This window comes from Pseudarthrobacter sp. PvP004 (assembly GCF_017876035.1).
Lineage (GTDB): Bacteria > Actinomycetota > Actinomycetes > Actinomycetales > Micrococcaceae > Arthrobacter > Arthrobacter aurescens_A.
The window spans coordinates 4,739,423-4,950,572 of sequence record NZ_JAGINL010000001.1 but is presented as its reverse complement, the minus strand read 5'-3'; the positions used below and the strand labels follow the sequence as shown (position 1 = coordinate 4,950,572).

Here is a 211,150-nt window from a genome sequence, read left to right as displayed (position 1 = left end):
GACAACAGCCGAACAGTAGCCTTGGGACCTGCGAGCGCCGTCTGACGAGCAGCCTCGGAGTCTTCTTCGGCTTCCAGTTGGGCTGCGAATCGGGTGAGGACATCGGCCAACGGACAACCGCTGGTCTCGGCGATGTCCAAGCACGCGGCCAATTCCATCCAGACGCGACGCTCAGAACTTTGGCGTGGCGAATAGACCTTTGCGGCCGCGCCACGGATGGCTTCTGCAGGAGAGTTTCCCACGGTGGACGCTGCCCGCGCTGCCGCAAGTACTTCCAGCGACCCACGGGACAACCCGGCGTTCCCTTTCTCCGGTGCCGCACCCGCCCCCGTGCCCGCGCCCGCTGCCGCACCCGCACCACTGGCCGTGATGTGCGGTGAACCATGGACAAGCCACAGCTCTTCCCACAACCGGGAAGTTCCCCGTCCTCCGCGCAGGAGTGCCGCGAGCTGTTGCACCAGCACCACAAGCGACAACGGCTCAATCCGGTGTCGCCGATGTGAACGTCCAGGCCACACTCCCACAAGAGCTTGGGTGCCTCTCATCCGGCCCGTCGGCTCCCCTAGATTCGTCCGAAGACGTCGGCTGCTGTCCCGATGGCCGCTTAATTGCAGCCAGGCTGCGAGCGCCACAAGAAGGACAAAGACACCTGTCACGGGGCGACCCCGTTGCTGTGCCTTCCCATTGGAAGTAACCCGGGGCCAACTGTCGGCTCACCTGCCGGCGCTTCCCTTTCCTGGGGCGCCTCGTCCACCTCAAACGGTTCCAGAGCAAGCCGGGAGGCGAGTTCGGGCCATGCTGGTCCATATGTCATTCCTGACACGCTCCAGCTAAGGGCAGGAACCACTTTCTGGCCCTCCCGAATATCGGTCACTACACCGATGGATGCCACTTTCCGTCCCGCCGAGGTTCTGTCCACGTGAATCACGACGTCCAGCGCACTGGAGACCTGCAACCGCACGGCTTCGGCGCTGAGGCCTGCCAAGGCGCCGAGAGCCACCAATCGCGCCGGCACAGCCGCGGCAGTGTTGGCGTGGATCGTGCCACCGCCGCCCGTGTGGCCAGTGTTGAGTGCGGTCAGCAATTCGCGGACTTCAGCGCCACGGCATTCTCCTACGATCAGTCTGTCGGGCCGCATCCGCAGGGCTTGCCGAACCAGCTCTCCCAGGTCCAGTGCCCCTCCTCCCTCCAGGTTTCCGTGTCGCGACTCCAGCGTCACTACATGCGGATGGACGGGGTTGAGTTCGGCGGCGTCCTCTATGAGCACTAAGCGCTCCGCCGGATGGCTCAACCCGAGCATGGTGGAGAGCAGGGTGGTCTTCCCTGAGCCCGTAGCACCGCTGATGAGGAAGCTCAGTTTGCACGCCATGATGGCCCGGAGAATCGACTCGACATGCTCCGGGAACATGCCACTTTCCCTCAACTCGGCGAGAGTGAATACCTCCTCCCGGCGGATACGGATGGACAGCAGGGTCCCTGCTGTCGATATGGGCGCGAGGACTGCGTGCACCCGATAGCCGCCGTTGAGTCGGACATCCACGCAGGGGGAACCGTCGTCCAATCGCCTGCCTCCGGCCGAAACCAAGCGGGTGGCCAGCGACCTGATCTGCTGCTCAGATTCGAAGTGAACAGATGCACGTTCCAAGCCATTCCCGCGGTCCAACCAGACCGAGTCGGGGCCGTTGACAAAGATGTCAGTGACGGAAGGATCCTGGGCGAGCTGCTGGAGGGGTCCCAGTCCGTTCAGTTCCGCGTTGATGGTTTCCGCAGCCTCCAACGCTCCGGCGGTACCCAGTAATCTGCCGCTGGCCTGTACTGCCGCTGCGACGGTAGACGGTGTTACGGGTCCGCTCCCTGCGAGTACTGATTCCCGCACCGTCTCAAGAAGGAGAGCGTCCAGCCTGTGGCCCTGAGTGCGGCGGGTTCTCTCGGCGAAGCGGCTCATTGGGTGGTGCCGTTCAGCTCAAGCACAGAACTTGCGAAACGGCGGACTGGTTTCCGGCGTCCCAGTTCCAGCAATCGTCCAAGTTCGGTCCCGGCCGCCACGCCGCGCATCTCGGGAAGAACGCCCAGCAGCGGCAATCCCAGTGTCTCGGCGATCAGCGGCGCATCCACGGACGTGGTGCCGGTTCCGCGGACCAGGAGTCCGGCATCAACGGGCGGGAGTTCGTTGAGGACGCGCGCTGCTGCTACCGCGGATTTGAGGCGGGCCATGGTCAGCAGCAGAATCCTGTCGCAGTCCCATGCGAGCGTCCCGAGTCCCTCCCCACTGCGTCCGATGTCCACCAGGATGAGTTCGAAGCTCCGGCGTGCGGCGTCAACCACGGCAGCTACGGCGTCAGCCGCTGGAATCTGGACCGATTCGCGGGTTCCGGGCCACGACAGGTAGGCGAAGCCGCCAGCCATGGGCAGCGAATCCCGGAATTGGGACGGATCAATGCTGCCGCGGGTTTCGGCGAAGTCCGGCCACCGGAGTCCAGGAATCTCGTCAGCCGTAACTGCGAGTTCAAGACCTCCACCCCAGCGGTCACCGTCGATGAGGACGGTGCTGACGCCATGCCCGGCCGCAGCTTGGGCAAGCCAGATTGCCGTGGTGGTAGCTCCTGCCCCGCCGCTGCCTCCGATGATCCCCATGACCGCGCCTCCGGGGTCAGGGGAACCGGACATGCTGAGGTGTTCGGCCAGCCAGGCGGCGGCCTCGGGCAGGACAGCCACCCGCTCAGCCCCCAGCGCCGCGGCTAAACGCCATAACCCATCACTTTCAGAGGCTTTGCCGAGCAACACTGTGGGAGCCCTCCGCCTCGGCGGCAGCTCACGAATATCGCTGCCCACCAAAACGACATCGGCGGTATCCCACCCATGGACGGCGTCCGCCACGTCCAGAGCCGTTCTCAGGCTTCCGCCTGCAGCGGCGACTATCCGCTTGGCCTCCTCCTGAAGGTAGGGGTCGCCGGAAACGAGCAAGATCCCAACGGCATCACGTGGCACCCAGGATCCGTCCGCGTCCCCTTGAACTGCTCCCTTGGTGCTCTGCCTGTGTTGCTTGCTGCCTTGCCTATGCCGACGATCTCGCTTGCTCATGGCATCCACACTGTTCGAGTCGGCCGGGCAAGATAAGGCACGGATTCCCCTATGTGCACAACACGCGGTGCCGGCGTAGCTGTGGAGGAACAGTCGCTCCACGCCAAAGCCACGCCGCAGAGGCCACAACAACGCCGGCGCATCACACCACGCCTCCGCACAGGGCAGAATGGACACCATGTATTTGCTGCTCGCCGCTCACCAGGACGGCGCAGCCATACAAAGGATCTCCCCCGCCGGAAAAGCTACCGCTGACGCCCGCGTCGTTACGCGCGGTGAGTTGCCCGGCGTCGTGCGCGACCTCGAAGTCCAGCGGCCCCGCTGGGTGTGGCACCGCGCCCAAGATTGGTGTTCCGAACTGCTGACCCATGGCATAGAGCTGGAGCGTTGCCACGACCTGGCGCTATGCGGGGCTATTCTGGCCCACTCGGAATTCACGGCCCACACGGACTATGCCAAGCATGCCGTCAAGCTCACGCAGGACGACGACTCAACACCGCCCCGTGTCCTCCAGCCACCGCCACCGCCCGCGGATCAAGGCGCGCTCTTCGAGGACCTTGCACCGTCGAATCCCAAAGCGGGGCTGGCTGAACTCAGGGAGGAATTCGCGGCCCAGCAGCACGCGGTTTCACAAGTCACAACAGAACATCAGCAAAGGCAACGCCTTCAGCTGCTCCTCGCTGCCGAATCGGCCTGCGCCATCATCGCCGTCGAGATGCAACACGCGGGCGTCCCTTGGCGCGAAGAGCTGCATCAACAGATCCTTGCCGATGTCCTGGGTCCCAGGCCGCCGCTCGGGCATCGGCCACCGGCGTTGGAGGCTCTCTGCGCCGAGCTCAGAAACATCCTCAACTCCCCCAGCCTGAATCCGGACTCCCCGCAGGACCTCATGCGTGCTTTGCACCGCAACGGGATCGAGGTGAAAAGCACCCGGCAATGGGAGCTTCAGGAGTCGAAGCACCCGGCAATCCAGCCGCTGCTCGCCTACAAGAAGCTCTCCCGCCTGCACACCGCCAACGGTTGGTCCTGGTTGGACGCATGGGTCCGTGATGGTCGGTTCCATCCCGAGTATGTGGTGGGTGGGGTGGTGTCCGGCCGTTGGGCTTCGCGGGGCGGCGGGGCACTGCAGATCCCGCGCAACATCCGGGCAGCGGTCCACGCGGATCCGGGTCACAAGCTCATTGTCGCCGATGCCTCGCAGCTGGAGCCGAGGGTCCTCGTGGCACTGGCCCAGGACACGAAAATGGCAGAGGCAGCACGCGACAAGGACCTGTACGCCGGTATCGCAGCCCAAGGTTTTGGCGGTGACCGCGCCAAGGCAAAGATCGCGTTGCTGGGCGCTATCTACGGCGCTACGACGGGCGAGTCGGGCCGGCTCATGCCTCAGCTGACGCGCACTTACCCACGCGCCGTCGGATTCGTGGAACAGGCAGCTCGTGAGGGCGAAGCGGGCCGCACAGTAACCACTCGGCTGGGCAGAAGCAGCCCGCCGCCGTCGGCGGGCTGGCTGCGGAGCCAGCAATCCACCACCGCCGAAGAACAACGGCGCGCCGATAATCTGGCCCGGTCGCGGGGCCGGTTCACGCGCAACTTCGTGGTCCAAGGCTCGGCTGCTGAGTGGGCGGCATGCTGGCTTGCGGAATTACGACGTCGGCTCCGTGCCTTGCGCGCCGAAGGCTCAGCTGCCGGGGAACTCGTCTTCTTCCTGCACGACGAAGTGATGGTTCACGCTCCCGATGACGCCGTGGACGCCTGCATCAGCGCCATCGAAGAAGCGGCGACAGCGGCGAAGGAACTCATGTTCGGGCGGATACCAGTGGAGTTTCCGGTGAGTGTGGCCGTCGTCGATTCCTATGACAAGGCGAAGTAGCCGGAACATAGCCGGAAGCGGCGGGACTATCCAGTCACATCTCGCCATATGAGCCGGGATGACCCGCCAATGACCGGTACCGCCAAGTAACTTTTGAATGGTCCCTGGTTCTGGATACTTTCGCTATGTGGATAGTTTTGTCGGTCCACATAGTGTGCAGGGACGCATTAAGGGGGAAGCATTTTCGATGGCTGGCAGGTTTGAAATTCTCAAGGACAACGACGAAGGATACCGGTTCCGCCTCACGGCGGCCGACGGAACCCTCGTGGCCGAATCACCCACATTTACACACCTCGAGGGCGTGATTGCCGGGATCAACGCCGTGCGGGAAAACGCCGCAACAGGACTGATCGTGGACCGTTCGACGGCGGCGCGCAAGGCGGCATAGGCGCTCCCCAACGCGGCGTACCAGTGAGGCAAAGAACCAGTGAGGCAAGGACCCGACTAAAGGTCGATGTCTCAAAGGTCGATGTCGCGCAGCTTGTCCTTGTCCCAAGGTACGGTCCAGCCCAATTCGTCGAAGAGGCCGCTAAGGACCATCCCCGTGAAGCCCCACACCAGCACTCCATTTACGGTGAAGCCCGGGCTTGTGTATGTGCGGCCGAACCGCGAAATGGTGGCAGTGACACGGTTGACGGGATCCAGAAGGTCGCGAACCGGCACTCTAAAGACCTGCGCAGATTCGGCGTAGTCCACTACGCGCACCGGTGACGGGGCATCCCACCATGCCAGCACCGGCGTCACACGGAAGTTGCTCCGGATGAGCCCGAGTTCCGGGATGACTCCGAGAACCCGGACACCGCCAGCATCCAGGCCGGTTTCTTCCACGGCTTCACGAAGCGCCGCGGCCACCACAGACTCGTCTTCGGGGTCCACGCTGCCGCCCGGGAACGCTACCTGACCCGGATGGTCATCAAGGGTGTGTGCCCGTTCCAGCAACAAGACATCGAGGTCCGCCGGCGCGATAGGACGCCCGGATTCGGCAGGGACGTTGTCCAGCACGCCGAAAAGCATGAGGACCGCCGCAGCCCGGTTGGTTTCGGGGGTGACGGGAAGCTTCTCCCAGAGGGCCGAGTGCTGCTGCTGACCGTCTTCAAAGCGGGTTACCAGTGCGGACAGTTCCTCCAGCGCGGTCACCCGGGCCTCCTTTGCGATTCCATGCGGATCTCCGCTGCCCTGTGCGTCTCGGCCAGGAGCTGTTCCAGCAAAGCTTCGTTTCCCGGCGCGAGCTCATACTTCAGCAGCTTGGCCGCCTTGACGGGGTCCGTCTCGCCCTCGCCGTAGCTCGGGCAGAGGCTCGCCACCGGACAAGCACCGCAGGCAGGCTTCCTGGAATGGCAGACCCTCCGCCCATGGAACACCACTCGGTGGGAGAGCATGGTCCAGTCCCGGGGTTCAAATAAGTCGGCGACGTCGAACTCGATCTTCACCGGATCGTCCGAAGCCGTCCACCCAAAACGGCGGGCAAGCCGGCCGAAATGCGTATCCACCGTGATCCCGGGAACGCCGAACGCATTGCCCAAAACCACGTTCGCGGTCTTGCGCCCGACGCCCGGGAGCGTCACCAGGTCTTCAAGACGTCCAGGGACCACGCCGTCGAACTCATCCACAAGCCGTGTGCTGAGTGCCAGGACGTTCCGCGCCTTAGCCCTGAAGAAGCCCGCCGGCTGGAGTATTGTCTCCAACTCGAGGGGATCCGCCTCAGCCATGGCGCGGGCATCCGGGTAGCGGGCAAACAGGATCTTGGTGACCTGGTTGACCAGCACATCAGTGGTTTGGGCCGACAGGACCGTGGCCACCACCAGCTCAAAAGGGTTCCTGAAATCAAGCTCCGCATGAGCGTAGGGGTACTTTTCAGCGAGAACCCTGTTGATTTTGCGCGCCCGGCGTTTGAGCGCGAGCAGCGAACCAGCTTCAGCGATGGCCACGGCGTCCCTGCCTAGCCGCGTTCGATGTTGCTGAGCTCCCGAAGAACCCCGACCTTGCCGTCGGTGTCCTGGACCAGGAATTCATGGCCGCGGTCTTCCAGCGCCAAGACCCATCCACCGGGTTCGATGGTGAAGGCGGGAGCTCCGCTGTGCTCGTCATAGGCAGTCCGGGGCTGGGCGACGGCGAACCAGAAGGCCTCATACTGGGGCGAATCGGATTCTTCCGGACGGCTGGCCGGGTCCACGGTAGCGCCGATCGAGTCGCTGACCCTCCGTGTGTCACCGGAAACTATGGGCGTTGCCATGGTGGCAGCCCACGGCTGTTGGGCCGCGGCAGCCGGCTGCGCAGCGTGCTGAGTGGTGGCGGGCTGTGCAGCGTGCTGCGTGGTGGCCGGTTCGGTTGCAGAACTCGGGGCGTCCTTTGCCCCCGATTCTTCAGCGGGCTCGGCCCGCTCAGGGGAAGGCACGGCGGGTGAGGCACCTGCACCCGAAGGCGCAGGAGCGGTTTCACGACCAGCGATCGCAGCACCAGCGGTCGCAGGGCCCGCAGTTTCAGGGGCAGCGGTGTCGGCAGGCTTGGCGTCAGCTGAATGCACGACGGCGGGTGCTTCGGTTGCCGGCGACGGCGTGGTTCCGTAGCTGGCCGGCGGAGCGAAGGGGCTGGCGCCTGCAACGGCACCCGCACCGGTTGCGGCACCGGCACCTGCGGGGCCACCCGCACCGGGAGCACCAGTGGAGGCTGCTACCGCAGCTGTACCAGGAACATGCGCGCCCGGAGCCTGAGCGGCAGGAACGTGAGCGGCCGGAGCCTGGTATCCGTGCGTCGCCCCTTGGAATCCGGGCGTTGAACCGGCTGTGTCGGATGGCTTCGGCGTTTTGGGGGCCTTAGGTTCTTTGGGAGCAGCCGGTTTGCGGCTGGGCACAGCTGCCTCGCGCGCAACATTGTGCGCGGGCGTTTCAGCACGGCCCTTGAAATCGGCGGAAAGCCACGGAAGATGCGGGGCCAGGACCGTCGCGGCCAGCAGGCCTACAGAACCGACCAAACCCAACAGGACGCTGCCATTGAACGAGTTGGCAATGGTGAGGAAGAACAGAGGGAAGGCGAACGAGGCCGTGACGGACGCGAACTGGTCAACGGACAGCGAGCCAATACGGATGACCGTCCCCGGCTGCAGCCTGCGGGCAACGAAGAGTGCCACCACAACCAGCGGCAGCAGGATTCCCAGCAGCAGGAAGAACAGGTTTCCAAGGTTCCAGAGGTTGTAAAGTTCCCCGAACATCGGCAGAAGCGAGGCCACGAACATCAGGAGCGTGGAGCCGAAAACAGTAAGGTCCCGGATGGTGAAAGGCCCGGCGACAGCGTCATACCTACCAGCGTCGTTCATGGATGCGTCGTTCATGACAGGAGCTCCGGACGTACCCGGCGCAGGCTTCCCGGCAGCGGTACCACCCGCAGCTGCAGCCGTTCCAGCCGCGGTGTCCGGTCCCGTCGGCAATGAGTCGTGCGGGCCTGGGCTCAGCTGGTTCATCTATTTCTCCTTCGTACGGCGGCGTCTTGGACAGTCCGGCCCGGTGACCTCCGCGGGATTCCGCCGAGAACCGGACACGCCAGAAGTGCGTCCCAAGACTTATTCAGCCTATGCCACCCCACTGACAGGGTTCTAGCTGAAAACGGCCTTACAGCTTCGCCCACAGCAAACTCCAAGGTTCCTTACAGAGATGGCCCGCGGTCGCCACCCCCGCAGCGGCTGGCGCGGGCCGCCGTCGTCGTCATGTAAACGGTTCCTAGCCGCCCCGGACGCCATTCGTCGCTAAATCCGCGCCGCTCGCTGCCGGCTTTGTGACGACGCACACGTAGGACCTCTCAAAGCGATAGTGTTGATGGCGGACAGCACTCTGCGGACCTTTCGGGGAACGCGCTCGACGCCGACGACGGCCCGGGCGGGGACCTTGTGGCAGGATCCGCGCAGCAAAGATCGATGAATGATGAGGTTCACCATGTCCCAGGACACCACCGGATCCACGGCCACCGCTGCAGCTTCAACGGCTCAGAACGGTCAGGCCCCACACGTCGAGGCGCTTGAAAACCTCCTCCACGAGAACCGCAAATTCGCACCGTCGGCGGAGTTTGCCGCCAATGCGGTGACGAGTGCTGACGCCTATGCAGAGGCGGAGGCGGACCGTCCCGCGTTCTGGGCCAAGCAAGCCCGTGAGCTGCTGACGTGGGATAAGGACTTCACCGAGGCCCTTGACTGGTCCAACCCGCCGTTCGCCAAGTGGTTCGTGGGCGGCGAGATCAACGCTGCGTACAACGCGCTGGACCGGCACGTGGAGAACGGCCTGGGCGACCGTGTTGCCATCTACTTCGAAGGCGAACCCGGCGACACCCGCACCTACACCTATGCCGAGCTGACCGAAGAGGTCAAGAAAGCCGCCAACGCCTTCGAAACCCTCGGTGTCGCCAAGGGCGACCGCGTGGCCGTGTACCTGCCCATGATCCCCGAAGCCGTCATCACGCTCCTTGCCTGCGCCAGGATCGGCGCCGTGCACTCGGTGGTGTTTGGTGGCTTCTCCGCGGACGCGCTGCGTTCCCGGATCGAGGACGCCGAGGCCAAGCTAGTTGTCACGGCTGATGGCACGTACCGCCGCGGCAAGCCCAGCGCCCTGAAGCCCGCGGTGGACGAAGCCCTCTCGAAAGAAGGCCACACCGTCCAGAACGTGGTCGTAGTCAAGCGCAACGGCGAGGACGTCAACTGGGTGGAAGGCCGCGACCTCTGGTGGTCCGACACCGTGGACAAGGCATCAACCGAGCACACCGCCGTCGGGCATGACTCCGAGCACCCGCTGTTCATCCTCTACACCTCCGGCACCACCGGCAAGCCCAAGGGCATCCTGCACACCACCGGCGGCTACCTCACCCAGGGCGCCTACACCCACAAAGCCGTGTTCGACCTCCATCCCGAAACGGACGTGTACTGGTGCACCGCCGACGTCGGATGGGTCACCGGCCACTCCTACGTCACCTACGCACCGCTCATCAACGGCGCCACCCAGGTCATGTACGAAGGCACCCCGGATTCCCCCCACCAGGGCCGCTGGTGGGAAATCGTGGAGAAGTACAAGGTCTCCATCCTCTACACCGCGCCCACTGCGATCCGGACGTTCATGAAGTGGGGCCGGGACATCCCGGACAAGTATGACCTCTCCTCCATCCGCGTCCTCGGCTCGGTGGGCGAATCCATCAACCCCGAAGCGTGGATGTGGTACCGGGACGTCATCGGCGCCAACGCCGGTAAGAACGGCGAAAAGAAAGACAACCCCGCCCCGATCGTGGACACCTGGTGGCAGACCGAAACCGGCGCGCAGATGATCGCCCCGCTGCCCGGCGTCACGGCCACCAAGCCCGGCTCGGCGCAGGTTCCGCTGCCAGGCATCGCCGTGGACGTGGTGGACGAAGCCGGCCAGTCCGTGGCCAACGGCGAAGGCGGTTACCTGGTGGTCCGCGAACCGTGGCCCTCCATGCTGCGCGGTATCTGGGGCGACCCGGAGCGGTTCAAGGACACCTACTGGTCCAGGTTCGAGGCCATGTACTTCGCCGGCGACGGTGCCAAGAAGGACGAAGACGGCGACGTCTGGCTCCTGGGCCGCGTGGACGACGTCATGAACGTCTCAGGCCACCGCCTCTCCACCACCGAAATCGAGTCCGCGCTGGTCAGCCACCCGTCCGTCGCTGAAGCGGCAGTGGTGGGTGCCGCTGACGAGACCACCGGACAGGCCGTCGTGGCGTTCGTCATCCTCCGCGGTGACGCCGTGAACAACGGCGACGAAACCGTGCTGGCACTGAGAAACCACGTGGGCAAGGAAATCGGGCCGATCGCCAAGCCCAAGCAGCTGCTGATCGTTCCGGAACTGCCCAAGACCCGCTCGGGCAAGATCGTCCGCCGCCTCCTCAAGGACATCGCTGAAGGCCGCGACACCGGCGACGCCACCACCCTGGCCGACCCCGGTATCATGACGCAGATCGCGGAATCACTCCGTAAGTAAGCAATTCACGACGGCGCCGCTCACCTCCCGAGGCGAGCGGCGTCGTCGTGCGTTTAAGCAGTTGGGCGACGCCGCCGCGCTTTGCCTGCCGTGCTCTGGAAGCCTCCCGCCCTAGACTGGTGCCAGACTCAGCCCCATGTTTGACGAGGTTCCCCAGAAAGGCCCTGATGCTTCAGGCAGCACGCCACTCCGCCATCATCGACGCCGTCCAGCGCGAACGCGTAGTGCGGGTCTCGGACCTCGCGCAATTGCTGGGGGTCTCCCCCATGACCGTACGCCGCGACATCGAAGCGCTCGAGGAAGCCGGCCGCGTTGAGCGCATTCACGGCGGAGCCAAGCTTCCCGGCGATGCGAGCACCCACGAACCCGGCTTCGAACTGAAGTCCACGCAACTGACTGCGGAGAAGCACGCCATTGCGGTGGAAGCCGCGTCGCTGGTCCAGGAAGGCATGGCAATAGGCCTGGGCGCCGGCACCACTACGTGGGCGTTGGCGAAGGAACTCGTCAATGGTCCACGCATCACTGTGGTCACCAACTCGGTGCGCATCGCAGATCTTTTCCACCATGGCTCCTCATCAGGCCCGGCACGCTTCGGATCCACGGTGATCCTGATCGGTGGCGAACGGACACCGTCGGACGCGCTGGTGGGGCCGATAGCTACGTCCTCGCTGAAGCAACTCCACCTGGACGTGCTGTTCCTGGGAGTCCACGGCATGGATGCGCACGCCGGTTTCACCACCCCCAACCTGCTTGAAGCCGAAACCAACCGCGCTTTCATGTCGTCCGCCCGGAGCACCGTTATCCTGGCCGACCACAGCAAGTGGGGCGTGGTGGGCATTGCGTCGATCACCCGTTTGGAAGAGGTTGACGAGCTGATCACGGACTCGCTCCTGGGCGAGGATGCCCGCCGCGTACTGGCCGAGAATGTTGCCAAGCTGCGGATCGCGGAGGCGTAACCCAAGTAGCTCGCAGCTACGTAGTTGGATCTCATACCGCGGGTGGAGACCGGCCCGCAGAGTTCAGCCGCGAGACTGACGCCGTGGGATAGGGCCCGCAGGGATGCTGGATATATGAACGCCATCCTCCACGCCCAGCAGCTCACCAAGCACTATCCCGGCAGCATCGCCTTGGACCACGTCGACTTCATAGCGAATGCCGGAGAGTCCATTGCGATCATCGGGCCTTCGGGTTCCGGTAAGACCACCCTTCTGCACTGCCTCGCCGGGATTTTGAGGCCCGACGCCGGTTCCATCACCTTGAACTCGCCGTCGGCGCCAATGCGGCTGGACACCTTGGGTGACGCTGCGTTGTCCCGCCTGCGTCGTGAGGAGTTCGGCTTCGTATTCCAGCAAGGCATGCTCTTGCCGGAGCTCACTGCCTTGGAGAACGTGGCCCTTGCCCTGATGCTCAACGGCACAGACCGCGCAACGTCCGAGTCCCGGGCCGCCGAATGGTTGGCGGCCTTGGGCCTTGCCGGCATGGAGCAGCGTCGTTTGGGCGAGCTCTCCGGCGGACAGGTTCAGCGCGTGGCCATTGCCCGCGCCCAGGTCACGGGCGCCCGGGTTGTCTTCGCCGACGAGCCCACTGGCGCTTTGGACTCGGCGACCTCCAAGGAAGTCCTGGACGTGCTCCTCCACTCGGTGGCCGCTAACGGCCGGACTCTTCTGGTGGTCACCCACGATCCCAACGTTGCTGCCCGTTGCCGGCGCGTTGTGGAATTGCGCGATGGCCGGATCGTGTCAGATAGCGGAAGCCCCGTTTCGGCCCCGAGCCAGGCAGAACCATCCAGCCAGGCTGCGCCCGCCTCCAGCCCGGCAGAGGCGGCCACCGCCAACTTCAAGGGTGCCTTCAATGTCTAGTCTCACCATGGCCCTGCGCCTCACACCGTATCTGGCCCGAAGCAACTGGAGCAGCTTCCGGGAATCCGGTCTTCGCGATGCCGGGCTCCCGATCCTCGCCTTTGGGACGGTCACGGCTCTCCTGCTCACGGTGGCCGGAGGTTCACAGGTCTTCTGGTCCTGGTCTGACACCATCGCAGGCACGTACCAAGCCTTGGCCGTCGTCGCGATGGTCTTGCTCATCATTCCCTTGCTGACGCTCGGCGCCTCGGCCGCCCGACTCGCCGCACGCCGTCGTGATGACCGCTTGGCCTCCTTGCGGCTGCTTGGCGCCAACAGCGCGACCGTGGTCTGGATGACGGTCATAGAGTCAACCGTCCTCGCGGCCGTGGGAGCTGTGGCCGGCGCGGGGCTGTACGCCTGTGTGGCACCGTTCCTGGGGTTGATCCAGTTCCGGGGACAAGCAATCGGAAGCCATGCATGGTTGTCGGTGCCGTCCATCCTTGGCTGCGTGCTGGCCGTCTGTGTCCTTGCAGCAGCCAGCGCCGCGTTGGGGCTGCGGAAAGTTGTGGTGACGCCGTTGGGCGTCCGTACCAGGCAAACGGCCGACGGCGCACACTGGGTTCGCGGTCTTATTGCGGCTGTGGTGGTGGTCATCGGAGTGGTGGCGATGGGTATGCTCAGCAGCTTCGGCGCGTTCATTGTGATCATCGCTGTGATGGGTGGCTGCTTTGGCTTGGCGCTGCTGGCGTTGAACCTCATGGGGCCTTGGATCCTGCGATTGCGGGCGTCCTCGCAACTCAAGCGCGCTAAACGGCCTGAGCAACTGCTGGCCGCGAGGACCGTCCTGGAGAGCCCCAAGGAATCGTGGCGGCAAGTTGGGGGCGTCGCGATGACCAGTTTTGTGGGGGTGTTCGTGGGCGTCGGCATGGCGGTGGCGGACACCATGGGAACCGGCGGTGACGCTGAAACTACGCTGCTTGTCCGCGACATCAATACCGGAGTGATGATCACCTTGCTGGGCTCGTTCCTGATGGTTGCCTGCTCTGCGGGCGTGAACCAAGCAGCGGCAGTTCTGGACCGGGCTTCAACCTTGGTGGCACTGGACCGCGTGGGGATGCCGCAGAAACTCATGGTGGCCGCCAGGGTCAAAGCCGTCATGTCGCCGCTGTTCCTGGTAGCGGGTATTTCAGCTGCCGCAGCCGCCCTCCTGGTCCTTCCGCTGACCGGCGCAGTGCTGTTGACCCAGCCCGTGGTGTTCCTGACCATCGGCGGGGTGTTCGCGGCGGGGTTCCTGCTGGTCAGGCTCGCTGTTGCTGCAGGCACGGCCCAGATCAGCCAGGTGCTGGCCCGCCCGGAGCGTTACGCGAGCATGGACTCGTAACCGGACCAGCCGCCGTCGTCATACCCGCCGGGACCAGGCGGGCTATGTGCAGCCGCAGGACTGACGGATGATCAGCTCGGTGGGCAGGATCTGATGTTGCAGTGCATCGCCGCGTCCCTTGCCTACCAGTGCCTGCACCGCGGCTTCGGCCATCGCCCTGACCGGCTGCGCAACGGTGGTCAGGGCGGGCCAGCTGTATTCGGCGTCGAGTGATCCGTCGAAGGAGACCAATGCAAGGTCCTCGGGTACCCGAACACCGGCCTCGTGAAGTGCCCTGAGAATACCGATGGCTTGCATGTCGTTGCTGGCAAAAATCGCCGTGGGCCGGTTGGCCATGGAGAGGAAGCGCTTGCCTACCTCGTACCCGCCCGGACGGCTGAAGGGTCCGTGAAGCATGGGCCCGTCCGGCAACCCGGCGTCATGCAAAGTGGCCAGCCAGCCTACCTCGCGGCCATCCAGCTGATTGCCGGTATTGGTGCCGATAGCCAAGCCAATGTTTGTGTGCCCATGGCCAATGAGGTGTTCAACCGCGGCACGCGCTCCGGCTTGGAGATCAACACCCACGCTGTTAAATTCAGGGGGCGAGCCTGCATTGTTCAAGAGCACGGAAGGGATCTCCGAGGCTTCAAGTTCCGTGACATCGGGATCGAACACACAGCTGGCCAGGAACACACCGTCCACCTGCCGGGCGGCAAGGGTGCGGATGTTATTGCGTTCGCGCGTCAGGCTTCCGTCAGAGTTGGTGAGCACCATCCCGTACCCCAGTTCGGACGCAGCCTCTTCCACGGCGTGGGCCAGCTGCGTGAAAAACGGATTGGTGTTGTCCGGCACCACCACGCCGATGGTCTCGCTGGAACCCAGCTTCAGGGCCCGGGCGGCAGCATTGGGGCGGTAGCCGAGGACACGGATGGCCTCCCTAACCTTGGCTTCCGTTGCCGGGGCCACGTTCTTGGGCCCACCGTTCACCACATAACTCACGACGGCGGTACTCACCCCGGCGTACCGGGCCACGTCTTTGCGTGTGACCGGGCCGCGCGAGGTTTGTACCGCTGAAGTTGTCATGAGGTAAATGCTAGCTACTCCACGGGAGCATCACCGAAGTCGCGGATGGGGAGGCGCTCCCCGCCGCGAAGGGCGGACTCGTGGGCGATGATTCCCGGCAACGTGAACCGGGCTGCCACCCAGGCGTTGACTGGAGGAAGGCTGCGGTTGTTGACCGCCGTGACGAAGTCGTCCACCAGGAATTGGTGGCTTCCTTCATGCCCGTTGGGTGCCCCGATGAACTCTTGGGGAAGCCGGGACTGGTCATGCACGGGAGCCAGCCCCGAGATGAAGGCATCCCGCAGTTCCGGCGCCACGTCTGCCAGGGAGGGGTCATCCAGGGACATAGTGGGCTTGGTTTCCACCTGCTCCGATACGTCTTCCACCGTGGACTTGTCCTGCCACACCGTGGTGGTGGCAAGCTGCTCAAAGCTGGCGTCGGTGCCAAAGAAACGGAAGCGTGATTCCCGGATATGGGAGGGGTACCCGACGCGGCGCATCTCGTTGGTGCGCATCGCGCCGCCGTCGTTCATTTCAAACAGCGCCGTGGCGTTCGAGAAGTCGTTGGCAAACATGCTGACGTCCTTGTCGAAGACGCCATCGCCGCGGTGGTCCTTCACACCGATGCAGCTGACGCTGACCGCGTGCCCGGGCACAGCGCCGAGGACGCCACCGATGGCATGCGTCGGGTAGAGCATGGGCGGGTAGCTGGCGGTTTCCTTCCACCGCTCTCCCCCGCTGTACTGATACGCCTCGTAGAACCCGAGGTCCATGTCATGGACGTAGTCGCCCTCGGTGTAGAAAATGCGGCCGAACTTTCCCGCCGCATGTTGCTGCCGGGCGAAGACAGTGGCGGGGTTGTAATAACTGGTTTCACCCATCGCGTAGACCAGCTTGGTCTCACGTACGGCCTCGATGATTCGTTCAATTTCCTCTTCGGAGATCGCCATTGGCACTGCTGAATAGACGTGCTTCCCTGCCCGCAGGGCGCGCTCAACCAGAGGCCCGTGCGTCCACCGCTGCGTGAAGATGGCGACAGCATCGACGTCGGACTCCAACAGCTCATCGAAGCTGCCCATCACGCCGTCCAGTCCCCAGCGCTCCTGCGCTGCAACGGCTCGCTCGGGCAGTTCGTCGATTGCGTACACCGCGCTGACGCCCGGGTGGAGCTTGAACAAGTGGGCGAATTGGCTACCGAATTGCCCTGCACCCACAACACCGATCGAAAACGTCATTGTTTACCTTCCTTGAAGCTACTGAAAGCAGCCGCGGCTATGCCCTCCATTGATTCCGTGTCGAGTCTCCCACTGCGATCTACACGAGTCAACAGAAAGAACAGTTACGAACATTTCTCACCAAAATATTGCGTCAGCTCTTGCATCATTCAAATCTACTCGTGTAGATTCTCATCCAGTTGTTACCCATATCACAGTCAGGAAAGGGTCGACGATGACCACGCTAACCAAGCAACCGGGCAGGGCCCCGGGGCGCTCCGGGACTAACCCGGGACGCAAGCCCCAGCCCGCCAAACGCAGCATGACCAGCCGCCTCGGCGACCTAAGAATCGCTCTCTTCTTCATCTTCCCGGCCGTCATCGGCTTCGTGGCGTTCTTTCTGATCCCCACCATCCGCGGCATCTACCTCAGCTTCACTGAGTACAGCATCCTGGGCGAGCCCACGTGGATCGGGATCGATAACTACACCGCGATCTTTGCCGACGAACTGTTCTGGAACGCCATGGGCGTCACGCTCCAGTACGTGGCCCTCAACATCGGCTTCCAAACGGTCATCGCCCTTGGCCTTGCCCTGCTGATGCATCGGGTAGCTAAATCCACCTTCATTCGCGGCGCCCTCCTGCTGCCGTTCCTGGTGGCCAACGTCATCGTCGCCCTCCTCTGGTTCTGGATGCTCGACTACCAACTGGGCATCGTCAACGAAATCATGAGCTGGGTGGGCCTCCCCCGTGTGGCCTTTTTCGGCAGCGAACAATGGGCCATCCCCACCATCGCGTTCGTGAACGTCTGGCGGCACATGGGATACACGGCCCTGCTGATCTTCGCCGGCCTCCAATCCATCCCCAACCACCTGTACGAGGTAGCAAACCTCGACGGTGCGTCCCCCACCCGGACGTTCTGGAGCGTCACCATGCCGCTGCTCCGCCCGGTGTTGGTGCTGGTACTGGTGGTGACCGTGATCGGTTCCTTCCAGGTTTTCGACACCGTAGCCGTCACCACCAACGGTGGACCCGTCAACGCCTCCCGCGTGATCCAGATGTACATCTACCAAAAAGCCTTCGGCGAGTCCGACTTCGGGTACGCCTCCGCACTGTCCGTGATTCTGTTCGTCATTCTCGCCCTGGTGGCCTTCGTGCAAATGAAGTTCCTCAAGGGCAATGAATCGGACCTGGACTAAGCCGGATTTGGACTAAGGAACCGCCATGACAACCTCAACCCTGCCCCGCAATGACCGCAAGAAGCCCCTCAATTGGCGACGCATCGGCGCCTTGGTGCTGGTCGCCGTCGCCCTCGCCGTGACCATCGCCCCGTTCCTCTGGATGCTGCGGACGGCGTTGTCCAGCAACAGTGCGCTGGCCTCCAACGCCGGGAACCTGCTCCCGGCCGACTTCAGCTGGGGCGCTTTCAAGCGCGTCCTCGGGCTGCAAACCACCGAAGAGGCTATTGCCGACGGCGGCTCCGGTGCAGCCATAAACTTCTGGCTCTACCTCCGCAACTCCGTCATCTTCGCCACCATCACCACAGCCGGCCAAGTGTTCTTCAGCGCCATGGCTGCCTACGCTTTCGCACGGTTGCGCTGGCCGGGCCGTAACAAGGTATTCGCCGTGTTCCTGACCACCATGATGGTTCCGCCGATCTTCACGGCCCTGCCCAACTTCCTCATGATCAAGAACCTCGGCCTGCTCAACACCATGGCCGGCATGTCCCTGCCGTTCCTGTTCATGACCCCGTTCGCCATCTTCTTCCTCCGCCAGTTCTTCCTCAGCATGTCCCGCGAGGTTGAGGAAGCGGCAATGCTCGACGGCGCCAAGCACCTGCGCATCTTCTTCCAGATTGTTCTTCCCAACGCCGCCGCCCCCATCGCCACCCTGGCGCTGCTGACCTTTATCGGCCAGTGGAACGAATACTTCTGGCCGCTGCTGGTGGGCCAGGACGAGAACGTCCGGGTGCTCACCATAGGCCTCAGCGTCTTCAAATCGCAGTCCCCGCAAGGCGCCCTCGACTGGTCCGGGCTCATGGCCGGAACCCTCGTTGCAGCCCTGCCGATCTTCCTGCTGTTCATCGCCTTCGGCAAGAAGGTGGTCAACTCCATCGGATTCTCCGGAATCAAGTAACCCGCACCCCCTGTGAAAGTCACACCCTCGAAAGGTTCGCTATGAAGAAAACCCTCGGCGTCGCCGCTGCTGCCGCCGCCATCGCCCTGACACTGTCCGCCTGTGGCGGCTCCTCCCCTGCCTCGTCCGAGGCCAAGGGTGAAATCAACTATTGGCTCTGGGACGCCAACCAGCTCCCGGCGTACCAGCAATGCGCTGATGATTTCACAAAGGCCAACCCGGACATCAAGGTCAAGATCACACAGCGCGGTTGGGACGACTACTGGACCACGCTGACCAACGGTTTCGTGGCCGGCACCGCACCTGACGTGTTCACCAATCACCTCTCCAAATACCCGGAGTACGCAGCCAAGAAGCAGTTGCTCTCCCTGGATGAGGCCGTGGAGAAGGACGGCATCAAGCTGGACGCCTACACCAAGGGCCTCCCTGAGCTCTGGGTGGGTCAGGACGGCAAGCGCTACGGCCTCCCGAAGGACTGGGACACCGTGGGCCTGTTCTACAACAAGGCCATGACGGATGCAGCCGGGATTTCCGCGGAGCAGATGGCTTCGCTTGATTGGAACCCGAAAGACGGAGGCAGCTACGAGAAAACCATCGCGCACCTGACCGTGGACAAGAACGGTAAGCGCGGCGACGAGGCAGGGTTCGACAAGAACAACGTGGCGACGTACGGCCTCGGCCTAACCGGCAGCGGCTCCGGCCAAGGGCAGACGGAGTGGAGCTTCCTGACGGCGACCACCGGTTGGACCGCCACGGACAAGAACCCGTGGGGCAGCAAGTTCAACTACGACGACCCCCGTTTCCAGGAGACCATCGCTTGGTGGGCCGGATTGGTGGACAAGGGTTACATGCCCAAGCTCGAGACCACCGTAGGCGCCAGCATGCCGGACAGCTTCGGCGCCGGGAAGTCCGCCATCAACACCAATGGGGATTGGTTGATTGGCCAGTACAAGACCTACAAGGGCATCGAAACGGCCTTTGCCCCCACCCCGAAGGGCCCCAACGGCGAGCGCGCTTCCATGTTCAACGGCTTGGCCGACTCCATCTGGGCCGGCACCAAGAACCCCGGAGCCAGCGTCAAATGGGTGGAATACCTCGGCTCCACTGCTTGCCAGGATGTTGTGGCCAGCAAGGCTGTTGTCTTCCCTGCAATCGCCAGTTCCTCCGAGCTAGCCGCCAAGGCCTTCGCCGACAAGGGCACCGACGTTTCCGCCTTCACCACGCATGTGAAGGACGGCACCACGTTCCTCTTCCCCATCGCGGACAAGGCCGCCAAGGTTGACGGCATCATGAAGCCGGCCATGGACGCCGTGCTCTCCGGCAAGAAGCCTGCTTCCTCCTTGACTGAGGCCAACAACCAAGTCAACGATCTCTTCAAGTAAACCCACCCGTTGCGAGGCCCGCTCTACGCGCCAATTCCTTCGCGAAGTGCGCAGAGCGGGCCCCGCAACACCCCAATTGGCCCGGCGCCCCATCCAATTCTGAAAGCGACTTCATACATGCATCCGCTCCATCTCCGTTCCGCAGGTACCAGCCTGGTGATCAGCACCCACCGTGGAGAGGCTGAGATAACGCACTGGGGAGCCGATCTGGGCGACACCCTCCCGGACTTGGCCATCCTCAACGAGCCAATCCCGCCTTCGTCCATTGACGCGAACGTCCCCGCGGGCCTCCTTCCCCAGGCGTCGTCGTCGTGGCAGGGCCGGCCGGGACTTCGAGGCCACCGCTTCACGGACGGCGTGCCCGGTTTTGATTTCTCGGTGCGCCTGCGCGTCGTGAGTGCGACGTCGGACGGCACCACAGCGGTGATTGTCCAGGCCGATCCCGACGCCGGCATCACCGTCACCAGCAACCTCAGCTTGCACCCGGGCGGTCTCCTCGAAGTGAAGCACTCCGCAACCAACCATGGCACGTCGCCTTTCCAGGTGGACGAGTTGGCGACCATGCTCCCGGTGGCGCCGGACGCCGTCGAACTTCTGGACCTGACGGGTCGTTGGTGCCGTGAGCGCCACCCCCAGCGCAGGGCCATTCAACAGGGAACCTGGGTCCGCACGGGCCGCCATGGACGGACCGGACATGACTCCTCGCTCCTGCTTGCGGCCGGAACAGCCGGCTTCGGCAACAGGCACGGCAAGGTCTGGGCGACGCACTTGGCGTGGAGCGGCAACCACGAGCAGTTCGCGGACAACGTTACCGATGGCCGCACCATGGTGGGTGGCTCCGAGCTGTTGGGACCCGCCGAAGTGGTCCTGCAGCCCGGCGAAAGTTACACAACTCCCGCACTGTTTGCGGCCTACTCAGACCGGGGACTGGACGGAATTTCCGAGGCTTTCTACTCCTGGTTCCGTTCACGGCCGCACCACGTGGGTGCATCTTCCGGTAAAGCCCGCCCAGTAGTCCTCAACACGTGGGAAGCGGTGTATTTCGACCACAAACTGGACACCCTGATCGAGTTGGCGGAGTCGGCTGCCGATCTTGGAGTTGAACGTTTCGTGCTCGACGACGGCTGGTTCCGCGGGCGCCGCGGCGACCACGCGGGGCTGGGCGACTGGTACGTTGACGAGACCCTCTGGCCGAGCGGCCTGACTCCGTTGATTGATGCCGTGACGTCACGCGGCATGGAGTTCGGGCTGTGGGTGGAGCCGGAAATGGTCAATCTGGACTCCGACATCGCCAGGGCTCATCCCGAATGGATCGTGGGCCCCTCAGCGGTTTCCTACAAAGACGGCGGCCGCCTGCCCCTCGGGTGGCGGCAGCAGCATGTGATTGACCTCGTGAACCCGGATGCGTGGCAGTACATTTACGATCGGATCGACGCCCTGCTGCGTGAGAACAACATCAGCTACCTCAAGTGGGACCAGAACCGCGACCTGCTGGAGCACGGGCATGCGGGCCAGGCTTCGGTGCACGAGCAAACCCTTGCCGCGTACCGGCTGTTCGATGCGCTCCATGCAGCCCACCCAGGGGTTGAGATCGAAAGCTGCTCCTCCGGTGGCGCCCGTGTGGACCTTGGGATCCTGGAGCGGACGGACCGGATCTGGGCTTCCGACTGCAACGACGCCTTGGAACGGCAAACCATCCAACGATGGACCGGAATGGTGGTCCCGCCGGAACTGGTGGGCGGACACATTGGACCCACCACGTCGCACACCACCGGGCGGACGCACGACCTCTCGTTCCGCGCCATCACGGCGTTGTTTGGACACTTCGGCATGGAGTGGGATGTCCGTTCCGTCACCGGGGAGGAGCGTGAGGAGCTCAAGCGCTTCATCGGACTGTACAAGGAACACCGTGGCCTTATTCACAGTGGCCGAATGGTGCGGGCCGATGTGCCGGACGAGTCCCTGATGGTGCACGGCGTGGTGGCTGACGCTCCAACGTCCGGTGCCACGGCTGCTCTTTTCGCCGTGGTGAAAACCCGGACAGGCTTTAGCGAACTACCCGGACGGGTGACCATTCCGGGGTTGGATCCGTGCCGGACCTACCGGGTGGAGTCGATCTTCCCTGCCCCCGGGGACGCCGACTACGGGCACACGTTCACTGAGGCAAAGCCGGCGCCGTGGGTGGATTCCGGGGCTGCGGCTTCGGGACAGTTCTTGGGTGAGGTAGGTCTTCCCATGCCGGTCCTGAACCCGGAGCATGCCATCCTGCTGCGGTTTACGGCTCTCTGACCCTCTCTCACATCCCTCGGGCTTGAACCGGACCCTCTCTCACACCCCTCGGGCTTCCCGGGATCCCTCTCGCAGATAACGGAGGGTTCCCGGGATCCCTCTCTCACCAGAGGAAAGCGTCAGACCGCATCGGCCAGGTACTCGATGGCCAGCTTGTACCCGAGGACACCCGCGCCGACGATAATCGCGTTGCACACGCCGGACAGGTACGAGTGGTGGCGGAACTCCTCGCGCTGGTGCACGTTGGTGATGTGCACCTCGACGGCGGGCAGTTGCACAGCCGCTAGGGCGTCACGAAGCGCCACGGAAGTATGCGTGTAGGCGCCGGCGTTGATCACAATTCCGACGGCGGTGCCTCGCGCTGCGTGGATGGCGTCCAAGAGGTCTCCCTCATGGTTGGACTGAACGCAGTCAACGGTGAAGCCGTGGGCAGCTGCCGCAGTCATGGCGAGTTGCTCGACGTCGGCCAGAGTGGACGTACCGTACTTCTCCGGCTCGCGGGTGCCCAGCAGGTTCAGGTTGGGGCCGTTGATCACAAGGATGGTGCCGCGACCCGTTTCGGTGGCGGGAGTAGCTTCAGTCATGGCTCCCAATCTATAGCGGTGCAGGAGCGCGCGGGAATTATGCCCGCTACGTGAGCGGCAGCGGCGCGAAAACACCCACGATGCGGGAGAGGACCTATTTACGGGTGCACTGACTTACTTACGGGTGCACTGACCAGCCGAGACAGGGTTGCTGAGACCGGGAGCCTGCGCAGCCACGGGTTCAAGGTCCGCCATGGTGAGCGCGAAGCCGAGAGCGGCATCGGTGGTGGTCTTGGCGAAGATCAGGCCGGCCACCTGTCCCTGCATGGTCAGCAGCGGCCCACCCGAGTTACCCGGCTGGACGTCGCCCGCCAGCTTGTAGACCTGCTCGGGAGAAGGATTGTTGCCATAAATGTCCGGAACCAGAATGGTGGAAATGCCTTGGACAGTGGCTGGCTTGGATTGGAAGGGGCCGCCGTGCGGGTATCCCGCAAAAGCGGCGGAGCTGCCGGCAGGCAGGTCGGCACTCAAGGGCAGCGGGCTGGACTGCAGTCCGTCCACGGCCAGCACCGCGATGTCCCGCTGGGAGTCGAAGTAAACCACCCGACCCGGCAACGCGCCGCCGTCGGGCACTTCCACAACAGGCTGCGACACGCCCGCCACAACGTGCGCGTTGGTGACGACGCGCCCGGGCGAGACAACAAATCCGGATCCGGTCTGGTTCTGCCCGCACTCGAACGCGGTGCCGGCGATCTTGAGGACAGACTCGGCGGCTTGGTTCAGGGCAGGTGTGTCGGTTGACTCGTTGGGAACAGGCACCGGTGTGGCAGGCCCGATGCCCTCGATGAGCTTCGGTATTCCGTCGCCGATCACCGTGGACCGCAGCTGAGCCATGGTGCTCTTGACGGGCGTGGGAGTCAGATCGTCGATGTAGCGAATGACGCGGGACTCAGCCAACTGCTGCGAAACGAACGGCACACCCAGCGAGCTGATGCTGAACGCCAACATGGACATCACCAGCGCAGCCACCACCACGCTCACCACGCCACCGATCAACCGGTCCACCGCATGCAGTGGCTTGATTCGCACGGTGTGGCGGACTTTACGCCCGATCATGGTGCCCAAGCCGTGCCCCAAAGCAATAAGCACGACGGCGGCACCCACCGTGGCGGTCAGCCTCCAACCGCTGTCGGTCACCCAGCCGCTGACGAGCGGAACGGCCATGAAGGCCGCGATGGCGCCCGCGACGAATCCTGCGATTCCACCCAGCGTGACCATAAAGCCGTTGCGCAGGCCATAGATCAAGTAGGAGAGCAGCATCAGAATCAATGCCAAATCCAATATCGTCAAGCCAAACACCAATGCTCCTCATAGCCGGGTAGCGCCAATTCTAGATGTCCACCCTGACAACCAACCGTTAGTCCGGTCACGATAAGGAGGCGCATATAACCCTGTGAACGGCGTCAGCAGGGGCCGGATGGACCGAAAAGCCGCGCCATTTCAGCGTTTCACGTGCCAAGTACGTCACAGAAGCTTAAAAATTCTGAAACAATGGCCTGAGCGCCACGACCGAAACTTATATTCAGGAGATTTCATGGACATCGAGGTATTGCGCCGCGCACCCCTCTTCGCCACCCTTGACGACGACGCATTCCGCTTGCTGACGGACGAACTCACCGAGGTGGACCTTTCACGTGGAGCGTCGGTGTTCCGCGAAGGCGACCAGGGTGACCAGCTCTACTTCATCGTTTCCGGCAAGGTAAAGCTCGGCCGCACGTCCCCCGACGGCCGCGAGTCGCTCCTGGCCATCCTCGGCCCGGGTGAGCTCTTCGGCGAAATGGCGTTGTTTGACCCCAGCCCGCGTACCGCAACGGCCACAGCCGTTTCGGAAACCCGACTGGCCGGCCTCAAGAACGAGAGCCTCAACGCTCTGCTCCGCACGCGCCCCGAGGTTTCCGCGCAGCTGCTGCAGGCTCTGGCCCGCCGCCTTCGCCGCACCAACGACTCCCTTTCCGACCTCGTCTTCTCGGACGTCCCGGGCCGTGTAGCCAAGGCCCTCCTGGATCTGGCGGACCGCTTCGGCCGTCCTGCCACCGACGGCGTCCTGGTAGCCCACGAGCTCACGCAGGAAGAACTGGCCCAGCTGGTGGGCGCTTCCCGCGAAACCGTCAACAAGGCACTGGCCGAGTTCGTCCAGCGCGGCTGGCTCCGTCTGGAAGCCCGCGCCGTGGTGATTTTGGACATGCAGCGCCTCCGCCAGCGCTCCCGCTAAACAGCGACAAAAAAGCCGCCCCGGTGTTTGCCGGGGCGGCTTTTTTCATGTCAAACCCGAGGGATGTGAGAGAGCGTCCGTCCCAAGCCCGAGGGATGTGAGAGAGCGTCCGCCCCAAACCCGAGGGAAGTGAGAGAGCGTCGGAGGAAGGGTCAGCGCTCGCGCTGGGGCTCGCCTGCTACGGTTCGGGCGGCTTCGACCTCGAGCATCAGGAATCCGCCCTCGTCCACCAGTTTTGCCTGGTACACGTGCGCTTTGCGTTTGTAGCTCAGGTACGCGATACAGCCGTTGGCATTGGCCATTTTTTCGAGCATGATTTCGGAGCCCGGCACCAAGAGCTGCCCGAGGGTGAGGCCCACGGTGTTTTCCTGGCCTATTTCGTCGCCGAGTGCCGGGGTGTCCCTGAGGGCGATGGCTTCGGCGGCGGTAACCCAGCGACCCCAAACCCCTTTGCTACCCAGGATGGTGGGTTGCTGGTTCACGGGGACGGTGGCGGCGAAGTATCGGGTGTTGAAACGCGTGTGCGCGAAGTCCGGGCTGAGCCAGTTCACCAGGGGCTTGAGGAGGTCGGTGCGGACTGAAAGCCCGCGTTTAGAGAGCATCTCCGTGAAGGACTTCTCCTGCGCGGCCACGGCTTCGCGGGCGCGCATCCAGTCGGCAGTGGAATTCGCCTCAACAGTGGAGGAAGCGTCCGGGCCTGCGAGCAGGACACCCGTTTCTTCGAAGAGTTCGCGGATGGCGCCCACCACGTGACGGCGGGCGAGTCCGACGTCGTCCGTTCCCATCTGCTCAGCCCAATGCTGGGGTGACGGGCCAAACCAACCTACGGGGTCGTCGTCGGACGGGTCCAAGGATCCGCCCGGGAACGCGACAACGCCCAACGGCGAGGAACCCGGCCTGTATCCAAGCCAGGTTTCCAAGCCGGTGGGCGAGTCGCGCAACAGCACAACAGAGGAGGCGTAGCGGGCGGCCCTGGGGGTCCGTTCGCCAAGCTCAAGCCAGTTTCGTGCTGCCCCTTCAAGTTCCGGGGGCAGTACGAACAGACGGCGGGCAAGCTGCGGCAATTGGTTGAACCGGTTCCTTAGCTGAATTCAGCGATGAGCTCGACTTCTACGGGAGAGTCGAGCGGCAGGACAGAAACACCGACGGCGGAGCGTGCGTGCTTGCCGGCGTCGCCAAATACCTGGCCCAGGAGTTCGGACGCACCGTTGATCACGCCGGGCTGGCCGGTGAAGGTGGGCTCGGAGGATACGAAACCGACAACCTTGACGATGCGGGTGACGCGGTCCAGATCGCCGATAACGCTCTTGACGGCGGCCAGTGCGTTGATGGCGCAGAGAGCTGCATAACGCTTGGCGTCTGCGGGATCGACGGTGGGTTCATCGGACGTGCCCAACTCGCCGAGCGACACCTTGCCCGTAGCTTCGAGTTTGCCGTTAATAAATGGCAGCTGCCCGGAGGTGTAAACGTAGTTGCCGGAGACGATTGCCGGCACGTAGTCGGCGACGGGTGCGGCGACCTCGGGAAGGGTCAATCCGAGCTCTGCCAGACGCTGCTCAACAGCAGACGTCGGGGCGCCGGATTCCGCGGCAGACGTGGTTTCTGCGGGGGTTGTCATGATTACTGCTTCTCCCTCTTCAGGTATGCAACAAGGCCTTTGCCATCGGGGCCACCGACAACCTGGACAAGCTCCCAGCCGTCCTCGCCCCACTGGTCCAGGATCTGCTTCGTAGCGTGAATAATGAGCGGAATCGTGGCGTACTCCCATTTGGTCATGACAGAAAGCCTAGCCCTTGCCGGTAAAGTGGAAAACATGGTGACTCGCAAGAACCCACTATTCGACACTGCCACCACCCTCGGAAAGATTCTAGGCTTCCTTGGTGTGAGCGCGATTTGTGGCGTCCTGGTGGCGGGCCTTTTGGTCCCCGCAGCCGCCGTTTCGGGCAGTGCCGCAAGTGGTTCAATTCAGTTCTTTGACACTCTGCCGGCGGAACTTCAGGTGGATCCGCCCAGCCAGAACACCACCATCCTGGCGAAGGACGGTTCACCGATCGCCTCGATCTACGCAGAGAACCGGACCAGGGTCCCGCTGGATCAAATGAGCCCGTTCATCAAGGACGCTGTCATCGCTATCGAGGACAGCCGTTTTTATGAGCACGGCGGCATTGACACCACCGGCATCATGCGAGCCCTGGTAAGCACCGCCCGCGGCAACAAGCAGGGCGCGTCCACCATCACGCAGCAGTACGTGAACAACGTCATCAACGAATCCCTCGTCGCGGCTGACAGGGAAGAGGACGTCAAGCTCAACGGTGGCGGCAAGGGCGTCGGCGACAAGCTTCGCGAAATGAAGCTTGCCATCGCCTTGGAGAAGAAGTTCTCCAAGGAACAGATCCTTGAGGGTTACCTCAACATCGTCTTCTTCAACCGTGACGCCTACGGCATCGAGGCTGCTTCCAAGTTCTTCTTCAGCACCACCGCCAAGGACCTGACTCTTCCGCAGGCCGCCCTGCTGGCTGGCCTCGTGAACAGCCCGTCGGCCTTCGATCCCATCGCCAACCCTGACAGCTCAAAGGTCCGCCGCGACCTTGTGCTGGCCTCCATGGTCAATCAGGGCAAGATCACCCAGGCACAGTACGACGAAGCTGTTGCCACCCCCGTCACCACGCAGGTCACCCCGGCCCGCCAGGGTTGCGCTTACGCCACCATGGCGCCGTACTTCTGTGACTACGTGCTGCACCTGCTCTTCAACGACCCTGCGTACGGTGACACCACGGAGGAGCGGATTAAGCGCGTCCAGCGTGGCGGCCTCACCATCCAGACCACCCTCGATCCGACAGCCCAGAACGTCGCCCAGCAGCAGGTTGACGCGACGGCGGGCGCAAACCCGGACAAGTGGGGCGCGTCCATCGTCTCCGTCCAGCCGGGCACCGGCCAGATCGTGAGCATGGCCCAGAACACTGTTTGGCTGCCTCAAGAGGGCAAGTTCGATCAGACCCAGAACTTTAACGTGGACGTCCTGGACAAGAACGGGAACGACCTCAACGGCATCGGCGGGTTCCAGCCTGGTTCCACGATGAAGCCCTTTACGTTCGCCCAGTGGCTGAACGAGGGCAAATCGATGGAGACCAATGTCAACGCGGCGGTTCGCAAGTATCCCCAGAACTTCCCATGGAGGAACACCTGTCCCACTCCGACCGACGGTTTCTACGACGGTAACGTTCAGGGCAGCTTCGACCTCCAAAACGCCGAGCCGCAGTACTACCGGAATATGACGGTTCTCTGGGGCCTCAAGAACTCCATCAACACAGCCACCTTTGCGTCGGCAGCCCAAGTGGATCTCTGTGGAATCCAGGGCATCGTTGATGCCACCGGCATCCACGGCGGCCTTCCTGCCCGCGATGACACGGGCAAGATCACGGATCCGAACCCGCAGGTTCAGATGACCCGATTGTCCAACCTTATTGGTGCAACGCAGACCGCACCTCTGACCATGGCAGCGTCTTTCGCAACCTTCGCCGCTGACGGCAAGTACTGCGAGCCGATCGCCATCACCTCGGTGAAAGACCAGTCCGGTGCTTCATTGCCGGCCCAGTCCTCCAGCTGTAAGGATGCCGTGAAGCCTGAAGTTGCCCGCGGCGTTGCTTACGCCATGGGCAAGGTTCTGGATGAAGGCTCGGGGTCCTTGATCCGTCCGGCTTTGAACTCCAAGAACTTCCCCGTGGCAGCCAAGACTGGTACCAACGACTCAAACGGCTCCACGTGGGTTGTCGGTTACACCAGCGGCCTGGCTACGGCTTCCTGGTTCGGTGACCCGCTGGGCGATCAGCTTCGTCCGGGACGCAACCTCACGGTCAACGGCAAGTTCTACCCGGCCATCGACGGCTACATGATCGCTGGTCCGCAGTTCACCAACTACATGCTTGCTGTGGCGCCTGCGTACGGAACCAACCCGTTCCAGGCTCCGCCGTCCAACCTGACGGGTGCTCCTACCCCGCAACGGAACAACACCCCGTCCAATACCACCCCGTCGACGGCGCCCAAGCCGCCTGCCACCGGAAACGGCAACAGCGGGAACGGTAACAACGGCAATAAGGACTAGGCATGTCCTTCAGTGATTCATTGGCAAACCGCGTCCGCACCGTCGGGCGCGGTTTCGCCGTCACAGCTGCGGTCGGTACAGCAGCGGGAGCAGCAGCGGCCGCATACGGTTGGTGGGAGAAGGACCAGTTCGAGGTCCGTCACGAAACCCTGCCCATTCTTCCGGAGGGATCCAAGCCGCTCCGCGTCCTGCACCTGAGCGACATCCACTTCGTCCCGGGCCAGGACAAGAAGACGCAGTGGCTGCAATCGCTGGCGGATCTGAAGCCTGACCTCGTGGTTAACACCGGCGACAATCTCAGCCACGCCAAAGCCGTTGATCCCCTGATCCAGGCACTTCGACCACTGCTGGAGTTCCCCGGCGTTTTCGTTCCGGGCTCCAACGACTACTACGCCCCGCGGATCAAGAACCCGGTTGGCTACTTCCGTGGTCCGTCGCGGATGCGAACCGACCCCATCGCCTTGGACTGGCCCAAGCTCCGCTCGGCGTTCGGTATGGGCGGCTGGATCGACCTCACAAACCGCGCCCAGTCAGTGGTGCTGAACGGACTGCGATTCGACTTTTCGGGTGTCGACGATCCTCACCTGAACCGCGAACGCTATGCCGGTTGGCCCCGTGGAACGGTCAACCAGGATGCCCGCCCGCACCTGAAGGTGGCAGTCATCCACGCTCCGTACCAGCGCGTGCTGGACCACTTCACCGAAGCCGGAGCGGACCTGATCCTCGCCGGCCACACGCACGGCGGCCAAATCTGCATCCCTGGTTACGGCGCACTCGTCGCCAACTGCGACCTCCCCACCTGGCGGGCCAAGGGCCTCCACGATTGGGAAAGCGACAGCTTCACGACGCCGGTGAACGTCTCCGGCGGCATCGGCACGTCGCGCTTCGCCCCCGTCCGCATCGCCTGCCGCCCGGAAGCAGTGCTGCTCACACTCACGTGAACGTTAACAAGTCCCTCAGGCCCGGGACCTACTTGAGGCACCTGCTGTGCCTAACGTCGGAAATTTTCGCATTGAGTCACGGTGCAGCGTGTGTTCACGCACGATGTGCTTGCCGCTACCGGCGTTGATGGTGCAGAGCGCGGCGGCGGCCGCCCAGAACGCCGACAGCTAAACTACGCGACTTTTGAGGCCTTCAGGACTTCAACAACGCGGCTGAGTGTTTCCCTGGTTCTCCCCAGTTCCAACGGCGATAAGGCGTTGGTTATTAGCTGTTCCACTTCATGCGCTGCTTCGTCCGCGGCAAGCGCCACTCGATGGCCTTCAGGAGTGAGTTTTAGTAGGACTACTCGTGTGTGGGACGGAGACTTCTCTCTCGTTACCAGCTCCTTATCCTCCAAGTTGTTGAGGATGGTGGACATTGTCTGGGGAGTGACGGACGCCGTACGGGCTAGCTGCGCGATTGATTGCTCTGGGAGAATATGTAACGCCATCAGTGTTACATATTGCGGGACAGTGACACCGTGAGGTCGCAGGGCCCTGGTTTTTGCCCCAGCAACGGCTTGATCTGCGAGCTTCAGGTAGCTCCCAAGCCGGTTGGCGATGTGATCCGGCACCTCCACAGTCATTCTGATCCCCTCTTTGAGTCTATTGACCCCAATGCTCGGAGCCTTCTGGTGTGAGCTCCTACGCTTGGTGCCCCGCTTTACGCGAGGCTCCAAGCGCGGAGCATCACACTCTACTGTCCCACATGAGACCTCTCAGTCATATGTGCGGTATTGGTTTCCAACCCCAGCTCGTCACCATCTGTTCGTCGATTCCCCGGCCACCACGCGGCCTTGCCCAACAAAGACAAACATGCCGGAACGAGCAACATACGAACGATGGTCGCGTCGATTGCGACTCCGACTGCCAGGCCGAATCCAAATTGCTGGATGGGGACCACTCCGGTAAACGCGAAGGCCCCGAACACGACCACCATGAGCATAGCGGCGCCGGTGATGAGAGGACCCGTGTCACGCAAACCCAACGATACTGCGTCACGAATGCTTGTCCCCGGGGTCCTTACGTACTCACGGATTCGCGTCAAAATAAACACTTGGTAGTCCGTTGCAAGGCTAACGAGAAGGGCAATCAGCAGCACAGGCACCCAGTTAATGAGGTGGCCTAGGTGAGTGAAGCCAAGCATGCTTGTGCCAATACCGTTCTGGAAGATAATCACCAGAATTCCGAAGGTGGCACCGACGCTTAGGATGTTCAGCCCGACGGTCAGGAGGGGAATCAGGATCGACCGGAATGCTATGGCCATGATGAGGAGAATGATCGCGAGCATGATCGCGACCACAACGGGCAGCGATTCGGCAATGACTTCCGTTGCCTCCTCATTCATTTGCGTCTCACCTCCGACATTCACGCTAGCGCCATCGATCTTGTTCTCCGATACTGCACTCCGGACGTCGAAGAGAGCCTGCCGGGCTTGTTCGCTGGTTGCTGCCCCATCGGGCAAAACTGTAATGAGCATGCGCTCACCGTCCGAGGACAGCATTGTGCCCAGGGCCTGACGTTCGCGCTCAGGCAACGCTGCCAACGACGATTCGGTCGTGGCCGCCAGCGGGTTATCTGGATTGAGTGCGGAGAACACTGAAAGTGGCTCCCGCACCGATTCGACATGGTTGCTTGAGTCAATCTTGGTCACCAAATTGCTTATCTGTGCCATCTGGAGATGTGAGACTCCGACCCCTTCAGCGTCGACTAGGACCTGTATCGGAGCGGTAGCTCCAACAGAGAACTTGTCCGCAATGCGTTCGAACCCAACACGAACGGGAGCGTCCGACCGAGCGACCGATGCGTCTGCGCTGCCCACCGCGATGTGCGCTGCTGGGATAATGAGTGCACCCAGGATAGCCACCGATCCAACAACAACCAGCCATGGTCGGCGCATGGCTAGGCGAGTCGCGAAGTTTGCTCGTGTGGAAATTGCACGGATCTTCCGTCGAGGAAAGCGGATCTTGCCCCAGTTGATCTTCGTACCAAGCAGCCGTAGCAGAGCAGGTGTCAGTATGGTAGCCGCGAGCATGGACATTATGACCACTACAACCACCCCGGTCGCAATGGAACGGATCACGGCGGAGTCAATCAGGAACAGCGCCGACATCGCCAGAGCTACAGTGACGCCGGACGCGAGCACGGCTTCCCCGGAAGTTCGCATCGTCGTCTTAAGGGCAGCGTCAACAGACTGGCCGGACTGAAGTTCGGTTTGGAATCGTCGAACGATGAAGAGTGTGTAGTCGACACAGATCCCCAATCCGAGCATCGTGACAGAGTTCAGCGTGAACTCCGACATGTCGAACCAATGAGTTCCGACCCAGTTGACGATGCCGAGGGTGAGCATAATCGTTGTGCCGGTGGCAACCAGCGATGTCAGAGTTGCGGCGACACTTCGGTAAAGCAATAGCAGGACGATAACAATAAGTGGGAATGCAAGCATCTCGGCTTGACCAAGACCGGCCATGCTTGCTGTACTCATCTCGGTTAGAAACGCTTGCGTTCCGACGAGTTGCACGGTGAGGCCCTGATTCTCGAACCGTTCGTCGAGCTTGCTCTGAGCTCCGAGCACTCTGTCAGCCATAGTGTCGGCGTCCAGAGACGAGCCCAGTTGCACTAGCGAAGTGTGTCCGTCCTTGCTCACGAACTCGTCGCGACTATTCCCCGCGCTTGCATAGCCGATATGAGAAGTGACTTCGAGGTTAAGATTGGCGCCGATGAACGAGGCAACCTCAGCAGCTCGCCGTTCGAACTCCGGTTCCTGCGAACTGTGCTTCTGATCTGTCACCACAGCAGTTAGTGACGTTAGACCGGTGCCCACAAATCCATCTTTGAGTCCGTTTGCGACGAGTTCAGACTGAGCGCCTTTGGGCGCCCATCCGACGTCTCCGAGCGTTTTCTCGATGTCGGAAGCGCCAAGGGCGCCAACGATAGTCAGCGCTACCCAGAACGAAGCGATAAGCGTTGCCCCCAGCCGGCCAAGCCCTCTGCGGACGACGACTGTGTTCAGTGTTTTGTTGGACATATCAATGTTCATTTGGCTCCTGGTCCTTATGCTGGGATGAAGTCGTTCACAGTCGCGAATGACCGCGCCACTAAGGACGGATCTGGAAGCCTCACGCAGAGGCATGAGACGGTGAACCCTGCGCCCGCACATACGAACAAGGCGATGTCGCCGGCGTCATAATCGCCACCCTGAACAAACTCAACGATGTTCACCGGTGTGTCACCAGCGCCGAGGTGCCCGTACTTGTTCCGCGGGAGCGACCTGTATGCAGCAGATGTCACCCCGTGGAGAGGCGGCAAGTAGACCCTGTCGATCGTCGACTGGTCGATACGCGGCAGCAAGAGGTGTTTCACCCTTGGGTCGTGCGGGCTGATTCCGGCATCGCTAAGTGAACCCAATACGACCGATCGAACGCCACCGCCCATTGACGTCAAGAAGCTCGCACCGCCGCCTTCCGCGAGGAATTGAGCCTTAGTGGCTCGCACATCGATGGAACGATCACTCCCTGCAGCGTAATCAAAGAAACCTTCACGGGTGCGGTGCATCGCTTCAGCGATTGGCATTGACGTGCTTCGGGCTGATAACAGCTGAACGGCCTGATCCTCCATGTCTCTCTCCAAGCCAAGCACCAAGGCACTGCCGGAATCGCCGTACCAGACGCCCAAGTCGGAGGAAAACCGGTTGAACGCCGGTTCCCGGAACAAGTCGGCAGTCGTAGTGAGAGCGATATCATGGGGCCTCACGTCAGAAGACCCTAGTAAGCGCATGGCCACGAGTTCGATGGCGGATTCTCCGCCATTGCACACATCGAAAACCCCCGAAGAACGGGAATGCACCGCACCTATTTCCTGCGCGATGAAGTGCTGGGGCGACCAGAGATCGTGTCCCTGATAGTTCACCCACGCATGCGCATTGCAAACGATATCTTCTGATCCGATGCCGCCACGTTCAAGTGCCTCTCGGGCCGCGGCGACCGCCAGAAGTGGGGCTCCAGCGAAATGAGCAGTTGGAATCGTAGCCGTCGTTGGTCCGCCGGCGTATTCCGTTAGTTGTGTTGTTTCCACGGGCGGATACACAACAGCCCCTGCGCAGATGTTTATTGAAGGTGTTTTCATAAATTTATCCCCTGAGAAGTCGTGGGTTGGCCCAGGATCGGATGATCTGGTCGAGGCCGCGTTCGAGGTTGACAAGGTCCCCGACGCGGAATGCGGCATATCCATCAGGGCGGACACAGACAATTCCCCGTCGCGTTCGGGGAACTGGGTCCGATATCTGCATGACGTTGTCACCAAGCAGTTCGTGGCGTGCCTGAAGTCGCCCAATTTCGGCAATTTCCTCAGGGGACCAGGAACCTTCCGCAACGAGCTGGAGATTTGTCTTGAACGCTGGACTCCGGTGCCGTTGGTGTAGGAACTGCTTGGATCGGGATGATTGAGCTGGTGAGGGCGGATAGGCGTCCGCGTATCCAAGCAGCGCAGGAATTAATCGCGCGCGGACTACCCCTAGCTGGTTTGCGGCCCGAAAGGCGAACGAATTGCGCCTTCGTTTCCATGGCGTGGACGTGTCCCAGAGTTTGGCTTGAACTGATGAGCGATCGATGACGGCTTGGGCCACTGGGCGGCGCTCGGTCTCGTAGCTGTCCAGGAGTGACGGAAGAGCAATGCCGCGCAGGACGGCGCTCAACTTCCATGAGAGGTTGTGGGCGTCCCCGATTCCGGTCTGGATACCCTGTCCGCCAGCGGGGCTGTGGGTATGCGCGGCGTCCCCGGCGAGGAACACATTGCCCTGGCGAAACGTCTCACTGACTCGTTCGTGAATCCTGAAGTCGCTCGTCCATTCCGTGGATCTGACTCCCACCGAGGAGAGCCCTGCACGTTTCAGCATCTCGGCGGGTGACATCTCCGTCCGACTGTCGGTGTGCTCGCTGCGCGCAAAGATTCGATGCCCTCCGTCCGGAAGCGGGCAGATTGCGACATATCCTGCCTGGGACACGAAATTGCGAAAAACGTTGTCGTTCGGAAACCCCTGTAGGGTGCAGTCGGCGAGATGGAAGGACGCCGGGATCGTGTGTCCTACATAGGAGATGCCCAGCAGGGAGCGAACGCTGCTGGACGCGCCGTCGGCGCCGATGATGAACTTGACGCACGCCTCGTGTTCGTTCTGCCCTGGGCTGGACATGGTCACACTGACGCCGTCCGGGTGTTGCACAACGTCAACAAGCCGGGTACCCCAATGTACGGAAACCGCTAGATCCCCAAGTCGTTCGATGAGAGCTTGCTCAAGGACCGGCTGGGGCAGAATCTGCGCCATGGTATCGGTCGGGAGCTTGATGGAAACACTTCGCGCATCACCCAACTCATAGGCTACTTGATCCAGGAACAGGTCGGAGTCCTGCTGTACGTCGTCTAGCACCTGCAGGCTAGTGAGGACATCGCGGGTCCGTGGCCAGACTGCGAGTGCGCGACTCTCTGTTCTAGGCGCGGCGAGACTGTCGATGACGCAGACGGATATCCCACGGCCCGCGAGTTCGATCGCTGCCGTGAGGCCCGTGGGCCCGGCCCCGACGACCATTACCTCGACTTCGTCCGGGACTGTCTCCGCTGTCACGGCAGAAGGCGTTCGAGGTCGCGCCGGGACCTGGTTGAGTCGGGACCCCAGAGTAATGTCCCAAAGCCTGCTCGATCGGCGGTCTGGATATTTACTGGTTCATCGTCGAGGACGAGCACCCCCTGTGTGCCGTTTACGCGACGGGCAAGCTCGAGGTAAAACTCCATCGTCGGCTTTCTGAGGCGAACCTCCGAAGAATCAACAATAAAGTCGAACAGGTGAGGGTCGATCAATCCGAGCCAGATCGACCGCCATTCATTCACGTTATTGGTCGCGAGTCCGGTTCTGTATCCCGCCCTCTTTAGCGCTTGAGCCTGCGTAAGTGTCGCCTGATCGATCCCTAAAGTACGAAGCCAAACTTCGCCGAACGTTTCGTCTCCGTGGAGGTCTCGCGGAGTTAGCTCAAGACGCTTACAGAAGATCGAGACGGCCTCCGTTTCGGTCAAGTCTCCCGCCTCAAGTGCTGCGAGTGGCCCCAGACTGCCGCGTTCGATGGGGGCTGACATCGAGGCGACAATGGATTCGACTTCTCGGTCAATGCGCTGGGAGAGGCTGAGAATTCCCGTAATCAAAGGCGCTGTTACTACACCGCCGAAGTCATAGACGATCGTGTGGATGGACTCGGGTATTTGACTAGGCATCGACCGACACCTGCTCCAGGGCGTATTCGAGGGTGGCCATAGTGACCACACTCTTTCCCTGTCGGATTTCAGCAATAAGGGTGGTTGCGTCCCCTCCCGAGGTACCCGACGGGTCCTCGATACGAACGCTCGCGAAAGCTGGGCTTGAGAGTTCGGCGAATCCCCTGAAGTCCATACGGAGACTCCTCAGAGTGAACATTTCGCATGAGGTGGCTCTCCTGGAGAGGACGTGGATGCACAGTTCGTCGAGGGCATCGACCTGGAGCGCGGCGGGAATGTGATCCAGCGGGTGATCGAAGTAGAAGGGATGCTGATCGTCCACAAGGACTCGCGCCTCAAAGCGATGGCCACCGGCATCCTCAGGGCTCCGAATCACATCGGCGATGGAGGATTCGCTGATTGGTAACGCCGAAGGAGGCTCATCCGCATCTGTCAGTTCAGCGCCGGCACGAGCCCGCAGCAATGGCCAAGCCTCCTTAGTGACGAGCGACACATCACCATCCGCTTCGACGAGGATCTGATCATCCACGATCAAGCGCGCGGCAAAAACCATTCGCCTCGGTCGACCGTTCGGAAGCGACTCCAGCTCCGCAGATAGATCAATCATCGAGCTCAGCTGATTTCCCTGGAAGTCGAGACTGGCCGCATCCGCGAAGCGCAAGTCCATCCGGCTGAACACGAACACCATATCCGCCGGTACAGACAGCTCCGTGTGCGCGACATAGATGCTGGCCTGTCTTAGTGCCTCGAGCACCAAAACAGCCGCTGCCCGTCCACTCCCCCGATTCATGCGATGCCCCCTAGGAATCTGCACCCCCACAAAAGTTCTACCGGGAGGACCGGGGGCCGAATCGGTGACGAACACCTCGGCTATCGCTCTCCGGTGCACAAGATCACGGCTAACCGTCCGATCGAACTGAAGCGTCGCCTCCTCCTTAGAGACGGCGACGTGCCGACGCAAACGATCCGGCGGGGACTGAACTGGCTTAGCCATAAACAAAGCAGCTCCTCATGATTGATGAACAGGAGAGAATGACGCTAACACAGCAATCTGGTTTAAAACAGAACTCTGCTATGCGCCCTGTGGATAACCTCCTCACCTGGCAGCGTTCGCTGCAATCTCGGCGACGCGCCGAACAAGCGCAACATCGAGACTCAGGTCCAGGGCTGCGACATTCTCTTTCACATGGGCAGGCTTCGTGGTTCCGGGGATGGGAACCACGTCGAGCCCTTGATGCAAAAGCCATGCAAGAGCAAGTTGCCCCGTGGTCGCCCCGCTGCTTTTAGCCAACCCGCTAAGCTCATCCATGGCGGCGAGGTGACGCGAAAGGCTCTCTCCTTGCCACCGGCCAAGGGTTCGCCGAATATCGAAAGCCGCCAGCTGTTGAGGGCGGGACGACGAGGCGGCAAGCATTCCTCGACCAAGGGGGGCGTATGCGACAATCGATATCCGCAGCTCCCGCGCTACCGGTAGCAGATCCGCCTCAAGATTTCGCTCAAATAGGGACCACTCCATTTGCGCCGCCGCAATTGGGTGCACTGCGTGAGCGCGTCGTAACTGTGAACCGTTGACTTCGCTTACGCCAACCTCGCGCACCAGACCCCTGTGCACCAGCTCCGCTAGCGCACCAACGCTATCCTCGATGGGGACTCTTGGGTCCACGCGATGCAGGTAATAGAGGTCGATGCGGTCAGTCCGGAGTCTACGGAGACTTCGCTCGACAGCCTTTCGAATGTAGGACGGACGGCCATCTACACCATAGGGAATCCCCGCAGCTGACTTGATCCCCACCTTCGTCGCCAAAGTGACTTCGTTGCGGCGACGCCCCAGAGCCGCGCCCACAATGCGCTCATTTGCTCCGGAGCCGTACATATCTGCGGTGTCAAAGTGAGTGATCCCCGAATCAAGGGCTGCCTGAATGACGGGGCCAGCGGCGCCCCGATGGCTTGCTCCATAGCTCATGGTGAGCGGCATACACCCGGCGCCCGCAGCGCTGACCTCCAGGGAACCCAGATGGCGGACTGGCAAACTACGATTTAACAACATAGTACGAAGCTAACACAGAGCACTGTCATACGACAGTGCCAAGGTACGCCTATCTCGAATTGTCGCCTCGCAACTGAACCGCAGGCATCATTACGATCCCTAATAACTGGGTCAAACATTTCACCTTCATTGCGCGGTCCTGTGAAACGAATCACGCCATGGCATAGGGTAGTTGCTACGGGAAACTACCTCCGCACCATCTGAAGATCCAGCTGTTGAGAAGCGGGCATGTCCAAGCAAACGTCATTTTTCACCTCCGTCGGCCGCCTGTACCCTCATGTGCGGCCCATCCTCCCCCGACTATTCATGGGACTCATCTGCGCCCTGCTGGCGAGCATCGTCGCGCTGACCATCCCGCAGGTCCTGCGGGTCCTTGTCAACAGCTCCTTGCAGCCCGGCGGTTCCACGGACGCAGTCTGGATTGCCGCCGTCGTGATTCTTGCCTTGGGTATCGCTGAAGCCGGGCTGGTGGCCTTGCGCCGGCAGTTCGTCATCAACCCCGCCACCACGGTGGAAACCCGGTTGCGCGTGACCCTGTACGGCCACCTGCAACAACTGACGGTCGCGTTCCACGACCGCTGGGGTTCCGGCCAGCTGCTGTCCCGCGCCATGACGGACCTGAGCTTCCTGCGCCGCTGGATGGCATTCGGCGCCATCATGTTGGTGGTCACCACCCTGACGGTGATCATCGGCGTCGGCGTGATGTTCTCCATGAGCTGGCAGCTGGCGCTGATCTTCCTTGCAGCGGCCGTGCCGATCATGATCAACTCGTTCCGTTTCCGCCGCCGCTTCAGTTTGGTCACCCGCCTCAGCCAGGACCAGGCCGGCGACCTCGCCACCACCGTGGAGGAATCCGTCCACGGCATCCGCGTCCTGAAAGCTTTTGGGCGGAGCCGCGAAGCCCTTGAGAACTTCAACGGCCAGGCTGAGGAACTTCGTCAGACCGAGATCGCCAAGGCCAAGCAGCAAGCCGGGTTCACGCTGGTGGTCACCTTGCTGCCGGAGCTGGCGCTGGGCGTCGGGCTGGTGGTGGGCATCATGCTTGTGGCTAACGGACAACTGAGCATCGGCGCGCTGGTGGCGTTCTTTGCCACAGCCGCGGTGGTGGCCACTCCCGTGGAGTTCTCGGGCATGCTGCTGGCCATGGCGCTGACCGCCAAGACCGCACTGGACCGCCACTTCGAAGTGATGGACACGGAAAACACCATCACCTCCCCGGACCAGGCCACGGTTCCCGAAACCGTTAAGGGCGCCTTGCGCTTTGAGCACGCAGGTTTCGGGTTCGACGACGGCGGTACCCTCCTGCACGACGTCACCTTGGATATCCGCCCCGGCGAGACCATGGCACTGGTGGGCATTACGGGTAGCGGAAAGAGCGCCCTGCTCCAGCTGGTCCCCCGGCTGTATGACGTGACTGAGGGTGCAGTGACGATCGACGGCGTGGATGTCCGCGACTACGACATTGACGAGCTACGAAAGATCGTCGCCGTGGCGTTCGAAGACACCACGCTGTTCTCCAGTTCGGTGCGGGACAACGTCCTCCTGGGCGCCCCGAATCCCAATGACGCAGCCGTGGATGAGGCCTTGGACGTGGCACAGGCACAGTTCGCCTACTCGTTGCCGGACGGCGTGGACACCTTGATCGGCGAGGAAGGACTGAGTCTTTCGGGTGGCCAAAGGCAGCGGATTGCCCTGGCCCGAGCCATCGCCGCCAAGCCCAAGGTGTTGGTCCTTGACGATCCTTTGTCCGCCCTCGATGTGAACACGGAAGAACGCGTGGAAGCCCGTTTGCGCGACGTCCTCCGCGAGACCACCACTCTCATCGTTGCGCACCGCCCCTCCACCGTGGCCTTGGCGGACCGGGTGGCCTTGCTCGAAAACAGAACCATTACCGCCGTCGGAACCCATACGGAACTGTTGGCCGAGAACGACCACTACCGCTATGTCATCGCCAGCCTGGACGCAGGCCCGAAGGACCTGGACACCGAACTGGACGAGCTCGAAGAAGCTGAGGAGGCCCGCCGATGAGCGCCACAACTTTTGGCACGGCCAACGAGGACAACACGCACCTCACCAAAGCGGACAGCAAAGCCGTACGACGCCGGTCGCTCACCTTGCTTGCCTCACTCATCCGCCCGGTGCGCTTGCGTTTCTGGCTGACGATCGTGATGGTGGTGATCTCCCAACTCACCCGGGTAGCCGGGCCGGCGCTCATCGCCTTTGGCATCGACAACGCCCTCCCCGCACTGCAGGCAGGGGACAACGGGCCTCTGGTGCTTGCGGGCGCCCTGTACTTGGCTGCGGCAATCGCAACCGCGGGAATGACGGCGCTCTACGTGACCTCTACCGCGCGGCTCAGCCAGGCCATGCTTCTGGATTTGCGCCTGCGGGTTTTCCGGCACACCCAGCGGTTGAGCCTCGAGTTCCACGAGAAGTACACCTCGGGCCGCATCATCGCCCGGCAAACCTCGGACCTTGAGGCGTTGCGTGAACTCCTGGATTCCGGGGTCAGCTCCTTGGCCTCCGGCATGCTGTTCATGGTGTTCACCGCTGTGACTGTTTTTGCCCTGGATTGGCAAAGCGGACTGATAGTCCTCGCGGCCGGCGTGCCCATGTTCTTCCTTGCCCGCTGGTACCAGAAGCATTCGCAGATCGCGTTCCGTGAGTCGCGTGTTGTGTCGGCACGGCTGATCGTGCACTTCGTGGAGACCATGACCGGCATCCGCGCTGTGAAGGCTTTCCGCAAGGAACGCGAGAATGCATCCCGGTACGGCGAGTTGGCTGAGGACTACCGCAAGAACACCGTCCGCTCCATCAACCTGAACGGCATTTTCCAGCCGGGCTTGGTGCTGATCGGCAATGTCTGTGTGGCCGTGGTCCTGCTGTTTGGCGGCTTCCGCGTGTTGAGTGGGGACCTGGCTGTCGGTGTCCTGCTGGCACTGATCCTCTCCACTAAGCGCTTCTTCCAGCCGGTGGACCAGATGGCCATGTTCTACAACTCCTTCCAGAGCGCCCAGGCAGCGCTGGAGAAGGTATCCGGTCTCCTCGAAGAGGTGCCCACAGTCCGTCCGCCCAAGAACCCGGTACCGCTGAAAAGTTCGCGCGGCCAAATCGATTTCAAGGGCGTGACGTTCGGCTATAGCGATGGCAAAGTTGTTGTTCCCACACTGGACCTGCACATCCCTGCCGGTCAGACCGTTGCACTGGTCGGCCAGACGGGAGCGGGCAAGTCCACGCTGGCCAAGCTCGTAGCCCGCTTCTACGATGTCACCTCCGGGGCCATCACCCTTGACGGTGTGGATCTCAGGGACCTGTCCACCACAGACCTCCGCCGTGCAGTGGTGATGGTGACGCAGGAAGCGTTCCTGTTCAGCGGCTCAGTGGCGGACAACATTGCACTGGGTCGGCCTGAGGCGTCACGGTCCGAGATTGAGGCTGCCGCTGCAGCAGTGGGTGCCCACGAGTTCATCACGAGCCTCCCCGAAGGTTACGACACAGACGTCAACAAACGTGGTGGACGAGTGTCCTCCGGGCAGCGCCAACTCATCGGTTTCGCCCGCGCTTTCCTGGCCGCACCAGCCGTGCTGATCCTCGACGAAGCAACGTCCTCCTTGGACATTCCTTCTGAGCGCATGGTCCAGCAGGGCCTCGCGCATCTGTTGGAGGGAGTCGTAGGCGGTAACTCCGCCCGTACGGCGATCATCATCGCCCACCGCCTCTCCACTGTGGAGACGGCTGACAGGGTGCTGGTGGTCCACGACGGACGCATTGTGGAGGACGGAACGCCAGCCGAGTTGATCAGCGGTGGCGGACGGTTTGCCCAGCTGCACGGTGCGTGGCGGGACTCGTTGGTCTGACCCCGGCCCCGTGGCAGCTGTGAGGAGCGACACCACCCCCTCGATTTCGCATCACGGGACGTTTCGGCTATTCTTGAACAGTTGCTTTCGCAGCGGATCGGGATGTAGCGCAGCTTGGTAGCGCGCTTCGTTCGGGACGAAGAGGTCGCAGGTTCAAATCCTGTCATCCCGACCAAACACGAAAATGGCGTCGAGAAATCGGCGCCATTTTTGTTTGCCCGAATCACCCCCGCGCCACTCAAGACACGCGCAACGCATCCCCGCGCGCGACTCGCACATCCGGGCAGCGCCACCCCACCTCCGGGTCCTGAGCGAATTCGGGTGGCGCCAATACACATCACAAAAAGGCAAAAAGAAACCCCGGAGCTGGGTTCGTCACACTCCGGGGTTTCTTTTACTACAATTGTTTTACATAGGGTCGGGCCAGTTGCCGATGGACATCGTGCTGAATGTCGGTTCGGTCTCGGCCTTGTCCTTCTTGGGCACCGTGGTGGTGGACCGCATGGGGTCCGGCCAGTTACCGATGGCGCTTACTGTGCTGGAATCTGCTGCGGGAGCAGCAGAGACTACCCCGGGAGCCGCAACCGCGAACGTCAGTGCGCCCGCCACGGCCACTGACGCGATGATTTTCTTGAACATGTTGTACCCCAATGCGAGTCGGATTCGTTACGGAAATTGCACGGTCCCTGTTGACATACATTGTAAAATGTTTTCCACAGAGACTGTCAAGGTTTTGGTCAAAAGACACCTGTAGGAGGGACCCGTGGGAAACGGATTCGGCGAGAAGCTACGTGCCGAACGGCTCGAACGTGGGTTGACGCAGGCAGAGCTAGGCAAGAACCTGTATTCACCGAGCTATATTTCGCTGCTGGAGACCGGTCGCCGCGAGCCTACGGCCGAGGTCATCGAGGAGCTAGCCCGCAGGCTGGAGCTGGCGCCCAAAGCACTTGAAGCGTGGAGCCAACCAGTCTCCGTCAGTGATGCCGAGTACGTCCTCGCCGGACTCTACGCCCGGCAGGCCTGGGACCTTCGCGACTATCAACTGGCCGCCAGCCACGCCGCCACCGCCGCGCAGATTGCCCTCGAGGCCAAGAACAACAGCGCCTGGTGGAATATGACGTACATGCAGGCCGAGTGCGTGATGAAACAAGGCCAACTCAAGGAATGCCAGCAAATCGTTGAGCACCTCCTGGAACACCCCATGGCCACCGAATCCGCCGGCCTGGGAGTGCGCGCCTGGCAGATGCTTGCCGCGGTGTGTCACGGACAAGGACAGCTGGCCACCGCCGTCGAGCATGCCAAGCAAGCCGTAAAGCTCAGCGAGCAACTGCCCAAGGGTTCCACCCTCATCATCGGTGCGCACCGCGCGCTGATCGGAGCCCTGGCCGAAAGCGGCAAGCTGGACGAAGCCTGGCAGTATTGCCTGGCGATGATCGAGCACATGGACGAGCATTCCATGTCGCAGCTGGCCGGCGAAGTCGCGTGGGTAGTTGGCAACGTCGCCTTCATGCGCCACGACTATGTAGAAGGCATCAAGCACCACGAGCGAGCCGCCAAGCTTCTCTCCCCCGCCAACGACATTGAGCTGTGGGCCCGCTTCAACAAGGCGTCCGCAGCGGTTCGACTGTCCTCAGGGATTGTGGAACCGGAAACGTTGTCCGCCATAGAGCGTGCAGAACTGGCGCTGTCCATTGTGGGCGGCAACAAGACGGACCAGCTGGAGGTCGCTTTTATCCGCGCCCGCTGGCTCTACCTGACCGGGGATATCCCTGCAGCAGTGGAGAAGCTCCGCGAGATTTACGCCGACCGTAAGGTGTTGGCGCGGCACACCGCCGGCGAAGTTTCCCTCTTGCTTGGCAAATCCTTGAAAGCAGCCGGGGAAGCCGCTGAGGCGCTTCAGTTCCTGGAAGAGGCGCAGCACGACTTCAGCGCGGCAGGGGCCTCGGACAGGGTTCAGCAGGCCATGGACGCGGTCTTGGAGATCCGCCTCGCCGAGCGTCGGGCCGCGAAAGAACACTCGGAAGCCTGATTAACCCAAAACTGGGGGACAACACACTCCCACTGACCGTTCAGTGGAGCATGTGCTGTCCCCCAGTTGGGTTACTAGGCGAAGGTGCGCCCGGTGAGCTTCTCGTAAGCCTCCACATAACGGGCGCGGGTGCGCTCAACCACCTCGGCGGGCAACGGAGGCGGCGGAGTGTCGGAGGACTTGTCCCAGCCGGACTCGGCGGAGGTCAGCCAGTCACGGACGTACTGCTTGTCGTAGGAAGGCTGCGACTTGCCCGGCGCATACGTGGACGCATCCCAGAAGCGCGAAGAGTCCGGGGTAAGAACTTCGTCGCCCAGCGTGATCACGCCAGTGGCGGCGTCGATACCGAACTCCACCTTAGTGTCGGCCAGGATGATGCCGCGTTCGCGGGCGATCTCCTCGGCGCGGGTGTAGATCTTCAGCGTGAGTTCGCTGAGGCGGGCAGCGATGTCGTCGCCCACCATGGCCACCACATCGTCGTACGTGATGTTGACGTCGTGCTCGCCAACTTCAGCCTTGGCGGAAGGCGTGAAGAGTGCCTTCTCCAAGCGTGAACCGTCAACCAGGCCCTCGGGCAGCGGAATGTTGCAGACCGTGCGGGATTCCTTGTACTCAGCCAGGCCGGAGCCGGTGAGGTAGCCACGCGCGATGCACTCCACCGGGAACATGTCCAGCTTCTTGCAGATCATGGCCCGGCCCTCCACGGCCTCCGGAACGCCACCCTCAACAGTGGACGCCAGCACGTGGTGCTCAACATCCAGCTGGTCGAACCACCACAAGCTCAGCTGCGTCAGGACACGGCCCTTGTCCGGGATTTCGCTGCTCAGCACGTGATCGTAAGCGCTGATGCGGTCGCTGGCCACAACCAGCACGCATTCCTGGCCGATCTTCTCCGTGATGGCTTCATCGGCCGGGACGTAGAGGTCGCGGACCTTGCCGGAGTAAACGTGCTTCCAGCCCGGAAGTTCCAGCGTTTCGGTTTCGAAGCCGCCGGTGGGGATACCCTCAGTCATGCTCAGGCCTGCACTTTCGGGATGGTACCGGTGGCCGTGTACGGAACGCGGATTTCGCCGCGGGCGGCTTTGCCTCCGATGTCCGTACGGAACTGCGAGCCTTCAAGCTGAACCAGCTCAACGCCGTCGTACGCCTTTTCACGGGCCTCAACCAGATCTGAACCGAGCGCCACAACCGCCAGGACGCGGCCTCCGGCGGAGACCACCTTGCCTTCATCGTCCAGCTTGGTGCCGGCGTGAACCACGTGGACACCGTCCAGCTCGTCAACCTTCTTCAGGCCACGAATGCGATCGCCCGTGCGGGGCGCGTCCGGGTAGTTTTCGGCAGCAACGACGACGGCGACTGCCGTGCTCTTGGACCAGCGCAGCTCTTCTGCGGTGTCCAGTTCGCCCTTGGCAGCTGCCAGCAGCAGCGCACCGAGCGGGGTCTTGAGGCGGGCGAGGACTGCCTGGGTCTCGGGATCGCCGAAGCGGACGTTGAACTCGATGACGCGCGTGCCGCGGGAGGTCAGTGCAAGTCCGCAGTAAAGGACACCGACGAAGGGGGTGCCGCGGCGGGCCATCTCATCAACGGTGGGCTGGGCCACGCGGTCGATGACTTCCTGGACCAGGCCCTCGGGAGCCCACTCGAGCGGGGTGTACGCGCCCATGCCGCCGGTGTTGGGGCCTTCGTCGTTATCGAAGATGCGCTTGAAGTCCTGCGCCGGGGACAGCGGGACGGTGGTGCGGCCGTCGCAGAGGACGAACAAGGAAACCTCTGGGCCGTCAAGGAATTCCTCGATGACCACGGTTCCACCGGCGTCGAAGCACGCCTGGGCGTGAGCCAGGGCTTCCGCTCGGTCCTTGGTGACCACCACGCCCTTACCCGCTGCCAGGCCATCGTCCTTAACTACATACGGGGCACCAAAGGTGTCCAGTGCGTCGGCAGCTTCCTCGGCGTTGGTGGCAACGCGGGCCATCGCAGTGGGAACGTTGGCTTCAGCCATGATCTGCTTGGCGAACGCCTTGGAAGCCTCCAACTGGGCTGCTTCCTTGCTGGGACCGAAGACGGGAATGCCGGCTTCGCGGACCGCGTCGGACACACCGGCAGCCAAAGGCGCCTCGGGTCCTACGACAACCAGGTCCACGCCCAGCTTGGTGGCGAGGGCGGACACGGCTTCCGGGTTGTTCCCGTCAATCGCGTGGGTGGGAACGAGTTTGCTGATGCCCGCGTTGCCCGGGGCCGCGTGGACCTCGGAAACGTTGGGATCTTCAAGCAGAGAGCGGACAATGGCGTGTTCGCGGCCGCCTGGGCCAATGACGAGTACCTTCACAGTCTTCAAGGGTACTTTGTGAAGGGCGCGGGGCCTAAGCTGTGTCATTCACCGGACCCCGTACGCCCCTAGACTTGGCTGTATGCCCATGAGTTCGCATGAAACGTTCAACGTTGAGTCCGCGGTAGAACTGGCAGTGATCGAACGTAGTGGCTTTATTGAGTCCCGGCACATCGGCGCGGCCGTGGTTCTTGCCGGCGACGGCTCGGTGGTCACCCGTCTTGGTGACATCGACGCTCCCATTCTCGCCCGCTCCACGCTCAAGCCCTTCCAAGCCCTGGCTTCCATGCAATCCGGCGTGCCCCTCCGTGGCGCCCAAGTTGCTGTCGCCTGCGGCAGCCACACCGGTTCCCTGGATCATATGGACGTTGTGGAGGGGATGCTCAAAGCAGCAGGCGTGAAGGAGGAAAACCTCCAGTGCCCTGCCGCCTGGCCCCAGGACGAAACGGCCCGCAACTGGCTGGTTCGCTCCGAACGCGGACAATCGAAACTGGCATTCAACTGCTCCGGCAAGCACGCAGCATTCCTGTGGGCCTGCACCGAAAACGGCTGGGACTTGCGCAGCTACCTTGAACCAAACCACCCGCTGCAGCAGCGCGTGCGCTCGGTGATTGAGGAATACAGCGGCGAAACGATCTCCCATTTGGGCATCGACGGCTGCGGCGCACCTGTTGCTGCCATCTCACTGACCAGCCTGGCCCGCGCCTACTCCCGCTTGGCCAAGTCCCCCGGCGACAAATCGTCCAATGCCCGTGCTGCCACCATCGCCACATCCATGCTCGACTACCCCTGGGCCGTCCAAGGGAAGGGCGAGTCCAACACCATCGTCATGGAAGAACTGGAAGTCCTGGCCAAGATCGGGGCCGAGGGCGTCCTGGTCCTGGCAACCCCCACCGGCGCCACGGTAGCCGTGAAGATACTCGACGGAAACCTCCGCGCCACGTCATTGGTGGGCTTGACCCTTCTGGCAGTGAGTGGAGCCGTGGACATACCGGCGGTTTCCGGTGTTTTGGAACGGGTGGTTGAGCCCGTACTCGGCGGCGGACACGAGGTAGGCAAGATCCGGCTGGGTCACGCCGTCTCTGCCCTGCTCGACTAGTACTTCTGAGGAGAAAACGTATGGCTGTTGCACGACGCCGCGTCGATGTTTCCGAGGGCCGCGCTGCGCTGGCAGCCTGGCAGGCCGCCGTCGAGCCTTCAGATGGTGAGCCGGGCAGCGCTTCCGGGCCGCCGCCGTCGCGCACTCTCATTGCGACGGCGGTGCGCTACTCCCTGGAGGAAGTCACCGCCCGCGCGCCCGGCAACTCCGTGGAGGTCCGCGTGCCGCCGTTCGGCGTCACCCAATGCGTGGAGGGGCCCCGCCACACGCGCGGCACTCCCCCGAACGTGATCGAGTGCGACGCCGCCACTTGGCTGTCGCTGGTGACAGGACGGATTGCGTGGGCAGACGCGGTTTCGAACCACAAGCTCACTGCGTCCGGTTTGCGTGCAGACCTCTCGGAGCTGCTGCCCCTTTAGGGGTTCTTATACAGCTGAGGCCCCTCAAGAATCGTCTTGAGGGGCCTCATGCTTTGGCTGTACTAATCCGGGCAGACCGGGTTGGATGGTTGCCCGCGCTTGCTCATTTCGAATTGCGGGATATCGTCCGCCGCGGGGCCGCCGCGGAACTTCGGAGAAGGTTCCTGGCCCTCGCTGATGCGCTGGAGTTCCTGCTCTTCGAAGACTTCTTCCTTGCCAAGCATGACGGCCGAGTCATGGTTGGTGATCTCACCGTTGAAGGCGCGGACCATGACGCTGCGGTCAAACTGGCCCTCCCACTTGGCGACGACGAACGTTGCCACGCAGTTGCCCAGCAGGTTCACCACCACACGCATGGAGTCCATGAGGCGGTCGGCTCCAAGGAGGAGTGCGACGCCGGCCACCGGGAAGATGCCGAGCGCTGCTGCCGTGGCGGAGAGGGCCAGGAAGGACGAACCCGGCACACCGGCCATGCCCTTGGAAGTCAGGAGCAGGACGCCCAGGGCCGCCAACTGCTGGCCCAGATCAAGGTTGTGGCCGAAGGCCTGCGCCAGGAACAGCAGCGAGATGGACAGGTAGATCGCCGCGCCGTCCAGGTTGAAGGAGTAGCCGGTAGGTACCACCAGTCCGGTGGTGGCACGGGAGCAGCCTGCGTTGGTCAGCTTGGTCATGATGCGTGGCATGACAGCTTCCGTGGAGGCTGTTCCGAGTGCCAGCAGAAATTCTTCGCGGGTGTACTTGAGGAATGACCACAGCGGAACCCTGGCGAAGCTCCAAGCCACCAGGAACAGCAACGCGATGAAGACAATCGCTGCGCCGTAGCAGGCGGCTATCAGCAGAGCATAGGTACTGAGCGTGCCCAGACCGTACTGGCCGATGATGAATGCCATGGCACCGAATGCACCGATGGGAGCCACTTTCATGATCCAGGACATGATCTTGAAGATCAGTTCCAGGACGGTCTCCATCAGGCTGATGACCGGCATGCAACGCTCGCGGCCGATGACAACAATCGCAGCACCGAAGAAGACGGAGAAGAACAGCACCTGAAGCAGGCTGTTGTTGGCAAAAGCACCGATCACGCTGACGGGAATGACATCCAGGATGAACGCTGCGGCGTCCTTGGGAGGCGCGTTTCCGGTCTTGGCGTTGAGCGCGTCCTGGGAGAGCGTAGCGGGGTCGATATTAAGGCCAGCACCAGGCTGAACAATATTTCCGACGATGAGCCCGAAGACGAGGGCAAAGAGGGTGGCGCCGGTGAAGTACAGGAGCGCCTTGACCCCGACCCTTCCGACCGCCTTGACGTCGCCCACTGCTGAGATGCCTGTGACAATCACAAGGAAAATCAGCGGGGCGATGATCATCTTGATGAGTTGAATGAATCCATCACCCAGTGGCCGGAGGGCGGACCCGATGGTCGGCCAAAAATGACCGATGAGTACACCTGCGACGACGGCGATCAGGATTTGAAAAAAGAGCGACTGATACAGCCGCTTTTTCTTCTGCGGGGCCGAACTCGCCTTCAGCGCCGCGGGGTCTGGGATCTTCATTGATCTGAACCAATCAGTTGGGAACAGCCCCACATTTTGAGGGGGTTTTTCAAATGTAAGCCTGCTCACACCATTCCGCAAGGGGGAATTGCATTTCCATAATATGGAAAGTCACATTTGGTTTGGAGCTTTGGGGTGCGGGCGCCCACCACCCCTTTTGAGCACAGAAATGCCCGCGACACACCCTTTGTCAGGCGTGCCGCGGGCATTCAAGTTCAAAGTGGGTGGTGGCGGTACGGGTCGCCCGTCCGGCGTGCGGGCAGGGGCTAGCCGCGGCCTACGAACGGCATGCCGGCAGCGGTCACCACCAAGGAACCAACACTCGCCGACGCCGGCATGTTGGCCATCATCAACACGGCACGGGCAGCGTCCTCCACGGGGAACATCGGCTCCACCTTGCGGCTGCCGTCGGCCTGGAGAGCACCGGAGCCCACGCCGATGGTGTCCATGATCTCGGTGCGCGTATTGCCGATGTCGATCTGCCCGGCGGTGATGCCAAACTCCCGCCCGTCCAGCTCAATACTCTTGGTCAGACCCGTCATCGCATGCTTGGTAACTGTGTAAGCCACGGACCTGGGCCTTGGCGAGTGCGCCGAGATGGAGCCGTTGTTGATGATGCGGCCACCTTGCGGCTCCTGGGCTTTCATGCTCCGCACAGCCTCAGCCGCACACAGCATGGAACCGGTGACATTCACCCTCAACGTTGCTTCCCAGTCGTCCACACTGATCTCACCCACATCGCCGGCCGGGCCGAAAATGCCGGCATTGTTGAACAGCACATCAACCCGACCCCAGCGTTGGCGGACCTCCGCGAAAAGGCGGGCGACGTCGTCGGGCGCTGTTACATCGCACGGAACCACCAACGCTTCCGAATGGTCGCCTGCGGTTTCGAGCAGCTGCGCCTCACGGCGACCGGCCAACGCCACCCGGTAGCCTTCGGCGAGCATGAGCCGGGCAACTGCCCGCCCAATACCCGAACCGGCCCCGGTCACGACGGCGACCCTAAAGTTTGCGGGCGGGCTGGAGTCAGTCATGTGGTTGCCTTTCGGGTGGTGCGGTGGAGCGTCAGCGTGCGGCTTCTGCCGGCTGGGCTGGAGTTGCTTGGGCTGGGGTTATCGGCCAGCCTATGACAGTCTTCGGGCGTGGCGTCGCGTAGGTTCGCACCTTGGACGTGGACAGCCCGAGACGGACCAGTGACTCGGCGATGGTGACCGCGGCGGCAACTCCATCCACCACGGGGACGCCCGTACGCTGGCGGATCTGCTCGTCGAGACCGGCCATTCCGCCGCAGCCGAGAACAATGACCTCGGCCTTGTCCTGCTGGACCGCTTGTTCCGCCTGGCTCACAATCGCTTCAACAGCACGCTCCGGATATTCCTCAAGTTCCAGCACGGCCATGCCGCTGGCCCTGACAGAAGCGCAACGTGCTTCCAGGCCCGCGAGCTTGAGGCGGTCCTCGATCAGTGGAACAGCGCGATCCAGCGTGGTGACCACTGAGTATTTGTGTCCAAGGAACATCGCGGTGCTGGCTGCTGCCTCGGTGATATCAACTACCGGGACGTCCAGGAGTTCCTGGAGGCCTTCGCGTCCGTGCTCGCCATAGCCTGCCTGGATGACGGCGTCGAACGGCTCGGGGTAGTTCACCACTGCATCCATGACGGCGATCGCAGCGAGGTAGCTTTCGAAATTGCCCTCGCAGGAGTCGGCGCCGAAGCGCGGGGTGATGCCGATGATTTCGGTGCCGGGGGCAGCTGCCGCACGAGCCTGGGCGGCGATGGAATCCGTCATGGACTGGGTGGTGTTCACGTTTGCGACAAGGATGCGCATGGTTTTCCTCTCAACGGCGACGCCCGTCCTCTTTCCGATGGACCGGGGAGGACGGGCGGGCCTTGATCTTGGGTGATGTCAGTGGGTGCTGGCGACGGCGATCGGCTCGCCGGAGACGTCTTCGTGGACTTGCTTCTTGTCCGCGACAGCGAAGTACGTCAGGGCTGCGACGCCGGCACCGATGAACCAGGCGAACGGAGCCGCCGCGGCCAGTCCCGGGATGAAGGCGATGGCGATGGCGAGGCCGGCTGCCGGGAGCATGGCGATGATGGCCTTCGGGTTGACGCCACGCTTGTAGAAGTAGGCACCCTTGGGATCTTCCGTGTAGAGCTCGGGGACGTTGACCTTGCCGCGACGGACCAGCCAGTAGTCGGCCATAACCACACCGAACAGCGGGCCGAGCAAAGCACCAAGGCCACCCAGGAAGTACACGATGACAATGGGGTTGTTGTAGAGGTTCCACGGCAGGATGATCAGACCGATGGTCCCACTGACCCATGCCGCCTTGCGGAAGTTCAAGTGCCGCGGGAAGAGGTTGGTCAGGGCGTAGACCGGAGCCACGAAGTTGGCCATCAGGTTCACGGCGATGGTCAGGATCAGCAGTGCCAGGCAAGCAAGGACCAGCAGGAGCGTATTGGGGATGCTCTCCACAATGTCCGAGGGGCTCTCGATGACGGTTCCGTTGATCTTGTACTGACCGCCGGCCATGACCACCACAATGGCGCCAAAGACGAGCATGTTGATGGGGATGCCCCAGAAGTTGCCCTTGACGATGGATTTCTTGGAAGCGGAGGAGCGGGTGAAGTCGCAGAAGTTCAAGACGAACGTTCCGTAGATCGAAACCCAGAGAGCGCCGCCGGCGAAGATGGTCAGCCACATCTCGGTACCCTCAAGACCCTTGATGCCGCTCCACTGGATGGCACCGCCGGCTTCGATGAAGACCCACACGGCAATCGCGGCCATGGTGACCAGGATGATGGGTCCGGCGAAGGCCTCGTATTTACGGATCATTTCCATGCCGAAGCTGACGATGACCAACTGGACGATCCAGAGGGCCACGAAGGAGAGCCAGCCAAGGGTGGAGAGCCCAAGGATGGAATTACTGTCCAGATCCTTGAGGCCCGGGGCCATGGCGACCAGCATGACGCGGAGAACCACCGAAGCCAGGTACGTCTGGATGCCGAACCACGCCACGGCAACGGCGCCACGGACAAGGCTGGCAATTTGCGCGCCCCGGATGCCGAAGCTGATGCGGCTCATGACCGGGAAAGGAACGCCGGTCTTCTCGCCCATGAAGCCGGAGAAGTTCAAGAGAGCGAACAGGAGGATGGCGCCGATGCCCAGGGCTACCAGGATCTGCCATCCACCCAGCCCCAAGGAGAACAGTCCGATGGCAAAGGCATAGTTACCCAGGCTGTGGACGTCGTTGGCCCAGAGGGTAAAGATGCTGTAGCTGGTCCACTTACGGCCCTTGGCCTTCGTGGGGGCGAGATCAATGTTGTAAAGGCTGGGGCTGATGGTACGGCCTGCGGCTTCGGAAGCTATGGCGCAGAGGTCAGTGTTACCTACCACCGGGTGGTTGGGGCCACCTGCGTTCTTGTCTCCCGGAGTCTCAGTGACGCCGACTGATGAAGTCGTCTGCATCGTGGATCTCCACTTCGTACTGATTCCACAATGCGGAATCTAGTTATTGAATAGTGAAAGCACTCTATGACTCAGGTCACGTAACGTCAAGGGTTCCCCATGTATGCAGGGTCACATTCTGTTGCTTGAGCAGTGCTTTGCCAGTTGACTGTTTTGGTTACGCAATCCGTGTTGACGCTGCCCAACCAGCAGACGTAATCTCGAATTGCAGAATTTTATTCTCACAATACGAAATTCGATGAGCGCCCCCACAGAGCAAGCGCCCAGACATTCAATGAAGAGAGGTTGGACGTGGCTGCAGGAGAAGAGACCTCACACATCCTCAGCGGGTTGACTGCCCAGCTGCCTGATCGTGATCCGGAAGAGACCGCGGAGTGGATTGAGTCCCTTGATGCGTTGATCGCGGAGCAGGGTACCGAGCGTGCCCAGTACATTATGCGTTCGTTGTTGCAGCGTGCCGGTGCCAGGTCGGTGGGTGTGCCGATGGTGACGACCACTGATTATGTGAACACGATCCCGGTGGACCAGGAAGCTCAGTTCCCGGGCAACGAGGAGTTCGAGCGCCGGTACCGGGCGTACATGCGGTGGAACGCCGCGGTGATGGTCCACCGTGCGCAGCGTTCCGATATCGGTGTCGGCGGGCATATTTCCACCTATGCCGGTGCTGCGACGTTGTATGAGGTGGGTTTCAATCACTTCTTCCGCGGCAAGGACCACCCCTCGGGCGGGGACCAGGTGTTCTTCCAGGGCCACGCGTCCCCGGGCATGTACGCCAGGGCGTTCATGGAAGGCCGCCTCACGGAAGAGGATCTGGACGGGTTCCGTCAGGAAAAGTCCAAGGCCGGTCATGCCCTGTCCTCGTACCCGCACCCGCGGTTGATGCCGGACTTCTGGGAATTCCCCACCGTGTCCATGGGTATCGGCCCGATGAACGCGATCTACCAGGCCCAGTCCAACCGGTACCTGCAGAACCGTGGCATCAAAGACACCTCGGACCAGCAGGTCTGGGCGTTCCTCGGTGACGGGGAAATGGACGAGCCCGAATCCCGTGGCCTGCTCCAGCTCGCCGCGAACGAGAACCTGGACAACCTGAACTTCGTGATCAACTGCAACCTCCAGCGCCTGGACGGACCGGTCCGCGGCAACGGCAAGATCATGCAGGAACTCGAGGCGTTCTTCCGCGGTGCGGGCTGGAACGTGATCAAGGTCGTCTGGGGCCGCGAATGGGACTCGCTCCTGGAAGCGGACACCGACGGGGCGTTGGTGAAAATCATGAACGAAACCCCCGATGGTGACTACCAGACCTACAAGGCCGAGTCCGGCGGGTTCGTCCGTGAACACTTCTTCGGCAAGTCCCCGCAGACCAAGGACATGGTCGCGGACCTGGACGACGAACAGATCTGGGGTCTGAAGCGCGGCGGTCACGACTACCGCAAGGTCTACGCCGCGTACAAGGCAGCGACCGAGTTCAAGGGCAAACCCACCGTGATCCTGGCCAAAACGGTCAAGGGCTACGGCCTGGGCCCGCACTTCGAGGGCCGCAACGCGACCCACCAGATGAAGAAACTGACCATGGAAGACCTCAAAGCCTTCCGTGACCACCTGCGCATCCCCATCAGCGATGACCAGCTCGACGCGGACCTCTACCGGCCCCCGTACTACCACCCCGGCATGGACGCCCCCGAAATCAAATACCTGATGGAACGCCGGGCAGAACTTGGCGGGTTCGTGCCCGAACGCCGCCGCAAACACACCGAGGTGGTGTTGCCCGAAGCGAAGTCCTACGAGGTCGCCAAACGCGGATCCGGGAAACAACAAGCCGCCACCACCATGGCCTTCGTGAGGCTCCTCAAAGACCTCATGCGGGACAAAAACTTCGGCGCCCGGTTCGTGCCCGTCGTCCCGGACGAATCCCGGACCTTCGGCATGGACGCGTTCTTCCCGACCGCGAAAATCTACAACCCCAAAGGCCAGAACTACCTCTCCGTGGACCGCGACCTCGTCCTGGCCTACAAAGAATCACCCGCCGGGCAACTGATCCACCCCGGCATCAACGAAGCCGGCGCCGTCGCAGCCTTCACCGCCGCCGGCACCGCCTACGCCACCCACGGCGAACCCCTGGTCCCGATCTACGTGTTCTACTCCATGTTCGGCTTCCAACGCACCGGAGATTCCTTCTGGGCCGCCGCGGACCAAATGACCCGCGGCTTCATCATCGGCGCCACCGCAGGACGAACCACCCTCACCGGCGAAGGACTCCAACACGCCGACGGGCACTCCCCCATCCTGGCCTCCACCAACCCCGCCGTGAAAACCTACGACCCCGCCTACGGCTACGAAATCGGCCACATCATCCGCCACGGCCTCGAAGAAATGTACGGACCCGACAGTACTGACCGCACCGGTGAAGACCGCAACGTGATGTACTACCTCACCGTCTACAACGAGCCCATCACCCAACCCGCCGAACCCGACAACCTCGACATCAACGGACTCCTCAAAGGCATCTACAAACTCGCAGACGCCCCCGAAACCACCGGGAACGGGAACCGGCCCACCGCGACCATCCTCGCCTCCGGCGTCTCCGTCCCCTGGGCCCTCGAAGCACAACGCATCCTCAACGAAGACTGGAACGTCGCCGCCGAAGTCTGGTCCGTGACCTCCTGGAACGAACTCCGCCGCGACGGACTCGCCGCCGAAGAACACGCCTTCCTCAACCCCGGCCAACCCGCCCGCACCCCGTTCATCACCGAACAACTCAAAGACACCAACGGACCCGTCATCGCCGTGTCCGACTACATGAAAGCCGTCCCCGACCAAATCCGCCAATTCATCCCCAACGACTTCGCCTCCCTCGGAGCAGACGGCTTCGGCTTCTCCGACACCCGCCAAGCCGCACGCCGCTACTTCAAAAACGACACCCATTCCATCGTCGCCAAAACCCTGCAGTTGCTGGCGGCGAGGGGCGAAGTGGAGGAGGGCGCGCCGTCGTACGCCATTGATCGCTACAAGCTGCTGGATGTAAACGCCGGCACCACCGGCGGAGCAGGCGGCGACGCCTAACAACCCGCATCAACACAAATTGGCGGCAGTGTTCGTGAAGAACATTGCCGCCAATTGTCGTTTTGTTGGTGTTGCTTACCCGGGTTTACGTGCCCAGGTTCCTCCGATCGACCACAAAGCCTGTTGCCGCGTTCTCGCGGACGGCGTTGATGCCGGCCACAACGGCTTTGAGACTTGGAAATTGTGGCGACACTGCCACAACCGTGCCGTCCTCGGCAGTGAGCCGGAATCGGAATGTGTTGGTTCCTGCCTTGAGAATCTCGAAACTGCCCGCCATGTTCCCCTGTTCTTCCACGCGTCGTTGCGTATTCGAGCTGACTGCATAGCTCCCCCACCGACAATAATGGCCATTTCCGGCCACCAAAAGACCTACCCACGGGTAATCTGCAACCGATTTAGGTAGATGTAACAGAAAGCAAGCTAGGAGCTAGAGACCGCATGGAACCCCGCGCGTATCGTGAGGATATGACTGACTCCAGCATGGCCCCGACCACGGGCGTGCTGCTCGCTGCGGGTGCCGGCACCCGCTTGGGCCGCGGCCCCAAAGCGCTGCTCCCCTTCCGAGGCCGGACCTTGGTGGAGGTACTCGCCGATACGCTTTTCGACGGCGGCTGCCGCGAGGTGGTGGTGGTACTTGGCGCGGAAGCCGACCATGTCCGGCGAAGCACCGATTTAGGCACACACCTGGTTGTGGAGAATGAGAACTGGGCCAAGGGCATGGCCGGGTCCTTCCGTGCCGGCATCGAAGCGGCCACGCCAGGGAACAGCATCATGGTGGCGCTGGTGGACCAACCCGGATTGACCCCGACGGCGGTGAGCAGGTTGCTGGGCAGCCACCGTCCCGGCAGGGTCACCGCAGCCGCCTACCCCGATGAGTCCGGCCACCTGAAGCGTCGGCACCCGGTGATTTTCGACGTCGGGCTACGCGAGCAAGCCGCGGCAGCGGCCAATGGCGACACGGGTGCGAGATCATTCCTCAAAGCCCATCCCGGGCTGGTGGACCTGGTGGACTGCAGCGACCTCTGCTCCGGCGAAGACCTGGACACGAAGGATCAACTGCATCTTTTGGACGGGTAGCGGCGGGTAAGTTAGGGTCCATGATCCGCATCGAAACTGATGATCCCGCACGCCCTGATGTCCACCGGCTCCTCAGCGAGCACTTGGCCGACATGTTCGCGACCTCCCCGGCAGAAAGCGTCCATGCGTTGGATCACTCAGCGTTGTCGCACGAGTCGATCACGTTCTGGACGGCCCGCGAGGACGGGGTCTTGTTGGGATGCGGGGCGCTGAAGACGCTGGCCCCGGGGCATGCGGAGATCAAGTCGATGCGTACCACCTCCACCGCACGCGGACGCGGCGTGGCCACCCTGATGCTGGAGCACATCGTGGCCGAAGCTGCCCGGCTGGGTTACGAGCGGCTCAGCTTGGAAACGGGCACCGAGGAGTACTTCGCCCCCGCGCGCCGGCTGTACGCCCGGCACGGATTCACGGAATGCCCGCCGTTTGGTGACTACACCTTGGACCCGCACAGTGTGTTCATGGAACTCGCCGTTTCACCCAAGTAGCTGGCATTAGTGGTTGTTCCCAGGGCTGGGAACAACCACTAATGCGAGTCAGTTGGGAATCAGGGTGCGGTCGCGGAGCGCCAGATAGATCTTGTCCCGCGCGATGGGTAGCTCACCGAAGCGAATCCCGGTGGCGTTGCGAATCGCGTTTGCCAGCGCAGGAGCCACGGGGTTGAACGGGCTCTCGCTCATGGACTTGGCACCGAGCGGGCCGGTGGAATCGTTGGTAGTGGCGAAATAGACCTCGCTCCTGGGCACGTCCGCGAACGACGGGATGTGGTACTGCCGCAGGATGTCCGTGGTGACGCGTCCGGCGTCGTCCACTTTCACTTCCTCGTACAGCACCGCACCGAGCGCCTGCGCAATGCCGCCCTCGATCTGGCCGCGGCACTGCCGCGGATTCACCACAACGCCGGCATCAGCGGCCTGGACACTTTGCAGAATCCGCAGCTCGCCGGTTCCCGTATTAACAGCAACCCTGAAGCCGTGCACGTTGAACGCGACCGACCGCGGCGTTCCTCCCCAGTTGCCGTCCGTGGCGAGCCGAACGCCTTGCAACCGTGCGGCGTCGACGATTTCCTTCAGCTGCACCGTGCGATCACCGCACTGAACCGCGCCGTCCACCAAACGGCAATCCGTCAGGGCGGCTCCCGTCAACGACGCCGCAACCGTCTGGATCCGCGTAGCGAGTTCCAGCGCCGCCCCGAGCGTCGCCTTCCCGGCCACCACCGTGCCGGCTGAACCGAACGCACCGGTGTCGTGCTCCACGAGGTCGGTATCTGACTGACGCACGGTCACCTTGGACGCCGTCGTCGCCAGCGCGGTGGCAGCCAGCTGCGCATGGACAGTTGTGGTGCCGTTCCCGAACTCGGCAGTACCGACGTCGACGGCGAACCTTCCGTCCGCTTCCAAGCTCACCCGGGTGTGGGCGAAGTGGCCCCGGGGCGGGACGGTGTCGATCATGGACAGGGCTGAGCCCTCCCCGACCACCCAGTCCGGCCCGAGATCATCCAGCCCGGCAGCCCGATAGCGTTCTTTGCCACGGTCCAACGCGTCCCGCACCAACGCCACGCACTGGTCCAGGCCGTAGCTGCCGTAGTGGACGTCTTCCTCGGGCTCGGGTGTTGTGGAGAGCATGTGATCGCCGGGCCGGACCATGTTCTTGAGCCGGAACTCGAGCGGATCCATGCCGATGCCGATGGCAAGTTCGTCAATGGCGGACTCGATCGCGAAGATCATCTGGCTCAACCCATAGCCCCGGAAAGCACCTGCGGGCACGGTGTTGGTGTAAACCGCGTGCGCGTCCACCTTCTTGTTCACGCACTTGTAGACGGCCAAAGACTCGCCGCAGCCGTGGAACATCACGCCGGGAGCATGGTTTCCGTAAGCGCCGGTGTTGGTGAGGACGTTCAGCTGCAGCGCAGTGAGGTACCCATCGCGGCTGGCACCTGCTTTGAGGTGAATGGTGAAGGGGTGGCGGGTGGTGGTGGCCGTGAACTGCTCGGTGCGGGTGAACTCCAACTGCACCGGCCTGCGAAGGGCCAAGGCCGCGAGGGCTACAAGATCCTCAGTGAGAACTTCCTGCTTTCCGCCGAATCCGCCGCCGACCCGCCCTGCCACCACGCGGATGGTCTCCGGGGCCAGGTTGAACACCCGGCTCAGCGTCCTCTTCACCAGGAAGGGAACCTGCGTGGAGGACCGGATCGTCAAACGACCGTCCTCATCCAGCCAGGCAATGGACGCATGGGTTTCCATCGCAACGTGCTGCACGCGTTGGGTTTGGTAGGTGTGTTCGTGAATAAAGTCGGCAGCAGCGAAGCCGTCGGCCACGCTGCCCAGTTCCGCGTGGACCTCGGCCACCACGTTGTGATGCGGGCGGGAAATGCGGGAGAAGACGCCGTCCTTTTCCCCATGAATCGCCGGTGCGCCGGGAAGGATGGCCTCCTGCGGAGTGAACACCGGCTCCAGGAGTTCGAATTGCACGGCCAATGCACGGGCACCGGCCTCGGCAGCACCCACAGTTTCGGCCACCACCGCGGCAACCCGCTGCCCGATGAACCGCACCACGTTATCCAGGACACGGGTGTCGTCGGGGTCGTCGGCGAAGTTCTCGTGTTGGGCCGTGGAGAACAGCAGCTGCGGCGCATCTTCATGAGTGAAGACCGCCACGACGCCGGGAACTGCCAAAGCTGGCGCCTTGTCGATGGACACGATCCGGGCATGCGGGTGCGGCGAACGCAGCAGCTTCATATGCAGCAGGCCCGGGAGTTGCTCCGCCGGAACATCAAGGGTGTAGCGGGCGGTTCCGGTGACGATGGCCTGGCCGGCGGGTGCGGGAACGTTGTCGCCGAGCTGGCCGGGGGTCGCTTCCACAGAGGCTGGTGCCTGCGCCCCCGAAACGTCCGCACCGGCGTCGTGCTTGTGGTCGTCTCCGTGACCACAGACCGCGTCGGCGATGGAGCGGTAGCCGGTGCAGCGGCACAGGTTGCCCTTGAGGTTGCGGGGCAGGTTGGCGCGCTGCTCGTCATCGAACGTTGCCGCGGTCATCATCATGCCGGCGGTACAGAAACCGCACTGGAAGCCTTGGCTCTCCAGGAACTGCTCCTGCACAGGGTGCAGCCCATCAGCGGAGGCGAGGCCCTCGATGGTGGTGACCGCTTTGCCCTCCGCGCGGACTGCAGGGTAGATGCAGCTGTGGACGGGCGTGCCGTCAACGTGCACGGTGCAAGCACCACAGTCGCCGCCGTCGCAGCCTTTCTTGACGCCGAAGTTGCCTTCCTCCCGGAGGAAGGTACGGAGGCATTGTCCGGGGCGGGGTGTGGCCTGCGAGGCAGCGCCGTTGATCTCAATTGCCATTCCGGGCCTCCTTCTGCTTGATGGTTGTTGCGGCTGGCTGGGTTGACGGCTGGGGCGAGGTGGCGTGCGGCGGCCAAAAATCGCCGGACACAGTCATTGATTCGCCCAGCAGTTCGGCCCGGATTTCCTCGGCCAACTTGAAGGTCATGTCCCGCCGCCAGGCAGGCAGCCCGTGGATGTCGTCGTGGTACAGCGGCCACGGAATGGAATCGCCGACGGCGTCAGCCAGCGTCCCGGCGTCGGGAACCTGCCCGGCGGGGAACCGCAGCTGTACCGGCCTTTTGGTGGACGCGGTCACGGTGATGACCAGGCCGCCGTCGGGGTCGAGCCGGCCTATCAGCAGTACGCCCGAGCGGCCAAGGTTGCTCAGCGACAAGCGCCGGAAAGCGACCCGGGCTGAGAGCGCGCTTGCGGGCAGATGGATGCTGCGCAGCAACTCCCCCGGCGCGAGGACGGTCTGCATATCCCCGGTCACTACGTCAGCCACCGGGACGTCCCGGCTGCTGCCGTCCGGGCTGAGGATGGTGGCCACGGCGTCGAGTCCGGCGCAAAGCGATGTCATGGGCCCTGCCGGCAGGCCCGTGCAAATGTTGCCGCCCACCGTGGACATGTTCCAAATCTTGAACGAGGCCACGAACGAGTCGCAGCACGGGCGGATCAGTGCCAGGCCCGGCCATTCACGGTTGGCTGTTTCTGCAGCCAGCGGAAGGGAATAGAGCTCGGCGACCGTGCAGGTGGCGGCCAGTTCGAGGCCTTGGTCAGTGACAGTGATGGCGGGCCAGTCGGCTTGGCCCAGGTCAAGGAGCCGTTTGAGGACGGTGCTGCCGTAGGAGAAGAGGACCGTTCCTCCGGCGAGCCAGGCATCGCCGTCGCGCCACTGTGCCGGGTCCGTGGTGGGGACCACGGCCTCGATGGTGTTCATGTCCATGAGTCCTCCTGAGTGAGGTGTCGAGGTGCCGGGTGAATCGGGCCGGTGCTGTCCTTCAGGGAAGGGAAACCGGGTGTAGTGCCTTTTGTGCCGGCTCCGCGCTCGGCGATGATTTCGGCCGTGATGGACACCGCTACTTCCGCGGGAGTCACGGCGCCGAGGTTCAATCCGATGGGCGAATGGAGGCGTTCCAAGGCTTCCGGCGGTGTGCCTGCCTCAAGCAAGGCGTCCACCCGTTGGCGGTGGCTGCGACGCGAACCCATCGCGCCGACGTACGCCAGGTTCAATCGAAGGGCGCTTTCGAGCAGGGGGATGTCGAACTTGGGGTCGTGGGTCAGGATGCACACCACGGTGCGGGCGTCGATGCGTCCTGCAGCGGCTTCGGATTCCAGGTAGCGGTGCGGCCAATCGGTAACCACTTGGTCTGCTCCTGAGAAGCGGCTTTGCGTCGCGAAGGCGGGGCGGGCATCGCACAGGGTGACGTTGTATCCAAGGAGTTGCCCGGCGGGTAGCAGGGCTGCACCGAAGTCGTTGGCACCGAAGACCAACATCCGCGCAGCGGGCAAACGGCTTTCCACAAACAGAGTGATCGGTTCCGGCTGCACTTCTTCGCGTGGAGGCAAAGCCAATCTCTCGGTGGTGACCCAGCCGTCGATGCAACCCTCGGGTGCGGCGAGGCGGACCAAACCGGCTCGGCCACCTTGGAGCAGCGGCTCTACTTGGGCCGCGGCGGCGAAGAGCGTGGCGGGGTGGTCCCCCGCCAGCTTGGCCAGTTCCTCCGATTCCATGGCACGGAACCTCGCAGGATCATTGACCACCATGACTCCGCCGCCGGCATCGAGCCGACGGATCAGGGCCGCAGGGCGCTTCGCTTCAGCAAACACGGAAAGTTCGGGCGATCCAGCCATGAGCGGCTGGATGTGGACTTCCAGCTCTCCTCCACAAGTGAGTCCGACGGCGAACGCGTCCTCGGAACTGTAGCCAAAAGACTCAAGGCGAGGGCCGCCGTCGCGCATTGCTTCCAGGGCCGCCTCAACGACGGCACCTTCCACGCAACCGCCGGACAAACTGCCCAGGATTTCGCCTTTTTCGGAAACCATCATGGAGGTCCCCATGGGCCGCGGCACGGAGCCGCCAGTCCCCACGATCGTGGCCACAGCACACAGTTGGCCAGAGACCGCAGGCCGCCAGCTGCCCAGCGAAGGCATCAGATCCAGCATGGCAACACATCCTTATTCCAGGTGTCCCAGCCAGGAGGCCCGGCCGGAGCAGTGCGCGATCTTGCCTCATATTCTCATTTCCAGAGGATGTTGAGGGGGAGTCGCGGGTAATCAGTAAAAGTTCAATCAGTAAGAGTTCATAGGAACGGGGGCAAGGGCTTCATCTCCCTGCCCCCGTTCCCTGACGGAGCGTCGGCGCCCTTCCCTGAATCATCAGGGCCGCCGCCCGCCGTCGTGCCTGTTAAGAGGGACGACGACGGACGCCTATTCGTGCGGTGGGTACCGATGGACCGTCGATCGGAGTACCGGAATTGTGCCCGCCGGCGCGGGGTGCGCCCGGTTACCGGGCAGGTGTGGGCTAGACGCCCATCAGGGCATTGATGGGGCCCCGGGCGAAGTAGATGATGAAGCCCGCCGTGACAACCCACATGAGCGGGTGGACCTTCTTGGCTTTGCCCGACGCCGCGCTGATGACGGCGAAGGAGATGAATCCGACACCGATGCCGTTGGCGATGGAGTACGTCAGCGGCATGGTCACGATAGTCAGGAACGCCGGGAGTGCTATGGAGAACTTGGTGAACTTGATCTCGCGGATCTGCGCCATCATCATCGCGCCAACCACTACAAGTGCTGCAGCAGCTACTTCCAGCGGCACCACCGAGGTGAGCGGGGTGAAGAACATGGAACCCAGGAACAGCAAGCCGGTAACCACCGAAGCCAAGCCGGTCCGTGCGCCTTCGCCGATGCCCGCCGCCGAATCGATATACACGGTGTTGGACGAACCGGACGTTGCGCCACCCACCACTGCGCCCATGCCTTCAACGATGAAGGCCGACTTCAGCTTGGGGAACGTGCCGTCCTTGTGAGCCACGCCTGCGCTCTTGGCCAGACCGGTCATGGTCCCCATGGCGTCGAAGAAGTTGGTGAACACCAAGGTGAAGACCAACATGGTGGCAGCCAATCCGCCGATCCTGGCGAATGAGCCGAAGAGATCGAACTGACCCACCAAGCTCAAATCCGGGACCGAAACCAGCTGGCTCGACAAGATGGGGACGTTGAGGTGCCAGCCGCCGGGGTTGTCGGCACTGCCTGGGCCAATGTGGAACACAGCCTCGACAACTGCGGCGAGGACGGTGGTAGCGACGATGCCGATCAGCAGGCCGCCCTGGATCTTGCGTGCCACGAGGATGCCCATGGTCAGCAGTCCAACAATGAAGACAAGGGTGGGGATGGAGGTAATGGAGCCATTGTCTCCGAGCTGAACCGGCGGACCGCCCGTGGTGGCGCGGACAAAGCCGGAGTCAACGAAGCCGATGAAGGCAATGAACAGGCCGATGCCAACAGTGATGGCGGCCTTCAGCTCCTTGGGGACTGCCTTGAAGATCGCCGTCCGGGCTCCGGTAGCACCGAAGAGGACAATCAGGATGCCGTTGATGACCACCAGGCCCATGGCTTCCGGCCATGTGACTTCCTGAATGACCGCGACGGCAAGGAAGGAGTTGATGCCTAGACCGGCTGCAAGGCCGAAGGGCAGGTTGGCCACCAGACCGAAAATGATGGTCATGACGCCGGCAGTCAGGCCGGTGACGGCGCCAACCTGTGCAGCCGAGAGCCAGCCGCCGGCAACGTCCGTAGGGGCGTTTTCTGCCGAGAAGCCGCCCAGGATGAGCGGGTTGAGGATGACGATGTACGCCATGGTGAAGAACGTGACCAAGCCGCCGCGGAATTCGCGGGCCAACGTGGAGCCACGCTTGGAGATCTGGAAGAACTTATCCAGGAAGGAGTTCGACACCGGGGGCTTCTTGTTGCCATCTGCCAGGCCGGTTGCCGTGTGCTTTGCCGCTGTGGGCTCTGCGCTCTTGCCACCGTTGGGGAAGAGCGCAGCCTGCTTTTCAGCTGCTTCTTGCATTTCTGCGGTATCCAGGCTTTCCATGTCAGCCACCGGGCCCTAGTAATCAATCCTGGAATCAAGCGTGTTCCATGTGTTGAACGGCTGGAGGGCCTCCGGAGCCTGGGGGTCGCCCAGTTCCAGCTTGGCTACCGGCATCAGCGCGTCCCGGTTGTCGTTCTCGAAGTACTCGTAGAAGACGGCGTCGTCGAAGCCGACGGATGCGGCGTCGTGACGGTCTGCGGCAAAAAACACGCGGTCAACGCGTGCCCAGAGTGCAGAGGCCAGGCACATGGGGCATGGCTCGCAGCTGGTGTAGAGGGTTGCTCCGCTGAGATCGAAAGTTCCCAGTTCGCGGCAGGCATTACGGATGGCCGTGACTTCTGCGTGGGCGGTGGGATCGTTCGTGGCGGTGACGCGGTTGACGCCTTCGAAGGCTCGTCCGTCCGCGGTGACAATGACGGCGCCGAAGGGGCCTCCACTGTTGAGGACATTGGCTGTTGCCAGCTCAATGGATGTGGCCAGGAATTGCTCGGCCGTGACGGTTGTACTCATGTTGCGACTTCCTTAGTGCTGAGGAAGCCAGGTGACCTGTTTGGGGGCGCTACAGAGAGGAGCTCCAGTTAGCTTGGTTACCAGGCTTCAGCATGTGCGATGAAGGTTAAGTTGCGCCTGGTAGATAGCTTCCCGAGGTCCGGGTGCCCGCCTTTGGCAGTTAGAGCGTAGCACCAGGTTTGTGAGCCGCGCCATAGTTTTTTGAAAATTTAATTTCGTCATGCGAAATTACTTACTCAGCGGTCCTGGTGCCCGAATGTGACCGCAGCCCGCCCGCAGGCGTTGACGGCCGCCGTCGTGCATTTTACGCTGAGGGGACCGGACCGCTCTCTGGCGGGGCCGGAAACCTGGATCAGCAGACAGGGCCTAACTGAGCTGGAACGCGTACACGCCGACCAGACAAGGAACCTGCAATGACCCCCCTTTGGATCAAGAACCCCCTGGGTATCTTCACTGCAAACGACCTCGACGCCGGCGGCGGCCTGGTGGTTTCTGATGGAAAAATCGTGGAGTTGGTGCCTTCGGGAGGACAGCCGTCTGTTGATTCCGTTTTTGACGCGTCCGGGCACGTTGTTCTTCCCGGGCTCATCAACACGCACCACCACTTCTACCAAACCCTCACCCGCGCATGGGGCCCCGTGGCCAACGCGCCGTTGTTCCCGTGGCTGCAGAACCTCTACCCCGTCTGGGCACGACTCACCCCACGGAGCCTTGAGCTCGCCGTGCAGGTCGCGCTGGCCGAGCTGCTGCTTTCGGGCTGCACCACCGCCGCCGACCACCACTACCTCTTCCCCGACGGCATGGAAGACGCCATCGACATTGAAGTGGCCGCCGTCCGGGCCATGGGGATGCGAGCCACGCTGACCCGCGGGTCCATGACCTTGGGAGAGGACGACGGCGGGCTGCCGCCCAGGACCACGGTCCAGTCACCCGAGGCAATCCTTGCGGACAGCGAAAGGCTGATTCGTCAGTACCACGAAACGGGTGACGGGGCTGTCGTGCAGATCGCCCTTGCCCCGTGCTCCCCGTTCTCGGTGACCAAGGAAATCATGGCCGAGAGCGCAGCCATGGCCGAACGATTCGATGTCCGGCTCCACACCCACCTTGCCGAGACCATCGACGAGGAAGACTTCTGCCGCTCCATGTTCGGGCTGCGGACCGTGGACTACCTGGAATCCGTGGGCTGGTTGGGATCCCGCACCTGGCTTGGACACGGCATCCACTTCAATGACGACGAGATCGCCAGGCTGGGAGCCGCGGGCACCGCCGTCGCGCATTGCCCCACCTCCAACATGCGCCTCGCCTCCGGGACCGCGCGCGTCTTGGAACTGGAGGCCGCAGGTGTTCCTGTGGGGCTGGGGGTGGATGGGTCGGCGTCGAACGATGCTTCCAACATGATCCTCGAAGCTCGGCAAGCCCTGTATCTGCAGCGGCTCCGCTACGGCGCCTCCGTTCCCGTGGAGCGGGCTCTTGGTTGGGCTACTCGTGGATCCGCTGCCGTATTGGGGCGCTCCGACATTGGCCAGTTAGCCCCGGGGATGCAGGCCGACCTTGCGCTGTTCAAGCCCGATGAGCTGCGATTCTCCGGCAGCCACGATCCCGTCGCTGCGTTGCTGCTCTGCGGAGCGGACCGCGCCGACCGTGTGATGGTGGGCGGTTCCTGGCGCGTGGTGGACGGCGCGATCCCCGGACTGGACGTGGCCGGGCTCATCGCTGAGCACTCGGCCGCGGCGCGGAAGCTGGTGGCGGGGTAGCGCTGGCGTGCTGAGGCCTCGCCCGATTCGATGGTTCCCTGCTCAGGATGCCGATCGCCCGGCACTTTTTGCAGGGAACCATCGAATTGCTCGGCTCAGCTAGATCGTGATCTTGTAAATATGATGCGTGTACTCGTTCGCGAACGAATCAGTGAACTTGCCTTCCGTTACCTGGATAGTCCGGCCTTCGCCCACCACTTCCACCTGGTTACCGGTGATCCCGGCGGGAAGCGTGAACGTCTTTGAGCCCGGAGCACCGCTTAGCCCGATGCCTGCGAAAAGGTACGCGCTGCCGTCCTTGGCCTTGAGCATGGTGTCAGTGCCCGCAGCTCCCGCGTTCCACTCATAGCTTTGTGTGTTGAGGACAGGAGCCAACGCTTGGATCCCTGCCAGCGCGGCCTTGATCTTCGCCCTGCGATCATCAGGAATGTCCACCAAAGAATAGTTACCGTACGCCGGATCATTGTTGTGTTGGAAGATGCTGATACCGCGCGCTTCGTGGATGATGCCGGACCACATGGCACCCTCCATCTGCTCCGGGGTTATGGTCCTGGCGTTCGACTCACCCAGGTACGGCCGAGCCGATTCCACGAACAGCCAATTCGGTTTCTCGCCAGGGGTTGCCTGGAAGGACCGCATCCGGTCAACCTGCCAGCCATACGCTGCACTGACCGCCGGGTTGGCACCTTCGGGCCACGCAGGGGAAGCTCTGAAAGCATCTCCCACAGGCGGGCTGGTATAGGCATAGTTATCGACGGAAGCGAAATCCACGGCCGCCAAGAAATCGTCCATGGTCCCGCTGGCCCACCACGTCCCCAAGATGCCTTTGCTGTAATTGGCGTTGATGGGCCGGCCGTCACCATACGCGCGTATCTTCTCCACAAGATTGGTCATCTGCTGCAAGTTCTCCTGGGTATTGCTCCCGGAACAACCCAAGCCCATGTCGCACTCGTCAAAGGTCGCCCAGGCGACAACGCCGTCGTTGGCGCCCACCTCGGAACGTGCCCACTCCTGACCGGCGATGACGAGCATTCCGGTGTCAGTGATGGACGTCATCGTGGAGCCATCGTGCTCTGCCTCCTGATACACATTTACGCCAAGGTCCTTCAACCGGGCGGCGTGCTCCGGTTTCCCGAAAAAGACGCTCACGGGGAACAGGTTGGGGTTGTTCAGCCTGGCCGCACCCGGGAACTTGGTCCAGTACCCTGGTCCACCATCCCAGGGAATCCGAGCCAGGTTGGAGAGGGTGCCCGAAGTCGCCGTCGGGGTCGGGGTCGGGGTGACCGTCGCCGTCGCCGTCGGGGTCGGGGTCGGGGTAACCGTCGCCGTCGCCGTCGGGGTGACCGTCGCCGTCGCCGTCGGGGTGACCGTCGCCGTCGCCGTCGGGGTCGGGGTCGGGGTAACCGTCGCCGTCGGGGTGACCGTCGCCGTCGGGGTGACCGTCGCCGTCGGGGTCGGCGTGACGGTCGCCGTCGGGGTCGGCGTGACGGTCGCCGTCGGGGTCGGCGTGACGGTCGCCGTCGGGGTCGGGGTAGTGCTACTGGACGGTATGGGTGCCAAGGTAGTTACCGACGGCGTGGGCTGCGGCTGAGGCGTTGTGCACCCGGAAAGAGCCAACGCCATCACCGCCACGAATATTGAGACCTTGAGTTTCATGACTTGTATTTCCTTTTGCAGGGCAGCCACATTGAGCTGCCTCGGTGCCGTCTCCCCAGCCGGCTCTTTCGCCACCTGCCTTGGCAGGGTTTCAGCCGGGACATTGCCCGGCACGGCGCGGCGATGCGCGTCGGATTCTCGATCTCTGCCGTGCGCCGCCTGTAGCCGGTGCCGTTCGAGCGAGATGTTGCGGCCCGTGTCCGGTCAGGGCCGCGACGACCAAATGCCCGTAGGTGGTCGTCGACTCAGCATACGGGAAGCCCACATCCGCCATGCCGCTGGTTTAGATGGTTCCCTGCTCAGGATGCCGTGCGCACGGCATCGTGAGCAGGGAACCATCTGAACGGGTTCTCCACATAGACAAACCCGCCCCTGTGCCGGCTTTCCCGCTCGTTCCAGTCTTGACTCATGACCAACAGCACTCATGACCAACTGCCCCCGGGAATGGATTTGTGGCGAACCAACGAGCTGTATGAAGCGGGGATCCACCATCGAAGAATTGCCATGCTTGTCCGTTCCGGCGAGCTGGTGCGCCTACGGCGCGGTTGCTATATCCGAGGCAGCACCTGGACAGCCCAAAAGCCATGGATCCGCAGTCTGCAACTCATTGCCGCGCACGCACACGGGACACTTACGACGTCGGCCGGAAGCTTGGTCTACAGCCACACCTCGGCCGCGCGCCTCCATGGCCTCTTCCTATGGAACGTGGATGACAAAATCCACATCACCACGGAGACAACCACCTCATCCACGTCACACGGCGGGGATGTTGTTCCGCACACACGTTCGCTGGCGGTGACTGGCGACGTTGTTTTTGTGAGGGGCATGCCTTGCACCACCGTGGAACAAACCGTGGTGGATTGCTGCCGGATGCTGAGCTACAAACAAGCCTTGGTCCTGATGGACCATGCTCTCAGAAAGGGCGCAGATCCTGTGAAGCTTCAGCAAATGTGCACGTTGATGGCCGGCCGCAACGGAGTGCTCACTCTTCGCCGGGTCCTGGAGAATGCGGATGCCAGGTCAGAGTCCCCCGGGGAAACCCTCACCCGGGAGTTGCTCCAGCGGTTGGGGATCGAACTTCCCGAATCGCAGGTGGAGGTCGCGTCACCGGAAGGTCGCCATCGGCTGGACTTTGCGTGGAAGAAAAGGAAGGTTGCCTTGGAGTTCGATGGAAGGGTGAAGTACTTCGACTACGCCCCTACTGACGAGGTGATCTACCAGGAGCGGCTGCGCGAAAAGGCCTTGACCGAGCTTGGCTGGAGGTTCATTCGCATCAAGTGGCAGCAACTGTTCAAGGAACAGGAGTTCAAGACCAGCGTGCTGAGAGTTTTGCGGGGAACAAGCTAGCGCCGGATTCGGGGGTTCACTACCAACAGTGCCGTGGGCACGGCATAGTGAGCAGGGAACCCACGAAACGGCGGCGGAGAGGAAGAGGCGCAAGGGCAACGGAAAGGCGGGCAATACCTCCCCAGGTATCGCCCGCCTCTTTGGCTCTGTTGCGCAGAGTCCGCGCTCCTGAAAATTCCCGCAGCGGCAGGGTTCCCTGTCCGAGCTTGCGAGGAAAGGGGGGCCGCTGAGGACGGAAAGATCCTAGGGGCGCTGCCGGCCGAACACCGGGAGTGCGCGCAGCCAACGGGAGAACCCGCCGGCTTTGCGGTCACAGTCGGCCGGAATGTAGAAGTCCGGATCTGTCGCACCGAAAGGCAGGTACAGCTCCTGACCCGGCGCCGGGAATTCCACGACGTTGTTCGTATCCTTCGAGTCCATCTGTTCCTCCTCTTTCTCATGCAAGCAGTTTCCGCTCTTCGGAAAACTTTTATTGTTATGTGGAAAGTGTAGGCAGGCGTCAAAGCAAGCGTCAAGACCCCCGAGGAGCCAAACTGAGTTGCCCCGGTCACATTTGGATGGTTCATAACGATCCGCCGGAACCCGTATACACAAGTCGAATTAGTGCGCTACTCTCGAATGAGTTCGTGGCGTACGTCACGTAACCTGAGAGCAGCAGGCAGGGTCGTAATGAGCTGGCATCAATGGATGTCGGCTCTTTTTTGTTGGGTCGGCTCCACCAGAAACGCAGTGGAAACACGCGCTTAATTTCATTGATGGAACCTAGGTTCCACCTCACAGAAGTTGGGATATGACCATGAGCAACAACATCGTCCTCGGCGAAAACCAGTACGGCAAAGCAGAAGTCCGCGTCGTCAAGGTCACCCGGGATACTGACCGCCACCACATCGAAGACTTGAACGTCACCTCACAGCTGCGCGGCGACTTCCAGGCGGCCCACCTCGAAGGCGACAACGGACACGTCGTTGCCACCGACACTCAGAAGAACACGGTCTACGCCTTTGCCCGTGAAGGCATCGGCTCACCCGAGTCCTTCCTGCTTCGCCTCGCAGACCACTTCACTGGCGGATTCGACTGGGTCACCGGCGGCCGCTGGGAAGCCGAAGCCTACAGCTGGGATCGCATCCAGGCCCACGGCGAGGGACACGACCACAGCTTCGTCCGCAACGGACAAGAGGTGCGTACCGCCGTCGTCGTCCGTGATGGCGCAACCACACACCTCATCAGCGGCCTCAAGGACCTGACCGTCCTGAAGACCACGCAGTCCGGTTTTGTCGGCTACCCGCGCGACAAGTACACAACCCTGCCGGAGACCACCGACCGCATCCTGGCCACCGACGTATCCGCCCGCTGGCGCTACAACACCAACCTGGACTTCGCCGGCACGGACTTCAACAAGAGCTACGAGGACATCAAGGCACTCCTGCTTGAAGGCTTCACCGAGAACTACTCCCACGCACTGCAGCAGACGCTGTTCGACATGGGCAAGAAGGTCCTGGAAGCTCACAGCGAAGTGGACGAGATCAAGTTCTCCATGCCCAACAAGCACCACTTCCTGGTTGACCTGAGCCCGTTCGGCCTGGACAACCCCAACGAGGTCTTCTTCGCCGCGGATCGCCCGTACGGCCTCATCGAAGCAACCGTCCAGCGCGAGAACATCGAGGCTGCACCGGTGGCATGGAGCGGCATCGCCGGCTTCTGCTAAACCCGCACCAAACGCGGACTAAGCCGCACTAAACCCGCACCATCTCAAGGGTTTGTGTGCAGGTCCCCCCAACGGCGCCCCGTCAAGGCCGGACCTGCACACAAACCCAACCCCAAAAACAACCCAAAGATTTGTTAGCCAGACATAGTTAGCCAGACGAAGACGTCTGCCATGAACCCAGAAAGTCTGCCATGAACATCAAGAAGAAATCCCGCTCTGCGAATACCACCGCTTCGCAGACGAACAAGCCGGAACGGCCCGAGGACAAGCGACTCTCCATCGGAAGCACCTTCGCCTATGGCTTCCAGCACGTCCTCACCATGTACGGCGGAATCATTGCGCCCCCGCTGATCATCGGTGCCGCTGCAGGCATGTCCTCGCAGGACATCGGCCTCCTCATCGCCGCTTGTTTGTTCGTGGGCGGCCTGGCCACCATCCTTCAGACGGTGGGCATCCCGTGGTTCGGCTCGCAGTTGCCGCTGGTTCAGGGTGTTTCCTTCGCCGGTGTCTCCACCATGGTGGCAATCGTCCAAGGTGGCGGCGGGATCCAGGCGGTGTTCGGCTCCGTGATCGTGGCCTCGCTGATTGGCCTGGCGATCACTCCCCTGTTCTCCAAGATCATCAAGTTCTTCCCGCCTGTGGTCACCGGCACGGTGATCACCACCATCGGCCTCACGCTGATGCCGGTGGCGGCCAACTGGGCCATGGGCGGCAACGCCAAGGCTGACAACTACGGCAGCATGGCCAACATCGGCCTCGCAGCAGCCACCATGGGCGTGGTCCTTCTCCTCAGCAAGGTTGGCAACGCCGCCATTTCCCGACTCTCCATCCTGCTGGCCATGGTCATCGGTACCATCATCGCTTTCATCGCCGGCATGGCTGACTTCTCAAAGGTGGGCCAGGGTGACATCGTCGCTTTCCCCACGCCCTTCGCTTTCGGCGCTCCCACCTTTGAAATCGCTGCCATCATCTCCATGCTCATTGTCATCCTGGTGACCTTGACCGAAACCTCGGCCGACATCATCGCAGTGGGCGAGATCGTGGACACCAAGGTTGACTCCCGCCGCATCGGCGACGGCCTCCGCGCCGACATGCTCTCCAGCGCCATCTCCCCGTTGTTCAACTCTTTCACCCAGAGTGCCTTCGCCCAGAACGTTGGCCTTGTGGCCATCACGGGCATCAAGAGCCGCTTCGTTGTCAGCGCCGGCGGCCTCATCCTGGTGGTCCTGGGCCTCCTGCCGATCCTGGGCCGTGTTGTCGCAGCGGTTCCGACGCCCGTCCTGGGCGGCGCCGGCGTCGTGCTTTTCGGTACGGTGGCAGCCAGCGGTATCCGCACCCTGGCCAAGGTGGAGTACAAGAACAACATGAACCTGATCATCGTGGCGGCCTCAATCGGATTCGGCATGATCCCCATCGCGGCACCTTCCTTCTACGACGAGTTCCCGTCCTGGTTCTCCACGATCTTCCACTCCGGCATCAGCTCGGCTGCCGTCATGGCCATCCTGCTGAACATCCTCTTCAACCACTTCAAGGCCGGCAACTCGGACAACCAGTCGGTGTTCGTGGCGGGCACTGACCGGATTGTCAGCGAAGAGGACATCAAGTGCCTCAGCGAGGGCGACCGCTTCGAGAACGGCAAGCTGATCGACGCCGACGGCAAGGAAGTCCCACTCAAGGCATCCAGCGCGTCAGAGCACTAGCTTCCGCACGCGCGGATGACAGCAGGCGGCAGTGTTTTCCTTGGGGGACACTGCCGCCTTTTGTCGCCTCTCGGGGGGGTCGCCCCTCGGGGCATGTACGACGCCGGCACTCACCGTAGGATCAGGCCATGACCGAGAAGCCCATGACCAACCAAGCGCCCTGCTTCCACTCGCTGGCCTTCCGCGAGATCCCGAGGCCGGACTATGCGGACGTTTGCCTGGCCACTCTCCCGAACGGCGCCGGCACGGACCCCACGGAATGGGCGGAGCGGTTGTTCTCCTTGGAGTCCATGCCCCGTTGGGTCGCCGGGGCAATGGGCTTGCGTCAGGCGCTTGTGCCCTTGATCGGAATTCCCAGGGCGCCTCAGGACACGTTCAAGGTGACCGACCAGTCGGGCGAAGAAGCCCTGATCTTTGTCCGGGACAAGCACCTGAACTTCGCGGCCGCCGTAGGGGTTGATCCTGTGAGCCGACTGATCAGGGTGACTACCGCCGTCGAACTTAAAGGGTGGCGCGGGAGACTGTACTTCGGCGTGGTGCGGCCCGTTCACCCGATCGTGGTGAACTCCATGCTCAAGAAGGCCACCCGCTCAAAACCCTCGCCGACATAACAAAAGATGGCAATGTTCGCGAAGAACATTGCCATCAAATGCCGACTCGGCGAGTTTAGTTTTGGTTGAGCTCCGCGGAGATCGCCATGGCAGCCTCGCGCAGCATGGGCACGGCGCGGTCAGCGAAGCTCTGGTCAACGCGGGTGATCGGTCCGGACACGGAGATCGCGGTGGGCGTGGGCGCGTTAGGCACGGCCATGGCGAAGCAGCGGACGCCGAGCTCCTGCTCTTCCTCGTCAATGGAGTAGCCACGTTCGCGGATGAGCTTGAGATCTGCCAGGAGGGAGTCGATGTCGCCGATGCTCTTGGCCGTGGGAGTGGGCATGCCGGTGCGGGCCACAATGCCGCGGACAACTTCGTCATCCAGCTGGGCGAGGATGGCTTTTCCGACTCCGGTGTCGTGCGTGTGGGCGCGGCGCCCAACCTCGGTGAACATGCGCATGGAGTGCATGGACGGGACCTGGGCCACGTAGATGACCATGTCCGAGTCGAGGACGGCCATGTTGGAGGTCTCGCCGAGGCGCTCCACGAGGGTCTTCAGCTGCGGCCGGGCCACGGCTCCGAGCTGCTTGCTGGCGCCTTCACCCAGGCGGATGAGCCGAGGGCCCAAAGCGTAGCGGCGGTTGGGCAGCTGACGGATGTAGCCGAGGGACACCAACGTGCGGAGCAGGCGGTGGATGGTGGGCAGGGGGAGGTCCGTGGACGACGAAAGTTCGCTCAGGGTGACGTCGCCGCCTGCGTCCGTGATCAGTTCCAGCAGTTCAAAGACGCGCTCAACGGACTGCACGCCTCCGGAGGCTTTTTCAGCCATTCCCTTGTCTCCAATGACTCAGATTCCGACAACTCTTATCCGCATCGTGAAAAGAATTGCTTAGAACACCCAACATACAGCACAACCCGCACCTGCGCGATGACGCCAAACATGACCAAGCAGGGGGTTGTGTTTCCACTTTGTAGATAATAATATCCATAATACGAAAACATTCAGTTTGGAACGGCGGCCCGGGAACGGGCCTTACAGGAGGAATTTCAATGGCGAATCCGAGCCCCGGAAACTCGATCACCCTGCGCGTCGCCGCACCGTCGAGCTTCACAGCTACCAGTGAACTGGCAGCAGCCGTCGGCGCAGCCGGTGCAGCGATCACCGCACTGGACGTCACGGAATCCCACCACGAGACGATCGTTGTTGACGTCACCTGCAACACCACGGACGACGACCACGCAGGCCGCGTGAAGGATGCCCTGAACGCCCTCGACGGCGTCACCGTCCAGCACGTCTCGGACCGCACCTTCCTCATGCACCTCGGTGGAAAACTCGAGGTGGTCCCCAAGGTAGCCCTGCGCAACCGCGACGACCTCTCGCGTGCCTACACTCCCGGCGTCGCCCGCGTCTGCATGGCCATCGCTGAGGACCCGGCCGCAGCCCGCAACCTGACGGTCAAGCGCAACACCATCGCCGTCCTCACCGACGGTTCAGCCGTTCTGGGCCTGGGCAACATCGGCCCCGCCGCTGCCCTTCCCGTGATGGAAGGCAAGGCTGCGCTCTTCAAGCAGTTCGCCAACGTTGACGCCTGGCCCGTCTGCCTGGACACCCAGGACACCGAAGAAATCATCATGATCGCCAAGGCCATGGCCCCCGTTTACGGTGGCATCAACCTCGAAGACATCGCCGCACCGCGCTGCTTCGAAATCGAGAACCGCCTCCGCGAAGAACTCGACATCCCGGTGTTCCACGATGACCAGCACGGCACCGCGATCGTCACCCTCGCCGCCTTGGTCAACGCCCTCCGTGTTGTAGACAAGAAGCTGTCCGAGGTCAAGATCGTGGTTTCGGGCGTCGGCGCTGCCGGCTCGGCCATCATCCAGCTCCTCAAGGCCCAGGGCGCGCAGCACATCATCGCCGCGGGCCGCTCCGGCGCCATCCACTCCGGCGAGGAATACAACGACGAGCACCGCAGCTGGATCGCCGCGAACACCAACCAAGAAGGCTTCTCCGGAACCCTGCACGATGCCCTCAAGGGAGCGGACGTCTTCATCGGTGTCAGCGCCCCGCACGTGATCGGCGAAGAGCAGGTCGCTTCGATGGCCGAGGACGCGATTGTGTTCGCCATGGCCAACCCGACGCCGGAAATCGACCCCGTTGCCGCGTCCAAGCACGCAGCCGTGGTTGCTACCGGCCGCAGCGACTTCCCGAACCAGATCAACAACGTGCTGGCCTTCCCCGGCTTCTTCCGGGGCCTGTTGGACGCTGGGGCCTCGGACATCACGCCGAACATGCTGGTGGCCGCTGCCGAGGCAATTGCCAACCGGGTAGCTGACGATGAGCTCAACGCGAGTTACATTATCCCCAGCGTCTTCGATCCCCATGTTGCCGCCGATGTGGCCACCGCCGTAGCCAACGCTGCGCACGCCAACGCCGCCAGCGCACTCTAGAAAAAGGAATCCGCTCACATGGCTATCACAGTCACCGATCCCCGGCCGATCGATCGCGCCGAGGAAATCCTTACCCCCAAGGCACTGGCCTTCATCGAGGAACTGCACAAGCGCTTCGCCGGTACCCGCAACGAGCTCCTTGAGGCCCGGCAGGTCAAGCGCCAGAAGGTTGCCGACACCAGCCGGCTGGACTTCCTCCCGGAGACCCAGGAAATTCGCGACGGCGACTGGAAGGTCGCCGAGGCACCGGCAGCTTTGCAGGACCGCCGCGTCGAGATGACCGGCCCGGCAACCCCGGCCAAGATGGCCATCAACGCCCTGAACTCCGGCGCCAAGGTGTGGCTCGCGGACCTCGAAGACGCCAGCACTCCCACCTGGCCCAACGTCATCGACGCCATCCTGAACCTTCGCGACGCCGCCCAGGGAACCCTGAGCTACACCTCGCCCGAAGGCAAGGAATACCGCCTCCGCACCGACGCTCCCCTGGCCGTTGTTGTGGCCCGCCCGCGCGGCTGGCACATGGAGGAGAACCACCTGCTGATCGACGGCGAACCCGCCGTGGGTGCGCTGGTGGACTTCGGCCTGCACTTCTTCCACATCGCCAAGCAGCTTCTCCTCAACGGCCAGGGACCGTACTACTACCTGCCCAAGATGGAGAGCCACCTGGAAGCCCGCCTCTGGAACGACGTCTTCGTGTTCGCACAGGACTTCCTGGGCATCCCGCAAGGCAGCGTCCGCGCCACCGTGCTCATCGAAACCATCCCTGCAGCTTTCGAGATGGACGAGATCCTCTACGAACTCCGCGACCACGCCTCGGGCCTGAACGCCGGGCGCTGGGACTACCTCTTCAGCATCATCAAGTACTTCCGTGATGCCGGTGAAGAGTTCGTCCTCCCGGACCGCGCCACTGTTGCCATGACGGCACCGTTCATGCGCGCCTACACCGAACTGCTGGTCAAGACCTGCCACAAGCGCGGCGCCTTCGCCATGGGTGGCATGGCCGCCGTCATCCCCAACCGCAAGCAGCCGGACGTCACCGCCGCCGCCTTCGACAAGGTCCGTGCCGACAAGACCCGCGAAGCAAACGACGGCTTCGACGGCTCCTGGGTTGCCCACCCGGACTTGGTCCCCACCTGCCGCGAAGTCTTTGACTCCGTGCTCGGTGACCGTCCCAACCAGCTCGATAAGCAACGCCCCGAGGTGAACGTCACGGCCGAGCAGCTCATCGACGTCGCCTCCGCCGGCGGTACCGTGACGGAGGCCGGCCTTCGGCTGAACCTGTACGTCGCCGTCGCCTACACGGGCGTCTGGATCTCCGGCAGCGGCGCAGTTGCCATCCACAACCTCATGGAAGATGCAGCGACAGCGGAAATCTCCCGCTCGCAGGTATGGCAGCAGATCCGCAACAAGTCCGTCCTCGCAGACACGGGCAACACTGTGACCCGCGAACTCGTCACCCGCATCCTGGGCGAAGAGACCGAGCGCCTGCGCATCGAGTTCGGCGACGAGAACTTCACAAAGTACTACGAGCCGGCATCCAAGCTGATCGAGGACATCTGTTTGTCCGACGATTACACGGACTTCCTCACCACTCCCGCGTACGAGCTGGTGGGCTGAGATGGGCTCATTCTCTGCATCCGATCTGGCCCACATCGAGTCCCAGCTCGAGGCGACGGACCAGTTGCTTGACCGCAACTACCCGGGCGACGACGGCTCACGCCAGCCCATCCACACCGTCTACATCCCGGCCGACCGCTTCACGCCCACCTTTGTGGCTGATTGGGGCACACAGGCACTGGCGACGGCGGAAGCTCACGGCGGTCTGGAAAAGCTGGGTCAGCTTTTGGGCCAGGAGCCCCATCTGGCTGCCGCTGTTGCGGAGCGCGTCGCCGCGAAGCTCGCTGCCGAGCCCATCGAGGACCTCCGTTTGGACTTTGAAGACGGCTACGGAGACCGCGGCGATGAGGCAGAAGACGCCGACGCCGTTGCTGCCGCCAAGGCTGTTGCCGCCGCGGTTGCGGCCGGAACAGCTCCGCCGTTCATCGGCATCCGCTTCAAGTGCTTCGAAGCGCCCACCAGGGCCCGCGGGCTGAAGACGCTGGACCTGTTCGTCTCCACATTGGCTGAGGCAGGCGAACTGCCTTCCGGTTTGATCCTCACCCTGCCCAAGGTCACCACGGTGGCACAGGTCCAGGCGATGGACTTCGCGGTGTCCCGCCTTGAAGAAGTCCACGGGCTTCCCGCTGGCCGGCTCCGCTTTGAGGTGCAGGTGGAGACGCCGCAGCTCATCATCGGTGCTGACGGAACCTCGCCTGTGGCGCAGCTCCCCCACGTTGTTCCGGGCCGCATCAGCGCCCTGCACTACGGGACCTACGACTACAGCGCTTCACTGGGAATCTCCGCGGAATACCAGTCCATGGAGCACCCGGTGGCCGACTTCGCCAAGGAAGTCATGCAACTCGCCGTCGCCGGAACGGGCATCCGCCTCTCCGACGGTTCCACCAACATCATCCCCGTGGGCGATGCCGTGGAAGACGCATGGAAGCTGCACGGCCGCTTGGTTCGTCGCTCCCTGGAAAACGGCTACTACCAGGGTTGGGATCTGCACGCCGCCCAACTGCCCAGCCGCTTCTCGGCATCGTACGCTTTCTACCGCGAAGGCCTCCCTGCCGCGGCCCTGCGCCTCCGCAACTACGTGGAGCGCACCGAAGGCGGCGTCATGGATGAGCCCGCCACCGCCCGCGCCCTGGCCGGCTTCGTCCTCCGCGGCGTCCAGTGCGGCGCAGTGGGGACCGACGAGGTCAAGGCGCTTGCCGGCGTCGAACTTTCACAGCTGACCGCACTGGCGCACCCGCGGCTCGCGCAACCAACTTCGCACTGATAGGAGCATTTCGCATGGGCAAGTACTACTACCCGCAGGGCGGTCTGCCGCCGCAGACCCAACTGACCACCGAACGGGCAATCGTCACCGAGGCGTACACGGTGATCCCCAAGGGCGTCATGACGGACATCGTCACCAGCAACCTGCCGGGGTTCTCCAACACCCGTTCGTGGATCATCGCGCGGCCGATTTCCGGCTTCGCCACCACGTTCTCCCAGCTGATCGTCGAAATCGCCCCGGGCGGCGGGGCTCCCAAGGCCGAGTTCGAGGCAGGCGTTGAAGGCGTCATCTTCGTCACCAAGGGCCAGGTCAACCTGACCCTCGACGGCGAACTGCACCACCTCGAAGAGGGCGGCTACGCCTATCTCGCTGCCGGCGCTGAGTGGGGCCTGGAGAACGTCTCCGACGACATCGTCTCCTTCCACTGGATCCGCAAGGCCTACGAGCGCCTTGAGGGCTTCGAGGCCAAGTCCTTCGTCACCAACGAGAAGGACGTGGAGCCCACCTCCATGCCGGACACGGACGACGTCTGGAAGACCACACGTTTCACGGACTCCAGCGACCTCGCCCACGATATGCAGGTCAACATCGTCACCTTCCAGCCCGGTGGTGTGATCCCCTTCCCGGAGACCCACGTCATGGAGCACGGCCTGTACGTCCTGGAAGGCAAGGCCATGTACTTGCTCAACAACGACTGGGTTGAGGTGGAGGCCGGCGACTTCATGTGGCTGCGCGCGTTCTGCCCGCAGGCTTGCTACGCCGGTGGTCCGGGCGAGTTCCGCTACCTGCTGTACAAGGACATGAACCGCCAGGTGAAGCTCACCTGATTTGCGCCGAGATCGCCGGAAAGCTGCCAGTTCGCTGGAGGCTTCCCGGCGATTTCGCCGTTTTCCGGCGAACTCAGCGGCGGCGGCCGATAGCGAGCCCCGCCCAGAACGCGAGGACCAGCAAGCCCAGGACCGTCACCGCGAGCCCGAACTGCGTCCCTTGGCTGACCATGGCTCCACCGTTCCCGACGAAGACAGTGTCACTCAACGGTGCGTAGGCGAACCAGCCGAAGCTGGTGCTTTGGTTGGTCCACGCCACGATCAGCCCCACGATCACAGCGATCAGCCCCAGCAAAGGCACGACGACGGCTGCCGGTTTGCGGGCAGGCCGCGGTGTGCTCTGTTCCCCAAGTTTGTTGTGTTCCCCCATGCGGCCGAGTCTAACCTGCGCGCCCGCCGGCGATTCTGTACGACTCCTGCAGCAGTTCGTCGAGCTCGTCCACGTCGATGTTGTCCAGCCGGATGAGCATCAGCTTCGGGGATTGTTCGTGATGCGGAGTCCAGAAGAAGGTATCGGGCCGCATGGCTGCGAGCGCTTCCCGTTCCTCAGTCTTGACGGTGCCGACGCCCTCCTCCCACATGCGTGCCATGAGGGTCTTGGCAAACCATGCCGGCTGCCCCCAACTGGGGCGCTCAGTGACTCCGGGCATGCTCAGGCAGATGCGTCTTACGTCGTCCTCCGTGGCCATGGTTCACTGTCGCATTCGCCCCGGGGCAGCGACAAGCGAAATCGCGGGAATGCTGCGACAACGCTGGAGCTCATCGGACTGGTTGGCACGTTTCCCGCGAACCCGGCGCCCGGACCTCTTCGGTAGAGTCCTGACCATGGATGAAAAAGCGACGCTGCTCACATATTTGCGCCTCCGTAGGACCGATCTGCTCGGGAAACTGAATGGGCTGAGCGAATACGATGCCCGCCGGCCCATGACACCCACGGGAACGAACCTGCTGGGCTTGGTCAAGCATGTGGCCAGTGTGGAATTGGGGTATTTCGGTGAGACCTTCGGCCGGCCCAGCGGCAGGGAGCTCCAGTGGTTTGCCGACGATGCAGCACCGGATTCGGACATGTGGGTTCCGGCAACGGAGAGCCGCGAAGAAATCCTGGAGCTTCACCATTTTTCCGCCAAGCACAGCGACCAGACCATCGAGTCCCTCCCTTTGGACGCTCCCGGCGTTGTGCCGTGGTGGTCGGATGAGAAGAAGAACGTCACTCTCCACCAGATCCTGGTCCACATGTGCGTGGAAACGTCCAGGCATGCGGGGCACGCGGACATTATTCGCGAACTCATTGACGGCAACATTGGGCAGAGACCGGGCGATCCGAACATCCCGGGCCGATCCACGGAAGAGTGGGCAGCCCACCGTGCCCGTATTGAGCAGGCGGCGCTGCAGGCAGGCGAAAGCAGCGCCTAAACCTTCACAGGTGGCCTGTGAGGCGCTGGCATACTAACGGGCTCACAGGCCACTATTGCCCGGGTTGTCTTGAGCGAGGTTTGGCGGTTGAGGGCGGCAACTTTCAGACCTCTTTGGCTTCGACGATGCCCGAAAATCAACCTCTTTCGGGTGTATTCCTTCTAAAGAGGCTCATAAAGCAGTAGACCCCACCCCTCGATGAACTTCCGGTCACATTCTGTTTACACGCCAACCATGGCCTTTTGGTATCCCAAAGTGTAATCTCCATCACATTCCCTCATGTGATATTCGCATTCCGCATGACGGAACCATTCGCGTGGCAATGAATGAACCCTTCAGAGCTCAGATAGGAGCGCACTGTGGAAAAAGACCTTGCCCAGGAGGCTGCAACACCGCGGACCGGATCCCTGGCCAAACAAATCGAAGGCGCGTATCAACGGATAGGGGTGACTGGCGCACATCGCCAAATTGTCTTCATGATCCTGCTGGGCGTCTTCTTCGACGCCCTCGAACAAAATGCCGTAGGCATCACCGGACCCATCCTCCGCCAGTCGTGGGGATTGGGCGCCACCGAAATCGGTTTGCTGAACACAATGACGTTTACGGCAACCGCACTTGGACGGCTCGCGACGGGCCTCATCGTCGACAAATACGGCCGGCGGCACATGCTGGTCATCAACCTCATCATCTTCGCCGGCGGTTCATTGCTCTGCGCCGTTGCTCCGAACTATCCCATTTTGGCCGCAGGCCGCTTCATTGTCGGTTTCGGGCTCGGTGGTGAAATAGCCGTTGCCGTGATCATGATGGCGGAGTTCTTCGCCGCCAAACACCGCGGCACCGCAGTGGGACTAATCAACGTCACCGCAGCGGGTCTGGGCAACATGCTGGCACCGGCCTTCGGCATCCTCGTCTTCACGCTCTTCGACGGCCCGGACAAGTGGCGCTGGGTTTTCGGCCTGCTGTTCATCCCCGCCCTGCTGGTGATGTTCTTCAGAAGGTACGTCCCGGAAACGCCGCGCTTCCTGGCATCCCAAGGCAAAATCGATGAGGCAAACCTAGTCATCACCCGCCTTGCCCGCAACAAGCTCTCCGGCCCCATTAAGGATCCGGAAACATACATCACAGCAGTACCCGATCCTGTGGTGGTGAAATCGTCCGGGCACTGGAAGGATGCCCTCCGCGGAAAGCTCCTCAAGCGTACGGCGCTGCTGTGCGTTGCCGTTTGCATGTCCTACGCCGCCCAGATCTCCATGCTGACGCTGATGCCCACCATCCTGGTGTCCCGCGGTTATGCCGTGAACACGAGCCTCTGGTTCACGCTGATCATGCAGTCCGGTTCATTGCTTGGTGCCTGCACAGCCGCCTACCTCGCCAGCCGATTGCCCCGGAAGAAAGTGCTCACAGCGGCCGCAATTCTTGGCTGCTTGTCCGGGCTGTCAATGGCCTTCCTTGCCACCGACATCGTTCTCGTTGTGATCTTCGGAGTCCTCTTCAACTTCTCGGTGATCATCCTGAACACCACTATCTGGCTATTTGCTCCGGAGCTCTACCCCACGCGCACCCGTGGTTTCGGTACGTCCATCATTCTGGCAGCGGGTTCTTTGTCCGGAGGCCTGTTCCCGCTCATCTCCGGGGCCGTGTTCGACTCCGCCGGGTTGCCGGGTATGTTCACCACGCTGGCAGTGCTGTTCGTCATCCTGGCGATCGTGGTCCAATTCCCGCCCGAGACTTTCAACAAGCCCCTGGAAGAGGACGCTGAACCGGGCGATGACGAGGAAGCTGCGATCTATGGACACTAGCGTTCCCAGCCCGGACACAGTCCTTCTGGTCAATCCGAACACCAACGGCAACACCACAACCATGATGGTGGACCTGGCTGAGGAAAGCCTGGCGCCGCATGGTCTCCGGGTTGTGGGCATTACCGCAGCCGCCGGGCCTTCCATGATCGTGGATCCGGTCTCCTTGTCCGAGTCTGAGGCGCACGTCCGCAATGCCGTGCGCAGCTACCTTTCCGGGCCCGACGGCGGACGGGTAGCCGCTGTGATCGTTGCAGCGATTGGTGATCCGGGGCGGGCACAGTTGGACGACGATCTCAACATCCCGGTGATCGGCATAGGACAAGGCTCCGTTTACGCCGCGGCACAGAACTCCCACGGCGGGCTCCGTCACTTCGGCATGGCAACAAGCACGCCATTGTTGGCGGACGCCCTGGGCAAGCTGGTGGCGGACCATGGGTTCCAGGAGCAGTTCACCGGTGTCCGCCTGACGCTGTCAGAACCCTTGGTCTTGGCGGCAGACCCTGAACGTCAGTTCCAGGAGTTGGCGCAGGCCGTCACGACAGCCACGGAGTCTGACAAGGCTGAGGCAGTCATCATCGCCGGCGGCCCACTCAGCGCCACCGCCCGACGGCTGGCAGAGGCAACCGCCGTCGACATCATCCAACCGATCCCCAGCGCCTGCCAGCTGGTGCTCACGGCCCTGTCTTAAACGGCAAAAGCAGCGCCCGACGACGGCACCCAAGTGCCGTCGTCGGGCGCTTTAAATAACCATGCAGGGGGCCCGCAAGCCTCCCCAACAAACTTGATGGGAACTTGAGCCAATCGAAAAGCTTCCTTGATATAGCAGCGCCACGCTGGAAACAGGCGAAGCACCAATACCAAGGGGTTTCGGCAACGAATTCCAGATATGAAACACAACGATGTGGGGGAAGCAATGGAACAGGCATCAGCACTAACCGAGGTGGTAGCCGTCAAAGGCATCATCCAGGACCAACACCCCGTGGATTTCTACACGCTGGGTGTCGCAGGATGCATCGACCGGCTGGCTGCACCGCTCCGGCGCGAGGGCGTCACGGTGCACTGGCACACACCGCATCACGGCATCGAGATCTCCTCCTCAGCCGCCGCCCTTCTCTATCACGTGGCTCAGGAGACCTTCAGCAACACCCTCAACTACGCCAACGCCAGCGAGCTCACCGTCCGGCTCAACGCCGTCTACCACGGCATCCAGCTCACCATCACGGACGATGGCAGCGGATTCGAGATTCACGCCGCCCCCAGTGGCCGGCGGCACGGTTTCGGATTGCTGCTGATGTCCATAGCAGTCCACGACGCCGGCGGGACAGTTGACATCGACTCTGCCGTTGGGCGGGGCACCAGCGTGAGGGTTACGCTACCGCTGGATTGAGTCCGATTTGGGACCATATTTGGGCGTCCAAACCATAGCCCCACAGCGTTGGCGGACGTATTCTGTAGCTACTTTTCAGCCTGACATCCCTAGGGAGTGGCACGAAAATGGCACGGAACAAGGGTCCAAAGACAGGTCTGGGCAAGGTCCTTTTAAGGGTCTTCGGGTTCTTCTTCGTGAGCACTCTCTGCGGGGTGCTGATCACAGGATTCCTTGCCCCCGTGGTTGCGTTCACCAGCACCACGCTGGGCGGGTCCGTGGGGTTCTATCAAAGCCTGCCGGCCGAACTCGACGTCGACTCCCCTTCACTTTCCAGCAACGTGGTCGCTGCAGACGGCACGCTCATTGCCACCTTCTTCGCCGAGAACCGGGTGAAAGTCCCTTTGGAGGAGATGTCTCCGTTCATCCGAGAGGCCATCATCGCGATCGAGGACAGCCGTTTCTACGAGCACACTGGTGTGGATGCCCATGGCATCTTGCGGGCGCTCAGCTCCAACTTGACCCAGGGCACCCGTCAGGGCGCCTCCACGCTGACCCAGCAATACGTCACCAACGTGCTCAACGAGTCACGCCTGTCCGAAGGGCGCCCGGAAGATGTGGTGCTCAGCGGCCAGAAGACCGTGGGCGACAAATTGCGCGAAATCAAGCTTGCCCTGGAACTGGAGAAGCGCTTCAGCAAGAACCAGATCCTTGAGGGCTACCTGAACATTGTGTTTTTCAACCGGAACGCCTACGGCATCGAGGCCGCGTCCCGTTACTTCTTCAGCACCTCCGCCATGGACCTGACCTTGCCCCAGGCGGCCCTCTTGGCCGGTTTGGTGAATGGACCCAGCATCTACGACCCCATTGCCGATCCGGAAGCTGCGCTCAAGCGGCGCAATCTGGTGCTGGACCGGATGCTGGAACAGGGCAAGATCACACCGGTGGATCACGGAGTGGCGGTGGCTACGCCCATCGAGCTCAACATCACGCCTTCCCTGCAAGGTTGTGCGGGCACATCGTTTGCCACGTACTTCTGTGACTACGTCTCCCATCTCATCCTGAACAGTGAGGCGTACGGTTCAACCGTGGAGGAACGTGAACGGCTTCTCTATCGCGGCGGCCTGACCATCACCACCACACTTGACAGTCGTCTTCAGAACCTCGCCCAGCAACAAGTGGATGCATCCGCCGGAGCCAACCCGGACAAGTGGGGCGCCGCGATGACCACAGTGCAGCCTGGCACCGGGAAGATCCTGGCGATGGCCCAAAACACGGTGTTCGTACCCCAGGAAGGAAAATACGATACCCAACTGAACTTCAACGTGGATGCCAAAGATGAGAACGGCTACGACCTCAACGGTGCGGGAGGATTCCAGCCCGGCTCCACCATGAAACCGTTCATCTACGCTGAGTGGCTCAACGAGGGCAAGCACCCCACCGCCGTGGTTGACGCCTCGCGCAGGGTGTACCCGGTAGGTTTCCCGTGGCGTTCGAGCTGCGGCAAGGTCCTTGGCGGTTACAGCACCGCCCAAAAGGCCCAGAACCTTGGGGCCGACGACGACCTTCAAAACAACGACGACGGCTACTACCGGCCGATGCCCATCAACTACGGCCTCTACAACTCCATCAACACGGCCACGTTCGCCACCGCGGCCCAACTGGACTTCTGCGGGATCCAGAAAATGGTGGACACCGTTGGACTGCATAGCGGCCTGGATAACGCCCCGGTGAACATGCACCAGATCGGCAACCTCCTGGGTTCCATCGGCGTGGCCCCACTGGTCCTGGCGAGCGCCTACGCCACGTTTGCCAATGACGGCACATATTGCGAACCCATCGCGATCACCCAGGTCAGCGATTTCCAGGGAAGGGAGTACGAAGCCCAAACGCCGGAGTGCCGGGACGCCGTGAAACCGGCCGTGGCCCGCGGCGTCAATGCCGTCCTTCAGGATGTGATGAAGGTGGGTTCCGGCGTGTGGATCGAACCCAAAGTCCACACCAAGGTCCCTGTTGCCGCCAAGACCGGCACGTCCAACAACAACGGAGCCACGTGGGTAGCCGGCTACACCACCACGCTCGCCACGGCGTCGTTCTTCGGAGACACGACGGCGGGACAGCAGCGCGCGGGCCAGAACGTCACCATCAACGGCAAGTTCTACAAGTCCTTGGACGGGTACATGATCGCCGGTCCGCAGTGGGCCAACTACATGGTGGAAGCCGTGGCACTCTACCCGAGCGGGCCCTTCCTGGCGCCGGCTCCACCACCGTCCCCGGCGCCCACCGTTCCGGCGCCGCCGCAGCTGACGGCCCGGTGACCCCGCGTTGCGAGGCCCGATCTGCGCACTATTCCTTCGCGAAAGCGCGCAAAGCAGGCCCCACAACAAACCACCCCACCTTGCGAGGCCCGATCTGCGCACTATTCCTTCGCGAAAGCGCGCAAAGCAGGCCCCACAACTCGAGGGGGCTAGCGGGCGTAGCGCTCCGTGAAGTTCCGCAGTACTCGCATGGGCTCGGTCACGGATGATCGGCGTGCCGTCTCGATGAGTTCATCGGCTGTGTGGGGCGGGAAGTATCCGGCGTTTTTGTAGATGTTGATGCGCGTGATGAGTCCGTCGGCATCCAGTTCGGGGTGGAACTGCGTGGCGTACAGGTTGTTCTTGATCCGGAACATATGCACCGGGCACGCAGCTGAACTGGCCAAGAGGACAGCGTGTTCGGGAAGTTTGCTGCATGCTTCCTTGTGTCCGACGAAAGCCTCAAAGGTGTGCGGGACACCCTGAAGCATGGGATCGCGTTCTCCCTCGGCCGTCAGCGTGATCTCCGTAGCTCCTACCGGCTCTCCGAAGCGGCGATCAATAACGGCGCCCTGGTGCACGCCCAGTGTGCCGACGCCGTAGCAAGCACCAAAGAACGGGAAGTCCTCGGCCACGATCCGGTCCAGGAGCCCGGAGAGTTCCTTCTCAACCCGGATCTGGGCTGCACTCTTCTCCTCCACAGGATCGCTGGAGGTATAAGGGCTGCCGCCGACAATCACGCCGGAATAATCGGACAGGTCGAGGGGCGGCAATGGCGCTGATTCCAGCCGAATACGGACCAGTTCCTCCGGTTTCAGTCCGCAGTACCGGAGATAGGCCAGGTACTCGTCATCGGCTGCGGCTTCTTCGGCGCGGGTGGCCAGCAATAAAAAGGGCTTCACAGGGCCAGTCTGCGTGAGGAATGGCTGGCGTTCAAAGTGTGTTGCTAGCGGAGGGGGTTCCTGACAGAGGCTCCCTTGCATCGCCGTGGCTGCATAACGTTGTAGGGACCCCTATGAAACAACAATGACTCATCCCAGAGGAGCAAATCTTTGAAGCAGGACCCCGTGGTCGTCGGAACGCCATCACCCGAGGCGTCGCGTGCTGAAACGCAGCAGCCGAAGAAGATCCCGTGGGGCGGACTGTTGGTGTTGGCGGCTGCGGGTTTCACCGCAGTAACCACCGAATTGCTGCCCTCGGGCCTGCTTCCCCAAATCAGCCGGGACCTCGGTGTGGACGAGTCGGCTGTGGGCTCGCTGACTGCGGTCTACGCTGCCATCATCGTCTTCACGGCCCTGCCGCTCTCCCGATTTCTGGCCGGAAGAGTGCCCCGCAAGACGCTGCTGATCGCCACTGTTCTGGCGTTTGCCCTGAGCAATGTGCTCCTCGCGCTCAGCCCCACGTTGGGTTGGGCGATCGGGGCACGCCTCCTTGGCGGTATCGCGCACGGCATGCTGTGGTCCAGCATGGCACCCTACGTGGCACGTATCGTTCCCGCTTATTCGGTGGGCAAGGCCATGGCTGTTGTGTTCAGCGGCACCAGCATTGCACTGGCGGTGGGCGCTCCTATCGGAACTCTCATGGGTTCACTCATGACGTGGCGGGCTTCGTTCATGGTCCTTGCCGGAGTCGGTGCACTCCTGGCAGTGATGGCCTTCTGGCTTCTCCCGGGCGCGCATGACCAGGCCAGCCAGAAGACTCCCTCCCTGCGCGCAGCCATGAAACTGCCGGGCGTGATTGCTGTGGCCATCGCTTGGCCACTCTTGTTGCTGGCCCACTTCACACTGTTCACCTATGTAGCCCCGTTCCTTCTCGCGTCCGGATTACCGGAATCCGCCACCAGCATCTCCCTCTCCGTGGTGGGAATCGCCAGCCTGGTAGGTATCTGGATTGCGGGCATGACAGCTGACTCGCGCCCACGCACCTCGGTGATTGCCGCCGTCGGACTCTTGACGCTTGCGTTCGCCCTGCTGCCTGCGCTCGGCGGCACCTGGGTGGGGGCTTTTGGACTGATGACGCTGTGGGGAATCGCTTTTGGTGCGGTGGGCATCTACAACCAGGCCGCGATCCTCCGTGCTGGTGGTGAGCACAAGGATGCTGCCAACGGCCTCACCGTGGTGACTATTCAGTTGGGTATCGCTGTGGGGGCTGTCTATGGAGCTCTTGCCCTCACCACAGTAGGTGCGCAGCTGGTCCCGTTGGCCGCCGCTTTGCCCACAGCGATCGCCTTGGTGATCATCATCGCCAGCCGTCGCGGAGGTTACCCCGCCGGGCCACGCGAGAAGCGCCGTTAACATTCCTGAAACATGGCAGTGACGTGATCTTCACGAACGAGGGATTTCTGTAACTTAGCTGCAACTTAGCTCTTCTGAGTCGGAAACATAGCTCACCGAATATTGATCGGGGGGTTGGCGTGGGCCGGGAACAACGGCCCCGTTTCGGACAGGCTCAATGAGAAGGGAACGCAGGTGGAGATCTCTGCGCAACACGTCTGGATGATGTTGTCGGCGGCAATGGTGCTGTTCATGACCCCCGGCCTCGGCCTGTTCTACGGTGGCATGACGCGTGCCAAGGCTGCGCTCAACATGATCATGATGAGCTTCATCTCGGCGGGCATCGTTGGCGTGGTGTGGGTTCTATGGGGCTACTCGATGACCACCGGCGAAGGATTCCTCGGCCTGTTCGGTAATCCCTTTGCACACTTCGGCCTGCAGGACCTGATGGGGTCCCCCGATCTCATCAAGGCAGGCTTCGCCGCCACGTTCGCCATCATCACCGTTGCCCTCATCAGCGGTGCCATCGCCGACCGCGCCAAGTTCGGCGCCTGGGCACTGTTCGTACCGATCTGGATCACCGTGGTCTACTGTCCGCTGGCGTACATGATCTGGGGCGGGGGCCTCATGAGCGCAGGCGGTGCGCTGACGGACATCTTCGGACAGGTCATCGACTTCGCCGGAGGCGCAGTGGTTGAGGTCAGTTCCGGAACCGCCGCTTTCGTCCTCGCATTGATCGTGGGAAAGCGTCACGGATTCGCCAAAGACCCCAACCACCGCCCGCACAACGTCCCGTTCATCATGATCGGCGCGGCCATCCTCTGGTTCGGTTGGTTCGGTTTCAACGGCGGTGCAGCAACCACGGCAGAGCAGGCCGGCCTCATCTGGGTCAACACCTTGGTGACACCGGCGGCGGCAATGCTCAGCTGGCTCGTGGTGGAGAAGATCCGCCACGGACACCCCACCTCCCTGGGTGCGGCATCCGGCGTCGTGGCCGGTCTGGTGGCGATCACCCCTTCCTGCGCCAACATCAGCCCTGTTGCAGCTCTCGGCCTGGGCCTGGTGGCCGGCGCCGCCTGCGCTGTGTTCGTTGACCTGAAGTACAGGTTCGGTTTCGACGATTCCCTGGACGTGGTGGGCGTGCACTTCGGCGCCGGCGTCATCGGCACACTGTCCTTGGGCTTCATCGCCTTCCCCACCGACGGCACGGCTGGCGGCCTCCTCTACGGCGGTGGCCCGCAGCAGCTCGTAGCCCAGACGGTTGCCGTGTTAGTAACCATCGCCCTCTCCGGTGTGGGCACGTTGGTCATCGGCCGTGCGATTCACAAGACCATAGGATTCCGCGTCCCGTTGGAGCACGAAGTCACTGGTGTAGACCTCACCCAGCACGCCGAGTCCGCTTACGAGTTCGGCCTCACCGCCCACGGCCACTTCCGCCAGCAGCACGCCCACCTGTCGGCCCTCATCAGCCGGAAGCCGGCTGCAGCCGCCCCCGAAGCCAAGGAAGACAGCTTCGCCTAAAGACCCCAACGCACAACAGCAGACGACGGCGGAACTTGGGTTCCGCCGTCGTCCGCTGTTTGTGCCCCTCACCCGGAGCCGTTCCAGATCCGCTGCCACCACGTTCGTTTGCCCGGAGGCTCGGGCTCCGGCTCGGGAGGTGCAGCTGCGGCCCTACGCTCCCGCCACTTTTCCACCTCGGCGTCCACGTCGCGGAGCTTGGTGATCACGGGCGGGCCGCCTTGTAGCTGCCGACGGGCCTCGATCACGCGCTTGTTGAAGTCCTCAAGGATGTCCCGGACTTGTTTGTCCGTGTACTGCTGATCCAGCTTGGCGTCGAGCTCCGAGTCCTCGATCCGCAGCAAAATGGCGGGCGGACCGATCCCGCTGAGCCGTTCGCGCTGAATGAGTCCCTTGACCCACCAGTCGGGATCGTAGTGCTCCCCCAAGCCGGGAATTGGCTTGCCGGCGTACTTCAGGTTGTCGAACTTTCCCTGGTTCATGGCGTCCCGGATGAGGTACTCAACGCGGGCGGCGTCGTCTACCTTTCGGCGTTTCTCGCGTTCTTCGGCATCCGCGGCCTCAAGCTCCGCGTCTTCCTCGGCATTTCCGCCCCAAGACCGGACTGCCCGCAGTTCCGCACCCCGCTCGAGCTTCCGCCTGAACGCGTTGTTCTCGGCGTTCACGTTCCCGCCACCTCCTCACACGGCAGCCTCGCCTGCCGGAAATCGTGGTTCCGAATCCAGTATTCCGCACGTTGCTGACGTTAATCCCCGTACCCCGGCGCTCGTTGGTTGAAACCCGCGGCTGCGCACGTACCGCCACCACCCACTACGAAACTGCAGCAGCCCCGACACGCCGTCTGAGGGGCGTCTCGGGGCTGAATGCAGCTCAAAGTGGGTGGTGGCCGTCCCCCGGCGGAATCAGGAACGGACTGCCATGCTCGGATCCAGTTGCTCGATGCCTTCCGGCGTCACTAAGACAACGCGCGCCGTGCAGATGTCATAGAACAAGCCAGTGGCCTGCACCTGGCCGGAAGCCAGGACCGGGCCGGTGACCGGGTGTTGCTCCAGCTTCCGGAGTTGGAGGGCAACGTTCACCATGCTCAGCTGATCGAGGCGGCTGTAGCCCTCAGCGGAGGCAGCAATGGCCACCGGGTGACCGGCCAGCAGGGCAGAGTAGCTCGGCCGCGCGTGTTCCAGCCACTCATCGAAACCGTCGCCCATGTCAGGCGAAGCCCCCTCAGCATCGGCAATGACGGCCTTCATCGCACCGCAGTTGGAGTGGCCGCAGATCACGATCGAGTCCACGGACAAGCCCTTGACGGCGAAGGACAGTGCGGAGTCGATCGAGGCATCGCTCCCGTCATTGCACACCACGTTGCCGATGTTTCGGAGCGTGAGGAGATCGCCCGGTCCGCTGCTGGTGATCAGGTTGGGGTTCACCCGGGAGTCCACACATGCAACGAACAGAGTGTCGGGGTTCTGACCGTCGGTGAGGTCCTGAACCAACGGCCGGACCTTTTCTGCGTGCCGCCGGTGATACTTGTCGATGCCAAGGAGGATGGACCGCAGCGGCGGCTGCCCGCCGTCGTCGTCATCATCCGCCTGGTTGACTCGCGCAGAAAGCGACTGCCATGAAGTACGGGGCGGCAGCGGGAATTCGCGCGGGTCCTGGCGCTGTGGCGTGTTGTCCTCGGCGTCACTGAAGGCAGTGGTGCCGTGCTCCTCAAGGATCACGGAGGCGCCGGAATTCCGTTGCTGCTTCTGCCACGCGACCAAGGCTTCGCGGAAGGCGTGATCGAGGTAGTCGGCGTTGAGTTCCACCACGACGTCCTGGCCTTCGGGCACGGAGTGGAGGACGCGGTTGAGCCGAGGCAGCGCGAAGAAGCTGCACGAGCCGGCGATGGTGACGCGCCACGGCAGCGCTTCAGCAGAGGGAGCATGCGCGTGGATCTGTGCGCGGAGCACACGCCAGAGCACGCAGAGAGCAGCAAGTGCGAGGCCAATAATGACGCCTTCGAGCAGGTTGAGGACCACGACGCACACCAGCGTGACGCTGTAGACCAGGAGATCGCCGGTGCGGAGACTGGTCCGGATGTCGGCGACTTTGATGAGTTTCGCACCAATGACCAACAGCAGGCCAGCCAGAACCGACAACGGGATCAGTTGGATGAGGCCGGCAAAGAGTGCAGAAAACACCAGAACCCAGACGCCGTGCAGGATGGCCGATGTGCGGCTTGCGGCACCTGCTTCAACGTTGGTGGCGCTGCGGACGATCACGCCCGTCACGGGAAGGCCGCCAAGCATGCCGGAAACGACGTTCGCGGAGCCCTGGCCGACGAGTTCGCGGTTGAGGTTGGTGCGCGAGCCGCCCATTTTGTCCACGGCAACGGCTGACAAAAGAGACTCGATGCTCGCGATCAGGGCCACCGTGATGACGGCCATGGCTGCGGCACGCCAATTGCCCTCGGGCAGGCTTGGGAGGGCGATGGCGTCGAAGATGGATCCGCTGAAGCTGATGCGCTCAACGCCCGGCGCTACGGCAACAGATAGTGCCGTAACCGCGACGACGGCAGCAAGCGGCCCGGGGATCTTCCGGACTGCGGCGGGGAGGAACTTCCACGTCAGCAGAATTGCGACGACTGCCAGGCCCAGGAGCGCCGAGTGGAGCTCAACGTTGGTAATTGCTGCAGGAAGCGCAGTGAGGTTTTCGATGGCCGATCCAGCGGCCTGACCGCCGAGCAGCACGTGGATCTGCTGCAGGATGATGGTGATGCCGATGCCGGCAAGCATCGCCTTGACCACCACTGGCGACACTGCCAGCGCAGCACGCCCGATGCGGCTGACACCCATGAGGAGCTGCACGACGCCGGCAGCAGCCGTGATGGCGCACGTCACCTGCCAGCCGAATTCGTCAACCAGACCGGCAACGACGACGGTCAGTCCGGCGGCCGGGCCGCTCACCTGCAGTGGGGAGCCACCCAGGGTGCCTGCGACAATGCCGCCGACGGCTGCGGCAATGAGACCGGCCATGACGGGAGCACCTGAGGCTGCGGCGATGCCGAGGGAAAGCGGTAGAGCGACAAGGAAGACGACAAGTGACGCGGGGAGGTCTGCGCCAAGGTTGCTGAGGAAGGTGGGCGTCTTTCCCGGCGGGCTGTGGGAGTCGGTGGGAACTGTGGCGGATTGGTTGGGTTGCGGCATGGGTTCTCCTAGCTCGGGACTGCTGACCCTTCCAAGCTACGGAACTTGTCACCGTTAATGACAACAAGATGTGACAAGCGTGACAAAAGCTGTGAAGGTGCGCTTCATGTTGGGACCAATGGGAACTTTGGCGGGGGTGGCGCACGTTGGGGCCTGGAGCTCCCCCGCGGCTGTCGGCTCCGGGTGGGACCTCCCGCCGTCGTCCACTTCCGGAGCCGGGTCCTTGCGTTTGTACACCGGTTACGCCACGCCGTATCCCTGCGGCACCTCTGCCGGTTTCTTTGGTCCTGGCACAGTGGGTAACGGCTGGAACGCCATGACCGCAATCGTGGGCCCCGGTGACTTCAACAGCGACGGCAACGTGGACCTCCTGGCCCGCGACGCTGGGGGTGCCCTCTGGCTCTACCCCAGCAACGGCCAAAGAGGCTGGCTCCCCCGCGGCCTGGTCGGCTCCGGCTGGAACGCCATGAACCTGATCATCTAGCACCGCAAAACAAAGCAAAGCGAACGACGGCGGGAACCTCCCGCCGTCGTTCGTTTGGTTTACGCACACATAACCTAAGGTTCCTTAGTTTAGGCTTGGCATCATGAGCTATTCCGAAGCCCAGCCCGTACGCCTCAGTTCCGAACCCGCGCAGCTGCAAGCACTGGAACCCGTGCTCGAAAAAGTGCGGGCATCAGTGGGCGACGTGCCTACTTTGCTGACCATAGCCGAGGACATCGGACGGACTGCCCCAAAGCCAGGCGAGGGAAACACCGCCAAGCTGTGGGAACTGTTGGCCTCCGTGACAGCCGTGGACGTCGCCGCCGGGCGGGTACTCGAACCGCACCTCGACGCTCTCGCGATCCTCGCCCAAGCCGGAGTTCAAGCCGGGGCTGACGGCGAACACGAAGGAACATGGGGAGTCTTCGCAGCGGAAGGCCCCGGAATGAAGCTCGAGGCCAAGCGCACCGCTGACGGCTCCTACGTCCTCAACGGATCCAAGCCGTGGTGCTCACTCGCCGCGCAGCTGGACGGCGCCGTGATCACCGCCCACGCAGAAGACGGCAGCAGGTCTGCCTTCGCCGTGAACCTGAAGGACGCAGGGGTCTCCTGCGAAACGCCAGTGTGGACCAGCCGGGGGCTGAAGGAAATCCCCAGCGGAACAGTCCACTTTGACCAAGTCGCGGCACAGCCCGTGACACAAGGAAGCTGGTATTTCAAGCGTCCGGGCTTCGCTTGGGGTGGGATGGGTGTGGCTGCCTGTTGGTTCGGCGGCGCCATCGCAGTGGCTCGCGATTATGCCACCGCACTTTCCAAGGCCGCGGCCAACGGTCGCGAACCCGACCAAGTGGCACTGGCTCACTTAGGCGAAATTGACCGGATCATCAGCTCAACCACCAGCTACCTCGCACAGACAGCTGAACGCATCGACGCCGGCGAGCTGGAGGGCTCTGACGAGGGCAGCCCGAGCGCTTGGAGCGAGGCCCTCCGTGTCCGCGGAACTGTTGCCGCCGCCGTCGAGCGTGTCCAAACCTTGGTGACGCAGAACCTGGGCCCCGGGCCGCTGGCTTTCGACGAAGCGTATGGCAAGCGCATGGCGGACCTGTCTCTGTACATCAGGCAGCATCACGCCATGCGGGACGATGCCCAACTGGGTGCACTGGCTCTGAAAGGGGACCGCGGATGGTAGCTTTCTCGCACACGGACACCGGCACGTCGGAGTCGGAATGGGCTACCAGCGGCGTTGCGGCGTTGCCGGAGCTGCCGCTGAGCGCAGAAGAGCTCGCGGCCACGGCCTTTGTGGTGCTGGCCGCGCACCCTGACGACGAAACCCTGGGTGCCGGCGGCTTCCTGGCCAAACTTCATGCCGCCGGAGCGGCAGTGGAGGTTCTGCTGTGCACGGCAGGCGAAGCGTCGCACCCGGACTCGCAAACCACGACGCCGGAACAGCTTGCCGCTGTCAGGCTCAGGGAGTTCGGAACGGCAGTGTCCGGGCTGGCTCCCAACGCCACGTGGCGCTTCTTGGAGCTCCCGGACGGGAAATTGGCGGCCAGCGCGGAGAGCGTTGCCGACGCCATACGGGCCACGATTGCCGAGATCGGGCGGCCTGACGAGGAAGTGACAATCGTGGCCCCCTACCGCCACGACGGGCACACGGACCATGACACTCTTGGCGCCGTCGCCGCGGAGGTCGCGATGCAGGGCGGCCACGGTCTCTTGGAATACCCCATCTGGTACTGGTTATGGGCCGGTTCGGAAGACGCGACGTGGGAGTCGTGGGTACGGGTGCCGCTTAGCCCGGAGCAGCAACGGGCCAAGACGAAGGCCATGGGCGCCCATGCCTCGCAAACGGAGCCGCTTTCCGATCAGCCCGGTGATGAGACACTCCTTTCGGACACTTTCCTGGAACACTTCGCCAGGCCATGGGAAACCTTCGCTTGGCATCCTTCCAAGGCCGGCACCAACAGCGCCGCGGACGCGGAGCGCATCTTTGATGAGGTTCATGCCGGAGCAGATGACCCTTGGAGCTACACCACCAGCTGGTACGAGCGACGCAAGCGAGCGCTGACGCTTGCAGCCCTCCCGGAGGAATCGTATGCATCCGGCCTGGAACTGGGTTGCTCCATCGGCACCCTCAGTGAGGAGCTCGCGCAGCGCTGCCAGCGGTTCCTGGGAGTGGACGCCAGCAGCGCAGCACTCGCCCAGGCAGCTGAGCGGCTTTCACGAATTCCGGGTGCGCATACCCGGCACCTGACCATGCCCGGCGAGTGGCCTGAGGGAACATTTGATCTGGTGGTGTTGTCCGAGACGGGCTACTACCTCTCACCGGATGAGCTCGGCGAATTACTGGCTCGGATTGAAGCGTCCACCCGGCCCGGCGGCACGTTGCTCCTGTGCCATTGGCGGCACCCCATCTCCGGCTGGCAGCTGGATGCCGACGGCGTCCATGCGATGGCCCGCAGCCAACTCGGCTGGCCAACGCACGGACTCTACCGCGAGAAGGACTTCATGCTGGAGGTTCTTCTTGCCCCGGACGGGACGCAATAGCCATGCCTGGACAGCGGGAGATCAAGAGCGTGGCGGTAGTGATGCCCGCCCACAACGAGGACCAGCACATCGGCAAAGCCCTGCTCGCGCTGAAGGCTGCAGCGGACGTGCTGCAGCGGGACTACCGGGACATGGCAGTCAAGATCGTGGTGGTTCTGGACCATTGCACCGACAACTCGGCTGAGATCACCGCCGCGCATGTTGCCGGCGACGCGCGCTTCAGCGTGGTGGACGTGGAGCTGCGGAGCACGGGTGCCTGCCGTGACCTGGGTTTCCGCACCGCACTGGAATGCCTTGATGTTGACGGGACCGCGAGTATCTGGCTTGCCACCACCGATGCCGATTCGGCCGTCCCGCCACATTGGCTGACACGGCAAGTGGAACTGGCCGCCATGGGAGCGGACGCCATCCTTGGATCCGTGGAGCCCGACCCGGCGGACATGGACCCGGCCATTCATCGACGATGGCTGGAACTCCACCCCTTCCGGGAGGACCACCAGCACATCTACGGTGCCAATCTGGGCATCCGCGCTTCGGCCTATCTCAGTGCGGGCGGCTTCCCTGGGCTCCGCGCCCACGAGGACCGCGTCCTGGTGGAACGGCTCCGCCGCCACGGTTTCGCAGTCACCGCCACGGACACTATCCGTGTTGTGACCTCGGGCCGGACATATGCCCGCGCGCCGGAAGGATTCGCCGCGTATCTTCGCTCCCTCGCAGCGGAGCTTCCGACTGCCGGGCTCCCAAATCCTGCAAGTGGCTAACCCTGCCAGCGGCCAGCACTTGCCGGCTAACCCGCCAGCGCTCCCTCCAACGCGGCGACCGCGGCCTTCGTGATGGTTTCCCGCTCGCCGGATCCGTCAACCGTGAGCAGAATCCCGCGCTGAGAGTACGCCGTCAGCACCGGCTGCGTCTCGGCCCGATACAGCTCCAGCCGGCGTTGGATCACCGGTTCGGTGTCATCGGCACGCCCTTGCTCCTGCGCTCGGAGCAGCATCCGGGACACCAACTCATGGTCCGGTGCCGTCAGCTCGAGAACTACCTCCAAGGTCTGCTGGCGGTCAGCGAGCATCTCGTCCAGCGCGCCTATCTGGATGACCGTCCGCGGGTAGCCGTCCAACAGAAACCCTTCGCTGGCGTCCTCTTCCTCGAGCCGCCGCCGGAGCATGGCTGTGGTGACGTGGTCAGGCACGAATTCTCCGTGATCCATGTACCCGCTGGCCTCTACGCCCAATTCGGTTTTGTCCCGGACGTGCGCACGGAACAGGTCCCCGGTGGAGATGGCCGGGATGCCGAAACGCCGTGCGATGTGCTCGGCTTGCGTGCCCTTGCCGGAACCAGGAGGGCCCATGATGATCATTCGCGCCATGACACTGGTCCGTTCCGAGAGGCAGCCGGGACTTAACCATACGCCGACGACGGCGGGAGGCACCCGCCGTCGTCGGCATCTTTTTGCGTGTGGTTCAGCAGTCAGGCGTTGGCCGGTTCCGAAAGCACGGCGTCGATCTGCTCGATCGCCTCGCGCATTCCTTCTTCCATTCCCATCTCGGCCATCTTTTGCATCTGCTCTTCGGACTCAAAGGTGGAGGTGATGGTCATTCGTGTCCGGTTTTCCAAGGGCTCCAGCTTCACGGTGGCATGGGTGACACCCAGTTCTTCCACGGGTGCGCCGTGCTCGTCCGCGAAACCGTCGTCAAACTCGAGGTGGTCCGGGGCGTCGATGGTGGTGAACTGCCACCAGCCGCGGGCTTTGGTGCCGTCCGGGCCGGTCATGTAATAGGCGGCCTTTCCCCCGACGGTAAACTCGTGGGTCTCAAAAGTTGCCGGCCAGGTGGGCGGTCCCCACCAGCGTTCCAGCTGCCGGGGGTCCTCCCAGATAGCCCAGACGCGCTTCACGTCGGCATCGAATTCAGCAACAATGCTGAAGCTCAGGGCCTCAACATCCTTGTCTACGCTGACAACAGTCATGGCAGATCCCTTTCATCGTCTTCGGCGAGTATGTCCGCGATCCGGCTGGCACGTTGCCGCCAGATCAGTTCAAGTTGGTCCAACAGATGCCGGGCTTTTTGCAGCCCCTCATGGTTCCCCCGCACAATCTGCTCCCTCCCACGCTTCTCCTTGGTCACCAGGGAGGCCCGTTCCAGGACCGCAACATGTTTCTGCACGGCCGCGAAACTCATGGTGTAGAGCGCAGCCAGTCCGGAGACGGAGTACTCTCCAGCCGTCACTCTGGCCACGATGTCCCTGCGCGTGGCATCGGCCAGTGCTTGGAACAGGCGGTCTGTTTCGTCGTCAGAGAGACTTCTGCGGAGCTGATCTACAACCATTTGGTTGTACGATATCTCCGACGCTGAATGGTGTCAACGGGTTTCCGAAGCGACATTTCGCTGGCGAAGCTAGGACGTGGACCGTGGATGCATGATGCGCATCTGGTCCCAGGTCCGCTCCGAGGCGGCGATGTTCTGGTTGGATCTCTCGCGATCGAGGGAGGCAAGCTCGACGGCGATCGCCTGGACCGCGGCCACCGCACCTGTTAGGGACGGGAAGAAGCCGGCACCCTCCGTGGGCACCACAATCCTGTGGTCGGCATGCACCGCAACGGGCGAGCCCGCGCTGTCGGTGATGGAAACGATAGGCGTGCCCAGATTGTGGGCGATCTCGACGGCCCGCATGGTGCTGTCGTAAACCCGCCAGAGACTGATGGCTATGACCAGATCCTCTGCACCGAGCCGTGCAATGGCATTGGTGAGGGCTGCGACATCGGCATCAAGGAGCCGGACGTTGTACCCGGCGATGATCGCGTTGTGCTCCAGGGCCTTGCCAGGGATGGCGTAGCTTCCTGCTGCCACTATGAAGGTCTGCCGCGCACCGGCGATCGCCTTCGCAATATTGTGCAGGGTTTCGGCGTCCAATGTGCGCTCAAAATGGGCCAAATTAGCCCGGTCAGTGGACACCGCAGCCTGCGCAGGACTACTCACGTGGCCGTTGTGTTCGGCCGCAACTTCCACTGCGCTGAGCGATGCCAGGAACCGCGACCGGAGCTCAAACTGGAAGTCCGCCCAGCCCTTGAATCCCAGTGTTTGCGCGGTTCTGGTCACGGTGGAAGCGTTCGATGCGGCCACGGCGGCGATGTCACTGACAGAGCCGTAGGACGCAAGCCGGGGCTGTGAACGGAGGATGCCAATCACCTGCATTTGGCGCGCCGCGAGCTTACGCCCCTGGACGCGGCTGTCCAGCCACTCGGTCAACGTTGACGAGTCGAAATCTTCTTCCACCTATTGACCTACCTCACACTTTGGCCGTAACTTCGATACATCGCTTCTGCACAGACTTGTGCATATTCCTCAAAATGTACAACTTGGCCCACTTTGGCAGGAACCACCATGTCTCTTACAGCACGCTTGGATCGTCTGGTTCTCAGTCGACCACACTACAAGCTTCTCCTCATCGGAGGCCTCGGCTACTCGTTCGACGGTATGGACGGGGCAGTGGTCGCATTCCTGCTCCCGCGCATCCAGGAACTGTGGGGCCTCAACACCGCCAGCCTCGGATTGGTTGGCTCGGCGGCCCCGTTCGGCTTCTTCTTCGGCGCGATCCTGGCCGGTTGGATGGGCGACCGCTTTGGCCGCAAGAAGGTCATGCTCTGGGCCCTGGCCTTCTACTGCCTCATGTCAGTGGTGGCGGCCATGGCCCCCAACTTCGAAATCTTCCTGATTGCACGGATCTTTGCAGGTTTGGGCGCAGGCGCTGAAAGCGTGATCATCGCGCCGTTCCTGTCCGAGTTCATTCCCCCGAAGCGTCGCGGCTGGTTCATCGGAACATTGGCCGGGTTCTTCTCCTTCGGATTCGTTGGCGCCGCCCTCATTGGCCGCTTTGTTGTCCCGCTGGGCGAGGACGGCTGGCGCTGGGCGCAGGTCATCACCGCCATCCCCATCCTTCTCCTCCTGTGGTGGCGACGCAGCTTGCCGGAATCACCGCGGTATCTCATCAGCCGTGGCCGCATAGCCGAGGCCACGGAAGTGGTGGATCGCTTTGAGCAGAGCGTTGTGAAGGCAACCGGCAAACCACTCTCACCCCTGCCGGCCGCGGAGGAAGAGATCACCAAGCACGAGCAGAAGATCAGCATATGGAACGCCCTCAAGTTCATGTGGTCCAAGGCAATGCGCCGCCGCACTGCGGTGATCTGGTTGATCTGGTTTGTCATCACGTTCTCCTACTACGGCTTCTTCTCCTGGATTCCCACCCTTCTTGTAGGCCGGGGCATCACCATCACCAAGAGCTTCGAGTTCTCGATCCTCATTTACCTGGCGCAGATCCCCGGCTACTTCTCCGCCGCGTGGTTGTGTGACCGGATTGACCGCAAGAACACCATCGCCCTGTACTTGGCGGGATCGGCGATCAGCGCTTTCTGGCTGAGCCAATCCAACGACTCCGGCATGATCCTGGTGGCAGCCGCAACGTTGTCCTTCTTCCTGAATGGCACCTACGCCGGTGTTTACGCGTACACTCCGGAGCTCTTCCCCACATGGATGCGCGCCACGGGTGTCGGCCTGGCCAGCGCGGTAGGCCGCATCGGCAGCATCCTGGCCCCGTCCATCATCGGCATCTTCGCTGCATCCCTTGGCTTCGGTGGAGTGTTCACCATGACCACAGTGGTTCTGACCATCGGTGTCCTTGGCGTCGTGATCTTCGGTGCCTCCACCGCGGGCAAGTCACTGGAGGACATCAACGCCCGTGCCGAGCATGATCCGGCAGCGGCAGGAAGTAAGTGAGCGCGATGATCACAGACGCAGTGTTTCAACAAACCTTCCGGGCCATGCAGCAGAAACCAGGAGTCATTCTGTTTACTGCCCTGCAGTGGATCCCGCAGCGTTCCAGCCTCAAGCGGCTCTTCACCAGCCACCCGGCCGAATACCCTGTGGGCGGCGAGAAAACGGTGGAGATCTCCCCCGGCTGGTTGGGGACAGTCATCGAGGACAAGAAGCCTTTCCTTGCCCCCGATCTGGAAGCCCTCCGGGAAGTCTTCTCCGACTCCCAACTTATTCAGCAGCTCGGCTGCGGCGCCGTCATCAACGTGCCCGTCCTCGACCAACAGCACAACGTCGTGGGCGTCCTCGCCCTCTTGGACGCGGAAGGCAAGTACACGCAGCAAAGTGTGGAAACCGCCGTCGACGTCATCAATGCGAACCTGTCTGCACTCGTCCAGGCCTTTGAGGCCCATCCCACCGAATCCCCCGAAGCACCCGCGAAGGACACCGTTTAACGTGAGCACCACCCCAGAAACCACCCCGTTGGTCATCCGCAACGCAAGTGTCCTGGACGTTGAGGCCGGCACCTACTCCACCGCCGACGTCGTAAGCGTTGACGGCAAGATCAGCAGCGTCGGTCCGAACGCCGAGGCGCCAGCCGGCGCGCGGGTGATCGACGGCACCGGCAAGTTCGTCATCCCCGGCCTGATCGATGCCCACGTCCACGTGGTCGCATCCAGCGCCGACTTCCGTTCACTGACCTACACGCCGGCGTCCTATGTTTACGCGCAGACGGCACGGATCATGGGGCAGATGCTGCGTCGCGGCTTCACGACTGTCCGCGATCTCTCCGGCGCCGATTTCGGGCTGGCCATGGCTCAAGGAGAGGGCCTGCTTGAGGGTCCGAAAATCCATTTCTGCGGACACGCGCTCAGCCAGACCGGCGGTCACGGCGACATGCGCCTGCCCGGCGAAGACCATGACCCCAACGGCCGTGGATGCTGCGGCATCGGGCGCGTAGCCGATGGCGTGGACGCGGTCCGCGCCGCCGCTCGCGACGAGATCCGCAAGGGCGCCCACCACATCAAGATCATGGCGTCCGGCGGCGTCTCCTCCCCCACGGATCGCATCGACTCCACCCAGTACTCCATGGAAGAGATGCGCGCCGCGGTGGAGGAAGCCCAGGCCGCCAACCGCTACGTTGCCGCCCACGCCTACACCGCCCGCGCCATCAACCGCGCCCTTGAAGCCGGTGTCCGCTCGATCGAACACGGCAATCTCCTGGACGACCAGAGCCTGAAGCTGTTCCTGGAAAAGGACGCCTTCCTGGTGCCCACACTGGTCACGTATTGGGCGCTAAAGGAAGAGGGCAAGGAGTTCGGGCTCACGGAGGAAATGTGGGCCAAGGTGGATTCCGTCCTCACCAGCGGACTCGAAGCAATTGCCCGCGCCCACCAAGCCGGGGTGAAAATGGCCTTCGGCTCGGACCTCCTGGGCGGAATGCATCGCCATCAAAATGAACAGTTCAGGCTGCTCGGCAAGGTCCAACCGGCTATTGACGCCATCCGCTCCGCAACCACGACGGCGGCCCTGCTGCTTGAGCGCGAAGGTGAACTTGGCGTGATCGCACCTGGCGCAGATGCCGACATGCTGGTCCTGGGCGCCGACCCGGTGGCTGACATCTCGGTGCTGGCCGACATTTCCGAGCATCTTGAGTACCTGATTCAGGATGGCCGGGTGATCTCCTAGTGCCCGGCCGGGCGCAGTCCCTCCCGACGCTCTCTCACATAACGCGCCATTTCCGCCGACGCTCTCTCACCAGGTGATAGAGCGTTGGGCGGAAGGGGCCGTTATGTGAGAGAGCGTTGGGGCTGATCGGGCCTGTTATTACCCTCCAAAAAGCTCGATAATGTAAGCATGCTGATCAATACCGAGTCGAGCAGGAGGAGGATATCGTGACCACGAAAGTAAACAAGACAATCATGGTCAACGTTCCGGTTAGTACGGCCTACAGGCAGTGGACCAAGTTCGAGGAGTTTCCGCACTTCATGGGCGGAGTGGAACGCGTAACGCGGCTCAGCGAAGACCGGCTGGAGTGGGTGGCCGAAATTGCAGGCGTCCATCGCCGCTGGGAAGCCAAGATCGTTCAGCAGGACCTTGACCGCGCGGTGGCATGGGCCGCCGTGGAAGGTGCCAAGAATGCCGGCTGGGTTGACTTCAAGGAAGCCGGCCCCAGCCAGACATCCCTGCATCTGTCCTTGGAATACGAACCGCACGGCGTCCTCGAGTTCCTGGGCGACAAGTTGCACATTGTTGAAAGGCAGGCTGAGTCAGACTTGAAGAAGTTCAAGGAGTACATCGAAAAGCAGGCGCCCGAAGCCGCAACTCCGGCTCCTGGGACCGCGACTACCGCTACCCCGACGACGGGAGCTGCTGCCGCCACGGGCGCCAGCGCAGCCTCGGATTCAACGCCGGTGATCGACCCCGCAACGCACGTGTTCGACCAAACCAACGGCTTGGTGGACCTGGAGGGCGACTCCGACGAAACTGCTGACAGCGACACCCGCAGCGCAGCTGAGCGAAAGGCAGATGAGGGCCGCGGCGAAGGCTTCATCCCACCGCTGGGCGGGCTGCCAGGACAGCGGTAAGCCCTACGCACCGAAATGCCGCCCGGGTCAAGCGACCCGGGCGGCATTCTCTTGGTGAGCAGTCTCGTGTTGCAGGGACTTCCCTTACAGGGAGCCGGTTGCTTCCCCGTGTACGCTACTTACCCGTGTAGACGACGGCGGGAATCGCCGGAGCCTGCATGCCCTCACCAATGAAGAAGCTCGGGTGCGGGGGCTGGTTGTAGGCCACGTTTTCCCGTGCCACAGCTGTGCGGTAGACCGTGTCATGCATCAGGGTCCGGAGGCGAACCTCGGTGGGTGCGGTGGTGGTGTAGATCCGCAACTCAGTGCTGTCTGTGGACGGCCAGGCGATCTCTTCGCGCCAGTCGCCCAGGATGTCTGCCTGGATCGACGGGTTGCCCTTGGTGGTGTTGTTGCTGCGTGCACCCTCAGCCGTCAGCAGCCGATCGCTGGACTCGGTTTCCCAGTTCCACTTGGAGATGGTGGGCACGCCGCGGGACAAGGTTGCGTCGTAGTCGTGGTCCACCACTTCGCGGAGCAGGTCACCGTCCCACCATGCCAGGAAGTTCGCGGCCGGGATCTTCTCGGCGATCAGCTCGCCCTTGGCCGATACCAACTGGCCAATGGGCGAATCCCAGGCAGCCGTACCTCCTACGGCCCATCCTTCAGCCCCGGCGTAGCGGGGATCGATGTCGCCTGCCGCACCGCGACCGGTGTCCCTGGCGGCGGGGATGCTCCACAGGACTTCACCGGTTGCGGCGTCGCGGAAGGTTGCTCCGCGGTTGCCGCTCTGGCTCATACTCTCGTGGACGGCGAACGTCTCCAGCCCGGGCCTGGACGGATCAAGGTCGCTGGTGTGGATGGCATCGCCGTGGCCGAGCTTGGTGTTGTAAAGCGGCTGGCCGTTGTCATCAATGGTCATGGAGCCGAAGACGAACTCGTCCTTGCCGTCCTGGTCCACGTCGGCCACGGACAGGTTGTGGTTGCCCTGCCCCTTGTATTCATCGCCGGCGAGGTTTGAATCGAAGGTCCAGCGCTTCACGAGCTTGCCGTTGACGAGGTCGTACGTGACCAGGACGGTGCGCGTGTAGTAGCCACGGCTGAACATCATGGACGGGTGCTCGCCGTCGAGGTAAGCCACGCCGGCCAGGAAACGGTCTACGCGGTTTCCGTAGTTGTCACCCCAGCCAGTGACAGCGCCGCGCGGGGGCTCGTAGGCCACAGTGTCCATGATGGTGCCCGTCTCGCCCTTGAAGACTGTCAGGAATTCGGGACCGGACAGAACGTAGCCGGCACTGTTGCGGAAGTCGGCGTCGGCGTTTCCAATCACCGCTCCTGCAGCATCGCGGGTGCCATCGGCTGTCTTGAGGGAGACTTCAGCCTTGCCGTCGCCGTCGAAGTCGTAGGCCAGAACCTGCGTGTAGTGAGCGCCGGCGCGGATGTTTCGGCCCAGGTCGATGCGCCACAGCTTGGTGCCGTCCAGCGTGTAGGCGTCCACGTAGACATTTCCGGTGTAACCGGATTGGGAGTTGTCCTTGGCGTTGGATGGCGACCACGTTTGGATGACCTCGTACTTCCCGTCGCCGTCGAGGTCCGCCACTGTGGCGTCGTTGGCGGAGTACGTGTACGGCTTCCCGTCAGGGGTAACTCCGTCGGCGGGCTTGTCCAGCTTGATGGCCAGGTAGTTCTGCGCGAGCGGCGTTACCGCTTGGGTCAGTTTGTCCTGCCCCTGCCCGTTGCCGACGGTTTTGATGACGTAGCTGGATTCGGCGGTGCCATCCGCGTCCACGAACATCGTGGCATTTCGGATGGGTTCCGGGGTGATATTGACGCCGTCGCGCAGGACTTGGAAGCCGATGCTGTCCTTGTCCAGGCCGAGCATACGCCAGCTCACAGTGACGCCTTGATCAGTCAGGACAGCCACCGGAGCCCGGTCCAGGTTCTCCACTTGCCGCTTGAGGGCGGAGGCTTCCTTCGCGGCAGGCACGACGCCGGGGAGTCCGGTTTGCGCTGCCGGCGCGAGTTGGGCGGGCGCTGCTTGAGCCAGCGGGACGCCCGTCAGCGCTATGGCTGCAGCGGCGAGTGACGCCGAGGCTGCCAGGGGGACGGCCTTCCATGCACGGCTACGGGTACTGCGGTAGGAACATTTCGAGGGGTAAGCCAAAGAACATCTCCTTTGATGCAGGGCGGCAGTGGGTCTGCCGCTCCCATGTTTGGAACGTTTCACACACGCGTCAAGTAGAGCCACGCCTAAAGAGTGGGAGGTGGCTGAACGATGCCAGAAAGCGCTTTCCGCTCACAAGGTTTACCAGTGCCTCAAGCGCCCGGTCAAGGGTTTGACAGGAAATGACTGTCCGGCTTCGTTAGGAAATTTGCGGATTTGTGGGGCCATAATCGTCAGATTGGCGAAGGCCACCGGCTGAATCGCTCCTGACCTGGACTCGAATCCAGGAGGCTGTCCGAGGAATGTACAAACCGCTGGACTTGCGGCGTCTGGGCTACGTCCGCCGGCCCGACCGTGAGAAGGAACGGCCCGCACCCAAGGTGCAGCTGGTGGTCTACACACTGGACTTGCTGCCCGCCGCTTGAGTCGCTGAGGCGGGGACGGAGTCACGGGTTACACGGAGTCATGAGGAACGTGTAATCGGTCACACTTAGCCGGATTTACTTGTCAACCGTGGTGGGCAGCATGAACCATGAATGAGGGAATTCGTTCCCATACAAGCTGAATCAGCAATCCTCACCGACGAGGATGCGGCCCCTGCGAAGAAGCTTGGGGCTGTCAACGGCCTGAGTGAAAGTACTGACAATGACGACACATACTGACTCCATCACGCTGAAAATCTGGGACAAGTCGGCAATCGACCACACCATCGATGCCGCCATCGAGTCCCTCTCACACCGCGCTGCCGCCGAAAATTGCGGAATCGCAGTCACCCTGAGCGGACCGAAAACCTTCACGGTCAGCCTGAACCGCTAAGCAGCTCAAGCACTACGCAAGAGGACGACGCCGGGACCTCCCGACGTCGTCCTCTTGCGTTTAAGCGCGCGCATCTCCCGCAGTTGTTTGCCTCCCCCCCATCTTGTACGGCGGGAGATTCGAACAAGTCCGGGTTCCTTTTGTGCACCAGTGGTCCTCGAACCCGATTCGTGACGCCTTATGGAAAGTCCTGAGCAAACCTTGAGTTTTCCTTGACGGTTTCCCTCCCCTGATCTTGCGTTCGCGTTGGAACTCTTAGTGAGTCAACGCGTCAACGCACGAACGGAGGGATCACAATGCTCACGGAAATCACGGCTGCCAGGCCGCGACGATCCCACCGCGCGGCAGGCGGGGTGGTCACCGTCCTGGTTCCGGCACACAATGAGTCTGCCGGAATCACCGAGACGCTGCTCTCCTTGAAAAACCAGACTCATCGCCCGGACCGTGTGATCGTGGTGGCAGATAACTGCACCGATGACACTGAAGAGCTTGCCCTGGCTCAGGGCGCCGAAGTTATGCGCACCGTGGGAAACAAGGACAAGAAAGCCGGTGCCCTGAACTTCGCCCTCAGCGAGCTCCTCCCTGATGCCGACCCAGAGGACTTGGTCCTGGTCCAAGACGCCGACTCGCAACTTGCCCTCGACTTCATCGAAAACGCCACCAAGAACCTGCTGGCTGACGAACTGCTCGGCGCTGTTGGCGGAGTGTTCAGCGGTGGTCCGGGAGGCGGCTTTGTGGGCCACCTGCAGCGCAACGAATACGCCCGCTACGCACGGGATGTGAAGCGACTTCACGGCAAGTGCCTGGTAGTCACCGGCACGGCGGCCCTTTTCCGCGTCAAGACTTTGCGGGACGTCGTGGCCGCCCGGTTGAAGGGCGAGCTCCCTCCCGGAAACGGCAACGGCGGCGTCTATGACACCTCGGTGCTGACCGAGGACAACGAACTCTCTTTTGCCCTGTTGACCCTGGGCTACCGCATCGCGTCTCCATCCAACTGCACACTGGTCACGGAAGTCATGCCCACCTGGCGTGAACTGTGGTCACAGCGGCTGCGTTGGAAGCGCGGCGCGGTGGAGAACTGCGTGCAATACGGATGGACCAAGGTAACAAGGCCTTACTGGGGACGCCAGTTTCTTTCCATGATCGGTGTCCTCGTGACACTGGCCTACTTCGGTTCCCTCCTGTTCGCGTTGATTTCCGGTATGGGCCTGAACCTTCAACCCTTCTGGATTACCGTCACCGGCATTTTCATCCTGGAACGCATAGTTACTGTGCGTTTCCGGGGCTGGAGGTACATGCTCCTGGCCGCAACCATGTACGAAACCGTCATCGATATCTTCCTCCAGGCTGTCCACGCCAAGGCGTACCTGGATGCAGCACTCAACAGAAAGAAAGTTTGGTAAACCGACTCATGTACAACAACCCCGTAGCCCCGGTGTCAGGGGCAGTAGCAGCCGGGATGGGCTCAGGAACGCTTGCATTGACTGGAGCCGGAGACCTCTTCTGGTTCGCGCTGGCTGCCTTTGCCATGCTGGCTCTCGGACTTGCCGTTAAGAGGATCGTTCCGGTCCGGGCACAAAAGTAGGCACGGAAAAACCAGATGAGGCAACGAACCCGCAGTTGTGTCGCTACCTCCAGCGCGACACAATTGCGGGTTTGTTGTATTCGCCGTACTGGCCTACTGCACCAAGGCCGTGCTGGCCGAGAACTTGACCACCGTGGTGTAGCCGACTTTGGTGCCGGTAACCCGCACGCTCATTGCGTCAGCCTGGTCAGCACTCACCAGCTTGTAGGAACGGGCCGTGGCCCCGGGGATTGCCACACCCGAGCGAAGCCACTGATACGTCAAGGTGGACCCGGATGTCCATGTACCAGGATTGGCCGTAAGCGTTGATCCCACTGTCGGCGTTCCCGTGATAATCGGGGTGGGCGCTACCAAAGTCCCGGCTACTACTGTCGCTGTCGGAGCAGACTCCCTGACGGCAGTTGCGTAGCCGGCCTTGGTTCCCGTGACGCGGACCGTCAGGCTGGTGCCCTGATCCGCGGCGGCAAGGACCCTGGTGGCGCTGGTTGCACCGACAATTGCCGTGCCGTTCCGGAACCACTGATAGCCCAGGGCGGTGCCGGTGGTCCAGGTTCCCGGCGCGGCGGTCAACGTTGAGCCGACGGCTGCCGTGCCTGAGATGGTGGGTGTTGGTGCTGTGAGCTGACCCTGGTTGGCGGGAACAAAGGAGAAGTCCCGGATGGTGACTGTTTCAGGAGCCACGTGTGCGGCATCTCCGCCTCCACCGCCGGTTACCCAGAGATTGAAGTGAATTTGTTCCTTAGCGGGAAGCGGGACCGTGGAACCCTCCAAAACGGTTCTCTTGAGCAGTGTGCCGTCGTAGCCTTCCCCCGCAAACGTCTCATAGGTCAGCTTGCCCGGTTCCCAGACCATCCTGTGGGTGAGAATCGGGGCATTGGTGACGTCAAAAGTGACGGTGTTGTTTCCCTGCCCAGGCGGCAGTGTGGCGTCAAACCAATACCCATGCCCTTGGGTCACGGGCCAGTCTTCGCCGTAGGCTGCGCCCCCACCCCAGGCAGAGGCTTCACAAAGGTCGATTTCCGTATAACCAGGCACCGCATTGGGGTCGTAGGTGAACAGGCAGCCCCACACCACTTCCTTCTGAAGGGAGCTGACATCCTTTTCCACCGTGGTGCTGTAAGTGCCATACCCGAAACCTTCACGCGTGGACTGGAACTCCGCACCCTTCGGCGCCGACCCCGTGGGGTTGCTGATGGAAAGTTTGACGTACCCGTTGGCGTCCGGATTACTCACATTGTTGGCATCCCAGCTCGCGTTATACATGGGCGCCCCGCCCCAAAAGCGCTTTTGCCAGTTGAACCCTTTCCACGCGAAGCTACCCACCGGGCCAGGGTCCTCAGCCATGGGCGTGGTGTCCGCCGCATGCGAAGGGCCTATTCCTGTGAACATCGATAAACCGACCGCGACGACCACGGCCAACCCCATTGCTTTTCGTCCCCCATGTGGAAGGAGCCTCACTGAAAATGCCATAGCTGTTTCCTCCTGCTGATGCGCCCAGAACCGTCACCGGCTGTTACCGGTGACCGCAACCACGTTCCACCCCCGAGGAACGCCTGTCCTCGATTATCAAGTAGCAAGGGCCCTGTCGGAAGCAAAACGACCAAGCAGAATCATTTATGCGACATCAATTGGATAACGGCACCCACTCCACGAGTAGCCTTGACGTGACCGAGAATTTTGCGGGCATCACCAAAACCCGGGAGGGCACATCAGCATTCGCAGCGCCGGCATCCTCCTTCACCGACGAAACACGGCCGGGAAATTGGAGCTATGGATAGCCCACATGGGCGGACCCTTCTGGGCCCGCAAAGATGACCACGCCTGGTCGATTCCCAAGGGAGAATTCCCCGAAGACGAGGACGCTTTGGCGGCTGCGAAACGGGAATTTACCGAAGAAATCGGCACCCCACCGCCGACGGCCAGTTACGAATTATTAGGTGTTTTCCGGCAGCCCTCCGGTAAACTCATCACTGCGTTCGCGGCCGAAGCCAGCGACTTCCAACCCCAGCAAATTGTCAGCAACACCTTTCCCATGGAATGGCCCAAGGGCTCCGGTGCCGTTAAGGACTTCCCTGAGATCGACGACGCCCGATGGGTTGAGGAAACCGTGGCCCGGACCAAGCTCGTCAAAGGGCAGCTGCCCATTGTGGACGCATTGGTCCGGCACCTTGGTGAGATGGACAACGACGGCGGCACGCAGGACTGAAGCGACGCCCACCTCGGCCGCGGGCTCCTTCAAAATCGGCCACCCGTCGTCGTCGGCTGCCACTATGTGCCCCCGTCCATGGCTAATTTTTGTGCTCATTTCAACCCGCCCCGTTCAACACCTAGACAGTTCCATTCAGGACTAGGGGTTGGTGTTTTCACCACCTAATTTGGCGCGAATGGGACTAGGGGTGGGCTTTTGGAGCACCTAGAGCCCGTTTTCCGTGGTTATCGTTTGGCCCGACCGAGCACTTCGATTGGGGAGAATCCATGGCTGCCATTGACCGGTCCGCCCGAACGTCCGCGGACCTAACCACATGCGCCGTCCCATGAGCGCGGATTTCGCAGATGTCTGTGCTGCCGGTCCGGGCGCGTCCGGGATCAGTGTTGATGGGCTCCCGCCGCTGCCGGACCCCGACGCCCTCCAGACCCGGGCGCGGGCGCTGGCAGTCTCCGGGAACGACGTCCATTCCGGGGTCAACGACGCCGCCAGGACCTGGGCAGGTCTTTCCGGGGCGTACGAGGCCCCCGAAGCCGGGCAGGTCCTGGCCGGGTTCAATCCCGTGTTCGCCCGTTCCCAGGATCTGGTCAACCTGACCAGTAACGCCGCCTCGGTCCTGGCCGCGTACGCGGACCGGGCCAGGGAACTGAAACAACGCATCAACGCCCTCCGGGCCGACGTCCGGGCTCTGGACGAGGTCATCGGCGGCAACGATGACTGGCACGCACAACGGACCATCGTGGACCGGCACCGCGAGACCATGGACAAGGCCAGCGCCCTGGCCCAAGCGATCCTCGACTCCGACGCCACCTGCGCCACGGAACTAAGCGGCCTCACCGGCGGGCAACGTTACAGTGCCCCTGCCATCCCGAGAGCGACCCTGAACGGCAAGCGGATGCCCAACGTCACCTACAACGTGGTCGCGAAAACTGACGGCGGCCTGGAGAACCACTTCACGATCATCACCGATGACTTCGCCAAGCCCAAGAGCGTCGAAGCACACATCACCGGACTACTCAAAGGCGACATCAACCGCAGCGCGTGGCAACAAATACTCGCCGCCGCCGTGTCGGGGGATTCGGCCACGACGGCGGCCACCTCATCGCGTCCCTCTTCGCAGGGCCAGGCGAAGGCGCCAACGTCCTGGCCCAACTCATGTTCCAAAACAGAGGCCACGGAACCCCCAACGTATCCGCCAACACCCTGGCGTTCTTCCAACTCGAAAGAGACCTCATGACCAAGGCCCTCCACCGCGTCGACACAGGACAACCCCTAGGCTTACACCTAAAGGTAGAAGCCATCCCAGGACCATAACCCGGGCTGCCGGAAGAATTGAAAGTCACTCACTGGTTCGACTCCGGAGAGAATAGTTCAGAATATTTCTCCAACCTTCCACTTTCTGAGGAGGCATTCGAATGATGACAGGAACGCGGATTTCTGGGGTCGAAGTGGATAACGGCCTCCAAAGGCTGCGGACTGAGGCCTTCGCCCAAGGTGGTCTGGGGTTCGGAGCAGAAGCAATCATCAGCCATACCATCATTCACCAAGCCTGGAGTCGACGAACAGAGGATATCCTCCAGAACGGTGTATGGGGGTTCATCCATAGTTTCCAAGATTTCTCGGTCGAATCCATGGACTACTGGCTCAAAGATATCCGTCGTAGCTCGTATGTCCCGGGCGTTGGAACATGGACGAGCTGCAAGGTCTACCTCTACCCCGACTCCGAGGGCAAACTCGAAACCTTCGACGCTGAGGTCCTCAGACCCGCCCAGGAAACAACCATCCCGGATCGTCCGGCGGACGCACTGACTCTGTTCCAGGACCTCAAAGCGTTCCCGAGAACGCTGGACAACATACCGCAGTGGATGTGGACAGTGTTCCGCGCCGAAAGCGTCACACCCCCTATCTACAACCCTCAATTGAATACCGTCGAGTGGGACAACAAACGCCTTCCCGTCACCGAAAACGGCACCGACTTCTCCGTCGAACCGGAGATCATTGACCCATCCAAGGAACCGGGTGTCTTCGCAAAGATCGGCCGAAAGCTCTTCGGCGGGTAAGAAGGAACACGCCGAACGACCTGCAGTACCACCGCACCTGGAGCAGCCGCGATCCAAGCTTTGGGAAGAAGCGGAGCTGCGTCCGCCGTCGTCGGGCTCCATAGTCCACTGGACTGCTCAAAGGCGACATGAACCGCAGCGCGTTGCAACAAATACTCGCCGGCCGCCGTGCCGGCGGTCGCGGCTACGACGGCGGCCACCGCCTTGCCTCCCTCTTCGCAGGACCAGGCGAAGGCGCCAACACTCTGGCCTTCTACCAACTCGAAAGAGAGCTGATGGGCAAGGCCCTCCACCGCGTCGGAACCGGACAATCTGGGCTGCCGGACAGCGCCGAAGTTACGGACGGCTTCGATTTGGAGACGCCAGTGACACGCGAGTTTTCGAACCTGATGCCCGATCCGACAGCCACCTTTCGAATGCAGGACTCACGGACGCAATCCCCTAGCGTTCTTCCTCGCGATGAACTGCCGGATCCACTCGACCGTCTCCGGGTGGTCCAAGTGAAGGCCGTGCCCTGCACCGGGAACCCTCACCAGGACGGAGCGTGGGATGTGCTCGCGAAGAAGCAGGGCATTGGGCAAGGGCGTGAGCGCGTCCTCAGTTCCATGGAGTATGAGCGTGGGTGCTTGGATTTCGCTGAGCCGACTCCAAGCATCGTGCTCGCGACTGGCCGTGAAATGGCGCGCTTTGGCCCAAGCCGAAGCATGGGAGTTGAAGAACGTATGCGTCGCTGCGGGATTGTTCATGACCCACTCCGCATCGAAGAAGAGCGGCTCCAGACGCGACATATCTCCACTGGTCAAGGCTTCCAGGGCCGCCTTATCCGGAAGGGTTCCAGCGTCGGGCCACTTTCCACCGCTCGTTGCGGCAAGAACCAGAGTGCGGACTTTTTGCGGATGATCGATGGCCAGCCATTGGGCAATCCGCCCTCCCATCGAATGACCGTACACGTGTGCTAAATCCACACCCGCGGCGTCAAGGACAGCAACAGCATCTTGGGCAAGAAGCCGCGTCGTGTAGCGCTCGGCGTCACCCTTCCCGCTCCGACCAATCCCCCGGTGGTCGAAGCGGATGACGCGGTAAGAGCGGGACAGAAGTTCCGCCGTCGGGCCCCAACCGTCCATGGACGTGGCCTGTCCGGCGATCAGGAGCATTGCTTCGCCCTCGCCTTCAGACGTCCAGGCGAGTTCAGCGCCGTCGGCGGCCTCCGCAAAGTTCACCGTGCCACAGTATCCGGGCCGCCCTCAAAGCGCTGCGGCGCAGGACACAGTGTGTCAATCAGCAGTGAAAATGTCCTCTATGGCGCAGTCGAAGGTGCGCGCAATGAGGAACGCCAACGGCAGCGAGGGATCGAACTTCTCACGTTCGATGGAAATCACCGTCTGCCGGGAAACTCCGAGCGCGGCAGCCAAGTCAGCCTGCGTCCAGTTGCGTCCGGCCCGGCGCTCGGCGAGGTTGTTCTTCACTTCAGAGCCCGGTGGCGGATTACGAGGTAACGCACCCCGGCGTCCACCGCGCTCAAGCCAACGACAGCCAGGAGGACCGGCGCCGCATCCACGGTGATGCGTCCGATGACCAGCACCAGGACAGCAACCAGCACGGCGACCAGAATATCCAGGAACGCACCCGCTGCGGCTTGGCGCATCCACTGCAACTCAACACTCTGCTCGCCATGCATATCACGCGTGACCGTGTGGTTCGACACGAAGACCTTGGCTCCCAGTGACATAGCCGGGTAGGCGGCACAAAGGGCTCCAATCCCCGCAGCGAGCCAGAAGTCATCCGGATTTGATGCACCCACCAGGACAGAGATGGCGATTGTGAGGATGGCGCCGAGGATGATTGCCAAGACGTAGTGATGGAACGGCGCCCGCCTAGATGTAAAGGAAGCTTTACTCATCTTGAAAGTAAAGCACCCTTTACATGTAGAGGCAATGGTTGCGCATCGGGGCTAGCGTTGAGGGATGACCGCTGACTACAGGTACGACGTCGAGGTGCTGCACCTTTTGGTGTCGCCGGCCCACGCCTACTTTGGCCGTGCCCGGGAAGGCGCGGCGGAGGTCCCCACCACCGACGCGGACCACGCGGAACTGGTTACGGGCAAAGGCATTGTTGGCGACAGGTTCTTCGGCAAAGCCGCACACATGGATGCTGCAGTGACACTCTTCGCGGTGGAGGCTCTTGAATCGATCGCCGCCGAGCTTGGCGCTGGACCTTTTGACCCCCTCCTGACCCGTAGAAACGTGGTGCTGCGAGGAGTTGAGTTGTCCCCGTTGCTTGGCCATGAGTTCACGCTTGAGTCCGGCGGAGACACGGTTCGGCTTAAGGCCGGGCGACCTGCCCACCCCTGCGCCTGGATGGATGAAATGCTCGCCCCCGGCGCCCACAAGGCCATGCGCGGGCGTGGTGGTGTCCGGTGCCAGGTGATCGCGGGCGGCTTGCTGCACCGAGGCCCCGCAGTACTGGTCTGCCCCGTGCCGCTCGACCCGACTAAGGCCGGGGACGCGAACGTGCTGAGGCCATCGAGGTTGCCATAAGGACCTCCACCCCGCGTCCGCGAAGGTCAGCACCCTGTCATTCGATGGCCTCCCCGCATAGGGTGATCAGGTGGATACCGTCAGCAGCAAAGTACAAGCCTTGGCCGGATCCGCGTTCGCTGCGCTCTTCCGGGCCATAAAAGTTGTGCGTCCGCATAGGCCGATCCACCCAAAGGGCATCCGGCTGGTGGGAACCTTGGAAAGGGACGCCGGTCCGCGGGAGCCGTCGGGAATCCCTTGGCTGGACACCGCGGGGAGCAACGTGGTGGACGCGCGGCTCTCGCGCTCCATCGGTTTGCCGGACGCCTTCCCTGACATCATCGGTTTGGCCGTGCGCTTCACTGAGCAGGACAAACTGTCCGACATGCTCCTCGCCACCACCGGGCCGACAGGTCTTGGCCGGTTCATCCTCCGGCTGAGGCGGGATGCAGCGTCTGCGGTTTTCTCCAGCATGATGCCGTACAAGTCTGACGACGGCCCCGTATTGATAGCAGCAAGGACCATCGGCGGACCCGCTAAGCTGCCCGTGGAACCGAGTGCTTTCCGGTCACTTCTGGGTGATGAGACGTGGATCCTTGAACTCCATCACGGCAGCCCACTGGGTCCATGGAACAGGTTCGGCACTCTAGCCCTCAGCCTTGCCGACCATGCAGAAGACACCGCCGAACGATTTGATCCGGTCCTCAATCCGCTTCCAACAGCAGGAACGTACGGCTGGACGAGGCGACTGCGCGAACCTTCCTACGCGTTGGCCCGCCGACGGGATTAGACGCGTGGCTTCCAGCCCTTCTTTGAGCCATCAATACCTCAAAATCAACCTACGGCAGTTGTAGACCGACCCGCCGGCGTCGAAAGATGGGCCAGAAGCGTACGCCGCGGGCCGCGCCTCACACCTCGGATACCGGCGCCGCGAACTGCGCCTCGTACAGCCGGGAGTACGCCCCACCCGAGGCCAGCAACTCCGAGTGCGTCCCCTGCTCCACGATCTGCCCGGCTTCCATCACCAGGATGAGGTGGGCGTCCCGAATGGTTGAGAGGCGGTGGGCGATCACGAAGCTCGTCCGGTCAGACCTCAACGCGTTCATGGCTTTCTGCACCAACACCTCAGTCCGGGTATCCACCGAGCTTGTGGCCTCGTCCAGGATCAGCACCGATGGGCGGGACAGGAAGGCCCTGGCAATGGTGAGCAGTTGCTTCTCCCCGGCTGAGACGTTTCCGCCTTCGTCGTCGAGCAAGGTGTCGTATCCCTCGGGCAAGGACCGAACAAACCTGTCCACATACGTCGCCTGCGCGGCTTCCATGATTTCCGCTTCGGAAGCGGTTGGCCGTCCGTAGGCAATGTTGTCGCGGATCGTCCCGCCGAACAGCCAGGTGTCTTGGAGGACCATCCCCATCCGCGAGCGCAGCTCCTGCCGCGAGAGGGACGCGATATCCACGCCGTCCAAGGTTATGCGCCCGGAGTCCAGCTCGTAGAAACGCATCATGAGGTTCACCAACGTGGTTTTTCCCGCTCCTGTCGGCCCGACAATCGCGATACTCTGACCCGGCTCGGCAACCAAACTGAGGTCTGTGATCAGCGGCTTGTCCGGGGAGTACCGGAAGGACACGTTCTCGAACACGAGCCGCCCGCGCGAAGGACCAGCACCGGAAGGCTCAGGTTCGGCCGACTCTTCCTCCTCATCCAACAGGTCGAACACACGCTCGGCCGAGGCCACCCCGGACTGCAGCATGTTCGCCATGGAGCCGAGCTGCGCCAAGGGCATGGTGAACTGCCGTGAGTACTGGATGAAGGCTTGAACGTCGCCCAGCTGCATGGAACCGGAGGCCACCTGCAGACCGCCCACCACGGCAATTCCCACATAAACCAGGTTCCCGATGAAGGTCATGGCCGGCATGATCAGGCCGCTCACGAACTGCGCCCCGAAGCTCGCCTGATACAGCTCCGAGTTCTTGAGACGGAATTTCTCCTGCACCTCGTTCTGCCGTCCGAAGACCTTCACCAACGCATGCCCGGTGTAGGTTTCCTCGATCTGGCCGTTGAGTTCGCCGGTGTTCTTCCACTGCGCCACGAACAGCTTCTGCGAGCGTTTTGCGATCAGCAGCGTGGTCCCCAGCGTCAACGGAATAGTTACTAAGGCAATCAGTGCCAGCAGCGGCGAGAGCAGGAACATCATCACCAACACACCCACCACGGTCAGCAGGGACGAGACCACTTGGCTGATGGATTGCTGCAGGCTTTGGGAGATGTTGTCTACGTCGTTGGTCACCCTGCTCAGCAGCTCGCCGCGCTGGATGGAGTCGAAATAGCGCAGGGGCAGCCGGTGGATTTTCGCTTCTATCCGCTCACGGAGGCGGTACACGGTCCGTTGAACGACGCCGTTGAGCACGTACGCCTGCATCCAGCCGAACGCTGAGGCCAGGACATACAGTGCCAATGCCCACAGCAGCACCGAGGCCAACGCACCGAAGTCGATTCCGACGCCGGGCGTGAGTGCCATGGCGCTCAGCATGTCGGCTTTGCTGTCCTCACCTGAGGCGCGCAGCCCTGCGATCACGTCGGCTTTGGAGGCACCAGCGGGGAACTGTTTGGAGACGACTCCGGCGAAGATCAGGTTGGTGCCTTCACCCAGCAGCCGGGGTCCGATCACGGACAAAGCAACACTGACCACGGCGAAAACCAGCACCAGGATCAGCCAGAATCGTTCAGGCCGCAGCGTTCCCAACAAACGGCGGGCGGAGGCACTGAAGTTCGAGGCCTTCTCGGCCGGGATGTTCATACCGGCGAAAGGACCACCCCTGCCCGGCCCCATGGCCGGCCGCTGGGGACCGCGGGGGCCAGCTGACACAGAACTCATGCCGCCTCCTCCGCCGCGAGTTGGGAGGACACGATTTCCCTGTACGTTTCGGAAGTCTCCAGCAACTCGTCGTGCGTTCCGCGCCCAACGATCCTGCCGTCGTCGAGCACCAAGATCTGGTCAGCATCCGCAATGCTGGAGACCCGCTGCGCCACGATCACCAGCGTGGCTCCGTTGATGTGGCGTTTGAGGGCCTGCCGGAGCCGGGCATCAGTGGCGGTGTCCAAGGATGAGAAGGAGTCGTCAAAGATGTAGAGCTCAGGCTGCTTCACCAGGGCACGGGCGATCGCGAGCCGTTGCCGCTGGCCGCCGGACACGTTGGTGCCGCCCTGCGAAATGACGGCGTCCAGGCCGCCGTCCATTTTCTCAACAAAGTCCCGGGCCTGGGCCACCGCGAGCGCCTGCCACAATTCATCCTCAGTGGCGTCGGGTTTGCCGTAGTGAAGGTTGCTGCGGACCGTCCCGGAGAACAGGTAGGGCCGTTGCGGCACCAGCCCGATGTGCCCCCACAGCAGGTCCGGGTGCAGCTCTCGGACGTCCACGCCGTCCATTCGTACGGATCCGGAGGTGGCGTCGAACAGCCGCGGCATGAGGTTCACCAAAGTGGTCTTGCCCGCGCCGGTGCTGCCGATGATCGCGGTGGTCTCGCCCGCCCGGGCGGTGAACGAAAGCCCGCTCAGCACCGGCTGTTCGGCACCCGGGTAGGCGAAGCCGACGTCGCGCATTTCCAGTTCGCCGCGGCGGATGCCGCCCGAGACAGGGTTCGACGGCGGCTGGACACTTGAGTCTGTTTCCAGCACCTCGCCGATGCGGTCGGCGGAAACGGACGCGCGCGGGATCATCACGGCCATGAACGTTGCCATCATGACGGACATGAGGATCTGCATCAGGTAGCTCAGGAACGCGATCAACGTGCCCACCTGCATGGAGCCGTCCTCGATCCTGAAGGACCCGAACCAGATCACCGCCACGCTGGAAACATTCATGACCAGCATGACCGCAGGGAACATGAGCGCCATCAAACGGCCGGCCCGGAGCGCAACGTCAGTGACGTCGTCGTTCGCTTTGCCGAACCGTGTGGCTTCCATATCCTCCCGGACGAAGGCCCGCACCACCCGGATGCCGGTGAGCTGCTCGCGGAGGACCCTGTTGACGGCGTCGATCCGGACCTGCATCTTCCGGAACAGCGGCACCATCCGCGTGACGATCAGCCCGACAGCCACAAGCAACACCGGCACGCACACTGCGATCAGCCACGATAACTGCGCGTCCTGCCGCACCGCCATGATCACGCCGCCGATGCTCAGCATGGGCGCCGCGACCATGAGCGTGCAGGACATGAGCACCAGTTGCTGTACCTGTTGGACGTCGTTGGTGGATCGGGTAATCAAGGACGGCGCCCCGAATCTGGTGACCTCCTGCTCCGAGAACTCCCCCACCCTGCTGAAGATGGCATCCCGGAGGTCACGGCCCATCCCCATGGCAGCCTTCGCACCGAAATACACGGCAACCACGGCACAGGCGATCTGCAGCAAGGTAATGAGCAGCATGAGTCCGCCCATGCGCAGGATGTAGTCGGTATCACCGGTGGCGACGCCGTTGTCGATGATGTCCGCGTTCAGCGTCGGCAGGTACAGGGACGCGATGGACTGCGCCAACTGAAAGATGACGACGGCGATCAGCAGCCGCTGATGCGGCCGCAGGAAGCGAACAAGTACCTTCCACAGCATGGGATCTCCGAGCCCGAGCGATGTAAACCGAAGGCCAGTTTACGTCTGGTTGCTGCGGGCAACTAGAGGAAGTTCTCGCTGATTTAGTCTGTGGCGAACTGCAACCGCCCCACAGCCTGGAGCTTCCCCGCGAACAGCAGTGCGGCGTCGCTGAGTTCATTCTCGGCAAGAATGCGAGTGCCTTCGACGTCCGCGTTGAGCACTGTCGGGGCGAAGCGGACGTGCGTAGCGTCCTCGATGCCCACAAAGTTCAACCAGTCAGCAACGTAGCTGCTGCTGAAGTCGGAGCCGAAAGCTGCCGGAACCCCCGGGGCATAAACACCGCTCGTGTGGATGGCGACGGTCTGCTTGCCTTCCATGAGTCCGCTATAGCCCCTTTCGGGGTCGAACCCGAAGCTCCAGCCGGGCTGGGTGATGATGTCGATCCACTGCTTCAGCACGTAGGGCACGCCCGAGTTCCACATGGGAATGTTGAAGACATAAGCGTCTGCGGCTGCGAATTGGTCAAAGACTGCGCGGGCGGCTTCCCAGGCCGCAACCTGTTCCGGTGTCTGGTCCTGACCTGTGAAGACAGCCATTTTCGCCGCGGCCGCGGTCCGGCCGAAAGCCGGCAACGCGCCGTCGTCGAACAGGTTCACCGTCTCCACCTCGAAGGTCTCCGAGGCAGCAGCCTGAACGGAGTCGATGAAGTGGCGGGCGAGCCGCAGAGAATCGCTGTTCGCGTAACGGGGCGAAGCGTTGATGTGGAGGATGGAGGGCATGGTGTTCCTTTCGAATCGGGGGAAGCTTTTACCCCCGATTCGATCCTCACCCGGGTACGTCGTACAGCGTAAGAACGCACTTTATTGTGCCCAAGGCACCTCAAAGTACCTGCAATGATGAGGAGCATGACACTCACAGCTGATCAGACACGGCGCAGAGCACAGCACCACTACAACGCCTCCTTGGAGCTCTGCCCTGCACGCCAACTGCTGGAAGCCATCAGCAGCAAATGGGTGACGTTGGTGATGCTCGCCTTGGAGGAAGGGCCGCAGCGGCACAGTGGACTGCGCCGGCGCATTCCGGGAGCCAGTCAGAAAATGCTGACTTCCACGCTCCGCTCGCTGGAGCGGGACGGACTGATTCACCGTGAAGTCACTGCATCTGTTCCGGTGCGGACGGACTATGAGCTCACACCCCTTGGCCGGTCCCTGCTCCCGATCATTTTCGATATGAAGGAGTGGGCTGAGGACAACATGGATGCCGTGGCTGCGTCCCGCCAACACCAGGACAGGGACCGCGCCAGCGTCACCCCCGGACAGTAGGCTGGAAACGTTCGTGTTGAACCGCATCGAAGGGACTTGAGTTTTGGCTTACATCACCGTCGGAAACGAAAACAGCACTGAGATTGAGCTTTACTACGAAGACCATGGGACCGGCCAGGCAGTGGTCCTGATCCACGGCTATCCGTTGGACGGTTCCTCCTGGGAGAAGCAGACTGCAGCACTGCTCGACGCCGGCTACCGCGTCGTCACGTACGACCGCCGCGGGTTCGGCAAGTCCAGCCAACCGACTGAAGGCTACGATTACGACACCTTCGCCGCTGACCTGAAGACCGTGCTGGATACCCTGGACCTGAACGACGCCGTGTTGGTGGGCTTCTCCATGGGTACCGGCGAGGTTGCGCGCTACATCAGCACGTATGGCTCGGCCCGCGTTGCCAAGGCTGTGTTCCTTGGTTCGCTGGAGCCGTTCCTCCTGAAGACCGACGACAACCCGGACGGTGTTCCCCAGGAGGTCTTCGATGGCCTTTCGGCCGCCGTCACAGCAGACCGCTATGCCTTCTTCACCGATTTCTTCAAGAACTTCTACAACAGCGATACCTTCCTTGGCACCGCACGCCTCAGCCAGGAATCCGTGGATGCAAGCTGGAACATCGCCAGCAAGTCGGGGGCCTTCGCATCAGTGGCCGCCCAGCCCACCTGGCTCACGGACTTCCGCGCAGACATCCCCAAGATCGATGTCCCGGCCTTGATCGTCCACGGCACGGCGGACAACATCCTGCCGATCGACGTCACGGGCCGACGATTCAAGGACGCCCTGCCTAGCGCCGAGTACCTGGAAATCGAGGGCGCACCGCACGGGCTGCTCTGGACGCACGGGGCCGAAATCAACGACGCCCTGCTGGCGTTCCTCAAGAAGTAAAGCCCTAGGAGTTTTTGAGGCGTAGCTTCCGAGCCTTCTTGCCTTTCTTCAGGTACTCCTGCTGCTGCGCGTCGGCGGTGGTGCGCTCCATCGCGTGGAGCACGCCATATGTGAAAGCACCGCTGCCGACGTCCGGCACCGATCCGAGCTTCAGCAGCTCCGCCCGCGCCATCACGCTGTCCTGGTGGTCGCCAAGGATCGACTGAACCCTATGCGCCGCACTCCCCAGCTTCACGGCACGCTTGCCGTGAATGCTCTCCACGGCCGCCGCGGCGAAGCGCAGCTTCTTGGCGGCCTTCCGGACTTCATGGAACGCCTTATCGCGTTGAGGCCCGACGGCGGCACTCACCGCTTCGTCGTGCCGTTTGCGGAGCCTTTTGCCGGCTTTGTTAACGAGCTTTGCCGTGGTCTCCTTGGCCGGCCCTGAACCCTTGGACGTAGAGGGTGGAACGTCGATGAAAGCTTCCAGATCGTCCAGTAATGTGAAATAGCGGGGGCTGTTCAGCCGGTTCCTGATGGCGGACATCGCAGTTTCGGCCCTCAGAGCCATCCGCTCTTCCAGTTCGTTGTGGAGCTGACCCAGGACGAGCTTCCCCGGCAATTCATCAAGGCTGTTCTTCAAGCGTTCGTGCAAGACTTCCACATCGCGATACCGGCCAAGGGTCTTTGCAAGCGATTTCAGCTCCCCCTCCAAGTCCTTCACCGGTGCCTGCTCGAACAGCGCGCTGTAACCATGCAGCACTGCACGGATGCGGCGGATTTGGGAGCGCATTTGGTGGACTGAGTCGTCCCGGGCAAGGCGGACGTGGGAGTCCTGAAGGAGCAGATCGGCAACTTGTTCGTCCAGATAATTGAGCACCGGGATCACGGCTGGACCGTTTCCGCTGGGCTCTTCACGGTCTGTTCGCTTCGAAGCGGGCCACGAGTCGCCCAGTGCTGTGGCCAGTTTGGAGGTGCGCTCGCTCGGCTTTGCTCCGGCGTCGGAAAGTTGCTGTGTCAGGGTGCTCAGCAAGGTATCGTCACCGTCGTCGGTTTCGTCCGGTGCCAGCTCCACCTCCCACTCCCTCCATTCCAGCTGACGAGGTTCACCGATTACGGACTGGGCTTGGACCGAGTCGTCCACGAAGTCGGCCATCCGGTGGCCATCGTTGCCATACAAGGAGTAGCTGGTACGTTCCGTGGTCAGTGTTGCAACTGCAGCCACTGCGTGACCACGGGTGTAGGCAATGATGCGGTCCATGAGTTCTACCGGGACAGTATCGGCTCTGCCCAACGGTGCTTGGATTTCCGTTCGCTTTCCCGCACTGTGCGGGAGCTTCAGGTGCCAGCCGGCGTCCGGCCCACCCGTGCGGCGTCGCAGTGTGATTCCCCGGGAAGCAAGGGCCAGGTGACGCGTGTCAAAGTAGATGGCTTCCAGGCTGTGGGTTGCGGGTTCACCCACGCGCCCTACCCCGTCGATCGCTTTCAGGTCAGGCAGCGGCGTGGACGCTTCGGCGTCGAATTTCTGCTCAACTTCCATATTGCTGGACGTTGCCATGACTGCCAGAACTCCCTCTGCCGTTGATTTTCCTTATGCCACGAGGGCCGGCCCGTTGTGATGGCCGGCCCTCGTTGGAGCTACTTTTTACTTCTATAACCAGTTTGAGCCAGTCCGGAGCCTGGCGCCAGAGCTGGAGCCCTTACTAGAGACCAGGAGTGCGCGGCTGCGGCGGCTCGGCAGGACCCTCGTTGGACGCGGGCGCTGAGACGTCGGCCGCGGGCGCTGAGAGATCCGGATCGACTGGCGGGAACTCGGCTGTCGCCACTCCCCCGTTTCCGAAGGGTTCGCCCGTGTCATCAACATCTCCACCGGACACCGTGCCACGCCAGGCACCTGTTTCATGCCCCTGGGCTTCGATGAACTTCTTGAACTTGTCCAAGTCGGCACCAACACGCAGGCTGTCCACTCCAAGGGCAGAGCCCGCCTTTTCCGCGAGGCCATCCGGCTCCCAGACGATCTCCACGTTGACCCGGGTGCTGCCTGCGTCGAGGGGCTCGAAGCTCACCGTCCCCCCGTTGCGGGGACCGTCCACGCTGGCCCAGCTGACCAAGGAATCGGGGACCTGCTCAATGATCTGGGCGTTGTATTCGCGCTTCACGCCGCCCACGTTGGTTGAGAAGTGAAGGCCCGTTTCATCGATCTGCTCTACGGCCTCCACCCCGTTCATGAATTGAGGGAAGGTCTCGAACTGCGTCCACTGGTTGTAGGCAACAGATACAGGTACATCCACTTCGATTGACTTATTGACCGTAGCCATAGGTTGCTCCTTCGATCGTGTCTCGGGTGCTTACGCGGTACTGCTTGTGGCGCGCCAGCCAGCTGGCTGCTTAACCAGTGGCGCGCCTGTCTAAAGCGCGCCAGCCAAAGCTCTTAGCCGGCGTCGAAACTTTCATCGTCATCGTCGTTGGGAGACTCTTCTTGTGGCAGGTCGTTGCCGCTGCCGTCCGGCAAGCCATCATCGTTGCCGTCGGGCTGGGTGGACTGCTCGGCCAAGTACTGCTCGTCGGTTCCGCCGAAACGGCCCGCGCCTGGTTCGCCGGAGCTGTCCGAATCCTCAGGATCCAGGTGGCTGAGGTTCGGCGCGCCGGTGCCTTCTCCGAGGGAGGCTTCCTCGATGTCTTCTTCCACGCGGGGCTGGGCCTGCCCTCCGCCGGCTTCCTGCTCTGCCGTAGGAGTGCCGTAGCCTCCCACTTCCTCTTCCGGTGTGGCATTTTGCTTGTCCATGAGACCTGTCCTTTCCAAAGCGGTGAACGTGTTTATGGAACTCTTCGAACCTATAAGTGCAGCTGGTGGCATGTCCATGCCCTGACGAAATTAGTCAGTAATCTTAGCGATTTGAGAGTGAAAGCGTTACTGTTCAGCCCCTAAAATCATCGACTCACGATGGTTGTGGAATTTCGCAACCACCCTGGGGATCCAATCCTGTGTAATTCAATGGCCCCGCGACAATATTCAGGGCGATGGTGGCAAACTGCGAGCACTGCGCGGGCGGAGCCGTGAAGTAACCCCGCTGACCCGCTGCCACGGCCCCAATAATGAGCCACACCACCACGAACAGCCCGATAAGAGAACCGATCCGCATCACTACCCCAATCGCTGAACTGACATCCCCAGCTATTAGTAAGCATACTGACAAACCTGCCGAAGACCAAAGAAACGCGGCCACGACCGGGATTTCTCCCTGCCGCAGCCGCGTCTCCCCGAATCAATCCGTAGGGTTTGTTTCGGTTGTCAGACCACGGTTGTCCGCGGTCTTTTCGTCCTTCTCTTCGGCCGGCCCGGGCGGGTTGGCTGATTCGCTGGGACCAGCGTCGACGGCGTCTTCCGGACTTTCCGACGACGAATCACCCACTGGTACCTGGCTGCTCGATTCCGGCGCCCCGGGGTCCCTGGGAATGGGATGTCCCGGGGTGGTTGTTCCATCGCGAACTTGCGCGAAACCGGCAACCTCGCTCGGATCAGTGGTCATGCGCGCGACCGACCACGACCCACTACCCAGCCAATAAGGGCCAGCACCAACAGGATGATTCCCACCCACAGGAGGAAACTGAGGGCTTGGTTGAATCCGCCGACGAGGAGCAAGATGATCGCGATAACACCGGCGATTATTAAGAGTGTATTCATTGAGCTACGCATCCCTTCAATAACGGTTGTCTATTCAGGAAGGCGTCCGCTGGTACTCCATTTCTGAAGCGCCACCCATGCCAACGGGCACCGATCGGAGAATTACTCCTCCATATCGCTTACGTACCCCCACGGAAATGCGTTCAAACAGAACTCATGCCCGGGAGAGGCACGTACATAGCATCATGATAGGCGTGCACTGCCCCGCGGCGAAGGAGTTCGACAGGAAACTTAGTACGCTTTTGTCGAGAACGCTCCAAGGGCCCGGCTGATCTCCAAGGCAGTTCCTGCCGCAGCCTCGCCATATTCCTGATACTTGGCGGGCACAATTCTGCTCGATGGCCCGGAGATGGAGATGGAGCCTGCAGCGACCCCGCCGGAACCCAACAGAGGCACGCCGATCGAGGTGATCCCCGTACTCAGCCCCTGCTCATTGATGGAATATCCGCGGGCCCGGGTGTCCGCGATCATCACGCGAAGCTGGGCAGCGTCCACCACGGTCTGCGGCGTCAAGGCTTCAAGCTGGCCGGCCAGATACTCATCCACAAAGGCGTCGTCGGCTGCCGAAAGGTACGCGATTCCCGTGGAGGAGGCGTGCATGGGGAGCCTTGACCCCAGGGGCAGGAACGCCCGGAGGACATGCGGGGTGTCCAGGCGTTCGATGATCAGCATGTAGCCGCGGTCCGGAACTGCCAGGTGCACGGTCTCGGTGGTGTCCAACTGCAGCGCGTTCAGTGGACCCATGGCGGCATCGCGGATGACTGAGCCGCTGCTTCCGCGGCTGGCAACGGCAAAGGCGTGGTTGGTCAGGACCCACTTCCCGGCCTGAGCCTCGGACTGCGCAACCCACCCCAGCTCGCCGAGCGTCCGGAGCATGCGCAGGACCGTCGCCTTGGGCACATCCACTTCACGGCTCAGCTCTGAAAGGCCGGCCGGCTGATTGTCCGAGACCGCTTCCAGGACCCGAATTGCCGTGACCACGCTCTGAGTACTCATCCACACTCCCGCTTGACCGACTTCTTTCCGTGCCCTACATTACAGGCGACTTCCCAAAATGAACCAACGGTTCATCTAGTGAACCGATGCAGCTTGATTGGAGAAAGTGCCCATGTTCGCAGCGGATGCCGGCGTTGGCGTGTGGATGGCTGCAATGACCATCGACACGGTGGTGGTCAGGCGGCTCGTCTTGTTGGCGCCCTGGTGCTTCCGTCCAGTCTCTTAGAACCCTTCATCGATAGGACAACACAGTGCTCAAACCACTCCGCGGAATCACCGTGATCGACCTCAGCCGTGCCCTTGCCGGCCCTTACTGCACCGCCCTCCTGGCCGATATGGGTGCCAGGATCATCAAGGTGGAAAGCATCAACGGGGGTGACACCGCCCGCCAATGGCCTCCGTTCCAGGACGGTCACAGCCTCTACTTTGACTCCGTCAACCGCAATAAAGTTTCGGTGTGCATCGACTTCTACTCGGAGGAGGGGCGTGGCATCCTCGCCGGCCTGATCGCTGACGCGGACGTCCTGGTGGAGAACTTCAAGCCCGGCACCCTGGAAAAGATGGGGTTCACTCCAGCACGGCTGGAGGAACTCAACCCGGGACTCGTGGTTGGATCCGTCACCGGCTTCGGCAACACCGGTCCGCTCAAGGACGACGCCGGACTGGACCAGGTGATCCAGGGAATGTCCGGGCTGATGTCCGTCACTGGGCCCGGACCCGGCTCGGCCTATCGCGTGGGGGTGCCAATCGTGGACATCACCTCGGGAATGATTTGCGCGTTCGGAATCGTCTCCTCGCTTCTGGGGGCCCGAAACGGCGAGCGCCCCAGCCGGGTGTCCACTTCCCTTCTTGAAACCGCGCTGAACCTTTCAGCCTTCCAGGGACAAAAAGCCCTGAGTCTCAGAGAAGCACCTACGCCGCAGGGCAACAATCACCCCGTCATTGCCCCATATGGCATGTTCGCCACGGCCACGGAGCCCATCAACATCGCGGTGGGAAGCGACAAGCAATGGCGGGCGTTCTGCGACTTGCTCGGCATTCCCGCCGCCGTCGAGGACCCCCGGTTCATCACCGGAGCGGACCGTTCGGCCAACAGGGATCAGCTGTCAGAGCTCATTGAAAGTACTCTCAGCGCCAAGTCCGCCGCCGACTGGGTTCCCCTCATCAGCCACGCCGGAATCCCCTGCGGCCCTATCTATGACTACACGCAGGCCCTCGCCTCGGAACAGGTTGCCGCTTTGGGACTCGTGCAGCGCCGCCAACGCGCGGATGGGTCCGAGCTCCCCCTGCTCCGCGGCCCACTCAGTTTGGACGGCGAGGCCAGCGAAATCCTTTCGCCGCCTCCGCTGCTGGGCGAGCACACCGCCCAAGTACTGATGGAACGCGGAATGACGCACGACGACGTCACCCGGCTTGAGCGCGAGGGTCGCGTTGTGTGCGGGTCGGCAAAGATTGGAGCAACGCGATGAGCACCGTTTCCGAAGTAGCGCGTCCCCGGACCGGCCGCATCTCTGTCGCGATCGCTGACGGCGTGGCCACTGTGGAGATTTCCAACCTGGCGCAGAGAAACGCTCTGACCAAGGCCATGTGCCTGGAGATCCAGGAACTGATGCCTCAACTGGACGCCGATCCGGACGTTGCGGTGGTTGTGCTGCGCGGCGCCGGAGATACGTTCTGCGCCGGGGCGTCCATCAGTGAACTGGCCTCGGTGCTGCTGGATCCCCAGCCGGACGGTTCCACGGCGGATCACCTCAGCAGGGCAGATTCGGCCATCGCAGCCCTGTCGAAGCCCGCCGTTGCCCTGGTGGATGGCGCCTGCATGGGCGGCGGGTGGCAGATCGCGTCGGCTTGCGACTTCATCATCGCCAACGAGCGTGCCGTCATAGGGCTCACCCCGGCCAAGATCGGCATCATCTACCCACGGACCGGCCTCGAACGGCTGGTCCGGTTAGTGGGACATGCCAACGCGAAGTACATCCTGCTCACCGGACAGACGTTCAGCGCTCCTGAAGCTCGAGCGCTCGGGCTGGTTGCCGACGTCGTGCCTTCCGAATCCTTTGAGGAGAAGTGCGCAGCGCTTGTCCGTTCCTTGCGGAGCCGCTCCCGGTTCTCCATGCACTCCATGAAGCGGCTGGTGGACTTGACGGACAGTGTGCCTGCGGCCGGCATTGATCAGGAATGGGCGACAGCTTGGTCGGCGATGCCCGACAGCCCGGACATGGGGATCGGCATCAGCGCATTCCTGAACCGCGAGCAGCCCCGGTTCATGTGGCGGCCTGCATAGTGAGCAGCCCCTGAGCTGTGATCCGCGCCTCATCCGGCACAACTGAGGCCCTCCCCGCGTTGTACAGGGAACGAGTTGTACAGAAGACGAAGGGAGGGCTCATGCTCATTGTTCTGACGGGAATTGACGGCTCAGGAAAAACGACGGCGGCCCGCGCCTTGGTCGATTCAGCTCTGACTGAGGGACGAAGCGCCCTGCTGCTCAGTAATCACGCTGCACGCCGAAGGATGTCGCTCCTATCGGCGCGGTATGGGTGGAAGGTGCCGCCACGCGTCGCGGACTTCATCGAAACCGGCGTTCGCGTGTTCAACGTGCTGGTGAACCACGCGCGCGCCCGGCAATTCGACGGCCTGGTGCTCATGGACCGCCACCTCCATTGCCAGCTGGCCTTACGCCAGGCCAACGGATTGCGTCGCGGCCGGCTGCTGCCATGGCTGCTGGAGAAACTCCCGGCTGCTGACCTGCACGTCCACTTCGACGCGGATCCCACCATCGCCCATGAGCGGGTTATGGCGCGTGGGACGGACCAAGAGACAGTTGCCGATCTGAGGGCATTCAGGGACGCATACCGTTCACTGCCTGAATATGAAGACTTTGCCGTGGTGGACGCCAGCGGCGAACCTGGCGACGTCCAGGCCCAGCTGAACCGTGTGATCACTGGTAAGGAACCACTCCACGCCTAGCCCAAGCGGCTCGCAGCGCGGCCGGTTGACTTGCAGCATCTCTTTTGCAGGGTAGGCTCGCGCAGATGAGCCGGCTTGCGAAGGAACATCTTCAGTGATTTCAGAGGCTAGGATCAGCCGCGGATCCCAGAAAGTCATTTCAAGCGTTGTGGGCGTGGCCTGCTTCTTCATCATTGCGACTGCTATTCCCAGCGGCGTCCTGCTAATCAGCCTGGCGCTGGCTGTTCTTATGCTCCTTTTGACAGCGCTGGTGCTGCGTATGACCGTGAGCATCGAATCCACAGAACGCACCTTGGTAGTCAGATGCCGGCCGTTCTACTCCCGGACGGTCCCACTGAAGGACATCGTCGATGCCTCCCCCGCCCCATCCAGCTCCCTGACCGAGGGCTTTGGCATTCGCTACTTGGGCCGGAAAACATGGGGGCTGCTGGTCGGCGGACCAGCCATCGTCATCGAAACGCCCAACCGCACGTGGATCATCTCGACCCCGAACCCCGAGTCCACAGCCGCAGCCATCCTCGCCCACGCCGGCAAACTGAGGGACAGGTAGTTGGGTACATAGCGGCCGGTCAATCCCGCGGGCGCATTAGCGGAGGGTTGAGTACGGCGCGGGTTGGCTGGCCCGGCGTCGGACGTGCCTCGGAGGCGAGCCTGAACAGCGCAGCCGGCCGTCCGGCGTCGCCCGTTGTCATCCGCCCTGTATCTTCCAGGAAGCCGGGCGTTCCGGTGGCTTTTCTGTGGAAGTTCCGCGGGTCCAGGCGTGTGCCCCACACAGCCTCGTAGACGGAGCGGAGCTGGGCGATGGTGAACTCCTCGCCGCAGAACGCCGCGCCCAGGGGCGAGTATTCAAGCTTCGACTTTGCCCGCTCCAAGGCGTCGGCGAGGATCCGCGCGTGGTCGAAGGCCAGATCAAGCTTCCCATCGAGGACATCACGAACCAGGTACCACGCAGCCTGCTCAGCGTCACTACCGGCCGACAACACCGGAAAGTCCGGCGCCAGCAGCAGATGAGCCACGGTCAGGACGTCGCCACGAGGGTCGCGCCCCTTCGGGCCGTAGCTCCCCAATTGCTCCAGATGGCCCGGAAGATGTTCGACGCCGGTCTCTTCCGCGAGCTCCCGACCAGCCGCTTCGAGGAGGTCCTCGCCCGCGAGAACGAAGCCGCCCGGTAGTGCGAGCTTGCCGCGGAAGGGCTCAATAAGGCGGGTGATGAGGAGGACGTTCAACTCGCCGTCGCGGACCGTCAGGGCGACGATGTCGACTGTCACGGGGAAGCGCTCAGGCGCCGGATGGGATTCAGGCATGAAGCAATCGTAGGAAATTATCGTCATCTTGACAATAAAGCTGGATCCACTCTAGTGTTTGATTATCGTCAAGTTGACGATAACCAAATGAAAGAGAGAACATCATGGCCAACATCAAGCGCTACCCCTGGATCAGCCACTTCCTTGGCAGCCCCACCGGTTACGTCGTCCACCTCCAGAAGGGGACGGTCAGGCACCAAGGAGTTGGCCAGGCATTCTGGTTCCGCCCCGCGAACTCGGTACTGAGCGAGGTCCCCGTAGATGACCAGGAACTGCCCACGCTCTTCCACGCCATCACCCGCGACCACCAGGACGTGAGTGTTCAGGCCAACGTGACCTACCGGTTCATCGATCCCGTGGCCGTCTCCACCCGCCTCGACTTCGGCTTGCAAACTGCGGGCAAGGCGCCGGCAACCGGACGTGAGCAGGTGTCCACCATCATCGGCCAGCTGTGCCAAAGCCACGCGATCGACCAGATCGCCACCACCACACTCGCCGAGGCGCTGGAACGCGGAGTCAGCCAGCTGCGTCTCGTCCTCACCGAAGCACTGCGGGCCGATGCAAGGCTTCAGTCCACCGGCATCGAAATCCTCGGGGTGCAGGTCCTCGCAGTTCGTCCCGAATCCGACGTCGAACGCGCCCTCCAGACGCCGGTGCGTGAACAACTCCAGGCCGAAGCGGACCGGGCCGTATACGAAAGGCGGGCAGTCGCCGTCGAACGTGAACGCACCATCTCCGAGAACGAAATGGCGAGCCAAATCGAACTGGCCGTACGCCGCGAAAATCTGGTGGCCCAAGAAGGCGCAAACGCCCGGCGCGCTGCTGAAGAGAAAGCAGCCGCGGGACTCATTGAGGCCCAGGGTTCAGCTGAACGAAAGGGTATTGGCGCCGCCGCCGAAGCCAATCAGATCCGACTGGTCGGCGAAGCAGCTGCAGCCCGCGAAGCCGCAACCATGGAGGTCTACCGCGGCATGGAACAGGCCACACTCCTGGCGTTGGCACTCAAGGATGCAGCCGGCAGCCTCCCGAACATCGGGAACCTCACCATCACTCCGGACCTGCTCAGCGGAGCACTTGCCGGACTGTTCAAGGAACCCGCCGCTATTGTAGAACCCACCAAGTAAGGACCGGTCATGGCAACCCCGCGCATCGTCATCGTCCACCGACGAACAGAACTCCAGGAACTTCTGGACCGGCACGCCACCCGGGGCCAGGCCGAGTTCTTCCTCCGTACGCGTGGCCGCAGCATCCAGGACGTGCAGGATCGGCACGATCAGCTCACCTCCGCTCTCGCAACCATCAGGGCGGCAGTACCCTCCGATTGGCGCCAGGCAGAAGTAGAACGGGCGGACCTGAGCCGCTTCCTGCTCACGGCCGAGGACATCATCGCCGTGGTGGGACAGGACGGACTCGTGGCGAATGTTGCCAAGTACCTGAACGGCCAGCCGGTGATCGGCATCGATCCTGAGCCAGGCGCAAACCCGGGCGTACTGGTCCGGCACACGCCCGCAGCGGCCGCCGCCTTGCTGGGTGCCGGCGACCTTGGACGGCTCCGCTGCCAGGACCTCACCACTGTGACGGCAACGCTCGACGACGGTCAGCAGCTTTCGGCGCTCAACGAAGTTTTCGTCGGGCACGCCTCGCACCAATCGGCGAAGTACTCCATCACAGCGCCGAGTTTCACGGTTCCGGGCGGGCAAACAGAGCGGCAGTCGTCGTCGGGCCTCATCGTCTCCACCGGCACAGGCGCCACCGGCTGGTGTGCCTCCATTGCTTTGGAACGTGGAGGGCGGGCACTGCCTGGACCCACCGATCCGCGGCTCGCATGGTTTGTCCGCGAAGCCTGGCCCTCCCCGATCACCGGTGCCTCGTTGACCGAAGGTGTCCTGGAAGCAGGCGAAGTCCTTCGGATTACCGTGGCTTCCGATCAACTGGTGGTGTTCGGCGACGGCATGGAAGATGACCGGCTGACGGCATCGTGGGGGCAGGAGATCACGGTGCAGTTGGGGCAGCGGCCGCTGAAGCTGGTTGTTTGATCTTCACCTGTGCAGCCACCACCCACTTTGATGGTGGATTCGAGCCAACACGCCGTTTTCAGGCCATCCCCCTGGGTCGGATCGCTCAAAGTTAGTGATGACGGCCCGCCTTGCAGCAGCACCGTCCCGCAGGTTATTCCATTCGGCGCAGTATTCTAGGGCTTCAGTCCTCTGCCGTACCCTAGGAGCTTCCGTGAGCCATGCCGAGATAGCTACCGAGCGGACTCACGAGTCAGAGAAGCGTCCACGCGGTGCCGCCAGCAGCGCGGCCCTGGGGTTATTGATTGGCATCCTTGCCGCAGCATTGGGCCTCGCCCCTTGGTGGATTTCCGGTGCCCGGTTGCCCCTGCAGAACCTCTGGGCTACGCAGGTCATACCGGGCCAGATGCCCATGGCACTCCTGCCCCTGAGCCAATATGAGGTGCTCACCATCGTCGCTCTCCTGACAACGGGCGGCGCAGCAGCGGGGTTTGCGATACGTGTCTGGTCCCCCGTTCGACGCCGACTCGTCACATGGTGCGCGATAGTTGGCCTGCTCTTGGTCCAAGTAGCTGCCACCGTGCAGTCATTCGAACTCCTCGGCCAAGGGTTGATGCGCGGGACCCTGGCGCAGTATTACCGTGCGGGTCTGATGGCCGGCGTCATTTGCTCCATCCTCGCCGCGGTCGTCGCTCTTCTGCTGATCGCTTCGAAGTCAACAGTGGCAACAACCATTGGGGGCGGACTTATGGCGGTCCCCTTCACATCCTGGGCCGTTGAATGGGTGGTTGGCGTTGTTGGGCACACGAATGTACCCATCGCGGTCCCTTCCATTGCCCACTGGCTTCCAGCGATTGTTGTGGGTTGCGCGCTGGCTTGGTGCGGTGTGAGGCCCCTTGGCCGCTTGGCTGCTTGGGTGCTAAACCTCGCTTTCCTGTGGGTAATCCCCGCTGTCTTTACAGCCGTCCAGTCAGTTCTTGGGACCCGGGTGATAGCTGGGGATATCCCTGAAATGGTGCTGATGGGCAGGGAAGTGCTCACGGCAGCCCTGGGTCCCGACGGCGGAGCCGTACCCACTGTGTTGTTGGCCCTGGCTCTTGGACTGGCAGGCGTAGGCATTCGAGTCATCGCTGCCCAGCGGGTCCACAGCACCACCTGATTGCCGATTCTGCTTCAAGAATCAACCGTTGTTCCTCGCCAAACCGCGAGATAGGGTGACCGGACCGTCCACCCACATCATCGTCTGGAACAACTCTGGGAGACACCATGACACATGTGAGACGTCAATTGGCTGCGGTCACGGCAGCCTTGGCACTAACCGCAACGAGCGGCGCGATGGCCAGTCCGGCCTTCGCCGATCCCCGCGAAACAGACAAGAAAGCCACGGCCACAGGCTACGGCGGCGCCGTGAGCACCGTTGATCCTGAAGCTTCTGCAGCCGCCATCGACGTATTGAGGAAAGGCGGCAACGCAGCCGACGCAGCCGTCGCTGCAGCAGCAACCTTGGGCGTCACCGAACCTTACAGCGCCGGCATCGGTGGCGGCGGCTACTTCGTTTTCTACGACGCCAAGACGCAGCAGGTAGGGACCATTGACGGACGTGAAACCGCACCAGCGGGCATCACACAGGATGCCTTTATCAACCCCGCGGACCCCGAGGGAAAGCCCTACCGGTTCACGCCGGAACTCGTCACCAGCGGTGTTTCCGTGGGAGTGCCCGGCACGCCCGCAACCTGGGAGCGGGCCCTGGAGCGTTGGGGAACCATGAATCTCCGTGAAACCCTCAAGCCTGCCATCAAGGTGGCTGACAAGGGATTCGTGGTGGACGAGACGTTCAGACAGCAAACCTTGGACAACGAGGTCCGATTCGATGCGTTTACCTCTACCCGTGACCTGTTCCTTCCCGGCGGCGACGCCCCCGCCGTCGGAAGTGTGTTCAAGAACCCCGAACTGGCCGACACCTACAGGCAACTGGCTAAGGAGGGGACTGATGCCTTCTACGGCGGCCCGCTCGCCGAGGAAATCGTCAAGACTGTACAGGCTCCGCCGAAAACCGCCACAACCGAGCTCCCCGTCCCCGTTGGCTCCATGACGGTGCAGGATCTGGCCAACTACAAGGTGCTGGACCAGGCCCCTACCAAGGTGGAGTACCGCGGCTACGACGTATACGGCATGGCACCTTCCAGCAGTGGCGGCACCACGGTGGGTGAGTCGCTGAACATCCTGGAGAATTACGATCTCAAAGGCATGAAACCTGTCGATGCCCTGCACCATTACATCGAGGCCAGCTCGCTTGCCTTCGCAGATCGTGGCGCCTATGTAGGCGATCCCGCTTTTGTGAATGTCCCCACCCAGACGTTGCTCAACCCCGTGTTCGCCAAGGAACGCTCCTGCGAGATCAGTCCGACTACCGCGGCAACCAAGCCGGTGGCCCCCGGTGACCTGAAAACGTTCGACGGCGCGTGCCCGGCTGCCGTGGCACCGCTCGCCAAAGACACGGATACAGAGAACATCTCAACCACGAACCTGACTGTGGCAGATAAGTGGGGCAACGTGGTTGAGTACACGCTCACGATCGAGCAGACCGGCGGTTCGGGAATCGTTGTTCCGGGTCGAGGCTTCCTGCTCAACAACGAACTGACCGACTTCAGCACGGTCTATGACCCGAAAGATCCGAACCGGATCGAACCGAACAAGCGGCCAAGGTCCTCGATGTCGCCGACCATTATTTTGAAGGATGAGAAGCCGTTCCTGGCCCTGGGCTCTCCAGGGGGTTCGACCATCATCACTACCGTGCTGCAGACCATCCTGAACCGCGTCGACTTGGGCATGACTGTTTCCGAGGCTTTGGCTGCCCCGCGGGCTGCACCCCGGAATGGCGCGACCATCAGCTCCGAGCCTGCGTTTATTGACGCTTACGGTCCGGCGCTGGAGTCCTTGGGGCATGATCTGGTTCCGGCTGGTGACGCCTTCACTTCTGCTGCCGAGATCGGAGCGGCTACCGCCATCGAGTTCAACCCGGACGGATCGCTGACCGCAGCCGCCGAGCCGGATCGGCGTGGTGGAGGTTCGGCGATGGTGGTGAAGCCAGCCAAGCCCGGCAGGTAACGCGCAGCTCAAACCTGGCAAACGAAGCCCGCCCCGGAGGCGCCCGATGAGGGTCGCCTCCGGGGCGGGCCTCTGCTGCGAGGCCGGGTCCCTTCGCCACAGGTATGCCGAGCCACAGTTGCTCCGAATTGCTCAAGGTTGGCGGTTGTTCCTGAGCTCCCGACTGAACTTCCAGAACATAACCAAGGATGCAGCGGCCAAGATGATGCCGGAAGCCGTGGACCACCACGTCTGGTCTGAATCTGAGATGAAAATTGACAAGGCATAGGTGCCGAGAACCAATGCCAGAAAGAGCCAAACGAACGGGATGCGATTCATTGTTTATTCCTTAGTTGAAGTAGATGAAGTGTCACGCCAGATCCCGCTTGAGAAACACCAATAATGCAACCGCTGTAATTACTAAAAGCCAGCTCACAGCTCCAACGAAAGAACCGAATGCGGCTATGTGGACAGCAAGTTGGTCCGCCCAGTCAGCGGCTAAAACCGGGAAGAAAAACTGCTCGGCATCTCCCAACCACCCGGCCAGGAGTTCCGGAAGTACCAAACTCAGGGGCACCACGAAGAGGCTCATCAGGTGGCTGCGAATAAGGGAACCGATGGCAAAGCCCCATAGCGACCCCATGCAGGCCGTTCCCGCAAACGCAAGGACTGCATGAAAGCTGAATCCCCATGCTCCATCCAGGATTTCTCCGGACAGTCCGAACAGCACCCCTATGGTCACTCCCACCAGAAGGGCCGCCAGGGCAGTGCTGGCGGCCCGGGCAGTGAACGTCGGACCTCGTTGGAAGTGCAGTACCCGGCGTGTGAAGCATCCAGCCCGATAGTCCGAAGTGAATGCAAAGGATCCCACCACTGCGGCTCCTGTGAGCATGAGGGACATGCTTGCCTGCCGAAGAACCTCAATCCCCGGAGATGTTGGGGATTCCAGACCCGCCATGCCAAGGAGTACGGCGATGAGCCCTACCACCAGCAGGGCACCGACGGCTGATCCCAGCCACAACCACGGCCGCCGCAGCTCAGAGAGGAAAGCGGGCACCACGTGAACCATTTAGAACTCCTTACCGCGAAGAAGCCGCACAGCGCACAAGCCCGCTGCGAGGATCCACCCCAGTGATACAAGGAAGGCTGGAAGGGGATCCATCAAGCCCTCGAAGGGCAGTGACGCAATACCCGCCAAAGCGCTGGAGGGAAGCCAGCGTGCTATCTCAGCGGCGCTTGCAAGGAGAGGCAACTCAAGGGCTAGCGGTACCAGCAAGGTGAGTATCGTCGTCGCGTAGTAGTGCCGAATGATCCATCCGAGCGAACAACCCCACAGGGAACCCATAACTGAGGCAAGCACCACACCAGGCAACGCCTTCCATGACTCGGCAGTCAGCAGTTCGGCCCGCACATCAGAAGGTAGTGAAAACGCTATGCTCACGCCCCAGATTGCGATCCCGCTGATGACCGTGGCAAGTCCGACAATTACTGCGGCCAAGTATTTGGATATCAGCACTTGCTTCAGCCCTGACATCACCACACTTCGCCGAAGGGTCCCGTAATAGGACTCCCGGGTTACCAAATAGCTCCCCGCGAAAGTAGCCACTGGCGCAATGCTCGCTGCCAGGGCCCAAAAGACTTGAACGTTGTCCGCCGCCGATACCGCACCGGAATTACCCGGCCAGCCGAGGAAGTTCGCAACAAACCATGGGATCAGTGCGGTGAATGCCAGTACGCCAAGGACCGAATATCCGCTGAAGTACCGGAGGAGCTCTGAACGGAGACCACTGGTCAAGGAACGGAGAGCAACTCTATTCACCGGGCACCCTCCAGAATCTTGAAGTACGCGGATTCCAGACTGCCCGCGCCTAGGGCCTTGGCTTCCTCGATGGTGCCTCGAAACAGCACCCTTTGCTTGAGAATCACAACTTCGTCCGCAACCTGCTCCAACTCCATGAGTTGGTGGCTTGAGACGAGGGCGCTGCCTCCTGATGCGGCGAAGTCCCGGAGGAACCTCCGGAGCCATTGGATGCCCTCGGGGTCCAGTCCGTTGGCGGGTTCGTCAAGGACAAGCATCTCTGGGCTACCCACCAATGCGGAGGCAATTCCCAGGCGTTGACGCATGCCCAGCGAATAGCCCCGGACCTTCTTGTTTCCTTCGGCTGCGAGGTCCACCAGTTCAAGAATCCGCTCCACATTCCCCGGGTCAGCCCCGACGGCGAGCTGGCAGATCTTCAGGTGGCGGCGTCCCGTCAACCCGGGCTCCACGTCCATTCCGTCCAGATTCACGCCAACTTTGGTGGCGGGTCTCCGCAGTGACCGGTAGTCAGCGCCAAATACGGTTGCGCGCCCGGACGTTGCTTCCAACAGCCCGGTGAGCCCTGCGAGCGCCGTGCTCTTCCCTGCCCCGTTCGGACCAATCAGGCCCACAACACGTCCTGCCGCAACGTCGAACGTCAGTTCTTCAACCGCGAACCGTGAGCCTCTCCTCTTGCTGAACGCCTCGAAACTGGCGTGGATTGTCATTGGTGCCCTCTCGTGGATTCGGTAGCTTGCCCGGATGGGCCTGGCCACAGCGGCGAATTGATGGCCGCATCCCACAGCCACTCCCCCAAGCTCGTTTCTCGCTGGCTTTTCACTTCGGCGCGTCCGGAGTAAGAAAGGTTGATCCCGGATTCCAGCTGGCTCGGGTAGGCAAGTACTGGCAGGTTGTTGCCGGCCAGCGCAATCGGGGCGATGGTGTCCAGCGGCGCCAGGGAGTTCGACGGCGGCTGGTCACCGAGGGTGGCCTGGCCAAGATTCTCGTGAATGATCATTCCTTGCGATTGCAGAGTGACATGATCGCCGGGTTCGAAAGCCTGGTCTGAGCCTTGAAGAGGCGCCACAATCAGTAGTTGGCCGTCTGCGTAGGTGTAGCCAGCTATGGACGTGGGCCTCACGGGCACCAGCGCAAGGAGTGTTCCGACAGTCACGGCTCCCAGCAGGACTACCAGGATCCGCCTCCACGCCGGGCTTCCATTCCGGCCTGCCGCACGGAAGAACCGGACCACGCTCCTGAGGGCCATCGCCAGCAGGAGGCAAAGGACTCCGAGAACAACAAGGTGCCCTGTGTAACCAAGCTGGAGGAAAACCGGGACGAGTCGTTGGAATCCGATCACCATGAAGGCAATTCCTGAAACGAAGCTCGCAAGCCCGAACCAGGGCAGGAGACCCTGGCTAGGGTCATTGCGCCGGCTGGGGTCAGCGCGCCGGGAACCGAGAACGCGAGAGCTGACAACGTCGGCCAACGCAGCGATCGACTTCTTCCGGAGATGGGGAATGTCCACCGCGGACATCAGGGCTACGTAGCCATCCAATTTGATGAAGGGGAAGAGATTCAGCACTGCCACTGCGTAGCAAATCATCCCGTAGAGGACGGCTGCGTCCTTGATGGGGGACTCCGGAAGAAACGCTTGTACCGTCATGGCAATGCTCCCCAGTGCGACGTGCACCAGAGGACCGGCGAGAGCCACGAGTACCCGCTGCTTCTTGGAACTCAACCGCCACCCGTCGGTCACGTCGCAGAAGAACGCCGGCGACAGATAGAACAGCATGATGCCGATGCGCCGCGGTGTCCCGCCAAAGTAGGTGAGCGCCATGCCATGTCCCAGTTCGTGTAGCAGTGTGGACACAAACATCGCCGCCACCACATACAGATAGGCCTCCAAAGGAAGAGGCGTTGCGAGGACACGCCACATACTGGGCCCGGCTATGAACGCACCCACTAAGCCGCTGAGCAGGAGCAACAAAGCCACGACGGCTCCACCAGGCCGAACCATTGCTGTGATTGCCGGGCGGAAAGCCTCAAGCAGTGGTGCCGGATTGAAAAGGGTGAACTGCACTGTCAGGGGTGCCCTGAACTGGACCCGTCGAGCCTGAGCGGGCTGTGCACCGCCGTCGAAAATTCCTGTGTGCGCCAATTGGCGCACAATCCCCTCCACATCCTCAGGCGTCCAGGCGGGCCCCAAGAGTTGAGCGAGCTGGGCCGGTTGCATGGCACCGTCCACGGCGTTCAGAACGCGGGCGACGTCGGACGAGACTCGCGCTTTCGGCACACCATTGACCGCGACTATCCACGGCCCGTTTTCCTGCAGCGGTGCGTCGATGGAAGCCGACGGTGCGAGCTGCACGGGCCACTCGGCAACTCCCTGTGCCGATGTTCCTGGCTTCCTCATATCAGCGGATGCGGGGTGGAGGAGCTGCCCGGCATCACGAACAGGTCCTTGGTCTCGTCCATGGTTAGAGGAATGGCCCCCGGGCAGACAGCTTTGCCGGCAACCCAACCCAATTCCCGGATTGCTGCAGGAAGCCTGTGTGTGAGGTTGACCCAATGGGAGCGGACGTTCCGTCCGGCCAAGTGCTTCACCAGAGCATCGAGATCGGGCTCGGGTTGCTTGCTGGGAAAGTTGGACGGCTGGAAGGATCCAACCCACCGGCGCAACTCAGCGATTGCCGGTGCAGTGGTCCAGAAGTGTGCACGGGAGTCGTCATCAGTCACGGTGGCGACAGAAGGGGCGGAGACCGGACTGGCGGAGGCTGGATCGGCGGAGTGTGCGCGGGTGAGGAAGAGCTCCCGGATTTGCAGCCCTTCCTGAAGCGCTCCCTTGAGGGCGCTTACAGGGTCGGAGGCAGCTTTGAGTCCCACAGCGCCATAGCAAACGGGTCCCTTTTCCTCCGTGATGATGCATACGGCAGTCAGCAGCGGACTCCCGTTGTTCGGAATGAAGGCAAGCGTGGGCTCCACGCCGGCAGCCCGCGCAGCAACGAGGAGCAGGCTCAGGCCCCGGGCCTCCGCCCCCTGACGCACTGCGACGGGCATGCTTTTTGCGTCGAACTTTTGCAACGGAATCTTGTGGCGCCAAGCTGCTAGAAAGGCGTCTCGCTCCATGACCTCTGCGATGGCCGAGGTCTGGGCAAAGGCTTCAGAGGGCCCGGACGCCGCTCCGTTGGGTGAGGGATCAAAGAACGCATCCCACGAGTTCGACTCGCCACGGCCGGGGGTGTAGTCCACCACAGGCGCGGGCACTTGCGTGGGTTTCCCCGTCAGCAGGTCAACGGCACGGTACCAAGGGACGTCGCAGGCAAGGGCGGACACGTGGCCGAGCCCGGCACTGACAAAGTCGATTTGAGTGTCGGCGCTTCCCTTTCGGGCCAGCAGATACTCGGAATCTGCCGGCACGGGAACCAAAGCGAACCGTTCCACCGCTTCGCCCGCCCCTCTTGTCAGGGACGCACGCCTCGAGACGTCGAAGGCCCCTACTGCAGAAGCGATCCGAGTACCGGGCGCGCCATTGCTTAGCTGCCCCACCGTCCGCCACAGGCCCATCTCGTTCGGTACATAGACTGACGCTTCGGACACCAGTCCCAGGGAAGGATGGAGCGTTCGCACCGGATCTACGCTCATTTGCCGCATACCCACAGCTCCACGTCGTTCAAACCAGGGCTCGGCGACGCTATCCGAACCGGCAAGCGTTCAAGGATACTGAGACGTTCGGCAGTGATCTCCTCCTCAAGGAGACTGTTGCTCAGAAAGGCGACATCGCTTGCGTATGCGGAGGATCGATAAGTGCCGTCCACGCTGAAACTGACATGGACCATGGTCACGTGACGCGCTCCGTTGACGGGGTCCCGGCTTTCCGCGGTGATGAGGAATGCGTCGTCCCCAAGCGCCGAAATTGCAGTGCCGTCGTTGTTCACCGACGCTTCATGGCTGTCCGCGTTCAAGACCGTTAGGAGGAAGCGACCGTCCGGCGTCAAGCAGTCGCGCACTCTCCGGAACAATTCACGCCTGCCCGCCGGCTCGAGGAGCGTGATGGAACTGGCGCCGAGAACCACGCAACCGTATCCGCCGTCGACTTCGAAGCGGGACATGTCAGCCTCCATCAGCTCCAACGCCACACCGCGCGGGTTGAAGGCCTTGGTGCCTGCTTTTTTCTTCAGCATGGCGAGCATTTCCGGTGAAGAATCGACGGCGGCCAACGGACGACCCAGGGCAAGGAGGGGCCGGGTGATCCGTCCGGATCCTGCGGCAAGTTCAAGGATGGGGCCCGAGGTTTTGCGCACGGCTGCAAGGATTTCGGGGAGCTCGGTCAAGTCGTTGGCGGTGATCTGGTCGTAGAGGCGGGATCCTGAAGCGCTGTACAGATCCTCTGGCGGATCGACGTGTCCCAGGACCCGAAGGATGGCGTCAGCGGTCTTATCTGGTGCGATGTTCATCAGCTCGTGTTCTCCGGGAGTTGGAATTCGGTCTGGAGCTCACGCGGGTGGTGGCCGAATTTGGCACCACCCGCGTGAACTGGCTTAGGTAGCGGCGAGGCCGACGACGATGCCGGCGATGATGATGACGTCACCAACGCGGATGTACCACGGTGTATCGTCCGGGGTGTCGAGGTTTTCCAGCTCTTCGATGGTCAGCTGAAGGTTCGAGGTTGCGATCATTGACTCCTCCTTTCTCGTTTCTCGGCATGCGGGGGGGCATCGGAGCTTTAGGTGATGCTGACGGCGATCAGGCCGATGGCAACTCCTTGGGATACACCGATGAACCAGTTGTTGAAGTCCGGGGTATCCATGGACTCGATCTCCTGGATGGAGATATTGAGCTGATTTTGCATTCGCTTTCGCCTCCCCTCAGGGTCTGTCTCGGCTGGTGTGGGACGCGGTCAGGTGATGGCGACTGCGATCCCCACCAACGCCAGTCCTGCCGTGATGCCTTTGATTCGTTCGTCCCAGTCGTCCGGAACGTCCATGGCTTCAAGCTCCTGGATGTTGAGGTCCAGGGCTTTGAGTGCTGGGCTGCTGTTCATGTGTTCACCTCCTCTCCCTTGCCGTTGGCAGATCGCCCGTTGAGGCCTGACAAGACGTGGTTTCCGCCCGCAGCTGCGGTGAGAACGTGCTGAATCTGCGCGGCACTGATGCCGCGCAGCATCGGAAGCGCTGCGCCCCAATTCCGGAGGGTGGCGTCCATGGTTCGTACCAGCGTTTCCTCGCTGATCGTCTCGAGCCCGGCGATGCCCCATCGCCACATCAGCTGGTTGACGCCAAGAGCCGGGCTGGGGTCAAGGTCAGGGACTTCCTGAGTGACCACGGACCAGAGCTGTTGGAGGCGCTGGCTATCGCCCCACGCTGCAGTGCCGTTCTCGATTTCCTCCCAGATAGGACCGATCACGCACGCCGTCGCGGTCATCTTTCGCACCCCGGACACGTAAGCAAGCTCGTTCGCGAGGTACCAGTGCTTCGCCCCGTAGGGATTGCGGCCCATCAGCGACCATCCTGTGTGCGTCTCCATGCTGAGGCGGGCCGCGGTCAGCCGCAGCTCCGGCGCATCGTGCAACGTCAGCCGCTGCCCCAACCGGACGATTCGTTGGATGAGGGAATAGCCGTCGTCGTCGAAGATGCTGTGGCGGCTGCCAACCATGGTCCCTGCCACCCTCAGGAACGCTTCAAGCAGGCCCTCGAAAACCAGATGTCTGGGCAGGGTGGCGAGGTGTCCGGCGTCGAGCACTGCCACGTCACCGGCCAGGTTCCGCGAGGCAATCAGGCGGCGTCCGACGGCGGTGTCCAGGCACGCTACAGCGCTGACTTCCGCGCCGGTCCCTACGGTGGACGGCATGAGAATGGTCTTGGGACGTTCTTTGGGGTCCGTGATGGGCGGCAACACCAACAGGCCGGAGCGTTTTGCGTGGCGTTCAGCGAACACTGCCAGGCTGGGGTCTGCGGTGAAAAGAGCGGCGAGCTTCACCGCGTCCAGAACTGACCCACCGCCCAGCCCGGCGACGGTCTGCAACCCGTTTTCGCGGATGAAGCTGCCCACCTTTCGCAGGGTTTCCACCGTGACGGGTGCTGCGGTCAGTTCCAGGACCGGCGCTCCTTTGAGGTCGCTGTCCAGGAGATTGTCGCGGTGTTCTTTGAGTGCGCCGTCCACCACCACGCCCGTTCGGCCACGAGTGAGGTTGCCGAGGTACTTGGGTGCCGTCCCGTCGTCGACGATGACGCAGCGGGTTCTCAACGCGTGATCGGCGATCATTCGAAAACTCCGTCGCATTCGGCGGTGGCCAAGCCTGTTTCTATTGCGGTGCGCAATTCCTCAAAGTTCTCGTCGGTGTAAATGAGTGCTGGCAGGAGCTGGATCCCTCCCGGCCCTGGTTGCACTATGGCCCCGGCTTGATGGATGCTCCGGACCACCGCCAAAACTCCGTTTGATCCGAGTGGCACGCCGTTCTTGGAGAGGAGCTTCAGGCCCCGCATGCAGCCGCGACCCGAGGAGTTACCAACGCCGGGGGTGCCCTGAAGTTCTTCTATGAGCTTGTTGAGGCCTGACGCCACCTGCTTGGTCAGGACGTTGTGATCCAATCGCTTCATCTCGGCGATGGTGCTGAGAATGGCGGCACACGTTGCCGGAGTTCCGGCTTGGGTTTCTCCGTGAACAAAGACGGACTCGGTTTGGTCAAACAGTTGCGTCACCCGTTGGGCTATCAGGAGGGCGGCGCATGCACTGGTGCCGTTGGTCAGGCCCTTGGACGTGACAATCACATCCGGCTGTTGCGCCCATTCATCTGACGCGAACCAGCCATTTACCCTGCCGAAGCCGGTGGCAACCTCGTCCGCGATGATGAGGAAGCCGTGGTGGTCCCTGTGCTTGATGACCTCTTCGATGAAGGCCGCCGGGACCGATTCCGCGCCTGAACCCAGAACGGGTTCCATGATGACCGCAGCGATCCTGTGGCCTTCCCTTTGCATGAGCCGAGCCAGTTCCGCACCGTCGTCGTCGAATCTGATGTGGCGGATGCTCCGCTGATCCACGCCGTACACGGCTTGTCCGAGGTCATCGCCGCTGAGGGCTTGGCTTCCATACGTCAGCCCGTGATAGCTACCGCTCAGTCCGACGATGAGCTTCCGCTCTGGCTGCCCGTTCAGGACGAAGTAGTGGCGCGCGAGCTTCATTACTGCGTCGTTGGCGGCTCCGCCGGAGGTGGAGAAGACGACTCGCTGGAAGTCGTGTGCAGGCAGGCTCAAGAGTGCTCTTGAAGCCTCGATCGCTTTGCGGTGGGACGTGCGGAAGAGCGGAAGATAGGAGGCCGCGTTGAGTTCCTTGGCAATGGACTCCGCTATCTGGCGGTTACCGTACCCAAGGTTGGTGTTCCAGAGACCGCTTTTCGCGCAGATTCGTTGCCCGCCATCGGCGAAGGTGACATGAACGCCTTCAGCGCTGACAGCCGTGTAGCTATCCTCGTTGAAGTCGTGCTGGGTAACTAGCGGAACCCAGAGAGGTAGCTGTGTTCTGGGGGTGGGGAGAACAGGAACTACAGCCATCAGCGTGCGCCCATGATGTCGATACCGAGTTGCTCAAAGTGCGTGACGACCGCTCTGGCAGCGCCCTCGGCTACACCTGCTGAAACCTTGATCGCAGGTGCCACCATCGTGGCAGCCCTCTTGATATCCCTCAGGTTGGAGACGGCCTCGATGATGGCCGCAGCATCCGTACCGATCTTGAATAACCGGCCTGTCTTCGTGTCCAAAAGGGTGTGCTCTGCTCCCGATTTGAGGATGAAAGGAGCACTTGCTGACGGCAGACCATCGTTGAGGGCTGCGCCGCAAAGGCTGACGCCGAAACCCACCAGCTGCGTGTTGGCCCGATCTTCTCTGGGAATGAACTTCCAAGCATCCAGCGCGGCAAGGTAACGCGGGATCCAAGGTTTGGTCGCGAGGGAGTCACTACGGTCCCCGGGGTAGTAGACCGCGGCCACAGCGGACTCGGGCCTGAGAGGGACGGCCCGGACTCGTAAGTCAGGCAGTGAGTCCCCTATTTTGCCAATCTTGGTTCCGTAGGGCCCGGTCCTGATGGAACCGTCCCAGGTGATGTGGAGCCGCGTCAGGAGAAGATTGCGATTCCCGGCCCCACTCAACAGTCCACGTTCGGCCAGCACGGCGTTGACTTCGGTGAGCTGCTGCACAAAGTTGCCACTGCGGAGGGCTTCATCAGCGTCATCGAAAAATGCCTGCCAGTCTTCCTCAGTGGTCATCCTGACCACCGTCACGCCGACCAGGTTCACGAAGGGGATGGCTATATAGTCCTGGATCTCCAAGGCGAGTTTTCCGTCCACCAGGAGCTCTTCCCCGGCAGCGTCAAACGACCCCGAGACCGGGACGATGTCCCCATCCGCTTTGTCCCCGTTCAAGACCAGGATCGTCGAGCCTTCGCCGGCAAGCGTCTTCGCGTACTCGGTGTGCTCTGGATTCTCAACGAAAATAGCGTGGCCCGGGATCCGTCCCGGAATGCCGGTGATCCACTGATCCACAGCGGCGGCAATGCTCTGTTGCTGACTCAGCTTCAATTCCCCAACCCCAATTGTTGTGCACTTCCCTTGCAGCCATCCCGGCGGTTGATCCGGCGCTGCGTTCTGAGAAGGACACTATGGGTGGGCGGAAGGCCCACAGGGTGAAAAGGTGGAACTAGGTGGTGATCGGAGCGAAATTAGGGGTCATTTGGGTGCCCCTAGGTGGTGAATAGGGGTTGACTAGGTGGTGCTGCGTCAGCGTCTGATTGCATGACTTAGGGCTCCGCCTTGGAACGGCTATGCTGGGGCCCTCGACGATTGGGGGCGCCTGAACATGAACAAGATCCACCGCAAAAGCGCCAACAGCTATTGGCTGACGTTGGCTGGCTGTTACGGGCTAACCATTGGCGTAGCCACCATGACAGCAATGCCGTGGCTTTTGATTGTGGGCGGCGTTTTCATCGTCTTCCCCTTGATCGTGGGGTTCTTTTACGGCCAGATTGGCCGGAAGGTCCAGTACCACCTCGCCCCGGAAAGACCGGCGATCGTCATTACTGCTACGGCATTCGCGATGGTGGCGCTGTTCCTGCGCGGCTCACCAATCGTCGCCTGGGCTGGTCCACTTCTGGGCTTGGTCACCTTCATCGGCACATATCTTTGCCTACGCCGTTACGGTCACTTCTATCGGAGTGCCCCCGAGTCTTCGCTCGATCGGGAAAAGGAGCACGCAGGCTGATCTCCAGCGGTCAGGCTCGCTCATCGGTCGCCGAGTCCGCTCGACGTCCGCACCTTTTCGGCGTCTCGATCGTTGCCGATCGAATCATTGAAAGTTCATCTCTGAGGTGGAGCCCTCCACCACCTAGATGACCACATTATGGGCACCTAGAGGCCCATCTCCAGCACTCAATTTCGGGCTTTTCGCCACCTAGGGCTGGATTCACATCGCATCCTTAATCGGGTTACCACTACGTCAACAGATCGGGTTCGATGGTGAAGTTCTTGTCACTAACAGCGGGGGCATTCTTTGTAGTTACTGCTGTAATCGCGTTCTTCGTTAGTAATCTCTTGCAGGGAGTCCTCTTGACCGCCGCCGCAGCAGCCTCAGTTGGCACGTGGCTCGTGAGTAAACGCGTCCCAAAGTGAGAACCGGCCAATCACTTTCTGTGGCCGGACGGTCCGCACGGCAAAACGGCACCTACGGTGGCTGGGTACGGTTTGGGCTAATCCGAAGAACTTTTGTTGATCTGCGTAGTGTTGCCGAAGAACTTCGAGCTCCGCGCTAGTCCCCCAAGGCCGCTCGCTTCTGTGAAGCGTAACAAGGGTCCAACTTCCGTCTAACCTGCCAGCCGCCCCTCCGGACGTTGACGCTGGGACATCAAGGCAAGCCCGTACAGCAACCCGCGGGCCACACCGAACAACCACGGGAACGGTAGGTCGAAGCCTAGCCAGAACACCGCTTCGACAGGTAGGAGAGCCAGCCCGAGAACAAGCCCGGACCGGCGTCCCTTCCATGCGAGCCAGGCCGCCCACGACGCCGCCAAGACCACCACCAGAAATGCCATCAGCAGCGTCACGAAGACCCAGCCTTCCAGGCCGTCCCACGGCCCCGCGTACATCGGAAACAGGTCCATGAACATCGGCAGATACCCGTTTTGGAGGAGGTAGATGCTGACTGGAATCGCAGGAATCCCGAACGCCGCCGCATAAATCCAGGTCAGCACGGCCGCCACACGCGCTTTCTGCATAGCCTTCCCTCGATTCGGCCCGCCCCGATCCACCGCTCAGTACAAGCAGATAGATCCAGTGTGGAACAGAGGATTCAGCGGTGGAAGCCCTTTGCGCCTAAGCTTCCTCGAACCAGCCCCGGGCCGGGTTGGAGACCTCGGGTGCCTCCCGGAAAACACCAGGCTGGGCAACCCAACCAACACCGTTGGCGATGACCTTCTGGATCTGCGGCTGGTGGTACACCGGGTATTCCTGGTCGCCGGGGCTGAAGTAGAAGATCCGGCCTTTGCCCCGGGAGAACGTCACGCCGGAGCGGAACACCTCGCCGCCTTCAAAGGAGCTGATGAAGATCAGGTCATCGGGTTCCGGAATGTCGAACAGTTCGCCGTACATTTCCTGCTTCGGGATCACGATGGGGCTCTCAATGCCGGCTGCGATCGGGTGCGAGGGCTTGACCGTCCATACGAGTTCGCGTTCGCCTTCGTTGCGCCACTTCAATGAGCAGGTGGTCCCCAACAAACGGGTGAAGATCTTGGCGAAGTGCCCTGAGTGGAGAACCACCAAGCCCATACCGCCGAGGACGTGGCGCTGCACTCGTTCCACCACTTCATCAGCGACTTCCCCATGCGCAATGTGCCCCCACCACAGCAGCACGTCGGTCTGCTCCAGCACCTCTTCGGAGAGTCCGTGTTCGGGATCGGCGAGTGTCGCCGTCGTGATTTCAGAGTCGGGGTAGAAGCCACGCAGCCCGGCGGCGATGGCGCCGTGGATTCCTTCCGGGTACATCTCGCCAATGGTTGCAGGCTCGTTGCGGGCCTCGTGCACGGCCTCGTTCCAGACGACAATCTTCAATTTCGCATCAGACATTTCAGAGCACCACTTCACGTTGTTCGAGGGCGGATTTGTAGCAAGCATCGAGCACCAGGGCACGGCTCAGGGCGAGTGAGCCGTCATGGCTTCCCCATACAGTTTCGCCACCGCGCACGGCAGCGATGAAATCGTCGACGACGGCCTGGTGGGCTCGCCCGGGTTCGGCCACAACTTCGAAGTCGGCGTTCTCGCCGTCCTTCTCGGTGAAGACGTGAACGTCCGCTACCGGGTTCTCGGAGGCGCCGACCGAGCGCAAGTCCGCTCCGCCGTCGGTCCCGTAAACCGTGAAGTCCATCAGGTCCCGCTCGTCGCGGTACGTGGCCCATCCCGCTTCCAGGATCAAGGTACCGCCGCCTTCCAGCCGGATGAACGCGGAGGCGAAGTCTTCCACTTCAAACTTATGACTGGAGTTCGAAGCTGTGTAGCGGGCGTTTCCTCCGAGGCCGCGCGGGCCGAGTTCGGAATGGGTCGACGCCGAGACGGCCAGCACCTTGGGCTCGCCCAGGAGGTGCAGCGAGTAGTCCAGGACGTGCACGCCGATGTCAGCAAGCGGACCGCCACCGGCGAGTTCCGGGTTGGTGAACCAGCTGCCCAGCATCGGAATGCCCTGCCTGCGCAGCCAGGATGCCTTGGCATAGTACGGGCGACCCAGCGTGCCGGCGTCGATCACTTCCTTGAGCGCCTGGATGTCGCCGCGGCGGCGGTGGTTGAACGCGACGTCAAGGACGCGGCCGGCCTTGCGGGCGGCGTCCACCATCTGTTGACCCTCGACGGCGTTGCGCGCCAACGGTTTTTCGCTCAGCACGTGCAGTCCCCGCTCGAGCGAGGCAATAGCAATGGGTGCGTGCAGGAACGTGGGCACGGCGACGCTGACGGCGTCGAGGCCTTCAAGCTCGATCATGTCTTCCCAGCGGGCGAAGGCATGCGGAATGCTGTATTCCTCCTTCAGCTGGGCAAGAAGGTCGGCTTCCATGCCGGCGACGGCGACAATTTCGACGCCGGGAATGTTGCTGTACGCCTTGAGGTGCTGCTGGCCGGCCCAACCGATGCCCACAACTCCCACCTTGAGGGTTGCGGACGGGGCCTGCTGCTGAATGCTCACGTTGTTCCTGTTCTTTCTGTGTTTACTAGGTTTGGGGTCAGCCTTTGACGGCGCCGGCCGTCATGCCGGAAACGATGCGCTTCTGGCACACGAGCACCAGGATCACGAGCGGCACAGTGATGATCACCGACGCTGCGCTGATGGTGCCCAGTGGTTGGTCGAACTCGCTGGTTCCGCTGAAGAACGCAATCGCGACCGGCACGGGACGGGCTTCGGGCGAGGTGGTGAGCGTGACGGCCAGGAGGAATTCGTTCCAGACCGAGATGAACACCAGGATCGCCGTCGTCGCCAAGCCGGGGACCGCCAGCGGCAGGATCACCTTGCGGAACGCCACAAAGGGTGTGGCGCCGTCCATGTACGCGGATTCCTCCAGCTCTCGCGGGATCTCCTTGAAGAACGACGTCAGCGTGTAGATCGCCAGCGGCAACGCGAATGTCAGCTTCGGGATGATGAGGCCCAGCAAGGTGTCGTACAGGCCGATCTCGCGCCAGATGGAGAACATCGGCGCCGCGATGGCGATGGCCGGGAACGTGGTGACCGAGAGGATCAGCGTCAGGATCATCGCCTTGCGGCGCATCTTCAGCCTGGCCAGCGCATACGCGGCGAAGGACGCGAAGACCAGCGCCACTGTTGTAGTCACGACGGCGATAATCACCGAGTTGCGCAAGGCCAGGAGGAACTCGGGGTTCTGAAAGACCACCAGATAGTTCTCGAGTGTCGGCTGGCTTGGGAAGAGCTCGCCTTGGGACAGGCTCGCGCCCTTCTTAAGGGAGGTGTTCACCAGCCAGTAGAACGGGATGAGCGAGAAGGCCATGACAGCCACCACGAACACCCACACCAAGGGGTGCAGTTTCGATTCCCCACGCAAGCGACGCTTCGGCGCCTTGGGGCGCGTGGCTAGTTCCGCCGTCGGGCGTTCTGCAGTCAGTGTGCTCATTGTTCCTCCTTCGCGACGTCGCGGATGTTGCCGCCGGCGAAGCGGACGTAGATGACCGAGACCACCATGACGGTGAGGAAGGTCAGGATGGACAGCGCCGAGCCTTCACCCACGAGCCGGTTTTCGCGCAGTTGCGTGTAGGCGAGCATGGACATGGATTCGGTGCCGTTGGCGCCGCGGGTGAGGACGAACGGCAGGTCGAAAACGCGGAGGGCATCCATGGTGCGGAAGATCGCGGCGAGGACGATTGCCGGACGCAGCAGCGGCAGGGTGATGTTCACGAAGGTCTGCCATTTGCTGGAGCCGTCGAGTTCCGCGGCCTCGTACGTTTCGGCGGAGATGACCTGCAGGCCGGCCAGGATGATGAGCGCCGCGAAGGGCGTGGTCTTCCAGACGTCGGCCATGACGATCACGGCCATCGCGTAGCCGTGCTCACCGAGCCACACCACATCGCCGCCCGGCAGGCCCAGCGCGGAGAGGACGTTGGTGACCAGGCCCATGTTCGGCTGAAACATCGTTTGCCAGGTGATGGCGCTGACCACGGTGATGATGGCGTACGGCAGCAGAACCACGGTGCGCAGGACGGCGCGGCCCTTGAACGCGAGGTTGAGCAGCAACGCCATGGCCGTGCCGAGGATGAGTTCCAGGCTGACCGAGAGGCCTGCGAAGAGGAACGTCTGGCCGAACGCAGCCCACCACTCTTGGCTTGCGAGGGCGTTGATGTAGTTTTCCAGGCCGACAAAGCGGGACAGGCCTGCGGTGCGGACGCTGTACTGGTTCAGTGAGAGCCAGATCGCGTAGCCGATGGGGACCGCCGCCACCAGGGCCATGATCACCAGCGACGGCGCGGTCATGCGGAACGCGAGCTTGCGCTCGGCGCGGTCGCGGCCGCTTGTCTTCGCTGGGCCGCGGCTTGCCGGGATTGTTTTGATGGCCATAGCTAGAAGCTCGCCTTGGCGGTGGTGATTTCCTCGGCCATCTTCTGCACGGCTTCCTCGGTGGAGGCGGTGCCGGAGAGGACGGCGTAGACGTTCTTGTAGATCGCCTGCGAGATCTGCGGGTAGACCGGGGAGATCGGGCGCGGCTTGGCACCCTTCACCGAGGCGAGGAGTTCCGTGGCGAACGGCATCTTCTGCAGCACCGCCGGGTCAGAGTAGGCAGCTTCGTTGACCGGGGCCTGCGAGTAGTCCATGGCCACGTGCTTCTGCCAGTCCGGGGTGGTGGCGAAGTCGATGAACGCTACAGCTCCGGCCTGGTTGGTGGAGTGGGCAGAGATTGCGAGGTTCCAACCGCCGAGCACGCCGGAGGCCTTGCCGCCTTCCCATGCGGGCAGCGGCGCGACCGCGAAGCTGGACGCCAGCGGTGTCGCGTTCAGCAGCCGGTACACGTGCGGCCAGTTGCGCTGGTATCCGAAGTCGCCGGACTCGTAGGCGAGGCGGGCCGGGTCTTCGTTGTAGGTGAGGACGGCACGGTCGGCTGAGCCGTTCTTGAGGCCCTCGCTCATGAAGTTCAGGACGTCGCGGCTTTCCTTGGAGTCGATCTTGACGTCGCCCTGGTCGTTGAGGACTTCGCCGCCTGCGCTGTAGAGCATTTCGAGGAAGTTCACCGTAAGGCCCTCATACTGCTTGCCTTGGTAGACGAAGCCGTTGCCGGGAGCTTTTGCTGCTTCTGCGTAGAGCTGCTGCCAGGACTCGGGCTTGGCTACCTTGTCCTTCTGGTAGTAGATCAGCCCGGCGTTGGTGAAGAACGGCGAGCCCCAGTACTTGTCCTCATACTTGGTGGTTTCCACAGTGGAGGGAATGAGCCGGTCTTTGTTGGCTTCCACCAGCTTGGTCTGGTCCAGCAGCCAGCCTTGGGAGGCGAACTCGGAGGTCCAGATGACGTCCGTGACGAAGAGGTCGCACTCGGTGGACTTGCCCTCGAGCCGCTGCACGATCTGCGTGCGCGCTTCATCCGTGGTGGCGCCGATCTCCGTGTACTTGGCCGTGACCTTTCCGTTCGCCTTCGTGAACGCCTCTGCCGTGCCCTTGTAGATACCGCTCGCGTCCTTAACGCCGCAGATGTTCACGGCACCGCTGGCATTAGCGCCCGACGCCGGATCGGCAGCTGCCGCTTGTTCGGCACCTTGGGGTGCGGCTCCCCCGCCGCAGGCGCTGAGAAGGAGGGCTGCTGCTACGGCGGTTGCCGCCAGTGCTTTGCGGTTTCGGCGTGTGGAGGCGTTGTTCTTGAGCGGGAAAGCAGGTCGGTTCAAGTCCACAAGTGGCTCCTTTGGTGGCTGTGGGCGGGTTCAGTGCGCGTTTTGGCTGTTCCGCGTGCTGAGGGTGGCTTCTTTGCCGGTGGTTCTTGTTGGTTCGTGGAATCGATTCCAAATGTTGTCTGGAAAAACGGCCTTGCGGCCGTGGAATCGATTCCAAAGTAGTGTGACAGGGACCACTGAGGGCTGTCAACCCTCTTTATTTGGTGGAGTCCCTGATCACGAGTTCGTGTGGGAGGAAGGTTCTTCCCTTGCGATGTGAGCCCTCGACCGTCATGCGTTCCAGGAGTTCAGCGAAGGCTACGCGTCCCATTTCGTAGGCCGGCTGCCTTACTGTGGTCAACTCCGGGACGCACATTTCCGCTTGGGCCGAGTCATCGAAACCGGCTACGGCGATGTCCTCCGGGACCTTTAGGCCTGCATCGGTGAGCTCACGGACGCACCCGGCGGCGACCACGTCGGTCCCGCAGAAAACAGCGTCCGGGCGGTCTTTTGCTTTGAGAAGCTTCTTGGCGAGCGTACGGCCGGCGTGGAACCCGAAGTTTCCTTCTCCGAATAGGATTTGATCCTGATCCAGGTCCGCTTCCTTGAGTGCCTGGCGGAATCCTTCCTCGCGCAGCCGGCCTGAGCGGGCACCCCTATGAGCAAGCATGGCCAGCTTCTTAGCGCCCGTGTTGATCAGGTGTTTGGTGATGTCGTAGGCGGCTTGGCGGTCATCGATGGAGACGCCGAATGCTGCCTCGGCGTCGACGATTTCACAGACCTGGACGACGCTCAATTGCTCCGCGACCGCGTTGACGTCGTCGTCCGGCATCGTTGGCGAGAAGATCACCAGCCCGTCCACGGAGCCGTTGCGGAGCATGTCCACGAGCTGCTGTTCGCGATCAAGGTCTCCGTCAGTTGCCGCGATGAGGCTGACGTAGCCTGAGTCCGCCGCAGCGTCTCCTACCCCACGGAATACTTCGCTGATGACGAGGGAGTCTAGGTTCTTAGCGAGGGCCAACACACGCATTGTTCGGTCTCTTCTTAGGTCTCGTGCTGAGGCCAGAGGACGATAGCTGAGCTGCTTTATGGCGGCGTTGACCTTCTCCTTGGCCGCCGCGCTGACAGCCGAACTTCCGTTCAGGACACGCGACACCGTCCCCACGGACACACCCGCCGTTCTGGCGACGTCCTGAACTGTCGTCCGAGCCATTCGTTTGTCCTTCCGCGAGCAGTGACGATGATCCTTGCCGCCATGTTCCTGCCGTGCCCACTCTAGCGAGATTCATAAGGCAAAGACTCTGGGCGGGTGCCCATCCACCTTATGGCTGTCGACTAAACCAATCACTTGGCACTATGAACTGACCTATTGGGTAGTGCCTGAAGCGCGCAGACCGCTATCTCCCATCATCGCGATGCAACTCACGGTTCTGTTCGATGACGGCGCGTGGAACACCTAGTCACTCTTCCATGGCACTCATTTCCACCCAAATCACCACCTAATTTCGCCCAAATCACCACCTAGATTCGATTTATCGACACTAGGGGGTGAATTTCCCAGGCTACTTTCGCCGTGTACTAGCACATTCCAGGGTAGCCATCAGGACAACGAGCGAACACCGTTCTTTCGTTTCGGCACCCAGCTCTGGGTGGATGGTGCAGAACCGTTGGACAAACCTGTCCGGGGAATATCTATTTGGGGATCGCATGCATATTTTTAGAAATTCTAGGAAAAGCATAATTCGTATAGTCACAATGATCGTGGCCGTCCTTGCAATACTCTCAGCATCAGTAGGCCCTGCAAACGCTGCCGCTTCGCGTACTGTCTCACTCGACGGGACGGGCGTTACGTTGTTGGAACCGACACCGGCCCAGCGGACGGAGGCGCTGATCCGACTGGAACAAGCGCGTCTGCAGGACCCAACGGGCTTCAGCCAGCGCGTAAAGCTGATCCAAAGTTCGAAACCGCTAAAGAAGTACTTGTCGGCAGACCGTCGTTTCGACGCTCGTCAGCAACAAGAGTTCTTGGCAGCTTCCATGCCCACGGACGCTCTCGAGTCGCTCGTATCGCTGACAGATTCCGGGTATCTGACTCTTCAACTGACGGATGGACCGAAAAACACGAAGGTCGCCAAGCTCGTCAAAGCTAAACCAGTGATGGTTGGTGGCGGGAAAGGGTCCACGGCAATGATGCCCATGTATCCTCAGTGTCCGTCCGCATGGGCAGCTCTCTGGGCTTGGTGGGGAACGAACATGGCTTTCTGTGGCGCAATGGGCTTCTTCGGCCCCATGGCGATGATCGGCTGCTCAGCTGCCATGACAATTGCAGGAGGCTTCATCGACTTTAATAGGGGGTGCTGATGGACGCTTCTACTGAAAACCCAGAACGAAACTACTGGCTGGGGTTGTCCGGGATGTACGGGCTGACATTAAGCGTCGTCGCCATGGCTGCGTGGCCGTGGCCGCTGATCATGGTGGCTTCCTTCCTTCTGTTCGCCGTTATGCAAGCAGTCTGCTACCGACAGCTGGGTCGCCAAATTCAAGGCAAGCTCGCAACGGCAAACCCAGGGGGCGCGGCCTTGGCTGGCACCTTCGGGCTTGGCGCCATCCTCCTACAGGGCGCCCCGATTGCTCTATGGGCGGGCCCCGTTTTGGGGCTTGCAACGTTCGCCGGAACGTACCTGTATTTACGCAAGTTCGGGCGTTTCCACCGGGACTCGTCCGCTGCCTCCGCCTGATCAATTACAGCCATAACCTGGGGCCGCGCAGTCTGGCGACTACGTCGAACTGCGCGGCCCCGTCTTGGTCATTCAAGACCCGAAAACTCGCTTCTAGGGCGGTTTCAACCCGAAGCCAGCTCGACTCCCGGCGAGGGAGTGTCTCAAGGAGGGTCGGGTTCGACGATTTCATATATCTGGAGGACGGTGTTTGTTCGGCTACGTTTTGCGTTGTCGTCCGGCGGACACGTTGCGCGGCAATGCGGGCGAGTGTGCTGTCCACTGTCGATCGCTGCGATGAGGCCGACGTAGCTGGGTCCGCTGCCGCGTCGGCGATGCCGCGGCAACTTCGCTACTCACGAGCGAGTCCGCGTCCTTGGCTAAGGCTAGGACGCGCATTGTTCGGTCTCCTCAGTGGTCCTCGCCGCGGCTAATAAACGGTGACTGAGCAGCCATGTAGCGCAGTTGACCTATTCATTGGCTACCGCCCTTCCAGCCGGGCTTCCGTTCAAAACGCGCGGCACCGTCCCCACAGACACCCCCGCCGTCTTGGCGACGTCCTGAACTGTCGACCGAGCCATTAGTTTGACCTTCCGCGAGCGCCTTAGTTCAATGAGTCGACGCAGCCTTGGGCCCACCGCCGCTCTTCAGCCTAGACGCAGCCTCCCAGAGACCTCGCATATCAGGCTTGCCTGCCCGAGTACTCTTCAGAGTTCAACGCTCTTCCGCAATTGGCGTCAATAGGCTTCTCGCGGACCCTGGCTCAGTACACGGCTTTGCGATGCATTACGACAGACCCGCAGCGATTCATGGTCCATTGATCACAGGAGCATTCAGCAGGCGCTGCACCTGATGGTAAGGACCGTCGGGTCAACCAGCATCATATGCTGCCACCTGAAACCGTAGTCAGATCGTCCGGTACTGTACTGCCCCGGCGAACCGCACAGGCGGAGGGCAGCTCAAGCCTCCCGACTACCCTCTCGGTGACGACACCGTCTGGGTTGGCAGCCGCGAGACTTGTATTAGCATGCTATTGCCTGGCGCTACAGATAGCAGTGGATTTGGCATTGCGGCCAGAGGCCGCCATGAGACCGACCGAAACCAGCGCGTTCATGTGGGCCGCACTATAATCGCCACACCACCAAGACTGGCTACATGAAACGCTCAGCGCAGCCGGAAGCGCCCACACTCGGCCAGCAGTCAGACGAAGACCAGCCTCGGATACGTCCTCCATGAACCTCAACTTTTGAGTGGATGGCGACAAGTGCGGCTGGCACAGCGTGACTAGAGCCAACAAAGGGGCCTTGGCTGAGCTAGCATGTCGTCTCATACCTATCGATAAGGAGTACAGCAACCACGGCTCAGCCGAGACTACAATTCCTATGTACACCTTCCGCTGGTAAGGCAGTCAGAACTCCGAGTAGGGACTTCAGGATACCCGAACTGCAGCAGACCAATATTTCGACCTGAACACTGAGGACTGATGAATAACTATACTGGCTTCCGCGAACTTGAATTAGTGGACTGGCGTCAGTTCGGTCATATTTCGATTGACTTCCATTCAAGGCTAACCATCTTAACCGGGGCTAATGCTAGCGGAAAGAGCACGCTCCTTGGAATTCTTGCTCGTCATTTGAATTGGAATCGTCAATATTCATCAGCTCCAGTCCGAAACTTTAAGGATCGCAACTCCTGGTCCATCCTAGGCCCACGCCGAATGCGGAGAATGCGTGATACGGGAAGTCGCTGGGCTCAAATTGGCATCTTGACTTACGGCAACGGTGGACGTACAGAAATATCCGTGCCCATTTCTGATGCTAATGGTCGACAGGAGTATGACCTCTATCTACCCGAGCAACAGCTTATACAGGGCGTCTACCTAAATTCTCATCGAATTTCTAACGGCAACTACATAAGCGTTCCAGCGATTCCTACCATCTTCACTGACGCTGAACAGATGTTCGAACGATTTACAGAAGAGATGCGGGCAGTTTGGGCAGGATCGTGGACCGGGCGACCGCCGCGAATGGCGCTAAAAGAGGCGCTTATGGCAGCGGCTCTGTTCGGGTCACCTGGAAACCTTTCCATCGACTACAATCCAGAAGCGGCGGAAATCTGGGACGGGTTTCAAGAGATCCTATCTCTGGTGCTACCGAAGTCCATTAGATTTAAGCGGCTGCGGGTTAGGGTGCCTGACGTAATAGTCGAGACTGCCACCGGTGACTTTGTGCTTGACGATGCCTCTGGCGGAGTCTCAGCCGTTTTGGAAATGGCATGGCAAATTTTCCTCCGTTCGCGAAATACGGATAATTTCACCGTCGTCCTTGATGAACCTGAGAATCACCTTCATCCAAGCCTGCAACGCGAGTTGCTTCCCAGCCTACTAACAGCCTTCCCTAAGGCCCAGTTTGTTGTTGCAACCCATAGCCCCTTTGTTGTCACTGCAACACCGGACTCCTATGTCTATGTACTTGACTTCAATAATGATGGACAAGTTGATTCCCGAGCTCTAGATTACGCCAACAAGTCTTCAGGTGCCGACGACACTCTTCGGCGCGTTCTAGGGCTGCCAAGCACTCTGCCGATTTGGGCCGAGAAGGAGCTATCTGAAATTGTCACTCGCCATCTTCGGGGATCTTTGACCGCCGAAAGCATGGACACACTCCGAGACGAACTCACAGCGATTGGACTGGAGTCCGATTTTCCCGAAACGGTAGTGCGCATCGTGGATTCCCACCGCGACGGGGGCAGCAATAATGCGCAAGCTTGAGAAAGGACCTGCACCTGAGGTGCTTCGCACCAATGAGGCAACATGGACGCAGGCGTACGTCGCAGCTCCCAAAGAGGAACGTCGCAAGTGCGAGAAGTGGCGACATTCAGCCATCAAGGATGCGCTTCACGAAGAGACTGACTTTAAGTGCGCATACTGCGAAGCAAAGATTATTGATGTGTCGTTTCCTCATGTCGAACACATTCTACCCAAGGCTACCTTTCCACATTTGGCACACTCCTGGTCAAATTTAACAACCGCCTGCGGGGTTTGCAACAACGGCAAGGGTGATTATTACGAAGAGAACGCACCAATACTAAATCCTTATACTGATGAATTGCCAACTTTTATACAACATCGCGGCCCGTTTGTTGATTGGACTGCAGGTAACGTACGCGCCGAGATATCGGTTCGAACGCTCGACCTGAACCGTCCTCCCCTACTGATGTCACGCACTGAACGCATAAATAATGTTCGAGAATTATATGATAAATGGCATGGGAGCATCGAGCCTCTTCGCTCTATTCTCGCGGCAGCAATTCGTATTGATGCCCTCAAGGGTGAGTTTCAGCAGACAGTAATTACATACCTTCGCGACCGAAATTTTTCAAATCTGATAATCAACCAGAATAGGCACAGAAGTCCGCGGAAAAGTGGCCGGACGACCCTTGCGTCCAAGGCTTGCCCCACAACTGTCGACCGCGAGTCAGCCAAGGGCTGCCCTTAGGGCCACGGCCATCGCTGGCTTCAGACCGAACAAACCTCTCGTGCCAGTTGTCCACAAACCGTAGGCGCCTTTGGATGGTCTCGCCCGGGCGAGAGCAAGGTGCACTTCTCGTTGATATCCCGGCCGCCTCCACTCGGGTTCATGAGCCCCTGCTTGTCGACTTCCAGATCTGATACTCCTCCTAGATTGTTCGTGTGAAGGCGCCGTAGGATGCGTGGTTGCCCTAGGCCGAAGTCCTCAACAAGGAACTCCAAGCCCCTGGAGGGGCACCACCTGTGGCGGGGGCGTCTCCCACACGCCTCACGTACATCACCTCTGATATCCCAAACCCCCACCTCCCCACACACCCCCTTGACTCCCATCCCCACCTTCCCTAAACTTTTCATAAAGCAGAATCTAAATTCCACAAAGCGGAAACTGAGGCCAGGCACCAGGGCAGCAGCCAAGCAACGGAAGATAGATCCAAGCCCCTCCTCGGAAGGACCTACGATGACGTACACAGTGAACTGCTCCATCCTCCTGACGGAGCTGCCCTTGCTCGAGCGCCCCGCCGCCGCGAAGGCAGCCGGTTTTGACGCCGTCGAGTTCTGGTGGCCCTTCGAGACCTCCGTCCCCAGCGACGCACAAGTAAATGAGTTTGAAACCGCCATCAAGGACGCCGGCGTTCAGCTCACCGGCTTGAACTTCAACGCTGGCAACATGCCTGGTGGCGACCGCGGCCTGGTTTCCTGGAAGGGACGTTGCTCCGAGTTCAAGGACAACATCGACGTCGTAGCCGGCATCGGTGAGCGCCTCGGCTGCAAGGCCTTCAACGCCCTTTACGGCAACCGCCAGGACGAGTTCACCCCTGAAGAGCAGGACGAACTCGCCGCCAAGAACCTTGCCGCAGCAGCAGAAGGCGTCGCCCGCATCGGCGGCACCGTCCTCCTCGAACCGGTCAGCGGCGCACCCAAGTACCCGCTCCTCACCGCCGAAGACGCACTCAAGGTCATCGCCCGCGTCAAGGCAGAATCCGGCGCACAGAACATCAAGCTCCTCGCCGACTTCTACCACCTGGCAGTCAACGGCGACGACGTCGAATCCGTCATCGAAAACCACGCCAAGGACTTCGGCCACATCCAGATCGCCGACAACCCCGGTCGCGGCGCTCCCGGAACCGGCACGCTCCCCCTCGGCGAATGGATCGCCCGCAGCCGCGAACTCGGCTACGACGGCTACATCGGCCTCGAGTACAAGGAACCGCAGGAATCGGCCTTCAGCTGGGCCATCCGCCAGCGCGCCAACGCCAACTAACGCACGACGGCGGCACCCGCCACAGCGGCTGACTCACCAAACAGCACACCTGAGCTAAAAAGACTTTCAGAAAGAGAACCACAATGAGCAACGTTGCAGTCATCGGACTCGGAATCATGGGCCTCCCCATGGCCATCAACCTCGTCAAGGCCGGCCACACGGTCACCGGTTTCAACCGCAGCCAGGACAAGATCGACAAGCTCGTCTCCGAGGGCGGCCAGGGTGCCACCAGCATCGCGGACGCAGTCAAGGACGCCGACGTCGTCATCACCATGGTCCCGGACTCCCCCGATGTTGAGGGTGTAGTCAGCGGCAAGGACGGCGTCTTCGCCAACGCGAAGAAGGGCACCCTGTGGATCGACGCATCCAGCATCCGCCCCGACGTCGCCAAGCGTCTCTCCGACGACGCCGTAGCAGCAGGCATCCGCCCGCTCGACGCTCCCGTATCCGGTGGCGAACAGGGCGCCATCGACGCCGTCCTGTCCATCATGGTCGGCGGCGAAGCGGCTGACTTCGAGGCAGCACAGGATGTCCTCAACGCAGTGGGCAAGACCATCGTCCACGTCGGCCCGTCCGGCTCCGGCCAGACCGTCAAGGCAGCCAACCAGCTGATCGTGGCCGTCAACATCCAGGTCCTCGGCGAGGCCATCGCCTTCCTTGAGGCTTACGGCGTAGACACCGACGCAGCTCTGAAGGTCCTGGGCGGCGGCTTGGCCGGCTCCAAGGTCCTGGACCAGAAGGGTCAGAAGATGCTGGACCGCAACTTCGACCCCGGCTTCCGTCTGGCCCTCCACCACAAGGACCTCGGCATCGTCACCTCCGCAGCCCGCGAAGCCAACGTCGCTGTCCCGCTCGGCGCAGTCGTCGCACAGCTCGTCGCCGCAACCGTCAACCAGGGCGACGGCGGCCTCGACCACTCGGGCCTCTTCAAGCAGGTCCTCCAGCTCAGCGGCCGTAAGTAAGCCCAAAGGCACTCAGCAACGAAAAGCAGGGAACCCGCCGTCGTACTTAAACGACGGCGGCTCCCTCACCACACCCAAAAACACCACAGACTTCGCCTGCAAGGGCAAAAAACAAGGAGTACACCATGGCTAAGATGCGCACCGTTGACGCGGCAGTCGCCATCCTGGAAAAGGAAGGCGCCACCGAGGCTTTCGGCCTGCCAGGCGCAGCGATCAACCCCTTCTATTCCGCAATGCGTGCCCACGGCGGCATCCGCCACACACTGGCCCGCCACGTTGAAGGCGCCAGCCACATGGCTGACGGCTACAGCCGCGCAGCTGATGGCAACATCGGCATCTGCATCGGCACGTCGGGCCCCGCTGGCACGGACATGATCACCGGCCTGTACGCCGCATGGGCAGATTCCATCCCCATGCTCTGCATCACCGGCCAGGCACCCGTTGCCAAGCTGCACAAGGAAGACTTCCAGGCTGTGGACATCGAGTCCATCGCCAAGCCGTTGACCAAGTTCGCCATGACCATCCTGGAGCCGGGCCAGGTTCCCGGCGCTTTCCAGAAGGCGTTCCAGCTGATGCGTTCGGGTCGTCCGGGCCCGGTTCTGCTGGACCTGCCCATCGATGTTCAGATGGCCGAGATCGAGTTCGACATCGAAGCCTACGAGCCCCTGCCGGTGGAGAAGCCCAAGGCTTCCCGCAAGCAGCTGGAAAAGGCTTTGGACCTGCTGACCGCAGCCCAGCACCCGCTGATCGTTGCCGGTGGCGGCATCATCAACGCCGGCGCTTCGGCCCAGTTGGTTGAGCTGGCCGAAATCCTGAACGTTCCCGTTATCCCCACGCTGATGGGTTGGGGAGCCATCCCGGACGACCACCAGCTGATGGCCGGCATGGTTGGCCTGCAGACCTCGCACCGTTACGGCAACGAGACGTTCCTGCAGAGCGACTTCGTGATCGGCATCGGCAACCGTTGGGCCAACCGCCACACCGGCGGCCTGGACACTTACACGGCCGGCCGCAAGTTCGTTCACATCGACATTGAGCCGACACAGATCGGTCGCGTTTTCTCGCCGGACCTGGGCATCACGTCCGACGCCGGTGCGGCGCTGGACGGTCTGCTGGAGCTGGCCCGCGAACGCCAGGCCGCCAAGACCCTGCCGGACTACTCGGGTTGGGTTGCCGAATGCCAGGAGCGCAAGGGTTCCCTGCACCGCAAGACCAACTTCGACAACGTGCCCATCAAGCCGCAGCGCGTGTACCAGGAGATGAACAAGGCCTTCGGCCGCGACACCACCTACGTGTCCACCATCGGTCTCTCGCAGATCGCCGGCGCACAGATGCTGCACGTGTTCGGTGCCCGGAAGTGGATCAACGCTGGCCAGGCCGGCCCGCTGGGTTGGACCGGTCCCGCCGCACTGGGCGTGGTTCGTGGAACCCCGGACGCCACCGTTGTTGCCCTGTCCGGTGACTACGACTTCCAGTTCATGATCGAGGAACTGGCCGTTGGCGCACAGTTCAACCTGCCGTACATCCACGTTGTGGTGAACAACAGCTACCTGGGCCTGATCCGCCAGAGCCAGCGCGGCTTCAACATGGAACAGAACGTTTCCCTGGCCTTCGAGAACATCAACTCCCCGGAGACCAACGGCTACGGCGTGGACCACATCAAGGTTGCCGAAGGTCTGGGCGTCAAGGCCATCCGCGTTGAGGACCCCAACGATCTGCCTGCCGCTTTCGACAAGGCCAAGGCACTGATGGGCGAGTTCAAGGTTCCCGTGGTTGTTGAAGTGATCCTGGAAAAGATCACCAACATCTCCATGGGCGTTGAGATCAGCGGCGTGAACGAGTTCGAAGAGTTGGCAGAAACCGCGGCGGACGCACCCACCGCGATCCTGACCAAAGCGTAAGTAAGTAAAGGAAGGAGGCACCGGAATGCGTGTTGTCATCGCCCCGGACAAATTCAAGGGCTCGCTGTCCGCGCCCGACGTCGCCGAGCACCTGGCAACAGGACTGCTGGCGGGGTTCGGCCACGGTATTCAAGCAACACGCATTCCGGTGGCCGACGGCGGCGAAGGAACCATCGACGCCGCCATCGGCTCCGGCTTCACCCGCCGGACCACCACCGTCACCGGCCCGCTCGGCGAGCCGGTGAAGGCCGACTTCGCGGTGCGGGACCAGGAAGCTGTCATCGAAATGGCGGCAGCTTCCGGCCTGGCCCTCCTCCCGGACGGCCCCACGAGCGAAACCGCAAAGACCGCAACCAGCATCGGAACGGGCGAACTCATCCGGGCCGCGCTGGACCTCGGCTGCCGCAAGATCATCCTGGGTGTGGGCGGCAGCGCCAACACCGACGCCGGCGCGGGAGTCCTGCAGGGCCTCGGCGCCGTCTTCCTGGACGAGAATGGGAACGAGCTCCCCGGCGGCGGTGCCGCTTTGGCACAGCTGAACAGCATCGACTTCTCCAACTTCGACGTCCGCGTCGAGGCAACAGAGTTCGTATTGGCGTCCGACGTCGACAATCCCCTTTTGGGGACCAGCGGAGCCCCAGCCATCTTCGGTCCGCAGAAGGGCGCGACGCCGGACGACGTCACCTCGCTGGACGCGGCGCTGAGCCACTTTGTCGACGTCCTCGCAGCCACAACCGGGCAGCACGCCAAGTTTGCGGCCAAAGCCGAAGGTGCCGGAGCGGCAGGCGGCGTTGGCTACATTGCCATCGCGGCACTGAAGGCAGAGCGGCGGCCGGGCATCGACGTCGTGCTTGAATTCACTGAACTCGAGCGCAGGCTCAAGGGCGCCGACCTGGTGATCACCGGAGAAGGCAGCCTGGACGAGCAAAGCCTGCTCGGCAAGACTCCCATGGGAGTTTCGCGGGCGGCACAAAGGAACGGGGTTCCCGTGATCGCAGTGTGCGGCAGGAGTACCCTGAGCCGGGAACAACTCACGGATGCCGGCTTCCACACGGTCCACGCACTGACCGATCTGGAAAAAGATGTCCAAAAATGTATCGCTGAAGCAGGTCCGTTGCTTGAACAATTAGGTAAGCACATAGGCGTGTACCTGGCGGAACGGACCGAAAACAAGGAGTACCTCAATGTCTGAAGCAATCGGCGCCTATGACCTCGTTATCCGGGGCCAGCGCATCCTGACCACCGCCGGCCTCGCAGCCCGCGAAGTTGGTATCCGCGACGGCATAATCGTCGCCATCGAACCCCTGGGCAACGGCCTGACGGGCAACGAGGTCATCGAACTCGCAGACGACGAAACCCTCATCCCCGGCCTGGTGGATACCCACGTCCACGTCAACGAGCCCGGCCGCACCGAGTGGGAAGGCTTCGCCTCCGCCACCCGTGCCGCAGCTGCCGGTGGCGTGACCACCATTATCGACATGCCGTTGAACAGCATCCCGCCCACCACCACCGTGGACGGCCTGGAGCAGAAGCGCGTGGTCGCCAAGGACCAGGCGTTCGTTGACGTCGGATTCTGGGGCGGTGCCATCCCGGGCAACAAGAGCGACCTCCGCCCGCTGCACGACGAAGGCGTTTTCGGCTTCAAGTGCTTCCTCCTGCACTCCGGCGTGGACGAGTTCCCGCACCTGGACGCGGATGAGATGGAAGAGGACATGAAGGAACTGAAGTCCTTCGATTCCCTCATGATCGTGCACGCCGAGGACTCCCACGCGATCGACCGCGCCCCGCACCCCGGCGGCGACCACTACGAGACTTTCCTGGCCTCCCGCCCCCGCGGCGCCGAGAACAAGGCAATCGCCGAGGTCATCGAACGTGCCCGCTGGACCGGCGCCCGTGCCCACATCCTGCACCTCTCCTCCTCGGACGCGCTGCCCATGATCGCCTCTGCAAAGCGCGACGGCGTCAACCTCACCGTTGAGACGTGCCCTCACTACCTGACGCTCATGGCCGAAGAAATCCCGGACGGCGCCACGGCCTACAAGTGCTGCCCGCCCATCCGTGAGGCCTCCAACCGCGAGCTCCTCTGGAAGGGCCTGCAGGACGGCACCATCGACTGCATCGTCTCGGACCACTCCCCCTCCACGCTGGACCTCAAGGACCTGGAAAACGGCGACTTCGCAGTGGCATGGGGCGGCGTTTCCTCGCTGCAGCTGGGCCTGTCCCTCATCTGGACCGAAGCCCGCCACCGCGGCATCCCGCTGGAACAGGTTGTCTCGTGGATGGCTGAGAAGCCCGCCGCCCTGGCACGCCTGCACAACAAGGGCCAGCTCGCCCTGGGCTACGACGCGGACTTCTCCATCTTCGCCCCGGACGAAGCCTTCGTTGTAGACGTCACCAAGCTCAAGCACAAGAACCCGATCACGCCGTACGACGGCCGTCCGCTGGCCGGCGTCGTCCGCAAGACCTACCTGCGCGGAACCCCCATCGACGGCCAGAACCCCGGCGGCAAGCTGCTCCGCCGCGGCAACGTTTAGGTCAACCGTCATGGCAGTCAATGCCTACGGGCCACCGCCGTCGCGAGGACCCGCAGCACGCGGCCTCGCGGGTCGGCGGGCCGGCTTGAATCATCGGAACGGCCTGACAGCGCACGGGCTGGCCCTTTGGGTCAACCCGGCCGAGGGCGACGAGATCGATCCTGAAGTCTGGGAACGGGCAGCACGCCTTGTGCTGGCCCGCGCAATGAAACTTGCCCCGGATGCGGAAGTCCGTATCTGGCCCGCCACCGGGGCAGAGCACTCCGGCGTCGGCGACACTTCCTGGGGCGGCACTCCGCAGGAAGCCGCCGACGCCGGTACCAACGGCCGCTCTTCGAGTACCGTAACGCTCGCCGATGCCCTCGCGGAGGCGCGTTTGGAGGCCCGCACTCGGGGAGGTTCACCCTCATCCGGACAATTCACCAGCGCACGCGAGGGTGATATGTCCGGCGGAGGGGGACGCGCAGCAGAGGGCGACAGCACCGCCGTCGAGCCCGTAACGTTGGCGAGCCGCCGCAGCCAACTTGCGGTGGACCTCGCCGCTGAAGTAGTGCTGCTGGATGGCGAGCCGGTTTCCTTTACTGGCATGGAATATAAGCTGCTGCGCTACCTGGTGGTCAACTGCTCCCGGGCCATCAGTCGTGAAGAATTGCAACGTTTTCTGGAGTCATTTGACCTCCCCGGCGCGGCATTTCGCTCGATCGACGTTTATGTTGGAAGGGTGCGGCGGAAGCTAGGCTCCGCCCGACACACCGTCGCCACCGTCCGTGGTGGCGGCTACCAGTTCGTGCCAGGGCCCTATGCCACAGTGCGCGGACCTGCGGAATACAGCATCTAAGTTCGCTGTTGTAAAAGATCAACGCCCCGCAATGTGCATGACCGCTGTTGTTTGAAATGAAGGCCGGCTGTTTGCCGGTGAAACGTAAAGGATCGCTATGACCCAGAAACTCCTCGTCGGAACGCAAGCACCTGATTTCGCGCTTCTCGACGCCGACGGCACCAAGGTCTCGCTGTCCGATTACCGCGGACGCAACGTCATTGTGTACTTCTACCCGAAGGCAGCCACCCCCGGCTGCACCACCGAGGCTTGCGACTTCCGCGACAACCTCGCCAGCCTGCAGGGCAAGGGATACGACGTTATCGGGATCTCCCCGGACGGCCCGGAGGACCTCGCAAAGTTCACCGGCGAGTTCGCCCTGACCTTCCCGCTGCTCTCTGACGAAGACCACTCCGTGGCCCTTGCCTACGGCGCTTGGGGCGAGAAGCTGGTTGACGGCGAAATCGTCGAAGGCCTGGTCCGCTCCACCGTTGTCCTCGACGGCGAAGGCACCGTGAAGCTCACCCAGTACCAGGTGTCCGCCCAGGGCCACGTCCAGGCGCTCAAGGAAGAGCTGGGCGTCTAACCCTCTCTCACATCACGCGTGCTTGAGGGAAACCCTCTCTCACATAACTGCACAAAACGTGTAACGCCCGCCCACATTTGTGAGCGGGCGTTTCATGTGTCGTGACTAAACGTGACAAATACCCAGCAGCATTAGTTAATGGAGCCATGGTCTCTCCCACACCCGTGCGCCACGCTGTCGTTGTTGAAGACGATGCTGACATCCGCGGCCTCCTCGTCCTCGTACTGGAGCAGCTCGACTTTGTGGTGACCGAAGCCCCTGACGGTCTCTCCGGCGTCGAGGCTGTCCGCAGAACCAACGCCGAACTGGTGACGCTGGACATCAACCTCCCGGACATCGATGGCATGGAAGTCTGCCGTCGTCTCCGCGAATTCTCGGACGCGTACATCCTGATGCTCACCGCCCGGGCCGACGAGATCGACCGGCTCACAGGCCTGGACACCGGCGCTGACGATTACATCAACAAACCGTTCAGCCCCAAGGAACTTCAAGCCCGCATCCGCGCCCTGTTCCGCCGCGCCGCCCGGACTCCTGCCGCACCTGCCGAGGACGCCGGTCAGAGCGATGAACTCGCCCGCGCCGCAGTGGTGCAGCAAAGCCTCCTGCCGCGCGAAACGGTCCGCCTCAGCGGTTACGACGTCGCTGGCGCCTTCCGCCCTTCGCGCAGCGTTGGTGGGGACTTCTATGACTGGTACCAGACCCGCGACGGCATGCACTTCACGTTCGCGGACGCCATGGGCAAGGGCATGGGTGCCGCACTCATCGCAGCAACGGTCCGCGCCGTGATGCGTTCAGTAGCGGACACCCCTGCAATCGACGCTGCCTTCGGATCCGCCAGCGCCACCATTACCTCCGACCTGGACCAGTCCGGCTCCTTCGTCACCATGTTCCACGCGCGGCTGGACAGCGCCTCGGGAAGACTTAGCTATATCGACGCCGGCCATGGGCTTGCGCTGCACGTTCCCGCTGAGGGGGCGGCGCGGAGGCTGGTCTCAGCCGGACCACCCGTCGGCATTCTGGACGATCAACAGTGGCCCGCTTCTGAGCTGGACCTGGAGCCTGGCGATTCGCTGGTGATCGTCAGCGACGGCGTGCTCGACGCCCACAATTCCTTGGAGGACTTTCAGCGGAACGTGGAGAAAGTGGCGCGCAGCGGCGCTACCTCGGACGATGTCTGCGCCGCTCTGCTGGAGCTGGCACCGGCGGCAACTGCTGAAGACGACGTGACCGCCGTCGTCGTACGCCGAAAACCAAACGCAGGACTGTAAACCGCAAAAGGGGGGATTTGTGACACGTTTCTGGACCCGGCTGATCGTGGTGCTGACGGTCATTTTGGGCGTCAACTACGTAGCGTGGCGTTGGATGGCCTCGCTGAACTGGGAAGCGTGGTGGATCGCTGTTCCATTGGTGATTGCCGAGACGTACAGCCTGATCGATGTCATGTTGTTCGGCCTGACCGTGTGGAACATCAAATTCCGGAAACCGCCACCCCCTCCCCCAGCCGACGCAACGGTGGACGTCTTCATCACCACCTACAACGAGCCGTTGGACCTGGTGATGACTACGGCCTTGGCGGCCAAGGAGATCCGCTGGCCGCACAGCACTTGGATCCTCGACGACGGCGATCGCCCCGAGATGCGCGAACTCGCCGAATCGAACGGGATTGGCTACGTCACGCGTGGCGCGGACTGGACACCGGACATGCCGCGGCACGCCAAGGCGGGCAACCTGAACAACGCGCTCATGGTCACCTCCGGCGAGTACCTGTTGATTCTCGACGCCGACCAGATCCCCGAGCCGGACATCCTGGACAAGACGCTGGGCTACTTCAACGACGACAAAGTGGCGCTCGTCCAGACTCCGCAGTACTTCATCAACGTCCCCGCCGACGACCCCCTCGGCAGCCAGGCTCCCCTGTTCTACGGCCCCATCCAGCAGGGCAAGGACGGCTGGAACGCTGCATTCTTCTGCGGGTCCAATGCGATTCTCCGACGGGAAGCCCTCATGCAGCTGGGCCTTGTGGGCTACGTCAAAGCCACCGAGAAGAGCGTCCGGCGAGCCCTCGCTGCCTCGCGCACCGCCATCAAGAAGGCACGGCGATCACCCGAGGCCGAGAACCCCCTCGTGGAGCAAATGCTGAACGAGGTGGAAGCCGCAACGGAATCAGCGCAGAAGGAACTCGAAGCCGGGGCATCCCTTAGCGAAATCACGTACCGGGTTCGCCGCCAAGTAGACGACGCCGTCCGCACCCTGGTGGCCGCCGACTTCTCGGCACTCCAGTCCGACCTCGAAGAGATCGCTGCCATGGAACTCGCCCACGTCGGCGAGTCGGGCGTGACAACTGTGGCGACTGACGCCGTCGACCGCATGTCCGGACGCGACTGGTCCCCGCTGGGTGCGCTCGAGTCGGTTCACGCTGTCCTGGACGCCATCTCGGTGGAACGCACCGACGAGGCCCAGCCAATCATGCCGCTGGCCACCATCTCCGTCACCGAGGACATGGCCACCGCGATGCGCCTGCACGGCCTGGGTTGGAAGAGCGTTTACCACCACGAAATCCTCGCTAACGGGCTGGCTCCGGAGGACGTCAAAACCATGCTGACCCAGCGCCTCCGCTGGGCCCAGGGCACCATGCAGGTCCTCCTCCGCGAGAACCCGTTGGTCCAGCGTCGGCTCACGTGGGGCCAACGGCTCATGTACTTCTCCACGATGTGGACGTACCTGAGCGGCTTCGCTGCCGTGGTCTATTTCGCGGCGCCCATCATCTACCTGACGCTCGGCATCCTGCCGGTCAACAGCATCAGCTCCGACTTCTTCATCCGCTTCATCCCGTTCATGGTGGTCAATCAATTGCTGTTCCTTGTGGCCGGGCATGGGATTCCCACCTGGCGCGGACAGCAGTACAGCCTTGCCCTGTTCCCCACGTGGATCAAGGCCTGCACGACGGCGGCACGGAACGTTTGGTTCGGACGTCCCCTCGGGTTCGCGGTCACCCCCAAGGCACGGCAAAGCGGCGGGCCCAGTTGGAGCCTGATCCGGCCGCAGATCATCGTGGCCGTCTTGCTGGCAGTGGCGCTGATTGTTGGCCTTATTCGGCTACTCGCCGGAATGTCCGAGCCCTTAGGCACACTGGTAAACGTAGCGTGGGTTGCGTTCGACCTTGTGGTCCTGAGCGTGCTGGTCAAAGCAGTTTTGTACAAAGGTTTCGTGCCCGAAGTTGTCGGGCCGGAGCGCCCCGAGGAGAGGAATGCAGATGCAGTTTAGCTATGAGGTCAACGACTCCTACGCGGAGGTGAAGGGCGTGGGCCGGCTGAACATGGTGGCCGCTCCCAAGCTGCGCGAAGTAGTGGCCGAGGTTGTTGCCGGTGGCTCCAGCCGTGTGGTGGTGAATCTGGCAGAAACCGACTTCATGGATTCCTCCGGGCTTGGCGCCCTGATCGGTTGCCTCAAGGCCGCACGGCAGGCAGGCGGCGACCTCCGGATCGCCGGGGTCCAGCCGCAGGTCAAGATGGTTCTGGAACTGACCAACATGGACAGGGTACTCACGGCGTACCCCACCGCAGAAGCTGCGTTCGGCGATGACTGAGGTCATCGCCAGCCGGGGCTTCCATGGGCCGTCCAACGAGGAAGCTATCGAGGCCATCCACAACGAGCTGGACGCCCTGTGGGACGATGCGTCCTTCGTGCCGGACATGGATCGGATGACCTTCGCTACGGCCGTCATCGAGGCAGCCGCGAACATCGTGCAGCACGCGCTTCCCGTGGCGGAGAAGCCTGTGGAGATCGACGTCGACATCAGCGTTCGGCCTACCCGACTGGTGGCAAGGGTCAGTGCGTTCAACGCCCGCGAACCATTTGCCAATGACATGCAGGCTTCCATGCCGGACTCGGACGCAGAGTCCGGCCGCGGGCTGGCACTGATCGAGGCTTTGGTGACCACAGTGACTTTCGAGCGTCAGGACGGCACCAACACCTGGATCCTGACCCGCGACACCTAACCCTCTCTCACCTCCCCCGCCCTTGACCGCAACCCTCTCTCACATCCCGCGCGCTTGACCGCAACCCTCTCTCACATCCCCCGCCCTTGACCGCAACCCTCTCTCATCTGCAAAGGGTTGTTCTCCCCATCGCCGAGCGCAACGCAGCGTGACAGCATTCGGTGAGATCCGCCGTCGAGCACTAAATGAAACCGGGGAAGAAATGAACCGCTGCATGCTTCGAACATCAGCGCGCCCGTTCGCGGTGGCCGTTGCCCTCGTCATGGGATCTGTTGGTGCTGCCGGGTGCAGCGCCCCCGGCGAAACCACACGGGAACCCAGCAAGGCGCCTCCCATTACTTCCGAACCTGCTCCTGTCCCTGAGAGCATCGCCAGGTACGACGCTCTGACCAAGGAACTTGTCGCCGCCTTGGAAACGAAGATGCCGGGCATCACCTGGTCCGTCGACGGCCCGGCAAGCATGAGCCTCACCGGAGACGGAAGATGCATGCTCTCCCCGCAAAGCATGAAAAGCAGCGCGGACATCGTGGATCCATCCAGAAACTTTGAGGATCTCTTCGCTGCGGCCGATCCTGCCCTCGAAAAGCACGGATTTCCTGCCTTCGACGGAACCGATCCTGTTCCCGGAGGGTGGGTGGTCACACGGAGCACTGATGCCGCGGGCGCCACGGTGAGCGTCCGATCAAAGTTCCCCGCCTACCTCGACGTCACAGTTCCAGTTAAGTCCGAGAGCTGCGACCCGAAGGAAATCCCGGCCAGCTGACCAAACACGCGGGACATGAGAGAGCGTCCCACCCAAACACGCGGGACGTGAGAGAGCGTCCCACCCAAACACGCGGGACGTGAGAGAGCGTCCCACCCAAGCACGCGGGATGTGAGAGAGCGTCAGGCTTTGGCGATGGCCTCTTTCAGGGCGCCCAGCACCAGGGTCACGGAAGCACTGTTGGCGTTCGGGCCCATCATTCCGATGCGCCACACAGTGTCCGCGAACTCACCGACACCCGAGCCGATTTCCATACTGAAGTTTTCCAGAAGGTAAGCGCGGACGGCAGCAGAGCTGACGCCGTCGGGCACTTTAACGGTGGTGAGACTGGGCAACCGGGAACCCTCGGCGGCGAACAGTTCCAGCCCCATGTCCTGCAGCCCTTCCTGCAAGGCCGCACCAGCAGCGCGATGCCGGGCCTGAACAACGTCCAGCCCCTCGGCGAGGATACGGTCCAGCGCGGCTTCCAGGCCGGCAATCATGGTGACGGGCGCAGTGTGGTGATACGTCCGGGCACCGCTGGCCGCGCCGACGTACCCGCCGAGCAGCCCGATATCGAGATACCAGGAGCGCGGATCTTTGACCCGGCGCTCAAAGGCGCGGTCGGACACCGTGAACGGCGACAATCCTGGCGGCACACCCAGGCATTTCTGCGTTCCGGCGTATCCGACGTCGATCCCCCAGTCGTCTGCCCGGAGCTCCAAACCGCCGATGGACGTGACGGCGTCAGTAATCAACAGCGCGTCGCCCTTGCCGGCACCGAGCGCAGCGATGTCGGAGAGCACGCCCACGGAAGTCTCGGCATGAACGGCAGCGATCACCTTCGGATGAGGGTGTGCCGAGAGTACGCGGTCAGCGTCTACGGGCTGTCCCCATTCATGATCAACACGGACAACCGTTGCCCCGCATCGCCGGGCAACCTCACACATCCGCGCCCCAAAAAGTCCGTTGACAGCGATCACTGCCACGTCGCCGTCGGACACGGTGTTCACGAAAGCCGCTTCCATGCCACCGGAGCCCGTGGCACTCAGCGGAAGAGTCCGCGCATTGGACGTACCCCACACAGTCCGGAGGCCTTCGCAGGTGTGGTCAAGCCGCTCGATGAACACAGGGTCAAGGTGGCCGAGCACGGGATAGGCCAGGGCGGACATGGCTTCGGGGTAGCAATTGCTCGGGCCGGGACCGAACAGGAACCTGGACGTCAGAATGTCTGGCATGTGCGAACTCCTTCAGCTGCTTGAGGTCATTCTGCCCCAGCCCGCTGTGCGGAGCTAACCAACACCCCCAGCATGCTTGCTGTGGCGCCTCAGCCGGTCCGTTCCCCAAACCGCGAGCGCAAGCAGCGCGAATCCTGCCCCAAGAACGCTGGCCCCGGTCCATCCCCAGACATCGAACACCGGGGCAACGGCGGCGGCGCCCAGCGCACTGCCCACCGAGTAGAACACCATGTAGCTGCCAATGATGCTGCTGGCGGACTCTTCAGCGCCCGCCACGATCATGGTTTGACTGCTGACATGAACGGCCTGCACAGCGGCGTCGAGCACGATGATGCCGGCGATGAACCAGAGCAATGACCAGTTCCCCAGGGACAGCGTGAGCCACGAGCCCAGGAGCGCCACCAAGCTGAAACCCGTGACCCGTTGTCCCCATCCGCGGTCTGCCGTAGCACCAGCTTTGGACGCAGCCAGTATTCCCACAAGGCCGGCCAGCCCCATGAGCCCAATCGCCCCCGGCGGTAGGTTCCACGCGGGACCGCTGAGCAGCAACGACATCCCGCTCCACAGCACGCCGAAGGACGCGAACAGCAGCATGGTGATGAGCGCACGGGTACGGAACACAGGGTTGCGGCGGGTCAGGACAACAACTGACGTGACAGCCCGCCAGTAGCGCATTTCGCCGCGGGCATCGCTGTCCGGCGGCAGGGCGCGGAAGACGGCGACGGCGAGGACCGCCCCGGCCGCCGCCGCGGAAACATAAACCGACCTCCAACCCCACAGCTCCGTCATGCCGCCCGCTATGGTCCGTGCAAGGATGAGGCCACTTACGACGCCGGCAGTAACAGTACCTATGCTTCCTCCCCTTTGGTCCGGGGTACTGGATGCGGCGGTGTACGCGACGATGGTCTGCACTACGGATGAGGCCAGGCCCAGGAGCGCGAAGGCGAGCAGCAAGGCTGTTTGGGATGAAGCAAGGGTTACGGCAAAGGCGCCGACTGCGCTGGCAGCCACTTGGACTGTGATGAGTTTGCGACGGTCCACCATGTCCCCCAATGGCACCAGGAGAACAAGCCCCAGGAGATATCCGGCTTGGGATGACGCCACGATCCAGCCGATGCTCGCCACGGAGATATCCATGTCGGCGCTGATGCGCTCCAAGAGTGGCTGGCCGTAGTAGATGTTCGACACCATGAATCCTGCGACGCCCGCGAGCAACAGCACGAGGGTACGGCTGATTTCTTGCGTGGATTTCGTCAGTTGGTCACTGCTCATGGCACCTTCTCCATTATTTTGGTTTCGATATGCAACCATTTGAGACTATGGCAGAATGGTTTCATGTTGCAACCAAGTAGTATCGAGTGGACCGATCCCGAATGCCCGGTAGCCCGGGCGGCCGACCTTGTGGGCGACAAATGGATCCTGCTGATCATCCGGGATTCACTGGACGGCAAGCGTCGCTTCTCAGAATTTGAGAGATCGCTGGGCGCGGCGAAGAACATCCTTTCGGACCGCCTGCGCCTCCTGGTAGACAGGGGCGTCCTCACTCGGATCCCCAATGACCGGGGCACTCGAACCGAGTACGAGCTAACAAGCGCGGGACGGGACCTCTTCACCCTCATCCTCAGTCTCCGGCAGTGGGGCGAACGTAACGCCTTCGGTCCCGACGAAGCGCACTCAACCTTGGTGGACCCCGCGACGGGTCGGTCGGTTCCACAGCTCCGCCCGCTCCGCGACACCGGCGCGGAGCTCAAGCAGGAACAGACACTGCTGGTGAAAGTGGGCGAATCACTGCCCTGATGCCAGCAAAGCCCAGGAACCCCCAAGCCCCAACTGCTAAGGTTACTCACCAATACTGAGGCCGCCACGGATAGGGGACGCGAGTGACGACTGAAGGAAAAGAGGCGCCGGAGCAAGGCGTCAGGGGCGAGGTAAGCCAGGACCGTTTCGTCGCCGGGCAGGACCTGACGCGCTGGAAGTCCCCTGCCGGCCGGGTGCTGGCCGGAGGCGCCGAAAAAGTCACGTCCCTGCTCGGGCCGTATGCAGCCCTGATCATCACCCTTATTGTGGGACTTGCCGTTGCCCTGTCCCTGGCCCTGGTGTTTGGTGAGGTCTACGAGTCCGTGACGGAAGCCGACGGCGTGGCCGGATTGGATGATCCCGTGCTGGCGGCAGCCAAGACGGTGCGCTCTCCCGCTTTGGACGCGGCAACCACCGCCTACACGAATATTGGCGGCACCGTGGGCATGCCCCTCATCGCCGTGGGCATCATGATTTTTCTGGCCACCAAAAGGAGGTCATGGACTCCTGTCATCCTGATGCTCGCAGCAGGTCTGGGATCTTTGATCATCACCGTCTTGGGCAAGCCGATCTTCGGCCGCAGCCGCCCGGACATCGCGGACGCAATTCCTCCTTACGAGCACTCCGCATCATTCCCCAGCGGCCACTCTTTGAACTCCCTGGTGATAGCCGGCATCGTGGCCTACCTGATCATCCTGAGGCTCAAGACCACCAAGGCGAGGGTTATCACGGTGCTCCTGGCCGCGGCTTTCGCTTTCACGATGGGCCTCAGCCGGGTCTACCTGGGCCACCATTGGCTGACGGATGTCTTGGCAGCCTGGGCTATTGGCATCGCCTGGCTGGCGTTGGTAATCACGGCGCATCGCCTCTACCTCACGGCTCGAACGCGCCGTCACAGCGCTGTAGGCTCTTGACACCAGCCCGCCCACTCGGCTTAACTGAATTACGTATGCTGAAATAACAGTTCCATGATGCGGAAGCTTGAAGCACGGGCTTCCTCCTGTACCAGCAGGAGTTCCGCATAGCCCACACCATGGATGCCAGCATTTTGCATGAGGATGACACAAGCATGGAGCTTGCAGTATTCAACAGTGTTGAACGGGACCAGGCCATCAAGACGCTGACCCCTTGCCTGGATATCAGCCGCTGGGTGGAAGCAATCGTTGACGCGCGTCCGTACGCCAGCGTCGACGAACTGCTAGGGCAAGCGCAGCGCGCCGCCGAGCCCTTCACCGCGGCCGAGGTGGAGTCAGCCATGGCCCACCACCCCAGGATCGGCGAACGCCCCAAGGCGCAGACCACCGAGGCCGCGATGTCGCGCTCGGAACAGGCCGGCGTGGACCCAGGCGACAACCACACCACAGCCGCACTCGCCGAGGGCAACCGCGCCTACGAGGAGAAGTTCGGCAGGGTCTTCCTGATTCGCGCTGCGGGTCGCAGCGCCGAGGAAATCCTCAACACCCTCCAGGAACGCATCACCCACACCCCCGAAGAAGAAGACACGATCGTGGCCGGCCAGCTCCGCGAGATCGCACTGTTGCGTCTCTCCGGACTGATCAGCGAAGGAGTCAACGCATGAGCGTTTCACAGGTAACAACCCATATTCTGGACACCGGTTCCGGACGCCCGGCGGCGGGTGTCGCCGTCGTACTTTACGTCCGCGAAGGCGACGACTGGACCCTGGTAGCGAAGGGCGAAACCGACGCCGACGGCCGTATCAAGACGCTCGGCCCCGAACGGATTCCGGGCGGCGCCTACCGCCTGAACTTCGCTACGGGCGCTTACTACGAGGGCCTCGGTACCGAGACGTTCTTCCCGGAAGTGGACCTGAACTTCACAGTTTCCGACGCCGGCGAGCACTACCACGTGCCTCTCCTGCTGAGCCCGTTCGCGTTCTCGACGTACCGCGGCAGCTAGCACACCCCGACGAGTTGCCAGTTAATGCCAATGTTCACCACGAACATTGGCATTAACTGTCACATCGGCGGAGAACGGTACGCTTGAAGGCATGGCTTCAGAGGACACCACCCCCAACTCCGCCCGCCGCGAGATCACCGTTCGCCGGGCGCCCAAGTTTGTACCCTTCATGATTTTGGGGGCCGTGGTTGGTGCAATCGTGGCCGCGATCATCGCCTACGGGCGCCAGGCCGACCCCGCGTTTGATGCCGGCACTGTGTTCGGATTCTTCCTGATTGTCTGCGCCGGCGGCGGCGTCATCCTGTTCTCCATCCTCGCCCTGATCCTGGACCGCCTCAGCGTCAAGCGCACCCAGCGCGCCGTAGTGGAGCCCGTTCCGGACTCGGTTCCGGATGAAGGACCAGAGAACGACGGCGTCCGCTAAGTCAGGCGCTTGGCCTGCCTCTTCACAGGGCAGCAAATGTGAGACACGCCGCATTTTCGCGGGAACACGCCTATTCTGCGCCCGTTCACAGGGTCACATAGCCCGCGGGGGAACGTACCACGGCCACAACATGAGACAATCGACCAGTGGCACGTGGCGACGGAAAACTTTCTCATGATCTTCTCCCCGGCGAAAAAGGCCCTCAGGACGCTTGTGGCGTCTTTGGGGTCTGGGCTCCCGGTGAAGAAGTAGCAAAACTCACCTATTACGGGCTGTATGCGCTGCAGCACCGCGGACAAGAATCGGCTGGTATCGCTACCAGTGACGGCAAGCGCATCAATGTCTATAAGGACATGGGCCTTGTGTCCCAAGTCTTCGATGAGACAACCCTGAACACCCTTACCGGGCACCTGGCCGTGGGCCACTGCCGGTATTCCACCACCGGTGCAAGCCACTGGGCCAACGCGCAGCCAACCCTGGGTGCAACAGCAACCGGTACGGTTGCCTTGGCTCACAACGGCAACCTGACCAACACCGCTGAGCTCCGGGAAATGATCCTTGAGCGCAACGACGGCCAGCTGACCGGTGAAATGAAGCAGGGCAACACCTCGGACACCGCACTGGTGACAGCTCTCCTGGAGGGCGAAGAGGGCAAGACCCTGGAGCAGACTGCTCTGGAGCTGCTGCCCAAGATCAAGGGTGGCTTCTGCTTCGTCTTCATGGACGAAGGAACCCTCTACGCAGCCCGCGATACGTACGGCATCCGCCCGCTGTGTCTTGGCCGTCTGGAGCGCGGCTGGGTTGTCGCCTCAGAGCAAGCCGGCCTGGCTACCGTTGGCGCGAGCTTCATCCGCGAGATCGAGCCCGGCGAATTCATTGCTATCGATGAGGACGGCGTCCGTTCGCAGCGCTTCGCCGAGGCGACTCCCGCCGGCTGTGTCTTCGAGTACGTCTACCTCGCCCGCCCGGATGCTGCCATCGCCGGCCGCTCCGTGTACGAGGCCCGTGTTGAGATGGGCCGCCAGTTGGCCCGCGAAAACACGCATGAGGCAGACCTCGTGATTCCGGTTCCCGAGTCCGGTACCCCCGCGGCTGTTGGATACGCAGAGCAGTCCGGCATCCCGTTCGCACACGGCTTCGTCAAGAACGCGTACGTGGGCCGCACGTTCATCCAGCCGTCGCAGACGCTGCGCCAGCTGGGTATCCGGCTCAAGCTCAACGCCCTGGAATCCGTCATCCGTGGCAAGCGCATTGTTGTAGTTGATGACTCGATCGTCCGTGGCAACACGCAGCGCGCCATCGTTCGGATGCTCCGTGAAGCCGGTGCCGCAGCAGTGCACGTCAAGATTTCATCTCCCCCGGTTCAGTGGCCCTGCTTCTACGGCATCGACTTCGCGTCCCGCGCGGAACTCATCGCCAACGGCGCCACCATCGAGGAGATCTCGCAGGCTATCGGCGCTGACTCGCTGGCCTACATCTCCGAGGACGGCATGATCGGCGCTACCCAGCAGCCGCGCGAACGCCTCTGCACCGCCTGTTTCACTGGCAAATACCCCATCGAGCTGCCGCACGCGGACAAGTTGGGCAAGAACCTGCTGGAGCGCACCGACCTTGGCGGCTTGCCTGCTGCAGAAGACACGTCCGTGGACAATACCGAGGACCCTGCCGAGAAGCCGGGCGCCACGGGTTGCGATCCCGGGCCTGACGCCGAATTCGAAAACCTGCTTACCGACGCTGATCGTTTGACCGACGCCGACAAGAAAGAGTCTGTATGACCTCCGCAACCCCTGCCGCTGAGAACAACTCCGGTATCACCTACGCCTCCGCGGGTGTCGACGTCGAAGCGGGAGACCGTGCAGTCGAACTCATGAAGGGCGCTATCAAGGCGACCCACAACTCGTCGGTGATTGGCGGCGTCGGCGGTTTCGCTGGCCTGTATGACGTCTCCAAGCTGCTTACCTACAAGAAGCCGCTGCTGGCAACGTCCACGGACGGCGTTGGCACCAAGGTTGCTATCGCCCAGGCCATGGACATCCACGACACCATCGGTTTCGACCTGGTTGGCATGGTGGTGGACGACATCGTTGTGGTGGGTGCTGAGCCCCTGTACATGACGGACTACATCGCGTGCGGCAAGGTTGTCCCGGAGCGCATCGCGGACATCGTCCGCGGTATCGCTGCTGCGTGTTCCGTCGCCGGCACCGCCTTGGTGGGAGGCGAAACCGCTGAGCACCCGGGTCTCCTGGGTGAGCACGAGTACGACGTCGCAGGTGCCGCTACAGGCATCGTCGAAGCCGACGCATTGCTCGGCCCGGACCGCGTCCGTGCTGGCGACGTCGTCATCGGCATGGCCTCCTCCGGCCTGCACTCCAACGGCTACTCCCTGGTCCGCCGCGTCATCAACCACGCCGGCTGGGCCCTGGACCGCCAGGTTTCCGAACTCGGCCGCACGCTGGGTGAAGAACTCCTGGAGCCCACCCGCGTTTACGCAGCCGACTGCTTGGACCTCGCACGCACCTTCCCGGTCACGGGCGACGCAGCAGTTCATGGCTTCAGCCACGTCACCGGTGGCGGCCTGGCTGCCAACCTGGCCCGTGTCCTCCCGCAGGGCCTCGTGGCCACGGTTGACCGCAACACCTGGGAACTGCCCGCCATCTTCAAATTGGTCTCTGAGCTGGGCAACGTTCCACTGGCCGACCTGGAGCGCACACTGAACCTTGGCGTGGGCATGGTTGCCATTGTTTCCGCCGAAGCAGCCGATGCAGCTGTTGCCCGCCTCAACGACCGCGGCCTGCCGTCCTGGGTGATGGGTACCGTCTCGGCAGACAGCGACTCGATCGACAAGACCGGCCCGGACTACGTCCAGGGTGCCAAGGGCGTCGACGGCGGCGCTGTCCGTTTGGTGAACGCCTACGCCTAAGCGCGTACCGCTTTGTAGAGAGCGGCCGGGCAGTCACAAACTGCCCGGCCGCTCTTTTGCTCTTCCTAGACCTGGATCAGGCTCAGGACCCCGCCCTGCGGATCCTGAATGGTGGCCAAGGACCCTGTTTCGGGCTTGTCCTCCGGTTCCACCAGAAGCTCTCCCCCGGCGACCACCGCCGCGTCCGCGGCCTTTCGCAGATCCGCGACGCCGAAGTAGATCTGCCAGCCGGCGTCGTCGCCCTCATCGGCAGGAACGATGCCAGCCACTTCGTCGCCCTTGACCATCAGCGTGCTGTAGCTGCCGCCGTCGTCCTGGGGATATTCGGTCACGTCATGCCCGAAAAGCTGCTGGAAAAACGCGACGGCGGCTTGCGGCTCGGGCGTCAACAGTTCCGCCCAGGCCAATGCGCCGGGCTCGTTGAACAAGTGACTGCCCACATGAGTTCCTGCCTGCCAGATACCCGTGGTTCCGCCGCCCGGAGGTTCGATGAACGCCAAGACACCCGTATCCGCGACAGCCTCCGGACCAAACTGAAGTTTCCCTCCCGCGTGGACCGCGTCCTCAGCGATTTCCTCCGTGTCAGTGGCCGAAATGTAGACGTTCCACTGGCCCCGGGTTCCGGCGGCCTCCTGCATGGGGTTCTGCGGGGCGATCACAGCCACCAGGTGATCCTTGACGAAGGCTTGGGCATAGCTGCGTCCGTCCGGCGTAGGCAGGTCCTTGAAAGTCCAGCCGAAGACTTGTCCGTAGAAGGTTTTAGCCGCCGCGACGTCCCTTGTCTGAAGGTCCGCCCAGCACGGCTCACCGCTGGCGTAGTGCTTGCGCGCTGTCATGCTGCGAGTCCTGTCATGATGCTGAATGCTGCGCCCGCCGGGTCCATGAGAACTCCCATTCGCCCAACCCCCGGCACATCGAATGCCGGGGCGATGACGTGGCAGCCCAACTCGACGGCCTGCTCCACCGTGGCATCAATGTCCGTCACGTTGAAGTACGTCATCCAGAACGGCGACAGCCCTTCAATGGGCAACTTGAGCGCACCGGCGATGCGTCTTCCATCCACCAGCAGGCTCGTGTACTCCTGCAGGTCACCGGCCGGCGTGGTCTCACTGGTGCAACCCGTCACAGCCTCGTAGAACGCTACGGCCTTCCGGACGTCGTCCGTCTGCAGTTCGTTCCAAATCATGGCTCCTGGCTCATTGACCAAGCCTGATCCCGGATGGTTGCCGGCCTCCCAGAAGCCAATCTGGGCACCGGTGGGATCTGTGGCGAAGAACATACGTCCGCTGCCGTTTGGCACCGACTCAGGAGGGGAAAGGAGGGTTCCCCCAGCGGCTTCCACGCGCTGGGCGGCCTCATCGGCGGAATCAACGGCAATGTAGTTCGCCCAATAGGAAGGCATGCCCGCCGGGGCATCGGGCAGCTGCTGCATCATCCCGGCGACGTATCGGCCCTGGAGTTTGGCCATGTAATAGGTCATGCCATTTCCTGCGTCCATGGCATCAAGCTCCCAACCAAAAAGGTCACTGTAGAACTTTTTGGAAACTTCAATGTCGGTGGAGGACAGGTCCACCCAACACGGTGTTCCCTGCTGATATCTCTCGACCTCCGGCATGGATTTCCCTTTCGATGCGCTCGAACTCCAGCCTACGCAAAAAAGGGCCCCCAGGGTACGCCAATGAATGGCGTGGCCTGAAGGCCCTTTTTCAAAAGATATACGGCATCCGGAAATGCGCGATGACCTTGATGTACGACGGCGGTCCGCAACTCAGCGCCAAAGGCACCTGTTGGTTGCGACAGCTATCCGATCCGACGGGTGTCTACCTCGTCGTCGTCATCTTCCGCGTATTTGTCCTCGTAGGCCGAATAGTCCGGCTCCGGGGGATCGTCGGGGAAGTGGCTCTTTACACGACTGGACGGACCCGTGAGCTCCCGCTCAAGTGCCGAATAGTCAGTGTTCGGGGAGTAGTACTTAATGTCCCGAGCCTGCTTGGTAGCTTTTGCCTTTTGACGGCCGCGCCCCATGGCGTGACCCCCTTTTGTACTTGGACCGGAGGTGGTCACCTTGGCTATCGGTGAGGCCCCGGAATGTTTGGTCAATTTGTCGTATGTCTAGATTACATGCTTTCGGAGGTGCCTGCGCGCCACCACCACCCCGCGTCGGGGCCGACTACAGTCGAAAGCAGGCCAATACACCTACAAGAGAAGCGAAAATTGGGTAGAGTCTGCCTCAATGCGGCTCCACAGCAGGAAGGCACACCCCGGAATATGAGCCAGGACAACACTTCACCCCGTGATGGTTCACCACGCGAACAAGGCGAGGATGGAGCGCCCCCTGCGCCCAAGACGCCACCGGCACCGGGCCAGCAACCGCCAGCAGCTCCTTGGGCGCCGCCGTCGGGCCTTCAACCGGATCCCGCCCCCGAACTGGACCCTGACTTTGTTCCCGACCCGGCAAACCAGCCGGACCCCGCATTGCCACCCACGGATGCAGCCCCACCGGAAAACGCCGAGGCTCCCGTTTACGCTGGCCAGCAGCCGTACCCCGGCCAGTCCTATCCGGGCCAACAGCCGCACCCCGACCAGCCCTATCCGGGCCAGCAGTCCTATCTGGGCCAGGAATGGCGGCCCGGGCCGCAGGGAGATCCTGCGACGCAAGGGCAGCCTGAGCCTCATGGGGATCCGGTCAAGCGACAGCGTTGGGTTATCGGCGGAATCGTGGTTGGCGTCCTCATTCTCATTGGCGTTGTGATTTGGGTCCTGCTGAACCTGCTGGGTACGCGCCCGGAAGCAGCTGTATCCTCGCCCAGCGCAGCTCCCACCGCCGGTCCGCTGCCCCGTGACGCCGAGGCGAAGGACTTCCAAGTGGGCGACTGCTTTGCCGACTTCGATGCCAACGCCTCAAAAGCCAGGGCCGTGGCCTGCGACACCGAGCACTCGGCCCAACTGGGCGCCGTCCACACGTACGGTGCTGACGAGTCCTTTCCCGGCACCAACGCCCTGAGGGACAAAGGGCGCGAGGTTTGCAAGGACGTGAAGCTCAACGCGGCGTCCGACAACTACGTGCTGCTCCAGCAGAACGTTTACCCGAGCACCACTAGCTGGGATCGGGGCGACCGCCGCGTTGATTGCTTCATCGTGGTGGATTCAGGGAACACCATCACGGAAGACCTCCTCGCGAAGTAGCCAGTAACGCTACTTCCGGCGAACCGTGAGCCCTGAGCCCACCGGCAAGCCGCCGTCGGGACCTTCCAGCGCCTCCAGCCCTTCAATGGTGAGCTCATCAAGGTCAGCCGAGGTGTCCACCAGCACGGTATCGCCGTCCACGATTTCGCCGGCCAGGATCTCCTTGGCCAGACGGTCACCGATCTCACGCTGGACCAGCCGGCGAAGGGGTCGTGCGCCGTAGGCGGGATCGAAGCCGGACATGGCCAGCCAGGCACGTGCTCCATCCGTGACCTCGAGGCTCAGGCGGCGATCCCGGAGGCGGTTGCTCAGCTCGGCGACGTGCAGCTCCACGATCCGGGCGAGTTCCTCAACGGACAGCGGATCGAAGAGAACGATCTCGTCCAAGCGGTTCAGGAACTCGGGCTTGAACGATGCCTGCACCACCGCCATAACAGCTTCCCGTTTGGCCCTTGCATCCAAGGACTGGTCCACCAGGAACTGGCTTCCGGAGTTGGACGTCAGCACAAGGATGGTGTTGCGGAAGTCCACTGTGCGGCCTTGACCGTCGGTGAGGCGGCCATCGTCCAGAACCTGCAGGAGGATGTCGAAGACCTCGGGGTGGGCCTTCTCCACCTCGTCCAGCAGCACTACGGAGTAGGGCCTGCGACGGACAGCTTCTGTCAGCTGGCCGCCTTCCTCGTAGCCCACGTATCCCGGAGGGGCACCGACAAGGCGGGCGACCGAGTGCTTCTCGCTGTACTCGGACATATCGATCCGGATCATGGCGCGTTCGTCGTCAAAGAGGAAGTCCGCCAGGGCCTTGGCCAGCTCCGTCTTACCGACGCCGGTGGGCCCCAGGAACAGGAACGATCCTGTGGGACGGTTGGGGTCGCTGATTCCGGCACGGGCACGGCGCACGGCGTCAGACACAGCTTGGACAGCTTTGGTCTGGCCGATAAGGCGCTTCCCAAGCTCTTCTTCCATGTGCAACAGCTTCTGCGACTCGCCTTGGAGCATGCGGCCGGCCGGGATGCCGGTCCATGCTGAAATGACTTCCGCGATGTCGTCCGCGGTGACGTCCTCTGCAACCATCAGTTCCGGTTTCGAATCGCTCCGGGCTGACTCCTCTTCAGCAGCGGCACTTAGCTCCCGTTCCAGGGCCGGCAATTCGCCGTAAAGAATGCGCGATGCCGATTCGAGGTCGCCTTCGCGTTGCGACTTGTCCGCGGCGGAGCGCAGTTCGTCGATTTTCGCTTTGAGATCGCCCACCCGGTTGAGCCCGGCTTTCTCAGCTTCCCAGCGCGCGTTCAAGGCACTGAGTTCCTCGTTCTTATCGGCTTTGTCCGCACGGAGCGCAGCCAGCCGTTCCACCGAAGCAGGATCAGTCTCCCCTTGGAGGGCCAGCTCCTCCATGGTCAAACGGTCCACGGCGCGGCGGAGCTGGTCGATTTCTTCCGGTGCGGAATCGATCTCCATGCGGAGCCGCGAGGCGGCCTCGTCCACGAGGTCGATAGCCTTGTCCGGAAGCTGGCGACCCGAGATATACCGGTTGGACAGTGTTGCGGCGGCGACCAAAGCAGAGTCGGCGATGGCTACCTTGTGGTGTGCCTCGTACCGCTCCTTCAGGCCGCGGAGGATACCGATGGTGTCCTCGACACTGGGCTCCCCGACATAGACCTGCTGGAAGCGGCGCTCCAGGGCAGGGTCTTTTTCGATGTTCTCGCGGTACTCATCCAGGGTGGTGGCACCAATCAAGCGCAGCTCACCGCGGGCAAGCATCGGCTTGAGCATATTTCCTGCATCCATGGCACTGTCACCCGTGGCGCCTGCACCCACAACCGTGTGGATTTCGTCGATGAACGTCACAATCTGGCCGTTAGAGTTCTTGATCTCCTCCAGGACAGCCTTCAAGCGTTCCTCAAACTCGCCACGGTACTTGGCACCGGCCACCATGGACGCGAGGTCCAAGGCGATCAGCGTTTTGCCGCGCAGGCTCTCCGGGACATCGCCGGCCACCATGCGCTGGGCAAGGCCTTCTACAACGGCGGTTTTTCCAACGCCTGGCTCACCGATCAGCACGGGGTTGTTCTTGGTGCGGCGGCTCAGGACCTGGACGACGCGCCGGATCTCGCTGTCGCGCCCGATGACGGGGTCCAGCTTGCCCGAACGGGCCACGGCAGTGAGGTCAGTACCGAACTTCTCCAGGGCTTGGAAAGTGTTCTCCGGATCCGGGGAATTGACGTTCCTGTCGCCCCGGACACCCGGCAGGGCGGCGAGAAGCGCCTCATGGGAGGCACCGGCGTCGCGCATTAACTTCCCGACGGCGTCACTTCCGGCCGAGAGTCCCAGCAGCAGATGCTCGGTGGAGACGAAGGAGTCGCCGAGTTTGTCGGCCTCGTTCTGGGCTGCCTGAATGGCCTGCATGGATTGGCGGGACAACTGCGCCTGCTGGACCGAGCTGCCCGAGGACGACGGCAGCGCTTTGATGGCAGAGCTGGCCTGCACGCTCACGGCATCAGGATCTGCCCCGGTTGCTCGCAGCAGTGCCACGGCAACGCCTTCACGCTGGTCCATGAGGGCTTTCAAGAGGTGGGCGGGCTCGAGCTGGGGGTTACCGGCAGTCGAGGCATTCATGGCGGCCGCAGAAAGGGCCTCCTGGCTTTTGGTGGTGAATTTGACGTCCAAAGAGTGCTCCCTTTCTGGAGATGAACCAATACTTTCAAAGTTGAGTCTACTACGCTCAACTTTGATTTCGGCCCACTGGGTTCCATGTTTGCCCACGGCGAAACCCGTGTCCAGAGCACACCGAAATCAAGGCACGTAGGCTGGGGCCATGAACCCCATCTCGAGCGTGGAAGAACTCGAAGCCCTGATTGGCCGTCCCCTTGATCGCGTGCGCCAAAAGGTGCGCACTTCGCTCAGCGATTTCGACCGCCAATGGTTGGCTGCCAGCCCCTTTTGCGTGATCTCGACGACGGACGCGCAAGGTCGAGTGGACGCCTCACCCAAGGGAGACCCAGCCGGCTTTATACACGTACTGGACGAGCACACCATTGCCATACCCGAACGCCCCGGCAACAAACTCGCCTTCGGCTTCCACAACATTTTGGAGAACCCCAACGTCGGCATACTGTCCGTAGTGCCGGGCCGCACGGATACGCTCCGGATCAACGGAACGGCACAAATCGTCCGCGACGCCGACTTCTTTGAGCTCATGATAGTCAAGGGGCACCGGCCGCGCGCGGCTGTAGTAGTTGCCGTGGACGAAGTGTTCACCCACTGCGGCAAAGCCTTCATGCGGAGCGGGCTGTGGCAACCGGAAACCTGGGACCCTGACGGCTTGCCCAGCATCGCCATGCTGTCCAAGACCTACACACAGCCCGAAACCCCGTTGGAAGACCTTGAGTCCTACTACGGTCCGTCGTACGCCGAGCGGATGTACCGGGAGTAGCCCTTGGCCTTAGGCCGGGTAGACCGACACCAACGCAGACTTCACCACAAACCTGACTTCCAGGCCCGGCACCAGGCCCAGGTCCGCGGATGCCGCAGGCGTAATGTCGGCTGACAACGACTGCGCGGATTGCCCCGCGTGGGCGCGGACGCGGATCTGGTCACCGTGCGGCTCCAGGTCCGTGACGGTCACCGGGAAGGAATTGCGCGGGCTTCCGTGCACGTCGCCCAGGAAGACGGAAACGCTCGACGGCGGGAACGCGGCCACGCCTGCCTGGCCGGGCACAGGTGACCACTCCGGATCGTGTTGCCCGGCGAAAAGCCGGCCATCCGGCGTCGTAATTCCCTCAGGCGCAACGGTCCCGGTGACCAGGTTGAGTCCTGAGAGCCCCGCAGCAAAGTGGCTTCGGGGCCGTTCAAGTACCTCACGTGTGGGTCCTTCTTCCACGATGCGCCCCTTCTCCACCACGATGACGCGGTCGGCAAGCATGTAGGCGTCCAGGATGTCGTGCGTGACGATGATGGCTTTTCGCCCTGTGAGGACCCGCTTGAGGACGCGGCGGAGCAAGGGCGCCGCGTGAATGTCCAGCGCGGCCATGGGCTCGTCCAGGAGGAGGAGCTCGGGCTCAGCGGCCAAAGCACGCGCCACCGCCACACGTTGGGCCTGTCCTCCGGACAACTGGGTGGGCTTCCGGTCGGCCAGTGGCAGGGCATCAACCTCGGCCAGCCAGTGCTGGGCAGTTTCCCGCGCGGCAGCCTTCGACGCCCCCGCACTGCGCGGCCCGAAAGCCACGTTGTCCAAGGCATTCAGATGCGGAAACAGGAGCGCTTCCTGGGCCAGAAGCGCAGTCCCCCGCAGGTGGGGCGGGCTCCAAAGGTGGGTGCCGTCGTCGAGCCTGAATAATTGCTTGCCGCCGATTCGCGCCGAGCCCGCATCCGGCCGCAGCAGACCCGCGATCACGCCCAGCAACGTGGACTTTCCGGCGCCATTGGGTCCAAGGATGGCAACAGTTTGGCCATCAGCGAGGCTTAAGGACATGTCGAAGTTCCTGGCACGCAGGGTGGCCTGCAGCTCAAAGCTCACGCTTGCACCTCCACAGGGGTGCTGCTTCGCCGACGCCCGTAGCTGAGCCCGACCACCGCAACTGCCACCGCCACCAGCACCAAGGAAAGGGCCACTGCGGCGTCGGCGTCGGTCTCGCGCTGCAGGTAAATTTCGAGCGGAAGCGTGCGGGTGATGCCTTCCAAACTGCCGGCGAACGTCAATGTGGCGCCGAACTCGCCCAGGCTGCGTGCGAAGGACAACACGGCACCGGACGCGAGCCCTGGCAGAACCAGCGGGAGCGTGACGCGGCGAAGAACGGTGGTGGGCCGCGCCCCGAGGGTCGCCGCGACAGCCTCGTACCTGCTTCCCGCCGATCGCAGGGCGCCTTCCAAACTGACTACCAGGAACGGCAGGGCTACGAAAGTCTGCGCCAGAACCACGGCGGTGGTGGAGAACGCGATCTGGATCCCGGCCAGCTCAAGGGATTTTCCAAGGAGCCCCTGCCGCCCGAAGGTGTACAGGAGAGCGAGTCCGCCGACGACGGGCGGCAGCACCAGCGGCAGCAGAACGAAGGAACGTAGGAGCCTTTGTCCGGGGAACTCACCGCGGGCAAGCACCAGCGCCAACGGAACTCCCAGAACGACGCACAGTACAGTGCTGGCCGCGGAAGTCCTCAGACTCAGCCCCAGCGCGGCGAGGGACGACTCCGAGGTGATGAGTGGAATGAATTGCGGCCAATTCACCCGCAGCAGCATCGCCGCCAAGGGAAGCACCATGAGAAGTCCGCCCACGGCGGCGATGACATAAATCCACCGCGGAATGCCGTGGTAGCCGCTGCGCTTGGTCATGTGCCCTGCGCTACGGCGTTCCGAAGCCGGCGTCCCTGAGGACCTTCTTGCCCGCTTCGCTGGTGATGTTTGAGATGAATGCGGCTGCGAGTTCCTTGTTCTTGCTGGTGCCAACCGTGGCAATCGGGTAAGTGTTGACGGCCTCGTCCGATTCCGGGAAAGGTATGCCCTTGACCTTGTCGCCGGCGCTCTTGACGTCCGTGACATACACCAGGCCTGCGTCGGCCTCGCCCGAGGTGACTTTGCCGAGGACATCGGTCACTGACGATTCCTCACTGACCGGGCTCAACGTTGTCCCGGCGGCCTTCTCCACAGCCTCTGTTGCAGCGCCACAGGGAACCTGACTGGCGCATGTCACCACTTTGACGTCGGGCTTGGCGAGGTCCGCGAAGGAAGAGATCGACGCCGGGTTGCCGGGTGGGACGGCGATCTCCAGGACGTTGGTGGCGAAGTTGGTTGCGGTGCCGTCCACGAGGTCCTGGTCGGCGAGCTTGTTCATGTTCTTGGCGTCGGCCGAAGCGAAGACGTCCGCAGGGGCACCCTGGGCGATCTGTGTGACCAAGTCGGAGGAGCCTGCAAAGCTGAGAGTTACTTTGCTGCCCGGGTGCTGGACTTCGAAGTCTTTGGCCAACTGGGTAAAAGTGGATTTCAGGGATGCCGCGGCGAAAACGGTGATCTCTCCGGACGCCGAGGACTCCGGATTGGCGGAGCCCGTGGACGGAGTTGTGGTGCCCGAGGCGCAGCCCGCCAGGCTTGCGGCCAGGCTTGCGGCCATGGCGCCGGCAACCAGCACTGCGAAGACAGGCTTAGGGATGATGCTCATATGATGCTCTTTCCCTGCGGGGTTTCGATGATGACGGTGGTGGCCTTCACCACGGCCGTGGCTACCGAGCCAAGTTCAAGGCCGAGCTCGCGGACGGCTTCGCTGCTCATCAGCGACACCACGCGGAACGGGCCGCACTGAAGCTCTACTTGGGCCATGACTTTGTCCGCAGTGATCCCGGTGACAAGGCCGACGAAGCGGTTGCGGGCCGAGCTTGCCGCCCGTGAGGGATCGTCCGGGAGATGGGACTGGTCGCGGGCAAGTGTTGCCAGCTCAAGTCCGTCCACAGCGAGTCGCCCCGCTGCGTCCTTGTTGGCAGTGAGCGTTCCGTTCTCCGTCCATCGCCTCACGGTGTCGTCGCTGACACCAAGGAAGCGCGCGGCCTCGGAAATTCGTATTTGCGGCATAGATGCATCATAGTTCCGTATTTGCGGATCAGTGTTGCATGATTCACCGCAAACGAAATATGACTGCTGCGTTCGTAGCGGCTGCGCTCGGCCGGATGCGGTGCGCCGCCGTCGTCGTAATTTGCGTTACCCATGGTCCACCGGGACGCGGGGGTCGTACCCTGTTCTAGGGGAGAGTTTCATATCCTAAGGAACGTCCCATGGAATGGATTCGGCCGGACAGCCCGGACTACGACGACGCCCGAAAACTCTTCAATGCGATGATCGACCGCAGGCCGGCTGTCATCGCCAAATGCGCTGATCCCGGCGAGGTTGCTGAGGCGCTGAGCTATGCGCACAACCATAATTTGGACGTCGCTGTGCGCTCGGGAGGGCATTCGGTGGCCGGTATGTCCACCAACGATGACGGGCTGGTGGTTGACGTCCGCCCCATGAAGTCGATCAGCATCGACCCCGAGACGAAGACCGCCACTGCCGGCGCCGGACTGACGTGGGGTGAGTTCGACCGCGCAACCCAGCAACACGGGCTTGCCGTTACCGGCGGGCGCGCGTCCACCACGGGAGTTTCGGGCTTCACGCTGGGCGGGGGCTCAGGATGGCTGGAGCGCTCGTACGGATTCGCCTGCGACAACCTCCTCTCCGTCGATCTGGTCACGGCCTCCGGCGAAAGGGTGACCGCCAGCCCGGGTGAGAACCCCGAGCTCTTTTGGGCCCTCCACGGAGGCGGCGGGAACTTCGGCGTCGCCACCTCCTTGACGTTCAAGCTGCACGACCTCGGACCCACCGTGATGGCCGGTCTCATGCTGTTCCCCGGGGAAGATGCCGCGGATTTGTCGCGCGCCTTCCGGGGGCTCGCTTTGGAAGCGCCCGACGCCGTGGGGACAGCCCTGGTGTACCTCACCGCCCCGCCGGAAGAGTTCGTCCCGGAGGAGATGGTGGGCAAACTCGCCGTCGGCATGGCCTACATCTACGCGGGCGATGTTGAGGCCGGCGAAGAACACGCGAAACCGTTCAAAGAGCTCGGCCCCTCGGTGGATCTGGTCTCACCCATGGGATACGCCGACTTCCAGTGCATGATTGACGACCCACCGGACCTCTACAACTACTGGAGCGCCGACTATCACAACGAGCTCAGCGACGACGCCCTGGATCTCCTGGTGGACTCAGCGCAACGCCTTCCTGGACCACACTCGCAGCAGTTGGTGGCCCGATGGGGCGGAGCCGTGGCCGGACCGGCTGCCGCGAACACGCCGTTGCAACACCGCGGCGCGGCCTGGGTCAGCCACCCGTTCGGCCTGTCCGAAACCCGGGAGGGCGGGCAGGAGGCAAAAGCCTGGGTCAAGCAGTTCCGGCAGGACATTGCCCCGCACACCACGGGCGGCGTGTGGCTGAACTTCATTGGTGACGAGGGCCAGGACCGGATCATGGCGGCCTATGGCGAGCAGAACTACCGCCGGCTGTCCTTGGTGAAGCGTGAATTCGATCCTGACAACGTGTTCCGCGGCAACCAGAACATCCTGCCGGCACAGCACTGAGATTCGCAGCGCTCCTTCCCAGTTGCCGTGATCAGCGCGGGCATTGAAGCCTGTACTTCCGGGACGGCAGCACGGCGGTAGACGTCCCGACGGCCGGCAACTGGGAAGGATCACATGGGTACACTTTGGCAATGGCCATCTACGTCGATCCGCCCCTGTGGCCAGCTCATGGAACCGTTTTTTCGCACCTCGTTTCGGACACGTCGCTGGAGGAGCTGCACGAGTTCGCAGCCTCCGCCGGAGTTCCGGAGCGAGCCTTCGACGGAGACCACTACGACGTCCCCGAACGCCGATACGATGATCTCGTCGCGGCGGGCGCCATCCCTGTGGAGGCCCGCATCCTGGTCCGCAAGCTCATCGCCAGCGGACTGCGCATCCCGGCTCGTGAACGGAGCAAGGCATTGACAGTACCTTTGATGGAACGTTGGAACAGCACATACCCAGGCCACGAAGAGTTGGGCCTTGAGCTGCTGGAACGCTGGGGCGAGGACGGCAGGAAGTACCACAACCGGACCCACCTCATGGCAGTTCTTGAGGCCTTGGACGTGCTGACGGAGCCGGAAAAGCCTGCGCTGACAGTCACCTTGGCGGCATGGTTTCACGATGCCGTCTATGAAGGCGTGGCCGGGCAGGACGAAGAACGGTCTGCGCTCTTGGCAGAGGAACGCCTCACGGCCGCCGGCTTGGCACCTCACGAGGTAGCTGAGGTGGTCCGCCTGGTCCGACTCACCGCCACTCACAGTCCAAAGACCGGCGACTACGCCGGTGCACTTCTTTGCGATGCCGACCTCTCCGTGCTCGGCGGGGACCAGCAATCCTATGCTCGGTACCTCGCCGCCGTCCGCGAAGACTACGCCAGCGTCAGCGACGACGAGTTCGCCAAGGGGCGCGCCGCCGTCGTGCGCCGTCTCCTGCGGCTGGACCCACTGTTCCACGGCGAACGTGCCAAGGCACTGTGGCTGGCCGCGGCACGGAAGAACCTGGCCGGCGAACTGGCGTGATCGGCTTCCCCAACGAACCGGGACGCAGTCCCTTGATTGCGGTCTTGCCAGGCGGCGCTTATCAGGGAATGCCGGGCTCCAGCTAGCATAGAGGTGTGACCTCCTACCTCCCGGATTGCGCACGCCCTTATATCCCCTCAGCTGTCCCCGACGTTGAGCACGTCCTGGCTGTCCGTGGCATGGGTGGCTACCGCCAGTACCGCATCCCGGCTCTGGCCGTCAGCATGCGGGGCACAGTGTTGGCTGCCTATGACGGCCGGCCCAACCTGGACGATCTACCCAACCCCATCGACCTCCTCCTGCGTCGCAGTTACGACCATGGAGTCACGTGGGAGCCACAGCAGGTGGTCCGCAGGGGTTCGGGGCTCCACGGTTTTGGCGATCCAAGCCTGCTGGTGGACGCCATCATCGGACGCATCTTCATGTTCCACGCAGCCGGAACGCACGCGGGCTTCTTCGAGGCTGTCGCAGGTATGGAGCCGGATGAGGACGTGCAGCATGCGGACATCAGCTTCTCGGACGACGACGGCGATACCTGGCATCACCGTCGTCTTACCACCCAGCTCAAGACCGGCGACATCACAGGCCTTTTTGCGGCCGCCGGGCAGGGCATCCAGATCCATTCCGGTCCTTTAGTGGGGCGGCTGGTGCAACAGTATGTGCTATTGGTGGGCGGTGCCATCATGGCAGCCTCTGCGTTCAGCGACGACCACGGCGAGACGTGGAAGCTGGGGAACCTGATCGGTCCGGGCACCACCGGTGTGGGGCCGAACGAGAACAAAGTAGTGTGCCTGGACGATGGCAAGTTGCTGCTGCATTCACGGGCAACACCGTCCCGATTGGCAGCCGTGTCCGATGACGGCGGTCAGACGTGGAGCCCGCTGCAGCCCGTTCCGGACCTACCCGATCCCAGCGACAACGGTTCCCTGACACGCTTCGACGGCCTGCCGCATATTGCCTTCGCGGCGCCGGAGACGTCATCCTGGCTTCTCGCGAGCAACAACCAGGACCCTCATCTGCGGCGAAACACCGTACTGAGCCTCTCCCCCGACAACGGCGCCACCTGGCCGGCAAAGCTGACGGTCTGCTCCGGAAGCTCGGCCTATTCGACAGTGACACGTCTCCCCAACGGGAACATCGGAGTGCTCTACGAACGGCAGGGGTACAGGGAGATCGTGTTCGCTTCGATACCTGCCGAACAATTGGTGGGACAGCTTTCCGCACTTCAATTGACTCGTCCGGAATCCTCGGGCCTGGTCTTCGACATGGAGCTGCGATCCATCACGCCTGGCAGGCCCACTGTGTGGCAAAACGCGGGAGACTTCCATGTGATCCCGTCCAACAGCGGCGGTGTATGGGATGTCCAAACGTGGAAGGAAATCGGGCAGGGTTACGCCGGAGATCAGGTTCTCGGCACACGGGAAGCCCAGGACCTCAACTACGGGCCTGTCATCCCTGGATATAAAGCCGGGGACATCCTCGCCTTCACCGGGCGCGTCCGCAACCTGGGCACTGACCCAGCTACCGGCGTCGTACTTCTCGGACCGCACAACAACGCGAGCGATTTCCCACCCGCGGACCTGCTGCCCGGCGAGCATGTCCTCTACTTCACGCCGACCTACACCATCGCCGCGTCGGACCTGGAGCACGGCACACTGAAACTCGTGTTCACGGCAGAGGCCGACGGCGGGACCGTGCGTTTGGAACGAACGTTCCGTTTCGATCTGCGCAGCGGAACGGTTGCTGCTTCCTAACGGTACGTGCTGACGAACGGCTGGTTGGTAGGCACGATCTGCTTGCCCAGAGGCATGAGCGAAACCGGGATGAGCTTCAGGTTGGCGATGGCCAGCGGGATGCCAATGATGGTGATGGCCATGGCAAACGCCGTGACCACGTGACCTATCGCGATCCAAATGCCGGCAACCAGAAGCCAGATCACGTTGCCCAGGAGCGCAAACACCCCGGCACCGCCCGGCTTCTCAACCACCATTTGACCGAACGGCCACAGGCAGTAAGCACCGATCCGGAACGAAGCGATGCCCCACGGGATGGTGACGATGAGCACGCAGCAAATGATGCCGGCCGCGAAATAACCCAAGGCCAGCCAGAACCCACCGAAGACAAGCCAGATGATGTTAAGGAGCGTTTTCATAGTCCTCATTCTCCCCCGCCGGCCTGACAAAAAGCCTAGGGGTCTGCCCTGAATCTTCCCTGACTTACAACAGCGCCACCCAGCAGGCCCAGCTCAGCGACTCAACCAGCCAGGAGCGCATCCAGCTTGTCGAAGGAGGTGCCCCAGCCGTCGCGAGTCATTTCCACCCACTCTTCGGAAGCAAACGGACCCTGTTTGAGATTCATCCGGGTACGGCCGTTGAGGTCCTCGAATTCAAGGTGCATTTCCTCGTACTCGTGGTCAGCGTCCGGGGCGGCTTTGGCCTGTGCCACCAAAAGAGCCGGGCTGTTCAGCTCGGAGATAGTGGCTTCGATCGGGGCAGATTGCTCGCCGTTCTCATCCGACCACACCATAACTACCTGCCAGATGCCACCAACCCGAGGCTCGACGATGATCTGCTCGCGAGGAGCGTCCACTTCCGCAGGGCCGAACCACCGGGTTAGCTTGTCCGGCTCCATCCAAGCCTCGAAAACCTTCTCGCGGGGAGCATCGAATTCGCGGCTCATGGTCAGGGTGTACTGTTCCGTGCTCATTGCTTAGCTCCTGGCTTCCGTGGTTTCGAGGTGAATCGCGCTCTTGGGAGTGAGTCTAAGGGGTGCCAGTGACAGTCAGACGCTCTCTCACTAAATCGGGGCTTGAAGCAATCGCTCTCTCACTAAATCGGGGCTTGAAGCAATCGCTCTCTCACGTCATCACCGGTTAGACCGAGGGAAGTGAGAGCGCGTCCACGCCAAACCCGAGGGAAGTGAGAGAGCGTCCACGCCAAACCCGAGGGAAGTGAGAGAGCGTCCTAGAGGCCAGCGGCTTTGGCGGCTTGGACGAAGGCGCGGATCTTGGCCAGGTCCTTCACCCCGCGGGATGCCTCGACGCCCGAGGACACGTCCACGCCCCAAGCACCTGCGGCAGTTGCAGCGAAGGCCACGTTGCCGGGTTCCAGTCCTCCTGCGAGCAGCCATTCCCGGCCGTCGAGCCCCTTCGCCCGCACGGAGGCGTAGTCCCAAGCCTCCCCCGAGCCCGGTATTGCTGCATCGATCAGGAAAATTTCTTCGCCCATGTCCGCGAACTCGTCCTGGGAGGCACCCATGGTGACGGCGCGGATGAGCCGCATCCCGGCGTCGTGCACTGTTGTGACGTCCTCGGCAGTCCGGTGACCGTGCAGCTGCACCCATTCGAGCCCGGCGGCGCGTGCAGTAGCCACAGCATCAGCGGCATCCTCGTGCCGGAAAACGCCCACGGCGTGAACTCCCTCCGGCACCAGCGGCAGCAAAATTCGCACCTGATCCGGGCTGACTTGGCGGGGGCTGGAGGTGAGCACGAAACCGACCGCGTCAGCACCGGCGTCCACCGCTTCACGCACGGATTCCGGCGTGCTCAAGCCACACACTTTGACGAACATACCCGCGCCTCCAGGCGTAGTCTCAACGTTTTCCACATATGACGTTAGCAAGCCGCATTGCCAGCGCAGAAGCGGTGTCCACCACTAGGCTGGTCGGATGGAGATTATCCGCTTTGCCGACATCCATCCCGAACCGTGGCGCAACGGGGGCGGGGTGACGCGCGAACTCGCCAGCCACCCGAAGGCGGCCTCGGCGCAGGATGGCGCCTGGGATTGGCGCGTCAGCATCGCGGACGTTTCCAAAGCGGGCGAGTTCTCCACGTTCCCCGGGATGGAGCGCGTCATCACCATCATCGACGGCGAGCTGCTCCTCCTCACTGTGGACGGCGCGGAGCACCCCTTGGAGAAGTACCGTCCGTTCAGGTTCTCCGGTGAGGCAGCGTCATCGGCCGCTCTTCCCACCGGCGACATTCGCGATTTGAACGTCATCGCACGCACCGGCGCTTTCAAGGGCTACACGTCCATCGTTGAGATCTCCAAGAAACGCGCGCACCCGGTCTTCGAGGGCCAGCTGGCCATCCTGCTTGAGGGTAAAGCAACGGTTGCGCCCGGTGCGGTTGTGGAGAAAGAGTCCGACGGCGGCGAAGCGGCAACCAGCGAAGCAGCACCCAGCACCGGCGAACCTGTGGAGTTGTCGCGCTACGACGCCGTGGTCGGTTCGGATACCCGCAGCCCGGAAATCTCGGGTCGCGGATTTATTGCAGTGATCTCCATTGACCATGTGGAGCCCGTGCACGCCTGAGCTGGTGACGTTAACCACCAGAAGTGGCCACCCCGCGAGGGAGTTGCTAGCCTGAAATGAAGGTTCCCCTCTGGAACCTCCGGACGACGGTTCAGTACCCGGCACGCGACAAGACTGGCCAAAGGAAATGTCATGTCGTGGTTAATTCTCATTCTTTCCGGAGCACTCGAAGCCGTCTGGGCCGCAGCGCTTCACCGTTCCAAGGGCTTCCGCAAGCCCGTCCCCACCGTTGTGTTCCTGGTGTCTGTCATCGCCAGCATGGGTGGGCTCGCCATCGCGATGCAATCCATTCCTACGGGCACGGCCTACGCAGTGTGGGTTGGCGTCGGCGTCGTGCTGACGGCAACGTACGCGATGGTCACCAAAGTTGAACGTGCGACGACGGCCCGGCTCCTTCTGCTGGCCGGCATCGGCGCATGTGTGGTCGGCCTGAAGGTGGTGGCATAGCCATGACGACGAATAGCAAGAACAACGGAATCTTCTGGGTCATCCTCTTGGCTTCAGCGCTGCTCGAAGCCGTGTGGGCCACAGCTCTGGGCTTGTCCAACGGCTTTACGCAACTCATGCCCACTGTGGTTTTTGCCATCACTGCTGTGCTGAGCATGCTCGGCCTGGGTATCGCAGTAAAACGAATCCCCCTCGGCACTGCCTACGCAGTGTGGGTGGGTATCGGAGCTGCGCTGACCGTTGGTTGGGCCATGATCACGGGTGTGGAATCCGCGAGTCCGTTGAAGCTCCTGTTCATCGCGGGAATCGTGGGCTGTGCTGCCGGCCTGAAGGCGTTGCCTGCCGAGAAAGCTGTAGCCAAGGCCGAGTAGCAAGCACTCCCCCGCTCGTTCCTTCCCCTGCATGCCCGCGTGGCCGCGCGCCCGCTGCCGCATGCCCTCTCTTGCCCTAGCCCTCCTGCCCCGGCCCTCCATTTCGATGGTTCCCTGCGAAACGTGCCGCGCGCCCGGCACTTCTAGCAGGGAACCCCCGAAATGGCCGGGCAAGGAGGTCCGCAGGGCAAGGGTAAGCGCAGGAGTCGGGCCCTGCAGGAATACCCTTAGCGTCCGTGGAGTTCATGCCATCAAAGGGCACTCTGGAACACCAACGCGCATTGGAGAAGTTCATGACTGCAGTTCAACTCGGCAACGGCCTCAAGGTCAGCCCACTCGGCTTCGGCGGAATGGCCCTCACCCCGGTCTACGGCGGAATCGAGCCCGAAGAAGGGTTGCAAACGCTGAGACATGCGGTGGACGCGGGCATCACCTTCATCGACACCGCAGATGTATACGGCGCGGGCAGCAACGAGGAACTCGTGGGCAGGCTCTTGAAGGAGCGCCGCGGAGAAATCCAAGTAGCCACAAAGTTTGGAATTGAGGGCAACCCCGCGGACGGGTACACGGGAGTCCGCGGGGATGCGCCCTACATCAGGCAAGCGGCGGAAGCGAGCCTCCGCCGGCTGGGCACTGACGTTATTGACCTCTACTACATGCACCGCCGTGACCTCCGCGTTCCGATAGTGGAAACCGTGGAGGCCATGGCGGAGCTGGTCCGAGAGGGCAAGGTCCGGCACCTCGGACTGTCCGAAGTGACAGCCGAGGAGCTCAGGCAGGCCAACGCCGTCCATCCCATTGCCGCGGTCCAGAGTGAATGGTCAATCTGGAGCAGGGATGTAGAGCTCAACGTTGTTCCTGCCGCCAAGGAACTTGGCGTTGGATTCGTGCCGTATTCGCCGCTTGGCCGCGGGTTCCTCACGGGAACCGTCAGCGCGAGCGACCTTGGGGAAAATGACTTCCGCCATAAGATTCCCCGTTTTGGCGATGAGGCACTTGATGCGAACCAGGCCGTAGTGGCGGCGGTCCGCGAGGTAGCCAGCGGGCTGGATGCAACTCCGGCCCAAGTAGCCCTGGCTTGGCTGTTCACCCAAGGTCAGCGCCTCGGGATTTCTGTGGTCCCCATCCCCGGCACGCGCAAACCGCACCGGATCGACGAGAACCTGGGGGCACTGTCCCTGCAACTGGGAACAGCACAACTTGAGAAGCTCGACCAAGCTGCAGCCGCCGTCGTGGGTTCACGCTCCGCCGACCCCAACTGGGTGTCACAGGGCCGCGAAGCCGACCCCGTAGGCTGATCGCATGGATTCGCTAATTCACTCTTTGCGCGACGTCACCATCCGCAGCATCTCCGTCAGCGAGATGAACAACAATGTGTACCTGTTGACCTCAAAGTCCACGGGTGCGCAGTTGTTGATCGACGCCGCCGATAACCTTCCGGCCATTCAGCAGCTTCTCCACGACGGTGCAGCTGATTCCTCGGTCCCGACCAAACTGGCCAGGATTGCCACCACCCACCAGCACTGGGACCACGTCCGGGCGCTGCCGGAGTTGGTCGCCGTCACCGGCGCAAGCACGTCAGCAGGAACGGACGACGCCGATGCGTTGCCGGTTCCGGTGGACGTCCGGCTCGGTCACGGCGACGTGGAGCAGTTCGATGGCTTCGAGGTCACGGCAGTCCACCTGCGTGGACACACCCCGGGCTCGATCGCTTTCGTGTACCAGGATCCGGACGGGCCGGCCCACATTTTCAGTGGAGACTCGTTGTTTCCGGGAGGCGTCGGCAACACACAGAACGATCCTTCACGTTTCACTTCTCTGTTGAACGACGTGTCGGAGCGACTGTTCGACGCTTATCCGGACGAAACCCTGGTGCACCCGGGCCATGGATTGCCCACGACCCTCGGCGCCGAGCGGCCACACCTTGAGGAGTGGCGCGCCCGAGGCTGGTGACTTGCGGGGCCTGCTCTGCACGCTAAACCTAAGGAATAGGGTGCAGAGCGGGCCTCACAACGCGAGACCTAGCGGCCGCGACGCTCGTTCGACGCGGGTGCCGATGCGCGACGCGGGCCGCTGCGTGCCGGGCGGCCTGCGCCGGAGCCACCGCGACCGGAGTTGCCGGAAGCACCCGAACCGTAGGATCCGCCGGACGTAGCGCCCGTCGCGGAAGACCAAACGGCCTTGTTCCCGCCGGTACGGGTACTCGTGGTGGATGCCGTGCGCGGAGCCGAAGCTGAGCGCTGGCCTGTAGCCGGACGGCCGCTGCGGCCGTTCTGGCCCTGCGCACCGGGAACGTCGTTGCGGTGAGTGGCACCCGACTTGCCGCGACCGCGGGGGCTGCGGGCGACGTCGTCGTTCATTGCTGCACGGCGATCCGCACGGTTGGTGTCCGTACGAACCGGCTCAGCCGCAACCTTTCCGCGTCCATTGCGACCGCCGCGGCCACCAGCGGTGGGAGCAGCCTGCGTGGAACGGCGTGCGCGCTTGCGCTGGGCATTGGCGCCGGTGGACGTGCCGCCACCCTGCTGGGTTTTCGCAGCGAGGAGGGCCGCACGGGTGCGGGGATCAACCTTGTCCGCGATGTCGCCCACGAGCTTTGAAACCAAGGGTGAGCTGGCCGTGACGCGCTCGAAGCTAACGTCAACGCCGGCAGCCTTCATGAGCTTCTTGACGTCGCTCTGCTGCTCGGGGAGCGTCAGGGTGACAACGGTGCCATCGGAACCGGCGCGGGCGGTACGGCCTGAGCGGTGCAGGTAGGCCTTGTGCTCTGTGGGCGGGTCCACGTGGATGACGAGTTCAACGTCGTCCACGTGCACGCCACGGGCTGCGACGTCGGTGGCCACCAGGACGCGGACGTCACCGTTGGAGAACTCTGCAAGGTTGCGGTCGCGGGCGTTCTGCGACAGGTTGCCGTGAAGGTCGACGGCGGGGATGCCGGCGTCGGTGAGGGTCTTGGCAAGCTTGCGGGCGTGGTGCTTGGTCCGCATGAAGAGGACCCGGCGGCCGGCGCCTGAGGCCAGTTCAACGATGAGCTGCTTCTTGACGGTCTGGTCGTTGACCACCAGGACGTGGTGTTCCATGGTGGTGACAGCGGCCTGGGGGTCGTCCACGGAGTGCGTCAGCGGGTTGGACAGGTAACGGTTGACCAGCTTGTCAACACCGTTGTCCAGCGTCGCGGAGAAGAGCAGGCGCTGACCCTGGGTGGGGGTCATGTCCATGAGCTTCTTGACCACCGGGAGGAAGCCGAGGTCTGCCATGTGGTCTGCCTCGTCCAGCACGGTGACCTCAACGGCTTCGAGGGTCAGGATGCGCTGGCGGATCAGGTCTTCGAGGCGGCCCGGGCAGGCGATGACGATGTCGACGCCGGCGCGCAGCGCCTTTTCCTGGCGTGCCTGGGAGATGCCGCCGTAGATGACCGTGGTGTTCAGGCCCATTGCCTTGGCCAACGGCTCGATGGTGGCGTTGATCTGGGTTGCCAGTTCACGCGTCGGTGCAAGGACGAGGCCCATGGGGCGGCCCGGCTTGCGGAAGTGCTTTGCCTCGCGCTCGGCCAAGCGGGCCACAAGCGGGATAGCGAAAGCAATGGTCTTACCGGAGCCGGTGCGGCCACGGCCCAGGACATCGCGGCCTGCAAGCGTGTCCGGGAGGGTCTTCACCTGGATGGGGAATGCCTCTTCGATGCCATCTGCGGCGAGGGATTCAGCAATGGGCTTGGGCGTGCCAAGGGCAGCAAAAGTAGTCATAAACTTCATGTCTTTCGGGCGGTGTCCAGTTGCGGACATCGGCCCCCGACGCCGGTTGGGCCAGGGGTTCGCCGAGGAAAAGTCAGGTGGTCTACCGGTTCGCTTCAACAGCGGTGGCCGGGACCAAATAGAACGCGTTCATCGACGCAGGATGTGCCTCTCACATGAAAAATGCCCCGCCGCGTAGCCTTTCAGGCCACCTGCTTCAGGGCGTCACCGCACATCAAGTGTTCCTAGCTTAGCAGTGTTTCTCCTGCGGGCCCGCATCGGGTCAGGTCAGGCCCTCGTTGCTAGGCCCGCTTTGCACCCTTCCGCGCGGCAATACCCTGCAGGGCAGGCCTCACAACTCACACCCTCGCGTTGCGGGGCCCGATCTGCACCCTTCCGCGCGGCAATACCCTGCAGAGCAGGCCTCACAACGGGTCAGGAGTGGTGCGTGAGCTCGGGTTCAGCGCTCGAGGATTCGGGTGGCGCAATGCGCGCCGCGACCCTCGGCGCAATGACGACGCCGACGACGGCGATCACGGCCGTCAGTGCAAAGACCGCAGCGAAGGGGCTGGCAGTAAATGCAGCGAACACAAGTCCGGTGGCTGCGAGTGACAGCGCGCCACCGAGGGAATCGGAGATGGACATGGCCGCGCTGTTGAAGCCTTGGTTTTCCTCAGTGGACAGCGCCAACGTCATCACGGAGAGCCGCGGGTACATGAGCCCCATGCCGCCACCGGCCAGGATCCAACCAACGATTGCCACGGCGGCGGGCAGCGCCAGGGCGGCCGTCACGAGCGTCGAGATCACGGCGATCAGCACCAGGGAAGCTCCGATCTTCACGGCGCGTTCGTCAGCCAAGCGGTCACCGAGCCGCCCTTGGATGGCCGACGCCCCGGCCCACGCCAGGGCAGCACCGGTCAGAGTGAGTCCCGCGAACGTGGGCGTGAACGCGTACCGCTCAGTCAGCAAATACGGCAAGTACACTTCGGCGCCGAAGAACGCAGCCGACGCCAAGCCGCGGACCAGGATGACACTGGGCAGCCCCCGCCGGGCAGTGAGGGTCCCGCGGGGAACCAATGGGCGTACCGCCACCAAAGCAATGACAAGCGCGACGACGGCAATCACCCCGCCCACGCCCGGTACCTCTGCGGACAGGTTCAGCCCCAGGACGGCAACGGCCGCGAGCGCAGCCCATCCCATGCGACCGAAGGCCCAGGGAACAGGCTCTGCAGCGGGTTCGGAATTCATCCCCCGCACAGCTGGCACCACCATCAGCAATGCCGGAACAACCAGCCCCACAACGCCGAGGAACACCCAGTGCCAGCTGCTCAGCTGGGCAACGACGCCTGCGGCGAAGGGACCCACCAAGGAAGGAACCACCCAGGATGCGGCGAATGCGGCAAAGATCTTGGGGTGCAGTGCCGGCGGGTATACGCGGGCCACCAGTACGTAGAGGGCCACGGTCATCGCGCCACCACCGAGACCTTGGACCAGCCTTCCCAGCACCAGCATTTCCATGGTTCCGGCCATTCCGGCGATCAGCAGGCCAGCCACGAACAAGGCCACGGAGGAGTACAGCGGCGCAGCCGGACCCCGACGATCTGACCAGTTCCCCGCGGCCACCATGCCCATCACGCCCGTAGCCAGTGGTCCAGCGAAGGCCAGGGCGTAGAGGCTGGCTCCGTCCAGGTCGCGACTGACGAGCGGCATGATGGTGGTCACCGCAAGGGACTCGAACGCGCTCAGGAACACGAGTGCGCAAGCTCCCACGGTGGCAAGGAGGTATGGGCGGCGCAGTATCCCGGCCGTTGAGGTGTCAGAGGTCATGGACGTCAGCCTAGAACCTCAACTAATGTTGAGGTCAATCCACCGCTCCGGCCACCGAAAGCACTCATGCCGCCAGTCGAAACCCACCGGCCCCTCACTATCGGTGAGCTGTCCGAGCGGAGTGGAGTGTCGGCGTCGGCCCTTCACTTTTACGAACGCAACGGGCTCATCGAAGCGGAGCGAACAGCCGGTAACCAGCGGCGATACCGGAGGGACACACTCCGGCGGGTCGCCTTCATCAAGACGTCCCAGCGGGTGGGCCTACCTCTGAAGGACATCCGCGAGGCGCTGGACTCTTTGCCTGACGGTCGGACACCCACCAAGCGCGACTGGTCCAAACTGTCCCTGCGCTGGCGCAAGGAGCTGGACGAACGGATCGCGGCTTTGCAGCATCTGCGCAACGACCTCGACGGGTGCATCGGCTGCGGCTGCCTAAGCCTGAAATCCTGCACGTTGCAGAACCCGTCAGACGAACTTGGAGCATCGGGTGCCGGTGCCCAGCGCTGGACTTTGCCGGAATAGCAACAGGCATTGCCTTTCAACGCAGCGTCACGGCACGCTTGGGTTATGACTGAACACACGCACGACGCCGGCACTCACCACCACGGTCAGCACACCCATGAAGGTGCTCAGCAGAGCGGATTGAACCTCCACGAGGACGCCGACAATGCCGTGGACATGTGGGACGGCATGTACCGCGAGCGCCCCAAGGTGTGGAGCGGAAACCCGAATCCGCAGCTGGTCGCAGAAGCCAAGGAGCTAAAGCCGGGCAAGGCGCTGGACCTAGGCTGCGGTGAAGGCGCTGACGCCATCTGGCTCGCAACACAAGGCTGGACCGTCACCGCAATGGACGTGTCCGCCGTCGCGCTTGAACGGGCAGCCGCGCATGCAGCAGAAAGCGGTGTGGACAACAGGATCACCTGGCAGCAACAGGACCTCACAGAGTGGGAGCCTGAGCCGGTCTTCGATCTGGTCTCGGCCCAGTTTCTGCACTCGCCGCTCCTGCCGTGGCGGGATTCCGTGGCATCAGCGGCGGCGGCCGTGGCACCCGGCGGAACGTTGCTGGTAGTGGGGCATCACCCGCACGGTCTCCCCTCATGGAGCCATCACCACGAGACCGGAATGTTCTTCACGCCGGAGCAGCTGGCAGGCGCTTTGCGGCTGGATCGGGAGCCGTGGTTCGTCAACGTCCTCACAGACCGGTCACGTCCTGCCTCGGGACCGAACGGCGAGTCGGGCACAACCTTGGACACAGTCTTGAGGGCTACCAAGCACGCCTAAATACCGGCTGGCAGCAGCTCTCCGTAGGGCGGCACCACTTTTCCTGTGGCGGTCGAGTCCGGGTTCAGCATCCACCCCACGCGTTTGGCCGTGTTCAGCATGACCACGCTCTCCACGAGTTCGATTCCCGGGATCCGCTGCTGGATGGTGAGCTCCATTTCCATGACGTCAGCCAGCGAGCGCAGCCACATGATCATGGTGAAGTTGGTGCGGCCCGTGGTGGATGCGGAGAAGCGGACGTTCCTGATGGCCCGCAACTCTGTGGCTGCGGCTTCGTGCTCACCTGCGGGAACGTTCGCGAACCATTGAACCGTGATGGGGAAGCCGGAGAATTGTTGGGCGATTTCGCAGCGGAAGGACAACATCCGACTACTCAGGACCCGGCCCAGTTGCCGCTGGACCGTGGCGGGGTTGCGCCCCAGGGCTCTGGCGATTTCCGCCGCTGTGGCGCGTCCGTCCCGGGCGAGGAACGGGATGATCGCCAGATGGCTCTCGGGGAGCGGGAGCACCATCGCGTCGTGGGCTGACGGGTTCGCAGATTCAGGTCCGGCCAACGCCCGGAGTGCCTGCTGCTCCGCTTTGCTGAGGACGTTGAGCCGCCACGCATATCCGCTGGTGTGAATACGGGTGCAGAGGGCTGTGTGGTACTTGGTGAGCCCGCGGATTTCCTTGAGTTTCGGCAGCACTTCGGTGCTGAACTGTCCCAGGTCCTGCGTGATCACGGTGAGCGTGAGGTCGCGGTTACTGGCAGCCTCTTCCACGGTGATGACCTCGGGAAGCTGGGCGACAGCGGAGGTGACGTCCGGCCTGAGGTGCATTTCGCAGTCGATGTCCACCATGGCCAAGCACATGTCCTTCGGATCACCCATGAGGTGGGCGGTGGTCCATGCTGCGCCGGCTCCCCTAAGGCGCTCCCATCGGGATGCCAGCGTGGTGGCGTGGACGCCCAAGACCTCTCCGGCGTCGGACCAGCTGATCCGCGGTGAAATCTGCAGGGCGTTGACCAGGCGCAAGTCTTCTTCGCTGAGCTCCATGAGCCCATTCTTCCAGAAGGGTGCATGATTTCTGCCGAAAGTTGAGCACAAATGCATATTTACAGTTGTTTAGGCGCATGTGAATCACATCACCACAGAATGGCATAAGGAACACGTCACCGAGAAAGACCAGGAGAACTTATGACTATCGCCGCTGATGCCAAGGAACTGCAGGAGGACATCGTCCGCCTCCGTCACGACCTCCACCGCGAACCGGAGATCGGGCTGCAGCTCCCCCGCACCCAGGAAAAGGTGCTCAAGGCGCTGGACGGACTTCCGTACGAGATCACCTTGGGCCAGGAAACGACGTCGGTCACCGCCGTTCTGCGGGGCGGTGCCGCCCACGCTTCAGCTGAGAAGCCAGTGGTGTTGCTGCGCGCCGACATGGATGGCCTCCCTGTGCAGGAGACCACCGGTGTGGACTACACCTCCCGCGTGGATGGCGCCATGCACGCCTGCGGTCACGACCTCCACACGTCCATGCTGGCCGGCGCCGCCACCCTCCTGGCCGAGCGCCGGGATCAGCTGGCAGGGGACGTCATCCTCATGTTCCAGCCCGGCGAGGAGGGCTTCGACGGCGCGAGCTACATGATCAAGGAAGGCGTCCTGGATGCAGCGGGCCGCCGCGCCGACACTGCCTACGGAATGCATGTGTTCTCCTCACTTGAACCGCATGGCCAGTTCGTCACCAAACCGGGCGTCATGCTCAGTTCCTCCGACGGACTTGTCGTCACGGTACTGGGCGCGGGGGGCCACGGCTCTGCCCCCCACTCCGCCAAAGACCCCGTCACGGCAGCTGCTGAGATGGTCACCGCACTTCAGGTCATGGTCACGCGCCAGTTCAACATGTTCGATCCCGTGGTCCTCACAGTTGGCGTCCTGCACGCAGGAACCAAGCGGAACGTCATCCCCGAGACCGCCCGGATCGAAGCCACCATCCGGACCTTCTCCGAAGAGTCCCGGCGGAAGATGATGGAAGCAGTACCCAGGCTGCTCCATGGCATCGCCGCAGCCCACGGTTTGGAGGCGGATGTGCATTACCAAGAGGAATACCCCCTCACCATCAATGATGAGGATGAGACCACTACTGCGGAGAAGGTCATCGCCGGAATGTTCGGCGAGTCCCGGCACACCCGGATGGCCACTCCCCTGGGCGGTTCCGAGGACTTCTCCCGGGTCCTCGCTGAAGTCCCAGGCACCTTCGTGGGACTCAGTGCCGTTGCCCCCGGCGCCGACCACACGACGTCGCCGTTCAACCACTCGCCTTACGCAATGTTCGACGACGGCGTGCTCACCGACGGTGCCGCGCTCTATGCCGAACTCGCCGTGTCCCGTATCGCCGCCCTCGCCGGCAAATAAACCCACTCCCAGCCCGCCCCACCTTGGAGAACCACATGACCGCCACCGTAGGAACGTCCCCCGACGTCAAGGTCCACAAATCCCACATGCGCACGCTGGTTGGCACCGGCATCGGCAACGCCGTTGAATGGTACGACTGGGCAATCTACGCCACGTTCTCGCCGTTCATCGCAAGTGCCCTGTTCAGCCAAGCCGACCCGACGTCAGCCGTGCTGTCCACCTTGGCGATCTTCGCCGTCGGGTTCGTTGCCCGGCCGTTCGGCGGGTTCGTGTTCGGCTGGATCGGTGACCGAATCGGCCGCAAAACGTCCATGACCGTGGCAGTGGCACTGGGTGCGGTGGGCAGCCTCCTCATCGGTATCGCACCGACCTTCGCTGCCGTTGGCGCCTTCGCCTCCGTGATGCTGTTGATCGCCCGGCTCATCCAGGGCCTCGCCCACGGTGGCGAGCTGCCGTCGTCGCAAACGTACTTGTCCGAGATGGCACCCAAGGAACACCGCGGCTTCTGGGCCACCCTCATCTACACCTCCGGAACCGCCGGGATCCTGGCCGGCACGCTGCTGGGGGCCATCCTCACCGCAACCCTCAGCAAGGACGACATGAGCGCTTGGGGTTGGCGCATCCCGTTCCTGATTGGTGGTGCTTTGGGTGTCTATGCCCTGTTCATGCGGGCCAAGATGAAGGAAACCGAAGCTTTCGAAGCTGAGGCTCCCAACGAGAAGCGCCTGCCCATCTGGCCGCAGATCGTGAAGTACCGCAAGCAGGCGCTGCAGGTTATCGGCCTGACCGTTGGCTTGACCGTCGTTTACTACATCTGGGGCGTGGTGGCTCCGAGCTACGCAGCAACCTCCTTGAAGATGGACCGCGGAGAAGCTCTCTGGGCAGGTGTGGTCGCCAACGTGGTGTTCATCGCAGCCCTGCCGTTCTGGGGCAAACTGTCGGACCGCATTGGCCGCAAACCTGTGATCATCGCTTCGGCTGCCGGCGCCGCACTGCTGCACTTCCCCATGACGTGGCTGCTCAAGGACTCCCCGTGGCAGCTGGCAGTGTCCATGTCCGTGATGCTGTTCTTCATCGCGGGCAGCGCTGCGATCGTCCCAGCGGTGTATGCCGAACTGTTCCCCACGCATATCCGCACCATCGGCGTCGGAGTTCCGTACTCCATCTGCGTCGCGGCGTTCGGTGGCACGGCTCCGTACCTGCAGACCTGGCTCGGCAGCATCGGGCAGGCCCAGCTGTTCAACGTGTACGCGGTAATCCTGCTGCTGGTGGGCATCGCTTTCGCCTTCTCCATCCCGGAGACGAAGGGCAAGGACCTGACCGTCTAGCTACTCCGGCTTTCGTTGCGAGGCCCGCTCTGCGCTCTTCCCTGGGTTTTTGGGATGCAGAGTGGGCCTCGCAACGTTAAACGAAGCGGTCGCGGCCGGCCCGGTATCCGAAGAAAGCCGCCAGGGACCCGACCACCAGGAAAAGGATTCCGGCCGCTGCGAATCCGCCCGTTGCCTGATGGAGTTGGCCGACCATCAACGTGCCCAGCGAACCCACTCCGTAGCCGACGCCCTGCATCATTCCGGACAGGTGCGCGGCCGTGCGGGCGTCGCGCGTGCGGACCATAATCATAGTGAGGGCCACGGCGGTCAACGATCCCTGGCCCAGCCCGTTTAGCCCGGTCCATACCCAGATGAGTTCGGTGGGCCCAAAGATGGTGAGCGCGAAACCGCCGCCGGTCATCAGCGCCACCACCATATTGATGATCCGCTGATCCTTGAACCGTGTGGCCAGCGCAGGAGCAAACAGGGATCCGAGCATCTGCAGCACGATCGACACCGACACGATCAGCCCGGCCGTTCCGCCGTCGACCCCCCGGTCGCGCAGGATGGGCGCCATCCACGCGAACACGCTGAACGACATCATGGCCTGCAGCACCATGAACATCGTCACCTGCCACGCCACGGCGGACCGCCACACGTTCACGCCGCCGTGGACTGCCTGGTGCTTCACGGAGGGTTGCCGGATTGCCAGCGGCAGGAAGAGCAAAAGTACGACGGCGGCAGGCACCGCCCAGAACCACAGCGCCGAAGTCCAGTGGCCGGTTGCCGCAAAAACCGGATAGGTGAAGCCCGCTCCGAGTGCCGCCGACGCGCAGATTGCAGTGGTGTAGAGGCCGCCCATCAGGCCCAGGCGGTGCGGGAAGTCCCTTTTGACCACGCCGGGAAGAAGGACATTGCATAAGGCGATTGCAGCACCGCAAGCGGCGGTTCCGGCGAGGAGCGCGGGCAAGTGCCCGGCTCCCGGGATCTCCACCGGCCTGAGCAGCAAACCCGCTGTGAGGACCGCCATGGCTCCGAGGAGCACCCGTTCGGCACCGAACCTGCGGGCGAGGATGGGCGCAAGCGGGGCGAAGAGGCCAAGCAAGGTGACCGGCACGGTGGTGAGGACCACCAACGACCAGCCCGGGAGGCCGGCGTCGGACGTTATTTCCGGCAGGACCGCGGAGAAGCTTGAAAAGACCGTCCGGAGATTCAGTCCAATCAGGACCAGGCAGATGCCCAAGAAGACGAGGCCCCGCTTGCCGCGGAGCTGCGTAGGGTCAGCTGCTGGTTCGTCATCGATCTCGGCATCGGCCGCAATCTCGGGCAGGACGGATTTCTCTGGGTAGCCGGGCATCTTGGAGGAGGTCACCCGTCCTATTCTGTCAGTCGCTCCTGATCCGGGTTTGTTGGGCAGGATGTGACCCTTCAACGACCTCCCGTGCAGTTATCCACATACGCGAGGTTTCCCCTGCCGACGCCGAATCGCGATCCATAACGTTGAGGGCATGAACCAAACCTCCGAACCATCCCCTGACTCGTCAACGCCCAGCACAGTGGCATCGTCCAGACCTCAGCCTGCGCAGCCTCCTGGCCTGCGAGCAGGCCTCTGGAGCTTGGCACTCGCCATAGGGGCGCCGATTGTCTTTATGATCGTCTTCCCTGTGGGAATGCTTTTCGCGTTTGGCGCTGAGTTTCCGTCTTACGCAGCCGCGTCGCAGACCATTCTCACGGTCCCCACAGCCACCTGCTGGACCGTGGCAGTGATTAGTGGTCTGAGGTGTCTCAAGCTGGCCAAACACCGCGACGCGGATGGCCAGCGCACCATCGCTTGGATGTTTGGCGCCTTCGGGCTTTGCATTGCAGGAATCGAAGTACTGGGTATGGCCGCCCTTTTCGCCCGGGAGTTCTTCATTACTTAAGACCTATGGGCACGCCTGGTGCACTCTTGGCAAGGCACAGCCGAACGACTCCGCCGAACCCAAGTATTCTGGAAAGGATGAGTGAAACCCCAGATTCCCCGCGCCCAGTCACGCCCGGCAGCCAGGCCTCCTTCGGCACGTATGGTGGCCGACCGGTCAGTTTCGTGCGCCGCGGCACCCGCCTGCAGGGGCGCCGGC

General features: G+C 62.5%; 202 protein-coding genes, 1 tRNA gene, 2 pseudogenes and 1 riboswitch (1 of these 206 only partly in view). Of the genes and pseudogenes, 106 read left to right on the top strand and 99 right to left on the bottom strand.

Features of this window, described 5'->3' with window-relative positions; genetic code table 11:
- The 3 genes and pseudogenes from J3A64_RS22700 to ssd all read right to left on the bottom strand — a co-directional run.
- Positions 1-545 (bottom strand): annotated as a pseudogene (locus J3A64_RS22700) (hypothetical protein); the annotation flags it as partial.
- Positions 546-652: 107 nt separating this feature from the next.
- Positions 653-1,945, bottom strand: coding sequence for a TadA family conjugal transfer-associated ATPase (locus tag J3A64_RS22695; RefSeq protein ID WP_210066020.1), 1,293 nt, complete (start codon positions 1,943-1,945; stop codon positions 653-655).
- Positions 1,942-3,081: a septum site-determining protein Ssd gene (ssd, locus tag J3A64_RS22690; protein ID WP_286176449.1), complete on the bottom strand. Its 1,140-nt coding sequence runs from the start codon at positions 3,079-3,081 to the stop codon at positions 1,942-1,944. The genes J3A64_RS22695 and ssd overlap by 4 nt, the downstream gene beginning before the upstream one ends.
- A gap of 178 nt (positions 3,082-3,259) precedes the next feature.
- On the opposite strand from ssd, the gene J3A64_RS22685 reads away from it, so the two are divergent.
- Both J3A64_RS22685 and J3A64_RS22680 read left to right on the top strand, forming a co-directional pair.
- Entirely contained in the window at positions 3,260-4,951 is a 1,692-nt protein-coding gene (locus J3A64_RS22685) for a bifunctional 3'-5' exonuclease/DNA polymerase (RefSeq protein WP_210066284.1), read from the top strand.
- A gap of 187 nt (positions 4,952-5,138) precedes the next feature.
- Positions 5,139-5,339, top strand: coding sequence for a DUF1508 domain-containing protein (locus J3A64_RS22680; RefSeq protein WP_187329898.1), 201 nt, complete (start codon positions 5,139-5,141; stop codon positions 5,337-5,339).
- A gap of 71 nt (positions 5,340-5,410) precedes the next feature.
- Here the strand turns inward: J3A64_RS22680 and J3A64_RS22675 are convergent, their stop codons facing one another.
- The 3 genes from J3A64_RS22675 to J3A64_RS22665 are packed head-to-tail and all read right to left on the bottom strand — an operon-like array spanning position 5,411 to position 8,408.
- Entirely contained in the window at positions 5,411-6,088 is a 678-nt protein-coding gene (locus tag J3A64_RS22675) for a CoA pyrophosphatase (RefSeq protein WP_014922685.1), read from the bottom strand.
- Positions 6,085-6,879 carry an endonuclease III gene (nth, locus tag J3A64_RS22670; RefSeq protein ID WP_210066016.1) on the bottom strand — a complete coding sequence of 265 codons (795 nt, stop codon included), beginning with the start codon at positions 6,877-6,879 and terminating at the stop codon, positions 6,085-6,087. The genes J3A64_RS22675 and nth overlap by 4 nt, the downstream gene beginning before the upstream one ends.
- Before the next feature lie 11 nt (positions 6,880-6,890).
- A complete protein-coding gene (locus J3A64_RS22665; protein ID WP_210066014.1) occupies positions 6,891-8,408 on the bottom strand; it encodes a hypothetical protein in 1,518 nt (505 codons plus the stop codon).
- 469 nt (positions 8,409-8,877) lie between these two features.
- Here J3A64_RS22665 and acs point away from each other — a divergent pair, with 469 nt between their 5' ends.
- The 4 genes from acs to J3A64_RS22645 all read left to right on the top strand — a co-directional run bounded on the left by acs (position 8,878) and on the right by J3A64_RS22645 (position 14,145).
- Positions 8,878-10,923 carry an acetate--CoA ligase gene (gene acs / locus J3A64_RS22660; protein WP_210066282.1) on the top strand — a complete coding sequence of 682 codons (2,046 nt, stop codon included), beginning with the start codon at positions 8,878-8,880 and terminating at the stop codon, positions 10,921-10,923.
- 167 nt (positions 10,924-11,090) lie between these two features.
- Entirely contained in the window at positions 11,091-11,879 is a 789-nt protein-coding gene (locus J3A64_RS22655) for a DeoR/GlpR family DNA-binding transcription regulator (RefSeq protein WP_011775976.1), read from the top strand.
- Between the two features lie 114 nt (positions 11,880-11,993).
- Positions 11,994-12,782 carry an ABC transporter ATP-binding protein gene (locus J3A64_RS22650; RefSeq protein ID WP_210066012.1) on the top strand — a complete coding sequence of 263 codons (789 nt, stop codon included), beginning with the start codon at positions 11,994-11,996 and terminating at the stop codon, positions 12,780-12,782.
- On the top strand, positions 12,775-14,145 hold the full coding sequence (locus J3A64_RS22645) for an FtsX-like permease family protein (RefSeq protein WP_286176448.1): 1,371 nt from the start codon (positions 12,775-12,777) through the stop codon (positions 14,143-14,145). The genes J3A64_RS22650 and J3A64_RS22645 overlap by 8 nt, the downstream gene beginning before the upstream one ends.
- Before the next feature lie 42 nt (positions 14,146-14,187).
- Here J3A64_RS22645 and J3A64_RS22640 read toward each other — a convergent pair whose 3' ends face one another.
- Complete coding sequence (locus J3A64_RS22640; RefSeq protein ID WP_210066010.1) at positions 14,188-15,207, bottom strand: LacI family DNA-binding transcriptional regulator; 1,020 nt, start codon at positions 15,205-15,207, stop codon at positions 14,188-14,190.
- Between the two features lie 14 nt (positions 15,208-15,221).
- On the bottom strand, positions 15,222-16,421 hold the full coding sequence (locus J3A64_RS22635) for a Gfo/Idh/MocA family protein (protein WP_011775980.1): 1,200 nt from the start codon (positions 16,419-16,421) through the stop codon (positions 15,222-15,224).
- 214 nt (positions 16,422-16,635) lie between these two features.
- Between J3A64_RS22635 and J3A64_RS22630 the strand changes: the two genes are divergently transcribed.
- From J3A64_RS22630 to J3A64_RS22615, 4 genes are all read left to right on the top strand, one after another.
- A complete protein-coding gene (locus tag J3A64_RS22630; protein WP_374100555.1) occupies positions 16,636-17,598 on the top strand; it encodes a carbohydrate ABC transporter permease in 963 nt (320 codons plus the stop codon).
- 25 nt (positions 17,599-17,623) lie between these two features.
- Positions 17,624-18,535: a carbohydrate ABC transporter permease gene (locus J3A64_RS22625; RefSeq protein ID WP_210066008.1), complete on the top strand. Its 912-nt coding sequence runs from the start codon at positions 17,624-17,626 to the stop codon at positions 18,533-18,535.
- 41 nt (positions 18,536-18,576) lie between these two features.
- On the top strand, positions 18,577-19,917 hold the full coding sequence (locus J3A64_RS22620; protein ID WP_014922689.1) for a sugar ABC transporter substrate-binding protein: 1,341 nt from the start codon (positions 18,577-18,579) through the stop codon (positions 19,915-19,917).
- Between the two features lie 117 nt (positions 19,918-20,034).
- A complete protein-coding gene (locus J3A64_RS22615) occupies positions 20,035-22,206 on the top strand; it encodes an alpha-galactosidase (RefSeq protein WP_210066006.1) in 2,172 nt (723 codons plus the stop codon).
- Between the two features lie 119 nt (positions 22,207-22,325).
- Here the strand turns inward: J3A64_RS22615 and aroQ are convergent, their stop codons facing one another.
- A complete protein-coding gene (aroQ, locus tag J3A64_RS22610; protein WP_011775985.1) occupies positions 22,326-22,790 on the bottom strand; it encodes a type II 3-dehydroquinate dehydratase in 465 nt (154 codons plus the stop codon).
- Between the two features lie 114 nt (positions 22,791-22,904).
- Positions 22,905-24,089 carry a MarP family serine protease gene (locus J3A64_RS22605; RefSeq protein ID WP_210066004.1) on the bottom strand — a complete coding sequence of 395 codons (1,185 nt, stop codon included), beginning with the start codon at positions 24,087-24,089 and terminating at the stop codon, positions 22,905-22,907.
- A gap of 235 nt (positions 24,090-24,324) precedes the next feature.
- Here J3A64_RS22605 and J3A64_RS22600 point away from each other — a divergent pair, with 235 nt between their 5' ends.
- Positions 24,325-25,002: a Crp/Fnr family transcriptional regulator gene (locus J3A64_RS22600; protein WP_011775987.1), complete on the top strand. Its 678-nt coding sequence runs from the start codon at positions 24,325-24,327 to the stop codon at positions 25,000-25,002.
- Positions 25,003-25,154: 152 nt separating this feature from the next.
- Here the strand turns inward: J3A64_RS22600 and J3A64_RS22595 are convergent, their stop codons facing one another.
- The 3 genes from J3A64_RS22595 to J3A64_RS22585 are packed head-to-tail and all read right to left on the bottom strand — an operon-like array spanning position 25,155 to position 26,778.
- Complete coding sequence (locus tag J3A64_RS22595; RefSeq protein WP_014922693.1) at positions 25,155-26,066, bottom strand: NUDIX hydrolase; 912 nt, start codon at positions 26,064-26,066, stop codon at positions 25,155-25,157.
- 17 nt (positions 26,067-26,083) lie between these two features.
- Positions 26,084-26,620, bottom strand: coding sequence for a RidA family protein (locus J3A64_RS22590; protein ID WP_011775989.1), 537 nt, complete (start codon positions 26,618-26,620; stop codon positions 26,084-26,086).
- Positions 26,621-26,622: 2 nt separating this feature from the next.
- Positions 26,623-26,778 carry a DUF4177 domain-containing protein gene (locus J3A64_RS22585; RefSeq protein ID WP_011775990.1) on the bottom strand — a complete coding sequence of 52 codons (156 nt, stop codon included), beginning with the start codon at positions 26,776-26,778 and terminating at the stop codon, positions 26,623-26,625.
- On the opposite strand from J3A64_RS22585, the gene J3A64_RS22580 reads away from it, so the two are divergent.
- Together J3A64_RS22580 and J3A64_RS22575 are read left to right on the top strand one after the other, a co-directional pair.
- On the top strand, positions 26,777-29,104 hold the full coding sequence (locus tag J3A64_RS22580; protein ID WP_014922694.1) for a transglycosylase domain-containing protein: 2,328 nt from the start codon (positions 26,777-26,779) through the stop codon (positions 29,102-29,104). The two genes, J3A64_RS22585 and J3A64_RS22580, sit on opposite strands and share 2 nt — an antisense overlap.
- A gap of 2 nt (positions 29,105-29,106) precedes the next feature.
- The gene (locus J3A64_RS22575) at positions 29,107-30,045 is read left to right on the top strand and encodes a metallophosphoesterase (protein ID WP_011775992.1); all 939 of its coding nucleotides are present in this window, start codon (positions 29,107-29,109) and stop codon (positions 30,043-30,045) included.
- 173 nt (positions 30,046-30,218) lie between these two features.
- Here J3A64_RS22575 and J3A64_RS22570 read toward each other — a convergent pair whose 3' ends face one another.
- From J3A64_RS22570 to J3A64_RS22540, 7 genes are all read right to left on the bottom strand, one after another.
- On the bottom strand, positions 30,219-30,671 hold the full coding sequence (locus J3A64_RS22570; RefSeq protein ID WP_011775993.1) for a MarR family winged helix-turn-helix transcriptional regulator: 453 nt from the start codon (positions 30,669-30,671) through the stop codon (positions 30,219-30,221).
- Positions 30,672-30,781: 110 nt separating this feature from the next.
- Complete coding sequence (locus J3A64_RS22565) at positions 30,782-33,124, bottom strand: MMPL family transporter (RefSeq protein ID WP_014922695.1); 2,343 nt, start codon at positions 33,122-33,124, stop codon at positions 30,782-30,784.
- Between the two features lie 14 nt (positions 33,125-33,138).
- Positions 33,139-34,209 (bottom strand): 3-oxoacyl-[acyl-carrier-protein] synthase III C-terminal domain-containing protein, encoded by a 1,071-nt coding sequence (locus J3A64_RS22560; RefSeq protein ID WP_011775995.1) that lies wholly within the window; start codon positions 34,207-34,209, stop codon positions 33,139-33,141.
- Between the two features lie 4 nt (positions 34,210-34,213).
- Entirely contained in the window at positions 34,214-35,701 is a 1,488-nt protein-coding gene (locus J3A64_RS22555; RefSeq protein WP_014922697.1) for an FAD-dependent monooxygenase, read from the bottom strand.
- Positions 35,698-36,342, bottom strand: coding sequence for an HAD family hydrolase (locus J3A64_RS22550; protein WP_011775997.1), 645 nt, complete (start codon positions 36,340-36,342; stop codon positions 35,698-35,700). Before J3A64_RS22550 ends, J3A64_RS22555 begins: the two co-directional genes overlap by 4 nt.
- On the bottom strand, positions 36,335-37,336 hold the full coding sequence (locus tag J3A64_RS22545) for an AfsA-related hotdog domain-containing protein (RefSeq protein WP_014922698.1): 1,002 nt from the start codon (positions 37,334-37,336) through the stop codon (positions 36,335-36,337). The genes J3A64_RS22550 and J3A64_RS22545 overlap by 8 nt, the downstream gene beginning before the upstream one ends.
- A gap of 102 nt (positions 37,337-37,438) precedes the next feature.
- On the bottom strand, positions 37,439-38,317 hold the full coding sequence (locus J3A64_RS22540; RefSeq protein ID WP_011775999.1) for an aldo/keto reductase: 879 nt from the start codon (positions 38,315-38,317) through the stop codon (positions 37,439-37,441).
- Positions 38,318-38,617: 300 nt separating this feature from the next.
- Between J3A64_RS22540 and J3A64_RS22535 the strand changes: the two genes are divergently transcribed.
- From J3A64_RS22535 to J3A64_RS22525, 3 genes are all read left to right on the top strand, one after another.
- Positions 38,618-40,417, top strand: coding sequence for an ABC transporter ATP-binding protein (locus J3A64_RS22535; protein ID WP_210066002.1), 1,800 nt, complete (start codon positions 38,618-38,620; stop codon positions 40,415-40,417).
- Positions 40,414-42,246: an ABC transporter ATP-binding protein gene (locus J3A64_RS22530; RefSeq protein ID WP_011776001.1), complete on the top strand. Its 1,833-nt coding sequence runs from the start codon at positions 40,414-40,416 to the stop codon at positions 42,244-42,246. The genes J3A64_RS22535 and J3A64_RS22530 overlap by 4 nt, the downstream gene beginning before the upstream one ends.
- 98 nt (positions 42,247-42,344) lie before the next feature.
- Positions 42,345-42,421: transfer RNA gene (locus tag J3A64_RS22525), tRNA-Pro, on the top strand.
- 233 nt (positions 42,422-42,654) lie between these two features.
- Here the strand turns inward: J3A64_RS22525 and J3A64_RS22520 are convergent.
- A complete protein-coding gene (locus tag J3A64_RS22520) occupies positions 42,655-42,885 on the bottom strand; it encodes a hypothetical protein (RefSeq protein WP_011776002.1) in 231 nt (76 codons plus the stop codon).
- Positions 42,886-43,009: 124 nt separating this feature from the next.
- Here J3A64_RS22520 and J3A64_RS22515 point away from each other — a divergent pair, with 124 nt between their 5' ends.
- On the top strand, positions 43,010-44,275 hold the full coding sequence (locus tag J3A64_RS22515; RefSeq protein ID WP_011776003.1) for a helix-turn-helix transcriptional regulator: 1,266 nt from the start codon (positions 43,010-43,012) through the stop codon (positions 44,273-44,275).
- A 74-nt stretch (positions 44,276-44,349) separates the two neighbouring features.
- Here the strand turns inward: J3A64_RS22515 and J3A64_RS22510 are convergent, their stop codons facing one another.
- Together J3A64_RS22510 and purD are read right to left on the bottom strand one after the other, a co-directional pair.
- Positions 44,350-45,288 (bottom strand): phosphoribosylaminoimidazolesuccinocarboxamide synthase, encoded by a 939-nt coding sequence (locus J3A64_RS22510; RefSeq protein WP_011776004.1) that lies wholly within the window; start codon positions 45,286-45,288, stop codon positions 44,350-44,352.
- Between the two features lie 2 nt (positions 45,289-45,290).
- Positions 45,291-46,649, bottom strand: coding sequence for a phosphoribosylamine--glycine ligase (purD, locus tag J3A64_RS22505; protein ID WP_210066000.1), 1,359 nt, complete (start codon positions 46,647-46,649; stop codon positions 45,291-45,293).
- Between the two features lie 34 nt (positions 46,650-46,683).
- On the opposite strand from purD, the gene J3A64_RS22500 reads away from it, so the two are divergent.
- A complete protein-coding gene (locus tag J3A64_RS22500) occupies positions 46,684-47,700 on the top strand; it encodes an asparaginase (protein ID WP_210065998.1) in 1,017 nt (338 codons plus the stop codon).
- Between the two features lie 20 nt (positions 47,701-47,720).
- A complete protein-coding gene (locus J3A64_RS22495) occupies positions 47,721-48,119 on the top strand; it encodes a sterol carrier family protein (RefSeq protein ID WP_014922705.1) in 399 nt (132 codons plus the stop codon).
- A 62-nt stretch (positions 48,120-48,181) separates the two neighbouring features.
- Here the strand turns inward: J3A64_RS22495 and J3A64_RS22490 are convergent, their stop codons facing one another.
- From J3A64_RS22490 to J3A64_RS22475, 4 genes are all read right to left on the bottom strand, one after another.
- Positions 48,182-49,669: a C4-dicarboxylate transporter DctA gene (locus J3A64_RS22490; RefSeq protein ID WP_011776008.1), complete on the bottom strand. Its 1,488-nt coding sequence runs from the start codon at positions 49,667-49,669 to the stop codon at positions 48,182-48,184.
- 266 nt (positions 49,670-49,935) lie between these two features.
- A complete protein-coding gene (locus J3A64_RS22485; RefSeq protein ID WP_011776009.1) occupies positions 49,936-50,703 on the bottom strand; it encodes an SDR family oxidoreductase in 768 nt (255 codons plus the stop codon).
- Positions 50,704-50,734: 31 nt separating this feature from the next.
- On the bottom strand, positions 50,735-51,496 hold the full coding sequence (locus J3A64_RS22480; RefSeq protein WP_011776010.1) for an aspartate/glutamate racemase family protein: 762 nt from the start codon (positions 51,494-51,496) through the stop codon (positions 50,735-50,737).
- A gap of 78 nt (positions 51,497-51,574) precedes the next feature.
- Complete coding sequence (locus J3A64_RS22475; protein WP_011776011.1) at positions 51,575-53,140, bottom strand: NCS1 family nucleobase:cation symporter-1; 1,566 nt, start codon at positions 53,138-53,140, stop codon at positions 51,575-51,577.
- Positions 53,141-53,431: 291 nt separating this feature from the next.
- Here J3A64_RS22475 and aceE point away from each other — a divergent pair, with 291 nt between their 5' ends.
- The gene (gene aceE, locus J3A64_RS22470) at positions 53,432-56,203 is read left to right on the top strand and encodes a pyruvate dehydrogenase (acetyl-transferring), homodimeric type (RefSeq protein ID WP_210065996.1); all 2,772 of its coding nucleotides are present in this window, start codon (positions 53,432-53,434) and stop codon (positions 56,201-56,203) included.
- Positions 56,204-56,288: 85 nt separating this feature from the next.
- Here the strand turns inward: aceE and J3A64_RS22465 are convergent, their stop codons facing one another.
- Positions 56,289-56,480, bottom strand: a complete 192-nt coding sequence (locus tag J3A64_RS22465) for a DUF1508 domain-containing protein (protein ID WP_081589157.1) — start codon at positions 56,478-56,480, stop codon at positions 56,289-56,291.
- 161 nt (positions 56,481-56,641) lie between these two features.
- On the opposite strand from J3A64_RS22465, the gene nboR reads away from it, so the two are divergent.
- Both nboR and J3A64_RS22455 read left to right on the top strand, forming a co-directional pair.
- Complete coding sequence (gene nboR / locus J3A64_RS22460; RefSeq protein ID WP_210065994.1) at positions 56,642-57,280, top strand: nicotine blue oxidoreductase; 639 nt, start codon at positions 56,642-56,644, stop codon at positions 57,278-57,280.
- Positions 57,281-57,300: 20 nt separating this feature from the next.
- Entirely contained in the window at positions 57,301-57,768 is a 468-nt protein-coding gene (locus tag J3A64_RS22455; protein WP_011776014.1) for a GNAT family N-acetyltransferase, read from the top strand.
- A 48-nt stretch (positions 57,769-57,816) separates the two neighbouring features.
- Here J3A64_RS22455 and J3A64_RS22450 read toward each other — a convergent pair whose 3' ends face one another.
- The 5 genes from J3A64_RS22450 to J3A64_RS22430 all read right to left on the bottom strand — a co-directional run bounded on the left by J3A64_RS22450 (position 57,817) and on the right by J3A64_RS22430 (position 65,215).
- The gene (locus J3A64_RS22450; RefSeq protein WP_210065992.1) at positions 57,817-60,624 is read right to left on the bottom strand and encodes a molybdopterin-dependent oxidoreductase; all 2,808 of its coding nucleotides are present in this window, start codon (positions 60,622-60,624) and stop codon (positions 57,817-57,819) included.
- Positions 60,614-61,552, bottom strand: a complete 939-nt coding sequence (locus J3A64_RS22445) for a xanthine dehydrogenase family protein subunit M (RefSeq protein WP_210065991.1) — start codon at positions 61,550-61,552, stop codon at positions 60,614-60,616. Before J3A64_RS22445 ends, J3A64_RS22450 begins: the two co-directional genes overlap by 11 nt.
- Positions 61,543-62,772 carry an XdhC family protein gene (locus J3A64_RS22440; protein ID WP_210065989.1) on the bottom strand — a complete coding sequence of 410 codons (1,230 nt, stop codon included), beginning with the start codon at positions 62,770-62,772 and terminating at the stop codon, positions 61,543-61,545. The genes J3A64_RS22445 and J3A64_RS22440 overlap by 10 nt, the downstream gene beginning before the upstream one ends.
- 358 nt (positions 62,773-63,130) lie before the next feature.
- Positions 63,131-64,714, bottom strand: coding sequence for an NCS2 family permease (locus J3A64_RS22435; protein ID WP_011776018.1), 1,584 nt, complete (start codon positions 64,712-64,714; stop codon positions 63,131-63,133).
- Between the two features lie 6 nt (positions 64,715-64,720).
- Positions 64,721-65,215, bottom strand: a complete 495-nt coding sequence (locus J3A64_RS22430; RefSeq protein ID WP_011776019.1) for a nucleoside deaminase — start codon at positions 65,213-65,215, stop codon at positions 64,721-64,723.
- A 413-nt stretch (positions 65,216-65,628) separates the two neighbouring features.
- On the opposite strand from J3A64_RS22430, the gene J3A64_RS22425 reads away from it, so the two are divergent.
- Positions 65,629-66,969 carry an 8-oxoguanine deaminase gene (locus J3A64_RS22425; RefSeq protein WP_210065988.1) on the top strand — a complete coding sequence of 447 codons (1,341 nt, stop codon included), beginning with the start codon at positions 65,629-65,631 and terminating at the stop codon, positions 66,967-66,969.
- Positions 66,970-67,068: 99 nt separating this feature from the next.
- On the opposite strand, the gene J3A64_RS22420 is transcribed toward J3A64_RS22425, so the two are convergent.
- Complete coding sequence (locus tag J3A64_RS22420; RefSeq protein WP_210065987.1) at positions 67,069-68,118, bottom strand: hypothetical protein; 1,050 nt, start codon at positions 68,116-68,118, stop codon at positions 67,069-67,071.
- A 97-nt stretch (positions 68,119-68,215) separates the two neighbouring features.
- On the opposite strand from J3A64_RS22420, the gene J3A64_RS22415 reads away from it, so the two are divergent.
- Both J3A64_RS22415 and J3A64_RS22410 read left to right on the top strand, forming a co-directional pair.
- The gene (locus J3A64_RS22415) at positions 68,216-68,560 is read left to right on the top strand and encodes a hypothetical protein (protein ID WP_210065985.1); all 345 of its coding nucleotides are present in this window, start codon (positions 68,216-68,218) and stop codon (positions 68,558-68,560) included.
- A gap of 473 nt (positions 68,561-69,033) precedes the next feature.
- Positions 69,034-69,972 carry a type IV toxin-antitoxin system AbiEi family antitoxin domain-containing protein gene (locus J3A64_RS22410; RefSeq protein ID WP_210065983.1) on the top strand — a complete coding sequence of 313 codons (939 nt, stop codon included), beginning with the start codon at positions 69,034-69,036 and terminating at the stop codon, positions 69,970-69,972.
- A gap of 243 nt (positions 69,973-70,215) precedes the next feature.
- Here the strand turns inward: J3A64_RS22410 and J3A64_RS22405 are convergent, their stop codons facing one another.
- Positions 70,216-70,392, bottom strand: coding sequence for a hypothetical protein (locus J3A64_RS22405; protein WP_014922716.1), 177 nt, complete (start codon positions 70,390-70,392; stop codon positions 70,216-70,218).
- A gap of 370 nt (positions 70,393-70,762) precedes the next feature.
- Between J3A64_RS22405 and pucL the strand changes: the two genes are divergently transcribed.
- The 3 genes from pucL to J3A64_RS22390 all read left to right on the top strand — a co-directional run bounded on the left by pucL (position 70,763) and on the right by J3A64_RS22390 (position 73,988).
- The gene (gene pucL, locus J3A64_RS22400) at positions 70,763-71,677 is read left to right on the top strand and encodes a factor-independent urate hydroxylase (protein WP_011776023.1); all 915 of its coding nucleotides are present in this window, start codon (positions 70,763-70,765) and stop codon (positions 71,675-71,677) included.
- Between the two features lie 191 nt (positions 71,678-71,868).
- On the top strand, positions 71,869-73,377 hold the full coding sequence (locus tag J3A64_RS22395; RefSeq protein ID WP_011776024.1) for a nucleobase:cation symporter-2 family protein: 1,509 nt from the start codon (positions 71,869-71,871) through the stop codon (positions 73,375-73,377).
- A gap of 128 nt (positions 73,378-73,505) precedes the next feature.
- Entirely contained in the window at positions 73,506-73,988 is a 483-nt protein-coding gene (locus J3A64_RS22390; protein WP_011776025.1) for a DUF2867 domain-containing protein, read from the top strand.
- 55 nt (positions 73,989-74,043) lie between these two features.
- Here J3A64_RS22390 and J3A64_RS22385 read toward each other — a convergent pair whose 3' ends face one another.
- The gene (locus J3A64_RS22385) at positions 74,044-74,799 is read right to left on the bottom strand and encodes an IclR family transcriptional regulator (RefSeq protein ID WP_011776026.1); all 756 of its coding nucleotides are present in this window, start codon (positions 74,797-74,799) and stop codon (positions 74,044-74,046) included.
- Positions 74,800-75,020: 221 nt separating this feature from the next.
- Between J3A64_RS22385 and J3A64_RS22380 the strand changes: the two genes are divergently transcribed.
- The 4 genes from J3A64_RS22380 to J3A64_RS22365 are packed head-to-tail and all read left to right on the top strand — an operon-like array spanning position 75,021 to position 80,129.
- Complete coding sequence (locus J3A64_RS22380) at positions 75,021-76,421, top strand: NAD-dependent malic enzyme (RefSeq protein WP_210065981.1); 1,401 nt, start codon at positions 75,021-75,023, stop codon at positions 76,419-76,421.
- An 18-nt stretch (positions 76,422-76,439) separates the two neighbouring features.
- Positions 76,440-78,038 (top strand): malate synthase A, encoded by a 1,599-nt coding sequence (gene aceB, locus J3A64_RS22375; protein WP_011776028.1) that lies wholly within the window; start codon positions 76,440-76,442, stop codon positions 78,036-78,038.
- A gap of 1 nt (position 78,039) precedes the next feature.
- Positions 78,040-79,302 carry an aldolase gene (locus J3A64_RS22370; protein WP_210065979.1) on the top strand — a complete coding sequence of 421 codons (1,263 nt, stop codon included), beginning with the start codon at positions 78,040-78,042 and terminating at the stop codon, positions 79,300-79,302.
- Positions 79,303-79,316: 14 nt separating this feature from the next.
- A complete protein-coding gene (locus J3A64_RS22365) occupies positions 79,317-80,129 on the top strand; it encodes a bifunctional allantoicase/(S)-ureidoglycine aminohydrolase (protein ID WP_011776030.1) in 813 nt (270 codons plus the stop codon).
- Positions 80,130-80,202: 73 nt separating this feature from the next.
- Here the strand turns inward: J3A64_RS22365 and J3A64_RS22360 are convergent, their stop codons facing one another.
- Both J3A64_RS22360 and J3A64_RS22355 read right to left on the bottom strand, forming a co-directional pair.
- On the bottom strand, positions 80,203-80,499 hold the full coding sequence (locus J3A64_RS22360; protein ID WP_210065977.1) for a hypothetical protein: 297 nt from the start codon (positions 80,497-80,499) through the stop codon (positions 80,203-80,205).
- Between the two features lie 10 nt (positions 80,500-80,509).
- Positions 80,510-80,818, bottom strand: coding sequence for an MmcQ/YjbR family DNA-binding protein (locus J3A64_RS22355; protein ID WP_011776032.1), 309 nt, complete (start codon positions 80,816-80,818; stop codon positions 80,510-80,512).
- 136 nt (positions 80,819-80,954) lie between these two features.
- Here J3A64_RS22355 and J3A64_RS22350 point away from each other — a divergent pair, with 136 nt between their 5' ends.
- From J3A64_RS22350 to J3A64_RS22330, 5 genes are all read left to right on the top strand, one after another.
- Complete coding sequence (locus tag J3A64_RS22350; protein WP_210065975.1) at positions 80,955-81,542, top strand: DinB family protein; 588 nt, start codon at positions 80,955-80,957, stop codon at positions 81,540-81,542.
- A gap of 359 nt (positions 81,543-81,901) precedes the next feature.
- Entirely contained in the window at positions 81,902-83,341 is a 1,440-nt protein-coding gene (locus tag J3A64_RS22345) for an MFS transporter (protein ID WP_210065974.1), read from the top strand.
- A complete protein-coding gene (locus J3A64_RS22340; protein WP_210065972.1) occupies positions 83,331-84,029 on the top strand; it encodes an aspartate/glutamate racemase family protein in 699 nt (232 codons plus the stop codon). Before J3A64_RS22345 ends, J3A64_RS22340 begins: the two co-directional genes overlap by 11 nt.
- Positions 84,030-84,227: 198 nt before the next feature.
- Entirely contained in the window at positions 84,228-84,728 is a 501-nt protein-coding gene (locus tag J3A64_RS22335) for a sensor histidine kinase (RefSeq protein WP_167532112.1), read from the top strand.
- Positions 84,729-84,835: 107 nt separating this feature from the next.
- Positions 84,836-87,025, top strand: coding sequence for a transglycosylase domain-containing protein (locus tag J3A64_RS22330; protein ID WP_210065971.1), 2,190 nt, complete (start codon positions 84,836-84,838; stop codon positions 87,023-87,025).
- A gap of 149 nt (positions 87,026-87,174) precedes the next feature.
- On the opposite strand, the gene J3A64_RS22325 is transcribed toward J3A64_RS22330, so the two are convergent.
- Positions 87,175-87,906: a glutamine amidotransferase gene (locus tag J3A64_RS22325; RefSeq protein ID WP_210065968.1), complete on the bottom strand. Its 732-nt coding sequence runs from the start codon at positions 87,904-87,906 to the stop codon at positions 87,175-87,177.
- A 150-nt stretch (positions 87,907-88,056) separates the two neighbouring features.
- Here J3A64_RS22325 and J3A64_RS22320 point away from each other — a divergent pair, with 150 nt between their 5' ends.
- The gene (locus tag J3A64_RS22320) at positions 88,057-89,298 is read left to right on the top strand and encodes an MFS transporter (RefSeq protein WP_286176444.1); all 1,242 of its coding nucleotides are present in this window, start codon (positions 88,057-88,059) and stop codon (positions 89,296-89,298) included.
- A 174-nt stretch (positions 89,299-89,472) separates the two neighbouring features.
- Positions 89,473-90,798 (top strand): ammonium transporter, encoded by a 1,326-nt coding sequence (locus J3A64_RS22315; protein ID WP_210065965.1) that lies wholly within the window; start codon positions 89,473-89,475, stop codon positions 90,796-90,798.
- Positions 90,799-90,866: 68 nt separating this feature from the next.
- Here the strand turns inward: J3A64_RS22315 and J3A64_RS22310 are convergent, their stop codons facing one another.
- A complete protein-coding gene (locus tag J3A64_RS22310) occupies positions 90,867-91,463 on the bottom strand; it encodes a DUF1992 domain-containing protein (protein ID WP_011776041.1) in 597 nt (198 codons plus the stop codon).
- Positions 91,464-91,700: 237 nt separating this feature from the next.
- Positions 91,701-93,983, bottom strand: a complete 2,283-nt coding sequence (locus tag J3A64_RS22305) for a bifunctional SulP family inorganic anion transporter/carbonic anhydrase (RefSeq protein ID WP_210065963.1) — start codon at positions 93,981-93,983, stop codon at positions 91,701-91,703.
- Between the two features lie 106 nt (positions 93,984-94,089).
- Here J3A64_RS22305 and J3A64_RS22300 point away from each other — a divergent pair, with 106 nt between their 5' ends.
- From J3A64_RS22300 to J3A64_RS22285, 4 genes are all read left to right on the top strand, one after another.
- On the top strand, positions 94,090-94,467 hold the full coding sequence (locus J3A64_RS22300; protein ID WP_210065961.1) for a VCBS repeat-containing protein: 378 nt from the start codon (positions 94,090-94,092) through the stop codon (positions 94,465-94,467).
- A 103-nt stretch (positions 94,468-94,570) separates the two neighbouring features.
- Positions 94,571-95,656, top strand: a complete 1,086-nt coding sequence (locus J3A64_RS22295; RefSeq protein ID WP_210065959.1) for an acyl-CoA dehydrogenase family protein — start codon at positions 94,571-94,573, stop codon at positions 95,654-95,656.
- The gene (locus J3A64_RS22290) at positions 95,650-97,014 is read left to right on the top strand and encodes a bifunctional PIG-L family deacetylase/class I SAM-dependent methyltransferase (RefSeq protein WP_210065957.1); all 1,365 of its coding nucleotides are present in this window, start codon (positions 95,650-95,652) and stop codon (positions 97,012-97,014) included. The genes J3A64_RS22295 and J3A64_RS22290 overlap by 7 nt, the downstream gene beginning before the upstream one ends.
- A gap of 2 nt (positions 97,015-97,016) precedes the next feature.
- Positions 97,017-97,775: a glycosyltransferase family 2 protein gene (locus J3A64_RS22285; RefSeq protein WP_014922732.1), complete on the top strand. Its 759-nt coding sequence runs from the start codon at positions 97,017-97,019 to the stop codon at positions 97,773-97,775.
- Between the two features lie 26 nt (positions 97,776-97,801).
- On the opposite strand, the gene J3A64_RS22280 is transcribed toward J3A64_RS22285, so the two are convergent.
- The 4 genes from J3A64_RS22280 to J3A64_RS22265 all read right to left on the bottom strand — a co-directional run bounded on the left by J3A64_RS22280 (position 97,802) and on the right by J3A64_RS22265 (position 100,286).
- A complete protein-coding gene (locus tag J3A64_RS22280; RefSeq protein ID WP_014922733.1) occupies positions 97,802-98,380 on the bottom strand; it encodes an adenylate kinase in 579 nt (192 codons plus the stop codon).
- A gap of 101 nt (positions 98,381-98,481) precedes the next feature.
- Positions 98,482-98,979 carry an SRPBCC domain-containing protein gene (locus tag J3A64_RS22275; RefSeq protein ID WP_014922734.1) on the bottom strand — a complete coding sequence of 166 codons (498 nt, stop codon included), beginning with the start codon at positions 98,977-98,979 and terminating at the stop codon, positions 98,482-98,484.
- The gene (locus tag J3A64_RS22270; RefSeq protein ID WP_011776049.1) at positions 98,976-99,338 is read right to left on the bottom strand and encodes a helix-turn-helix transcriptional regulator; all 363 of its coding nucleotides are present in this window, start codon (positions 99,336-99,338) and stop codon (positions 98,976-98,978) included. Before J3A64_RS22270 ends, J3A64_RS22275 begins: the two co-directional genes overlap by 4 nt.
- Before the next feature lie 69 nt (positions 99,339-99,407).
- On the bottom strand, positions 99,408-100,286 hold the full coding sequence (locus J3A64_RS22265) for a MurR/RpiR family transcriptional regulator (protein WP_014922735.1): 879 nt from the start codon (positions 100,284-100,286) through the stop codon (positions 99,408-99,410).
- A gap of 108 nt (positions 100,287-100,394) precedes the next feature.
- On the opposite strand from J3A64_RS22265, the gene J3A64_RS22260 reads away from it, so the two are divergent.
- The 4 genes from J3A64_RS22260 to J3A64_RS22245 all read left to right on the top strand — a co-directional run bounded on the left by J3A64_RS22260 (position 100,395) and on the right by J3A64_RS22245 (position 104,407).
- Positions 100,395-101,783, top strand: coding sequence for an MFS transporter (locus tag J3A64_RS22260; protein WP_210065955.1), 1,389 nt, complete (start codon positions 100,395-100,397; stop codon positions 101,781-101,783).
- 5 nt (positions 101,784-101,788) lie between these two features.
- The gene (locus J3A64_RS22255) at positions 101,789-102,274 is read left to right on the top strand and encodes a GAF domain-containing protein (RefSeq protein WP_014922736.1); all 486 of its coding nucleotides are present in this window, start codon (positions 101,789-101,791) and stop codon (positions 102,272-102,274) included.
- Position 102,275: 1 nt separating this feature from the next.
- Entirely contained in the window at positions 102,276-103,508 is a 1,233-nt protein-coding gene (locus tag J3A64_RS22250; protein ID WP_210065953.1) for an amidohydrolase family protein, read from the top strand.
- 206 nt (positions 103,509-103,714) lie between these two features.
- Positions 103,715-104,407, top strand: a complete 693-nt coding sequence (locus J3A64_RS22245; protein WP_014922738.1) for an SRPBCC family protein — start codon at positions 103,715-103,717, stop codon at positions 104,405-104,407.
- Positions 104,408-104,522: 115 nt separating this feature from the next.
- On the opposite strand, the gene J3A64_RS22240 is transcribed toward J3A64_RS22245, so the two are convergent.
- Positions 104,523-106,550, bottom strand: coding sequence for a rhamnogalacturonan lyase (locus tag J3A64_RS22240; protein ID WP_286176443.1), 2,028 nt, complete (start codon positions 106,548-106,550; stop codon positions 104,523-104,525).
- A 302-nt stretch (positions 106,551-106,852) separates the two neighbouring features.
- Between J3A64_RS22240 and J3A64_RS22235 the strand changes: the two genes are divergently transcribed.
- From J3A64_RS22235 to J3A64_RS22220, 4 genes are all read left to right on the top strand, one after another.
- Complete coding sequence (locus J3A64_RS22235; protein ID WP_286139800.1) at positions 106,853-106,975, top strand: hypothetical protein; 123 nt, start codon at positions 106,853-106,855, stop codon at positions 106,973-106,975.
- Positions 106,976-107,195: 220 nt separating this feature from the next.
- On the top strand, positions 107,196-107,366 hold the full coding sequence (locus J3A64_RS22230; protein ID WP_178994140.1) for a hypothetical protein: 171 nt from the start codon (positions 107,196-107,198) through the stop codon (positions 107,364-107,366).
- A 296-nt stretch (positions 107,367-107,662) separates the two neighbouring features.
- Positions 107,663-108,769, top strand: coding sequence for a glycosyltransferase family 2 protein (locus J3A64_RS22225; protein ID WP_011776071.1), 1,107 nt, complete (start codon positions 107,663-107,665; stop codon positions 108,767-108,769).
- Positions 108,763-108,951 carry a hypothetical protein gene (locus J3A64_RS22220; RefSeq protein ID WP_162486098.1) on the top strand — a complete coding sequence of 63 codons (189 nt, stop codon included), beginning with the start codon at positions 108,763-108,765 and terminating at the stop codon, positions 108,949-108,951. The genes J3A64_RS22225 and J3A64_RS22220 overlap by 7 nt, the downstream gene beginning before the upstream one ends.
- Before the next feature lie 93 nt (positions 108,952-109,044).
- On the opposite strand, the gene J3A64_RS22215 is transcribed toward J3A64_RS22220, so the two are convergent.
- Positions 109,045-110,295 (bottom strand): hypothetical protein, encoded by a 1,251-nt coding sequence (locus J3A64_RS22215; RefSeq protein WP_286176442.1) that lies wholly within the window; start codon positions 110,293-110,295, stop codon positions 109,045-109,047.
- A 364-nt stretch (positions 110,296-110,659) separates the two neighbouring features.
- Between J3A64_RS22215 and J3A64_RS22210 the strand changes: the two genes are divergently transcribed.
- Positions 110,660-111,157 (top strand): NUDIX domain-containing protein, encoded by a 498-nt coding sequence (locus J3A64_RS22210; protein ID WP_043806326.1) that lies wholly within the window; start codon positions 110,660-110,662, stop codon positions 111,155-111,157.
- 184 nt (positions 111,158-111,341) lie between these two features.
- Here the strand turns inward: J3A64_RS22210 and J3A64_RS24155 are convergent, their stop codons facing one another.
- Positions 111,342-111,881 (bottom strand): hypothetical protein, encoded by a 540-nt coding sequence (locus J3A64_RS24155; RefSeq protein ID WP_143711655.1) that lies wholly within the window; start codon positions 111,879-111,881, stop codon positions 111,342-111,344.
- Between the two features lie 317 nt (positions 111,882-112,198).
- On the opposite strand from J3A64_RS24155, the gene J3A64_RS24150 reads away from it, so the two are divergent.
- A complete protein-coding gene (locus J3A64_RS24150) occupies positions 112,199-112,471 on the top strand; it encodes a hypothetical protein (protein ID WP_083773662.1) in 273 nt (90 codons plus the stop codon).
- Between the two features lie 101 nt (positions 112,472-112,572).
- Positions 112,573-113,217 carry a hypothetical protein gene (locus tag J3A64_RS22195; RefSeq protein ID WP_210065951.1) on the top strand — a complete coding sequence of 215 codons (645 nt, stop codon included), beginning with the start codon at positions 112,573-112,575 and terminating at the stop codon, positions 113,215-113,217.
- Between the two features lie 425 nt (positions 113,218-113,642).
- On the opposite strand, the gene J3A64_RS22190 is transcribed toward J3A64_RS22195, so the two are convergent.
- Genes J3A64_RS22190 through J3A64_RS22180 form a run of 3 tightly spaced genes read right to left on the bottom strand, consistent with a single transcriptional unit; the run spans position 113,643 to position 115,117 of the window.
- Positions 113,643-114,437: an alpha/beta fold hydrolase gene (locus J3A64_RS22190; protein ID WP_210065949.1), complete on the bottom strand. Its 795-nt coding sequence runs from the start codon at positions 114,435-114,437 to the stop codon at positions 113,643-113,645.
- A 54-nt stretch (positions 114,438-114,491) separates the two neighbouring features.
- Complete coding sequence (locus J3A64_RS22185) at positions 114,492-114,683, bottom strand: helix-turn-helix transcriptional regulator (protein ID WP_043470667.1); 192 nt, start codon at positions 114,681-114,683, stop codon at positions 114,492-114,494.
- On the bottom strand, positions 114,680-115,117 hold the full coding sequence (locus tag J3A64_RS22180) for a hypothetical protein (protein ID WP_014922745.1): 438 nt from the start codon (positions 115,115-115,117) through the stop codon (positions 114,680-114,682). The genes J3A64_RS22185 and J3A64_RS22180 overlap by 4 nt, the downstream gene beginning before the upstream one ends.
- Positions 115,118-115,181: 64 nt before the next feature.
- Between J3A64_RS22180 and J3A64_RS22175 the strand changes: the two genes are divergently transcribed.
- Both J3A64_RS22175 and J3A64_RS22170 read left to right on the top strand, forming a co-directional pair.
- Entirely contained in the window at positions 115,182-115,754 is a 573-nt protein-coding gene (locus tag J3A64_RS22175) for an MOSC domain-containing protein (protein WP_210065947.1), read from the top strand.
- A gap of 70 nt (positions 115,755-115,824) precedes the next feature.
- Entirely contained in the window at positions 115,825-116,523 is a 699-nt protein-coding gene (locus J3A64_RS22170) for a hypothetical protein (RefSeq protein ID WP_210065945.1), read from the top strand.
- Positions 116,524-116,641: 118 nt separating this feature from the next.
- Here the strand turns inward: J3A64_RS22170 and J3A64_RS22165 are convergent, their stop codons facing one another.
- From J3A64_RS22165 to J3A64_RS22155, 3 genes are all read right to left on the bottom strand, one after another.
- Positions 116,642-118,609 (bottom strand): ABC transporter ATP-binding protein, encoded by a 1,968-nt coding sequence (locus tag J3A64_RS22165; protein WP_286176441.1) that lies wholly within the window; start codon positions 118,607-118,609, stop codon positions 116,642-116,644.
- Positions 118,606-120,339 carry an ABC transporter ATP-binding protein gene (locus J3A64_RS22160; RefSeq protein WP_210065943.1) on the bottom strand — a complete coding sequence of 578 codons (1,734 nt, stop codon included), beginning with the start codon at positions 120,337-120,339 and terminating at the stop codon, positions 118,606-118,608. The genes J3A64_RS22165 and J3A64_RS22160 overlap by 4 nt, the downstream gene beginning before the upstream one ends.
- A gap of 83 nt (positions 120,340-120,422) precedes the next feature.
- Positions 120,423-121,100 (bottom strand): FMN-dependent NADH-azoreductase, encoded by a 678-nt coding sequence (locus J3A64_RS22155; RefSeq protein WP_011776084.1) that lies wholly within the window; start codon positions 121,098-121,100, stop codon positions 120,423-120,425.
- A gap of 126 nt (positions 121,101-121,226) precedes the next feature.
- Between J3A64_RS22155 and J3A64_RS22150 the strand changes: the two genes are divergently transcribed.
- Both J3A64_RS22150 and J3A64_RS22145 read left to right on the top strand, forming a co-directional pair.
- Entirely contained in the window at positions 121,227-121,643 is a 417-nt protein-coding gene (locus J3A64_RS22150; protein ID WP_043470671.1) for a helix-turn-helix domain-containing protein, read from the top strand.
- Between the two features lie 43 nt (positions 121,644-121,686).
- Positions 121,687-122,523: an alpha/beta fold hydrolase gene (locus J3A64_RS22145; RefSeq protein ID WP_011776086.1), complete on the top strand. Its 837-nt coding sequence runs from the start codon at positions 121,687-121,689 to the stop codon at positions 122,521-122,523.
- Positions 122,524-122,527: 4 nt separating this feature from the next.
- Here J3A64_RS22145 and J3A64_RS22140 read toward each other — a convergent pair whose 3' ends face one another.
- From J3A64_RS22140 to J3A64_RS22115, 6 genes are all read right to left on the bottom strand, one after another.
- Positions 122,528-124,060, bottom strand: coding sequence for a CYTH and CHAD domain-containing protein (locus J3A64_RS22140; protein ID WP_210065941.1), 1,533 nt, complete (start codon positions 124,058-124,060; stop codon positions 122,528-122,530).
- Positions 124,061-124,205: 145 nt separating this feature from the next.
- Positions 124,206-124,820 carry an SRPBCC family protein gene (locus J3A64_RS22135; RefSeq protein ID WP_210065939.1) on the bottom strand — a complete coding sequence of 205 codons (615 nt, stop codon included), beginning with the start codon at positions 124,818-124,820 and terminating at the stop codon, positions 124,206-124,208.
- A 113-nt stretch (positions 124,821-124,933) separates the two neighbouring features.
- Positions 124,934-125,365, bottom strand: a complete 432-nt coding sequence (locus J3A64_RS22130; protein WP_014922753.1) for a hypothetical protein — start codon at positions 125,363-125,365, stop codon at positions 124,934-124,936.
- A 403-nt stretch (positions 125,366-125,768) separates the two neighbouring features.
- Entirely contained in the window at positions 125,769-126,032 is a 264-nt protein-coding gene (locus J3A64_RS22125) for a hypothetical protein (protein WP_043470673.1), read from the bottom strand.
- Positions 126,029-126,187 (bottom strand): hypothetical protein, encoded by a 159-nt coding sequence (locus tag J3A64_RS22120; protein WP_167532113.1) that lies wholly within the window; start codon positions 126,185-126,187, stop codon positions 126,029-126,031. The genes J3A64_RS22125 and J3A64_RS22120 overlap by 4 nt, the downstream gene beginning before the upstream one ends.
- Before the next feature lie 231 nt (positions 126,188-126,418).
- Positions 126,419-127,183 (bottom strand): IclR family transcriptional regulator, encoded by a 765-nt coding sequence (locus J3A64_RS22115; protein ID WP_011776092.1) that lies wholly within the window; start codon positions 127,181-127,183, stop codon positions 126,419-126,421.
- A 251-nt stretch (positions 127,184-127,434) separates the two neighbouring features.
- Here J3A64_RS22115 and J3A64_RS22110 point away from each other — a divergent pair, with 251 nt between their 5' ends.
- From J3A64_RS22110 to J3A64_RS22095, 4 genes are all read left to right on the top strand, one after another.
- Complete coding sequence (locus J3A64_RS22110; protein ID WP_210065937.1) at positions 127,435-128,652, top strand: CaiB/BaiF CoA-transferase family protein; 1,218 nt, start codon at positions 127,435-127,437, stop codon at positions 128,650-128,652.
- Positions 128,649-129,467, top strand: coding sequence for an enoyl-CoA hydratase/isomerase family protein (locus tag J3A64_RS22105; RefSeq protein WP_210065935.1), 819 nt, complete (start codon positions 128,649-128,651; stop codon positions 129,465-129,467). Before J3A64_RS22110 ends, J3A64_RS22105 begins: the two co-directional genes overlap by 4 nt.
- A 101-nt stretch (positions 129,468-129,568) precedes the next feature.
- Positions 129,569-130,150: an AAA family ATPase gene (locus J3A64_RS22100; RefSeq protein WP_210065933.1), complete on the top strand. Its 582-nt coding sequence runs from the start codon at positions 129,569-129,571 to the stop codon at positions 130,148-130,150.
- Positions 130,151-130,244: 94 nt separating this feature from the next.
- A complete protein-coding gene (locus J3A64_RS22095; RefSeq protein ID WP_014922758.1) occupies positions 130,245-130,700 on the top strand; it encodes a hypothetical protein in 456 nt (151 codons plus the stop codon).
- Positions 130,701-130,719: 19 nt separating this feature from the next.
- On the opposite strand, the gene J3A64_RS22090 is transcribed toward J3A64_RS22095, so the two are convergent.
- The gene (locus tag J3A64_RS22090) at positions 130,720-131,481 is read right to left on the bottom strand and encodes an NUDIX domain-containing protein (RefSeq protein ID WP_210065931.1); all 762 of its coding nucleotides are present in this window, start codon (positions 131,479-131,481) and stop codon (positions 130,720-130,722) included.
- Positions 131,482-131,558: 77 nt separating this feature from the next.
- Between J3A64_RS22090 and J3A64_RS22085 the strand changes: the two genes are divergently transcribed.
- From J3A64_RS22085 to ggt, 4 genes are all read left to right on the top strand, one after another.
- Positions 131,559-132,578 carry an SPFH domain-containing protein gene (locus J3A64_RS22085; RefSeq protein ID WP_210065929.1) on the top strand — a complete coding sequence of 340 codons (1,020 nt, stop codon included), beginning with the start codon at positions 131,559-131,561 and terminating at the stop codon, positions 132,576-132,578.
- Positions 132,579-132,587: 9 nt separating this feature from the next.
- The gene (locus J3A64_RS22080; protein ID WP_210065928.1) at positions 132,588-133,490 is read left to right on the top strand and encodes an NAD(+)/NADH kinase; all 903 of its coding nucleotides are present in this window, start codon (positions 132,588-132,590) and stop codon (positions 133,488-133,490) included.
- 193 nt (positions 133,491-133,683) lie between these two features.
- Complete coding sequence (locus tag J3A64_RS22075) at positions 133,684-134,628, top strand: hypothetical protein (RefSeq protein WP_210065926.1); 945 nt, start codon at positions 133,684-133,686, stop codon at positions 134,626-134,628.
- A 107-nt stretch (positions 134,629-134,735) separates the two neighbouring features.
- Positions 134,736-136,577: a gamma-glutamyltransferase gene (gene ggt, locus J3A64_RS22070; RefSeq protein ID WP_210065924.1), complete on the top strand. Its 1,842-nt coding sequence runs from the start codon at positions 134,736-134,738 to the stop codon at positions 136,575-136,577.
- Between the two features lie 132 nt (positions 136,578-136,709).
- On the opposite strand, the gene J3A64_RS22065 is transcribed toward ggt, so the two are convergent.
- From J3A64_RS22065 to mpaB, 13 genes are all read right to left on the bottom strand, one after another.
- Positions 136,710-136,895 (bottom strand): hypothetical protein, encoded by a 186-nt coding sequence (locus J3A64_RS22065; RefSeq protein WP_043806331.1) that lies wholly within the window; start codon positions 136,893-136,895, stop codon positions 136,710-136,712.
- Positions 136,896-136,926: 31 nt separating this feature from the next.
- Entirely contained in the window at positions 136,927-137,625 is a 699-nt protein-coding gene (locus tag J3A64_RS22060; protein ID WP_210065921.1) for a hypothetical protein, read from the bottom strand.
- Entirely contained in the window at positions 137,626-138,375 is a 750-nt protein-coding gene (locus tag J3A64_RS22055; RefSeq protein ID WP_043470680.1) for a hypothetical protein, read from the bottom strand.
- A complete protein-coding gene (locus J3A64_RS22050) occupies positions 138,372-139,082 on the bottom strand; it encodes an ABC transporter ATP-binding protein (protein ID WP_210065920.1) in 711 nt (236 codons plus the stop codon). The genes J3A64_RS22055 and J3A64_RS22050 overlap by 4 nt, the downstream gene beginning before the upstream one ends.
- Positions 139,079-140,770, bottom strand: a complete 1,692-nt coding sequence (gene mpaP, locus J3A64_RS22045; RefSeq protein ID WP_210065918.1) for a daptide biosynthesis intramembrane metalloprotease — start codon at positions 140,768-140,770, stop codon at positions 139,079-139,081. Before mpaP ends, J3A64_RS22050 begins: the two co-directional genes overlap by 4 nt.
- Positions 140,767-141,999: a YcaO-like family protein gene (locus J3A64_RS22040; protein ID WP_286176440.1), complete on the bottom strand. Its 1,233-nt coding sequence runs from the start codon at positions 141,997-141,999 to the stop codon at positions 140,767-140,769. Before J3A64_RS22040 ends, mpaP begins: the two co-directional genes overlap by 4 nt.
- A complete protein-coding gene (gene mpaM / locus J3A64_RS22035) occupies positions 141,996-142,811 on the bottom strand; it encodes a daptide-type RiPP biosynthesis methyltransferase (RefSeq protein WP_011776108.1) in 816 nt (271 codons plus the stop codon). The genes J3A64_RS22040 and mpaM overlap by 4 nt, the downstream gene beginning before the upstream one ends.
- A gap of 84 nt (positions 142,812-142,895) precedes the next feature.
- Positions 142,896-143,033: a daptide-type RiPP gene (locus tag J3A64_RS22030; RefSeq protein ID WP_159101474.1), complete on the bottom strand. Its 138-nt coding sequence runs from the start codon at positions 143,031-143,033 to the stop codon at positions 142,896-142,898.
- A gap of 47 nt (positions 143,034-143,080) precedes the next feature.
- Positions 143,081-143,206, bottom strand: a complete 126-nt coding sequence (locus J3A64_RS23870) for a daptide-type RiPP (RefSeq protein ID WP_272941661.1) — start codon at positions 143,204-143,206, stop codon at positions 143,081-143,083.
- Between the two features lie 48 nt (positions 143,207-143,254).
- On the bottom strand, positions 143,255-143,398 hold the full coding sequence (locus J3A64_RS22025; protein WP_210065914.1) for a daptide-type RiPP: 144 nt from the start codon (positions 143,396-143,398) through the stop codon (positions 143,255-143,257).
- Positions 143,395-144,618 carry a daptide-type RiPP biosynthesis dehydogenase gene (gene mpaC, locus J3A64_RS22020; RefSeq protein ID WP_210065912.1) on the bottom strand — a complete coding sequence of 408 codons (1,224 nt, stop codon included), beginning with the start codon at positions 144,616-144,618 and terminating at the stop codon, positions 143,395-143,397. Before mpaC ends, J3A64_RS22025 begins: the two co-directional genes overlap by 4 nt.
- Positions 144,615-145,904 (bottom strand): daptide-type RiPP biosynthesis aminotransferase, encoded by a 1,290-nt coding sequence (gene mpaD, locus J3A64_RS22015; RefSeq protein WP_210065910.1) that lies wholly within the window; start codon positions 145,902-145,904, stop codon positions 144,615-144,617. The genes mpaC and mpaD overlap by 4 nt, the downstream gene beginning before the upstream one ends.
- Positions 145,904-146,926 (bottom strand): daptide biosynthesis RiPP recognition protein, encoded by a 1,023-nt coding sequence (mpaB, locus tag J3A64_RS22010; protein ID WP_210065909.1) that lies wholly within the window; start codon positions 146,924-146,926, stop codon positions 145,904-145,906. The genes mpaD and mpaB overlap by 1 nt, the downstream gene beginning before the upstream one ends.
- Before the next feature lie 277 nt (positions 146,927-147,203).
- Here mpaB and J3A64_RS22005 point away from each other — a divergent pair, with 277 nt between their 5' ends.
- Complete coding sequence (locus tag J3A64_RS22005) at positions 147,204-147,605, top strand: hypothetical protein (RefSeq protein WP_210065908.1); 402 nt, start codon at positions 147,204-147,206, stop codon at positions 147,603-147,605.
- A gap of 598 nt (positions 147,606-148,203) precedes the next feature.
- Here J3A64_RS22005 and J3A64_RS22000 read toward each other — a convergent pair.
- The 7 genes from J3A64_RS22000 to J3A64_RS21970 all read right to left on the bottom strand — a co-directional run bounded on the left by J3A64_RS22000 (position 148,204) and on the right by J3A64_RS21970 (position 154,952).
- Entirely contained in the window at positions 148,204-148,614 is a 411-nt protein-coding gene (locus J3A64_RS22000; protein ID WP_210065907.1) for a hypothetical protein, read from the bottom strand.
- A gap of 97 nt (positions 148,615-148,711) precedes the next feature.
- Positions 148,712-149,461, bottom strand: coding sequence for a ThuA domain-containing protein (locus J3A64_RS21995; RefSeq protein ID WP_011776116.1), 750 nt, complete (start codon positions 149,459-149,461; stop codon positions 148,712-148,714).
- Between the two features lies 1 nt (position 149,462).
- Positions 149,463-150,566: a Gfo/Idh/MocA family protein gene (locus J3A64_RS21990; protein WP_210065906.1), complete on the bottom strand. Its 1,104-nt coding sequence runs from the start codon at positions 150,564-150,566 to the stop codon at positions 149,463-149,465.
- 37 nt (positions 150,567-150,603) lie between these two features.
- A complete protein-coding gene (locus tag J3A64_RS21985) occupies positions 150,604-151,503 on the bottom strand; it encodes a carbohydrate ABC transporter permease (RefSeq protein WP_210065905.1) in 900 nt (299 codons plus the stop codon).
- Positions 151,500-152,441, bottom strand: a complete 942-nt coding sequence (locus J3A64_RS21980; RefSeq protein WP_210065904.1) for a carbohydrate ABC transporter permease — start codon at positions 152,439-152,441, stop codon at positions 151,500-151,502. Before J3A64_RS21980 ends, J3A64_RS21985 begins: the two co-directional genes overlap by 4 nt.
- 2 nt (positions 152,442-152,443) lie before the next feature.
- Positions 152,444-153,760 (bottom strand): ABC transporter substrate-binding protein, encoded by a 1,317-nt coding sequence (locus J3A64_RS21975; RefSeq protein ID WP_210065903.1) that lies wholly within the window; start codon positions 153,758-153,760, stop codon positions 152,444-152,446.
- A 196-nt stretch (positions 153,761-153,956) separates the two neighbouring features.
- Positions 153,957-154,952, bottom strand: coding sequence for a LacI family DNA-binding transcriptional regulator (locus tag J3A64_RS21970; RefSeq protein WP_210065901.1), 996 nt, complete (start codon positions 154,950-154,952; stop codon positions 153,957-153,959).
- Positions 154,953-155,494: 542 nt separating this feature from the next.
- On the opposite strand from J3A64_RS21970, the gene J3A64_RS21965 reads away from it, so the two are divergent.
- Both J3A64_RS21965 and J3A64_RS21960 read left to right on the top strand, forming a co-directional pair.
- Complete coding sequence (locus J3A64_RS21965; protein WP_210065898.1) at positions 155,495-156,100, top strand: hypothetical protein; 606 nt, start codon at positions 155,495-155,497, stop codon at positions 156,098-156,100.
- The gene (locus tag J3A64_RS21960) at positions 156,100-156,477 is read left to right on the top strand and encodes a hypothetical protein (protein ID WP_210065890.1); all 378 of its coding nucleotides are present in this window, start codon (positions 156,100-156,102) and stop codon (positions 156,475-156,477) included. Before J3A64_RS21965 ends, J3A64_RS21960 begins: the two co-directional genes overlap by 1 nt.
- Positions 156,478-156,926: 449 nt before the next feature.
- Here the strand turns inward: J3A64_RS21960 and J3A64_RS24015 are convergent, their stop codons facing one another.
- A complete protein-coding gene (locus tag J3A64_RS24015) occupies positions 156,927-157,037 on the bottom strand; it encodes a LacI family DNA-binding transcriptional regulator (RefSeq protein ID WP_307807222.1) in 111 nt (36 codons plus the stop codon).
- A gap of 902 nt (positions 157,038-157,939) precedes the next feature.
- Between J3A64_RS24015 and J3A64_RS21950 the strand changes: the two genes are divergently transcribed.
- The 14 genes and pseudogenes from J3A64_RS21950 to J3A64_RS21885 all read left to right on the top strand — a co-directional run bounded on the left by J3A64_RS21950 (position 157,940) and on the right by J3A64_RS21885 (position 172,807).
- Positions 157,940-159,226 carry an AAA family ATPase gene (locus J3A64_RS21950; RefSeq protein ID WP_210065889.1) on the top strand — a complete coding sequence of 429 codons (1,287 nt, stop codon included), beginning with the start codon at positions 157,940-157,942 and terminating at the stop codon, positions 159,224-159,226.
- Entirely contained in the window at positions 159,213-159,953 is a 741-nt protein-coding gene (locus J3A64_RS21945) for an HNH endonuclease (RefSeq protein ID WP_210065888.1), read from the top strand. The genes J3A64_RS21950 and J3A64_RS21945 overlap by 14 nt, the downstream gene beginning before the upstream one ends.
- 489 nt (positions 159,954-160,442) lie before the next feature.
- Positions 160,443-161,246 carry a hydroxypyruvate isomerase family protein gene (locus J3A64_RS21940; RefSeq protein ID WP_210065887.1) on the top strand — a complete coding sequence of 268 codons (804 nt, stop codon included), beginning with the start codon at positions 160,443-160,445 and terminating at the stop codon, positions 161,244-161,246.
- A gap of 65 nt (positions 161,247-161,311) precedes the next feature.
- A pseudogene (locus tag J3A64_RS21935) lies at positions 161,312-162,208 on the top strand (2-hydroxy-3-oxopropionate reductase); the annotation flags it as partial.
- A gap of 125 nt (positions 162,209-162,333) precedes the next feature.
- Entirely contained in the window at positions 162,334-164,109 is a 1,776-nt protein-coding gene (gene gcl, locus J3A64_RS21930) for a glyoxylate carboligase (RefSeq protein ID WP_210065886.1), read from the top strand.
- 25 nt (positions 164,110-164,134) lie between these two features.
- On the top strand, positions 164,135-165,301 hold the full coding sequence (locus J3A64_RS21925; protein WP_210065885.1) for a glycerate kinase: 1,167 nt from the start codon (positions 164,135-164,137) through the stop codon (positions 165,299-165,301).
- Positions 165,294-166,643: an allantoinase AllB gene (gene allB / locus J3A64_RS21920; RefSeq protein WP_011776129.1), complete on the top strand. Its 1,350-nt coding sequence runs from the start codon at positions 165,294-165,296 to the stop codon at positions 166,641-166,643. Before J3A64_RS21925 ends, allB begins: the two co-directional genes overlap by 8 nt.
- 10 nt (positions 166,644-166,653) lie before the next feature.
- Positions 166,654-167,481 (top strand): winged helix-turn-helix domain-containing protein, encoded by an 828-nt coding sequence (locus tag J3A64_RS21915; RefSeq protein WP_210065878.1) that lies wholly within the window; start codon positions 166,654-166,656, stop codon positions 167,479-167,481.
- Between the two features lie 97 nt (positions 167,482-167,578).
- Entirely contained in the window at positions 167,579-168,046 is a 468-nt protein-coding gene (gene bcp / locus J3A64_RS21910) for a thioredoxin-dependent thiol peroxidase (RefSeq protein WP_011776131.1), read from the top strand.
- 146 nt (positions 168,047-168,192) lie between these two features.
- Entirely contained in the window at positions 168,193-169,314 is a 1,122-nt protein-coding gene (locus tag J3A64_RS21905) for a PP2C family protein-serine/threonine phosphatase (protein WP_210065877.1), read from the top strand.
- A 19-nt stretch (positions 169,315-169,333) separates the two neighbouring features.
- Positions 169,334-171,310 (top strand): glycosyltransferase family 2 protein, encoded by a 1,977-nt coding sequence (locus J3A64_RS21900; RefSeq protein ID WP_210065875.1) that lies wholly within the window; start codon positions 169,334-169,336, stop codon positions 171,308-171,310.
- A complete protein-coding gene (locus J3A64_RS21895; RefSeq protein WP_014922802.1) occupies positions 171,300-171,632 on the top strand; it encodes an STAS domain-containing protein in 333 nt (110 codons plus the stop codon). Before J3A64_RS21900 ends, J3A64_RS21895 begins: the two co-directional genes overlap by 11 nt.
- Positions 171,625-172,044 carry an ATP-binding protein gene (locus J3A64_RS21890; RefSeq protein ID WP_014922803.1) on the top strand — a complete coding sequence of 140 codons (420 nt, stop codon included), beginning with the start codon at positions 171,625-171,627 and terminating at the stop codon, positions 172,042-172,044. Before J3A64_RS21895 ends, J3A64_RS21890 begins: the two co-directional genes overlap by 8 nt.
- Positions 172,045-172,258: 214 nt before the next feature.
- Complete coding sequence (locus tag J3A64_RS21885) at positions 172,259-172,807, top strand: hypothetical protein (RefSeq protein ID WP_286176439.1); 549 nt, start codon at positions 172,259-172,261, stop codon at positions 172,805-172,807.
- A 122-nt stretch (positions 172,808-172,929) separates the two neighbouring features.
- On the opposite strand, the gene J3A64_RS21880 is transcribed toward J3A64_RS21885, so the two are convergent.
- Both J3A64_RS21880 and J3A64_RS21875 read right to left on the bottom strand, forming a co-directional pair.
- On the bottom strand, positions 172,930-174,024 hold the full coding sequence (locus J3A64_RS21880; RefSeq protein WP_210065870.1) for an alanine--glyoxylate aminotransferase family protein: 1,095 nt from the start codon (positions 174,022-174,024) through the stop codon (positions 172,930-172,932).
- Positions 174,025-174,078: 54 nt separating this feature from the next.
- Entirely contained in the window at positions 174,079-175,296 is a 1,218-nt protein-coding gene (locus tag J3A64_RS21875; RefSeq protein WP_210065867.1) for an MFS transporter, read from the bottom strand.
- A 63-nt stretch (positions 175,297-175,359) separates the two neighbouring features.
- On the opposite strand from J3A64_RS21875, the gene J3A64_RS21870 reads away from it, so the two are divergent.
- From J3A64_RS21870 to purM, 7 genes are all read left to right on the top strand, one after another.
- Positions 175,360-175,821 carry a helix-turn-helix domain-containing protein gene (locus tag J3A64_RS21870; RefSeq protein WP_011776139.1) on the top strand — a complete coding sequence of 154 codons (462 nt, stop codon included), beginning with the start codon at positions 175,360-175,362 and terminating at the stop codon, positions 175,819-175,821.
- A gap of 83 nt (positions 175,822-175,904) precedes the next feature.
- On the top strand, positions 175,905-176,735 hold the full coding sequence (locus tag J3A64_RS21865) for a phosphatase PAP2 family protein (RefSeq protein ID WP_014922807.1): 831 nt from the start codon (positions 175,905-175,907) through the stop codon (positions 176,733-176,735).
- Positions 176,736-176,890: 155 nt separating this feature from the next.
- Positions 176,891-177,400 (top strand): 2-oxo-4-hydroxy-4-carboxy-5-ureidoimidazoline decarboxylase, encoded by a 510-nt coding sequence (uraD, locus tag J3A64_RS21860; protein ID WP_043471507.1) that lies wholly within the window; start codon positions 176,891-176,893, stop codon positions 177,398-177,400.
- Positions 177,397-177,738, top strand: a complete 342-nt coding sequence (gene uraH, locus J3A64_RS21855; protein WP_017199951.1) for a hydroxyisourate hydrolase — start codon at positions 177,397-177,399, stop codon at positions 177,736-177,738. Before uraD ends, uraH begins: the two co-directional genes overlap by 4 nt.
- Positions 177,739-177,829: 91 nt before the next feature.
- The gene (locus J3A64_RS21850; protein WP_210065865.1) at positions 177,830-178,162 is read left to right on the top strand and encodes a hypothetical protein; all 333 of its coding nucleotides are present in this window, start codon (positions 177,830-177,832) and stop codon (positions 178,160-178,162) included.
- A 146-nt stretch (positions 178,163-178,308) separates the two neighbouring features.
- On the top strand, positions 178,309-179,937 hold the full coding sequence (purF, locus tag J3A64_RS21845; protein WP_210065864.1) for an amidophosphoribosyltransferase: 1,629 nt from the start codon (positions 178,309-178,311) through the stop codon (positions 179,935-179,937).
- Positions 179,934-181,082 carry a phosphoribosylformylglycinamidine cyclo-ligase gene (gene purM / locus J3A64_RS21840; protein WP_014922810.1) on the top strand — a complete coding sequence of 383 codons (1,149 nt, stop codon included), beginning with the start codon at positions 179,934-179,936 and terminating at the stop codon, positions 181,080-181,082. The genes purF and purM overlap by 4 nt, the downstream gene beginning before the upstream one ends.
- Before the next feature lie 65 nt (positions 181,083-181,147).
- Here purM and J3A64_RS21835 read toward each other — a convergent pair whose 3' ends face one another.
- From J3A64_RS21835 to J3A64_RS21825, 3 genes are all read right to left on the bottom strand, one after another.
- The gene (locus tag J3A64_RS21835; RefSeq protein ID WP_011776146.1) at positions 181,148-181,918 is read right to left on the bottom strand and encodes a VOC family protein; all 771 of its coding nucleotides are present in this window, start codon (positions 181,916-181,918) and stop codon (positions 181,148-181,150) included.
- Positions 181,915-182,697 (bottom strand): VOC family protein, encoded by a 783-nt coding sequence (locus J3A64_RS21830; protein WP_011776147.1) that lies wholly within the window; start codon positions 182,695-182,697, stop codon positions 181,915-181,917. The genes J3A64_RS21835 and J3A64_RS21830 overlap by 4 nt, the downstream gene beginning before the upstream one ends.
- Before the next feature lie 185 nt (positions 182,698-182,882).
- Positions 182,883-183,107: a DUF3073 domain-containing protein gene (locus J3A64_RS21825; protein WP_011776148.1), complete on the bottom strand. Its 225-nt coding sequence runs from the start codon at positions 183,105-183,107 to the stop codon at positions 182,883-182,885.
- Positions 183,108-183,350: 243 nt separating this feature from the next.
- Here J3A64_RS21825 and J3A64_RS21820 point away from each other — a divergent pair, with 243 nt between their 5' ends.
- Positions 183,351-184,268: a septum formation family protein gene (locus J3A64_RS21820; protein WP_286176438.1), complete on the top strand. Its 918-nt coding sequence runs from the start codon at positions 183,351-183,353 to the stop codon at positions 184,266-184,268.
- 9 nt (positions 184,269-184,277) lie between these two features.
- Here J3A64_RS21820 and clpB read toward each other — a convergent pair whose 3' ends face one another.
- Positions 184,278-186,935 (bottom strand): ATP-dependent chaperone ClpB, encoded by a 2,658-nt coding sequence (gene clpB, locus J3A64_RS21815; protein ID WP_011776150.1) that lies wholly within the window; start codon positions 186,933-186,935, stop codon positions 184,278-184,280.
- A gap of 148 nt (positions 186,936-187,083) precedes the next feature.
- Between clpB and J3A64_RS21810 the strand changes: the two genes are divergently transcribed.
- On the top strand, positions 187,084-187,701 hold the full coding sequence (locus tag J3A64_RS21810; RefSeq protein ID WP_210065860.1) for a pyridoxamine 5'-phosphate oxidase family protein: 618 nt from the start codon (positions 187,084-187,086) through the stop codon (positions 187,699-187,701).
- A gap of 9 nt (positions 187,702-187,710) precedes the next feature.
- Here J3A64_RS21810 and J3A64_RS21805 read toward each other — a convergent pair whose 3' ends face one another.
- From J3A64_RS21805 to J3A64_RS21790, 4 genes are read right to left on the bottom strand one after another with little or no spacing between them, the layout of a single operon-like run.
- Entirely contained in the window at positions 187,711-188,784 is a 1,074-nt protein-coding gene (locus J3A64_RS21805) for a sulfate/molybdate ABC transporter ATP-binding protein (protein ID WP_210065858.1), read from the bottom strand.
- The gene (locus J3A64_RS21800) at positions 188,781-189,593 is read right to left on the bottom strand and encodes an ABC transporter permease (protein WP_043806346.1); all 813 of its coding nucleotides are present in this window, start codon (positions 189,591-189,593) and stop codon (positions 188,781-188,783) included. The genes J3A64_RS21805 and J3A64_RS21800 overlap by 4 nt, the downstream gene beginning before the upstream one ends.
- A 10-nt stretch (positions 189,594-189,603) precedes the next feature.
- Positions 189,604-190,416 (bottom strand): molybdate ABC transporter substrate-binding protein, encoded by an 813-nt coding sequence (gene modA, locus J3A64_RS21795; RefSeq protein WP_210065856.1) that lies wholly within the window; start codon positions 190,414-190,416, stop codon positions 189,604-189,606.
- Positions 190,413-190,823, bottom strand: a complete 411-nt coding sequence (locus J3A64_RS21790; protein WP_210065854.1) for a molybdopterin-binding protein — start codon at positions 190,821-190,823, stop codon at positions 190,413-190,415. The genes modA and J3A64_RS21790 overlap by 4 nt, the downstream gene beginning before the upstream one ends.
- A gap of 200 nt (positions 190,824-191,023) precedes the next feature.
- Here J3A64_RS21790 and J3A64_RS21785 point away from each other — a divergent pair, with 200 nt between their 5' ends.
- The 3 genes from J3A64_RS21785 to J3A64_RS21775 all read left to right on the top strand — a co-directional run bounded on the left by J3A64_RS21785 (position 191,024) and on the right by J3A64_RS21775 (position 195,113).
- Positions 191,024-192,358: an FAD-binding oxidoreductase gene (locus J3A64_RS21785; RefSeq protein WP_210065844.1), complete on the top strand. Its 1,335-nt coding sequence runs from the start codon at positions 191,024-191,026 to the stop codon at positions 192,356-192,358.
- Between the two features lie 131 nt (positions 192,359-192,489).
- Positions 192,490-193,359, top strand: a complete 870-nt coding sequence (locus tag J3A64_RS21780; protein ID WP_210065841.1) for a DUF4031 domain-containing protein — start codon at positions 192,490-192,492, stop codon at positions 193,357-193,359.
- Between the two features lie 95 nt (positions 193,360-193,454).
- Positions 193,455-195,113, top strand: coding sequence for an exo-alpha-sialidase (locus J3A64_RS21775; RefSeq protein ID WP_210065840.1), 1,659 nt, complete (start codon positions 193,455-193,457; stop codon positions 195,111-195,113).
- Here J3A64_RS21775 and J3A64_RS21770 read toward each other — a convergent pair.
- The 3 genes from J3A64_RS21770 to J3A64_RS21760 form a co-directional block, all read right to left on the bottom strand.
- Complete coding sequence (locus J3A64_RS21770; protein WP_011776159.1) at positions 195,110-195,511, bottom strand: YccF domain-containing protein; 402 nt, start codon at positions 195,509-195,511, stop codon at positions 195,110-195,112. The genes J3A64_RS21775 and J3A64_RS21770 overlap by 4 nt on opposite strands.
- A gap of 101 nt (positions 195,512-195,612) precedes the next feature.
- Positions 195,613-196,065 carry an SRPBCC domain-containing protein gene (locus tag J3A64_RS21765; protein WP_011776160.1) on the bottom strand — a complete coding sequence of 151 codons (453 nt, stop codon included), beginning with the start codon at positions 196,063-196,065 and terminating at the stop codon, positions 195,613-195,615.
- Between the two features lie 257 nt (positions 196,066-196,322).
- Positions 196,323-196,928 (bottom strand): phosphoribosylanthranilate isomerase, encoded by a 606-nt coding sequence (locus tag J3A64_RS21760; protein ID WP_014922822.1) that lies wholly within the window; start codon positions 196,926-196,928, stop codon positions 196,323-196,325.
- Between the two features lie 97 nt (positions 196,929-197,025).
- Between J3A64_RS21760 and J3A64_RS21755 the strand changes: the two genes are divergently transcribed.
- From J3A64_RS21755 to J3A64_RS21735, 5 genes are all read left to right on the top strand, one after another.
- Positions 197,026-197,670: a HutD family protein gene (locus tag J3A64_RS21755; protein WP_210065838.1), complete on the top strand. Its 645-nt coding sequence runs from the start codon at positions 197,026-197,028 to the stop codon at positions 197,668-197,670.
- Between the two features lie 57 nt (positions 197,671-197,727).
- A riboswitch (guanidine-III (ykkC-III) riboswitch) is annotated at positions 197,728-197,793 on the top strand.
- Between the two features lie 9 nt (positions 197,794-197,802).
- Positions 197,803-198,117 (top strand): multidrug efflux SMR transporter, encoded by a 315-nt coding sequence (locus J3A64_RS21750; protein ID WP_011776163.1) that lies wholly within the window; start codon positions 197,803-197,805, stop codon positions 198,115-198,117.
- Between the two features lie 2 nt (positions 198,118-198,119).
- Complete coding sequence (locus J3A64_RS21745; RefSeq protein WP_286176436.1) at positions 198,120-198,488, top strand: multidrug efflux SMR transporter; 369 nt, start codon at positions 198,120-198,122, stop codon at positions 198,486-198,488.
- 293 nt (positions 198,489-198,781) lie between these two features.
- On the top strand, positions 198,782-199,786 hold the full coding sequence (locus J3A64_RS21740; RefSeq protein WP_210065836.1) for an aldo/keto reductase: 1,005 nt from the start codon (positions 198,782-198,784) through the stop codon (positions 199,784-199,786).
- A gap of 4 nt (positions 199,787-199,790) precedes the next feature.
- Positions 199,791-200,441, top strand: a complete 651-nt coding sequence (locus J3A64_RS21735; protein ID WP_210065834.1) for an MBL fold metallo-hydrolase — start codon at positions 199,791-199,793, stop codon at positions 200,439-200,441.
- Between the two features lie 68 nt (positions 200,442-200,509).
- Here the strand turns inward: J3A64_RS21735 and J3A64_RS21730 are convergent, their stop codons facing one another.
- Both J3A64_RS21730 and J3A64_RS21725 read right to left on the bottom strand, forming a co-directional pair.
- On the bottom strand, positions 200,510-202,231 hold the full coding sequence (locus J3A64_RS21730; RefSeq protein ID WP_210065831.1) for a DEAD/DEAH box helicase: 1,722 nt from the start codon (positions 202,229-202,231) through the stop codon (positions 200,510-200,512).
- Between the two features lie 423 nt (positions 202,232-202,654).
- Positions 202,655-204,046, bottom strand: coding sequence for an MFS transporter (locus J3A64_RS21725; protein ID WP_210065829.1), 1,392 nt, complete (start codon positions 204,044-204,046; stop codon positions 202,655-202,657).
- A gap of 66 nt (positions 204,047-204,112) precedes the next feature.
- On the opposite strand from J3A64_RS21725, the gene soxR reads away from it, so the two are divergent.
- Entirely contained in the window at positions 204,113-204,568 is a 456-nt protein-coding gene (gene soxR, locus J3A64_RS21720) for a redox-sensitive transcriptional activator SoxR (protein ID WP_043471511.1), read from the top strand.
- Between the two features lie 45 nt (positions 204,569-204,613).
- A complete protein-coding gene (locus tag J3A64_RS21715; protein ID WP_374100554.1) occupies positions 204,614-205,327 on the top strand; it encodes a cyclopropane-fatty-acyl-phospholipid synthase family protein in 714 nt (237 codons plus the stop codon).
- On the opposite strand, the gene J3A64_RS21710 is transcribed toward J3A64_RS21715, so the two are convergent.
- Entirely contained in the window at positions 205,324-206,361 is a 1,038-nt protein-coding gene (locus J3A64_RS21710; protein ID WP_286176435.1) for an Lrp/AsnC family transcriptional regulator, read from the bottom strand. The two genes, J3A64_RS21715 and J3A64_RS21710, sit on opposite strands and share 4 nt — an antisense overlap.
- Positions 206,362-206,502: 141 nt before the next feature.
- On the opposite strand from J3A64_RS21710, the gene J3A64_RS21705 reads away from it, so the two are divergent.
- Both J3A64_RS21705 and J3A64_RS21700 read left to right on the top strand, forming a co-directional pair.
- Entirely contained in the window at positions 206,503-207,720 is a 1,218-nt protein-coding gene (locus tag J3A64_RS21705; RefSeq protein ID WP_014922831.1) for a M20 family metallopeptidase, read from the top strand.
- A 35-nt stretch (positions 207,721-207,755) separates the two neighbouring features.
- Complete coding sequence (locus tag J3A64_RS21700; protein WP_011776173.1) at positions 207,756-209,048, top strand: MFS transporter; 1,293 nt, start codon at positions 207,756-207,758, stop codon at positions 209,046-209,048.
- Between the two features lie 76 nt (positions 209,049-209,124).
- Here J3A64_RS21700 and J3A64_RS21695 read toward each other — a convergent pair whose 3' ends face one another.
- Positions 209,125-210,387, bottom strand: coding sequence for an MFS transporter (locus tag J3A64_RS21695; RefSeq protein ID WP_286363942.1), 1,263 nt, complete (start codon positions 210,385-210,387; stop codon positions 209,125-209,127).
- Between the two features lie 151 nt (positions 210,388-210,538).
- Here J3A64_RS21695 and J3A64_RS21690 point away from each other — a divergent pair, with 151 nt between their 5' ends.
- Both J3A64_RS21690 and trmB read left to right on the top strand, forming a co-directional pair.
- A complete protein-coding gene (locus J3A64_RS21690; RefSeq protein WP_210065824.1) occupies positions 210,539-210,952 on the top strand; it encodes a hypothetical protein in 414 nt (137 codons plus the stop codon).
- Positions 210,953-211,029: 77 nt separating this feature from the next.
- Positions 211,030-211,150, top strand: partial view of a tRNA (guanosine(46)-N7)-methyltransferase TrmB gene (trmB, locus tag J3A64_RS21685; RefSeq protein WP_043470699.1) — the beginning only. The gene runs 785 nt beyond the window's last position; only the first 121 of its 906 coding nucleotides appear in the window; it begins with the start codon at positions 211,030-211,032; the stop codon falls past the right edge of the window.

Excerpts from the sequence above, each read along its gene's own strand:
- J3A64_RS21710 (WP_286176435.1), bottom strand. The coding sequence starts at position 206,361 with ATGGAGCTCAGCGAAGAAGACTTGCGCCTGGTCAACGCCCTGCAGATT.
- J3A64_RS22625 (WP_210066008.1), top strand. The coding sequence starts at position 17,624 with ATGACAACCTCAACCCTGCCCCGCAATGACCGCAAGAAGCCCCTCAAT.
- J3A64_RS22355 (WP_011776032.1), bottom strand. The coding sequence starts at position 80,818 with ATGGCCACGGAGGACGACGTAAGACGCATCTGCCTGAGCATGCCCGGA.
- J3A64_RS22365 (WP_011776030.1), top strand. The coding sequence starts at position 79,317 with ATGGGCAAGTACTACTACCCGCAGGGCGGTCTGCCGCCGCAGACCCAA.
- J3A64_RS21820 (WP_286176438.1), top strand. The coding sequence starts at position 183,351 with ATGAGCCAGGACAACACTTCACCCCGTGATGGTTCACCACGCGAACAA.
- J3A64_RS22215 (WP_286176442.1), bottom strand. The coding sequence starts at position 110,295 with ATGGCTGAGGACCCTGGCCCGGTGGGTAGCTTCGCGTGGAAAGGGTTC.
- J3A64_RS22585 (WP_011775990.1), bottom strand. The coding sequence starts at position 26,778 with ATGACCAAATGGGAGTACGCCACGATTCCGCTCATTATTCACGCTACG.
- J3A64_RS22180 (WP_014922745.1), bottom strand. The coding sequence starts at position 115,117 with ATGAGTAAAGCTTCCTTTACATCTAGGCGGGCGCCGTTCCATCACTAC.
- J3A64_RS21695 (WP_286363942.1), bottom strand. The coding sequence starts at position 210,387 with ATGCCCGGCTACCCAGAGAAATCCGTCCTGCCCGAGATTGCGGCCGAT.
- allB (WP_011776129.1), top strand. The coding sequence starts at position 165,294 with ATGTCTGAAGCAATCGGCGCCTATGACCTCGTTATCCGGGGCCAGCGC.
- soxR (WP_043471511.1), top strand. The coding sequence starts at position 204,113 with ATGCCGCCAGTCGAAACCCACCGGCCCCTCACTATCGGTGAGCTGTCC.
- J3A64_RS22300 (WP_210065961.1), top strand. The coding sequence starts at position 94,090 with ATGTTGGGACCAATGGGAACTTTGGCGGGGGTGGCGCACGTTGGGGCC.
- J3A64_RS22330 (WP_210065971.1), top strand. The coding sequence starts at position 84,836 with ATGGCACGGAACAAGGGTCCAAAGACAGGTCTGGGCAAGGTCCTTTTA.
- J3A64_RS22105 (WP_210065935.1), top strand. The coding sequence starts at position 128,649 with ATGAGCACCGTTTCCGAAGTAGCGCGTCCCCGGACCGGCCGCATCTCT.
- J3A64_RS22615 (WP_210066006.1), top strand. The coding sequence starts at position 20,035 with ATGCATCCGCTCCATCTCCGTTCCGCAGGTACCAGCCTGGTGATCAGC.
- J3A64_RS21985 (WP_210065905.1), bottom strand. The coding sequence starts at position 151,503 with ATGAGCACACTGACTGCAGAACGCCCGACGGCGGAACTAGCCACGCGC.
- J3A64_RS22450 (WP_210065992.1), bottom strand. The coding sequence starts at position 60,624 with ATGGCAATTGAGATCAACGGCGCTGCCTCGCAGGCCACACCCCGCCCC.
- pucL (WP_011776023.1), top strand. The coding sequence starts at position 70,763 with ATGACCATGAGCAACAACATCGTCCTCGGCGAAAACCAGTACGGCAAA.
- J3A64_RS21950 (WP_210065889.1), top strand. The coding sequence starts at position 157,940 with ATGAATAACTATACTGGCTTCCGCGAACTTGAATTAGTGGACTGGCGT.
- J3A64_RS22580 (WP_014922694.1), top strand. The coding sequence starts at position 26,777 with ATGACAGAAAGCCTAGCCCTTGCCGGTAAAGTGGAAAACATGGTGACT.
- J3A64_RS21755 (WP_210065838.1), top strand. The coding sequence starts at position 197,026 with ATGGAGATTATCCGCTTTGCCGACATCCATCCCGAACCGTGGCGCAAC.
- J3A64_RS22645 (WP_286176448.1), top strand. The coding sequence starts at position 12,775 with ATGTCTAGTCTCACCATGGCCCTGCGCCTCACACCGTATCTGGCCCGA.
- J3A64_RS21770 (WP_011776159.1), bottom strand. The coding sequence starts at position 195,511 with ATGAAAACGCTCCTTAACATCATCTGGCTTGTCTTCGGTGGGTTCTGG.
- uraH (WP_017199951.1), top strand. The coding sequence starts at position 177,397 with ATGAGCGTTTCACAGGTAACAACCCATATTCTGGACACCGGTTCCGGA.
- J3A64_RS22065 (WP_043806331.1), bottom strand. The coding sequence starts at position 136,895 with ATGAATCGCATCCCGTTCGTTTGGCTCTTTCTGGCATTGGTTCTCGGC.
- J3A64_RS22275 (WP_014922734.1), bottom strand. The coding sequence starts at position 98,979 with ATGACTGTTGTCAGCGTAGACAAGGATGTTGAGGCCCTGAGCTTCAGC.
- mpaD (WP_210065910.1), bottom strand. The coding sequence starts at position 145,904 with ATGGCTGTAGTTCCTGTTCTCCCCACCCCCAGAACACAGCTACCTCTC.
- J3A64_RS22090 (WP_210065931.1), bottom strand. The coding sequence starts at position 131,481 with ATGACGATAATTTCCTACGATTGCTTCATGCCTGAATCCCATCCGGCG.
- J3A64_RS21760 (WP_014922822.1), bottom strand. The coding sequence starts at position 196,928 with ATGTTCGTCAAAGTGTGTGGCTTGAGCACGCCGGAATCCGTGCGTGAA.
- J3A64_RS21750 (WP_011776163.1), top strand. The coding sequence starts at position 197,803 with ATGTCGTGGTTAATTCTCATTCTTTCCGGAGCACTCGAAGCCGTCTGG.
- J3A64_RS21800 (WP_043806346.1), bottom strand. The coding sequence starts at position 189,593 with ATGACCAAGCGCAGCGGCTACCACGGCATTCCGCGGTGGATTTATGTC.
- modA (WP_210065856.1), bottom strand. The coding sequence starts at position 190,416 with ATGAGCATCATCCCTAAGCCTGTCTTCGCAGTGCTGGTTGCCGGCGCC.
- J3A64_RS22635 (WP_011775980.1), bottom strand. The coding sequence starts at position 16,421 with ATGACGTTTTCGATCGGTGTTGTGGGTGCAGGGCAATTCGGTAGCCAA.
- J3A64_RS22340 (WP_210065972.1), top strand. The coding sequence starts at position 83,331 with ATGGACACTAGCGTTCCCAGCCCGGACACAGTCCTTCTGGTCAATCCG.
- J3A64_RS22490 (WP_011776008.1), bottom strand. The coding sequence starts at position 49,669 with ATGAAGATCCCAGACCCCGCGGCGCTGAAGGCGAGTTCGGCCCCGCAG.
- J3A64_RS22385 (WP_011776026.1), bottom strand. The coding sequence starts at position 74,799 with ATGGCTGAAAAAGCCTCCGGAGGCGTGCAGTCCGTTGAGCGCGTCTTT.
- J3A64_RS22565 (WP_014922695.1), bottom strand. The coding sequence starts at position 33,124 with ATGAACATTGATATGTCCAACAAAACACTGAACACAGTCGTCGTCCGC.
- J3A64_RS22475 (WP_011776011.1), bottom strand. The coding sequence starts at position 53,140 with ATGCAGACGACTTCATCAGTCGGCGTCACTGAGACTCCGGGAGACAAG.
- J3A64_RS21785 (WP_210065844.1), top strand. The coding sequence starts at position 191,024 with ATGGAATGGATTCGGCCGGACAGCCCGGACTACGACGACGCCCGAAAA.
- J3A64_RS22040 (WP_286176440.1), bottom strand. The coding sequence starts at position 141,999 with ATGAGCGTAGATCCGGTGCGAACGCTCCATCCTTCCCTGGGACTGGTG.
- aceB (WP_011776028.1), top strand. The coding sequence starts at position 76,440 with ATGGCTATCACAGTCACCGATCCCCGGCCGATCGATCGCGCCGAGGAA.
- J3A64_RS22495 (WP_014922705.1), top strand. The coding sequence starts at position 47,721 with ATGGCTGTTGCACGACGCCGCGTCGATGTTTCCGAGGGCCGCGCTGCG.
- J3A64_RS22030 (WP_159101474.1), bottom strand. The coding sequence starts at position 143,033 with ATGATCGCAACCTCGAACCTTCAGCTGACCATCGAAGAGCTGGAAAAC.
- J3A64_RS22540 (WP_011775999.1), bottom strand. The coding sequence starts at position 38,317 with ATGCCGCTCACCATGAGCTATGGAGCAAGCCATCGGGGCGCCGCTGGC.
- J3A64_RS21715 (WP_374100554.1), top strand. The coding sequence starts at position 204,614 with ATGACTGAACACACGCACGACGCCGGCACTCACCACCACGGTCAGCAC.
- J3A64_RS22535 (WP_210066002.1), top strand. The coding sequence starts at position 38,618 with ATGTCCAAGCAAACGTCATTTTTCACCTCCGTCGGCCGCCTGTACCCT.
- J3A64_RS22225 (WP_011776071.1), top strand. The coding sequence starts at position 107,663 with ATGCTCACGGAAATCACGGCTGCCAGGCCGCGACGATCCCACCGCGCG.
- J3A64_RS22025 (WP_210065914.1), bottom strand. The coding sequence starts at position 143,398 with ATGAACAGCAGCCCAGCACTCAAAGCCCTGGACCTCAACATCCAGGAG.
- J3A64_RS21885 (WP_286176439.1), top strand. The coding sequence starts at position 172,259 with ATGCTTCGAACATCAGCGCGCCCGTTCGCGGTGGCCGTTGCCCTCGTC.
- J3A64_RS22085 (WP_210065929.1), top strand. The coding sequence starts at position 131,559 with ATGGCCAACATCAAGCGCTACCCCTGGATCAGCCACTTCCTTGGCAGC.
- J3A64_RS22380 (WP_210065981.1), top strand. The coding sequence starts at position 75,021 with ATGGCGAATCCGAGCCCCGGAAACTCGATCACCCTGCGCGTCGCCGCA.
- J3A64_RS22485 (WP_011776009.1), bottom strand. The coding sequence starts at position 50,703 with ATGACTGACTCCAGCCCGCCCGCAAACTTTAGGGTCGCCGTCGTGACC.
- J3A64_RS22230 (WP_178994140.1), top strand. The coding sequence starts at position 107,196 with ATGACGACACATACTGACTCCATCACGCTGAAAATCTGGGACAAGTCG.
- J3A64_RS22455 (WP_011776014.1), top strand. The coding sequence starts at position 57,301 with ATGATCCGCATCGAAACTGATGATCCCGCACGCCCTGATGTCCACCGG.
- J3A64_RS22005 (WP_210065908.1), top strand. The coding sequence starts at position 147,204 with ATGAACAAGATCCACCGCAAAAGCGCCAACAGCTATTGGCTGACGTTG.
- J3A64_RS21705 (WP_014922831.1), top strand. The coding sequence starts at position 206,503 with ATGACTATCGCCGCTGATGCCAAGGAACTGCAGGAGGACATCGTCCGC.
- J3A64_RS21700 (WP_011776173.1), top strand. The coding sequence starts at position 207,756 with ATGACCGCCACCGTAGGAACGTCCCCCGACGTCAAGGTCCACAAATCC.
- J3A64_RS22130 (WP_014922753.1), bottom strand. The coding sequence starts at position 125,365 with ATGGACATGCCACCAGCTGCACTTATAGGTTCGAAGAGTTCCATAAAC.
- J3A64_RS22695 (WP_210066020.1), bottom strand. The coding sequence starts at position 1,945 with ATGAGCCGCTTCGCCGAGAGAACCCGCCGCACTCAGGGCCACAGGCTG.
- J3A64_RS22650 (WP_210066012.1), top strand. The coding sequence starts at position 11,994 with ATGAACGCCATCCTCCACGCCCAGCAGCTCACCAAGCACTATCCCGGC.
- J3A64_RS22520 (WP_011776002.1), bottom strand. The coding sequence starts at position 42,885 with ATGTTCAAGAAAATCATCGCGTCAGTGGCCGTGGCGGGCGCACTGACG.
- J3A64_RS22545 (WP_014922698.1), bottom strand. The coding sequence starts at position 37,336 with ATGGCTAAGCCAGTTCAGTCCCCGCCGGATCGTTTGCGTCGGCACGTC.
- J3A64_RS22640 (WP_210066010.1), bottom strand. The coding sequence starts at position 15,207 with ATGACAACTTCAGCGGTACAAACCTCGCGCGGCCCGGTCACACGCAAA.
- J3A64_RS21895 (WP_014922802.1), top strand. The coding sequence starts at position 171,300 with ATGCAGTTTAGCTATGAGGTCAACGACTCCTACGCGGAGGTGAAGGGC.
- J3A64_RS21835 (WP_011776146.1), bottom strand. The coding sequence starts at position 181,918 with ATGACAGCGCGCAAGCACTACGCCAGCGGTGAGCCGTGCTGGGCGGAC.
- J3A64_RS22370 (WP_210065979.1), top strand. The coding sequence starts at position 78,040 with ATGGGCTCATTCTCTGCATCCGATCTGGCCCACATCGAGTCCCAGCTC.
- J3A64_RS22255 (WP_014922736.1), top strand. The coding sequence starts at position 101,789 with ATGATCACAGACGCAGTGTTTCAACAAACCTTCCGGGCCATGCAGCAG.
- J3A64_RS21965 (WP_210065898.1), top strand. The coding sequence starts at position 155,495 with ATGATCGTGGCCGTCCTTGCAATACTCTCAGCATCAGTAGGCCCTGCA.
- J3A64_RS22260 (WP_210065955.1), top strand. The coding sequence starts at position 100,395 with ATGTCTCTTACAGCACGCTTGGATCGTCTGGTTCTCAGTCGACCACAC.
- J3A64_RS21725 (WP_210065829.1), bottom strand. The coding sequence starts at position 204,046 with ATGACCTCTGACACCTCAACGGCCGGGATACTGCGCCGCCCATACCTC.
- J3A64_RS22530 (WP_011776001.1), top strand. The coding sequence starts at position 40,414 with ATGAGCGCCACAACTTTTGGCACGGCCAACGAGGACAACACGCACCTC.
- J3A64_RS21915 (WP_210065878.1), top strand. The coding sequence starts at position 166,654 with ATGGCAGTCAATGCCTACGGGCCACCGCCGTCGCGAGGACCCGCAGCA.
- J3A64_RS22620 (WP_014922689.1), top strand. The coding sequence starts at position 18,577 with ATGAAGAAAACCCTCGGCGTCGCCGCTGCTGCCGCCGCCATCGCCCTG.
- J3A64_RS22125 (WP_043470673.1), bottom strand. The coding sequence starts at position 126,032 with ATGACCACTGATCCGAGCGAGGTTGCCGGTTTCGCGCAAGTTCGCGAT.
- J3A64_RS21870 (WP_011776139.1), top strand. The coding sequence starts at position 175,360 with ATGTTGCAACCAAGTAGTATCGAGTGGACCGATCCCGAATGCCCGGTA.
- J3A64_RS21875 (WP_210065867.1), bottom strand. The coding sequence starts at position 175,296 with ATGAGCAGTGACCAACTGACGAAATCCACGCAAGAAATCAGCCGTACC.
- J3A64_RS22305 (WP_210065963.1), bottom strand. The coding sequence starts at position 93,983 with ATGCCGCAACCCAACCAATCCGCCACAGTTCCCACCGACTCCCACAGC.
- J3A64_RS21970 (WP_210065901.1), bottom strand. The coding sequence starts at position 154,952 with ATGGCTCGGACGACAGTTCAGGACGTCGCCAGAACGGCGGGTGTGTCC.
- J3A64_RS22590 (WP_011775989.1), bottom strand. The coding sequence starts at position 26,620 with ATGACAACCCCCGCAGAAACCACGTCTGCCGCGGAATCCGGCGCCCCG.
- J3A64_RS21890 (WP_014922803.1), top strand. The coding sequence starts at position 171,625 with ATGACTGAGGTCATCGCCAGCCGGGGCTTCCATGGGCCGTCCAACGAG.
- J3A64_RS22685 (WP_210066284.1), top strand. The coding sequence starts at position 3,260 with ATGTATTTGCTGCTCGCCGCTCACCAGGACGGCGCAGCCATACAAAGG.
- J3A64_RS22445 (WP_210065991.1), bottom strand. The coding sequence starts at position 61,552 with ATGGACATGAACACCATCGAGGCCGTGGTCCCCACCACGGACCCGGCA.
- bcp (WP_011776131.1), top strand. The coding sequence starts at position 167,579 with ATGACCCAGAAACTCCTCGTCGGAACGCAAGCACCTGATTTCGCGCTT.
- J3A64_RS22060 (WP_210065921.1), bottom strand. The coding sequence starts at position 137,625 with ATGGTTCACGTGGTGCCCGCTTTCCTCTCTGAGCTGCGGCGGCCGTGG.
- J3A64_RS21980 (WP_210065904.1), bottom strand. The coding sequence starts at position 152,441 with ATGGCCATCAAAACAATCCCGGCAAGCCGCGGCCCAGCGAAGACAAGC.
- J3A64_RS22175 (WP_210065947.1), top strand. The coding sequence starts at position 115,182 with ATGACCGCTGACTACAGGTACGACGTCGAGGTGCTGCACCTTTTGGTG.
- J3A64_RS22100 (WP_210065933.1), top strand. The coding sequence starts at position 129,569 with ATGCTCATTGTTCTGACGGGAATTGACGGCTCAGGAAAAACGACGGCG.
- J3A64_RS21825 (WP_011776148.1), bottom strand. The coding sequence starts at position 183,107 with ATGGGGCGCGGCCGTCAAAAGGCAAAAGCTACCAAGCAGGCTCGGGAC.
- aroQ (WP_011775985.1), bottom strand. The coding sequence starts at position 22,790 with ATGACTGAAGCTACTCCCGCCACCGAAACGGGTCGCGGCACCATCCTT.
- J3A64_RS21830 (WP_011776147.1), bottom strand. The coding sequence starts at position 182,697 with ATGCCGGAGGTCGAGAGATATCAGCAGGGAACACCGTGTTGGGTGGAC.
- J3A64_RS21925 (WP_210065885.1), top strand. The coding sequence starts at position 164,135 with ATGCGTGTTGTCATCGCCCCGGACAAATTCAAGGGCTCGCTGTCCGCG.
- J3A64_RS21730 (WP_210065831.1), bottom strand. The coding sequence starts at position 202,231 with ATGACTACTTTTGCTGCCCTTGGCACGCCCAAGCCCATTGCTGAATCC.
- J3A64_RS22285 (WP_014922732.1), top strand. The coding sequence starts at position 97,017 with ATGCCTGGACAGCGGGAGATCAAGAGCGTGGCGGTAGTGATGCCCGCC.
- J3A64_RS22430 (WP_011776019.1), bottom strand. The coding sequence starts at position 65,215 with ATGAGTACAACCGTCACGGCCGAGCAATTCCTGGCCACATCCATTGAG.
- J3A64_RS21945 (WP_210065888.1), top strand. The coding sequence starts at position 159,213 with ATGCGCAAGCTTGAGAAAGGACCTGCACCTGAGGTGCTTCGCACCAAT.
- J3A64_RS21765 (WP_011776160.1), bottom strand. The coding sequence starts at position 196,065 with ATGAGCACGGAACAGTACACCCTGACCATGAGCCGCGAATTCGATGCT.
- J3A64_RS22195 (WP_210065951.1), top strand. The coding sequence starts at position 112,573 with ATGATGACAGGAACGCGGATTTCTGGGGTCGAAGTGGATAACGGCCTC.
- J3A64_RS22140 (WP_210065941.1), bottom strand. The coding sequence starts at position 124,060 with ATGGCAACGTCCAGCAATATGGAAGTTGAGCAGAAATTCGACGCCGAA.
- mpaM (WP_011776108.1), bottom strand. The coding sequence starts at position 142,811 with ATGAACATCGCACCAGATAAGACCGCTGACGCCATCCTTCGGGTCCTG.
- J3A64_RS21810 (WP_210065860.1), top strand. The coding sequence starts at position 187,084 with ATGAACCCCATCTCGAGCGTGGAAGAACTCGAAGCCCTGATTGGCCGT.
- J3A64_RS22295 (WP_210065959.1), top strand. The coding sequence starts at position 94,571 with ATGAGCTATTCCGAAGCCCAGCCCGTACGCCTCAGTTCCGAACCCGCG.
- J3A64_RS22665 (WP_210066014.1), bottom strand. The coding sequence starts at position 8,408 with ATGAACCAGCTGAGCCCAGGCCCGCACGACTCATTGCCGACGGGACCG.
- J3A64_RS21995 (WP_011776116.1), bottom strand. The coding sequence starts at position 149,461 with ATGTCTGATGCGAAATTGAAGATTGTCGTCTGGAACGAGGCCGTGCAC.
- J3A64_RS22510 (WP_011776004.1), bottom strand. The coding sequence starts at position 45,288 with ATGACTGAGGGTATCCCCACCGGCGGCTTCGAAACCGAAACGCTGGAA.
- J3A64_RS22155 (WP_011776084.1), bottom strand. The coding sequence starts at position 121,100 with ATGCCCTCCATCCTCCACATCAACGCTTCGCCCCGTTACGCGAACAGC.
- J3A64_RS22425 (WP_210065988.1), top strand. The coding sequence starts at position 65,629 with ATGACCCCCCTTTGGATCAAGAACCCCCTGGGTATCTTCACTGCAAAC.
- J3A64_RS22135 (WP_210065939.1), bottom strand. The coding sequence starts at position 124,820 with ATGGCTACGGTCAATAAGTCAATCGAAGTGGATGTACCTGTATCTGTT.
- J3A64_RS21940 (WP_210065887.1), top strand. The coding sequence starts at position 160,443 with ATGACGTACACAGTGAACTGCTCCATCCTCCTGACGGAGCTGCCCTTG.
- gcl (WP_210065886.1), top strand. The coding sequence starts at position 162,334 with ATGGCTAAGATGCGCACCGTTGACGCGGCAGTCGCCATCCTGGAAAAG.
- purM (WP_014922810.1), top strand. The coding sequence starts at position 179,934 with ATGACCTCCGCAACCCCTGCCGCTGAGAACAACTCCGGTATCACCTAC.
- J3A64_RS22150 (WP_043470671.1), top strand. The coding sequence starts at position 121,227 with ATGACACTCACAGCTGATCAGACACGGCGCAGAGCACAGCACCACTAC.
- J3A64_RS22440 (WP_210065989.1), bottom strand. The coding sequence starts at position 62,772 with ATGCTGGATCTGATGCCTTCGCTGGGCAGCTGGCGGCCTGCGGTCTCT.
- J3A64_RS22480 (WP_011776010.1), bottom strand. The coding sequence starts at position 51,496 with ATGCGCATCCTTGTCGCAAACGTGAACACCACCCAGTCCATGACGGAT.
- J3A64_RS22000 (WP_210065907.1), bottom strand. The coding sequence starts at position 148,614 with ATGCAGAAAGCGCGTGTGGCGGCCGTGCTGACCTGGATTTATGCGGCG.
- J3A64_RS22235 (WP_286139800.1), top strand. The coding sequence starts at position 106,853 with ATGTACAAACCGCTGGACTTGCGGCGTCTGGGCTACGTCCGCCGGCCC.
- J3A64_RS22600 (WP_011775987.1), top strand. The coding sequence starts at position 24,325 with ATGGACATCGAGGTATTGCGCCGCGCACCCCTCTTCGCCACCCTTGAC.
- ssd (WP_286176449.1), bottom strand. The coding sequence starts at position 3,081 with ATGAGCAAGCGAGATCGTCGGCATAGGCAAGGCAGCAAGCAACACAGG.
- J3A64_RS22570 (WP_011775993.1), bottom strand. The coding sequence starts at position 30,671 with ATGACTGTGGAGGTGCCGGATCACATCGCCAACCGGCTTGGGAGCTAC.
- J3A64_RS21880 (WP_210065870.1), bottom strand. The coding sequence starts at position 174,024 with ATGCCAGACATTCTGACGTCCAGGTTCCTGTTCGGTCCCGGCCCGAGC.
- J3A64_RS22630 (WP_374100555.1), top strand. The coding sequence starts at position 16,636 with ATGACCACGCTAACCAAGCAACCGGGCAGGGCCCCGGGGCGCTCCGGG.
- nboR (WP_210065994.1), top strand. The coding sequence starts at position 56,642 with ATGGAACCCCGCGCGTATCGTGAGGATATGACTGACTCCAGCATGGCC.
- acs (WP_210066282.1), top strand. The coding sequence starts at position 8,878 with ATGTCCCAGGACACCACCGGATCCACGGCCACCGCTGCAGCTTCAACG.
- J3A64_RS22500 (WP_210065998.1), top strand. The coding sequence starts at position 46,684 with ATGCCCATGAGTTCGCATGAAACGTTCAACGTTGAGTCCGCGGTAGAA.
- mpaP (WP_210065918.1), bottom strand. The coding sequence starts at position 140,770 with ATGAGGAAGCCAGGAACATCGGCACAGGGAGTTGCCGAGTGGCCCGTG.
- J3A64_RS22335 (WP_167532112.1), top strand. The coding sequence starts at position 84,228 with ATGAAACACAACGATGTGGGGGAAGCAATGGAACAGGCATCAGCACTA.
- J3A64_RS22550 (WP_011775997.1), bottom strand. The coding sequence starts at position 36,342 with ATGCCTAGTCAAATACCCGAGTCCATCCACACGATCGTCTATGACTTC.
- ggt (WP_210065924.1), top strand. The coding sequence starts at position 134,736 with ATGACACATGTGAGACGTCAATTGGCTGCGGTCACGGCAGCCTTGGCA.
- J3A64_RS22655 (WP_011775976.1), top strand. The coding sequence starts at position 11,091 with ATGCTTCAGGCAGCACGCCACTCCGCCATCATCGACGCCGTCCAGCGC.
- J3A64_RS22360 (WP_210065977.1), bottom strand. The coding sequence starts at position 80,499 with ATGGGGGAACACAACAAACTTGGGGAACAGAGCACACCGCGGCCTGCC.
- mpaC (WP_210065912.1), bottom strand. The coding sequence starts at position 144,618 with ATGATCGCCGATCACGCGTTGAGAACCCGCTGCGTCATCGTCGACGAC.
- J3A64_RS21960 (WP_210065890.1), top strand. The coding sequence starts at position 156,100 with ATGGACGCTTCTACTGAAAACCCAGAACGAAACTACTGGCTGGGGTTG.
- J3A64_RS21735 (WP_210065834.1), top strand. The coding sequence starts at position 199,791 with ATGGATTCGCTAATTCACTCTTTGCGCGACGTCACCATCCGCAGCATC.
- J3A64_RS22405 (WP_014922716.1), bottom strand. The coding sequence starts at position 70,392 with ATGGACTCGAAGGATACGAACAACGTCGTGGAATTCCCGGCGCCGGGT.
- J3A64_RS21850 (WP_210065865.1), top strand. The coding sequence starts at position 177,830 with ATGGCTTCAGAGGACACCACCCCCAACTCCGCCCGCCGCGAGATCACC.
- J3A64_RS22680 (WP_187329898.1), top strand. The coding sequence starts at position 5,139 with ATGGCTGGCAGGTTTGAAATTCTCAAGGACAACGACGAAGGATACCGG.
- J3A64_RS21745 (WP_286176436.1), top strand. The coding sequence starts at position 198,120 with ATGACGACGAATAGCAAGAACAACGGAATCTTCTGGGTCATCCTCTTG.
- J3A64_RS22120 (WP_167532113.1), bottom strand. The coding sequence starts at position 126,187 with ATGAATACACTCTTAATAATCGCCGGTGTTATCGCGATCATCTTGCTC.
- J3A64_RS22465 (WP_081589157.1), bottom strand. The coding sequence starts at position 56,480 with ATGGCGGGCAGTTTCGAGATTCTCAAGGCAGGAACCAACACATTCCGA.
- J3A64_RS21740 (WP_210065836.1), top strand. The coding sequence starts at position 198,782 with ATGACTGCAGTTCAACTCGGCAACGGCCTCAAGGTCAGCCCACTCGGC.
- J3A64_RS22080 (WP_210065928.1), top strand. The coding sequence starts at position 132,588 with ATGGCAACCCCGCGCATCGTCATCGTCCACCGACGAACAGAACTCCAG.
- J3A64_RS21690 (WP_210065824.1), top strand. The coding sequence starts at position 210,539 with ATGAACCAAACCTCCGAACCATCCCCTGACTCGTCAACGCCCAGCACA.
- J3A64_RS22410 (WP_210065983.1), top strand. The coding sequence starts at position 69,034 with ATGACCAACAGCACTCATGACCAACTGCCCCCGGGAATGGATTTGTGG.
- J3A64_RS21780 (WP_210065841.1), top strand. The coding sequence starts at position 192,490 with ATGGCCATCTACGTCGATCCGCCCCTGTGGCCAGCTCATGGAACCGTT.
- J3A64_RS21905 (WP_210065877.1), top strand. The coding sequence starts at position 168,193 with ATGGTCTCTCCCACACCCGTGCGCCACGCTGTCGTTGTTGAAGACGAT.
- J3A64_RS22390 (WP_011776025.1), top strand. The coding sequence starts at position 73,506 with ATGACCGAGAAGCCCATGACCAACCAAGCGCCCTGCTTCCACTCGCTG.
- purD (WP_210066000.1), bottom strand. The coding sequence starts at position 46,649 with ATGACACAGCTTAGGCCCCGCGCCCTTCACAAAGTACCCTTGAAGACT.
- J3A64_RS21790 (WP_210065854.1), bottom strand. The coding sequence starts at position 190,823 with ATGCCGCAAATACGAATTTCCGAGGCCGCGCGCTTCCTTGGTGTCAGC.
- J3A64_RS22575 (WP_011775992.1), top strand. The coding sequence starts at position 29,107 with ATGTCCTTCAGTGATTCATTGGCAAACCGCGTCCGCACCGTCGGGCGC.
- J3A64_RS22270 (WP_011776049.1), bottom strand. The coding sequence starts at position 99,338 with ATGGTTGTAGATCAGCTCCGCAGAAGTCTCTCTGACGACGAAACAGAC.
- J3A64_RS22560 (WP_011775995.1), bottom strand. The coding sequence starts at position 34,209 with ATGAAAACACCTTCAATAAACATCTGCGCAGGGGCTGTTGTGTATCCG.
- J3A64_RS22290 (WP_210065957.1), top strand. The coding sequence starts at position 95,650 with ATGGTAGCTTTCTCGCACACGGACACCGGCACGTCGGAGTCGGAATGG.
- J3A64_RS23870 (WP_272941661.1), bottom strand. The coding sequence starts at position 143,206 with ATGCAAAATCAGCTCAATATCTCCATCCAGGAGATCGAGTCCATGGAT.
- J3A64_RS22160 (WP_210065943.1), bottom strand. The coding sequence starts at position 120,339 with ATGCTGTGGAAGGTACTTGTTCGCTTCCTGCGGCCGCATCAGCGGCTG.
- J3A64_RS22280 (WP_014922733.1), bottom strand. The coding sequence starts at position 98,380 with ATGGCGCGAATGATCATCATGGGCCCTCCTGGTTCCGGCAAGGGCACG.
- J3A64_RS22350 (WP_210065975.1), top strand. The coding sequence starts at position 80,955 with ATGGATGAAAAAGCGACGCTGCTCACATATTTGCGCCTCCGTAGGACC.
- J3A64_RS24015 (WP_307807222.1), bottom strand. The coding sequence starts at position 157,037 with ATGGCTCGGTCGACAGTTCAGGACGTCGCCAAGACGGCGGGGGTGTCT.
- J3A64_RS22165 (WP_286176441.1), bottom strand. The coding sequence starts at position 118,609 with ATGAGTTCTGTGTCAGCTGGCCCCCGCGGTCCCCAGCGGCCGGCCATG.
- J3A64_RS22050 (WP_210065920.1), bottom strand. The coding sequence starts at position 139,082 with ATGACAATCCACGCCAGTTTCGAGGCGTTCAGCAAGAGGAGAGGCTCA.
- J3A64_RS22115 (WP_011776092.1), bottom strand. The coding sequence starts at position 127,183 with ATGAGTACTCAGAGCGTGGTCACGGCAATTCGGGTCCTGGAAGCGGTC.
- uraD (WP_043471507.1), top strand. The coding sequence starts at position 176,891 with ATGGAGCTTGCAGTATTCAACAGTGTTGAACGGGACCAGGCCATCAAG.
- J3A64_RS22395 (WP_011776024.1), top strand. The coding sequence starts at position 71,869 with ATGAACATCAAGAAGAAATCCCGCTCTGCGAATACCACCGCTTCGCAG.